This window comes from Delftia sp. RIT313 (assembly GCF_000632165.1).
In the GTDB taxonomy this organism is placed as follows: domain Bacteria; phylum Pseudomonadota; class Gammaproteobacteria; order Burkholderiales; family Burkholderiaceae_C; genus Comamonas; species Comamonas acidovorans.
In genome coordinates, this window is the sequence record NZ_JFYT01000035.1 from 57,139 (window position 1) to 281,205 (window position 224,067).

The window sequence follows — 224,067 nt, forward strand, 5'->3', positions numbered from 1 at the left end:
TGGGGGGACCGTGGTGCGTGTGCGCTGGTGATCGGGCCGATGCGCCGGCGGCAACGGCGGCAACGGCGTTCCGGCAATTGCGGTGCCCGCTGACAGGGCAGGCCTGCGGCGCGCTGTGCAATCCCCCGATATGCGGATGTGAGGCAGTATCCATACCTGCATCCCAGCCCTGACATCCCGTTTCCATGAACCCACATTCCGACCCTGCGCCGTCGCCTTCACGGCAGGCGCTTCCTGCCGCCGCCGAAGGCGCCAATGCGGCCAATGCAGCCGCGAATTCCGCCGCCCATGCCGCCACCCATGCAGATTTCGCGCGCAGCGTGCGTTCGGCCCTGCCGGGCCTGGCACAGCTGGCCGACATGGTCCCCGCGCTGCGCCTGCTCACCGGGCTGCTGGTGGCCAGCATCGTCATTGCCGGCCTGTATTTCGGCCAGGGCCTGCTGATTCCGCTGGCGCTGGCGCTGTTGTTCGGTTTTTTGTTGGATCCTGCGGTCTCCCGGCTCAAGCGCTGGGGCATGCCGCGCATGGCGGCCACGCTGCTGGTGGTGGTCATGGCGCTGGCGACACTGGCGGGAATGGGTACCTATCTGGGCAGCCAGGTGCAGCAGCTCAGCGCCGATCTGCCCACCTACCAGAACACCATCCGCGACAAGCTGCGCAGCCTGCGCAGGAACGCCAACATGCCCAGTGCCTGGGACGGCGCGCTGCGCACCTATGACACCGTGGAGCGCGAGATATCGCGCGGCGCCACCACGCCCCGCGTGCAGAAGGTGGAGATCCAGTCGCCCGAGCAAAAGCCCACGGCGCGCATGCTGCAGTGGCTGGGCCGCGTGGCCGAGCCCGTGACCATGGCCGGCATCGTGCTGCTGTTCGTGATCCTCATCCTGCTGGACCGCGATGACCTGCGCGACCGGTTGCTGCGCCTGATGGGCGGCAACCTGCACGTGGCCACCGACGCGCTGGACGAGGCCTCGCAGCGCATAGGCAAGTACCTGCGCATGCAGTTCGTCGTCAACATCACCTACGGACTGCCCATGGCGGCGGGGCTGTGGTTCATTGGCGTGCCGGGCGCCATTCTCTGGGGCGTGCTGGCGGCCATCATGCGTTTCGTGCCCTATGTGGGGGCCATGATCTCGGCCGCCTTCCCGCTGGCGCTGGCCTTTGCCGTGGACCCGGGCTGGCAGATGCTGCTGATGACGCTGGGCCTGATCATGGCGCTGGAGCTGATCAGCAACAACCTCATCGAGCCCTGGCTGTATGGCAGCAGCACGGGCCTGTCCACGCTGTCCATCATCGTGTCGGCCACCTTCTGGACAGCGCTGTGGGGGCCGATTGGGCTGATCCTGTCCACCCCGCTGACGGTCTGCCTGCTGGTGCTGGGGCGCTACATCCCGGCGCTGCAATTCATGGAAGTGCTGCTGGGCAGCTCGCCCGTGCTGGGGCCGGCCCAGCGCCTGTACCAGCGCCTGCTGGCCGACGACGTGGAAGACGCGGTCACGCTGGCGCATGAACTGGTGGACGCAAGGCTGCCGGCGCGCGCCTCGGCGGACGAACGCTCGGCAGCGGTGGCCGGTTTCTATGACGAGGTGGCCATCCCCGCACTGCGCCTGGCCACGCAGCAGCACCTGGAATCGGCCACGGCCGAACACCGGCTGCGCCTGTCCAGCGGCATGGATGCCCTGATCGAGGAACTGCGCGAAAGCCATCCGCCGCCCGCTGCGGCCCTGGCCACGCGCGCCCTGCGCATCCATTGCGTGGGCGCGCGCTGGGAGGTCGATGCCCTGGCCGCCGCCATGGTGGCGCACAGCGAGGCGCTGCGCGGCCACGTGGTCAGCTGCTCGGACTGGGCCCTGGCCGCCGACCCGCAATGGCGCCAGCTGGGACCGGGGCAGGGCGGCCTGCCGCAAGGCCACGCAGGAGCCCAGGCCCTGGCCGAGGCGCAGTTGCTGGTGCTGTCCGTCTTCAGCACCCAGCCCCAGACCGTGGTGCGCCAACTGATGCGCCGCGTGCGCCGCCATTGGCCGCACCTGCGCGTGGTGCTGGCGCTGTGGAATGCGCCGGCCGTGGTGTCCGACCCCGAGTTCGCGCGCCGCTGCGGCGCCGCCGCCTGCGTGTCCGGCCTGCGCGAGCTGCAGTTGTGGGTGGACGCCTTGCGCCTGCCTGACGCGGCAGGCCAGGGCCTGGCCGCGCCCATTCCCGATGACGATGCGCAGCGCGTGCGCCAGCTGCACGACAGCGGCGTGCTCGCGCCCGGCCTGCCGCAGCTGTACCACGAGGCAGCCCAGCAGGCCGCGAATGCCTTCGATGTGAAATGGGCCCAGGTCTCATGGGTCGATGCCGACCGCGTGCACACGCCGGGCAGCCTGCTGGTGGCGGACCAGGGCGACCCGGCTTCCGCCGGCATGCCGCGTGCGCAGTCCATCTGCTCCTACGTGGTCCATGGCGGTGACGCCCTGGTGGTGCATGACGCTGCGCGCGACCCCCGATTTGCCGGCAACCCCGCGTTGCAGGCGATGCGGCTGCGCTTTTATGCGGGCGTGCCGCTCAAGAACCGCCACGGCACGGTGCTGGGCAGCTTTTGCATCATGGACGACGCGCCGCGCGAGGTCTCGGCGGCCGATCTGGAGCTGCTGGGCGTCATGGCCGAGCAGTTGATGCAGAACGTGGAGGTGCGCCGGATGATGGAAGCTGGCGCAGCGCCGGCTCCGGTGCAGACTTCGGCACAAACTCCGGCGCAAGTGGCATCCCAAACGACACCCCAGCCACCATCGTCGTCACCATCGACAACACCCCAGCCGAGTGCTGGCGGCTGAGTCCCGCTTACAGCGAGGTGGCCAGCATCTGCTCGTAGTCGTCGGCGCTGGCCAGGCGCGGGTTCGTGCCGTGGCAATGGTCCTTGAGCGCGCCGCCGATCACGGCTGCGAACTGGGCGCGCTCCACGCCCATGGCCGCCAGGCCCGTGGGCAGGCCCAGGCGGGCGTTCATGTCGCGTATGGCTTCGGGAATGTCGCTGCCCGAGTCCAGGCCCATGGCGTGGGCCATGCGCTGCAGGCGCTGTTCGGCGCGCACGCTCTCTGCCTCGGCATTGAAGCGCACCACGGCGGGCAGGAACATGGCGTTCAGCGTGCCATGGTGCAGGCGCGGGTTCACGCCGCCCAGGCTGTGGCTGAGGCTGTGCACGCAGCCCAGGCCCTTCTGGAAGGCCATGGCGCCCTGCATGCTGGCGCTCATCAGCTGGCGGCGCGCCTCGGCATCCTGGCCGTTGCGCGTGGCGCGTTCGATGTGGGCCCAGCCGCGCGTGAGGCCATCGAGCGCAATGCCGTCGGCAGGCGGGTTGAAGGCGGCCGCCATGAAGGTCTCCATGCAATGGGCAATGGCGTCCATGCCCGTGGCGGCCGTCAGCATGGCGGGCAGGCCGTAGGTCAGTTCCGGGTCGCAGATGGCGGCACGGGGCACCAGGTGCCAGCTGTGAAAGCCCAGCTTGCGGTGGTCGTCCACGATGATGATGGCGCCGCGCGCCACCTCGCTGCCCGTGCCGCTGGTGGTGGGCACGGCGATCAGCGGGGCCACGCGCTCGCTGATGCGCGGCGAGCCTCCCTCGATGGTGGCGTAGTGCGACAGCGGCCCTTCGTGCGTGGCCGCAATCGCCACGCCCTTGGCGCAGTCGATGGCGCTGCCGCCGCCCACGGCGATCAGGCCGTCGCAGCGCTGCTCCTGGTAGATCGCAGCGGCCGCGCGCACGGCGGCCTCGGTGGGGTTGGAGGGCGTCTGGTCGAACACCGCATGCGGCATGCCGCCCAGCGCATCCAGCGCCTTTTGCAGCACGCCAGCGGCCTTGACGCCCTGGTCGGTGACGATCAGCGGCCGCGTGATGCCCACGCGCTCGCACTCCTGTCGCAACAGGCGCACGGCGCCGAAGTCAAACTGGATCTGGGTGACGTAGTTGATGAAGGCCATGGTCGGTGACTCGTTGCGGGCCGTTGCGGCCCATGGTGGGGATCAGGGGGAGTGCGCCGAATCTAGACCGCGCGTGCTGCACTGCAAACAAAGCAAACCCTGAGAGGGCGCTGCGGCGGTCACGGGGGCGACAGCGCGGGCATGCGCTGCCATCGCATGGCTGCCAGGGCCTTGTGCTCGCGGCACAATGCCTGCTGCGCCGTGCCGGCCTGGCCGCACCTTGCCGGCCGCACCTCGCCGGTCGCACCTCGCCGGTCGCACCGAATTGCCTTGCCAGATAGTCGCTACCGAACCTGTCCCTGAACGTGCTCCTGAACGTGCCCCAGACTGAATCCTCCTCCCATGCCACGCCGCTGCCGGCGTCCCTGACCCACCAGATGCGCGATGTGCTGCGCCGCATGGAGCGCGCCGCGCGTACGCCCCTGCACCAGCTGGGCGCCGAGGGCGCACGTGCCGCCTACGAGGCGGGGGCCGGCGTGCTCGAAATTCCCAAGCCGGTTCTGCCGCGTGTCGAGGATCTGCAGATTCCCGCACGCGATGGCGCCTTGCTGCCCGCTCGGCTCTATGCGCCCGTGGAGCGCAGCCAGGCGCCGGCCACGGGCCTGCCCGTGCTGCTGTACCTGCACGGCGGCGGCTTCACCGTAGGCAGCGTGGCCACGCACGACGTGCTGTGCCGCCAGCTGGCCCATCTGTCGGGCGCCATGGTGGTCTCGCTGGACTATCGGCGCGCGCCAGAGCACAAGTTTCCCACCGCGCACAACGACGCCTGGGACGCGCTGCAGTGGCTGGCCGCGCAGGCGGCCTCGCTGGGCGCCGACCCTGCGCGCCTGGCCGTGGGCGGCGACAGCGCGGGCGGCACGCTGGCCGCGGCCTGCGCCATCCATGCGCGCGACACCGGCCTCAAGCTGGCCCTGCAACTGCTGATCTACCCGGGCACTACGGCGAACCAGGACACCGACTCGCACCGCCGCTTCGCCCACGGGCTGGTGATCGACGAGCCGGCCATCACCTGGTTCTTCGCCCAGTACCTCAACAGCCCCGCCGACCGCGAGGACTGGCGCTTTGCCCCGCTGCTGGCCCCCGATGTGGACGGCGTGGCCCCGGCCTGGATAGGCCTGGCCGAATGCGACCCGCTGGTGGACGAGGGCGTGGAATACGCCGACAAGCTGCGCATGTCCGGCGTGCCCGTGGACCTGGAGATCTACCGGGGCGTGACCCATGAATTCGTCAAGATGGGCCGCGCCATTGCAGAAGCGCGCCGTGCACATGCCGACATGGCGCGCGCCTTGAGCGACGCCTTCGCGGCCTGAAGGCCAAGACGCACCAAAACACCCCAAGACACCCCAAGACACCCCAAGACAACAGGAGAGAAACACCCCCATGCAACGCCAAGATTTCCGCACGCTGCAACGCATCGAAGTGCGCTGGTCCGAAGTGGACGCCCAGAAGATCGTCTTCAACGCCCACTACCTGATGTATGCCGACGTGGCCGTCACCGACTACTGGCGCCAGCTGGGTCTGCCCTATGAATCGTCCTTCGCGGCCCTGGGCGGCGAGCTGTTCGTCAAGAAGGCCACCACCACCTACCACGCATCGGCCACGCTGGGCGACGTGCTGCATGTGGGCATACGCTGTGCCAGGCAGGGCAATACCTCGCTGCTGTTCGAGGCCGGCATCTTCCGCGGCATGGAACTGCTCAACACCGTGGAACTGGTCTATGTGTTCGCCGATGCCACCACGCGCCAGCCGCTGCCCGTGCCGCAGCAGCTGCGTGACGTGCTCACGGCCTATGAGGCCGGCCAGAGCGTGGTGCGCGTGGCATCGGGCAGCTGGAACGACCTGGGCCGCGATGCCGAGCGCCTGCGCCTGGCCGTGTTCGTGCACGAGCAAGGCGTGCCGCGCGAGATCGAGATCGACGAGTTCGACCCCGTGGCCCGCCACGCCGTGGTCTACAACGGCCTGGGCCAGCCGATAGCCACCGGCCGCCTGGTCAGCGACAGCCCCGGCGCGGGCAGGATCGGCCGCATGGCCGTGGACCGCAGCGTGCGCGGCGGCCGCTGGGGCCGCATCGTGCTGGACAGCCTGGTCGAAGCCTCCCGCCAGCGCGGTGACCGTGAAGTCGTGCTGCATGCGCAGCGCCATGCCGAGTCGTTCTACCTGCGCGCGGGCTTCACGCCCGAGGGCGAGCCCTATGAAGAGGCCGGCATTCCCCACATCACCATGAGGAAAGCGCTCACCGCCTGAGCTGCAGGCAGCTCAGGCGGTGCAAGGCTCAAATCTCAAATGTCCTCGCGCAACGCGTAGGGCAGGGGCTTGAGCTGCAGCGCCACGGCCTGTGCGGCATCGGCGCGCTGGCCTTCTCCCAGTGCGGCGTGGGCCAGCAGGGGCTGGTCGGCCGAGCTGGTCTGCATGGAGACGATGGCGTCCCAGCCGCCGCCAGGCGCCGGGGCGGCCTGGACCACGGTGCCGGTGGCCTGCTCCAGGTCCTCGGGCGTGAAGACCTCCATGCCGGTGGCCAGCGGCTGCTGTGCATGGGCAAGGTAGGCGCGGCGCTTGAGCGTGCCCCGGAACTGGCTGCGGGCCACCACCTCCTGGCCTGGGTAGCAGCCCTTCTTGAAATTCACGCCTTCCACCGATTCGTAGTTGAGCATCTGCGGCACAAAGGCATCCACCACAGGCGCAGACAGCGTGGCAATGCCGCTGGCGACTTCGCTCCAGAGCCAGTCGGCCTCGCTGAGTGCAGGGCCTTCGGGCAGGGGCGCGCCCACGGGCGCCACGCGCAGGGCGCGCGGCTGGCCGGCGGCCGGGTACAAGGCGATCAGGCTGGCGTCGCCGTCATCGGTCTTGGTCCAGGGCACGGCTGCCGGGCCCAGGGCCTGCGCGGCGGCATCGCCAGCCAGCCCGTGCAGCGTGAATTCGGCCGTGGCGTCGCTGAGCTTGCACTTGGCGCGCAGCACGAACATGGACAGGCGCTTGAGCGTGGGCGCCAGCAGGCTGCGGTCGCACAGCAGCAGGATCTCGTCCTTGTTGCGCTTGAAGCCGATGAAGCTGGCCAGCATGCGGCCCTTGGCCGTGCAGAACGCCGACAGACGCGCATGCTGCAGATCCAGCAGCGCGAAGTCGTTGGTCAGCTGTCCATGCAGGAACTGGGCGGCGTCTTCGCCGAGGGCGCGTATCACGCCGAGATGGGAAACGGAAGCAATGCCGTTCAGTAAAGGCTGGGTCATGGCTGAATTATGATCAGCCGCTCTATTGCTTGCTTGGACCGAGGTTGTGCGCTTTATCTTTCGCGCTTTGATGATGTTGCTGGTGCTGGCCGCCGTGCTGGCCGGTGCCGGCTGGTGGTGGCTGAACCAGCCGCTGCCGCTGGCCCAGCCCACGCTGGAGCTGGAGGTCGAGCCCGGCACCACGCCGCGTGGCGTGGCCCGCGAAGTGGTCAAGGCTGGCGTGCAGACCGATGCGCGGCTGCTGTACGCCTGGTTCCGCGTCTCGGGGCAGGACCGGCAGATCAAGGCCGGCAACTATGAGCTGACCACGGGCCTGACGCCCTATGTGCTGCTGCAAAAACTCGCGCGCGGCGAGGAATCGCTCAAGGCGTTGACCCTGGTGGAAGGCTGGAACTGGCGCCAGGTGCGCGCCGCCCTGGCCCGCGAGGAATTCCTGCGCCAGGAAAGCGCAGGCATGGACGACGCTGCCCTCATGCAGGCCCTGGGCCGCGCGGGCGTGGCGCCCGAGGGCCGCTTCTTCCCCGATACCTATACCTATGCCAAGGGCAGCTCCGACCTGGCCGTGCTGCGCCGCGCCCTGCACGCCATGGACCGGCGCCTGGCCGATGTCTGGGCGCTGCGCTCGGCCGACACGCCGCTCAAGACGCCCGACGAAGCGCTGATCCTGGCCAGCATCGTCGAGAAGGAAACCGGCCGCGCGGCCGACCGCGCACAGATTGCCGGTGTCTTCAGCAACCGCCTGCGCATCGGCATGCTGCTGCAGACCGATCCCACCGTGATCTACGGCCTGGGCGAGAAATTCGACGGCAACCTGCGCCGCCGCGACCTGCAGACCGATACTCCCTGGAACACCTACACCCGCGCGGGCCTGCCGCCCACGCCCATCGCCATGCCCGGCAAGGCCGCCCTCATGGCCGCCGTGCAGCCCGGACAGACCAAGGCGCTGTACTTTGTGGCGCGTGGCGACGGCACCAGCCATTTCAGTGCCTCGCTGGACGAGCACAACCGCGCCGTGAACCGCTACCAGCGCGGCCAGCAAAGCCCTGGGCAAAAGCCCTGAGATATTCCCCCAGGGCTGCTGCGCTTTGCGCAGCGCTTGCGTATCCTCTCTTTCCATATGACCACTGCAACTCCCGCCGGCCTGTTCATCAGCTTCGAAGGCATCGATGGCGCCGGCAAGTCCTCGCACATCGCGTCGCTGGCCCAGGCTTTCCGTGACCAGGGCCGCACGGTGACGCTCACCCGCGAGCCCGGCGGCACGCCGCTGGCCGAAAAGCTGCGCGCGCTGATGCTGCACGACGCCATGGACCCGCTGACCGAGGCGCTGATCGCCTTTGCCGCGCGACGCGACCACCTGGTGCAGGTGATCGAGCCTGCGCTGGCGCGCGGCGAAGTCGTGCTCTGCGACCGCTTCACCGATGCCACCTTTGCCTACCAGGGTGCGGGCCGGGGCTTCGACCTGCAGCCGCTGGCCACGCTGGAGCGCATGGTGCAGACGGGCACCGCCCCCCAGCCCGATCTGCTGCGCGAGCCCCACCTCACGCTCTGGTTCGACCTGCCCGCCGAGGTGGCCGCTGAGCGCCTGGCCTCGGCCCGTGTCCCGGACCGCTTCGAGTCCGAGCCCGGCAGCTTTTTCGCACGCGTGGCCCAGGGCTATGCGGCGCGCGCTGCCGCCGCGCCCCAGCGCTTTGCGCGCATCGACTCCAACGCCAGCCGGCATGCGGTCTGGCAGCAGATCACCCAGGTCATGGTGCGCCGGGGCTGGCTGGCCATCATGGTCGGCGGACAGGCAGGTGCGGCATGAGCGAGTCCCTGCCACAACCGGCCGAGACCGACACCGCCTGGATCGCCGGGCAACGCACGCGCCTGCTGGCCCAGCGCGGCCACGCCTGGCTGCTGCAGGGGCCTTCCGGCCTGGGCCAGTACGCGCTGTCGCTGTCGCTGGTGCGCGCCTGGCTGTGCGAATCGCCGTCGCCCCAGGGGGCCTGCGGCCACTGCGGCAGCTGCCACGCCATCGACGTGCGCGCCCATGCCGATCTGTGCGTGCTCATGCCCGAGGTGCAGATGATGGCGCTGGGCTGGCCGCTGCCCGAAAAGGCCCAGGCCGATATCGACGACAAGAAACGCAAGCCCAGCAAGGAAATCCGTGTCGAGGCCATGCGCGACGCCGTGGAGTTCTGCCAGCGCACCAGCGCGCGCGGGCGCGGCAAGGCCGTGCTGGTCTACCCGGCCGAGCAGATGAACGCCATCACGGCCAATGCGCTGCTCAAGACGCTGGAGGAGCCGCCGGGCGATGCCCGCTTCGTGCTGGCCAGCGAGGCGGCCCACCAGCTGCTGCCCACCATCCGCAGCCGTTGCCTGACCCACACCATGGCCTGGCCCGATCAGCAAGAGGCCCTGGCCTGGCTGCAGGGGCAGGGCGTGGCTCCGGAAGCGGCCGCCGTGGCGCTGCGCGCCGCAGGCGGGCGGCCCGGCGACGCGCTGGCATTGGCGCACAGCGGTGGCGGCAAGGACATGGCCGCATGGTCCCAGTTGCCGCGCGCGCTGGCCAAGGGCGATGTGGCGGCCCTGGCCGCCTATGCTCCGCCCCATGCCGTGGAGGCCTTGCAGAAGATTTGCCACGATCTGATGGCCCTGGCCGCAGGCGCCGCGCCGCGCTACTTCACGCCGGCCGACCTGCCGTCGCGGCCGCTGGACATGGGCCTGCTGGCCGAATGGTCACGTGCCCTGGCCCAGGCTGCGCGCACGGCGGACCACCCCTTCAACGCCGGACTCATGACCGAGGCCCTGGCCGCCGAGGCCCGGCGCGTGCTCATGTCCGGCCAGCCTGCCCGCCAACGCCGGGGATGAGGCGCGGGGAGCAGGGCGTGGCGGCAGTGCAGCAGCGCAGCAGCGCGGCTGGGTGCTTTTCGCCACATGAAAGCCCGTCCTGTTAACCTACAGCCCTGGGCCCGGTGCCGATCGCGCCGGCCGCTCACCGAACCAATGTCTGCAAACCATCCATGAGCACCGCACCCACCACACCCCGTCCCAGCGTGATGCAACTGGCGATCAAGGAAAAGGCCGCGCTGTACGCCGCCTACATTCCCATGTTCGCCGAAGGGGGCGTTTTCGTGCCCACGCAGCGTGAGTACCGTCTTGGCGATGATGTCTACGTGCTGCTGACCCTGCCCGACGAGCCGCAGCGCTATCCCGTGGCCGGCCGCGTGGCGTGGATCACGCCCGCGCGCGCCTCGGGCAACCGCACGCAGGGCATAGGCATACAGTTCCCCAAGGACGAGAAGTCCGCCGAGCTCAAGGCCAAGATCGAGAACATCCTGGGCTCGGCCCTGGCCTCGGACAAGGCCACGCAGACGGTCTGAGTCCTGCGCCTGCCTCTGCCCGCATGCCGACACGGAGGAAATGCTCTCCGGTCGGCATGCCTGTTTCTGAACCACGAGATTCCATGTTTACCGATTCCCACTGCCATCTGAATTTCCCCGAGCTGCAAAGCCGCCTGCCCGAGATCCGCGAGGCCATGGCGGCCGCGCGCGTCACGCGTGCGCTGTGCATCTGCACCACGATGGAGGAATTCGGCGATGTGCACCAGCTGGCGCTGGACCACGACAATTTCTGGGCCACGGTGGGCGTGCACCCCGATACGGAACACATGACCGAGCCCAGCGTGGCCGACCTGGTCGAGCGCGCCGCCCTGGCGCGAGTGGTGGCCATCGGCGAAACGGGACTGGACTACTACGGCATGGAAGACCGCAAGGGCGGGCGCACCATTGCCGACCTGGAATGGCAGCGCGAGCGCTTTCGCGTGCACATCCGCGCGGCGCGCCAGACGCAAAAGCCCCTGGTCATCCACACGCGCAGCGCCTCTGATGACACGCTGGCCATCCTGCGCGAAGAAGGCGAGGACGGCTCGGCAGGCCAGGCCGGCGGCGTGTTCCACTGCTTCACCGAGACCATGGAGGTCGCGCGTGCGGCGCTGGACCTGGGCTACTACATCTCCATGTCGGGCATCGTCACCTTCAAGAACGCCCAGCACCTGCGCGACGTGGCCGCCTTCGTGCCGGCCGACCGCCTGCTGATCGAGACCGACAGCCCCTACCTGGCGCCCGTTCCCTATCGCGGCAAGACCAACAATCCGTCGTATGTGCCGTACGTGGCGCAGCAGATTGCGCAGGTGCGCGGCATGGCCGTGGAAGACGTGGCGGCCCTGACCAGTGCCAACTTCGACCAGCTGTTCAAGGGGGTTGTCGCATGCGACTGAATGCTGCGGCCAGTGGCCGCGTGGGCGTGGACCGGCGCCGTTGGCTGGCCCAGGCCGGTCAGGCCGTGGTGGCCCTGGCCGCAGCCAGCGGCGGGCTGGCGCATGCCAGCCAGTACGACGACTACGTGCGCGCCATCATCAGCGACAACGAGCGCGCCATGGTCAACCTGATCTTTCGCGGCTTCGACCCCAACACCCGCGACACGCGCGGCCGCCCGGGCCTGGTAGCGGCCCTGCACCAGGGCTCGCTGGGCGTGTTCGACGTGCTGCTCAAATCCCCGGGCATCAAGGTCAACGAAGCCTCCCAGCAGGGCGAAACGCCGCTGATGATGGCCTGCATCAAAGGCCACCTGGACCTGGCAAAGGAACTCATACGCCGGGGCGCCGATGTCAACCGCCCCGGCTGGACACCGCTGCACTACGCCACCTCGGCCGACCTGCCAAAGACGCTGGACATCGTCAAGCTGCTGCTGGACAACAGCGCCTACATCGACGCCGACTCGCCCAACGGCACCACCCCGCTGATGCTGGCCGCCCAATACAGCAGCGAAGCCGTGGTGGACCTGCTGATCAAGGAGGGCGCCGACGTCGTCCTGCGCAACCAGCGTGGCTTCACCGCCGCCGACTTTGCCCGGCAGGTGGACCGCCAGTACATGGTCGACAAACTCACCAAGGCCATCAAGGCCGAACGCAAGACCCAGCCTTCGCGCGGAAGCTGGTAGCCGCAGGCCAGGCGGGTGGCACTGCCGGTGCTGCCGCTGTCCACATCAGGTTGTGTGATTCCTGCTCAATCGGGCGTACAGGCCGTCCCGCGCCAGCAGCTCGGCATGCGTGCCCTGCTCGGCAATGCGGCCGCGCTCCATCACCACCACGCGGTCGGCATGCTCGATGGTCGAGAGCCGGTGGGCGATGACCAGGGTCGTGCGGCCCTGCATCAGCCGCGTCAGCGCCTCCTGCACCAGGCGCTCGGATTCGTTGTCCAGGGCCGAGGTGGCCTCGTCCAGGATCAGGATGGGCGCATCCTTGTACAGCGCCCGCGCAATCGCCAGCCGCTGGCGCTGGCCCCCCGATAGCTGGCTGGCGTTGTGGCCCACCACCGTCTGCAGGCCGTTGGACAGGCCGCGCACATGGGAGCCCAGATTGGCGGCATCCAGCGCGGCCCACAGCTGGGCCTCGTCTTCCACCCCGCCCAGCGCCACGTTGGCGGCAATGGTGTCGTTGAACATCACCACGTCCTGGCTGACCATGGCGAACTGCTGGCGCAGCGCGGCCAGATCCCATTCGGGCAGGGGCGTTCCGTCCAGCAGCAACTGGCCGCCCGTGGGCTGCAAAAAGCGTGGCAGCAGGTTCACCAGCGTGGTCTTGCCCGCGCCGGAGGGGCCGACCAGGGCCACCACCTCGCCCGGGCGCACGCGCAGGTTCACATGGCTCAGGGCGGGTGCCTTGTCCTCGCCAAACTGCACGGACACGTCGCGCAACTCGATCTCGCCGCGCGCCTTGCCGGGCACCTGCGTGCCGCCGGTCTCGTCGCCCGAGCCCTCCAGCAGATGCAGGCCCCGCTCCAGCGCAGCCACGCCACGCGTGATGGGGTTGGCCACATCGGCCAGGCGTCGGATGGGGGCAATCAGCATCAGCATGGCCGTGATGAAGGCCGCAAAGCTGCCCACCGTCACATCCTGCACATTGGCCGCAGCTGCGCCCGTGCCCCGGCTTTGCCACAGCGCAATGCAGATCACGGCCGACAGGGCGGCGGCGGCCAGCAACTGGGTCAGCGGCGTCATGGCCGCCGAGGCGATGGTGGCCTTGATGGCCAGCTTGCGCAGCTGCCCGCTCAGGCCGCCAAAGCGCTTTTGCTGGCCCTGTTGCGCGCCATGCAGGCGCACCATGCGGTGGGCCAGAACGTTCTCTTCCACCACATAGGCCAGGGAATCGGTGGCCTCCTGGCTGATCTTGGTGATGCGGTACAGGCGGCGCGACAGCGTCTTCATGATCCAGGCCACGCCCGGCACCACGGCCGCCACCACCAGCGTCAGCTGCCAGTTCAGATACAGCAGGTAGCCCAGCAACGCCACCAGCGTGAAACCGTCGCGCGAGATGCCCAGCATGGCCTGCACCAGCAGCGTGGAGCCGGTCTGCACCTCATAGACCACGGTATTGGACAGCGATGAGGCCGATTGGCGCGAGAACAGCGCCATATCGGCCGCCAGCAGCCGCTCGAACAGGCGCTTGCGCAGCGCCAGCATGCCCTCGTTGGCAATGCGCGCCAGCGCGTACTGGCCCACGAACTGCGACAGACCCCGCACCAGGAACACGCCGATGATGGCCAGCGGCACCGACCACAGTGGCAGCGTGCCGTCGGTGAAGCCGCTGTCCAGCAGCGGCTGCAGCAGGGCAGGGATCAATGGCTCGGTGACCGCGCCCACCAGCGTGGCAGCCACGGCCAGCGTCCAGGCCAGGCGCTGGCCACCAAAGTAGGGTGACAGACGCTTGAGGCGCTGCGACAGGGTCAGGGTGCTGGCGAGATCAAGGGCCGCCGGTGCGGCGGACGGCGCAGGGGCCGGCGGCGGTGAGGATGGTGCTTGCATGAAGCGCGGATTTTACGGCGGGCTTGCCTGTGGCTGCCTCATGGGGAACTGATGCGGCTGCCGGGGATCGAGAAAGCCTGGGCCGACAGACCCTACAGTGCACGTTCTTACATCGTGACGCATCCAGTGTGTGTAACATTCGCACCTGTGCAAGTACCGGGGTCTTCCCGTAGATATTGATGAATGCCAATGACTATTGACCGACTCCTTTCTCCCTCCTCCCTGGCGGCCGTGCCGCGCACTTCGCGCCGAACCCTGCTGGCCGCTCTCGCCTCAACCCCCGCAATTCCCGCGCTGGCCCAGTTCCGCGTCGAAGTGACGGGCGTGGGCCTGACCCAGTTGCCCATCGCCATTGCAGCATTCAAGGGAGAAGGGCAGGCGCCCCAGAAGATCTCGGCCATCATCCAGGCTGACCTGGAGCGCAGCGGTCAATTCCGCGCCGTGGACACGGCCGGCGTGCAACTGGACGAAACCTCGCGCCCCGACGTTGCCATGTGGCGCCAAAAGAGCGCTGACTCGCTGGCCGTGGGCAGCATCACGCGCCTGGCCGATGGCCGCTACGACGTGCGCTTTCGCCTCTGGGACGTGGTCAAGGGCCAGGACCTGGGCGGCCAGGGCTTTGCCGTCACCACCGGCGACCTGCGCCTGGTGGCCCACCGCATCTCCGACTACATCTACGAAAAACTCACGGGCGAGAAGGGCGTGTTCTCCACGCGCATCGCCTACGTGACCAAGGCGGGCAGCAACTACCGCCTGTGGGTGGCCGATGCCGATGGCGAGAACGCCCAGTCGGCCCTCTCCAGCCCGGAACCCATCATCTCGCCTGCCTGGTCGCCCACAGGCACCCAACTGGCCTACGTGTCCTTCGAGTCGCGCAAGCCCGTGGTCTATGTGCACGATGTGGCCAGTGGCCGCCGCCGCCTGGTTGCCAACTTCCGGGGCTCCAACAGCGCACCGGCCTGGTCGCCTGACGGCAACTCCCTGGCCGTCACGCTCAGCCGCGATGGCGGCTCGCAGCTGTACCTGATCAGCGCCCAGGGCGGCGAGCCGCGCCGACTGATGCAAAGCAGCGGCATCGACACCGAGCCGAACTTCTCCAGCGATGGCCGCTCCATCTACTTCGTCAGCGACCGTGGCGGTGCTCCGCAGATCTACAAGGTGCCAGCCTCGGGCGGCAGTGCGGAACGCGTCACCTTCACCGGCAACTACAACATCTCGCCCAGCGTCAGCCCCGATGGAAAGTGGCTTGCCTACGTCTCGCGCGTGGGCGGCGGCTTCAAGCTCCACGTCATGGACCTGGGCACCGGCACAGTGAATGCCATCACCGACACCACGGCCGACGAAAGCCCCAGCTTCGCTCCCAACAGCCGCCTGATCGTCTACGCCACCCTGCAGCAGGGCCGCGAGTCCCTGATGACCACCACGCTCGACGGCAAGATCAAGGCGCGGCTGGCAGGGCAGGGCGGAGACATCCGCGAGCCCGACTGGGGTCCGTTCCAGCGCCAGTGACAGCCGGCTTCCCCGATTTCTTTTCAGTCAACCAGTCAACTCAGCACGAAGTCCACCCGGACATACGGAGATTTTTCATGATCACCATCAAACGACTTTCCCTGGCACTTGCAGTCACCGCACTCATGGCCGGTTGCAGCTCGGGCGTCAAGCTTGACGAAACCCCGGTCACCGACGCGGGCGCCACCAGCACGGGCCAGGGCAGCGGCGCCGGCACCGGCAGCACCTCGCAAAGCGGCATCTCGGGCGTGGACCTGACCGGCTCGGCCGCCGACAAGGCAGGTCCCCAGGGCGTCAGCCGCGTCGTCTACTTCGACTTCGACAGCTACGTCGTCAAGGCCGACGCCCAGCCTCAGATCGAAGCCCACGCACGCTTCCTGAAGGCATCTTCCGCTCGCAAGGTCCAGATCGAAGGCCACACCGACGAGCGCGGCGGCCGCGAATACAACCTGGCCCTGGGCCAAAAGCGCGCCGAAGCCGTGCGCCGCTCGCTGGGCCTGCTGGGCGTCAGCGATGCGCAAATGGAAGCCGTGAGCTACGGCAAGGAAAAGCCTGCCTCCGAAGGCCATTCCGAAGACGCCTACGCGCAAAACCGCCGCGCTGAACTGTCCTACCGTTGATGAACATGCAGCGCTCCCCGATCCTGCATCGCACCGCGCTGCGTACGCTGCTGGCAGCTGGCCTGATGGCCGGCTACGCCGCCAGCGGCCATGCCGCACTGTTCGGCGATGACGAGGCGCGCCGCGCCATCCTGGAAATGCGCCAGCGCGTCGACAGCATGCAGCAGTCGCAGCAGCGCATGACCGAGGAAAGCTCGCAAACGCGCCGTGGCCTGCTCGAACTGCAGTCGCAGATCGAGCAGCTCAAGTCCGAGCAAGCCAAGCTGCGCGGCCAGAACGAGCAGTTGCTGCGCGATGTGGCCGAGCTGCAGCGCGGCCAGCGCGACATTGCCAAGGGCGTGGACGAGCGCCTGCGCCAGTTCGAGCCCGTCACGGTGACGGTGGACGGCCAGGAATTCGCAGCCGACCCGGCAGAGAAGCGCGACTTCGAAGCCGCCCTGGCGCAGTTCCGCGCAGGCAGCTTTGCCGAAGCCGGCACGGCGTTCTCGTCCTTCCTGAACCAGTGGCCCAAGAGCGGCTATGTGCCCTCGGCACGCTTTTGGCTGGGCAACGCGCAGTACGCCAATCGCAACTACAAGGACGCGATCACCAACTTCCGCGCGCTGCTGGCAGCAGCCCCCATGCACGGCCGGGCGCCGGAGGCGGCACTGTCCATCGCCAACTGCCAGATCGAGATGAAGGACACCAAGGGCGCGCGCAAGACGCTGGAAGACCTGATCAAGGCCTATCCCAACGCCGAAGCCACGGCTGCGGCCAAGAACCGTCTCGCCAGCCTCAAGTGATGAACGACACGGTCTCTTCATCCCTTCCGGAAGAAGACAAGACAGCGCCTGAAGCAGGCGCTGTTTTTTCTGATGCCGACCTGCAGCGCCGCTTCGGCGGCCTGGAGCGCCTGTATGGCGTGCCGGGCGCCGCGCGCATCCGAGCCGCGCACGTCGTCGTGGTGGGCATCGGCGGCGTGGGCTCCTGGACCGCCGAGGCGCTGGCGCGCAGCGGCGTGGGTGAGCTCACTCTGATCGACATGGACCATGTCGCCGAGTCCAACATCAACCGCCAGATTCACGCGCTCTCCACCACCGTGGGCCAGGCCAAGATCGAAGCCATGCGCGAGCGCATCGCCCAGATCAACCCCGCCTGCCGCGTGCACTGCATCGACGACTTCGTTGACCCGGACAACTGGCTGCGCCTGCTGCCCCAGGACGCCGACGCCGTCATCGACGCCTGCGACCAGGTCAAGGCCAAGACCGCCATGGCCGCCCATGCGCGCGCCACGCGGCAATGCTTCATCGCCGTGGGTGCAGCGGGCGGCAAGCGCCTGGCTCACAAGGTCGATATCGACGACCTCAGCGCCACCACGCACGACCCGCTGCTGGCACAACTGCGCTACCGCCTGCGCCGCGAACACGGCGCACCCAAGGAAGGCAAGCGCATCGGCATCGCCTGCGTCTTCAGCCGCGAGGCCGTCGCCCCGCCCGATGCCTCTTGCGCCATCGAAGGCGACGGCACGCTCAACTGCCACGGCTACGGCTCGGTAGTGGCGGTCACCGCCACCTTCGGCCAGTGCGCCGCAGGCTGGGTCATCGATCAACTGAGCCGCATCAAGAATTGAAGCGTAAATTTTGGTGCTAGAATCTATGTCTTCGCTAAGCAGCATCTGATGCATGCAAAGCGTGGTTCGGGTCTTTAGCTCAGTCGGTAGAGCAGCGGACTTTTAATCCGTTGGTCGCGAGTTCGAATCTCGCAGGACCCACCAAAGAACACAAGGCCCCGTAGCAATACGGGGCCTTTTTTCTTTGCTATCGAAGAAGTAGCAAAACGGAGCAGAGATTTGCGGCCCGTGTTCCGCAATTCTGGGCGTGTTCCGCAATGCACCGAACAGGCTTCACCTTCTTGCCCACCTTGTGGCGGATGCACTGGGCTGTCATCCCCTCCGTCGTGTGCCCCAGCAGCGCCTGGGCGTGGCGTATCCCGCCGTCGTCATCCACAGTGGTGGTGGCCGTGGCGCGCAGGTCCCGAAACTGGAATTGCGCCTTGGGAATGCCGGCGGCATCCCGAGCTGCGTCGAAGCGGTCGCGGAGCATGTTCTTTGTCAGCGGCTGGCCCGCCTCGTTCACAAGCAGCTGCGCGGTGTCCGCTTTGACCTGGGCTTTGTACGCCTGGATCTCGGCCAGCAGCTCCTGAAGTGCGCCTGTTACCTCGATGCGCAGCTTGGCGGCTGTCTTGCCCTGGCGGACGTGGAGCATGCCGCCGGCAATGTGGTCGGTGCTCATACGCAGCACGTCGGCCGGGCGCTGGCCAGTGAGGAGCGCCAAGTGGACAGCGAACCGCAGGGATACTGCGGCCTTCTCCAGCAGCCGAGCCATCAGGTCGTCGCCGACTACGACATCCCGCCCATCCTCCCGGAAGCCTCGCATGCCTGCGCAGGGGTTGGAGGCCTTCGTGAGGCCCTGTTCCCGGGCAAAGTTCCACATGTGCGAGAACAGGGACTTCTCCCGATTGGCGCGCACCTGGCCGATGGAATCCGGAATCGTCTGAGCCGGTAGTCCAACTTGCCTGAGGGCGCAATGCGGGGGGAGTGACTTGGCTCATGCTGGTCCAGAACACAGAAAGCCAGCTCTGTGGCTGGCTTTTTGAAGAAGGAGAGATCAGGACAGCGCACTTGACGCGCTGTGCTCATGCACGGAAAAAAAGCCACTGTGGAGTGGCTTTAATTTGATTGACAAAGGTTTGCCTAGCTAAGCATCTCGATTTATTTGCTTTTCTTCTTCATAAATCCTTCGTTCCTCTCTGGATAAAGGGTCATTCTTTCTTTTGCTATCAAGTGCTTCTATCTGAACTCCTGGAGAAAAGATACTCTTGACGGAATCCCAAAAGACTTCCCATGGGGTGCGAGGTTGTGAAAGCATATTAAACTCCAATTATCTTCCGTTGAGGTAGGGAGGAGGTGTGTCCCGCAGTTCAGCAGAATCCAAATTTATAGTAAATTCTGTGTCCCAATCGCTGATTTTTTTCTTGCGTGGTGGGTCAGGTGTGCGGAAATAGTCATCGTTAGATACAGCATGACTATCAACATCTGGAAGAGAATATTTATTTTGGCGGCTAAATGAGCCTTTTGTGTCTTTGACTTTCATGTGGACCTCCGGTCCTGTGTGTTGACCGAAAACGACCAACTTTTTTCACACTACTCTGATTTCCAGCGGAAAACCGTTTGGGTAACAACAATTACCTATATGTAGAAGCGGATCAGGGCAGCGAAGCCCGTCGCGAGAGGGCGCGTCTCGCGCCCTGCATCCATGCCCTCAGGAAATGTCAGGAACTGCTCGCGGTCTTTGCAAACGATCCATCTCGGGGGCTGTTATGAAGGAAAAAAAAACTGGCAGTCTCGCATCCCGGAGCTTGGGGGAGCCGCCTAGACTTGGCGCGCACCCCCTTGCGTGGTGTATGGGCCGGTCGTTGCTTAACTGTTGGCCGTTCTTATAAGACGCTGCTTCCGGACCTTGCGGTATCTCCAGGCCGCAGGCAGGCTTGGCTGCGCGAGAAGGTACCAAGACAGCGTGCTGCACGCGCTGCGCTCATGCTTCTCGATATGTGTACGCGGATGTAATACAGCTTCCAAAGGAACAAAAATAGGCGCCCAATGAAACTGCTCATTGGCAATTTCGTTTCCTCCAGAGGCGTTCCTTAATTTGAAATTCGGGAGAAAATGTTATGGATCAAAGAATAAGTGAGCTCGAGCTAGGGGCATTGCACGTTTGGCATGCAAGCATGGTGCTGCTGGCACGCCGTGGCGAGATGCTTGGAATTTCTGTATATGAAGCACCTGCGATCGCAAGTCTAGCCGCACGCTGTGAGTCCCCATATCACATGCTAGTGATAGAGGTAGACGATCCTTGGGATGTGTCCACCCAAAATCGCATTCGCGCGAGCCTTAGCAGGTTTACGGCATAGGTTCGTCTGCGTTTAAAACACTCAGACTCTCGCCATTTTGTCGTATAAATGACATGTTGGCAAAAAATTCCCTTTTCTGGTGCATGCAATAACCACAATGCTTGTGATAGATGTTAAATGGCTAATGGGCCTAGATGTTGAATTGCATTTGTCTTATAGCGCTCACCAGTACAGAAGCTCATGCTGTGTCAATGACCACACCTGGTAAAAAATCCCCTGGCCAAGTGCCCACATCCTCTTCTCGTAACAGGTTTTCCACGCGCAGGACACTCTACATCGGCATCGCTGTGGTAGTTGTTGCTCTTCTGATTACGCTTGTTCCCTGGTAGATGATCACGGCTGCTTTTGCGAGCTGTACGTAACAGCCTTGCGGGGAAGTGCGATCCCAAAAAGGCCTCTATGAAGAGGTTTAGGGGATAGATTATAAAAACAGAGTGGTTCAGATGGATGAAAAAGAGCCCGCATTCAGCGGGCTTTTCTACGATTATCATTATATCGGTCTGTGATATTTATCCTCGCGTCTCTCTATATGTGCATTGTGCCTATTGATGTGTTCATGCTGAGAAGATGCTTGGCTGTACGACGGGGTGTTGAGATTGTTTTGAAGCTCTTCTTCGTATATTAATATATCTTCTTTAGACAAGGGGTAATCTTGCTCAGTGGTTTCCGTGGGATCTAGGTGCGCTTTGCGAGAAAATACGGTTTTTATAGAATCCCAGAATTTTTCAAAAGGGGTACGAGGGAGTAAGAACATATTGGCCTCCAGTGCGCAAGCCATTTAGAGCGGGCGGGCATATCTGTCGTTCGCGCAATATGGCAGATTTAAGAGCGACCAGAGATCCTGTATTCCACCAGCTGCGCATTATTTTGTGCGGTGGATCAGGAGTGTGGGAGTAATCATCTCTTGATACGGAATGGCTATCAACATCAGGTAGCGAAAAACTTTCGATGTGGATGGTTGAATAAGATTTTTTTCTTAATTTCATGTGAACCTCCGGTTTGGATCGTTGGTCAAAGATGACTGACTTTTCACACTACTCTGATTTTCGCGTTAAAACCGTTTGCGTAACAATAATTACCTATATGTAGTAGCGTTTCATGGCGTCGAAGGACATTAAAAGAGGGCGCAAGGCACTCCCTGTGCTTCCGGTTATCAGGAAATCATCAGGAAACTCTCACGGTGTTTACCTGTTCGCGTTTGTCCGGGACATCCGCGGTCTGTAGCATTCGTCGGAACTTTCGAAGGTCCGAGATCTTCTTGTCCAGAGCCTTCGCTGCGCCATGAGCCCTGGCCAGCGGCACATCCGCCAACACTCCATCAGCATCCTCTCCGCGCTGAACCCGGGCTTTGAACTCGTTCTCGCTGATGTGGATCCGCTTGAGGTTCTCGTATTAGGCGTTGCTCTGGCCGTTGGCGCCGCGCGTGTTCCCGTAGAGGCGACCTGCCAGAACACGACAAGGCTCGCCGTCGAGATGATGCCGTCGTTCGCGCCCAGCACTGCAGCGCGCAGCCAACCTACGTGAGCGGTTCATGGCGCTCAGGATGCGTTCGATAGTGGAATGACTTCATAGGCATGTTTTCGTCAACGCGAGGAGCGCCAGGCAGTATGCAGCAGCGTGTTGTCGTGTGGGATGTAGTGATTATTTTCATGGCTTCTCTAGTGTGGAATAAATGTCCATTAAGCTTTATCAGCCTTCGGATAATGCCATGGATTTTTTTATTCGATCGATAGCCGCAACTACGCCCGCCTCGAAATCTCTCCAGTTTTTTACGCCAGAGTGACGCATTTCATTCATCTTCTCATCTGCGGATTTAATCTCGGTATGCATTCTATTAATGTGCATCTGAATATTTACTTTGGCATCGGAGCTTGCCAAGTCATATTTCTTCTCAAGTTCTGATACCGCTGCCTTCCCTTTGGATATCTCCTTTCCGGCATTTGCTAAGAACTGCTCGCGAACCATTGCCTCGTTGGTATAGGTGAATGCTGGCATGTCCTTTACACTTTGTTTTGTAGCCCCCATGATAATCAGTTTTCCTGATATTTCATTAATTTCACGGATTGGAATGGCCACATCATGTTGTCCTATTCCGACAAACCCTCCGGCACTCACGATGGCATAAGTCACGTTCTTGTCAGGTGAAATAATAAGATCATCTACTCTGCCAACTTTTCCTCCAGTGTCGTTAAATATAAACTTCCCTATCAATGATTTCTTTGCGCTCCATCCCACGGCGGCGCTGGTGGTTTGGGAGGTCTTAACATCCATTGTGGTAGTTGATCCTGCAATTTGTGCCCTTGCTGTTGCAGCAGAAGCTAGGACAGCGGCTAATGCCAGAACGGCAAGAAAATGGTGTGAATGTTGATTTTTCATGATGAGGTTCTCCAAAACGTACCACATCGGGTGTTGGATGTTTGGTGTACGTTTTATCGCTTTTATACTTATCAAGTAGCTCTGTCTGTACGCGAACGTACAGTGGCTTTTTTAACCCTGACACCCTTGATGCAGAAATTTCTCTGGAAATATTTCAAGTGTGTGCTGGCGCACAGACATGATTTTAGGTTAGGCATATTATTCTGATTGTTGAAGCATCTAGGAATTACCATGAAAACTGACACACAATTACAGCAAGATGTAATGGCGGAGTTGAAGTGGGAGCCTTCTGTGCACGCATCCCAGATTGGTGTAGAGGTCAAGGATGGCGTTGTCACTTTGGCTGGAGAGGTCAGTAGCTATTTGGAAAAATGGGGGGCTGAAAGGGCCGTGCAACGTGTGGTAGGTGTTAGAGCCTTGGCGATCGACATGACTGTCAAGTTGTCGCAAATGGGAAAGAGAACTGATACCGATATCGCGGCATCCGCGCGAAACGTGCTTAGCTGGACGAATTCGATTCCTATCGACACCGTTCAGGTCCTTGTAGAAGATGGTTGGATTACCTTGTCTGGGGAAGTGGTTTGGAACTATCAGCGTAGCGATGCTGCCGACAGAGTGCGCCTCTTGCCGGGAGTGCGCGGTGTGAGCAACCAAATTTCCATCAAACCCAGGGCTTCAGCCATCGTCGTAAAGTCAGAAATCGAGGATGCCATCAAGCGTCGTGCGACTTCTGATACGAAAACGATTGTTGTTGATGTCACGGGTGGCGATGTGACGTTAACAGGGACTGTCCGTAGTTGGACGGAGCGTGATCTCGTAGTTCATTCTGCCTGGGGAAGCCCGGGTGTCCGCCAGGTATTTGACAGGATGACCATCATCTGACAATTTTGGCGAAGGCCGGGGGCATGAATCGTTGTCGCCAATTCATAGCCATTGTCGTCGTGCCTAACTGAAGCGGATGTCTGATGAATCAGAAAGGATCTGAGCCATGACCGAAACCTGTCCAAAGTATGTAGAAATAGGGTGAAAGAGGCATGATTTCGAAAACACCAGAGGCGTGGATGATTGAGAATGTGTTTTCTTTTTTGTCTATTTCAGCGGAACGGATTTCTAATCTGTTGGTCGAAAGTTCAAATCTCGAAGGACTCACCAACAAAAACGCGGAAGCCGCGCTATTGTAAAAGTAGCGCGGCTTCGTTTTTTCCCCAATTGAGGAATAGAGGTCTGGGCTGCTGCCGGTTTCATCTTCCACCTTAACAAGAGGTCATCAAAACCGGCAGCAGCTCACAACGTCAACCACATGTTCAGCACTTTTTTGGAGTAGAAAACATGAAAAATTCCATCCAAGCTCCCTGTCCTCTGTGCAGCCTGACCAGTACAGCCTACTTGGAAAACTATGCCAAGTGGACGCATTTTGTGTGTCCCTGTTGTCGTGAGTTCAAAGTGAACAAGCTGGTCATTAATATGTTGCGTGCTGAATCTGTTGATGTTCGTGAGCGGCTGTCACAGGAGGCTCGGGCGTTGACGGGGAGCAACTATCTTCATATCGCTGCAGCTGAGGGCAAGTCATTGCAACCCAAGGGGCTGACTCCTTGGCGCGCAGAGGTGCGGCAGCGGCCGGTTTAATGTTCAGCCGTCCGGTCCATGCCCAGGGCTTGTCCTAAAGCGCGATACGGGTGAACACTGGAGCCATGCTTCATCTACCCACTCGGCCCTGCAGGTCAGACCTCCTAGAAGATCCTTCACGTCGTTTCTAGCTTTCTCCGCGTATCCTTCGCCGATATAGCCCAGCTTTATTAATGTCTCCAGCATAGATAAGGCCCCTGCATTCCATGCTTCCGAAACGGTTAGGGTTGTGCGTATCTCATCTGGTAGAGCTTTTGCCCAGTCATAGAATTTCATATACGTGCCTTGTCTCCGGTGTTCATACGGTGACTTTCAATGCGGCTTGCCTGCTCGCTGAAGAAAAAAGGGCCTGTTGGCCCTTTGGATTTTTATCCAGCAGATTTATTGCTGAGCCTGTTCTTGCTCAGACCGCTTTTTTTGCTGCTCGGGCGCGTGCGATCCCTCTTTCAGAGGTCGGCTTTGCTCCTGCTGCGAGGGTTGCGGTTTGTTGCCTTGTTGCTGGTTGTTGCCAGGGGTATTTTGGAAAACGGCCATGAAGAGCTCCTTGGTTATCAAAAGCCAAGATCGGCTCCTGAGGTCTAACGATGTTCCTTTTCCTAATTTTCTGCTGTAGTCAAATAGGCCAATGATTATTTAATGTGTAAGCAGCGTGCCGAAAGGCTTTTATTTTTTAGGGTAAAACTGGACCAGAATAGATTTCTGGTTTCACATAATATGTAGAAATGACGTTCGATCAGATTGCAATTGCCCTGCTGGGGTCCCTGGCAGCTTGGCTCTCCCAAGCCCGGGGAAAGAGCTGGCGCAAATGGGCGCCGGTGTTCGGAATGCTGGGGCAGCCGTTCTGGTTTTATGCCAGCTGGCAGGCCGAGCAGTGGGGCATCTTCGCCGTGTCGATCATCTATGCTGGCGCGTGGGCCCGGGGGCTGTGGGTCTACTGGATCTCGCCGCGGCGTGAGCATGGCACGGAGCCCATTCAACTGGTCCCCCGCCGCAAGCCATGCAGCCGGGCATGGCTGTAGCCGGCCGCTCGCGCGCCAGCCTTGAACGCTTTGCTCACCGTCCACTTGGTGGGCGGGGGGACGCGCGCTGTGCTCCTGATGCGCTGCACTGCCTTCAAGACCGGCGGGGCAGGGTTCCGCCAGCGGGCCGCTCCTGCGCCCTACGCTGCCCACGAGCTGGCGCGAGCAGCGCCTGGAGGCCCGCGCTGGCCGAGGCAAGGCCGCATCCAACCACTGTGGCGGTCATCGACCAGCACCAGGTCGTGCCCGCGCCGAAGACCGAGGCCCAACGCAGCCCGCGCTCGCGCGCCTTGGCCAGTTCCAGCTTCACATCCATCTGCGCCTCCAGCGCGCGGTCGCGCTCGATGGCCCAGGTGGTCAACATTGATGCCCGCGACCGCGCCGCTGTGCTGTGGGCGCTGGGCTTGCTCAACGCCACGCCAATTCTGGATTTTTGAAAGAGAACCATCTTGGAAAACAAGGCCGCGCAGATGAACCGCGACGACACACAAAAACAAGAAGTGGCCCCGCTTGAGCTGCATGGACTGGATAGCTGGCCAGTTGGAGGGCTGGCACGAGGAGGGCGCGCGGCATAACAACCCGCGTCCTGCGGGCGTCATCCGCCCGGGCAGTGGTACTTACGTGCTGCTGCGGTTTCTGCGCCAGGCCCACGGGCGCTGGTTCTGCCATTCCGAGCTGGTCCTGGTTCTGGGCCGCAGCAAGGGGGAAATTGATTGGGCATTGCAGCACCTAGTGCGTGAGGGCCAGGTGGAAAGCTGGCTCACGGAGCTGCCAGCTCGTAAGCCAGTGCTGCGGTATCGGCCAAGACTGGGCAGCACGCCACCTGACATTCAGCGTGGCTTGTAGGGAACGCCAAGATCCCATCGAGACTGCCAGTGCGCCACGTACTGCAGGGAGACCTGAGGCATGCCGCGAATGACCACTACATTCTCGGAATTGGCAGTCTCGGCTGACGGCGCGTAGTTGAAGGAGCCGGTTTCTACTGCATCGCCATCCACAATCATTGCTTTGTCATGGTGGATGTGGAAATGATCGTTGGTGCGCAGCTGTACGCCGCCGCGCACGACCAGGTCCATCGCGGCCTTGCTCGTCTTGCCTTCATTGCGTTTCTTGTCCACGACGATGCGCACGTCCACGCCGCGCTGATGAGCAGCCACAAGTGCCTGCGCAATGTCAGGAGCCTGGAAGGCATAGGCCAGCACCTGAATGCTTGTCTTGGCGCTGGCGATTGTGTCCAGCACCAACTTGCGGGCGGAACCTTCGGGTGAGAACCCTACCTGCACGCTCGACTGGGCAAAGGAGGCGATCGGCAGAGCGAGCAGAGCCGCCAGTGCAATGCGAGGAAGGTTTTTCATACGCAGATAGTGCTGCGCCCGCGCTGTCTGCGGGCGCGGCGCCACTTCAATTCACGACTGAAATTTTGAGCGTGTACGCGGACGACTTGCCCTGCCGGGCGGCCGCACGATTGAGGAAGACTCGCACACGGTAGTCACCGCTGGCGGGCAATGCGCCGGTCCAAGTGGGCCCGTCTGCCATTTCGCCGCGGAACAGCGCTTCATCGCTGCCAGGTGGGAGCACGTTGAAGTAGGTCGAGGTGGATTTTGTCTCCATCTGCACGGTCATCGTCTGCCCGGCGCCCGCGCGGACCACGTAGTCGCGCGTCTCCACCTTGTTGCCTTGGAGCTTGCCCTGGACGGTGGCGCTCGACGTGCCTTTCTTGAAGTTCACCGCAGTAGAGGGAACATCCGCCTGAGCCATCGCTGGCACTTGCACGACCGTGAGGCAGGCGACAAATGCAGCTGTGCAAATTCTGGAAAGCATGCAGGTCCTTTTTAGGAGGCGCATATCGCCCCGTTCACATACAGGCTACCAGACGATCGGGCGCATTGTGCGACAGCCTCCGACGAGCCGCCTCGCAGAGATGACGGTGCCGCCCCAAGCCTGCCACGTTCGGCAGGATGAGCAAGGAACAGAAGCAAGCCCCCCAGTGGGAGCGCATTGAGCTGGACTACAGGGGCTGGCCCCCACAACGCGCCCGTAGGACTCTCGCCACCGGAATCTTGCTCAGGGACCGACAGCCTGCAGCCCGCTGGCGGGGCACCATGCAAGCTCTGAAGAAACAGGAGCAATGAATGGCGATTTCAGAAAAGATCCAGGACCTGCGCAAGTGGGATGACTCTCGCAAGGGATTCACGGGAGAGCACTGGCTGGTGCTCGGTGCTGGCCTATTGGCTCTGCGCCACGCCCGGCGCACGGAAAGTGGCATGGGCCGTGTCGTGAGTGGTGCGCTGGGCACGGCACTGATAGCGCGGGCGGTAACCGGCCGCGATGGTGTGCTGGGAACGGCAGAGCGCTTGACTGCAAAGCCCACGCTGGCCGAGCGCCTGCAGATCGCCGCGCGCCGCCTGTAGATACGCAGACGAAGAAAAGGCCCGCAGTTGCGGGCCTTGTTTTTTGGGTCAGGGCTGCATCAACGCTGGCGGCGCATGCGACGCAGGCCGAACATTGCCAGCAGGGCAGACATCAGAATGACACCCCACTCGCTGAGCGTCGGAATGGCTGCAGCGCCGCTGGCTGGAGCTGCTGCCAGCACGGGCACGAGTGGGTCTGCGATCACGCCCACGGCAGGGTTGGTATCACCCGGGCCGTTGTCGGTGATGGTGTAGGTCACCGTGGTGCGGGCACCGTTCACGATCACGTTCAGCGCGGTCGCAGGGTCGAACCATCCGCCGGCTCCATCGGGCTTGCGGAACTGCACGCCTTCGGGGAGAGCGCTGGGATAGGTGAGGGTCATCGTCACAGATCCGGTGCAGTTTTCGGCGCTGAAAGCGAATTGACCGCTGGGCGCTTGGAGGTTCGGAGGGGTGGAGGTCACAGGTCCGAAGCCGCCGCCAGATTGCAGCGTGCAGGTGGTGCCGCCGCCGGACATCGTGGCAGACGGTATGCCGGTCATGCCAGGCACACTGCCGGGCGCGCTCACCAGTTGTAGCTTGCGCGGCGTGGCTTGTGTGCTTGCAGAGGCTGCACCGGTTGTCCCGTTGGATGCCACGACCGTGAAGTTGTAGGTGAAGCCATTGCTCAGGCCAGCCACGACGATGGGGGATGTCGTTCCCTGCTGAGTGATCACACCAGGCGCACCGGGCACGGCCGCGGGGGTCGCGGTCACGGTATAGCCTGTGATGGGGGTGCCGCCGTCAGATGCAGGTGCAGTAAAGGTCACCGTAGCCTGCCCGTCGGCTGCAGTGACGTTGCCAATGGTGGGGGCTCCGGGTGCCGCTGCATTCACCATGAAGGTTTGAGACACCTGTGATGCAGGCAGATAGCTTGCGTTACCACTTTGGTTCGCATCGACGGTGCAAGAGCCTGTGTTCACAAAAGTCAGCATGCCGCCCGACGTGACCGTGCACACGGCGGTTGTGGTTGCACTGAAGGCCACGGGCAGGCTGGAACTGGCCGTCGCGGTCAGTGTTGGCGTTGTGCCGAAAGTTTGGTCGCCGGGGTTTGTGAACGTGATGCTCTGGGTTTGCTGTCCATTCACCAGTACGCCGGTCGTGGCGCCTACGTTTGCCAAATTCAGTACAACGTTGGTGCCTCCGCTCGTCATCGTGCTCCCATTGAGATTGATGGCTGTCCCTAACGTCACTCCATTTGCATCAAAGTCACCTGGCTGCACGGTGTATATGAAAGTCAGGGTGGAGGTGTTGCTGCCACCGACGAAGTTCGCTTGCCGGACAGTTGAACCAATCGTCAAAGGAATTGACGGTGGGCCGCCAGCTGTGACGGCGACGGGAGCGCTGTAGGTCACATTGAACTGCAGGTTCTGTCCAGCACTATAGGTTCCGTTGGGAGGAACGCTTACTGATTGCACTGAGGGGGCAGCGGCCGCAAGCATGTAGCTCAGCGCGGTTTGGCAGGCGTTGGCGTCTGTGATGGTCACCCAATACTGACCGGGAGCTAGTCCTGTCGCGGTTGCCGCTGTGCCCCCGGAGGGGATCCAGGCGTAGGTGTAGCCAGGAGTCCCCCCACTCGCGACAACTGCTGCGCTACCGTTGTTGCCTCCAGTGGGATTGATCTGCGACTTTGTGCCTGATAGGGCTGCTACAGGTTGTCCAACTGTGACAGACGCAGTTCCCTGTAAGTTGTTCGAGTCAGTAACTTCGACGGTGTAAGTGCCAGCCATGAGCCCTGAGGCGGTAGCGTTTGTGCCTCCAGTGGGTGCCCATGAGTAGGAGAAGGGCGCAACACCGTTCTGGATGCTGTGGGCCGTGGCTGTGCCATTGTTTCCTCCGTAACACGAGACATTGGTATGTGATGTGGATACGTTGAGCAACTGTGCGCTGGCGGAGCCAGCAAAGGCCACAAGAGCCACGGCGCTGCCCAGTGCCCATGTGCGGAAATTCCCGGATGACATGTTGGTTCCTTTTTAGCGAACGGCTCGCTCCCTGCAGCGCTCTATACCGAACCCATGTTCGATGGCCGAATTCGTTGCAAATTGTAGAAATTTGTGTATTTTGTGTATATCACTGAAACTTGGTAGTTATTTGGATTGGGCGGCCTGGTGCTGTGGCGGTCGCCCCAAGCCTGCCAGCTTCGGGCGGATGAGCAAGCAACAGAAACAGGCGCCGCAGTGGGAGCGCGTCGAGCTGGACGCGCGCTGTCTCTAGCGGCCTGCGCGAGCAATCTGCAGATGCCGCCCGCAGACTTGCCAGCGCTCCCCCCGCATCCGTCCTTGAGTAAGCCACTGCCGTCAATGCCGTATATGAAGACTGCCGCGCAGCGTATGGGGACATGGCAGCAAAGGCTGCAGGACACGCAGCCGATGTCCAATCATTAGGTGCTGCATGGCCTGGAATATCCAAGGATTTAAATCGCGTTTAATTTCTTGGTTAGATGCTTGATTATAGGAAATCAACTAATGAATTTTTAGGTCAGAGTGTGATTTATGGTTTATCCCAAGCTCGTCAATTCCTGAAAGTGTCGCAGGATTAAATGATTCATATTGTCAGCTTGGGATTAGATTAGCTTGCGCTAGGGATGTGTTTTTTTTTGCAGATCCTCTAAGAGTGGCTAACACCAATTGCCCAGAGGGCCTCGCAGACCGGTTATGCTCGCTGCCCTCATGGCACGACGACCCGTAAGCAAAGAACTGTGGCGACAGCTACAACCCCTCATCTTGGCCTTCATGCCTTCTGCCGTTCGTGCTGCAAACAGGCATTCCATGGGAAGACCTTCCCTAATCTCGTGGGTTACGGCAGCGGCATGACGTGCTGGAGGCGCCTGCGCGACTGGAATGCTGCTGGTGTCTGGGAACAGTTGCACCAGGCCATGCTGACTCGCTTGCGTGAACATGACCAGATTGATTGGAACCGGGTCAGCATTGATAGCTCCTCGGTACCAAGCCCCCGGCGCGCCAGGAAACGGGGCTTAACCTGACTATCCATGAAACGCTGCTGAAATTGGCGGCAGCGATCATCTGCGCACGCTTCGTGGATAGGTGGTGTTAGCCACTATTAGCCCATGGCGAGAAGGTCCACGTCAGCGTTGACCTTCTCGCTGGCGGTGCTGTGTCGCAGGTCGTGGAGAAGCGGATCAATGAGGCCAGTGCATCCGCTCGTTCACGCGTGTTTTGTACAGATTTTCCTTAGCAAGCAAATAAATTAGCTAAATTAAATTCATTGAAGCGGTTGATGTGAATTATCTTGATGAACGGGTTGCAGGCTATAGTCAGACGGCTTCGCTTAATTTTCATGTCAATGGAGACGTTATGAATCGATGGATCCGCAGTGTTGTGATTTCTGCCTTTGCCTCTTGCCTGTCTGCTTACACAATGGCGGCCTTGCCTGATTCCGGTATGTGGGCAATGGATGGTGAACTGAATGGCAAGCCTGGGCGTGGGATTCAGATAGACAGGCAAGGCGGGCTGAACGTGATCGTTACCTACTTCGGATACAGAACGGATGGCTCTGCACTTTTCCTGCAGGCTGCGGGTCAGCTGAAGGATGAAAAAATCTTCGAAGGTGAACTGACGGAATACCGTGGCGGCCGCGTTCTGGGAGGGCCCGCACAGGATGGAGAGCCCGTGCGAGTCGTAGGACCTGTCCGCATTGTTTTTGATACAGAGACTTCTGCTACGGTCACTTTGCCCGGGGGGGCGCCACAGCCCATGAAGCGATTCGGCTTTGAGGACAATTTGGCCCGCATGCATGGCAAGAGCTTCAGCTACTCATCGGGTGAGGAACTGGTGATGAGTGGTTCGAGGGGGGGGCAGCTTCATATCTACGCCAAGGGAGATGTGTTCCGCATGGAGGAGGAATTTGCAGCCGGAGGGACTTGCTTTTACGAGGGACCTCTGAGGTATTCGGGAGGTGGCATCTACTCTGAGGGGCTTTTGAGCTGCAAAGGCGCTCCGTCTCGATCCGGCTTGAACATGTACAGGATTGAGAGGCTGCACGTGGACGAATACGGCGTTCTGACGGGACGGATCCATTGGAGCGGGGTGGATGCAGCCGGCCAACTCGTCCAACCGGCCAGAACGGTACTGGGCTTTTGCCATAGCAGTGCAGCCGTGATGCTGACGCCCATGCCGTGCTTGGGCGGCGGGAAAAACTACTACCAGGCTGAAAGGCATTGAAGCAATCACAGCGCGCACGCGCTGTGATCATTCCTTTCGGGGCGGATCCTCAAAAATCCGTCCCACCCCTGTGCTCAGTGCTGGCGCCGCGTTCTGGCTACGCCGACCAAGGCCAGCAGGCCCGACAGCAGCAGCAAGCTCCATTCGCCAAGCGTGGGGATGGCCTGGGCTGACGCGATTGGGGGAGCGAAGGTGATCAGAACGGATCCGTCCGCACCATTCGAATTTCCTGCGCCGCCCATGCCGGCTCCGCTGGTGGCTGCTGCGAATGTGATTCCGGCGCCGTAGCTGCTGCCTCCACCGCCAGCGCCGCCTATGTCGCCAGCGTTGCCTGCGTTCCCGCCGCCGCCGCCGCCACCCCCGTAGCCGCCGCCGCCGCCACCGGCGTTGTAGCCGCCGGCTCCTCCGCCGCCAGCGCCGCCACCGCCCAAACCGGGCCCCATGCTGCCGGCGCTGGCGCCACTGGCTCCTGGTCCTGCAGGACCCACGCCGCTGCCGCTGCCGCCTCCGTCATTGCCTGTGGCCGTGCTGCCGTCCCTGCTGCTGGTGCTGCCGCCAGCGCCTCCCGTGCCATCGGTGCCAATGCCACCGGCCCCGCCCGTGCCAGCCACCGTGCCGCCTGCACCACCGGGGTGTGCCGCGTTGCCCATCGTTCCGTTGCTGCCGTTGCCACCACCTGCGCCCACTCCCGCATTGCCACCAGAAACTCCAGCGGTGTCGTTGCGGCCGGCGCCGCCTCCGCCGCCCGCCACGGCCAGAACGGTGAGGGCGGATGTGTCGATGATGCTGCTGCTTCCACCGCCCCCTGCGCCGACAGGCCCTCCTGTGGCGCCTCCGCCACCGACGCTGATCAGGAGGTTGTTGGCAGGAGTCACCGCCAAGCTGCCTGTGCCAACGGCGCCGATGACGGTGACGGTCATGGTCGTGATGCCTGCAGGTACGGTGCAAACCTGAGGTCCGCCAGCGGCGGTGTACACCGTTCCACTGACGCAGGGCGCCGCCCAGGCCGCAGGGGCCAGGCACGCAGCGCAAGCTGCCAGAAGACGCGCATTCAATATGCCCTTGCGCAGTTCAGGCCAAGGCGTGATCCATCTTTGTTGATTCGGTGTTGTTGCTCGCATTTTTCCTCATCCCTTGGTGAATATATTTTGCGAGCGCGATGCTATGTGATGGTCTGAATGTTGTCTATTGAGGAATTACTTGATTTCGGCTTGTGGAGTTAAGTTGATGTTGTTTATATATTGATATAAGTCAATCAATAGAAAATTAAAATGCATTGAGTTTGAGATTATTGGATTTTATTTGTTTGGATTTATTTTCCAGCTGAATGCCAATAAACCGTCATGGTATGAATCAACGGCAATTAGCTCTGCTATTTTTGGTTTTCCTATGCAAAGCACAACGCAAAATCAATATTGAGGCATCAGTGCGCGAGCCCATGGCCTGTGCCTGGGTTGATTCTCACAATCCAAGAAACTCAAACGGCACCGATTCCTGAAAATTCCGCGTGGCATCGCCCGAGAATGTGTGGTCCTGATCCGGTCCCAGGTCGAGCTTGAGCACCTTGCCTGTTTGCTTGCTGAAGTCCAGCGCCTTGAGATCCACCCAGAAGGTATTCGGTGTCAGGGCCGACTCGAAGAAATAGAGCTTGCGCTGGTGGTCGAACACGGTCCGCCAGCGGGTGGAGGAGATATTGGGCTCCTCCGGCGTATTCAGGCCGTAGGGGACCGAGGCGTTGCGGATCACGCTGAAGACGCTGGCAAGCGCCTTGTTGGGGTCCGGGCTTTTGGGGATCGCGTTGACGTAGAACGATGCACGGGCAAAGCGGTCAGCGGCCCGGTTGGTGCCGGGCAGCATGGTGGTGCCGCCCACTTGCTTCCAATAGGCGTTCAGGGCCAGTTGCTGATCAAAGGTCGGCGAGTTGGTCATGACCTGGTATTCACGGCCGTGGTGTATCACCTGCCGGCCGTTGATGTATTCGACGATCGCGCTGTCGCCGCTGGCGTCGGACATCGAGAGGTGCAGCGTTGTCAGGCGGTTCTCTCCGGGCACGTTGTCCGAGACGATGGTGAAGGGCTCTTTCTCCAAAGCCGCGACGGCTTCCTTCACGGTGGCGAAGTTGTCCAGCACATACTGCGCCCAAGCCGCAATGGTCAGGCCGGGTTTGCTGCCTGCGCCGAAAGCGGGGTATTGGGATTCCACGAGCCATAGCAGGTTGGCATTCAGGCCGGCCTCATTGACTCCATCGGTGGTGGACACGTCATAGCCCGAGGTGACAACGCTGCCGTACCTGGAAGTCCAGCGCAGGGAATTGGGGCCGGCCTTGCCGCTGCGCTCCATGCCGCGCGGCAGTACCCAGAGATTGCTGACGATGTCGCTTTTCCAATCCATGGAGCGTGCCGTCACGACCTGGCCATTCGCCCCCAAATAGACAAGGCGGGTACAGGCCCAGGCGCTGGAAAGGGCTGTAAGCCCGGCAAATACCACCAGCAATGCGCCCACGACGGGACGAATCTGCAATGTGCTTTTCTTCACGGGAAATTCCTTTGTAAGCAAATGGACTGGCGCAGTGTAGGCGGCAGGCATTTGCATCCAGAGTCGGATAAAGCCGCATTGGAGACGGCCAGGGCGATGGCCGATGGTTTTATGGGCGTGGTGCAGGCAACGGCACGCGTGCTGGCAGCACGGTCAGATGGCGTGGCTGAGCATGGGGCTGGCCAGCATTGCCACGGCAAAGGAAATGGCGCAGATGGCGGACCACAGAAAGACGAGGAAGAGGTGTCGCATCAGAAGGTTCTCGGCAGTTCGGTGGCGAATGCGGCCCGCAAGGCGCGCAAGCCCCGCGCGTACAGGCGTCCCAGGGGCGAGCGTGGCTCCATGCGCAGCAGCAAAGGCTGGTTGCCGCGCACGGGAAAGGCTTCCAGCAGGCTGCGGTGGTAGCGGGCATCCGGGTCCGGGTTGAAGCTTTCTGTCGGAACGACTCGACTCATCTTGTATCTCCGTCACATGATTTGGAGAGGTTTCTGGGTACGTGCTCTCCTATGGGCTCTATTTCAATTGGTTGCGCGGTGTTTCTGTGCGGGCCAAGGCTGAGGTCGCATGTAGGCCGCGCCTGTACGCCGTGTATGTGTTTTGCGGACGCGCTGTGCGCTGCGTCCTCAGGCCTCGCAGGGGTGCGAGGAGTGGCCTGCAAGCCTCTTTGCGGCGGCTTGCCGTGCCTAGAATTCCTGGTCCCCATTTCATTTGTTTGCCAGGAGTTCCATGTCGTCCCTTGTTCCTCCGCTTCAGATCCGGCCTGTCACACAGGCGGATCACCACCAATGGCTTCCTCTCTGGCAGGGCTACAACGCCTTTTATGGGCGCGCTGGCGAGACGGCGCTGCCCGAAGGCATCACACAGGCCACCTGGGAGCGCTTCCTCAATCCGCTGGAGCCGGTGTTTGCGCTCGTGGCGGAGAGCGAGGGTGAGCTGGTCGGCCTGGCGCACTACCTGTTTCATCGCAGCACCACGCGGCTGGAGCCGGTGTGCTATCTGCAGGATCTGTTTGCCGATGCGCGGCGGCGCAAGCAGGGCATTGGCAAGTCGCTCATCCGTGCGGTCTATGCGCAGGCTGCGCAGGCGGGAGCGCGCCGCGTGTACTGGCAGACGCAGTCCTCCAACGAGGCGGGCCGCGCGCTGTATGACCAGGTGGCCGAGCACCGGGGCTTCATCGTCTACGGGCACGAAGTGCAGGGCTGAGGCTGACGCTTTGTTGTCGGGTAGGCGGCCTGGATACGAAACCTGTTGAAACAGCGGGCGTGCGCTGCCGCTGCAAGGCCTGCGGGCAGCCCGGCAACCCTAGAATCACGCGTTGTCCTATCGCTGCTAGCGCTGCACCCCATGTCCAATCTCATCGTCCACGGCGGCACGCCTTTGCGCGGCCGCGTCGTTCCCTCCGCCAACAAGAATGCCGTGCTGCCGATTCTGTGCGCCACGCTGCTGACCGATCAGCCGCTGCGGCTGCATGGCGTGCCGGACATCACGGATGTGCGCAAGATCCTCGACATCTTCCGCACGCTGGGCAGCGAGGTGCAGCTGGACGAGACCACGCGCACGCTGCAGCTGCACCACCGCGACACGCGCTTTGACGCGTCCTCGCACCGCCTGCCCGAGGAAATGCGCTCTTCCATCATGCTGGTGCCGCCGCTGCTGGCGCGCTTTGGCGTGGCGCGGCTGGAGGACAACGTCAAGGGCTGCACGCTGGGTGTGCGCGAGATCGATCCGCACGTGGACATCTTTCGCTCCTTTGGCGGAGAGGTGGAGCGCGCCAGCGGCTCCCTGCTGATCCACAGTGCCGCGCCGCTCAAGGCCGTGCGCCACTGGCTGGACTATGCATCGGTCACGGCCACGGAGAACTTCGTGCTGTGCGCCGTGGCTGCGCAGGGCGAGTCCATGCTGACCAATGCGGCCTGTGAGCCGCATGTGCAGGAGTTCTGCCGCTTCATGGTGATGATGGGTGCTGATATTGACGGCATCGGCACCTCGCGGCTGACGGTGCGCGGCGGTGCGCCGCTGGGCGGCGGCGATTTCACCTTCGAGGAAGACTTCCACGAGATCACCACCTTTCTCGCGTTGGGCGCGATCACGGGCGGCGATGTGGAGGTGCGCAACAGCACGCCGGACAACTTTCCGCTGATCGACCGCACCTTCGCCAAGTTTGGCGTGCAGGTGGAGCACAAGAACGGCTGGTCGCGCGCGCTGCGCTCGGGGCCGCTGAAGGTGCAGACGCCTTTCACCAGCAATGTGCTCACCAAGGTGGAAGCCGCTCCCTGGCCGTACTTTCCGGTGGATCTGCTGCCCATCTTCATTGCGCTGGGTGTGCATGCGCAGGGCAATGCGCTGTTCTGGAACAAGATCTACGATGGCGCGCTGGGCTGGACGGGCGAGCTGTCCAAGTTCGGTGCCCATGTGTTTTCTTCGGACCCGCACCGCGTGGTCACCTTTGGCGGCAATCCGCTGACGCCGGCCGTGGTGGAGAGCCCCTACATCATCCGCGTGGCGATTGCGCTGTTCATGGTCGCCAGCAGCATCGAGGGTCGATCGGAGATCCGCAACGCCACGCCGATTCGCCGTGCGCATCCGCACTTTGTCGAGAACCTGCGCAGCCTGGGCGCGCGGGTGGAGTGGACCAACGAGGAGTGAGATCAGGCGGCGATGCGCAGGCCGCTATGCCTGCGGCGCCGCATCCGAGAATCTCTTGGCCGCCCTGAGCAGGTAGCTCACGGCATAGAGGATGGGGTCGTCCATCTCGTCGTCGTTCACGCGGTCAATGATTTCCAGCAGGCCTTGAAGGTCGGCCGACATCTGCGGCAGCACGCTGCTGGCCAGCGCCTCGACCGGCTGCTCTGCAGCGGCACGGTCTGCCTTGAGGTGGTAGCTGCGCAGCAGGTCGTGGACACCGACCACCATGGCGCGGTTGGATCTTTCCACATGCATTTCCAGCACGCTCAGCGCCGCGCTGATGTGGCATAGCGCATCGGTCGCCAAGCTCTCCGGATCGGGCGCTCTGGCGAGGGCCTGCGCAAGGCGCGCGGAGGCGGGCATGTCTGTGTCCGGCATGGTTGTGTTCTTGCGCAATAGGTCTGGGGTTCAGGGCTCGTACGCACGAGCATCGGCACGGGCATAGGCATGGGTGCTGGCTTGCCCGGTCCTTGGTCGGGCCGATTCAAATGTTATGCCAACTTGGAATCATGTCAACTAGGCATGAATCTGAATTTGCATCTGGCAGGTACCATCGCCCAATGCAACGAAAACCCTTTCCCAGCGAAACCCAGGAGCGCTTCATCGTCCGTTTCCCGGATGGAATGCGCGATCGCATCTCGGAAGTGGCAAAGGCAGGCCACCGTTCCATGAATGCCGAAATCGTTGCCCGCATACGGCGCAGCTTCGAATTGGATGAAGCCGGCGACACGGCCCAGGCCGGCCCGGACCTGGATGTGGCGGAGTTGAAAAAGGAAATCGCGCGCCTGTGCCGCTTGCTGCAAGAACACAAGGACGCCGCTGCAGGCCTGTTCGAGGCGCACAAGGAGGCCGTGGTGACCGAAGCCCTCAAGCGCCTGCGCTCCGAAGCGGGTGAGGCTGCGTCTTTGCCCAAGGCCACGGGGGATGGCGCGCAGGCCGCCCGTCGCACCAGCAAGAAGACCTGAGGCTGTAGGCCTCAGACCACGCGTATCGTTGCAGCGCGCTGTCGCGCGCCCCGGTTTGTCACGCGTATCGTTGCGTTGGGTGTTAAACAACCTATCCCTTTTTGAAGGCTCTTGCAGCAAAGGACGCAACTATGAACACGGATCAGATCAAGGGCACGCTCAAGGATGCCGCAGGCAAGGTGCAGCAAAAGGCTGGCGAGTTGATCGACAGCCCCGAGCAACAGGCCAAGGGCATCGCCAAGCAGGTCGAAGGCACGGCCCAGAAGAAGCTGGGTGATGTGAAGGAAGTCTTGAAGGACGCGAAAAAATAAGGCATTCACCCTGCCTTTGCGAACAAGCCCGCCACACCCTGGCGGGCTTTTTCTTTTCCACGGGTTTCGACGAATGGGCGTGCGAAGAAGGCGCTGCGCGCTTCCTGTTTCAGACGGCCTGCGGCACCCTGCGCCCAGGGTCCGTGGCCACATGCACGCGGTCGCGGCCCGCCTGCTTGGCGGCATACAGCAGGCCGTCGGCGCGCGTCAGCGCATCGGTCAAGGCGGTGTTGGCGGCCACGGGTGCGATGCCGAAGCTGATGGTCACCCGCTGGCCGGCCGCCAGCACATAGCCGTCCGCGCTGAGCTGGGCGCGTATGCGCTGGGCCACGAGCTCGGCCTCCTGGGGCGTGGTGCGCATCAGCAGCAGCACGAATTCCTCGCCGCCAAAGCGTGACACCAGATCGTCGTTGCGCACGTGTTGCTGCAGGGTCTGGGCCACGACCTGCAATACACGGTCTCCGCAGTCATGCCCCCAGCTGTCATTGATGCGCTTGAAGTGGTCTATGTCGCCTATCAGCACGGAGATCGGGGCCATGTGCGGATCGGCCAGGCGCAACTCGGCTGCCTCCTGGAAGGCGCGGCGGTTGAGCAGGTTGGTCAGCGAGTCGTGGTTGCGCTCCTCGCGCAGCGCGGTGAAGACATCGCGCACCGTGCACGCCAGCAGCATGAGGGTGAACAGCAGCGCAAACGACAGCGTGCTGACCAGGGTCACCAGCCAGTAGGTGGAGCGTGCAATCTCATTGAGATCGGTGCTGCCCAGGGCCAGCACCAGCAGCGGCCGGGCAGCGGTGTAGCCGGCAAACACCACGTAGGACCAGTAGAGCATTCTCTCCAGCCAATCCTGAGGTGGCCGGCGCCGCAGCATGGCGGGCGCCGGCAGCATCTGCAGCAGGCCCAGGCCGGTGTTGAGCCAGTGCACGCGCACCCACAGATCGACCTGGACCCGGCTGTAGTAGTACAGCGCAGCCAGGACGACGGCGCCTATGAGCAGCCCCAGCAAGGGATGGGCCGAGACGCCATAGCGCCCCGCCATGCAGCGCGCGAAGCACCAGGTGCCGAACAGATACATGGCGCCCGTGAACACGGCCCAGTGGTGCAGTTCTTCCGGGGGTGCAAGGCTTTGCCAGGCCAGCGCCAGAGAAACCAGGGCGTATCCGCCCGCAATCCACAGCAGGTAGCGCTGGCGCCGCTGCACCAGCCAGCACACGGCCAGCGTGCAACTGAGCAGCAGAATGCTCAGCGGCGCAATCAATACATAGAGGCGATCGGTATCGAGTGACACATCCACAGCGTGTTATGCACTTGCAGGTGCGGGTGGCGACAGCTTCGCGATTGCGGCATTGAATGGTGCTGCATACCGAAGCGCCGGTCCATTTTGCATCCGTTGCCACGGCGCTTGCGGCCGCATGCGCGCATGTTCTGCGTTGTGCACGGCTGGCAATATCGGGCCTATCCGTGCGGCGGCCTCAAGTCCCGGGCATTTGTGACGAAAAAGCAGGTCATCTTTTCCGGATTGGTGGCCTATGCCGATATGGCAAGGCGTTGCGCCGGAAAACGGTCGCCGCTGATGCGCGCGGCCTGTTGTTTCACCTTTCCTGTATTCGGTTTTTCCGACGAGAGTGCTACGAATGAAATTTGATCAATGGAGCGTGTCCGCCAAGCTTTGGGGCACGCTGGGCGGCTTGCTGGCGATGATGCTTGCGGTATCGCTTTGGGCACAGTTTGCGGCGGCTCGCGCCATGGACCACGGCATGCAGACGCTGTCCGAGTACGAGAGCCGCATCAGCCTGGCCATTCAATGGAAGGGCGCAACGGAGACCACGGGCGAGCGGGTGCTGGCCAGCAATGCCTCCACCGATGAGGAACTGACCCGCCTGCTCGACGGCCGGGTCAAGGAAGGCTCGGCACTGATCACCAAGCTGCAGGCCGAGATCGTCAAGGGCGCCAGCGATGCCGACAAGGCGGCGCTGGAGCGCATTGCAGCCATCCGCACCGAGGTGCTGGCACTGAACAAGCGGGCGCGCGAGATCAAGTTGACCGGCGATGCAGCGGCATTCCGCGAGTTCGTCCAGCAGCAGTACCTGGGTGCCATTGGCCGCTACGTGGACTCGCTGGAAGTCTTCGTGCAGCTGCAGCGCAGCCAGCGCGATGCAGCCCGCGAGCAGGCCCAGGCCGCCCGGCAGCAGGCCAGCGTGCTGGCCTGGATCGTCCAGGGCGTGGTCCTTCTGGCGGGCCTGGCCCTGGCCTTGGCGCTGACGCGGGCCATCACCCGCCCGCTGGAACGCGCCGTGCAGCTGACGGACGCCATCGCCCAGGGCGACCTCACGGTGTCGGCCGATGACAGCCGCAAGGACGAGTTCGGCCACCTGCTGCGCTCGGTCTCGGGCATGGCGGCGCGGCTGCGCGGGCTGGTGACGGAGGTGCGTGACAGCGTGCATTCCATCTCCACCGCATCCACCGAGATTGCCGCGGGCAACCACAACCTGTCTTCGCGCACCGAGCAGACGGCGTCCAATCTGGAGGAAACGGCCGCCAGCATGGAGCAACTGACCGCCACCGTGGGCCAGGCTGCCGACACCGCGCGCCAGGCCAATCATCTGGCCGGCAGCGCCGCCCAGGCCGCCGAGCGCGGCGGCGCCGTGGTGGGCCATGTGGTGGCCAGCATGGATCGCATCGGCGACAGCGCGCGCCGCATCTCCGACATCATCGGTGTCATCGACTCCATTGCCTTCCAGACCAACATCCTGGCGCTGAACGCTGCCGTGGAAGCGGCCCGCGCAGGCGAGCAGGGCCGCGGCTTTGCCGTGGTGGCCGGTGAAGTGCGGGCCCTGGCCCATCGCAGCGCCGAGGCCGCCAAGGAGATCAAGGTGCTGATCAGCACCTCGGTCGATGCCGCGCAGGAAGGCTCGGCCCAGGTGGCCCAGGCTGGCCAGGTGATGGATGACATCGTGGGCAGCGTGCGCAAGGTCTCGGACATGATCGGCGAGATCACGGCATCTTCCACCGAGCAGCGCGACGGCATTGGCCAGGTCAACCAGGCAGTCAGCCAGCTGGACCAGATGACGCAGCAAAACGCGGCTCTCGTGGAGGAGTCCGCAGCGGCGGCCGCCGCCCTCAGCGACCAGGCGCAGCGCCTGTCGGGCATGGTGGCCGTGTTCAAGGTGGGCCATGCCGTGCCAGCCTTGCATTGATCAGCACCAAGGCGCAATGACACACGCAGAAAAAAGGACCGCCCGAGGGCGGTCCTTGAAGAGAAAAGCCGGTGCCCTTGCGGGCCTGCCAGGGTAAGTCAGTGAGAGGGGAGGGAGGAGATAGTCTCCCTGGCCCGGCTGGAAAATGGTTCGTGGTGGCTGCGGATCGCTCCAGTGGCCGCCTGGACTTTGCCGCTGCGTGGTTGAATCCACATGGCTTGCGCTTGCTGCAAAGGCGTGGCCAACATGATTTTGGAGAGCAGGGCTGTAGGACAGTTCCCTGTGTGATACCTGCTGTTTCCCTTGTTGTGATTGCTTGGGTACCGAAACATGCCGGCACCCATCGGTTCACGCATCTGCACTACATTGAAGAATTTGTAACTTCTGAGCAATAGGGTTAACCCGTTGCTTCTGGCAGCAAAAAGCCCGCACTTGGCGGGCTCTGTCGCAGCTTGGTGGCTGCCAGGGGGCGGGCTGCGCCGGACCTCATATGGCGAAGGGAGTGCGGTCCTTGCCTTCGATCCAGCGGGGCTGCTTGCCACGGCCGGTCCAGGTCGCGCCCGTGGCCGGGTCGCGGTACTTGGGGACGCCGACCACGCGGAAACCGCCGCCAGCCTTGGCTTTGGACGAAGGGAAGACGTCGGCCTCGGTCAATCCGTATTGGTCGATGATGGTGCGCACCTGGGCAATGGCTCCGGACTTCTCGGTCTTGAGCACTTCGGCGATCTGGGCTTCGAGATGGGCTTTCTGCTGCAGCAGTGTCTTGTAGTCGGTAGTCATGTATATCAATGGATGTTGATCTGCCAATATAAAGGAATCTTAGGAGACTTTTGGCAAAGTGAGCCTACACTGCCGCGCAACACCCGGACGACGACAGGCGTATTGCCTGGAACCTGTCTGAGAACGGATTCCCATCTTGCCCGAGTCTAGGCGAGTCGGACGCTGATTTTTGTAGCGTATGGAAACCGGGCCATCGCGTCTGCCACAGCGGCGCAGGTGCTGGGGAACAGGGCTGTGTAGCAGGCGCCGGCCACTTTGATGATGCATCGCTTCATGTTTCTCTTCCCTTGAATGACAGATCTGCCTTCTTATCGGCATTTTTGTATCAAGGTGAAACACTTTCTTGCCCGGCTCCCTGCCGGCCCCCGATGGGAAGCCACTCTCGATCAATGGCAGTCCATACAAGGGAAGAAAAGGCCGCGTGGTGCACCCCAAAAATATGAGGGAGGGAAAAACACAGGGTGCGCGGCGCAAACGGCAGGGTCCTGGAATCAAGGCGCTGGCGTTTGCGACAGAAAAATCCCGCAGCCAGGGCGGTAAGTGTCTGTGTTACAAATTGACACTATAGCACGCATCCTTCAAGCTTGTGACTGGTTCTTGCAAAAGGCTGACGACTGCAGCTTGGGCGGCGCTGCCAGCAATGCAGTGCCTGCACGAAGAGGCTAGCCAGCGGGCTTCTTCGCACGCAGGAAGCAGGCAATTACAAGGGCAAGTACGCACTCTTCGAGCTCTGGCGGCCGATGCGTCTCGGATAGGCTCGGTGGGCATTCACAGCCCTCGTTTTGCCTTCACTACGCATCATGTTTCAAACACTTCGTGCCCGCCTGATCCTCATCTGCGTAGCAATCACCGTGGCCGCACTGTTCGCGCTGTCCATGGCCACCTTCTGGACGGCGCGCAGCAGCACGCTGTCCGATATCGACGAAAACATCGGCCAGCTCACGCGGGCCCATGCATCCACACTGACCGACTGGGTTCAGGACAAGCAGCGCATCACCGGCTCATTGAAGAAGGCGGTGGACCAGCCGGACCCCATCCCCTTCCTGCTGGCCGGCCAGCAGGCTGGCGGCTTCGATGACGCCTATTTCGTCCATGCCGACAGGCGCGCCGTGTTCACCCATCCCATGCCGGAGAACTACGACGGCACCCAGCGCGACTGGTTCAAGCAGGCCGTGCGCGAAGGCCGGCCGGGCGTGACGCCAGCCTATGTCGATGCCAGCACCGGCGAGCTGACCATCAGCTTTGTCGATCCGGTCGGCAGCTCGGGCGCCATCACGGCCGTTGTCGGCACTGATGTGCGGTTGGCCGCCATGTCCAGGAAAGTGGCCGCCATCCGTCCCCAGGAAAAAAGCTTTGCCTTTCTGATTGATGGCGAAGGCCGCCTGCTGGCCTACGCCAAGCCCGAGCTGGCGCTCAAGCCCGCTTCCGCGATTGCCCCTGAACTCGATGCCGCGCTGATCAAGCGCCTGGCCGAGCAGGGCGGCCGCGCCGATCTGGTGCTCGATGGCGAGCCGCAGATGCTCTACGCCGCCAAGGTCGAGGGCACGCCCTGGACGCTGGCCGTGGTGATCGACCGCGCACAGGCCACGGATTCGGTGCGGGCGCTGCTGCAGGTGGCCGCCCTCATCACCGTGCTGTCCGTGCTGGGCGCGGCGGTGCTGCTGACCGTGGCGCTGCGCCGCATGCTCAATCGCCTGGCCGTGGCACGCGATGCGCTGCAGGACATCGCCTCGGGCGAAGGCGATCTGACCCGCCGCCTCACCTCTGCCGGCCGCGATGAGCTGGCGCAGATCGGCCAGTCCTTCAACCAGTTCGTGGACAAGATCGCCACGGTGCTGCTGCGCATTCGCGAGTCGTCGGAATCGGTGCGCATGGCGTCGGCAGAGATTGCGGGTGGCAACCAGGACCTGTCGTCACGCACCGAGCAGCAGGCCAGCTCGCTGGAGCAGACGGCAGCCGCCATGGAGCAGATCACGGCAACCGTGCAGCAGAACGCGGCCAATGCGCGCCAGGCCAGCGAGCTGGCCACCAGCGCCTCGCAGATCGCCACCCAGGGCGGAGAGGCCGTCGGCCAGGTGGTGCAGACCATGGGCGGCATCGAGGCCTCGGCACGCAAGATCGAAAGCATCATCGGCGTGATCGACTCCATTGCCTTCCAGACCAACATCCTCGCGCTGAACGCAGCGGTGGAAGCGGCGCGCGCCGGCGAGCAGGGTCGGGGCTTTGCCGTGGTCGCCAGCGAGGTGCGCACGCTGGCGCAACGCAGCGCCACGGCGGCCAGGGAGATCAAGGCGCTGATCGATGATTCCGTGGGCCAGATCGACACGGGCAGCCGCCTGGTGCGCAATGCGGGCACCACCATCGACCAGGCCGTGGACGGCGTGCGCAAGCTCAGCACGCTGGTGGCCGAGATCAGCAACGCCAGCCAGGAGCAAAGCCGTGGCATTGCCGAGGTGGGCAGCGCCATCGGCCAGATGGACCAGGTCACGCAGCAGAACGCTGCCCTGGTGGAGGAGGTCACGGCCGCAGCGCAGTCGCTGCAGCAGCAGGCGGTGCAGCTGGCGCAGGCCGTGGCGGGCTTCAAGCTCGACGAAGGAAACGGCGCCCGCCGCCTGCGCTGAGCGCTGGCAAAACGCCGAGGCGGTGCCTGGTGTCAGGCCGCTTTGGCGCCCCCGGAATGCTCGCAGGCAAAGGCCGGTGAGTCCGCCTCGCCCGGCCGCTCGCCGGCCACGAAGTAGCGGTCGCGGCCGCTGGCCTTGGCCTGGTACAGCGCGGTATCGGCCATGCGCAGCAAGGCACTCAAACCCAGCGGTGGGTAGGCCATGTTCGTACAGCCTATGCCAATGCTCAGCGTGGGGCAGATGGCTGCGCCATCGTTCATGTCGATGCGAATTTCGCGCGTGGCCTCGCACAGCCGCTGGGCCACGGCCCTGGCCGTGACGCAGTCGGCACCGGGCAGCAGCACCGCAAACTCCTCGCCGCCCAGGCGGCCTATGAGTTCATGCGGGCGCAGCGCCTGCGACAGGCGGGCCGAGACTTCCTGCAGCACCCGGTCGCCGGCGGCATGGCCATGGCGGTCGTTGATGTGCTTGAAGTGGTCCAGGTCGAGCATCAGCATGGCGCCTGACTGGCGCTCGCGCTGCAGGCGCTCCAGCGTGCGCTGTGCGCGCTCCAGAAAGCTGGTGCGTGCCAGCAGTCCCGTCAGCGCATCGTGGTTCACTGCATGGCGCAGCTTGCTGAGCATGTCCTTGAAAGCCATGAGCGTGCAGGCCACGGCCAGCGGGCCGATCGACAGCATGGCCAGACCCAGGCGGAAGGAGAACGTGGTCTCCAGCTCGGTGTTGGGCGAGCTGAACAACACATGGGAAAACGTGGCCAGCTTGATGGCACAGCTGACCAGGTTGAGCAGGGCGACCACGAACAGCCGATAGCGCATGGCGCACAGCAGCATGGCCGGCATGGTGAGCGACAGCGCGCCTGGTCCGCCCAGGTAGATGGCAATGGATTCGGAAATCGCCAGGGCAAGCAGCGGCAGCAAGGCCTGCGCCGTTTGTTTGAATGGCTGGCTGCGCCAGGACAGCGGCTCCAGCTTTGCCGGAAGGCTCAGCAGCACAGGCAGCAACAGGGTCATGTGCATCAACTCGCTGCTGAACCACATGGCCATCATGGGCTGCCAGGGCCAATGCATGAGATGGTGCATGCCCGCCGAGCCCAGCACGGCTCCGACCACGCTCACCAGCAGGCTGCACATCACCAGATGCAGCACCGAGGAAGGAGAGCGCATCTGCTGCACCCGCTGCGGCAGGCGCCGCATCATCACCCAGCCGCAGGCCACGGCGGCCAGGTCGGCAAAGGTCAGCCACAGGGTCTGGTCCAGCGGACTGCCGGAAAGCCATTCGGCCAGCGCCATGGCAATGGCGGCAGCCGTCCAGCCGTGTCTATGGCTGTAGGCAGGGCTGCGAAGCATCCAGCCCAGGAGCAGGGCGTTGGACAGCCACAGGGACGACAGATGCTCCGGAGAGCGCAGGCCCAGCGCCACGGCCGAGCACAGGAACAGCACCCCGCCCAGCACAAAGCTGTCCCGCCAGGGCGTTGCAGCTTGTGGAAGGCTCCACGGATCTCCGGATGCGGCGCGATGTGACATATGTCTCCCCTGTGGAGACCGAATGGAGGCACCGGACTCTGCGCGCGTTCGTCGGGCATGGCGGCCATGCCCTTGTCATGGTGGTGAACGAGCGGCCCGGCGGGCAGCGGGAACAGTAAATCCTCCTCGGGGCAGATCAGACAAGAGGTGCGGGGTAACTTGAGTACACAAAATTTACGCCTGCGGGGCCAATCTAGCGGAAATGCATGTATTTGCAAGTACTGATCCATCTTGCATACAGCACGCTATGAGAGCGTTTCGCAGGCGCCGGTACGCCCGATCAGCACTGCCGCAAGTGGCAGCGGTGCGCTTGGAACAGCTTTTGTGAAGGAAAGATGGGATGCATGCTAAGGATTCATGCGGTTCCGTAGTCAGGTCCCTGCGTGGTCCCTGCTTCCTGCCGCACCAAGAGTTTGTAATTAGTTACTTTTGTTTCTGATGAATATCCCAAGAGCTGGTGGTGCCAGTCGGGGCGGCTGCTGGTCGGCGAAGGCTGGAGAGGCGTTCCTGCCGCCGCGGTACCAGGAAATGTGCAGCTCCTGTCGATAGAACGACGATGCGCAACGCATAAAATCGCCGGATTGGGGGAAATCTCTGCCGAAATGTTGAACCACATCCGGGCAGCCTCCATAAGTGCTTGCCGTTGAAATCCAGGGAACCGCATGGAATACCGTCTTGATGAAACCGACCGCCAGCTGCTGCGTCTGCTGCAGACCAATGCACGGGCTTCCACCGCACATCTGGCTCGGCAGATGAATCTGGCGCGCACCACGGTGGTGGCGCGCATTGCCAGGCTGGAGCAAGAGGGCGTGATCGCTGGCTACGGCGTGCGCCTGGGCGCACGCGTGGAGCAGTCTGCCGTGCGGGCGTATTGCGGCATCCGCGTGCAGCCCAAGACGGCCACGCTGGTCATGCAGGCGCTCAACCGCTTCACCGAGGTCGAGGAGGTCTCTGCCGTCAGCGGCCAGTACGACTACATGGTGTTCGTGCGCTGCGAGAGCAATGAAAAGCTCGATGCGCTGCTGGACCGCATCGGCCTGATCGACGGCATTCAGCAGACCTACACCTCGGTGGTGCTCAGCCGCAAGATCGACCGGCGCACCACGGCGGCCCTGAGCCAGCCGGGCGAATCCGCTGCCTGACGGGCGCGCTGCAGCCCTTGCAACCACTGTCGGGTCTCTGACATCTGCTAGTGAAACTGCCGGGTAGGCAGTCCCTTGCGGCCCTCCTATGCTGTTGTGGGCCCCCGTACAAAAAGGGGGTCTTTCTTTGTGTACGCATAACACCAGGAGACAAAGCATGTACCCAGCGGTTCGCAGTGGATGGAAGCCCCTGTCATTGATTTGCCTGGCCGCCTTGGCGGCCTGCGGCGGTTCGGGCGACGGCTCCAGCAGCAAGTACAGCGCGGAGATCCGCCGCACGGAAATGGGCATTCCGCACATCAAGGCCAAGGACTGGACGGGCCTGGGCTATGGCGCCGGCTATGCCCAGGCGCAGGACAACCTGTGCACCATGGCCGACTCCTTCCTGACGTACCGCGGGGAGCGCTCGCGTTACCTGGGCGGCGATGCCCAGGCCGTCTACGACAGCACCATCGACCGGCCGCGCAATCTCGACTCGGACTTCTTCTTCCGCCATGTCGTCTCCGATGACGCCGTGGCCGCCATGATCCAGGCCCAGCCGGACAAGCTCAAGCAATTGGTCGATGGTTTCGTGGCCGGCTACAACCGCGTGGTGCGCGAGACGCCGGCCGGTGCCAAGACCAATGCGGTCTGCGCGGGCCAGCCGTGGGTGCAGGCCATTACCGCGCAGGACATCTGGCGGCGCATGTACACGGCCAATCTGGCCGGCGGCTACAGCAACTTCGTGGCCCAGATCGCCAATGCCGTGCCACCTGCAGCGGCTGCGGCAGCAACGGCCTCGGCCAGGCCGGCAAAGGCCCGGCCGGCCGCGACGCAGCTGGCCGTGCTCAAGCCGGGACAGGTGGTGGCGCCATCATTGCAGGTGGGCGGCACCACGGGCATTGGCAGCAACATGTACGGCTTTGGCCAGCAGGCCACGGGCGGCGGCAGCAGCGTGCTGTTCGGCAATCCGCACTGGTACTGGAAGGGGCCGGACCGCTTCTATCAATCGCAGCTCACGATCCCCGGCGAGATCGACGTCAGTGGTGCCAGCTTTCTGGGCATTCCGATGGTGCTGATCGGCTTCAACAACGACGTGGCCTGGAGCCACACCGTATCCACCGCGCGGCGCTTCGGCCTGTTCATGTACCAGCTGGCGCCCAATGATCCGACCCGCTATGTGCGTGACGGCAAGACCGAGGCCATGCAGGCCAGCAAGATCACCGTGAGCGTGCGCAATGCCTCCGGCGGGCAGGACCAGGTCACGCGCACGCTGTACAAGACCGTGCACGGCCCGGTGGTCAACCTCGGCGCCATGGACCCGGCGCTGGGCTGGACCACGCAGAGCGTGTTCGCCATCCGCGACATCAACGCCTACAACTACCGCACCTTCCGCAACTGGCTGCGCTGGAACCAGGCCAAGTCGCTGGACGAGTTCATCCGCATCCAGAAGGAGGAGTCGGCCATTCCCTGGGTCAACACCGTGGCCGCAGGGCGCGGCAATGCCCAGGTCTGGTATGCCGACATCGGCGCCGTGCCCAACGTGCCGCCCGCGCAATTGCAGGCCTGTGCCACGCCGGCCTCGGCCGCCATCAACGCGGCGCTGCCCCAGGTGCCGGTGCTGGCCGGTGGCAGCAGCCAGTGCGACTGGAGTTCGGATGCGGATTCGGTGCAGGCCGGCGCCATCGGCCCCGCACGTATGCCCAATTTGCTGCGCAGCGACTACGTGGGCAACATGAACGACAGCTACTGGCTGTCCAATGCCTCGGCGCCGCTGACCGGCTATCCGGCCATCTTCGGCTCCACTTCGTCGGCCCAGAGCCTGCGCACGCGCCTGGGCCACACCATGGCGCTGCAGCGGCTGGCGGGCACGGACGGCTACCCGGGCAAGCTGGCCACCAGCGACATCGTGCGCCAGATGGTGCTGGACAGCCGTGTCTACAGCGCGCGCTTCAAGGACGAGGCATTGGCCCAGGTCTGTCCAGGCCCCGTGTCCTCGGCGGGTGAAACGGTGGACGTATCGGCTGCCTGCACGGCGCTGCAGGCCTGGGATGGCACGGGCACGGCGGCATCCAGGGGCTCCCATGTCTGGGACGAGTTCTGGAAGCGCGTGGCCAGCCAGATCAAATCGGCCGACCTGTATGCCGTGCCCTTCGATGCGGCCGACCCCGTCAACACGCCGCGTGGCATCAAGCCCACTGCCAAGGCGGCGCTGCAAAAGGCGTTCGCCGAGGCAGTGAAGGCCGTGCAGGCCAGCGGCTTTGCCATGGATGCGGCGCGCGGCACCGTGCTGTTCTCGCAGCGCGGCGGCGAGAAGATCGCGCTGTATGGCGGCTGCGGCGAGGTGGGCTACTTCACCATCACCTGCTCGGAAAACAAGATAGAGCAGGGTGGCTACAGCATGGACGGGCAGCCGCACGGCAACAGCTACATGCAGGTGGTGAGCTTCCCGTCGGCCGGTGTGGAGGCCCATACCTTCCTGACCTTCTCGCTGTCGGACGACCCGGCCTCGGCCCACTACGTGGACTACACCAAGGCCTACGGCGCGCGCCAATGGCTCAAGCTGCCGTTCACCGACAGCGCCATTCAGGCCAGCCCGGCCTACAAGACGCAGACCGTGAGCGAGTGAAGCAACCTGTGACCCGGTGACGGGCCGCCGGTTCGCTGGCGGCTCGCCGGGAGTGCAAAAAGCGACGGGGGCCTCGGCCCCCGTTGCTTTTGGAATGCGCTGGCCGTCAGTCCACGATGACGCGCGGCTCGCCCGCCTCCATGCGGCCGACGATGGCGGCACTGCCAAAGCCCTGCTCGGCAAACAGTGCAAGCACCTGATCGGCAACATCCGGCGTGCAGGACACGAGCAGGCCGCCCGAGGTCTGCGGATCGGTCAGCAGCGCGCGCTGCGCATCGGTGATGCCGGCGCCCAGCGCAACCTGCGCGCCATAAGAGGCCCAGTTGCGGCCCGAGGCGCCCGTGATGACGCCCTGCTCGGCAAAGCCCTGCACCGTGGGCAGCACGGGCAGGCTGCGGCTGTCGATGCGTGCCGTCAGGCCCGCGCCGCGTGCCAGCTCCAGGCCATGGCCCAGCAGGCCGAAGCCCGTCACATCGGTCAGCGCGTGCACGCCGTCCATCTTGCCCAGCGCCGTGCCGGGGCGGTTGAGCAGGGTGGTTGCTTCCACCATGGCGCGGTAGCCGGCCTCGTCCAGCAGGTTCTTCTTGAGTGCGGCCGACAGAATGCCCACGCCCAGCGGCTTGCCCAGGATCAGCACGTCGCCGGCCCGGGCGTCGGCATTGCGCTTCATCTGGCGGGGGTTGACGATGCCGATGCCGACCAGGCCGTAGATGGGCTCGACCGAGTCGATGGAGTGGCCCCCGGCCAGCGGAATGCCGGCATCGCGGCAGACCGATTCGCCGCCTTCCAGGATCTTGGCAATGGTGTCGTGCGGCAGCACATTGATGGGCATGCCCACGATGGCCAGGGCCATCAGGGGCTGGCCGCCCATGGCGTAGATGTCGGACAGCGCATTCGTCGCGGCGATGCGGCCGAAGTCATACGGGTCGTCCACGATGGGCATGAAGAAGTCCGTGGTCGCCACGATGGCCTGCTCGTCGTTGATGCGGTAGACGGCGGCGTCGTCGGCGGTCTCCGTGCCCACCAGCAGGTCCGGGAAGAACTGCTTGGGCAGCGCGCTCTTGCCGATCAGCTCCGCCAGCAGGCCCGGCGCGATCTTGCAGCCGCAGCCGCCGCCATGGGACAGCGAGGTGAGTCGGGGGGCTTGGGAGGTGTCTGTGGTCATGGAGCAATCCGGCGATCGGCGGCGATCGCAGTAGTGGGAAAGAGTGCCTGCCGCCAGCGCGGCGGCGCGCCATATTATGGGCGGGCACGGCGGGCGGCCATGGTACAAGCGGGCATGTCCAAGTCTTTCACTCATGACCGCGCATCCGTGGAATGCGATCCCGAGACGGTGGTGGGCGTGGAGCAGCGCGGCTTCAACGCCTGGCCGGCCCAGCGCACCGTGCTCTGCGGCGACTGGCTGCTGCGCGCCGCGCAGGGCCATACCAAGCGCGCCAACTCGGCCAATGCCCAGCAGCCCGGCGCCCGCCTTGGCGCCTTGCTGCCGCAGATCGAGGCCTTCTACGAGCGCCAGGGCCTGCCTGCCATCTTTCGTCTCTCGCCCCTGGCAAGTCCCGAGGCGGATGCGCAGCTGGCGCAGGCCGGCTACCTGCTGGCCGACCCCTCCCTGGTGATGCGTGCTGCATTGACGGACATGGCGCCGCCAGCGAACGACCAGGGCTGGACCCTTGCCATTCAAGCCCAGCCTGGCACGGCCTGGCTGCAGGGCTTTGCCCAGGCCGGCGCCGTGCCGGAGCAGCACAGGCAGGCGCACCACCAAATGCTGCAGTCCATTGCCTGGCCCGCCGCATTTGCTTCGCTGCAAGTGGGCGGTGGAGCGGGCGGCGAGCCGGCCGGGTTTGGCCTGGCCGTCGTGGAGCGCGGCTGCGTGGGCCTGTATGACATCGTCATCACGCCTGCGCTGCGCGGCCAGGGACTGGGCCGGGCGCTGGTGCATGGCCTGATGCACTGGGGGCAGACGCAGGGAGCGCAATGGGCCGAACTGCAGGTGCGTGCGCCCAACATGGTGGCGCGCGGGCTGTATGAAAGCTTGGGCTTTCAGGCGCTCTACGGCTATCACTACCGTCTGCCTGCCTCTGCGCTTTGATGTGTTGCCGCATTGGCCCATCACGGGCGCCCCGGCGTGACAGGCCGGGCGGCGCGATGGGGTCGATATGTGAAAAAATGCTTCAGTGCGCCAGCGTGGCGCAATGCATGGATATTCCGTTCAAGGAGCCTTGGTTGGCAGCTCGCACACATCGCATACATCACACATACCGCAGGTGGGGCATGGATTGCAGGATCAAAGGCCTGTCTGCCGGGGCCTGGCTGGTCGTGGGTCTGCTGGCCCTGCAGGCCGGGCTGGTGGGGCAGGCACATGCGGAGCCGGCGGCCGATGAGCATGAGCTGGGGGTGACCCGCACCGTCGTAGGCATCCTGGGCTACACGCGCTGGCCCACGGAAAGCCCCGTGCTGCGGCTGTGCGTGGTGGGCTCCACCGAATATGCCGACGACCTGCTCAATGGCGCCCCGCAGACCGTGGGCAGCCAGCGGCTGGAAGTGCGGCGCGTGGTGCCCGTCGATGCGCGCGCCCTGGTCGAATGCGAGGGCATTTATGCCGGCCAGCTCGATGAGGCGGCCTGGCGCAAGCTCATGGAGCAGCTGGCCGGGCGGCCGCTGCTGACCATCAGCGAGCGAGGCGAGCTGTGCCGCATCGGCGCCATGTTCTGCCTGCGCCGCCGTGGCGAGGGCGCAGGCTTCGAGGTCAGCCTCGACTCCGTGGCCCGCAGCGGCCTGCGTGTCAATCCCAAGGTGCTGCAACTGGCGCGCCACAGGACCTTGCCATGAAGTTGTCCCTGTCCGGCAATGCCTCCCTGCGCAACGTGATCCGCCGCGCGCACCTGCGCATGGCGGCGGTGGCCATCGCGCTGGCGGGGGCGCTGCTGCTCATCGTCGGCGTGGCCACCCTGCGCCTGTACCTGTCCAACAACCTGCATCTGGTGGCCCGTTCGCTGGCCTATACGGTCGAGGCATCGCTGGTCTTCGGTGACCGTGACGAGGCCGCCCGCGTGCTGGACCAGCTGCTGCGTGGCGAAGGCGTGGCCCACGCCGAGGTCTTCGATGCCGAGGGCCGCCCGTTCGTGCGGTGGTCGGGCCATGGTGGCTCGGCGCTGTCCAGCATCGGGGAGCTGCTGGCCGTGGGCATTGGCCTGCCGCGCGCCGAGGCCGATGTGCGCCAGGACGGCAGGCTGGTCGGCAGTGTGCAGCTGGCCAGCGATGGCGTGGGCCTGGTCCGCTTCCTGGGCGCAGGTTTCATCGTGCTGGTGCTGTGCGTGGGTGTCAGCGGCTATGTGGGCCTGCGCCAGTCGCGCCGCATGCTGCGCGACATTGCCGAGCCGCTGCAGCAGCTGGCGCGCGTGGCCCGGGCCGTGCGCCATGACCGATCCATGGACCAGCGCGTGCCGCTGGCGCGCATTGCCGAGCTGCGCGAGTTGGGCGACAACTTCAACGCCCTGCTGGCCGAGCTGCAGACGCGCCATGAGCGGCTGCAGCAGCAAAATTCGGCGCTGGAGCGACAGGCTTCGCGCGACAGCCTCACGGGGCTGGCCAACCGGCTGCATTTCGAGCAGCGACTGCAGCAGGCGCTGGACAGCGCGGCGGAGAGCGGGCAGAAGCTGGCCGTGCTGTTTCTGGACAACGACCGCTTCAAGCAGGTCAACGATGCCTACGGCCATGCCGTGGGCGATGTGCTGCTCAAGGCGGTGGGTGCCCGGCTGCGCTCGCAGGTGCGCGAGACCGATCTGGTCGCCCGCCTGGGCGGCGACGAATTCGCCATCCTGCTCTATCCCATCGGCGGCGGCGGCGACGCGCAGATGGTGCAGGACAAGATAGAGGCCGCCATGCGCGAGCCCCTAGTCGTTGGCGACGGCGTGGTGCTGCAGCCTTCGGTCAGCGCGGGCGTCGCCCTTTTTCCCAAGCATGGCCAGAGCATGGAGACGCTGATGCGCCATGCAGACCAGGCCATGTACCAGGCCAAGGCCATGCGCCAGGCCGAACGAATCACAGGAGGATGACATGTTGAAACGACGGAGCTGGATCCGGATGTGCGGCGCAGGTGCGGCCGCAGTGCTGGCCCTTGCGCTGGTCGGTTGCCAGACGGTGCCTCAGGCGCCGGCCAAGGCGCCGGGGCTGACCGAAGAACAGCAGCAGTTGCTGCGCAGCCAGGGCTTTGCGCAGGCAGACCAGGGCTGGGAGCTGCAGATGTCGGGCAAGCTGCTGTTCGGCTTTGATTCGGCCGAAGTCGGCGCCCAGGCGCGTACCAAGGTGCTGGAGCTGGGCCGTGCCCTCAAGGGCGTGGGCATCGAGCGGCTGCGCGTGGAAGGCCATACGGACGATCGCGGCAGCGATGCCTACAACATGCGCCTGTCGCTGCGCCGCGCAGAGGCGGTGGCCGATGTGCTGGCCGAAGCTGGCCTGGCGCGCCAGGATATCGAGGTCAAGGGCCTGGGCCGCGCCATGCCCGTGGTGCCCAGCGATGCAGCGGAGAACCGCCGCGTGGCCATCGTCGTGCCCTTGCAATAGCCGGAACCTGGCTGGAATCAGAGTCGGGGGATTGGCGGAAAGCAGCAGGAGTCGAACCTACCCAGGAGCGGCTGACGCCCCTGACCGGGTTTGAAGCCCGGGCGCACCACCGGGTGCGTATGCTTTCCTTCTGGCTTGAAGCTCCCCCTGAGCGGCTTACGCCGCTTCCCCCTCTCTACCCGCTTCGCGGGGGAGGGGGACGACACCCTTGCGGCGGGGCGGCCCTTGCTCGGTGTCTCTCGCCTTGGGCCGCGCCGGTTGCTGGCGCCGTGGCGAAGCAAAGCTCGCCATTGTAGCGGCCCCTTGCCTCAGATTCTTGCTGTGGCACCAGTGGTCCACTGCACATCGGGGCGCAGCAGGTGGGCGTCGCGCATGCGGCGGGTGTAGCCGATGCGGTCGAAGAATTCGAGGATCTGGATGGCGCGTTTGCGGCCCAGGCCGGTGGCGTCGCGGAAGGCGTGGGCCTGGATTTCGGCGTTGGGGGTGGAGGAGGCCAGCTCGCGGACCAGGGTCGCGAGTTCGTCCATGCGGGCTGCCGTGTAGAACAGGTCCTTTGTGACTTGGAACAATTGGCCCTGGCGTGCGAGCTTGCGCAGCAGCTGGCGCACGGTTTCCTCTCCGGTGGCGCTGTCGCGGGCCAGGTCGCGCACCCAGGGCGGGTCGTAGCGGCCGGCCTCGATGGCGGGCAGCAGTTTCTGGGCGATCTGCTTTTCACTGTCCGACAGCTGCACGCTGTGGCCGGGCAGGTGCAGCCAGGCGCCGCTGGCGGCCAGGCTGCCGTCCTGCAGCAGGGCTTGCAGCAGGCCTTTCCACAGCGCGTCATGCCCTGCATGCACCAGGCCCGACAGTGCCATGCGGCGCAGGCGTGCGGCGTTCACGCCGGGCTCGTCGGGGCTTTTGTCGTGGAAGCGCGCCATGCTGTCCAGCACCTGGTTGCGCAGCTGCTGCAAGCGTGCCTCGCCCAGCAGCAGCGTATCGCCCTCGGCCAGGGGGAGGCGGTGCAGGCGGGCATCCGTGGCCACCGATGCGCGGCCCGTCAGGCGCATGAGCTGCGACGTGGCAATGCCGTGCGCCGCGCCTTGCACCAGCGCGCTGGCGTCCCCGGTGGCAATCAGCGATTCCAGCGCCTGCAGATAGGCCGTGCGCTCGGGGCTGCGGCGCTTGCGTGCGGGTGCAAAGGGGTCGATGACGCTGCCGCCGGCAATGGTGCGGCTGGCCTGGGCATTGCGCACGATGAGCCGGTCGCCGGGTTGGGCATGTACGGGCATGTCCAGCACCAGTTGGACGATGACCTGCTCGCCCGGGCCCAGCGGCTGGTCCTGCAGCAGGGCCACGTGGGCCGTGCAGCGCGCCGTACCGATGTGTACATGCACAGGCGTCCATTGGGCCAGTGATGGCGCATCGGCCAGCAGTTGCAGGCGCACGTCGATCCGGTCGCTGGCCTGCAGCAGCCGTGCGTCGGCGATCCAGTCGCCGCGCGTGATGGCTTCCTTGGCAATGCCCGACAGGTTGAGCGCGCAGCGCTGTCCAGCCAGGCCCTGTTCGCTGGCCTGATTCTGGGCATGCAGGCTGCGCACGCGCACCTCGGTGCCCGAGGCCGAGTGCACCAGCGTGTCGCCCACTTTCACCTGGCCGCCGAACACGGTGCCCGTGACCACGGTGCCCTGGCCCGGCAGCGTGAAGCTGCGGTCCACGGCCAGGCGGAACAGCCCGTCGCTGGCCCGCGCGGGAATGGACTGGGCGCGCGCCATGAGATGCTCGCGCAGCTGCGCCACGCCAGCGTCATCAGGCAAGGCTGCCGCGGTAGGGAAGACCGGCGCGCCTGCCAGCGGCGTGGGCGCCAGCAGGGACTCGATCTCGGCGCGCACCTGCTGCAGGCGCTCGGGCGTAGCACGGTCGGCCTTGGTCAGGGCCACGGTGGCTTCGCGCACGCCCAGCAGCTGCAGGATGTCCAAGTGCTCGCGCGTCTGCGGCATGACGCCGTCGTCGGCGGCCACCACCAGCAGGGCGTGGTCTATGCCCACGGCGCCTGCGGCCATGGTGTGCACGAATTTCTCGTGGCCGGGCACGTCGATGATGCCCAGCACCTCGCCATTGGGCAGCGGCGTGTAGGCATAGCCCAGCTCGATGGAGATGCCGCGCGCCTTCTCTTCCTTGAGGCGGTCGGTGTCCACGCCCGTGAGCGCGCGCACCAGGGTGGTCTTGCCGTGGTCGATGTGGCCGGCGGTGCCGATGATCATGCGTTCGTCCTCAGGCGATGTGCAGCAGCGGCAGCTGTTCGGTGAAGGCCGGCTCGTCGGCTGCCTCCAGGCAGCGCAGGTCCAGCCACAGAGCGTCGTCATGCAGTCGGCCGATGACGGGGCGCGGCAGGCCGCGCAGGCCTGCTTCAAGCCGGGTGAGCTGGCGGCCGGCCTGGCGACCGTCGGCCGGATGCAGGCGCAGGCCCCAGCTGGGCAGGTTTTCCACGGGCAGGGCGCCGCTGCCGATCTGGCTGTTCATCTCGGCGGTTTCCACCACGTAGCAGCTGCCCAGCGCCTGCTGCACCAGCGGCTGCAGCGCCTGCGCGCGGGCCTGCATGTCGGCCTGGGGCCGCGTGAACAGGCGCAGCGTGGTCAGGCGCTCGGCCAGCTTTTCGGGGTGCAGGTACAGGCGCAGCGTGGGCTCCAGCGCGGCCAGGGTGAGTTTGCTCACGCGCAGTGCGCGCTTGAGCGGATGTTTCTTGATGCGGGCGATCAGGTCCTTGCGGCCCACGATCAGGCCGGCCTGCGGGCCGCCCAGCAGCTTGTCGCCGCTGAAGGTGACGATGTCGGCGCCCGACTCGATGGTCTCGCGCACCGTGACCTCGTAGGGCAGGCCCCATTCGCGCAAATCGACCAGGGTGCCGCTGCCCAGGTCCACCACCATCTGCAGGCCACGCGCATGGGCAATGGATGCCACCTCCGCGTCGCTCACGGCCTTGGTGAAGCCGGTGATGGCGTAGTTGCTGCAATGCACCTTCATGAGCAGGCCGGTGTGTTCGCCGACAGCGCCTTCGTAGTCGCGCGCATGGGTGCGGTTGGTGGTGCCCACCTCGACCAGGGTGGCGCCTGCGCGCGTCATCACGTCGGGAATGCGGAAGGCCCCGCCGATCTCCACCAGCTCGCCGCGCGAGACGATGACTTCGCGCCCGGCCGCCAGCGTGGCCAGGGTCAGCAGCACGGCGGCGGCGTTGTTGTTGACGACGGTGCAGGCCTCGGCGCCCGTGAGTTCGCAGACCAGGGATTCGATCAGGTCGTCGCGGTCGCCACGGCCGCCGTCTTCCAGGTCGTACTCCAGGTTGGCCGGCGCCGTCATGGCGGCCACCACGGCGTCCACCGCCTCCTGCGGCAGCAGGGCGCGGCCAAGGTTGGTGTGCAGCACCGTGCCCGTGAGGTTGAAGACCGTGCGCAGCCGGGGCGCAAAGCGCCGCGCCAGACGCAGGCCGGCCGCCTGGACCACCTCAGTGATGCCGGGCGCGCCTGCATCGGGCTCGCCGGACCGCAGCCGCTCCTGCGCATCGGCCCGCATCTGCGCCAGGGATTCGCGCACGGCCTGGGTGCAGGCGTCGAGGCCGTGGCGCTCGCGCAGCGCGAGCATGTCGGCGCTCAACAGCACCTTGTCCACGGCAGGCAGGCGCAGCGCGGACGGGGCAGGGGAGGCGGCAGAGGGGGCGGCGGTATCGGTCATGGCGTGCGAAAGGGTCAGGCAGCAGGCGTGGCGGGGGCGATCAGCGCGTCGCCGGCCTCATCCTGCTCCTCGGCAAAGGCCACGTAGAGCAGGGGATTGGCGCTGGCGCGCTGAAAGCGCGTCTCCTCGCCCATCAGCAGGTCCAGCATCAGCGAGGCCAGGTCGTCGGCCAGGGGCTCGGCCATCGGGTCCTTTTCCTGGTTGACCACCTTGCGGTAGCTGCCGCATTCCTCGCAGGTCTCGGCCAGCACGGTATCGCCTGCGCCATCGATGCCCTGGTACTCGACGCCCTTGGTCGACTCGCAGTGCGAGCACTTGACGCGCACCATGTGCCACTCCGTGCAGCAGGTGCCGCAGTGCAGGTAGCGGTGGCCTGCGGTCTTGCCTCCAATGCGCAGCACGCTGGCCACGGGCTCGCTGGCGCAGACGGGGCAGATCGAGGCGGGATCGGTATAGGGCACGTCGCGTGCACTCAGGCCGCTGGCGCGCGTGGCAAACACCACCTGCAGCGCAGCCATCACAAAAGGCGCCATGCCCACGTGGCGGGCCGCCACTTCCTTTTGCAGCAGCCGCTGCGCGATCTCGTCACGCCCGGCCGTGTCCAGCGCGCGCAGCTCCTGCAGCAGCGGCTGCAGCGGAGCAGGCAGGCCATCGGCGCCCGACAGGGCATCGAGCATGCGGTCCAGCACACCGTGCCAAGCGGCATCGATATGGTCGGCGGCAGGCAGCAGCGGCATCGAATGCTCCTGCGCCCGCGCGATCAGCGCCGCATCGGGCGCGGTCAGCGTCAACTGCCCGGCCGCCTTGCCCTGCGCGTCCACGATCTGCGCCACAAACCGCAGGTAGTCGGCAATCGGATTGCCCTCGGCCAGCTGCCGCAGCCGCGCCGCCCGCTCGACGAACAGCCCCGGCAACTGCGGCAGCAGCACGCGCGGAAAACTGGTGTGGTCCAGCGACTCGATATCGCCAGGTTGAAGAATGCGTTGCATTGGAATGAATCCCAAAAAAACAGCCGCCCGGATCGCTGGGCGGCTGGGTGCTCAGGCTGATGCCTAGTATGACGCCATGTCTGTGAAAACTGGCGCGGCCCAAGGCGAGGGGCACCGAGGAAGGGCCGCCCCGCACCGAGGGTGCCGTCCCCCTCCCTCGCGCAGCGAGTAGAGAGGGGGAAGCGGCGTAAGCCGCTCAGGGGGAGTCAGTCATTATCCCCGGTCATCTTGCGATACCACCCCCGGTGATGCTGCTTGGCCCAGGCCCGCGTCACCGTGCCGTACAGCATGGCGCGGATGGTGCCCCGGGTCCAGATGGCCGCGTACACGTGCATGATGATCAAGCCGATCATCCACACGCCCGCAATGGCATGCACCACCGAGGCGGCGCGCACCACGTTGACGGGCAGCGTCCACCAGGCGCGCCACATGAGCGCGCCGGTCACGGTGATCGCCAGCATGCCGATGACCAGGCCCCAGAACAGCAGCTTCTGGCCGCCGTTGTACTTGCCCTGCTCGGGCATGTCGTGGTCGTCGCCGTCGATCATCTTGTTGACGTTCTTGAGCCACTCGATGTCGCGAGGCTCGACCACGTTCAGGCGCCAGAAGCGCAGCGCCATGATGATGAAGAACAGCGCCATCACCACCCCGATGTAGGGGTGCAGGATGCGCGTCCACGGCCCGCCGCCGAACAGCTGCGTGAGCGGGAAGAAGGCCGGGTGGAAGAACGCCAGGCCCGACAGCGCCAGCAGGATGAAGCAGATGCCGACCACCCAGTGGTTGGCACGCTCCGATGCGTTGTAGCGCACCAGGTCACGTGGATTGCGTTTCATCGGCGGGCCTCCTTTTCAGCGGCTTCCTGGTCCTTGCGGTCCATTTCGTCTTCCAGTTCCTTGGACACGTCGTTCGGGCCCTTGGTGATGTAGTGGAACAGGCTGCCGACGGCAGCTGCACCCAGCGCGGCCATGGCCAGCGGCTTGGCAACGCCCTTCCACAGGGACACCATGGGGCTGATCTTCGGGTCGTCGGGCAGGCCCTTGTACAGCGAAGGCTTGTCTGCGTGATGCAGCACGTACATCACATGGGTGCCGCCCACGCCTTGCGGGTCATAGAGGCCCGCCTCGGCGTAGCCGCGCCGCTTGAGGTCGCCGATGCGGTGCTCGGCCTGGTCCTTCATCGCCTCCTTGGTGCCAAACATGATGGCGCCCGTGGGGCAGGTCTTGACACAGGCCGGCTCGCGGCCGACGGCCACGCGGTCCGAGCACAGCGTGCACTTGTAGGCCTTGTGGTCCTTCTTGGAGATGCGCGGGATATTGAACGGGCAGCCTGTGACGCAGTAGCCGCAGCCCACGCACTGGTCCTGCTGGAAGTCCACGATGCCGTTGCTGTACTGCACGATGGCGCCCGGCGAGGGGCAGGCCTTCAGGCAGCCCGGGTCCTCGCAGTGCATGCAGCCGTCCTTGCGGATCAGCCACTCCAGGTTGCCGGTCGCTTCGTTCTCGTACTCGGTAAAGCGCATGACGGTCCACGACTGATCGGTCAGATCGGTCGGGTTGTCATAGACGCCGGCCGCGCAGGTTCCGATTTCGTCGCGCAGGTCGTTCCACTCCATGCAGGCGGTCTGGCAGGCCTTGCACCCGATGCACTTGGAGACATCGATGAGCTTGGCCACCTCGCCGCTGTGCGTTTCGCGCGCACTGGGAGCAGGCGTCGTCGTGGCCGAGCGACGCTTGATATCGAGAGACATGGTTGATGACATCAGCTGCTCCTTAAACCTTTTCCACCTTCACGAGGAAGGTCTTGGATTCCGGGGTAAGGCTGTTGCCATCGCCCACCGATGCCGTCAGGTTGTTGGCCATGTAGCCCTTGCGGCCCGTCGACGAGAAGCCCCAGTGAATGGGCACGCCCACGTGGTGGATGGTCTTGCCATCGATCTTCATGGGCTTGATGCGCTTGGTCACCACGGCGGCTGCCTTGACGAAGCCGCGCTTGGAGCTGACCTTCACATGCTGGCCGGTCTCGATGCCCAGTTCCTTGGCCAGCGCCTCGCCGATTTCCACGAACTGCTCGGGCTGAACGATGTTGTTCAGCTGAACGTGCTTGGTCCAGTAGTGGAAGTGCTCGGTCAGGCGGTACGTCGTGCCCACGTGCGGGAACTCGCTGGGCGAGCCCGCCGAATCCTTGACGGAGTCGAAGATGCGCGTGGCCGGGTTGATGACCGCCAGCTTGTTGTCGGGATACATGGGGTTGTATCCCAGCGGGTTGTCAAAGGCCTCGTAGTGGGTGGGGAACGGTCCCTCGTTCATGCCCTTGCGGGCGAAGAAACGCGCCACGCCCTCGGGGTTCATGATGAACGGATCGGTGGTCTCCGGCGGCATGGTCGGGCCCATGTCGGGCACGTCGGCACCGCCCCAGTTCTTGCCGTTCCAGCGGATCAGCGTGCGCTTGGGATCGAACGGCTGGCCGTTGCGGTCGCAGGAGGCGCGGTTGTAGAGCACGCGGCGGTTGGCCGGCCAGGCCCAGGCCCAGTTCAGCGTGTTGCCTATGCCCGTGGGGTCGCTGTTGTCGCGCCGGGCCATCTGGTTGCCGGACGAGGTCCAGCAGCCTGCCCAGATCCAGCAGCCGCCCATCGTCGTGCCGTCGTCGCGCATCTCGCCGAAGCCGGCCAGCTGCTCGCCGGCCTTGCGGATGAGCTTGGTCGGGTCCTTGGGGTCGAACAGGTCCACCAGCGCGCGGCCGTTGTACTCCTTGGCGATCTCTTCCGAGGTCGGATGATCGGCATGAGCATAGGGCCACCACAGCTTGGTGATCGGCTCGGGGAACTTGCCGCCGTCCTTCTCATAGGCCTGCTTCAGGCGCAGGTGCAGGGCCGACATGATGGCGATGTCGGTCTTGGCCTCGCCCGGGGGCTCGGCCGCCTTCCAGTGCCACTGCAGCACGCGCGAGGAGCTGACGACGGCGCCGTCTTCCTCGGCAAAGCAGGTCGTGGGCAGGCGGAACACCTCGGTCTGGATCGATGCCGGATCCACGTCGTTGAACTCGCCGTGGTTCTGCCAGAACTCCGATGTCTCGGTGACCAGCGGGTCCATGATCACCAGGAACTTCAGCTTCTTGAGGCCTTCGCGCACATTGTTGCTGTTCGCAAGGGCTGCCAGCGGGTTGAAGCCCTGGGCGATGTAGCCGTTGATCTTGCCCTGCGCCATCAGGTCGAACACCTGCAGCATGTCGTACTGCCTGTCCAGCTTGGGCAGGTAGTTGAAGGCCCAGTTGTTCTCGGCCGTGGCCGCCGGTCCCCACCAGGCCTTCATCAGGCTCACGTGGAACTTGGGCGTGTTCGACCAGTAGTTCATCTGGCCCGGGCGCATAGCCTTGGGCGTGCGCGCGTCGATGTACTTCTGGTAGTCCTGCTCGCCCTCGTTGGGCAGCGTCAGGTAGCCGGGCAGCGAGGCCGACAGGATGCCCAGGTCCGTCAGGCCCTGGATGTTGGAGTGCCCGCGCAGCGCGTTCATGCCGCCGCCGGCCACGCCGATATTGCCCAGCAGCAGCTGGACCATGGCGCCCGTGCGCAGGATCTGCGCGCCCGTGGTGTGCTGTGTCCAGCCCAGTGCGTACAGGATGGTCGCGACGCGACCCGGCACGGCGGTCGATGCCAGCTTCTCGCACACGTGCAGGAATTTTTCCTTGGGCGTGCCGCAGGCGCTCTCCACCTTCTCGGGCGTGTAGCTGGCGTAGTGGCGCTTGAGCCATTGGTACACGCAGCGCGGATGCTGCAGGCTGGCGTCCACCTTCACGTAGCCGTCGGCGTCGAGCTCATAGTCCCAGCTGGACTTGTCGTATTTGCGTGTCTGCGGGTCGTAGCCCGAGAAGATGCCTTCGTCGAACGCAAACTCCTCCTTCACGATGTACGAGAAGTCGGTGTAGTTCCTCACGTACTCGTGATGGATCTTGTCGTTCGTCAGCAGATAGTTGATCACGCCACCCAGGAACACGATGTCCGAGCCCGACCGGATGGGGGCGTAGAAATCGGCCACGGAGGCGGAGCGGTTGAAGCGCGGATCGACCACCATGAAGTGCGCACCGTTGTGCTCCTTCGCTTCGGTCACCCACTTGAAACCGCAGGGATGTGCTTCAGCGGCATTGCCGCCCATGATCAGGATAACGTCCGCGTTCTTGATGTCGACCCAATGGTTCGTCATCGCTCCACGGCCAAACGTCGGGGCAAGACCTGCCACCGTCGGGCCGTGTCAGACACGTGCTTGGTTATCGAGTGCGAGCAGGCCCCAGGAACGGGCAACCTTGTGTGTGACGTAACCGGCTTCGTTGCTGGAGGCCGAGGCGGCCAGCATGCCGGTGGTCAGCCAGCGGTTCACCGTCTGGCCCTTGTCGTTTTGCTCGACGAAGTTCGCGTCGCGATCGTCCTTGAGCAGCTTGGTGATGCGCGTCAGCGCCTCGTCCCAGGACATGCGCTTCCACTCGTTGGAGCCGGGGGCGCGGTACTCGGGGTACTTCAGGCGGTGCGGGCTGTGGACGAAGTCCAGCAGCGAGGCGCCCTTGGGGCACAGCGTGCCGCGGTTGACGGGGTGGTCCGGATCGCCCTCGACGTGGATCACCGACAGCTTGGCGTTCTTGGCGCCGTCGCTCAGCGAATACATCAGGATGCCGCAGCCTACCGAGCAGTAGGTACAGGTCTGGCGGGTGACCGTGGTGGCGGCCAGCTTGAACTGGCGCACTTCAGCCAGGGCGGCAGTGGGCGAGAAGCCCATCAACGCCAGGCTGGATCCGGCCAGAGTCGAACCAGTCACTTTCATGAACTGGCGTCTGGAGAATTGGACCATGTGGGGTACCTTCTAATAGAAATTGACGCTTGTAAGCAAATTCTACGAGTGCACCCCGGAATCAATCCGGGAAATAACCCTTAATCCTGAGTCGGCCTGTGCGGCATTCGCGCGCAAGCTCCACGCCAAGCCTTGCTGCGCGGGGCTTGCCAGGGCGCCGCCCGGCGGGATCATCAGTTGAAATGATTATCTGGATTCAGGGCTTCGGACATTTTGTTTTATATCAATCCGCCATTCATTGAGTGGATGAATGAGGTCGATGAATCCAGGCTATTGCGCGAATGCGATCCATTTGCACCCATTGAATGTCTGAAAATGGATTTCCGGCCCCCGTCCAGAGGGAGGGGCCGGAGCAGGCTCAGCGTGCCGGCGGGCGCGGATCGTGCGGTGCTTGCTTGAGGTCCATATCATCCGATGTCTGATATTCAGCATGCGCCAAACCTGCTTGGGCAAGTTGGCGGCGCTTTTCCTCATCCTGCACTTGCATGCGCGAGAACATGTCCCAGATCGCCATGAACAGGGCCGCGATCACGGGGCCTATCACAAAACCCGTCAGTCCGAAGAGAGCCATACCGCCCAGCGTCGAGATCAGCACGATGTAGTCGGGCATCTTCGTGTCCTTGCCCACCAGCAAGGGGCGCAGCACGTTGTCCACCAAGCCGATCACCAGCACGCCGTAGGCGATCAGGATCAGGCCCTTGCCCATGGCACCGGTGGCCAGGAAGTAGATGGCGACAGGGGCCCAGATCAGGCCGGCGCCCACGGCGGGCAGCAGCGACAGGAACGCCATCACCACGCCCCACAGCACGGGCCCCTGGATGCCCAGAATCCAGAAGATCAGCCCGCCCAGCGCGCCCTGGGCGGCCGCCACGGCCAGGTTCCCCTTGACGGTGGCACGGATCACGGTGGTGAACTTGCTCGACAGCTCGGCCTTGTGGTCGGCCTGCAGCGGAATGGCCATGCGGATGCGCTGGGTCAGGTCACGGCCGTCGCGCAGCAGGAAGAACAGCAGGTACAGCATCACGCAAAAGCCCACCAGGAAGCCGAAGGTGTTCTGGCCTATGCCCAGCGCCTTGGTGGCGGCCAGCTTGGATGCCTGCATGGCGATGCTGGACAGCTTGTCCTGCAGCTCGGCCAGCGAGCCCAGGTGCAACCTCTCCAGCCAGGGTGTGACCCAGGAGGGCAGGGCGTCCATGATCTGTTGCAGATAGGTGCCTGCATCCAGGTTGCCGCTGTTGACGCGCTCATAGATCAACGAGGCCTCGCGCACCAGCGAGGCGCCGATCAGCGCCAGCGGCAGGATGGCCACGACCAGGCACAGCAGCAGGGTGGACAGGGCGGCGAGATTGGTGCGCCGAGGCATGCGCGCCAGCAGGCGCCGGTGCAGCGGCGAGAACAGGATGGCCAGGGCGACGCCCCAGAAGATGGCCCCCATGAATTCCCAGAGCACGGCACCGAAGCCTATGGTCGCCGCGATCAGCAGCAGCATGAAAGTGCGTTTGTGTAAGGGCAGCAGGTTCATCTGTCGGTCCGTTCGGAAGATGCGCCAATGTACGCGACTGCGGGAACTCCCGGAGGGTCCAGGTAATCGCTTGGTAACTGCCCTGCTGCGATGTTTGAACGGTGGCACAATGGCGGTCGCAACCAGGCCCTTCCCCAGCCACAGTCGCATCCGCCAATCGGTACAGCCGTGTCGCGGAAGGTTCTACAAACCAGCTAATGCCTCCTTCAGGGAGGCGGAGGTCAGCGCAATATGAGCGATCAGACGTCGGTCTACCAAGCCTATCAAGGCAATACTTACCTCTTCGGCGGCAATGCCCCCTACGTCGAAGAAATGTACGAGAACTACCTGGCCAACCCCGGTAGCGTGCCGGATTCCTGGCGCGAGTACTTTGATGCACTGCAGCATGTGCCCGCAGTCGACGGCACGGACTCCAAGGACGTCCCGCACCAGCCCGTCATCAACGCTTTTGCCGAGCGCGCCAAGCAAGGCGGCACCAAGGTGGTCGTGGCCTCCGGCGCCGACTCCGAGCTGGGCCGCAAGCGCACCGCCGTACAGCAGCTGATCGCCGCCTACCGCAATGTCGGCGCACGCTGGGCCGATCTCGATCCCCTCAAGCGCACCGAGCGCCCCGAAATTCCCGAGCTGGAGCCGTCGTTCTACGGCTTCACCGATGCCGACCAGGAAACGGTGTTCAACACGAGCAACACCTTCTTCGGCAAGGAAAGCATGTCGCTGCGCGAGCTGATGAACGCGCTGCGCGAGACCTACTGCGGCACCCTGGGCACCGAGTACATGTATGCCACCGACCAGACGCAAAAGCGCTGGTGGCAGCAAAAGCTGGAAACCAGCCGTACCAAGCCCAGCTTTGACGCCAACCAGAAAAAGCGCATCCTCGACCGCCTGACGGCTGCCGAAGGCCTGGAACGCTACCTGCACACCAAGTACGTCGGCCAAAAGCGCTTCTCGCTGGAAGGTGGCGAAAGCTTCATCGTCGCCATGGACGAGCTGATCAACGCTGCCGGCCAGAAGGGCGTGCAGGAAGTCGTGATCGGCATGGCCCACCGCGGCCGCCTGAATGTGCTGGTCAACACCCTGGGCAAGATGCCCAAGGACCTGTTTGCCGAGTTCGATCACACTGCCCCCGAAGACCTGCCCTCGGGCGACGTGAAGTACCACCAGGGCTTCAGCTCCGATGTGTCCACTGCTGGCGGCCCTGTCCACCTGTCGCTGGCCTTCAATCCCTCGCACCTGGAAATCGTCAACCCCGTGGTCGAAGGCTCGGTGCGCTCGCGCATGGACCGCCGCGACGACCCGCACGGCAAGCAAGTGCTGCCCGTGCTGGTGCACGGCGATGCCGCCTTTGCCGGCCAGGGCGTGAACCAGGAAACCCTGGCGCTGGCCCAGACCCGTGGCTACACCACGGGCGGCACGGTGCACATCATCATCAACAACCAGATCGGCTTCACCACGTCCGATCCGCGCGATACTCGCTCCACGCTGTACTGCACCGACATCGTCAAGATGATCGAGTCGCCCGTGCTGCACGTGAACGGCGACGATCCGGAAGCCGTGGCACTGGCCGTGCAGCTGGCGCTGGAATTCCGCATGGAATTCTCCAAGGACGTGGTCGTGGACATCGTCTGCTTCCGCAAGCTGGGCCACAACGAGCAGGACACGCCTGCCCTGACCCAGCCGCTGATGTACAAGAAGATCGGCGCCCACCCCGGCACCCGCAAGCTGTACGCCGACAAGCTGGCCACGCAAGGCCTGGGCGAATCGCTGGGCGACGACATGGCCAAGGCCTACCGCGCCGCCATGGACGAAGGCCGCCACACCGTGGACCCGGTGCTGACGAACTTCAAGAGCAAGTACGCCGTGGACTGGAGCCCGTTCCTGGGCAAGACCTGGACCGACGCTGGCGACACCGCCATCCCGCTGACCGAATGGAAGCGCCTGGCCGAACGCATCACCACCATCCCCGAGACCGTGACGCCGCACGCGCTGGTCAAGAAGGTCTATGACGACCGCGCAGCCATGGGCCGCGGCGATGTCAACGTGGACTGGGGCATGGGCGAGCACATGGCCTTCGCATCGCTGGTCGCATCGGGCTACCCCGTGCGCCTGTCGGGCGAGGACTGCGGCCGCGGCACCTTCACCCACCGCCACTCGGTCATCCATGACCAAAAGCGTGAAAAGTGGAGCGAAGGCACCTACATCCCGCTGCAGAACGTTGCCGACAGCCAGGCTCCGTTCACCGTCATCGACTCCATCCTGTCCGAAGAGGCCGTGCTGGGCTTCGAGTACGGCTATGCGTCGAACGATCCCAACACCCTGGTGATCTGGGAAGCCCAGTTCGGCGACTTCGCCAACGGCGCCCAGGTGGTGATCGACCAGTTCATCGCCTCCGGTGAAGTCAAGTGGGGCCGCATCAACGGCCTGACGCTGATGCTGCCGCACGGCTATGAAGGCCAGGGCCCCGAGCACAGCTCGGCACGCCTGGAGCGCTTCATGCAGCTGGCCGCCGACGCCAACATGCAGATCGTGCAGCCCACCACGGCCAGCCAGATCTTCCACGTGCTGCGCCGCCAGATGGTGCGCCCGCTGCGCAAGCCGCTGGTCATCATGACGCCCAAGTCGCTGCTGCGTAACAAGGATGCGACCTCGCCGCTGTCCGAGTTCACCAGCGGTGGTTTCCAGACCGTGATCCCCGAGCAGGACGAAGCCGTCGTGAAGAACGCGGCCAAGGTCAAGCGCGTGATCGCATGCTCGGGCAAGGTCTACTACGACCTGGTCAAGAAGCGCGCCGAGAAGGAAAGCAAGGACGTCGCCATCATCCGCGTCGAACAGCTGTACCCCTTCCCGCACAAGGCCTTCGCCGCTGAACTCAAGAAGTTCGGCAACGCCACCGAGATCGTCTGGTGCCAGGACGAGCCGCAGAACCAGGGCGCCTGGTTCTTCGTGCAGCACTACATCCACGAGAACATGCTCGATGGCCAGAAGCTGGGCTACTCCGGCCGCGCTGCCTCGGCATCGCCCGCCGTGGGTTACGCACACCTGCACCAGGAGCAGCAAAAGGCTCTGGTGGAAGGCGCGTTCTCCAAGCTCAAGGGTTTTGTCCTGAACAAGTAAGGCAGCCCCCATCCGCTACGTATCAGTACAGAACACTTTTGGAAAGAATCACAAATGGCTATCGTTGAAGTCAAAGTTCCCCAGCTGTCCGAGTCCATCGCTGAGGCCACCATGCTGACCTGGAAGAAGAAGGCCGGCGAAGCGGTTGCAATCGATGAGATCCTCATCGAAATCGAAACCGACAAGGTCGTGCTCGAAGTGCCCGCACCCGCCGCTGGCGTGCTGGCCGAGATCGTGCAAGGTGACGGCGCCACCGTGGTGGCCGAGCAGCTGATCGCCAAGATCGACACCGAAGGCGTGGCCGGCGTGGCCGCTGCCGCTCCTGCTGCAGCCGCCGCTCCCGCTGCTGCAGCGCCTGCTGCTGCTCCCGCCGCTGCTGCTGCCACTGGCGGCAGCAAGGGCGATGTCGCCATGCCCGCCGCTGCCAAGCTGCTGGCCGAGAACAACCTGTCGGCCGCCAACGTGGCTGGTTCCGGCAAGGATGGCCGCGTGACCAAGGGCGACGCCCTGGCCGCCGTCAAGGGCGGCGTGCAGTCCACGGCTGCCGTCATCCCCACCGGCGTGCCCACCAAGGCGCTGCCCCAGGTGTCGGCTCCCGCTGCCAAGGAAGACCTCAGCGGCCGTCCTGAGCAGCGCGTGCCCATGAGCCGCCTGCGTGCCCGCGTGGCCGAGCGCCTGCTGCAGTCGCAGTCCACCAACGCCATCCTGACCACGTTCAACGAAGTGAACATGGCCCCGGTGATGGATCTGCGCAAGAAGTTCCAGGACGCCTTCACCAAGGAACACGGCACCAAGCTGGGCTTCATGTCCTTCTTCGTCAAGGCGGCAGTGCACGCCCTGAAGAAGTACCCCGTGCTCAATGCTTCCGTGGACGGCAACGACATCGTCTACCACGGCTACTTCGACATCGGTATCGCCGTGGGTTCGCCCCGTGGCCTGGTGGTGCCCATCCTGCGCAATGCAGACCAGATGAGCTTCGCCGACATCGAAAAGAAGATTGCCGAATTCGGCAAGAAGGCGGCAGACGGCAAGCTGGGCATTGAAGACATGACCGGCGGCACCTTCTCCATCTCCAACGGCGGCACCTTCGGCTCGATGATGTCCACCCCCATCATCAACCCGCCCCAGTCGGCCATCCTGGGCGTGCACGCCACCAAGGACCGCGCCATGGTCGAGAACGGCCAGGTCGTGGTCCGCCCGATGAACTATCTGGCCATGTCCTATGACCACCGCATCATCGACGGCCGCGAAGCCGTGCTGGGCCTGGTGGCCATGAAGGACGCGCTGGAAGATCCTTCGCGCCTGCTGTTCGACCTGTAATTCCACAGGGTTCGACACGACGAAAACCCACCCTTGGCCGCGTGCCCTGCGGTGGGTTTTTTCATGCATCACAGACAAGAGATTCCTGAAATGAGCAAGCAATTCGACGTCATCGTCATCGGCGCGGGCCCTGGCGGCTACATCGCCGCCATCCGTGCCGCACAACTGGGCTTCAACGTGGCCTGTATCGACGAGTGGAAGAACGCCGCGGGCGGCGCCGCTCCGGGCGGTACCTGCACCAACGTGGGCTGCATTCCCTCCAAGGCCCTGCTGCAGTCGTCCGAGCACTTCGAGCACGCCAATCTGCACTTTGCCGACCATGGTATCTCCACCGGCAAGGTCGAGATGGACGTGGCCAAGATGATCGCCCGCAAGGATGCGGTCGTGAAGCAGAACAACGACGGCATCCTGTACCTGTTCAAGAAGAACAAGGTCACCTTCTTCCATGGCCGTGGCTCGTTCGTCAAGGCGGTCGAGGGCGGCTACGAGATCAAGGTTGCCGGCAAGGAAGAGGAAGTGCTGACGGGCAAGCAGATCGTGGTCGCCACGGGCTCCAGCGCCCGCGCGCTGCCCGGCGTGCCCTTCGATGAAGAGAACATCCTGTCCAACGACGGCGCCCTGCGTCTGGGCAAGGCCCCCAAGAAGCTGGCCCTGATCGGCGCCGGCGTGATCGGCCTGGAAATGGGCTCGGTCTGGCGCCGCCTGGGCACTGAAGTGGTCGTGCTCGAAGGCATGGACAAGTTCCTGTCCGCCGTGGACGAGCAGATCGCCAAGGAAGCCAAGAAGGCGTTCGACAAGCAGGGCTTGAAGATCGAGCTGGGCGTGAAGATCGGCGAAATCAAGAGCGGCAAGAAGGGCGTGTCCATCGCCTACACCAACGCCAAGGGTGAAGCCCAGGCGCTGGAGGCCGACAAGCTGATCATCTCCATCGGCCGCACCGCCAACACGGCCGGCCTCAATGCCGAGGCCGTGGGCCTGGCACTGGACGAGCGCGGCTGCGTCGTGGTTGATGACGACTGCAAGACCAGCCTGCCCGGCGTCTGGGCCGTGGGCGACGTGGTGCGCGGCCCGATGCTGGCGCACAAGGCCGAGGAAGAGGCTGTGGCCGTGGCCGAGCGCATTGCCGGCCAGCATGGCCATGTGAACTTCGGCACCATTCCCTGGGTGATCTACACCAGCCCCGAAATCGCATGGGTGGGCCGCACCGAGCAGCAACTGAAGGAGCAGGGCGTCAAGTACAAGGCTGGCACCTTCCCCTTCCTGGCCAACGGCCGTGCGCGCGCCCTGGGTGATACCACGGGCATGGTCAAGTTCCTGGCCGATGCCGAGACAGACGAAATCCTGGGCGTGCACATGGTCGGCCCCATGGTCTCGGAACTGATCTCCGAAGCCGTGGTCGCCATGGAGTTCAAGGCATCGAGCGAAGACATCGCCCGCATCTGCCACGCCCACCCCTCGCTGTCCGAGGCCACCAAGGAAGCGGCACTGGCCGTCGACAAGCGCACTCTGAATTTCTGAGTGCCAGGCTAGCCATCTAGCCCAAGCCAAAGACCTGAAAGCGCTTGCCCTGCAAGCGTTTTCAGCTTCTGAATACATAGCGAATGGTTGATGCTGCATGAGCGTTTCAGTGCGAGAGGCCTACGAGGCCGAACTGGTAGCCAAGGGCTTTCACAGTGATCCTGCGCAGTTGCGCGCCGTCGAGGCGCTGCAGCGCTGTGCCGACGACTGGGCGGTCTACCGCCAGCGCCGCTCCAACGCCTTCAAGAAGCTCATCAACCATCCCGAGATTCCCCGCGGCGTCTACATGTACGGCGGGGTGGGGCGCGGCAAGAGCTTTCTCATGGACTGCTTCTTCAACGCCGTGCCGCTCAGGCGCAAGGTGCGCCTGCATTTCCACGAATTCATGCGCGAGGTCCACCGCGAGCTCGCCGTGCTGCAGGGCACGCAGAACCCGCTGGACGTGCTGGGTGCCCGCATCTCCAAGAAGTACAAGCTGATCTGCTTCGACGAATTCCACGTGGCCGACATCACGGACGCGATGATCCTGCACCGGCTGCTGGTCTCGCTGTTCGCCAACGGCGTGGGCTTTGTCACCACCTCCAACTTCAAGCCCGACGAGCTGTACCCGGGCGGCCTGCACCGCGACCGCATCTTGCCGGCCATCGACCTGCTCAACGAGCGCATGGAAGTCGTCAACGTGGACAACGGCACGGACTACCGCCGCCGCACGCTGGAAAACGCCCGGCTCTATCACACGCCCCTGGGTGCAGAGGCCGATGCGGCCATGACCGAAACCTTCGACAAGCTGGCCGAAGTCAAGGACGAAGACCCGGTGCTGCACATCGAGGCGCGCGAGATCCGTGCGCGCCGCCGCGCCGGTGGCGTGGTCTGGTTCGACTTCCGCGAGCTGTGCGGCGGCCCGCGCTCGCAGAACGACTACCTGGAGATCGCAAGCCAGTTCCACACCGTGCTGCTGTCCGACGTACCCTATATGCCGGTCAACATGGCATCGCCCGCGCGGCGCTTCACCTGGCTGGTGGACGTGCTGTACGACCGCAGGGTCAAGCTGGTCATCTCGGCTGCCGTGCCGCCCGAGCAGCTTTACACTGAGGGCCCGCTGGCCCATGAGTTCCCCCGTACCGTATCGCGCCTGAACGAGATGCAGTCCAAGGAATTCCTGGCGCTGGAGCGCCGTGTGGTGGATACCAGCCTGACCTGAGGCCGGTCCCGGCCGCTGGTGTCGTTTGCCGGACCTGTACATGTTGAAACTGCCTACCTCTGCTTTCGCCCTTGTGAAGAAACTGCCCGCTGCCCTGAGCGCTGCGCTGGCCTGCCTTGTGCTGGCCGGCCCGGCGATGGCTGCGGAGGCTGGCGCGGATAGCGATGCCGATGCGCGGCAGGAACGCGCCCAGGCTGCAAAGCAGGTCCAGGCCGAGCGCAAGGCCGCACGCGCCGAGATCGCGGCCCAGCGTGCCGTCATCGACAGGCGGCGCACGGCGCTGGAGTCCGAGTGCTACCAGCGCTTTGCCGTGGAAGACTGCCTCCGGCAGGCGCGCGAAGAGGCTCGTGAGCAGGACAAGCCGCTGCGCGAACGCGAGCTGCAGATCAACGACGAGGAGCGCAAGGAGCGCGCCGCCCAGCGCCTTGAGGATATCGAGGCCAAGAAGGCGCAGAAGGCCGCCTCGTCCATGCAAGCCAAGGAGCGGCCACCGGCCGCCCAGCGCGACACCCAGGCCATCAGGGCCCAGCGTGCTCAGGACGCACAGCAGCGCGCAGCCCAGCAGGCCAGCCACCAGCGTGATCGCCAGGCGCAGATCGAGCAGCGCCAGTCGGCGCAGGAGCAGGAGCGGCGAGCTGCCGCCCGCGCCCAGTTCGAGGCCAAGCAAAAAGAGGCTGCCGAGCGCAAGGCCCGCGCCGCCGATGCCGCCCGTGATCGCGGCCCGCAGGCAGCGCCACTGCCTGCGCCTCCCGCGCCTGCGGCGCCCTGAGTCCGGGTGGTCAGGCCGTCACCGGCTCCAGTGCCTCGAGCTTGAGCACCACCAGCGACAGGTTGTCACCCCCGCCCTGGGCGCGCACGCGTGCCTTGTCGATCAGGAATTCCGTGGCCTCGCGCGGCGTGAGCGCGTTGAGCACGGTGCCCAGTTCCTCCGCCGTGTAGTAGTGCCAGACGCCGTCGCTGCAGGCCATGAGCGTGGTGCCCGGGTGCACGTGCTCGATCACGTGGTGGCTCATGGGCGGCTCGGCCTCGGTGCCCAGGCAGCCCAGCAGGATGTTGGACTTGGGGTGCACATGGGCCTCGAATTCGGTGAGTTCTCCCCTGTCCACCAGGGACTGGACGTAGGAGTGGTCCTTGGTGCGGTGGACCATGGTCGCGCCCTGGTAGTGGTAGATGCGCGAATCGCCCGAATGCACCCAGTGGCAGCGGCCCTGGGGCAGCAGCACGAAGGCGGCAATGGTGCTGTGCGGCTCCTGCTCGGCCGAGATGGCCGTCAGCCGGATCACCATGTGCGACTCGTGGACGATGCTCTCCAGCAGCGCCGTGCAGTCCTCCTTGCCCGGCTCGAAGCGCTCGAACAGCTGGCGCGCCGTGAGCATGACCTGGTCGGAGGCCTTGCGCCCGCCACTGCGCCCGCCCATGCCGTCGGCCAGCACGCCCAGCAGGCAGCCGTGTACATAGGGGTGGGCCATGAGCATCACCTGGTCTTGCTGGTATTGCCTGTCACCGCGATGGATGCCTGTGGCGGCTTGGAGTCGGTACGCTGGCTGCATGGTCTCTGGTTTGGTGGGCTCTTGGGGCGGTGGATGGGCACACCAATGTCATGGCGCATATTATCGGAGCACCGTCCCCGGCGCTGGCCCGCCGCGCCCCGGCGGCGCTCTCTTTTTCAACAAACGGACCCGCCCTTTGCATTCCCTGACCGCCGCCGTGCAGGCGGCCTTCGCGCCGCAAGGCCTGCTGTCGCGCGCCGAGGCGCTATTCCTGCCGCGTGAGGGGCAGACCCGCATGGCCCTGGCCGTGGCCCAGGCCATCGAGCAGCGCCAGACCCTGGTGGTCGAGGCCGGCACGGGCGTGGGCAAGACCTATGCCTACCTGGTGCCGGCCCTGCTCAGCGGCCAGCGCGTGCTGGTGTCCACGGCCACGCGCGCGCTGCAGGATCAGCTGTATGCCCGCGATCTGCCGCGCCTCGTTGCCGCGCTGGGCATGCCGCTGCGCATGGCGCGCCTCAAGGGCCGCAGCGCCTACCTGTGCATGGAGCGGCTGGAGCGTGTGCGCCAGGGCCGCACGGCGCCGCAGGACCCGCAGGTGCTGCGCAGCGTGGCCCTGGTCGAGCGATGGGCACGCACCACGCGTACGGGCGACCTGGGCGAGTTGCCCGCGCTGGACGAGCGCTCGCCCGCGCTGCCCCTGGTCACTTCCACACGCGACAACTGCCTGGGTTCCGACTGCCCGCATTGGCAGGACTGCCATGTCAACGTGGCCCGCCGCGCTGCGCTGGAGGCCGACGTGGTGGTCATCAACCACCACCTCATGTTTGCCGACCTGGATGTGCGCGAGTCGGGCGTGGCCCAGTTGCTGCCCAGCGTGGGCGTGGTCGTGGTGGACGAGGCCCATCAGCTCAACGACACCGGCGTGCAGTTCGCGGGCCAGAGCCTGTCGGGCCAGCAACTGACGGGCTATGCCCGCGATGTGCTGCGCGCCGGCCAGGAACTGGCGCGCGGCATGGCCGACTGGATGCAGCTTTCGGCACGTGTGGAGCAGGCCTTGCGCGAGCTGCGACTGGCGGCAGGCAAGCCCCCGGTGGGCGGGCGCCTGCCCTGGCAGGGCGTGACGCCGCAGGGGCTGGACGCGCAGCGCTGGCGCACCGCCCTGGTCACACTGGGGCGCAGCCTGCGGGCATTGCTGGAACCGCTGGTGCAACTGCAGGTCAGCGACCCCGAATTGCGCAGGCTGTTCGAGCGCGGCAACGAGCTGCTGCGGCGCCTGGCCACCTTTGCCGCCGCCGCCGTGCAGGACACGGTGCGCTGGCTGGAGCTGGGCAGCCAGCAGATGCGCATGCTGGAGTCTCCGCTGACCATTGCGCACATCATGCGCACGCGGCTGCTGGGGTTGACGCAGGAGCAGGAGGGATTGGAAGACCAGGAGCGAGAGGATGCACAGCCCGAGCCCGAGCCACAAGAACAGGAAGAAGGCGCGCCCGCGTCCGTTCACGAAGCTGCAGGCCTGCCCCGGCAGCCATCTGGCACCGCGTGGATCTTCACCTCGGCCACGCTGGGTGACGACGAGCGCCTGAGCTGGTTCACCGAGCCCTGCGGCCTGCGCGAGGCCCAGGTGCTGCGCGTGGACAGTCCCTTTGACTATGCGAGGCAGGCAGCGCTTTACGTGCCCCGGCCCTTCGCCCAGGCCGGCAGTGCCACGCACAGCACCGAGGTGGCGCGCCTGGCTCTGGATGCCGCCCAGCGCCTGGGCGGGCGCACGCTGGTGCTGACGACCACGCTGCGGGCGCTGCACGCCATAGGCGATGCGCTGCAGCAGTCGCTGGGGCTGTTTGGTGAACTCGATGTGCTGGTCCAGGGGCAGGCGCCCAAGCTGGCCTTGATCGAGCGCTTTATTGCGGCCGGAGAAGGCAGGGAAGGCGCGGGCGCAAGCCCGGGGCGGGGCTGCATTCTCGTGGCCTCGGCCACTTTCTGGGAGGGGGTGGACCTGCCGGGCGATGCGCTGCAGCTGGTGGTCATCGACAAGCTGCCGTTTCCGCCGCCCGACGATCCGCTGGTCGAGGCGCGTTCGCGCAGTCTGGAATCCGTGGGGCGTCAGGCCTTTGCCGACTACATGCTGCCCGAGGCCGCCATGGCGCTCAAGCAGGGCGCCGGCCGCCTGATCCGGCGCGAGACGGATCGCGGCGTGCTCGTGGTCTGTGATTCCCGGTTGGCCACCATGGGTTACGGGCGGCGGCTGCGTGCCGCGCTGCCGCCCATGCGGACCCTGGTGGACGAGGCGGCCTTTGTTCAGGCCCTGCAGGCGCTGGCGCAGCCTGCGCCGCAGATCACCACAGCTTCCACCACGACTTCTGCTTTGCCGTGAGGTCCTGGTCGGACTCCTGGCCGTAGGAGGCGGTCAGCACGCGTTGCGCGTCGTCGCGCAACTGCGTCATGCCCAGGGCGTCGTATGAATTCACCAGGATCTGCATGGCCTCGCGCACGGCGGGCACGCCCTGGTAGTCCTTGACGGCCGTCTGCGCGCGCGCGATGGCGGCCACGTAGGCGCCGCGTCCGTAGTAGTAGCGGGCCACATGCACTTCGTACTGCGCCAGCGAGTTGACGATGTACTGCATGCGCAGCCGCGAATCCTCGGCGTAGCGCGACTCGGGAAAGCGCGTCACCAGCTCGCGGAAGGACTCGAACGAGTCCTTGGCGGCCTTTTGGTCACGCTCGGACAGATCCTGGCGCGACAGCCAGGAGAACATGCCCAGGTTGTCATTGAAGTTGACCAGGCCCTTCAGGTAGAGGGCGTAGTCGGTGGCGGGGCTGGCCGGATGCAGCTTCAGGAAGCGGTCCAGCGTGGCGGTTGCCTGGATCTTGTCGCCGCTCTTGTACTGGGCATAGGCCTTGTCGAGCTGGGCCTGCTGGGCCAGGGGCGTGCCGGCGGCACGGCCTTCGAGCTTCTCGAACAGCGGAACGGCCTTGTCGAACGCGCCGGAGGCGGCTTCGTCGCGGGCCTCGGTATAGATGCGGTCCGGGGTCCACTTGGCAGTAGGGTCTTGCTGCGTACTAGAGCAGGCTGTCAGAACGCCTGCGACCAGCATGGCGGGAACGATGGACAGGGGAATACGCTGCATGGTGGACGTTTCTCGGGCAATCGAAGGGCGGTGAGAGGGTTGGCGGGCAGGGACGCGGGCCGCGCTGAGGGGCCGCACAAAGCCTGATTTTCCCGCAACCGGGCCGAAGCATTGTAACGGCCTGCGATGACCGCCCCGCAGGCGGGGGCGGCGGCAAAGGCATGGCCGTGAACGGGTCCCGGCCTTGCGGAGCTTTCTACAATGGCGCCCATATGTTTGTCCATTTGCGCCTGCACACCGAATTCTCCGTCGTGGACGGAACCAACCGCATCAATGCCATCGTCAAGGCCGCCGCCGAGGATGGGCAGGTCGCACTGGCCGTCACAGACTTCAACAACCTGTTTGGCGGCGTCAAGTTCTACCGCGAAGGGCGGGCCAAGGGCGTCAAGCCCGTGCTGGGCGCGGAAATCCAGATCGAAGGCGAGAACGGCGCCGCCGTCTCGCGCATCATCGTGCTGGTGCAAAGCCCGCTGGGCTACCACAACCTGTCCGAACTGCTGGCCCGTGGCTGGACCCGCAACGTGGTCAAGGGCCAGGCCGTGCACACCTGGGCCTGGCTGCAGGAGCTGGGCGAGGGGCTGATCGTGCTGGCCGGTGCCCAGGCCGGCCCCGTGGGCCAGGCGCTGATGCGCGGCGACGAGGCCGGCGCAGCCGCCGTGGCCCAGCGGCTGGCAGGCATGTTCCCGCACCGCTTCTTCATCGAACTGCAGCGCGCCGGCCGCCAGGACGATGAGGCGCACGTGCTGGCTGCCGTGCAACTGGCCGAGCGGCTGAACCTGCCCGTGGTGGCCACGCACCCCATCCAGTTCTTCGGCCCCGACGACTACGAGTCCCATGAAGCGCGCGTGTGCATCGCCGAGGGTGAGATCCTGGCCAACCCCAAGCGCGTGCGCCGCTTCACGCGCGACCAGCATTTCAAGACCGCCGCGCAGATGCAGGCGCTGTTCGCCGACATTCCCAGCGCGATTGCCAACACCGTGGAAATCGCGCGCCGCTGCAGCCTGACCCTGGTGCTGGGCAAGCCGCAGCTGCCCAATTTCCCCGTGCCTGACGGCATGACCATGGACGAGTTCTTCCGCAGCGAATCCTTCAACGGCCTGGAAGACCGCCTGACCCATCTGTATCCCGATCCCGCCAAGCGCGAGGCGCAGCGCCCGCGCTACGTGGAACGGCTGGAGTTCGAGATCGGCACCATCCTCAAGATGGGCTTTCCGGGCTACTTCCTCATCGTGGGCGACTTCATCAAGTGGGCCAAGCTCAACGGCTGCCCCGTGGGGCCGGGCCGCGGATCGGGTGCGGGCTCGCTGGTGGCCTACGTGCTCAAGATCACGGACCTGGACCCGCTGGAATACAACCTGCTGTTCGAGCGCTTCCTGAACCCCGAGCGCGTGTCCATGCCCGACTTCGACGTGGACTTCTGCCAGGCCAACCGCGACCGCGTCATCGACTATGTGAAGCAGCTCTACGGCCGCGACGCCGTCAGCCAGATCGCCACCTTCGGCACCATGGCCGCGCGCGCGGCCATCCGCGACGTGGGCCGCGTGCTGGACATGAGCTACACCTTCTGCGACGGCATCTCCAAGCTCATTCCCAACAAGCCGGGCCTGCACGTCACGCTCAAATACCCGCCCAATCCGAAGAAGGAGGGCGACAAGTACACCTACGCCATCGAGGCCGAGCCCATGCTGGCCGAGCGCATCGAAAAAGAAGAAGACGTCAAGACCCTGATCGAAATGGCCCAGAAGCTCGAAGGCATGACTCGCAACATCGGCATGCACGCGGGCGGCGTGGTGATCGCTCCGGGCAAGCTCGCCGACTTCTGCCCGCTGTACCAGCAGCCGGGCAGCGACTCGGCCGTGGCCATGTACGACAAGGACGATGTGGAGGCCGTGGGCCTGGTGAAGTTCGACTTTCTGGGCCTGGCCACGCTGACCATCCTGGAGATCGCGCGCGAGTTCATCATCAAGCGCCACAAGGGCCAGGAGAACTTCGCCTTCGAGAACATCCCGCTGGACGATGCGCGCACCTACCACCTGTTCTCCGAGGGCAAGACCGAGGCCGTGTTCCAGTTTGAATCGCGCGGCATGCAGGGCATGCTGCGCGACGCCAAGCCCAGCCGCCTGGAAGACCTGATCGCACTGAACGCGCTGTACCGTCCGGGCCCCATGGACCTGATCCCCAGCTTCGTTGCGCGCAAGCACGGCAAGGAAGTGGTGGAGTACCCGCACCCGCTGGTCGAGCAGGTGCTGGCCGAGACCTACGGCATCATGGTCTACCAGGAGCAGGTGATGCAGACCGCCCAGGTGCTGGGCGGCTACTCGCTGGGCGGCGCCGACCTCTTGCGCCGGGCCATGGGCAAGAAGAAGGTCGAGGAAATGGTCATGCACCGCGGGATATTCCGCGAGGGCGCGGCCAAGCAGGGCATCAGCGAGGAAAAGGCCGATGAGGTCTTCGACCTGATGGAGAAGTTCGCGGGCTACGGCTTCAACAAGTCGCACGCCGCCGCCTACTCGCTGCTGGCCTACCACACGGCCTGGCTCAAGGTGCACTACACGGCCGAGTTCTACTGCGGGAACATGACCGTGGAAATGGACAACACCGACAAGCTCAAGGTGTTGTACGAAGACGCGCTCAAGATGGGCATCAGCTTCGAGCCGCCGGATGTCAACCGCGGCATGTACCGATTCGAGCCCGTCACCGACAAGGTCATTCGCTATGGACTGGGCGCCATCAAGGGCACGGGCCAGCAGGCCATCGAGGCCATCGTTGCGGCGCGTGAAGGCCGCGGCGTGGGGCCGCGCGGCGCCGACAAGGGTCCTTTCAAGAGCCTGGCCGACTTCTGCGTGCGCGTGGACCGCACGCGCCTGAACAAGCGCACGCTGGAAGCCCTGATCAAGGGCGGCGCCTTCGACGCCATCGAGCTCAACCGGGCGTCGCTGGTGGCCTCCATCGACCATGCCTTCGAGTTCGGCAACAAGACGCTGGCCAATGCCAACCAGGGCGGGCTGTTCGACATGATGGGCGATGACGCCGTGGGCTCCAGCACCCAGGAGCCGCCGCTGGTCGAGGCACTGCCCTGGGGCGTGAAGGAACGGCTGACCCAGGAAAAGACGGCGGTGGGCTTCTACCTCTCGGGCCACCTGTTCGACGAGGTCGAGAAAGAGGTGCGCCGCTTCGTGCGCACGCCCCTGGCCGAGCTGCGCGACAGCCGCGAGCCCCAGACGCTGGCCGGCATCATCAGCGACTTCCGCGCCATCAACGGCCAGCGCGGGCGGCTGGGCCTGTTCAAGATCGATGACGGCTCGGGCGTGATCGAGGCCTCGGTGGACGAGAACACGCTCAACACCTACCGCGAACTGCTCAAGGACGATGAATTCGTCGTCATCACCGGGCGCCTGCAGCTCGACCATTTCAGCGGCGGCCTGCGCATGAAGGCCCAGCAGCTGTGGAATCTGGCAGACGCGCGCTGCCGCTTTGCGCGCTACCTGCAGGTCAGCGTGGGGGAGAAGATGCCTGACGTGCTTGGCCTGCTGCGCCAGTTCCCCGCCGTGGTGGAGCAGGGCGAGCACGGCGAGCTGCAGCGCGGCATGAAAGTGCGCCTGGGGCTGGTCTGCGAGGACGAGCGCGGCTCGGCCAGCTGCGAGCTGGCACTGGGCGATGCCAGCCGCTTCTATCCCAGCGATGCGGCCCTGGCGGCCTGGTACGCCCAGGCTGGCAGTGCCCAGGTCAAGGTGGTCTACGAATAACCCGCAAGGTGGCGCAGCGCCCGATGGCGGCGAGCAGGCACTGCTTTGGTGCGTGCTTGCCGGCCCGGGCGGGCACCGCGCTTGAATTCTTCAGGCATGCCTCGCATATCCCTTCCGGAAAACAGTGGCTCCGATGGCTAGAATGATTTTCATGGCAACCCAACCCCCTTCGATCCCTCCTGCCATCCCTACAGTGCGGCCCGTGTCCGACGATGACGGTGCCGTGGTGCTGGAGCGGCGACGCCAGCGCGTCCAGCCGCCGCAGATGTACCAGGTCGTGATGCTCAACGATGACTTCACGCCCATGGAATTCGTCATCATCGTCCTGCAGGAACTCTTCGGTAAGGACCGCGAAACGGCCACCCAGATCATGCTCAAGATCCATCTGGATGGCCGCGGCGTCTGCGGCGTGTACTCGCGCGACGTGGCGGCCACCAAGGTCGAACAGGTGCTGCAGGCGGCCCAGAAGGCAGGCCATCCGTTGCAGGCGATGTTCGAGCCTGTTGAATAAACCCGGGCCGCCCTGATTTATGGTTGCAGTCAATAATCCCCAGCAAGCGAAAAGGAGTCATCAATGATCGCCCAGGAACTGGAAGTCAGCTTGCACATGGCCTTTGTCGAAGCGCGCCAGCAGCGCCACGAGTTCATCACCGTGGAACACCTGCTGCTGGCCCTGCTGGACAACCCCAGTGCAGCGGAAGTGCTGCGCGCCTGCTCAGCCAACATCGATGACCTGCGCTCGGCCCTGTCCAACTTCATCAAGGACAACACGCCCCAGGTGGCAGGCTCCGATGAGGTGGACACACAGCCCACGCTGGGTTTCCAGCGTGTGATTCAGCGCGCCATCATGCATGTGCAATCCACCGGCAACGGCAAGAAGGAAGTCACGGGCGCCAACGTGCTCGTGGCCATCTTCGGCGAGAAGGATTCGCACGCCGTCTACTACCTGCACCAGCAGGGCGTGACGCGTCTGGACGTGGTCAATTTCATTGCCCACGGCATCAAGAAGGGCGAACCGCCCGAGCCCGCCAAGGCCGAAAACCCTGCGGAGTCCGAAGAGGGCGCCGGTGGCGAGCGCAACGAAAAGGCTTCGCCCCTGGAGCAGTTCACGCTGAACCTCAACCAGGCGGCCAAGGACGGCAAGATCGATCCGCTGATCGGGCGCGACTACGAGGTCGAGCGCACCATCCAGATCCTGTGCCGCCGCCGCAAGAACAACCCGCTGCTGGTCGGCGAGGCCGGCGTGGGCAAGACAGCAATCGCCGAAGGCCTGGCCTGGCGCATCACCGAGGGCAAGGTGCCCGAGGTGCTGACCGAAGCCGTGGTCTATTCATTGGACATGGGCGCGCTGCTGGCGGGCACCAAGTACCGTGGTGATTTCGAGCAGCGCCTCAAGGGCGTGCTCAAGTCGCTCAAGGACCGGCCAAACGCCATCCTGTTCATCGACGAAATCCACACGCTGATCGGCGCGGGCGCCGCTTCGGGCGGCACGCTGGACGCGTCCAACCTGCTCAAGCCGGCGCTGTCCAGCGGCCAGCTCAAGTGCATCGGCGCGACCACCTTCACCGAGTACCGCGGCATCTTCGAAAAGGATGCGGCGCTGTCGCGGCGTTTCCAGAAGGTCGACGTGGTCGAGCCCACCGTGGCCGAGACCGTGGACATCCTCAAGGGCCTGAAGTCGCGCTTCGAGGAGCACCACAGCGTGCAGTACGCCGCCGCCGCCCTGCAGGCTGCGGCCGAGCTGTCGGCCAAGTACATCAATGACCGCCACCTGCCCGACAAGGCCATCGACGTGATCGATGAGGCCGGTGCCGCGCAGCGCATCATCCCGGTGGAGCAGCGCAAGCAGACCATCGACAAGGCCGAGATCGAGGCCATCGTGGCCAAGATCGCGCGCATTCCGCCTGCCAATGTGTCCAACGACGACCGCAGCAAGCTGCAGACGCTGGAGCGCGACCTCAAGAGTGTGGTCTTCGGCCAGGACAAGGCGCTGGAAGCGCTGGCCTCCTCGGTCAAGATGGCGCGCTCGGGCCTGGGCAAGCCGGACAAGCCGATCGGCTCCTTCCTGTTCTCGGGCCCCACGGGCGTGGGCAAGACGGAAGCGGCCAAGCAGCTGGCCTACATCCTGGGCGTGGACCTGATCCGCTTCGACATGTCGGAGTACATGGAGCGCCACGCCGTCAGCCGCCTGATCGGCGCGCCTCCGGGCTATGTGGGCTTTGACCAGGGCGGTCTGCTGACCGAGGCCGTGACCAAGAAGCCGCATTCGGTGCTGCTGCTCGACGAAATCGAGAAGGCGCATCCGGACATCTTCAACGTGCTGCTGCAGGTCATGGACCACGGCACGCTGACGGACAACAACGGGCGCAAGGCCGATTTCCGCAACGTGATCCTCATCATGACCACGAACGCGGGCGCCGAGACCATCAACAAGGCCTCGATCGGCTTCACCAACCCGCGCCAGGCCGGCGACGAAATGGGCGACATCAAGCGCCTGTTCACGCCGGAGTTCCGCAACCGTCTGGACGCCATCGTCAGCTTCAAGCCGCTGGACGAGCAGGTCATCCTGCGCGTGGTCGACAAGTTCCTGCTGCAACTGGAGCAGCAACTGGCCGAAAAGCGCGTGGAGGTCACCTTCACCGATGCGCTGCGCAAGCACCTGGCCAAGAAGGGCTTCGATCCGCTCATGGGCGCTCGCCCCATGCAGCGCCTGATCCAGGACACCATCCGGCGTTCGCTGGCCGACGAGCTGCTGTTCGGGCAGCTGGTCGATGGTGGCCGCCTGGAAGTGGACTGGGTGGCCGATGCCGACGATGCCGACAAGGGCGAAGTCAAGCTCGACATCACGCCCCAGCCCAAGCAGGACCCGGCTTCCGAGCCGGCCGAGCCTAAAGAGGCCACCGCCGACTGATGTGCATCGCCTGATGCCCATCGCGCAAGCCGACAGCCCCCCGGGCTGCCGGCTTTTTCTTTGATCCGCCCGAAGGAGTCTTTGTGGAGTGGCTTCGTCAGTACCTGACCCATGAGAATGCGCTGCTGCTGCTGTCGGTGACCTGGTCGGTCTATGTGGTGATCGTCGCGGTGTGGATCCTTCTGCAGCGCAGTGCGCCCGTGGCCACGCTGAGCTGGCTTCTGTCCATGGCGGCGATTCCCGTGGGCGGGTTGGCCATTTACTACTTCTTCGGCCCGCAGCGGCTCAAGCGCCAGCGCATCAAGCGGCTGCGTGCGCGCAAGACATCGCGTGTGCGAACAGGCGTGCAGCGCCTGCGCGAGCGCATGCCGGGCAGCTCGGAGCGCCTGCACCAGGTCGCGCGGCTGGTGGCGGCCACCAGCGACTTTCCCGTCAGCACGGCCGCCGACCTGCGGCTGCTGGTGGGCGGCGCTGCCACCTTCGACGCCATCATCGAGGCGGTGAATGCGGCGCGCCACCACATCCACCTGGAGTACTACATCTTCGAGCCGGACCAGACCGGCACGGCCCTGCGCGACCTGCTGATACAGCGGGCCCGCGCAGGCATACAGGTGCGCCTGCTGGTGGATGCCCTGGGTTCCAAGAAGCTGGGACGGCGCTTTCTGCAGCCGCTGGAGGACGCGGGTGCCGAGGTCGCGCTGTTCCATGGCACCAAGATCGGCCGGCGGCTGCGCCCGGTCATCAACTTCCGTACCCACCGCAAGATCCTGGTGTGCGACGGCAAGGTGGGCTTCACGGGCGGCGTCAACGTGACCGATGAAGAGAACGCGCGTGTCATGTCCGATGCCTACCACGACGTGCACCTGCGCCTGGAGGGCGCCATCGTCAACTGGCTGCAGACCGTGTTCCTCGAAGACTGGGCCTATGCGCTGGAAAAGGACCCCAAGAACGAGCCCGCCGACATCGACCTGCTGCTGCCGGACGCGCCCGAGGGCCCGCTGCCCGTGCAGATCATCACCTCGGGCCCCGACAACGGCCTGCAGGCCATCTACCGCGCCCATCTTGCGGCCATCAACGCGGCCGAGGAACGTGTCTGGCTGACCACGCCGTATTTCGTGCCGACGGAGGCCGCGCTGGCAGCGCTCACCAATGCCTCGCTGCGCGGTGTCGATGTGCAGCTGCTGGTGCCGCGCCGTTCGGACTCGGCCCTGGTCACGGCGGCCGCGCGCTCCTACTACGACGAGCTGATCCGCTGCGGCGTGCGTGTCTACGAGTACAAGGCGCGCATGCTGCACTCCAAGACCCTGGTGGTGGACGACAACATCGCCATCATCGGCACGGCCAACTTCGACTACCGCAGCTTCTTCCTGAACTACGAGGTCTGCGCCATCGCCTACGGGCCTGCGCTCAACGGCGATCTGGCCAAGCAGTTCGAGGCCGATCTGGAGCAGGCCCAGCGCGTGCATTTCAAGCGTGACCTGGGCTTTGCGCTGCGCCTGTTCGACTCGGGCGCGCGGCTGTGTTCGCCCCTGCTGTGAGGGCCGGTGGCCCGTTTTTCGCAGGCATACTCGCCCGATGGCCCATACCTTCTTCTGGCACGACTACGAGACCTTCGGCGCCCAGCCGCGCTATGACCGGCCCGCGCAATTCGCGGGCATCCGCACCGATGCGGAACTCAATGAAATCGGCGAGCCCGTCATGTGGTACTGCCAGCCGGCAGGCGACTACCTGCCCGATCCGCAGTCCTGCCTGATCACCGGCATCACCCCCCAGCAATGCCTGGAGCAGGGCATGCCCGAGGCCCAGTTCGCCGCCCGCATCGAGGCAGAACTGGCCCAGGCAGGCACCGTGGGCGTGGGCTACAACACCATCCGTTTTGACGACGAGATCACGCGCTTCATGTTCTGGCGCAACCTCATCGACCCCTACGCGCGCGAATGGCAAAACGGCTGCGGGCGCTGGGACCTGCTCGACGTGGTGCGCATGGTCTATGCGCTGCGTCCCGAAGGCATTGCCTGGCCGAAAAAGGAGGATGGATCTCCGAGCTTCAAGCTCGAGGATCTGGCCCGCGCCAACGGCCTGCTGCACGAGAAGGCGCACGATGCGCTGTCCGACGTGCGTGCCACCATCGGGCTGGCCCGGCTGATCCGCAAGGTCCAGCCCAGATTGTTCGACTTCGCCTTCTCGCTGCACAAGAAGGACCGCGTGCTGCAGGAAATGGGCCTGCCGGCCGAGCCGGCGCATGCCAGGCCTTTCCTGCACGTCAGCGGCATGATCCGGCCCGAGCGCGGCTGCATCGCCGTCATGTGGCCGCTGGCCACGCACCCCACCAACAAGAACGAGATCATCTGCTGGGATCTGGCGCAGGACCCGTCCGAGCTGGCCTCCATCGACGTGGACACGCTGCGCCTGCGCCTGTTCTCGCGCGCGGCCGACCTGCCCGAAGGCATGCAGCGCCTGCCCATCAAGAGCATCCACGTCAACAAGTCGCCCATGGTGGTCGGCAGCCTCAAGACGCTGAGCCCGGCCATGGCCGCGCAATGGGGCATCGATGTGGAGCAGTGCATGGGCCATGCGGCCATTGCACGTGACCTGCCCGACATGAGCGCGCTGTGGCGTGCCGTTCACCAGCGCCCTGCGCAGGAAGGGCTGGATGCCGACCAGGACCTGTACGGCGGCTTTGTGGGCAATGAAGACCGGCGACGCCTGAACCACCTGCGCAGCCTGTCCGCGCAGGAGCTGGCGCTGGACCGCACGGGATTCGACGATGCCCGCCTGACCGAACTGCTGTTCCGCTACCGCGCCCGCAACTTCCCCGCCAGCCTGAACCCGGCCGAGCGCCAGCGCTGGCTGCAGCACTGCGCGGCCTGCCTGATCGAAGGCAAGGGCGGCGCACGCACGGCCGAGCAGATGTTTGCCATGGTGGACCAGCTATCGGAAACTGCCGACGAGCGCGGCGAGGAAATCCTGGGGGCGCTGTATGACTATGCCGAGGCGATCATGCCGGAACTTTAGTCCCCCTGAGCCGCTGCGCGGCCTCTCCCGAGAGGTGCGACACCCTCGCGGCGGGGCGAGGCGGGGCGGGTGGTGTAGGCCCTTGCTCGGTGTTCCTCGCCTTGGGCCGCATCGGCTTTAGGCGCAGCGCCCATTTGTGCCTTCAGCCAAAGAACTTGTAGCAGACCACGATGGCCGCTACCACGCCGGCCAGTTCGGCGATGAGGGCACAGGGCACGGCGTGACGGGCGCGCTGTATGCCCACGGCGCCGAAGTAGACGGCCAGGACGTAGAAGGTGGTTTCGGTGCTGCCCTGGATGGTGGCGGCCACCAGGGCGGCGAAGCTGTCCACGCCTTGGGTCTGCATGGTTTCGATCAGCATGGCGCGCGCCGCGCTGCCCGAGAAGGGTTTGACCAGGGCCGTGGGCAGGGCGTCCACGAAGCGGGCGTCCATGCCCAGGGCATCGACCACCCAGCGTATGCCCGACAACGCATACTCCAGCGCGCCCGATGCGCGGAACACGCCCACGGCGCAGAGCATGGCCACCAGGTAGGGCAGCAGGCCCTTGGCCACGTCAAAGCCTTCCTTGGCGCCTTCGATGAAGCTGTCGTAGACCGCGACCTTGCGCCAGGCGCCCAGGGTGACGAACAGCACGATCAGGGCAAACAGCGTCAGGTTGCCCAGCAGCGATGACAGCTGCGCCAGCGCGGCCGCCGACAGCGTGGCCAGAAAGGCCATGAAGCCCGCCAGCGCCAGGCCCAGCGGCAGCAGGTAGCCCAGCACCACGGGGCTCCACAGCGGCAGCCGCTGCACGGCGGCCACGGCCAGCAGGCCGACCAGGGTCGAGGCCGAGGTGGCCAGCAAGATCGGCAGAAAGACCAGGGTGGGATCGGGCGCACCCTGCTGCATGCGGTACATGAAGATGGTCACGGGCAGCAAGGTCAGCGACGACGCATTGAGCACCAGGAACAGGATCTGCGCATTGGTGGCGGTGTCGGGCCGGGGATTGAGCTCCTGCAGCGAGCGCATGGCCTTCAGGCCTATGGGCGTGGCCGCGTTGTCCAGTCCCAGCCCGTTGGCCGCGAAGTTCAGCGTGATCAGGCCCAGGGCCGGATGGCCGCGCGGCACCTCGGGCATGAGCCTGGCGAACAATGGGCCCAGCACGCGCGCCAGCCACTCCACCACGCCGGCCTTCTCTGCGATGCGCAGAAAGCCCAGCCACAGCGTCAGCGTGCCGAACAGCAGCACCATGACCTCGACCGACAGCCTGGCCATGGCAAACAGCGCCTGCACCATGGCCGAGAAAATCCCGGCCTGGCCGCCGACCAGCCATTGCGCCAGCGCAGCCACGGCCGCCACCAGAAAAAAGCCCAGCCACAAGGCATTCAGCATGGATTCCCGTCCCTCACGAGGCAATTGCAAGCCGCCATTGTGGGGCCAGCCGCAGGGCTTACGGGCCAGGGCGGCAGGGCATTGACAGGGCTCCGTTATCCTCGCGGCCCCGTGGTCCGAGGACCGCACCATTGCTGCAAAGGATTCCATGCCCCAGGTGATAGGACAGGTGAGCGTCGCCGTGCGCGACTATGACGAGGCGCTGCGCTTTTATGTGGGCGCGCTGGGCTTCGTGCTGATCGAGGACACCGCCCTGTCCGAGGGCAAGCGCTGGGTCACCGTGGCCCCCGGTGGCGGCGGTGTGCGCCTGCTGCTGGCCCGCGCCACGAATGAGGAGCAGGCCGCGCGCGTGGGCAACCAGACCGGCGGGCGTGTGTTCCTGTTCCTGCAGACCGACGACTGCCTGCGCGACTTCGAGGCCTACCGCTCGCGCGGCGTGCGCTTTGTGCAGGACCCCCAGCGCAAGCCCCACGGCACCGTGGCCGTGTTCGAAGACCTCTACGGCAATCTGTGGGATCTCATCGAGCCGCAGCCGGCGCGTTGAGGGCCGAAGGCGCGCTGCTTCAGCGGCTGGCCACGATGAACAGCCTGGGGAAAGGCAGCAGCACCGTGCCATCGTCCAGCGCGGGGTAGGCCTGGGAGATGGCCTGCAGATACGCTGCGTAGAAGCCGGCCTTTTGCTCCTCGTCCAGCGGCGCGACGAAGGGACGCAGCGCCGAACCCTTGAACCACTCAACCACCGCAGCATGGCCACCCGCCAGCGGGTGGAAGTAGGTGGTGCGCCAGACATCGACGTTGCTGCAGTGCGGGCGAAGCAGGGCGTAGTAGAAGTCCGCGCTGTGACGTGCGGGGTGGCGCACATCGCCAATCGTGGCGGCCCAGGGGCCGCTGGCGGCCACTTCGCGCGCCAGCCGGTGGGCCGGTTCTTCCAGGTTGTCCGGCGTCTGCACGGCCATGCTGCCACCGGGTGCCAGGTGGCTGACGAGGCGCGGGTAAAGCTGCTGGTGGTCGGGCAGCCACTGCAGCGAGGCATTGGCCAGGATCACGTCCTGCGGCTGGTCGGGCTGCCAGGTGGCGATGTCGGCCAGGGAGAAGGCCGTGCCCGGCAGCCGCTTGCGTGCGGCATCCAGCATGTCCTCGGAGTTGTCCAGTCCCGTCACGGTGGCCTCGGGGAAGCGCTGGGCCAGGACCTCGGTGGAGTTGCCGGGGCCGCAGCCCAGGTCCACGGCCAGCCGCACGGCGCGGCCAGGCAGATCGGGAATGGCGGCCACCAGGTCGCGCACGGGGCGCGTGCGTTCCTGCTCGAACGTTGTGTACTGCTTTGCGGACCAGGTCATCGTGTTGCCTTTCAGGTAGGTGTGTTTGTGGGGCGCGAGCGTAAATCCGTCCATCCATGATTGCAAATGCCACAATTGAAGTCTTCCCATACCTTGAAAGTATTGATGTGCCCGAGCTTCGCCAACTGCGCGCCTTTGTCGCCATCGCCGAGGAAGGCCACATCACGCGTGCGGCCGAGCGCCTGGGCATGCAGCAGCCGCCGCTGACGCGATTGCTGCAGGGCCTGGAACACGAATTGGGCGTGGAGCTGGTGCAGCGCCTGCCGCGCGGCGTGCGGCCCACGGCGGCGGGGCTGGCGCTGCTGGAAGAGTCCAAGGCGCTGCTGGAGCGCTGTGACGTGCTGGCCGAGGTGGTGCGCCGCGCCGCCCGGGGTGAGACGGGCCGGCTGGCCGTGGGCTTCACCAGTTCGGCCGCGCTGCATCCCTTCGTGCCCGGCGTGCTGCGCATGTTCCGCCAGCAGGTGCCCGGCGTGGCCGTGGCGCTGGAGGAGGCGGGCACGGGTGAACTCATGGATGCATTGCTGCACGAGCGGCTGGACGCGGCCTTTGTGCGCTCGCCCCTGCATGGCAGCCAGGGGCTGCAGGCCGTGCCGATTCTGGAGGAGCCCATGCTGCTGGCCCTGCCGGCAGGGCATGCGCTGGCACGCCCATTGCGCCGGCCCGTGCCTTTGCCGCAGCTCGCCTCGGAGGATTTCGTGCTGTACCGGCGCAGGGTAGGGCAGGGCCTGTACGACGCCATTCTCAAGGCCTGCCTGGAGGCGGGTTTCAGCCCGCGCGTGGTGCAGGAGGCGCCGCGCATGACGGCCACGCTGAGCCTGGTCTCGGCAGGGCTGGGGCTGTCCATCGTGCCGGCCTCCATGCAGCGCCTGCGCAGCGACGGCATTGTCTACCGTGCGCTGTCCCAGTGCCCCGGGTTGGCCGCTCCCCTGCATCTGGCCACGCGCGTGGGCGATGCGTCGGCCGTGCTGCGCAGGTTCCAGGACCTGGTTGCCACGGCGGCCGTGGCAGAGTCCTGAAGGTGCGGGCTACGGCGTCCTGGTTGCTGCGCGTGCAGCAGCGCGCGGGCCGCCGCGCTGCTTGACCACGGTGCGTGCGCAGTCCACCAGCCTGTGGATCAGCGGCAGCCGTGCCGACGAGCGCAGCCACATCACGCCAAAGCGCCGCGACTGCGATTCCTCGGGCAGGGCCAGGCGCACCACGCCCTGGCCATCGGGCAGGTTTAGTGCCGTGTCGGGCACCAGCGAAACGCCCAGGCCGCGCTCCACCATCATGGCAATGGCCACCAGCGAGCTCAGTTCAAAGCGTTCCTGCGGCGCGATCTGCGCGGCGCGCAGGTAGCGCTCCACCATTTGCCCGCCGCCCAGGCTGCGGTCATAGCGGATCAGCGGCTGGGTGCGCAGCAGCGTGTGCGGGTCCAGGTGCGCCAGCTGGTGCGGCACCAGCAGCACCAGCGGCTCCTCGCGCAGCAGTGTCCAGTCGAAGGTCTTGGCCAGGGCGAAGGAGGGGTGCAGGCAGACGGCGGCATCCAGCTCGCCCTGCTGCACGGCCTGGTACAGCTCGCGCGTGGTGGCCGAGCGCAGGAACACCTTGGTCTGCGGGCACTTCTTCACAAAGCCCGCCAGGATGTCGGGCAGCAGGCTGTGCAGGGCCGTGTTGATGGTGCCTATCACCAGCTCGCCGTCGGCGCCCTCATGGTTGACATGGGTCTTGGCGTTGGCCAGTTCGCGCAGCAGCAGCGGGGCCGATTGCGACAGCCGGTGGCCGGCTGGCGTGGGCAGCACGGTGCGGCCTGCGCGGGCCAGCAGGGGGGCGTCGAACTCGCGCTCCAGGATGCGGATCTGCTGGGCCACGGCGGCGGCCGTGATGTTCAGGCGCCGCGCGGCCTCGGCCATGGAGCCCGTCTCGACCACGAGCAGGAAGCTGTGCAGGTAGCTGGTTTCCATAAACAAAAAATTTGTGTGGTTTGAACAAATATTACCTGTGTTTCTCTTGGCTTTCTGCCGCCCACAATGCGGTGCATGAGAAGCAAACTGTTTGTTCCCGCATCGCGTCCCGAGCTGTTCGCCAAGGCCCTGGCCGGCGACGCCGACGCACTGTCCTTCGACCTGGAGGACGCGGTGGCCGAGGCCCGCAAGGACGAGGCGCGCGGCCTGCTGCGCAGCTTCCTGCTCAGCCCTGAAAGCCGTGGCCATGGCAAGACGCTGATCGTGCGCGTCAACGCCATGGATACGCCGCATTTCGGCGCCGACATCGCCGAGATGGTGCGCGACGGCGTGCACCTCATCAACCTGCCCAAGCCCGAGACCGTGCAGCAGGTGCGCGAGGCCGCACAGCGCATTGCCGAGGCGGCAGATGCCAATGGAGTGGCCCAGGCGCCTGGCCTGCTGCTCAACATAGAAACACCCCGCGCCCTGCGCTGCGCTGTCGAGCTGGCCAGCGCCCATGCCAGCGTGGCAGGCCTGCAGATGGGGCTTGGCGATCTGTTCGAGCCCTTTGGCGTGAACCGGCGCGAGCCCGCCGCCATTGCCCAGGCGCTGTTTGCCGTGCGCATGGCCGCCGCCGAGGCCGGCGTCTACGCCTACGACGGCGCCTTTGCCGACATCCGCGACAGCGAGGGCTTCAGCGCCGAGGCCCGCCTGTCGCGCGGCCTGGGCTTTCTGGGCAAGACCTGCATACACCCCAGCCAGATCGCCCTGGCCAATGCGGTCTACCAGCCGACCGAGCAGGAAATCGGGCACGCCCTGAAGGTGGTGGAGGCGGCCCGCCAGGCAGATGCCAACGCCCTGGGCGCCTATGTGGTGGACGGAAAGATGGTGGACAAGCCCTTTGTGCTGCGTGCCCAGGCCATCGTGGCTGCGGCGCACGCACAGGGGCTGCTGGCGGCCTGAACGGGCGGCCGGCAATCCGGTGCCCCGGCATCCCGCATGCCGGGCATCCCCATGACAAGAAACAGTACAGGAGACAAAGACATGAGCATTTCCCATTGCCGCGCGCGGCGCAGGCTGGTGGCGCTGGCCGCCACCACAACGGTGGCCACGCTGGCCGGGCTGGCTTCGCCGGGATTGATGGCGCAGGGCGCCTTCCCGTCCAAGGCGATCACCATGGTGGTTCCCTATCCGCCCGGTGGCTCCAACGATGTGTTCGCACGCCAGGTCGCCAAGGAAATGGGCGATCTGCTCAAGCAGACCGTGATCGTGGACAACCGGCCCGGCGCCAGCGGCAACACCGGCACGGCCTCGGTGGCCAAGGCGACGGCAGACGGCTACACGCTGGTGGCGGTCTCGTCCAGCATGACCACGAATGCTGCGGTACAGGCCAAGATGCCCTTCGACCCCGTCAAGGACCTGGCGCCCGTGGCCATGTTTGCCAAGGGCCCGCTGGTGGTGGCCGTGAACAACGAATTCCCCGCCAGGACGCCGCAGGATCTGGTGCGCGCCATCAAGGCCAGCCCGGGCCAGTTCAACTACGCCACCTCGGGCACCGGCAGCATCAACCACTTCGCGACCGAGATGATGCGCTCCATGGTGCCGGGCATGGACATCATGCATGTGCCCTACAAGGGACAGGGTCCGGCCGTGACCGACGTGATCGGCAACCAGGTGCAGATGCTGGTCTCCAGCGGCCCGTCCATCCTGCCCATGGTGCGCAACGGCAAGCTGCGCGCCATCGGCATCACCAGCCTCAAGCCCAGCCCCATTGCGCCGGACCTGACGCCCATGGCAACGGCCATCCCGGGCTATGAGTTCGATCTGTGGTGGGGGCTGCTGGCGCCTGCGGGCACGCCCACCGACATCGTGGACCGCCTCAACCAGGCCGTGAACCAGGTGCTGGCCAAGCCGACCATCCAGGCCAGCTTCCTGCGCGAAGGCGCCATTGCCAACCCCGTGACGCCGCAGCAGTTCGCACAGGTGATTCGCAGCGACGTGGCGCGCTGGAAGCAGCTCGCCAAGGACCGCAATATCCAGGCCGATTGAACCCGGCCGCTGGCGGGAGGCGCCCCAGGCCTTCCCGCTTCCCTATCAGGAGAAACGAATGAGTTTTGTGCCCGGTGAACGCCAGGGACCGAAAGGCCCGCTCAGCGGTGTGCGCGTGCTGGATCTGAGCGCCTATATCGCGGGGCCTTATGGCTGCTCGCTGCTGGCGGACCAGGGCGCCGAGGTGATCAAGGTCGAGCCGCCCGTGGGCGACAACCTGCGCAAGTACCCCTCCACGCTGGAAGCGGAAAGCCGCGCCTTCCTGGGCGTGAACCGCAGCAAGTGGGGCATGGTACTGGACCTGAAGGATGAGGCCGACCATGCCGTGCTGCTGCGCCTGGTGCGCGAGGCCGATGTGCTGGTCCACAACTTCCGCCCCGGCGTGCCCGAGCGGCTGGGCATCGGTTTTGCGCAACTGGCCGCCATCAACCCACGCCTCATCTATTGCAGCGTCACCGGCTATGGCAGCCGCGGGCCGCTCAAGGCCAAGGCGGGCTACGACCAGGTGCTGCAGACCATGACCGGCATGTGCGCCATGCAGGGCAAGGCAGGCGGGCCGCCCGAGATTCTCTACGGCTCCGTGGTGGACTACTACGCCTCGGCCCTGGTGGCGGGTGGTGTGTCGTCGGCGCTGTACGAGCGCGAGAAAAGCGGGCTGGGCCAGCATGTGGGCGTGTCCCTGCTGCGCGCGGCGCTGACCATGCAGTCCGCACGCATGGTCTGGGCCGAGGGCGAGCCGCGCGAGGTGGGGCGCGACATGCGCTCGGGCGGCATCACGGGCATCCACCCGACGCGCGAAGGATATCTCTACATTTCGGCCAACACCGCGCATTTCTGGGCGGCGCTGTGCCGCAAGCTGGATCTGCCCGAGGTGGCCAGCGACGAGCGCTACGACTCCGTGCGCAAGCGCGCCCAGCACCGCGACGTGCTGGTGCCCCTGCTGCGCCGGGCGCTGGCGGGGCGCAGCGCGCTGGAATGGGAGGCCTTGTTTGGCGAGGAAGTGCCCTGCGCGGCGGCCCGCACGGTGGAAGACATGTTCGACGACCCGCAGGTGCAGGCCGAGGGCATGGTCACCCGCTTCGAGCACCCGACCCTGGGCAGCTACCGGGGCTTTGCCGGCGCCGTCGAATTCGACCGCACGCCCGGCCCACCGGCCTTTGCCGCGCCCACGCTGGGCCAGCATACCGAGGCGCTGAAGGCCGCTGCGCAAGAGAGCCGCTGATGCACGCACTGCCTGCAGGCGCCTGCGACGCCCATCTGCATGTCTTCGATCCGCGCTTTGGTACGCGTTCTGATACGCGCTTTGATACGCGTTTTGGTGCCCATGCCACGGCTGCCGACTATGCGCAGCTGCGCGGCGGCATGGGGCTGGAGCGGGCCGTCATCGTCCAGCCGCGTGCGCATGGCACGGACAACCGGGTCACGCTGAACGCCATCCAGTCGCTGGGCGCTGCAAGCACGCGCGGCATTGCCGTAGTGCACCCCGAGATCACCGACGCACAGTTGCAGGCGCTGCATGACGGCGGCATTCGCGGCATCCGCTTTTCGCTGCACACCGAGCACGATGCAGCCGTGCGGCTGGACATGCTGGAGCCGTTGGCCGAGCGCATTGCCGCGCTGGGCTGGCATGTGCAGCTGCACTGGCTGGCCAGCCAGATCGAGGCCCATGCGGCGTTGCTGCACAGGCTGCCGTGCACCCTGGTGTTCGACCACATGGCGCGGCTCGCTGACAGTGCTGACGGCGCTGGCGTGCACGAGCCCGCCTTCAGCGTGGTCCGCGGGCTGGTGCAGCAGGGCAGGGCCTGGGTCAAGCTCTCGGGCCCGTATCTGAACAGCCGGGCGGGCCTGGCCGCAGGCTATGCCGACTGCGACGCGCTGGCGCAGGCCTGGGTGGCCGAGGCCCCGCAGCGCCTGGTCTGGGGCAGCGACTGGCCCCATGTCACCGAAGCTGCCCATCCGCCGCAGACCCCCATGCTGCTGGCGCTGTTGTCACGCTGGATTCCCGATGCGGCGCTGCGCGCCCGCGTGCTGGTGGACAACGCCGCCGAGCTGTACGGATTCGATTGAGGGCGCGGGGCACGCAAGCCTCGCAGCCAGGTTTTCACCATTGAGCAACAGGAGACAGAAACGTGAAGAAGATCAAGACACTGCGGCCCGCCATGACGGTGCTGGCCTTGGGTATTGGGGCGGGGCTGGGCCTGTTCCAGGGCACGCTGCATGCGGCCGACTATCCGGCCGCGCAGGCCATCACGGTCGTCGTGCCGTTCTCGGCCGGCGGCGGTGCGGACAATGCGGCGCGCATCATCGCCAAGGCGCTGGGCGAGGTCTCGGGCCAGACCGTGGTGGTGGACAACAAGGCCGGCGCCAGCGGCGCCATTGGTGCCGCCCTCGTGGCGCGCGCCAAGGCCGATGGCTATACGGTGCTGTATGACGCATCGTCCTTCGCCATCAACCCCGCGTTGCGCAAGCTGCCCTATGACCCGGCCAAGGATTTCATTGCCGTGTCCCAGGCCATCAGTGTGCCCAACATCCTCGTGGCCGCACCGTCCTCTCCCTACAACAGCCTGGCCGACTTCATGAATGCCGCGCGGCAAAAGCCCGGCAGGCTCACCTATGCCTCCTACGGTCCGGGCAGCCTGGCCCAGATGGCGACGGAACTGCTCAAGGCAGACGCCAAGTTCGATGCCGTCCACGTTCCCTACAAGGGCGGGGCGCCCGCCATCGTCGATGTCATGGGCGGCCAGGTCGATGTGTACTTTGCCAACGCGGCCTCCAGCATCAATTACGTCAAGGGCGGCAAGCTCAAGGCGCTGGCCGTGTCCTCGGCCAAGCGCATGCCCGACCTGCCCGACGTGCCCACGGTGGCGGAAAGCGGCATCAAGGGCTTCGAGGTCACGGAGTGGAACGGCTTTTTCCTGCCCGCAGGCGCTGCGCCCGAGACGGTGCAGAAGCTGCAGGACCTGGTGCAAAAGGCCCTGGCCTTGCCGGCCACGCGTGCCAGCCTTGAAAAGCTGGGCCTGACGCCGGTGGGCAGTTCCTCCACCGCCTTCACGGGCTTCGTGGCGGCCGAGCGCAAGCGCTGGGATGCCGTGGTCAAGGCCAACGGCATCACCGTGCAGTGAGCCGCCGCGCGTGACGGGGCTCAGGGCGTGGCGGTGACGCGCAGCAACTGCCCGTCCTGGGCATCCGTCAGCAGGTAAAGCCAGCCGTCCTGTCCCTGGCGGACATCACGCACGCGCTGGCCCAGGCGCGTCAGCACCTGCTCGCGGGCGGTCACCTTGCCGGTCCACAGGGGGCAGGCCAGCCAGTGCCGGCGCGAGGCGCCCGTCACCGTGCACGATGCGCATGCGGCCCGGCCGACTGCGCTGCAGTGCAGTCGGGCGGCTTTGATCTGGCAAACATCATGCACGACGCGGCCAGAGCCAGCGGCGCCCTGTCAACCACTGTGCAAAAAGCCCGCGCAGCCACTTGCGCGGGTGTATAAACAGCGCTCTTTCGGCGCCGGGCCGGGTCCCTGCGTGGGGCGGTCGGCGGCGCCTCCTACCCACCAGAGAATCCGCAAGGGAAAAGCAGCCATGGGCGCGCAATGGAAAGCAAAGGGCAAGGCGCTGGTCGCCGATGCCAAGGGAAAGCTGTTTGGCAAGCTGGCCAAGGAAATCATCGTCGCGGCGCGCGCCGGCGCCGATCCGGCAGGCAACTCGCGCCTGCGCATGGCCGTGGAAGCCGCCCGCAAGGCCTCCATGCCCAAGGACACGCTCGAGCGTGCGATCAAGAAGGGCTCGGGCGTGGGTGCCGATGCCGTCAATTACGAACGCGTGGTCTATGAAGGCTACGGCCCCAACCGCGTGCCCGTGATGATCGAGTGCCTGACCGACAACGTGAACCGCACGGCGCCCAACATGCGCGTGTGCTTCCGCAAGGGCCAGATGACGGCCGTGGCCTGGGACTTCGACCATGTGGGCATGATCGAGGGCGAGCCCGAAGGCGGTGCCGATGCCGAGCTGGCCGCCATCGAGGCCGGCGCACAGGACTTCGAGCCCGGCGAGGAAGAGGGCACGACGCTGTTCATCACCGACCCGACGGACCTGGATACCGTGAGCAAGGCGCTGCCGGCCCAGGGCTTCAAGGTGCTGTCGGCCAAGCTGGGCTACAAGGCCAAGACGCCGGTCAGCATGGCCAGCCTGTCGGCCGAGCAGCAGGAGGAAGTGCAGGACTTCCTGGCCGGCATCGAGAACGATGACGACGTGCAGCACGTCTATGCGGGGCTGGTGGATTGATCCCGCTGCCCCCCGCTCCCCAGCAAAAAAGCCGCACGATGTGCGGCTTTTTTGCGGGTGCGTGCACCAGGCCTACTTGGTGCCGAAGATGCGGTCGCCCGCGTCGCCCAGGCCCGGCAGGATGTAGCCGTGCGCGTCCAACTGGCGGTCCACGGCGGCCGTGTAGATGTCCACGTCGGGATGGGCCTTTTGCATGGTGGCCACGCCCTCGGGCGCAGCCAGCAGGCACATGAACTTGATGGACTTCGGGTTCAGCTGCTTCAGGCGCGCCACGGCGGCGGCGGCCGAGTTGCCCGTGGCCAGCATGGGATCGACGACCAGCACGTCGCGCTCTTCCATCTCGGAGGGCATCTTGAAGTAGTACTCGACGGGCTGCAGCGTCTCGGGATCGCGGTACAGGCCGATGTGGCCGATGCGCGCGCCGGGCACGACGTTGAGCATGCCGTCGAGGAAACCGTTGCCGGCGCGCAGGATGGACACCAGCACCAGCTTCTTGCCGTCGATGACCTTGCCGGTCATGGTCTCCAGCGGGGTTTCGATCTCGATGTCCTGCAGCGGCATGTCGCGCGTGATCTCGTAGGCCATCAGCGTGGACAGCTCGCCCAGCATGCGGCGAAAGCTGTTGGTGCTGGCTTCCTTGCGGCGCATCAGCGTGAGCTTGTGTTGGACCAGCGGGTGGTCGATCAGGTGCAGAGTACTCATGGTTTTCTTCTGGAAAAAAGGGGCGCCGGCATTTGCGGCCGGCGCCAGGGGGCGGTTCAGTCGTGCAGAAAGCGTGCGTAGCGCGCCAGGTCCACATTGCCGCCGCTGATCAGAATGCCCACGCGCGCGCCCGACAGCGCAACCCCGCCATGCAGGGCGCCCGCCAGCGAGAGCGCTCCCGTGGGTTCGACCACGATTTTCTTGCGTTCCGCGTAAAAGCGCATGGCCTGCACCAGATGCTCGTCCGCCACGGCCAGGATATCTTCCACATGCTCGCGGATGATGGCGAATGTGATATCGCCGATGGACTGGGTCTGGGCACCGTCGGCAATGGTGTGGGGCGTGGGGATCTGCACGATCTGGCCTGCGCGCAGCGACTGGCGGGCATCGTCGCCGGCCTGGGGCTCGACGCCGTAGACCTTGCAGCGCGGCGCCAGTTGCCTGGCCGCCAGCAGGCTGCCGGACAGCAGTCCGCCGCCGCCCAGGCAGACGAACAGGTAGTCCAGGTCGGGCACGTCTTCGAACAGTTCCTTGGCTGCCGTGCCCTGGCCGGCGATCACGTCGCGGTGGTTGAACGGCGGGATCAGCGTCATGCCGCGCTCGTCGGCCAGACGGCGGGAGATGGCCTCGCGGTCCTCGGTGAAGCGGTCATAGGTCACCACCTGGGCGCCGTAGGAGCGCGTGGCTGCCATCTTGGAGGCGGGGGCATCCTCGGGCATGACGATGAGCGCGGGCATGTCCAGCATCTGCGCGGCCAGGGCCACGGCCTGGGCATGGTTGCCCGAGGAGAAGGCCAGTGCGCCGCGCTTGCGCTGCTCGGGCGTGAACTGCGACAGCGCGTTGTAGGCGCCGCGTATCTTGAAGGCGCCCGTGCGCTGCAGGTTCTCGCACTTGAAGAACAGCTGGGCGCCCAGCAGCTCGTCGGCGGTGCGGCTGCGCAGTATGGGTGTGCGGTGGGCCACGCCTTCCAGCCGGCGAGCGGCGGCGGCGACATCGTCATAGGTGGGCAGCGAGGGAGGGCTGTTCGTCGTCATGGCGTGCGGTTCCGCAAAGTGGATGGAGGCGCTTTCGATCATAGCCGCATGCGCGGGCTTTCAGAGCCCTGAAATGCGCCAGCCGTTGCATGGCAACGGCTGGGTGCTATGGTGTTTGATGCGGCGCAGTGCCGGTGCGCCAGTGCTTCAGCGCTTCTTGTTGCCCAGGATGCCGCCGAGCACGCCGCGCAGGATCTCCTTGCCCAGCGAATTGCCCATGGTGCGCATGGTGGACTTGGCCATGGTCTGCACCAGGCCGTCGTGCTTGCCGCCGCGCGGGCCCGTGGTGCCGAACAGCAGGTCCTTGAGTCCGTCCATCATGGCGCCACCTTCGCTTGCTGCGGGCGTGGCACCGGCCGGGCCCGTGCCGGTTGGCGCTGTGCCGTCGCCGGTCGCTGCCGTGCGGCCGCGCAGCACCTCGTAGGCCGATTCGCGGTCCACCGCCTTTTCATAGACGCCGGCCACCAGCGACTGTGCCAGCAGGGTCTTGCGCTGCTCCTCGTTGATGGGGCCGATCTGGCTGCCGGGCGGGATCACGTAGGCACGCTCGGTGATGCCGGGGCGTCCCTTGTCGTCGAGGAAGCTCACCAGGGCCTCGCCCACGGCCAGCTCGGTGATGGCGGCCTCGATATCCAGGCCGGGCTTGGGCCGCATGGTGGTGGCCGTGGCCTTGACGGCCTTCTGGTCGCGCGGCGTGAAGGCGCGCAGCGCATGCTGCACGCGGTTGCCCAGCTGGGCCAGCACGGTGTCGGGCACGTCCATTGGGTTTTGCGTGACGAAATACACGCCCACGCCCTTGGAGCGCACCAGGCGCACCACCAGTTCGATGCGTTCGAGCAGCACCTTGGGCGCGTCGTTGAACAGCAGGTGGGCCTCGTCGAAGAAGAAGACCAGCTTGGGCTTGTCGGGGTCGCCGATCTCGGGCAGGCGCTCGAACAGCTCGGACAGCATCCACAGCAGGAAGGTGGAGTACAGGCGCGGCGAATTCATCAGCTTCTCGGCGGCCAGGATGTTGACCACGCCCTTGCCGCCGGCATCGGTCTGCATCAGGTCGTTGATGTCGAGCATGGGCTCGCCAAAGAACTTGTCACCGCCCTGGGACTCGATGGCGACCAGCCCGCGCTGTATGGCACCCACGCTGGCCGCGCTGATGTTGCCGTACTCGGTGGTGAACTGCTTGGCGTTGTCGCCCACATGCTGGAGCATGGCACGCAGGTCCTTGAGGTCCAGCAGCAGCAGGCCGTTGTCGTCGGCAATCTTGAAGACCAGGTTGAGCACGCCCATCTGCGTGTCGTTGAGGGCCAGCATGCGGCCGATCAGCAGCGGACCCATGTCCGAGACCGTGGCCCGCACCGGGTGGCCCAGCTCGCCGAACACGTCCCACAGCGTGGTGGGGCAGGCCAGGGCCTGGGGAATCTCGATGCCGCGCTCCTGCAGGGAGGCCGCCATCTTGGCTCCCGTGCTGCCAGCCTGGCTGATGCCGGACAGGTCTCCCTTGATGTCGGCCATGAACACCGGCACGCCGATCTCGGAGAATCCCTCGGCCATTTTCTGCAGCGTCACGGTCTTGCCGGTGCCGGTGGCGCCTGTGATCAGGCCATGTCGATTGGCCAGTGCGGGCAGCAGCAGGCATTCTGTGGCAGAGTGGCGGGCGATCAGAAGTGGAGCGGCCATTTCGGGTTTCCTCGGGGGAGCATGCGGTCAAAAGTAAAATCCCAGCCGCAAGGTTAAATCAATATCAAAGGACAGCCTGTGGCAGGACACAGTAAATGGGCCAATATCCAGCACCGCAAAGGCCGCCAGGACGAAAAGCGCGGCAAGGTCTGGACCCGCATCATCCGTGAAATCATGGTGGCGGCACGCACGGGAGGGGGCGATCTCAGCGCCAACCCGCGCCTGCGCCTCGCGGTGGAAAAGGCCAAGGCGGCCAACATGCCGGCCGACAACATCAAGCGCAACATCGACAAGGCCACGGGCAACCTCGAAGGCGTGACCTACGAGGAAATCCGCTACGAAGGCTATGGCATTGGCGGCGCGGCCATCATCGTGGACACCATGACCGACAATCGCGTGCGCACTGTGGCGGATGTGCGTCACGCCTTCAGCAAGTACGGTGGCAACATGGGCACGGAAGGTTCCGTGTCCTTCCAGTTCAAGCATGTCGGACAACTGATCTTCGCTCCCGGAAGCGACGAGGACCAGATCATGGAAGTGGCTCTGGAGGCCGGCGCCGAGGACGTGATCACCGATGACGAGGGAGCCATCGAGGTGCTGACCGCACCCGCAGAGTTCGAAACCGTGCGCGACGCGCTGCAGGCCAAGGGCCTGACGCCGGAGGTGGCTGAAGTCACCATGCGCCCGGAAAACACCATCGCCCTGCAAGGCGATGACGCAGCCCGCATGCAAAAGCTGCTGGACATGATCGAAGACCTGGATGACGTACAGGACGTCTACCACAACGCTGAACTATGAAAATTCTTGTGATTGGTGGCGGAGGCCGCGAGCACGCCCTGGCGTGGAAACTGGCTGAATCGCCGAAATCGACCAAGGTCTATGTGGCCCCCGGCAACGGTGGCACGGGCCTGGCCGGCGGCAAGGTGGAGAACCTCAACATCACCGACCCGCAGGCGCTGCGCGAGTGGGCGCAGGCCGAGAAGGTCGCGCTGACCGTGGTCGGCCCCGAGGCTCCGCTGGCTGCCGGCGTGGTCGATGAGTTCCGCGCCCACGGCCTGCGCATCTTCGGCCCCTCCAAGGCGGCCGCCCAGCTGGAAAGCTCCAAGGCCTTCTCCAAGGACTTCATGGCGCGCCACGGCATCCCCACGGCGCTCTATGAAACCTTCACCGACCCGGTGGCGGCCCATGCCTACGTGGACCGCCTGGGTGCGCCCATCGTGGTCAAGGCCGACGGCCTGGCCGCAGGCAAGGGCGTGGTCGTTGCGACAACGCTGCAGGAAGCCCACGACGCCGTGGACTTCATGCTCGTGGACAACAAGTACGGCGTGGCCCACAACGACGGCGGCGCCCGCGTGGTGATCGAGGAATTCCTCGCCGGCGAGGAAGCCAGCTTCATCGTGCTGTGCGACGGCAAGAACGTCCTGGCCCTGGCAACCAGCCAGGACCACAAGCGCCTGAAGGACGGCGACCAGGGCCCGAACACGGGCGGCATGGGCGCCTACTCGCCCGCGCCCGTGGTCACGGCCGACGTGCATGCCCGCGCCATGCGCGAGATCATCCTGCCGACCATCCGCGGCATGGAAAAGGACGGCATTCCCTACACCGGCTTCCTTTATGCGGGCCTGATGATCGACGCGTCCGGCCATCCCAAGACGCTGGAGTTCAACTGCCGCATGGGCGACCCCGAGACCCAGCCCATCATGATGCGCCTCAAGAGCGATCTGGTGGACGTCATGCTGGCGGCCACCGATGCCAAGCTCGACCAGGTCGAGCTGCAATGGGACCGCCGCACGGCGCTGGGCGTGGTTATGGCTGCGGCCGGCTACCCCGAGGACCCGCGCAAGGGCGATGCCATCAGCGGGCTGCCGCAGGACGCCGCCGATGCCATGGTCTTCCATGCCGGCACCCAGCTCAAGGACGGCGTGCCCGTCACCAGCGGTGGCCGCGTGCTGTGCGTCACCGTGCTGGCCGACAGCGTCAAGCAGGCCCAGCAAAAAGTCTATGACGTGGCGCGTGGCATCCATTTCGATGGTGCCCAGTACCGCCGCGACATCGGCTTCCGTGCTGTGAAGAACTGAGTCCATGGCAGAGCAATCGACCGGGCAGGCGCTGCCCGTGGCGCAGGTGCGCGAGTACCTGACGGGCCTGCAGGCCCGCATCACGCAGGCGCTGGAGCAGGTGGAAGGCGAGGGCGGTGCACGCTTTCTATCCGACGCCTGGAGCAAGGGCCCCGGCGAGCGCCTGCAGGGCGATGGCATCACCCGCATCATGGAGGGCGGCCGCGTGTTCGAGCGCGCGGGCTGCGGCTTCTCGCATGTGCGCGGGCCGCAGCTGCCGCCCTCGGCCACGCAGCACCGGCCTGAACTGGCGGGTGCGCCGTTCGAGGCCATGGGCGTGTCCCTGGTCTTCCATCCGCGCAATCCTTTTGTGCCTACGGTACACATGAATGTGCGAATGATTGCGGCTGGCTCAGGTGCGGCCGACTCAGGTGCGGCAGGGCATCCGGGCAACGAGCCCACCTGCTGGTTCGGCGGCGGCATGGACCTGACACCGGTCTACGGCTTCGAGGAAGATGCACAGCACTTTCACCGCGTCTGCCGCGATGCGCTGGCGCCTTTTGGCGACACGCTCTACCCGCGCTTCAAGACCTGGTGCGACGAGTACTTCTGCCTGAAGCACCGCAACGAGCAGCGCGGCATCGGCGGCATCTTCTTCGACGACTTCTCTGAGCTGGGCCAGGCGCGCAGCTTCGACATGCTGCGTTCGGTGGGAGATTCCTTTCTGGAGTCCTACCTGCCCATCGTCGAGCGCCGCCAGGCCATGGACTACGGGCAGCAGCAGGTCGATTTCCAGCGCTACCGCCGCGGCCGCTACGTGGAGTTCAACCTGGTCTGGGACCGGGGCACGCACTTCGGCCTGCAGTCCGGCGGGCGCACGGAATCCATCTTGCTGTCCATGCCCCCGCATGCGAGCTGGAGCTACCAGCGCGAGGACGCGCCCGGCACGCCCGAGCGCGCGCTGCTGGAGCAATTCCTGGTGCGCCGCGACTGGCTTTGAGTTCCATTGCCGCCATCTCCGGCCGCGTGGCGAAATCCGCGCGTGCAAGGGAATAGGCGGCAAAACTATAATTTCAATAGCTTGAGGCGCAGCGTTGGCTGCGTTCTCCACTTTCTTCGGCGCGAAATCTTCCGGCGATCTGTGGGCGAACTCCATGCATTTTGGAGCGCCGCTACAGCCAAGCCCTCTACGGGCCGCACGGCGCTCGCGCTATATTGATCCCATTTCTATTCCACTGATCACCGCCTGATGACCACTTCCACCAAATCGGATTCCGCAGCCAAGCGCGACGTGACCAAGCTGCAACGCGCCATTGTTGACGGCCTCGAAAACGTCAAGGCCCAAGACATCCAGGTCTTCAATACCGAAAAGCTCTCGCCGCTGTTCGAGCGCGTGATCGTGGCTGCGGGCACCTCCAACCGCCAGACCAAGGCGCTGGCATCCAGCGTGCGCGACGCCGTCAAGCAGGCCGGTTTTCCCGTGCCACGCCAGGAAGGCGAAGAAAACGGCGAGTGGATCATCGTGGACTGCGGCCAGGCCGTGGTCCATGTGATGCAGCCAGCCATCCGCCAGTACTACCGGCTGGAAGAGATCTGGGGCGAGACGCCTGTGCGCCTGAAGCTGGGTGCTCCCAAGCCCACGCGCTCGGCCGCCACCGACAAGGCCGAGGAAAAGGCCAAGAAGGCCGCTTCCAAGAAGGCTGCTGCAACGGCCGCCAAGCCTGCTGCCAAGAAGGCCGCTTCTGCCGCCGCACCCGCCGCAGGCAAGAAGCCCGCTGCCAAGAAGGCAGCTCCAGCCAAGGCCGCTGCACCCCGTTCCGCAGCTGCCAAGCCGGCCGCATCCCGTACGGCTGCTGCAAAGTCGGCCGCTCCCAAGTCCGCCGCCGTGAAGTCTGCCGCCGCCAAGGCGCCGGCCCGCAAGACGGCAGCGCCCAAGGCCATCAAGACCGTGGTGGTCAACCGTGCTCCCGCCAAGCCCAAGGCAGGTGCCGCTGCCAAGCCGGCCGCCAAGCGCGCTCCCCGCGCGAAGGCCTGAACGGTTCGGGACTGACGCTGCATGAAGCTGTTGATCGTGGCCGTGGGCCAGCATGTGCCCGACTGGGCACAGACGGCCTACGACGACTATGCCAAGCGCTTTCCCCCGGAGCTCAAAGTGGAGCTCAAGGCCGTCAAGACCGAGCCGCGCGGCTCCAAGACGGTAGAGACCCTGTACGCGGCCGAGCGCAAGCGCATCGAGGCCGCCATTCCGCGTGGCACGCGCATCGTCGTGCTCGATGAGCGCGGCACCAATCTGACGACCAAGGCCCTGGCCCAGCGCCTGCAGGGCTGGCAGCTGGAGGGCGACGACGTGGCCCTGATCATCGGCGGCCCGGACGGACTGGACCCCGCCTTCAGGCAGGCTGCGCACGAGCGCATCCGCCTGTCGGACCTGACCCTGCCGCATGCCATGGTGCGGGTGCTGCTCATTGAGCAGCTGTACCGTGCCTGGTCGGTCAACGCCGGCCATCCCTACCACCGGGAATAGGGCCTGTCCCGGCTCCCAGGCTCTGCCAGCGGCCCTGTCACGCGGATCCGAGGATCTCGTGATACTATGATTTTGATAGCCTTCAGCGCTTTGCAACAAAGGGCTGAAGGCATTTCTCATTCTTATCATGCCGCCATTCATCTACCTTGCCTCCCAGAGCCCCCGCCGCCGCCAGCTGCTGGAGCAGCTGGGTGTGGCCCATGAGCTTTTGCTGCCCAACGCCGAGGGCGACATTGCCGAAGATGCCGAGGCCATAGAGGCCGAACTGGCCGATGAGGCAGCGCGCGACTATGTGCAGCGCGTCACCGCGCTCAAGCTCGATGCCGCCATGGCCCGCCATGCGCGCCGCGCCCTGGCTGTGGCGCCCGTGCTGTGCTCGGACACCACGGTGGCGCTGGATGGCCGCATTCTTGGCAAGCCTGCCGATGCCGACGATGCCCGTCGCATGCTGACCGCGCTTGCGGGCCGCGAGCACGAGGTGCTGACCGCCGTCGCCATACAGCACGGCACGCGGCGCCTGGCTGCGCTGTCGGTGTCCCAGGTCTGCTTCTCGGCCATGAGCGCGCAGCAGATCGACGCGTATGTGGCCTCGGGCGAGCCCATGGGCAAGGCCGGCGCCTATGGCATACAGGGCCGCGCGGCGGCCCATGTGCAGTGGCTGCACGGCAGCTACTCGGGCATCATGGGCCTGCCGCTGTTCGAGACGGCGGCGCTGCTGCGCGAGCTGGGCTGGGCACTGTAGGCCGGCTCCCCGACCTAGGCCCGCAGGGGCGTGCAGGCATGCGCAGACCGCCGATGGCAGCGGATGGCGCGGCAAGATAGTGGCAAGCGGCCACCGGTGCAATGATTGCCGGGCCGCCATGGCCGAGAAATACAAACGACAAAGCACACCACAGGCACAGCATGCAGCAAGACATTCTGATCAATTGGTCGCCACAGGAAACGCGCGTGGCCATCATCGAGAACGGCGCCGTCCAGGAGCTGCACATGGAGCGCCCGCTGGAGCGCGGCCTGGTCGGCAACGTCTATCTGGGCAAGGTCTCGCGCGTGCTGCCGGGCATGCAGTCGGCCTTCATCGACATCGGCCTGGAGCGCGCAGCCTTCCTGCATGTGGCCGATGTCTGGCAGCGGCAGGAAGGGGGCGAGGCCCCCATGTTCGCGCGCAAGGACATGCCTGTCGTGCCCATCGAAAAGCAGGTTTTCGAAGGCCAGACCATCATGGTGCAGGTCATCAAGGACCCGATCGGCACCAAGGGTGCGCGCCTGTCCACGCAGATCAGCATTGCGGGGCGATTGCTGGTGCTGCTGCCCCAGGATGACCATATCGGCATCTCGCAGAAAATCCCGCAGGGCGAGCGCGACGCGCTGCGCGCCCGCCTGCAGGGCCTGGTGGGCACCAAGGAAACCGGCGGGGGCGGCGGCTTCATCCTGCGCACCAATGGCGAGGACTCCAGCGACGCCGAGCTGGCCGACGACATCCGCTACCTGCGCAAGACCTGGAGCCGCATCAAGGACGCCTCGGTGCGCCTGCCGCCCATGTCGCTGCTGCACCAGGACCTGAACCTGCTGCAGCGCGTGCTGCGCGATCTGGTGGGCGAGGGCACGCAGAGCATCCGCATCGACTCCAAGGAGCAGTTCGCCCTGCTCATGACCTTCGGCCAGGAGTACATGCCGGCGGCCGTTCCCAAGCTGCAGCACTACCGCGGCGAGCGGCCCATCTTCGACCTCTTCGCCATCGACGAGGAAATCGCCCGCGCGCTGGGCCGCCGCGTGGACCTCAAGTCCGGCGGCTACCTGATCGTGGACCAGACCGAGGCGCTGACCACGGTGGACGTCAACACCGGCGGCTACGTGGGGGCGCGCAACTTCGACGACACCATCTTCAAGACCAACCTGGAAGCGGCCCAGCAGATCGCGCGCCAGCTGCGCCTGCGCAACCTGGGCGGCATCATCATCGTGGACTTCATCGACATGGTGCGCGACGACCACCAGGCCGAGGTGCTGTCCGAATTCAAGCGCCAGCTCGGGCGCGACCGCGTCAAGACCATGGCGGGCGGTTTCTCGCAGTTGGGCCTGGTGGAGATGACGCGCAAGCGCACGCGCGAATCGCTGGCCCACATGCTGTGCGAATCCTGCCCGGTCTGCCAGGGCAAGGGCCATGTGAAGACCGTGCGCAGCGTCTGCTACGAGGTGCTGCGCGAAATCTTGCGCGAGGCGCGCCAGTTCAACCCGCGCGAGTTCCGCATCGTGGCTTCGCCCAAGGTGGTGGAGATGTTCCTGGACGAGGAAAGCCAGCACCTGGCAGGCCTGTCCGACTTCATCAAGAAGCCCATCTCGCTGCAGGCCGAGACAGCCATGGCACAGGAGCAATACGACATCGTGCTGCTGTGAATTGATATTTATCCTGCTAATTCATTATCAATAGCAGTGCATCTATTGGCGAATGAGTGGTTTCAATTGAACTCATTCTTGCGTTGCTATGGATTGTTGATTCCCGATAATTAACTTTGTCTCGGCTTTTTTGATACTGTTTGTTGCAATCAGTGCCTCAGCAACTGAAAGGGCGACGAATGGGAATCGACTCCACCATTGTGCGTGCAGGCATACACCCGGGAATTGGTGTGGCGCGTATTGGCAATAGTCCGGATGAGTACTATGTCGGCCCCGAGCTGATGCATGTGCCGCCCATGGCGCCGGGCAGCCTGCGCGATGCGCAGGGCGCGCTCAAGCGGCAGGCGGCGCGCTTTCGCATCTACGGCTACAACGCCGCGGGCGAGGTGGTGCGTGAACTCACGTCCGACCAGGACCAGATCGAATGGGAAGTCGAACTCGCCAATACCAAGGCTGCCTGGTATCAATTCCAATTGGCGCTGGACGTGCCTGAAGCCGCAACGGCCGATCCCACGATTTTGCGCAATGCCACGGTGAAGGACCGGAAAAGCCTGGCCATTCGACCGGGAGCCCGCCGCATTGCCAAAGGCTCGGCCCCGGTGGCATTCGACAGCGGCAGTTTCTGCGGCAAGCCGGTTTATCTGGGCGAATTGCGCATTGAAAAGACGGGCCAGCTTCTCGTGCTGGGAGGCCGTGGCGTCTCTGCCTCCGTGGATGGCTCCAAGGCCACCACGTTTGCGAACAACGAGGGCTGGCATGACGATGTGGCCGACGGCCCCGTGCGCGCCAAGGTCGTCGTGGCCGGCGTTTCCGTGCCGGTGGATGCGGCATGGGTCACGGTTGCGCCGCCCAACTACGGCCCGCAGATGAAGTCTGTGCGCACCATGAAGGACCTGATGGAGGATGTGTACATCCACTCGGGCATGGCCGCCTTCCCGCTGCACGTCTCCTTCAGCCGGCACATCCTGCCCATACTCCAGCGCCAGAGCAGCCTGCAGTGGGCGAACAAGGGCTTTGCATCCCAGTTCGGCTGGGGCGGGGCGGCCAGTGCGGATGACGAGGCGTGGATCGCCAGGCTCAACAGCCCGGGCACGACCTGGGCCGAGCTGCGCCAGCAGGTGGCCAATGCCTTCCGGCGCTTTGACCGTGATGGCGCATCTCCCCAGCCCTGGCCCTGGCTGTATGGCGACGCCATGGCCGTGCCGCCCGCCGACACACCGCGCCAGCATGCGGCGCTGACGGCCACGCAGCTGAGGATGCTGGACCTGTGGGCCGGTGGCCATTTCCTGTCCGACTTGAAACCCGGCCAGCAGTACCCTGCCCAGCTCGCCGACGTGCCGCTGCAGGAGCAGCCGACCATGCTCGACCATGCCGCCATGGACGACTGCCTGGCCGACGCCTTCCACCCGGGCTGCGAGATCACCTGGCCCATGCGGCACGCCAGCATGTACCGGGCGCCGTTCCGCATCCGCGAGGCGGCAGTGAACCCGCCCGAGCTGCAGCTCTACGGCTCCCGGCTCACGCCTGCGGTGGCCCTGTCCGAGAGCGGGCCGCTGTATGCGCAGGTGGCCGGCGACCTCACGCGCTGGATGGCGGTCCCCTGGCAGACCGACACCGCCAGCTGCCGCAGCGGCTATTACGCCGGCTATGGCCCACGCTACGACCCCTACCTGCCCACGTTCTGGCCGGCCCGCGTGCCCAACCAGGTGCTGACGCAGGAGGCCTATGAAAGGGTCATCGACACCGAACTGCCGCGCGAGCAGCGCGTTGCCGCCTTCAACCGCCGCGAGTCGTGGTTCCGCACACTGGGTGAGGAAGGCTATGAGAGCGAGATCAACCGCATGATCAGCCACTTCGGTGACATGGGCGTCATCGAGAGTCGGCCCGGAGTGCGGGGCGACAAGGACTTCCCGCCGGTGATGCAGGTGGAAAACCGCATCGCCCCGGCGCCGTTGCACATGCTCAAGACTGCGGTGCAACCGGACGGGCAGGAGGCGCCTCCCCGCATCGAGCCCTTCGATGCAGACAACGAGCAGCAGTTGCGCGCCATGACGCAGCGCGGCCCGGTGCTGCCGCGCTGAGTGCCGGCCATGCCGTCGCACGCCATGGCCGCCGCGCCGCTGCCGGATGAACTGGATGTGCTCGTCGTGGGCGCGGGACCGGCGGGCGCGGCCGTTGCCGCGCAGCTGGCAGGGCACTGCCGCGTGGCGCTGGTAGGGCGTGCCGTGCAGGCTGGGCGGGCCATTGGCGAAACCCTGCCCGCTGCGGCCCGGGTGATTCTGTCCGACCTGGGCGTGTGGGATGCGTTCGCGGCACAGGGCCACCGTCCTGCCTGGTCGCGGCGGTCATTGTGGGGAAGCTCCGAGGTCATCTTTCAGGACGCGCTGTTCGACCCGCATGGCGCGGGTTGGCACCTGGACCGAAAGCGCTTCGACGCCATGCTGCTGGAGGCTGCGCGCAGCCGTGGCGTGCCCTGCCTGGTGCCCGCCACGCTGCGCAGCTTGCAGCGCCAGCCATCGGGCGCACCCATGCGCTGGCGCTGCCTGATCGATAGGGCGCAGGGCGACCCGGCGCACGGCCCGCTGGAGCTGTCCTGCCGCATCGTGGTCGATGCCACGGGCCGCGCGGCCCGCGTGGCCCGGCAGGCGGGCGCCCAGGTCCACCGTGGTGGCCGCCTGGTCTGCTTTCACGCCTGGGTGGAGCCGCCATCGCATGAGCATGCAGGCACCACCATGATCGAATCGGACGCCGAAGGCTGGTGGTACAGCGCCGACCTGCCCGATGGCAGTTGCGTGATTGCCTGGCAGACCGATATCGACCTGCCTGAAGCCCGGCGCCTGCGCAGCACGGCCGATCTGTTGGAAATGGCGCATCACACGGCCCTGGTGGGCGCGCGCAGCAGGGGCAGCCGGCTGCTGGAGCCGCTGCGCGTGGCCGCCGCCCACGAACAATGGCTTGATGCAGCCAGCGGGCCGGACTGGCTGGCCGTGGGCGATGCAGGCCTGTCCTTCGATCCCCTGGCATCGCAGGGCCTGCTCAACAGCCTGGTCACGGGCAGCGAGGCCGCCACGGCCGTGCGCCGCAGCCTGGCGGGCGATGCCGATGCGCTGCAGTCCTGGAGTTCGTGGATCGGCACGATACGCGCTGCGTACCGCACCCATCACCAGCACTACTACGCGCTGGAGCCGCGCTGGGCTGCCGAGCCGTTCTGGGCCCGCCGCCAGCGGGCGCCGGAGGCGGGGACCGGTGCCGACGTTATTGCCGCTCCAGCTTCGCCGTCTGCACGATCGCATTCCAGCGCTGGTACTCGGCCCGCGTGAATTCGCGGAAGGCCTTGGAGTCCAGCAGGCGCACTTCGCCGCCCAGTGCCGTCACCTTGGACTTGAAGTCGGCATGGCCCGCCACCTTGAGCGTGGCCTCTTCCAGGCGCTTGACGATGGCGGTCGGCGTGCCCTTGGGTGCCAGCACGCCGTTCCAGGTGCCGGTCACGAAGGTGGGGTAGCCGCTTTCCTTCATGGTCGGCACATCGGGCAGGGCGGGCAGGCGCTGCTCCGAGGTCACGGCCAGGGCCTTGAGCTTGCCCGACTGCACGAAGGGCAGGGCGGGCGTCACGTTCTCGAAGATGAAATCGATCTGGCCGCCCAGCAGGTCGGTCAGGGCCGGCGCGCTGCCCTTGTAGGGCACATGCACCATGTCCAGCTGGGTGGCGCTCTTGAACAGCTCGCCCGACAGGTGGACCGTGGAGCCGCTGCCCGGCGAGCCATAGCTCATGCCGGTCTTTTGCGCGGCGGCGCGTGCCACCAGGTCCTTCACCGTCCTTGCGGGCGTGCGCGTCTCGTTGACGACCAGCACATTGGGAATGGTGGTCACCAGGGCCACGTACTCGAAATCGCCCAGGCTCTTCTCGCTCAGGTTCTTGTACAGGCTCTGGTTGATGGCCTGGGTGCCGGCCGTGCCGAACAGCAGCGTGTAGCCATCATTGGCCGCCGAAGCCACGCGGCTGGCGCCGATGGAGCCGTTGGCGCCGGAGATGTTTTCCACGATCACGGGCTGGCCCAGCGATTCGGACAGGCCCTGCGCCACCATGCGCGCCAGCACATCGGTATTGCCGCCAGGTGCGAAGGGCACGACCAGCTTGACGGGTCGGGTGGGATAGGCATCCGCCCAGGCCTGGGGCAGGGGCAGCAGCGTGGCGCCGAGCAGCGCGGCAGCGCGCAGGAGTTGCTTGCGTGAAAGGGTACGGGGCATGGGGGATGTCTCCTTGTCGGTGTTCTGATGGCGCAGCGGCTGGGGCTGGCGGCGGATTTTTCAGGCGGGCCAATGCTGGGCGGTGGCTGTCTTGACGTCAATCAATGTTTTGGCAGGATGTCATGCGGCGGGCGAATGACCTGTTCGGCCTTGCTCGGCAAATGAGAATGGATTGCATTAACATGCGCCCCTCATGATCCCTGCCACCTCGGCGCAAGCTGCCCGGACCCGCCCATGAAAAAGGACCGCACCCTTCCTGCTTCTTCTCCCGGCGGCGCCGTTCAAATGCCCACGCCCATGCTCAGCCTGTCGGCAGGCCGGCTGCGCTTTGACCGCACGCAGTGGTTCAGCGAGAGCGAGCAGGCCGGGGTCAAGCTCGTGCTGGTGCTGTCCGGCAGCATCAGCTACCAACTGGAACGCTCGGCGCCCGTGCGGCTGTGCGGTCCCTCCGTACACCTGCGCCTGCGCGATGCACCCCATGACGTGCTGCATGGGATGGAGCAGGGCTCGGATCTGGAGTACGTGTCGGCCAGCCTGCCCATGTCCGGCCTGGCGTCCAGCCTGGGCCTGACGCCGCAGGGGCTGGCCGATGCGATGGAGGCAGGCGCTCCTGGAGATTCCGGTGCATCCGGCGCCTGCGGCTCGCTCATCCGCGATGCCCAGGCCAGTGCCGCCCAGCGCGCGGTGGCGCAGCAGATCCTGCACTGTCCGCTGCAGGGCGCGGCGCGCCAGCTCTATCTGGCGGGCAAGGGGCTGGAGCTGCTGGCCCTGTGCATGCCCCGGCCCGGGGAAGAAGACCTGTCCGGGCGCGGACGCCAGCAACTGGAGCGTGCGGCGCAGCTGCTGCGCGAGCGCCTGGATGATCCACCGGGCCTGCGCGCTCTGGCGCGTGAGGTGGGGCTTAACGTGAACAAGCTCACCCAGGGCTTTCGCCAGTGCTTTGGCTGCACGGTGGCCGAATGGCTGCAGGCCCAGCGCATGGCGCGCGCCTACGAGCTGCTGGCCTCTGCGCGGATGGATGTGGCCCAGGCGGCCGCGCTCAGCGGCTACAGCCCCTCGCATTTCAGCAAGGTCTTCCAGCGCCACCATGGCGTGCTGCCCAGCGCCTTGCGGCGCGGATAGTCTCCATCCCAGGTCAGGCTCCGCAGCCGCTTTGCAGCGCTGCAGTCGTGCCGTGATTTTGCCGTGATCGTGCCGGGATCGCGGCAGGCCGTGACGCAATCGCGCATGGACGCTGCCCACGTCTTTCAGAATTTGGATGAGATTGGTTCTCATTTGAAATTCGGGAGGAGTGATGGATTCATCGTCAATGAAAGCGGCGCGGCCCCTGGTGTTGCGCCCCTTGGCACTGGCCCTGTGCCTGGCCTTTGCCACGGGCGGATCGGCCCGGCTGCATGCCGAGACGCAGGCGGTTGATGCAGGCAGCGCGCCTGAAACAGCCGCACTGCCAGGGATCACGGTCCGCGCCAGCGCAGTCACCGGCACGGGCGTGGACAAGCTGGGCCAGAGCCTGCAGGAAATCGCCCAGTCGGTCACGGTGATCGGGCAGGAGCGCATGCGCGAACAAAACCTCTACAGCCTGGACGACGTGATGCAGAACGCCCCCGGTGTCACCGTGCAGCCCTTCCAGCTGCTGACCACGGGCTACTACCAGCGCGGCTTCAAGATCGATTCGTTCCAGCAGGACGGCGTGCCCATTCTCATGGGCAACACGGCCAGCCCGCGCATGGACATGGCCATGTACGAGCGCGTGGAGATCGTGCGCGGCGCCGCAGGCCTGCTGCATGGCACGGGCAACCCTGCCGCCACGGTCAACCTCGTGCCCAAGCGGCCCACGCGGGAGTTTGCCGGCAGCGCGGGGCTGACCCTGGGCAGCTGGGGCCGGCGTCGCGCCGAGGCCGATGTCGGCGGCCCGCTCAATGCCTCGGGCAGCCTGCGTGCCCGCGTGGTGGCCACGCAGGAGGAGCGTGACTTCTTCTACGACGTGGCTGGCGAGCGCACCGGCAATCTCTACGCCATTGCCGAGCTGGACCTGGCGCCCGGCGCCACGGTGCACGCCGGGGTGCACCATCAGCGCATACGCTCCACCACCAACATGGCGGGCGTGCCTTTCTATGCAGACGGCCGCGATGTGGGCCTGCCGCGCAGCACCTATCTGGACGCGGCCTGGGACCGCTTCGACTGGAACACCACGCGCAGCTTTGCCGGCGTCGAGCATGTCTGGAGCAACGGGTGGCAGGCCAGGCTCAACCTCAATCACCTCTCCGGCGATTCCGAGCTGCTCTATGCCGGGGCCAACGGCGCTGTCAATCCCGCCACGGGCCTGGGCGGGCGCCTCACGGGTGCGGCCTACCGCTTCGACGACAGCCAGACCAGTGTGGATGCCTTTGCCAGCGGCCCGGTGCAGCTGTGGGGCCGCACGCACGAGCTGCTGGCCGGCTTCAACCACCAGCGCACGCGCAGCACGCAATGGGCCGCCTCCATCCTCAATCTGCCGCAAAGCCCGGTCGATGTCTGGAACTGGAATCCGCACGGCGTGCCGCTGCCCCTGGTCGGCAGCTACGCCACGCGCGGCCCCACCGAGACGCGGCAAAGCGGCCTGTACGGCATGGCGCGGCTGCAGCTGGCCGACCCCTTGAAGCTGGTGCTGGGCGGGCGCTTCACGCGCTGGGAGCAAGAGACGGGCGGCGCAGGCGGAGCCGCCAGCCGCGTGCGCACGCGCATGGGCACGCAGTTCACCCCCTATGCAGGCCTGGTGTACGCACTCGGCCCGCAGTGGAACGCCTATGCCAGCCATGCGCGCATCCTCCAGCCTCAGAGCAGCTACACCTATGCCGGTGAACTGCTGGACCCGGTACAGGGCAACAACCTGGAGGCCGGCATCAAGGGCGCACTGCTGGGCGGCCGTCTGAACCTGGGCCTGGCGCTGTTCGAGATCCGGCAGAAGAACCGTGCCCAGGCCGATCCGGCCCATCCCTGCGTGGGCAATGCCTGCTGGTACATCGCCACCGGCGAGGTGCGCAGCCGAGGGCTGGAGGCCGAGATCGAAGGCCAGCCCCACCGCGACTTGCGCCTGAGCGCCTCCTACACCTGGAACCGCACGCAGTACCTGCAGGACGCGCAGAACCAGGGCCTGCCCTTCGCCAGCTTCACGCCGCGCCACATCCTGCGCCTGTGGGCCAGCTACCAGGTGCCGGTGGCAGAGCGCCGCTTCAGCATCGGCCTGGGCCTGCGCGCGCAAAGCGACTTCTACAACCAGGCGCAGGGCGTGACGCTGCGGCAGGGCGGCTACGCGCTGGCCAGCCTGCGCCTGGGCTGGCGCATCAACCGCCAGCTCACGGCGGCCCTGCAGGTGGACAACCTGGCGGACCGCCGCTACTACCAGAGCCTGTCCGGCACGGGCTGGAACAACCGCTATGGCGAGCCGCGCAGCGCCACGCTCAGCCTGCGCGCCGAGTTCTGAGAACCCGCTTCACCATCGATGGAACACACCATGGACAAGAACGCCCATTCCCTCATCGCCCGGCCGCTGGCGCAGGCCAGCCACCTCATCGGCCTGTGCGCCCCTTCGCAGGTGCGCGTGCTGGGCCCGCACGAAAAGCTGGACCCGGCCAGCGACTGGATCATTGGCATCAAGCCTTTCAGCGACGGTGCCTCGCTGCATGACGGGCACTGGGAGCGCCATCCCGTCGGCGACGAAGTGCTGTGCCTGCTGGACGGCGAAGTGCGTGTGCTGCTGCGCCCGCAGCGGCGCGGGGAGGAGGCTCCGGTTCTGGAACTCTCGGCAGGCCAGATGCTGGTGGTGCCGCGCGGCTGCTGGCACCGGCTGGAAGCGGTGCAGCCGGGCCGCCTGATGTTCATCACGCCCGCGCGTGGCAGCGAGCACGAGAAGGTGCAGCCATGAACCCGCCCCTGCACGATGCGGACAGCGCCCCTGCGATGTCGCAGCCGGACCTGCACACCTGGCTGATGGTGGCCGGCCTGTACCTGACCCAGGGCATGCCCCTGGGCCTGGCCATGGACGCCGTGCCCACACTGCTGCGCAGCGAGGGCGCCCAGCTGGGGGCGTTGGCCTTCCTGCCCCTGGTGGGCCTGCCCTGGGTGCTGAAATTCCTGTGGGCCACACGCGTGGACAACCGGTGGTCGGCCCGCCTGGGGCGCCGTCGCAGCTGGATCCTGCCCATGCAGGCCCTGGTGCTGCTGTGCCTGGCGGCATCGGCTGCGCTGGGCATCACGCTGCAGACGGCGCCGGCCATCGTGGCGCTGGCGGCCCTGGGTTCCCTGGCCAGTGCCACGCAGGACATTGCCACGGACGGGCTGGTGGCCGAGCATTTCAGGGGCCGTGGTCTGGCTGGCGCCAATGCGCTGCAGGTGGGCGGCACCATGGTGGGCTTCTTTGTGGGCGGGGCCGGCAGCATGGTGCTGGCGGGCTTGCTGGGACAGCGTCTGGCGCTGGCGGTCCTGTGCCTGACCGTGGCCTTCAGCCTGCTGCTGGTGGCGCTGTGGCGTGAGCCGGCTGCGCTGCAGGGCCTGCGCAGCCGGCCGGGCGTTCGCCGGCCACCAGCCCGTCTCAAGGCCTTTGTGCAGCGCTCCGGCGCCTGGCCGCTGGTGGCGGCAGCCGTGCTGTCGTCCATCACGGCCGTCAGCGGCTTTGGCCTGGCCAAGCTGTTTCTCGTGGATGCAGGCTGGCCGGTCGAGGCCGTGGGGCGCGTGGGCATGGCGGGCGGTGCGGTGACCGTGCTGCTGGGCTGTGGCGGGGGCGCCTGGCTGGTGGCACGGCTGGGCGCCAGGCCGGCGCTGGCCTGCGGGCTGGCGGCCTGCGCCGCCTCGGCGCTGGGCTGGATGGCCCTGGCCGCAGGCCTGCTGCCGCTGGACATGGGCACTGCCTTTGCGGCCCAGGCGCTGGGGGCGTTTGGAACGGGTGCATCTTCGGTGGCCGTGATGACGCTGGCCATGCGCTTTGCCGGTGCCGGCCCGCAGGCCGGCACCGACATGACGGCCGTGCAAAGCGCCCGCGACACGGGGGAGATTCTGGCCTCCACCCTGGTGACATCGCTGGCGGCGGCCGTGGGCTACGGCGGTGGCTTTGCTGCTGGATTGCTGGCTGCGGCGGTGACGCTGGCCGTCTGCTGGCGCATGCTGGGGCGCTAGGGTGGAGCGCAAAGCATCGTTGCCGATGCCAGCGCCGATCCGGTGGCGAAGTCCTCCTAGAAATCCGCCTTCAGGCTCACCGTCAGATTGCGCGGCTCGCCCCACCAGCCCTGGTTGTAGAAGCCGATCTGGCTGTAGTACTGGCGGTCCAGCAGGTTGTTGAGCTGCACGCTGGCCGACCAGGTGGGGTCGATGCGGTAGTGGGCCGAGAGGTTGACCACCAGGTAGCTGCCCTGGCCGACCTGCACGCTCTGGCGCAGCGGGTTGGTCACGTTCTGCCAGATGCGGCTTTGCCAGCGCAGGTTGCCGCCCAGGCTCAGGCCCTGAAGCGCACCCTCGAAGCTGCGCATGGCCGTGAGCTTGACCAGGCTGCGCGGGTGCGTGGTGTTGAAGGCGGCGCCGCTGGCGCTGCGTGCCGTGTAGTGCGTGTAGCTGGCGCCCAGGCGCCAGCCCCGGGCCGGCTCGCCGCTGAGTTCCAGATCGATGCCGCGCACCTGCGCGCCCTTGACGCCGCGATAGGCCTTCTGGTCCGTGGTGCCGTCGATGAATTCGCCCGTGTCCTGCGCCAGGTTGTCCTGGCGGGTCTGGAACAGCGCGGCAGAACCCTGCAGCCGGTCCTGCAGCCAGGAGCCCTTGAGGCCCAGCTCGAAGGCCTGGCCGGTGACGGGGTCCAGGATGCTGCCTTGCTTGTCGCGGTAGTTCTGGGGCGTGAAGATTTCCGTGTAGCTCAGGTAGGCCGTGTGCCGGGCATCGATGTCCCACAGCAGGCCGGCGTAGGGCGTGATTTCGTTGCTGTAGCGGTAGTCGCGCAGGCTGCCGAAGTAGTTCTGGCGCGTGGACCAGCGGCTCAGGCGGGCGCCGGCCACGGCCGTCCAGCCATCGGCCAGCGAGAAACGCCCCACGGCATAGCCGCCGCTTTGGCGCATGCGGCTGTCGTCGCCGCCGTTGGAGACATCGGACCAGCCCGGCTCGGCCAGGCTGCCGTTGCGCCAGTCGAGGAAGTTGTCCGTGGCAGGCGGCGTGCCCAACGGTGCGTAGCGGCGGATGTCGATGTCGTCGCGCACATGGTTCCAGCCCACGGCAATCTCGTGCTGGCGCCCGAACAGCGCGACCGGGCCGCTGGCCGTGAGGTGCAGGCTGTCGCGCGAGCGGTCGCCCCGGTATTTGATGAAGGAGTTGGCCATGCCCAGGCCGGTCGTGGCGTCCGGCGCGCCGCCCCGGTAGACGTAGCGCATGTCGTAGTTGCCGTCGTTGCGGCTGTAGGCGGCGCGCAGCAGCCAGCGGTTGTCCAGCCGGTGCGTCAGGTCCAGCGTGGCCGTGGTGTTCTCGGTGCCGAAATGCGACCAGCGCGTGTTGTTGGACACCGAGCGGTCGAAGTCCGTGCGGCTGCCGTCCGCATAGAACAGCGGAAAGCCGGCGCCCATGCCGGGGCTGGTGTTCTTCTGGTATTCGAGGCTGGTCACGAGCCGGGTGGCGGGCGTCAGGGCCGCGCTGACCACGGCGTACAGGCCCTGCCTGCGCTGGCCGAAGTGGCTGACGTAGCTGTCGCTGTCCGATTGCACGGCCACGACGCGGCCATGCACTCGGCCTTCGCGGTCCAGCGGCAGGGACAGATCGGCCTCGGCGCGGCGCAGGTTCCAGCGGCCCAGCGTCAGCGAGGCATGGCCGCCCGCCGTCTCGCGCGGCTGCTTGCGCACGAAGTTCACCGTGGCCGACGGATCGCCCGAGCCATTGAGCAGGCCCGTGGCGCCGCGCACGATTTCCACACGGTCGTAGAAGGCGGTGTCCATGTCGGTGGCGCCGAAGTTCCACAGGCTGTTGATGGGCGAGGCCAGCCCGTCGAACTGGAAGTTGCTGACGCCAAAGCCGCGCGAGGAAAACTGGTAGCGGTTGCTGTCGCTGCGGCTGACCGACAGGCCGGGCGCGGAGGCCTCCAGCGTCTGCGAGACCGTGAGCTGGCCTGCATCGTCCATGAGCTGGCGCGTGATCACGCTGACCGACTGCGGTGTCTCGCGCGCCGACAATTGCAGGCCCGTGGCCGTGCCTGTGGCGCCGCTGGTGTAGCGCGCCGTGCCTTCGGTGATGCCCGCATCGGCGGTGGCGCGCACGGTGACGGTGCCCAGTTCGGTGTCGCCTTTCCTGGCAGGGGGCCTGTCCTCGTCGGCGGCCCAGACTGCTGGCGCAGGGGCTGCACAAAGGGCGCAGATCAGCAGGGACAGCGGGGTCCGCGCGCCTTGGGGGTGTCGCGGGGCGGGGTTTTGAATGCGAATGCTCATCATTTCCATGGTCCTGGGCGTGAGCCCGGATTGTGGGAAATGTGCGCCGCCGCCGCCTGTTCCCGGCGACGCCAGTCCTATGGTTTGCGACGCAGGCTGCCTTGGCTGGGCGCGTGGCCGAAGCGCTGGCGAAAGGCCGTGGCGAAATTGCTGGCGTGCTGAAAGCCCACGCAGTCGGCCGCTTCCTGCACGCTCCAGCCCTGTGCCAGCCGCTCGCGCGCCAATTGCATGCGGCGCTCGCGCAGCCAGCCGAACACGGTCTGGCCGTAGGCGGCCTGGAATTTCTCGCGCAGCGTGGTCGGGCTCATGCAGGCCAGGCGCGCCAGGTCGTCCAGGCTGTGCGCCTGGCCCGGCGCTGCATCCATGCACTCGCGCACGCGCTCCAGGCCGCGCCTGTCCCGGGGATGGATGCGCGGCGATGGCGCAGGCCGTGGCTGCGCATGTGCCTGCAGCGCGCAGGCCAGCACCTGCAGCGCAATGCCTTCGCGGTGCAGCCGGGCCAGGCTGCCGCTCCAGACGCCATCGAGCAGCTGGCGCAGCGACACCGCCAGATGCTCGGGCAGCGACCAGGCATGCAGCGGCGGGCCGGACTGCCGCAGGGCATGGTGCAGCAGCTCGGCCAGTTCGGCATCGGCGCAGGCCTCGGGTGCCTCGATGGACAGGTTGAAGCCGCGCACCGTCTGGCCTGCCGCATGGGTGGCCTTGAGCACCTCGGTGTCGCCGCAGGAGAATGCCGCTGCGGCATGGCGCGTCACGCTCAGGGCCTTGCGGGCGGCGGGCAGCTGCAGCTCGGCCTGGCCGTCCAGCAGGACCACGGCGGTGAAGCGACGTGGATGCTCGGACGTGGATTCATAGCCATGGTTGATGCGGATGTCGGAGCTGACCAGCTGCAGGCCCGAAGGCAGTTGGTGCTCCTGCACCTGACCTTCGAAGATGCAATCGTTTTCGGAGACGGTGGAGAGAAAGCGCACGCTGAAACCGTGGCGCTGGCGCATGGCGTCGAGCTGCGCCGTGGTGTAGCGCTGGGAAGGGGCGGGCATGGGCGGAGGCGGAAAGGCGGTGGCGGGAAGCGCTCGCTGCAGTGAACGCTTCTCATTATCGCTGCAGGCTTGCTCCGGCCCTGCGGCGGCCACGGCCCGTGGCGTCCAGCCCGCAGATGAACAGGCTCAGGGCAGGGCGCAGACAAAGCTGGCCGCATCCTCCACATTGCCCGTGCCGGCGGTTGCGCCCTCGAACCTGTACCTGGCAATCTTCGGATACGGGCACAACGGGCGCGTGCGCTGCGGAAAGTCCGCGCTGGACGGCAGGGCCCTGGCGGCGATGGTGTCCGGGGTGATGCCTTTCTCCACCCAGTCGACCATGGCCTGTATGGAGTCGAAGCTGTCCGTGGCCGGGCCGCCCGAGCAATGGTTCATGCCCGGTACGAGGAAGGTGCGCGCAAAGTCCTGCGTGGCCTGCATGCCTCCGTTGTTGGCGGCCAGGCGCTCGTAGTAGTCCAGCGTGTCCAGCGCCGAGAAGATGGGGTCGGACATGCCGTGGATGAAGAGCATCTTGCCGCCGTGCTGCCGGAAGGCCGTGAGCCTGTCATCCCGGTAGGTGTCATAGATGGCCGAGTAGGCCTGCATGCGCGCCGGGTCGGTGTCGAAGTTGAAGGCCAGCGGGTTGAAGCCCAGGTCTGGCGGGGTGAGGAATTCGTTGACCAGCGCATCCACGATCAGCGTGACGTAGCGCGAATCCGGCGTGGCGGTGGTGGAGCTGCCCAGTGTCCAGGTGCGCCAGCCCGGCGCTGCCAGGCCCGGATCCCACGGCTGGCCCGCATACAGGGCTTGGCCTGCCGAGTTGCGCGGCCCGGCAAACACGTTTCTGAGCGCGTTCACCTGTCCGCTGCTCAGGCAGCTGCCGGTCTTGGCGCCGCCGCACTGCAGCACGCCGGGGTCGAAATGGCAGGCCTTGACGTGGTTCACCATGCCATCGGCCACGCCGTCGGCCGCATCGCAGGAGGCGGTCACGGCCTTGGCCACCAGGTTCAGGTCCTCGTTGCTGAAGGCTCGGGAGAGGATGCGCCGGCCGCTGCTGTCGGCCGGCGCGATGGCGTCGAACTCGATGGTGTTCCACATCGCGGCCACCGTGGCGCCGCTCGATACCCGCATGGCAGGGGCACCGGCCGTGATGGCGTCGAAGTAGTCGGGAAAGCGCTGCGAGAACACCATGCCCTGCCGCCCGCCACCCGAGCAGCCTGAAAAATAGGAGTGCTCAGGCTTGCGCCCGTAGCGCGTGGAGATCAGCGATTTGGCTGCCACGGCGGTCTTGTCGTAGGCGTTGTAGGCGTGGTCCAGCCGGGCCTGAGGGTCGGCACCGAAGCTGGCCGTGGTGCCGGTGTGGCCCGCGTCGGTGGAGACCACCGCAAAGCCCTGGCCCAGCGGCGAAGGCGTTGCGCCTGAGATGCTGGAACTCAGCGAGGTGTCGCGCAGGATGCCGTCGTTGCCACCGCCGCCGATGAAGAGAAACCGGCCGTTCCATTGGTCCGGCAGGCTGAGCTGGAACCCGATGGCGTAGTTCTTGCCGTCCACGCCCACGCGCGGGTTGATGGCGCCGGTGACTACGCAGTGCCCGGGCAGCAGCGCGCCGGTGCTGGCGCCGCCCGGCCTGCGGGTGTCGGGCGGCACATAGCTGGTGGACAGCCGGGTGGCCGCAAGGCCTGCCCTGTCAGGCAGGTCGGCGCAGGCGGCCGCCGGCGTTGCGGCATCGGCCAAAGTGGGGCTGCTGCCACCGCCGCAGCCCGCCATGAGAAGGGATGCGGCAAAGGCGGCCGTGGATGGAAAAACGCGCCGCAAGGCGCGTGGGGCGTGGTCGATTCGCATGGCTTGTGTCTCCTGTCGCCCGAGCGTAAGACCAGGGACGGAGGGGCCATGTCATCTCAGAGGATGACGGGACAACCCGGCGTGGGCGCTGCCCCGCGCCCGGCTTCAGAGTTTGCGCAGCCGCTCCAACGCCGCGCGCAGCGTGCTGTCTTGCTTGGCAAAGCAAAAGCGCACCACGCGCTGGTCGAAGCCGTCGCCATAGAAGGCCGACAGCGGGATGGCCGCCACGCCATGCTCCCGGACCAGCCACTGGCAGAACGCGGCTTCGTCCAGGTCCGACACGGCCGAGATGTCGGCGCAGACGAAGTAGGTCCCCGCCGTGGGCAGCAGGCGCAGGCGCGAGCCTTCCAGGCCCTGACAGAACAGGTCGCGCTTGGCCTGGTAGAAGGCGGGCAGCTGCAGGTAGGGCGCAGGGTCGGCCATGTAGCTGGCCAGGCCCGCCTGCATGGGCGTATTGACGGTGAATACGTTGAACTGGTGGACCTTGCGGAACTCGGCCGTGAGCGCGGCCGGCGCGGCGACGGTGCCCACCTTCCAGCCCGTGACATGGTAGGTCTTGCCGAAGCTGGAGACGATGAAGGCGCGCGCCGCCAGGCCGGCAAAGCGCGCGGCGCTCTGGTGCTGGCGGCCGTCGTAGACCATGTGTTCGTAGACCTCGTCGCTGATCAGCAGCACGTCGGTGGGCGCCAGCAGCTCCTGCAGCTGCAGCATCTCGGCATCGCTCCAGATGGTGGCGCTGGGGTTGTGCGGGCTGTTGATGATCAAAAGCCGTGTGCGCGGCGTGATGGCGGCGGCAATTTTGGCGAAGTCGGGCTTGAAGCTGCCCGGCGTCAGCGGCACGCGCACGGGCACGCCGCCGGCCAGCTCGATATTGGGCACGTAGCTGTCGTAGCAGGGGTCGAGCACGATGACCTCATCGCCCGCATGCACGGTGGCCAGGATGGCGGTGAGGATGGCCTGCGTGGCGCCGGCCGTGACCGTGATCTCGGTGCCCGCGTCGTAGCGGCGGCCGTAAAGCGCCTCCATCTTGTCGGCCATGGCCTGGCGCAGCTGCGGCAGGCCGGGCATGGGCGGGTACTGGTTGTGGCCGGCCTGCATGGCGGCCGTGACGGCATCGACCAGCCTGGGGTCGCAGCCGAAGTCGGGGAAGCCCTGGCCCAAGTTCACCGCCTGGTGTTCGGCGGCCAGCGCCGACATGGTGGTGAAGATGGTCGTGCCCACATGGGGCAGGCGGCTGGGGAAGGCGGGCGTGCGGGGCGTGGCAGAGGTCATGGCGGAGGCAGCGGAAAACGGGAACGGGCCCGCACTGCGGGCCCGGTGGGGCGGAGGATCAGAGTTCGTAGTCGTGCACGTGGCCGCTCATGGCGCGCATGATCAGGTCGCGCGTCAGGCGGTCGCTGAGCAGTTCTGCGAAGCGGTAGACGAAGTTGCGCAGATAGGCGCCGCGCTTGATGGCCACGCGCGCCACGCTCTGGCCGAACAGATGGCCCATGGGGCGCACCACGAGGTCGTTGACCGGATCGTCGCGCATGGCCATCTCGGCCACGATGCCGATGCCCAGGCCCAGGCGCACATAGGTCTTGATCACGTCGGAGTCAATGGCCTCCAGCACGATGCGCGGACGCAGCCGGCGCGTGGCGAAGGCCTGGTCGATCTTGCCGCGCCCGGTGAAAGAGGGGTGGTAGGTGATCAGCGACTCATGGGCGATGTCGTCCAGCGTGATGCGCTCTTTCTGCGCCAGCGGATGGCCCGTGGGCATGACCAGCACATGCTGCCATTCGTAGCAGGGCAGGGTGACGAGATCGGGGTAGTCGGCCAGGGATTCGGTGGCCATGCCGATGTCGGCGATTTCGTCGATGACCATGCGCGCCACCTCGGCTGGCGTGGCCTGGTGCAGGCTGATGGTGACCTTGGGATACAGGTCGCGCAGCCGTGCCACGGCGGGCGGCAGCACGTAGCGGGCCTGGGTGTGGGTGGTGGCAATCGACAGCGTGCCGCTGTCCTGGGCGCTGTACTGCTCGCCGATGCGCTTGAGGTTGCCGATCTCGCGCATGATGAGTTCGATGCTCTTGAGCACCTCCAGGCCGGGCTCGGTAATGCGCTTGAGGCGCTTGCCGTGGCGCGCGAAGATGTCGATGCCCAGCTCCTCCTCCAGCTCGATGATGGCCTTGGAGACGCCGGGCTGCGAGGTGTGCAGGGCCTTGGCCGCCTCGGTGAGGTTGAGGTTGCGGCGCGCCGCTTCTTGGACGAATCGGAATTGGTGCAGGTTCATGGCGGTGACAGCTGGGTGCAGCGCGCCATTATGCTGCATTTATATAAAGAAGCGATTCGTTATTTCAGCTTCCTGACCTGCCGGGAGGCTCCATGGCCGCCAACGCCAGCTCTGCCAGCAGGGCCGTGACACGCGGATGCTCGCCCACGGCCGGCTCCAGTTCCACGGCCACCTGTGGGTGGGTGTCGCGGATCTCCTGCACCAGCTTCGGGATGTCCTCACGCGCATGCTTGCCCGTGCCCAGGAACAGGGGCAGCACGGTGATGCGCGTGGCGCCCGCCTCGATCAACCCGCGCGCGGCGGTGGGCAGGTCGGGCGCACAGGCTTCCAGGTAGGCGCATGCAGCCAGGCCGTGGGGCCGCGTTTGCCGGACGGCGCCGAGCACGGCCTCGATGGGCTGGCGCCACAGGGCGTCGCGGGAGCCGTGGGCCAGCAGGATCAGGCCGGCAATGCCGGCCGCTTTTGTGTCGTTTTGCATGGCAACGGATCTAGCGGCGCAGCACCAGCCAGGTGAAGGCGGTCAATGAAAGAAGGCTGTAGAGCAGGCCCGGCGCCGCAGCGGTCAGCCAGGGCGACCAGGTCTGCAGCGTGCCGATGTAGCCAAACACGTTGTTCAGCAGGAAGAAGCTGATGCCGGCCATCACACCGCCGAACACATAGGCCGCGATGCCGCCCGAGCGGAAATGCAGATAGGCAAAGGGCAGGGCCAGCACCACCATCACCAGGCAACTCATGGGGTAGAAGACCTTGCGCCAGAACTCGATCTCGTACTTCTGCGCGGCCTGGCCGTTGGCCTCCAGGTGGCGCACGTACTGGAACAGCGAAATGGTGGACATGCGGTCGGGCTTGAGCAGCGCGGCCGAGACCATTTCGGCGCTGATGCCGGTCTTCCAGACCAGGCTGTCCTCTTTCTCGCGCAGCAGCACCATGCCTGCGTCGGCCTTGGCTTTCAGGCGGCTGGCCTCAACGCCCTGGAGCGTCCAGGATTCGCCATCCTCGCTGACCCGCGCCGCCTGCGCATGGATCTGGGCCGAGATGCGGCCCTGGCCGTCAAAGTCGAAGATGCGCACATTGGAGAAATCGCCGGGCCCGCGGATGGCGCGCACGTTGATGGCGATGGAATGATCGCCCTGGCGTTCCTTGAGCCAGGCACCCGTGGCGCCGCGCGACAGCTGGGCCAGGTGGATGGCGCGGATGTTCTGGCCCGCGTTCTCGGCCGCCGGCGCCAGGTAGTCGCCCGTGCCGAAGGTGGCCAGCACAAAACCCAGGCCCAGCACCATCAGCGTGCGCAGCGCCAGCCAGGGGCCCATGCCGCTGGTGCGCATGATGGTGAATTCCGAGCTCTGGGCAAAGCGCGCCATCACGTAGATGGTGCCGATCAGCACGGTGATGGGCATCAGCTCGTACAGGTGGCTGGGGATGCGCAGCACCACGAAGAGCAGGGCGTGCGTGATCTGGTAGCCGTTGTCGCCGCCGCGCCCGACCCAGCGCAGCTCATCGACCAGATCGAAGAAGAAGAACAGCGCCAGGAAGGCCAGCGTCACATAGCTGACGGCCGCGATGATGTCGCGGTACAGCAGGTTTCTCAGAACTCTCATCAGGGCACCGCCTTTGCGTCGTCCAGGGCAGCCGGCTTGCAGGGCCTGCGCCACAGGTCGCGCGGCGACCAGCGCTTGTGCCGTGCCAGCAGCACCAGCAGTGCCAGCAGCAATGTTCCTCCGTGCAGCAGGGCCGTCATGGCGGGCATGCTCAGCTTGCCCGAGGCCACCCAGTTCTCGCCCAGCGTCATCAGGTTGTAGTACACGATGAAGGCGAACAGCGCGAGCATGAGGCTGCCGCTGCCACCAGCGCGCGGGTTCACGCTGGCCACGGCCAGGCCCAGGATCACGAAGTTCAGCGCCGCCAGCGGCAGGCCGATGCGCCAGCCCAGCTCGGCGCGGTAGATGGGTTCGGTGCGCGGCAGCAGCTCATGCGTGTACGTGCTGCGCGCGGCCATTTCCTCGGCGGCGGCCAGATTGCTGCCGCTGCCGAGCTGCGTGCCGTATTCCTTGAACTCGCTGATCTTCACCGAGCCGTCGCTGGTCTGCGTTTCCATGCGCTGGCCGTCGGTCAGCACGGCCATGCGTTCGCCCTTGACCACTTCCAGCCGTGCCCCGCGCGCCGAGGTCACGGACTCGCGCCCGCGCTCATTGGCCACGATGAACACATTGTTGGCAGCGGTGGCGCTGGGCACGTCCTTGTCGATGAAGAACACGCGCGAGCCGCCGGCAGACTCCTGGAACTCGCCGGGGGCGATGCGGTCGATATCGCTGCGCTGCTCGAACTGGGTCTTGATCTGCTCGATCTGCTGGTTGGCCCAGGGCAGGATGCCCAGGCCCAGCACGGCGATCACGGCCAGCACCGGCCAGGCAAAGCGCAGCAGCGGGCGCAGCAGGCTGGCCAGCCCCTGGCCTGCGGCGAACCAGATCACCATCTCGCTGTCGCGGTACATGCGCGACAGCGAGCCGACCACGGCCACGAAAAGCCCCAGGCCCAAAATCGTGGGCAACTGGCCAAGCACCGTATAGCCCATGACCAGCAGAACGTCGGAAGGGCTGACATTGCCCTTGTAAGCCTGGCCCAGCGTGCGGATCAGCATCATGGTCATGACGACCGTGATCAGCACCACGACCGTGGCACCGAAGCTGCGGGCCAGCTCTTTGCGTATGGATGAATCGAATAACATTGGCTGAAAGGAAAACGCCGATTATGAACTTTGAACTGAAGCCGTTGACGACTGCCGCAGCAGTACGTGAAAAGTGTGACCTGTTGTTGGTGCTGGTGACCGAATCCACGGTCACGGGCAGCGACGCGCTGTCCACCCTGGTCGCACACGCGGTCAAGGCCGGAGATTTCGAAACGGCAGCCGGCAAACAGCTGGCACTGTACGGCCTGCCAGCCGTCGCTGCACGCCGCGTCGTGCTGCTGGGCGCGGGCAACGGCTCGGCACGGGAAGTGCGCCAGGCCGTGGCCGGCGCAGGTGCCGCGCTCAAGGCGACCGGTGTTGGCAAGGCCTTGCTGTGCTTTGGCTTCGATGCGGCAGGCCCTGCCGTTGCTGCCGCCGTTCTGGCGGCGGCCGATGCCTGCTACAGCTATACCCACACCAAGCCCCAGGCCAAGCCCGTGGCGCTCAAGAAGCTGGTGATTGCCGCAGCCGTCAAGGCGGGCGACAAGAATGGCGTTGCCGACGCTTTCAAGACCGCCGTGGCCCAGGCCGAAGGCATGACCCTGGCACGCGAATGGGCCAATCGCCCCGCCAACCACGCCACGCCCACCTTGCTGGCTGACGCGGCCCGCGCCCTGGCCAAGCTGCCCGGCATCAGCTGCAAGATCCACGGCCCCGCCGAAGTCGCCAAGCTCGGCATGGGCGCTTTCATGGCCGTGGCCCAGGGTTCGGAGCAGCCGCTGCGCTTCATCGAACTGCACTACAACGGCGGCACCAAGGGTGCCGCGCCCGTGGTGCTGGTCGGCAAGGGCATCACTTTCGATACCGGCGGCATCTCGCTCAAGCCTGCCGCTGAAATGGACGAGATGAAGTTCGACATGGGCGGCGCCGCCAGCGTGCTGGGCGTGTTCCATGCGCTGGCCCGGCTGCAGCCGGCCGTCAATGTCGTCGGCCTCATTCCAGCGTCCGAGAACATGCCCGGCGGCGCTGCCGTCAAGCCGGGCGACGTGGTCACCAGCATGAGCGGTCAGACCATAGAAATCCTCAACACCGATGCCGAAGGCCGTCTCGTGCTCTGCGATGCGCTGACCTACGCCGCCCGCTTCAAGCCCCGCGCCATGGTGGACATCGCCACGCTGACCGGCGCCTGCGTCATCGCCCTGGGCGGGCTGCGCAGCGGCATGTTCTCGCCCAGCGACGAACTGGCCCGCGCGCTGGAGCAGGCCGGTGATGCGGCACTGGACCCCTGCTGGCGCATGCCGCTGGACGAGGAGTACGGCGAAGGCCTCAAGAGCAATTTCGCCGACATGGGCAATGTGGCTGGCCGCGCGGGTGGCGCGGTCACGGCAGCCAAGTTCCTGCAGCGCTTTGTGGGCGACATTCCCTGGGCGCACCTGGACATCGCCGGCACGGCCTGGAAGAGCGGCGCCGCCAAGGGCGGTACAGGCCGCCCCGTGGGCCTGCTGCTGCACTATCTGCTGGCCGGCATCGATGCTGGCAAGGCGCAGGCCAAGGCTGCGGCACCCCATAAAGCTGCTGCACCCAAGAAGCCGGTGCCACCCAAGGCAGGATCTGCCAGCCGCCGCAAGGCTGCAGTTGCCGCTCAGCCGGAGCAGGCATGAGCGCATCGTCCCCGTCAGCCCGGGCCTGTTTGAAGGGAGCATCGCTTGACTGAAGTGGCCTTCCATTTCAACGCGCCCGACAAGCTGGCCTATGTCTGCCGTCTGGCGCGCAAGGCGCTCAGGCACCGCACGCAACTGGTGGTGCTGGGGTCGCCGCCGCTGCTCAAGGCCTTGTCGCCCAGGCTGTGGAGTGTCTCGCCCACCGACTTCCTGGCCCATGCCGGAGAAGGCGATGGGGCAGACATCATGGCCTTCTCGCCCATCGTTTTGCTGGAGCGGCTGGACGGCGCGCCGCACCACGACATGCTGGTCAACCTGGGCGGCGAAGTGCCCGAAGGGTTCGAGCGCTTTGCGCGTGTCGTCGAAGTGGTTTCCGCCACCGACGAGGAAGACCGCCACCTGGCCCGGCAGCGCTGGAAGCACTATGCGGCCCAGGGTATTTCAATCAAGCGCCATGACCTGGTCCTCAAGGAGTAAGCCATGAGCGCTCCTCCCTCCAAAACCCCACCGCGCTTTGTTCCCACGCTCACCGATGTCGTTGCGGTGGATGCGGTGCAGGCACCGGTTCAGGCGGTCGAACCCCCGGCACCCCTGGCACACCCCGTGTCCGAACTGCCGCTGACGGACGAAGCGACGCCCTGGGCCAGCGAAGGCATGCTGGCGCCTCGGCGTGGCGTGGTCACCCTGCCTGCGTCCCTGCCGCCGCTGCCGCAGGACCTGGAACCGCAGCGGCCCATGGTCGCCGAGCAGGATGCACCTGAGGAAATCCCGACACCTGCAATGCAGCCTGTGCTCTCGGACTATCAGCCGCCCAGCGCCCCGTCCGTGGAAATGCAATTGGCCCAGGAAAGCCGTCTGGCCGAAATGGCTGATGTGACTGATGCGCCAGATGTGGCAGGTGCGGCAGATGTGGCTTCAGCGGGCGACGTGGCACCGGCCGGGGAAGTGGTCCCTGCCGACCTGGTGGTCCCGGTGGTGCAGGCTGTCGTGGCAGAGGCGGCTGCCGGGCCGACGCCGGCTTCCCCCGCCATGCCGGCAGCCCCCACCATGGAGTCCATATGGGACAGTCATGCGCAGCAGGTCACCGAGGAATATCTGGTCCATCGCCTCATGCAGCGTGTGGACCTGGTGCTGGACCAGCGCTTGCGCGACGCCATTGCCACCGTGGTTCAGCAGCAGACACGGTCCATCGTCGTGCGTCTGCGCGAGGAGGTGGAATCCGTCGTGCGCCAGGCCGTCTATGAGGCGGTGGCCGATGAACTGGCCTTTCGCGCCACGGCCGCACGTGGCGACTCCGGCCAGGGCAGCCGTTGAGTGCCGGGCAAGGGCGGGCGGCGCAAGCCCCCGCCTGACCCGGTCGTCAGCCTGCGCGGGCCGGGCCTGAGAACACCTCGGGATTGAGGATGTTGCTGGGCTGCCCCGCAACGAAGTTCACCACATTGTCGAAGGCGGCGCGAAAGTACAGCTCGTAGCTGTCCTGCTCCACGTAGCCGATGTGCGGCGTGCAGATGCAGTTCTCCAGCCGCAGCAGCGCATGGCCCTGGAGGATGGGCTCGCTCTCGAACACGTCCACGGCCGCCAGGCCCGGCCGGCCCCGGTTGAGCGCACCCAGCAGGGCATCGGCCTCCACCAGCTCCGCGCGCGAGGTGTTCACGAACAGGGCGGTCGGCTTCATGCGTGCCAGATCCTGCGCCGTGACGATGCCGCGTGTGGCCTCATGCAGGCGCAGATGCATGGACAGCACGTCGGATTCGGTAAAGAAAGCCTCGCGCGATTCCGCCGCCGCAAAGCCATCGGCCTGCGCCTTCTGGCGCGAGCTTTCGCTGCCCCAGACCAGAACCTGCATGCCGAAGGCATGGCCGTAGTGCGCTACCAGCCGTCCAATGCGGCCGTAGCCCCAGATGCCCAGCGTGCGCCCGTGCAACACGCTGCCCAGTCCGAAATTCGCAGGCATGGACGCAGCCTTGAAGCCCGATTGCTGCCATGCGCCGTGCTTGAGGTTGGCGATGTACTGCGGCAGCCGCCGCGTGGCCGCCATGATCAGCGACCAGGTCAGCTCTGCCGGCGCAATGGGCGAGCCCACGCCCTCGGCAATCGCAACGCCCTGGTCGGTACAGGCCTGCACATCGATATGGGCGCCGGCCTTGCCGGTCTGCGCGATCAGCTTCAGGCGCGGAAGCTTTTCCAGCAGCTGCCGGCTGATCTGCGTGCGCTCGCGGGTCAGCACGATGATGTCCGCATCGCGCAACCGCACCGACAGCTGGCCAACGCCCTTGACAGTATTGGTGAAGACCTTGGCGTTGAAGGGCTCCAGCAGACGAGCACAGTCCAGCTTGCGCACGGCGTCCTGGTAGTCGTCAAGAATGATGATGTTCATTGCCTGTGAATCTGTCATAAGCCTTTGATTTATCTCCGGTTTGCCGCGCAAGATGTTGTCGGCAAACGATTTATTCAATTCCTGCGCTTACCTTTGTGCTTCATCTGCACTTGCCTGGACTCGTCTACACTTCACCGCTCAGTATAGGTTTTGTGTAGGTTTTTCCGGCATTCAAGGTGTAGCTTCAGATGTTCTTTGACGCACGTTCAGCCAAGGCCCTAAAGCAGGGCGAACACATTGTCGTACAAGGTTGCCCAGGCTTGAGGCTCGAAGCGACGGCCAGCACGAAATCTTGGACCTATCGTTACAGAAGCTTGGCGGATTCGGCAAAGCTCAAGCAGGTCAAGCTCGGCCAATGGCCAGCCATGTCGCCAGCCCAGGCTGCAGCCGAATGGCAGGCAGCACGGGACCTGCGTGAGCAGGGAAGAGATCCAGCGGATGAGCGAAAGCTGGCGCGCAAGGCTTTGGCGCAACCGGTTGCACAGGTTTACACATTGGCCAGGCTGGTGGACGACTATGCCGCCCGGTATCTCATGGTCAACCGGGAGGCCAAGGGCGCCCGCAACATCGAGCAGCGTCTGCGCAATGCGATCTCGGGACGGGAGTCGACATCCGTGACCGAGGTGGGCCGCTCTTTTGTCTACGACGTCATTGAAGGTCTGGCCGACCGCCCCGTCTTGGCCAAGTCCGTGAAGACGGAGATGGCAGCTGCATGGCGCGTGGGGCTGGAGTCAGGGCGAATTCCTGACGGCATGCCCAACTGGTGGGCGGAACGCACGTCCCACAAGCTTCGCAGCAAAGGGGCAGTGCGCGATGGAAAACACAAGGGCACCAGCAAGCGCGTGCTGAGCGGCGCGGAGATCAAGACGCTGATCGGCAGCGAGCTGACGATGTTCAGCCAGCAGGTTCAGGATTTCCTGACGCTGCAGCTGTGGACATGCACGCGTGGCGGGGAGATCTGCCAGATGCAGAAGAAGCAGTTGTCGGAGGAGGGGGGTGTGCTTTGGTGGACCGTGCCCAAGGAGGCAATGAAGATTCGGCACGTTGAGGTCGCACATGACCTGCGTGTGCCTTTGTTCGGTCGTGCCGAGCAGATCGTGCGACGTCTGCTGGCGAATGAGGGGCAATGGCTGTTCCCGAGCATCGGGCGCGATGGTGTGCTTAAAGGGCAGACCCAGGCCTACATGCAGACCAAGGTGCACTATCTGCAGCCCTACAGCAAGACGAAGCCCGAGCACAAGCGGGCGCGGCTGACCGTGACGCATTGGTCGCCGCATGATCTTCGGCGGACGGGGCGCACCATCCTTGCGTCGATGGGCTGTCCGCATGAGGTGGGGGAGGCGATCCTTGGCCACGTCCTCCCAGGCGTGGCGGGCGACTACAACCTCTACCGGTACGACGCCGAGCGCGGCCAATGGCTGGCGGCGCTCGATGCGAAGTTGGAGGAGTTCATCGGGGCTTAGGGGCACCGGTGTTCTCAGGTGGCAGCAGCTCGGACGCTGGCCGACGGGCGGACCAGTCATCGAGCTCCGCGCGCAGCCAGCCAACGCGCCTGGCAGACAGCTGGCGGGGCTGGGGTATCTGGCGCTCACGCACCAGTTGTTCGAAGGAACTGACGCTCAGCGCCACGTAGGCTGCGGCATGCTCGCGGCCGAGCACGGCAGGTGCAAAGTTCAGAGTGATGCTTTTGGACATGGGCGTCCTCAATGAAAAAGGCCAGCGGGTGCTGGCCAGGTGATTGGTTCGTCGTCGGGTTGTGGCGCGCGCTTGTCGCGCCAGTCCTTGTGCTTCTTGCTGGCCATGGTCAGGTCCCCTTGGCTGCTGCCTGGGCTGCGCGATAGAGCGGGTAGCAGCCGGCTGGCAGGGTGCACGGTGGCACGATCTCGTAGTCGAGGCCTCCCTCGCTGTCCACTTCGAGCGTGGCCACCCATTCGCCCAGGGCAGACGTGGCATTGGCTTCGTCCAGCAGGTTAAGCAGGTCCACCACGATTTCGCTGGGGCAGTCCATCGGACCGAGCCAGCCGACCGCCTTGAGCGCGTCAGCATTGCGCTCGATGGTCTCCATCAGCGCTTCGCCCACATCACGCAGGCCCTGCGGGTCGGAATCCACTGCAGGCGCAGCAGGTGCTGCCGCCGCGTATTGAGGATTCGCCAGCATGGCGGACAGAGCGCGCTGCAGGCCTTCCTCGGTGATCGTCTGGCCCTCGCAGTGGTCGATCAGATAGGCTGGGAAGTTGTCCCAGGGAATGGGCGCTGCAGGCGCTACTGCATCGGCGCGCGGCCAGATGTCGTCGCGGTATGCCCAGTGCGTGCACACGCGGGCAACTTCAGCGCCGTCCCCGTCGCCATCAGTGTGGAAGTCGCTCGCGCGGATGTCGTGGACCTGGACGTCGCCGAAGTCGTCGTGTGCCGTGACGGCAATCACGCGCACGGACCTGTCATCGGTCCATGGTGGGATGCCAGTGCGCCAGGGCAAGCCCACAGGCGCAACGGGTGCCGCCTTGGCGGCGGCAGCTTGATGCCGAAGCGCATCCGCTGCTTCTTTGCGCTCGGTGTGGATCAATGACCGCCCGCTTTCAAGCAATTCTGCGAGCTGCAGCAAGGCCGCAGGATCGCCCTGAGCGGGCACAACCACGGGCGCAGCAGATGCCTGGGGCGCTGCTGCCGCGAAGGCCTCGATCTCGTTGTAGCGAGGGTTGCTCGGGTCTACGACGAACGACTGGTCGTTCACCAACTTCACGCCCAGGCAATGCCAGCCAGCCCCTTCGGTCAACCATCCGCCTTCGTCGTGGTCGTAGCGCTCGCACTCGAAAGAGCCGTCGCTATCCTTCGCCGGGATGGTGTAACTGTCGTATGGCCCGCCGTAGGTCGGCACAGGCTTGCCGGTCTGCCAGTGATCGATCCACATGAAGAAGGGACGGCCTGTGATCGGGCACACATCCGGGCACCAGGGCGCGGACTCTGGGCCTGCAGGCGCTTCCAGGGCGGGCGCGGCGAGGTGCATCTTGGCGACTTCGTTGGCATAGACCGCGCACTGGGCGCCGAACGACCCGTTGCCATTCGTCTGGGCCCAGATGCGCAGCGAGGTGGCAATGGGTACGCGGGGGTCCCCTCCGTACAGCAGGCCCAAGTTGCGGTCGAACATGGCGCGCTCGCTGGGGTCTTCGGTCAGCACGTCCCAGTCAATGTCGCCGCCGGCCGGCGCCACAGCAGCAGGAGCTGCCCCGGCGCGGGAGATGCGTGCTATGCGAGCCGCCAGCTTCTTGACCTCGGCCTGCAGGTTGCGGATGGTCGTGGTGCCGTCTTCGGCTTCGGGCAACTCGCGCAGCCACCAAGCAGCCGGGCCGTCCTCGGTGTCGAAGATGGAAACCAGCTTCCATCCGTCACCTGGAGGCGGCGTGGGCGTCCAGCCGGTCCAATTCACCGCCTCGCTCATGGCCTCGAGCGCATCGCCGTCGAGTTGGTCCTCGGCCCTCGTGTGGGCCAGCTCCAAGCCCAGCGCGGCGAAGAAGCTGCGGGGCATCATGCCTTCGTCCAGGCTGGGCAATTCGGGGTGATTGCCAAAGCCCATCTCATCGCGCTCTGGCGCGCGGCCGTCGAGCATGCGGGCCTTCCAGCGGTCGTCCAGCACGGGCGCCACGGGCTGGGGCGGCTCCTCGATCTGGGCCAGGCACTGGCTGTCAGCGCGGTCGTGCTGGACCTCTGCGATGCGCACCATCGCGGCCCAGGCCTCGTGGAGTTCCTGGTTGTTGCAGCCGATGAAGGGGCGCAGCAGGGCGGTGCTGGGTTCGCGCGGGATCAGGATGTGGGTCATGGGTTGCTCCGTTCGATTTGCCATGCGGTGGCGGTTTTGGAAATGACGTGGATGGCGAGCAGCAGTAGCTGGCAATCGGCCTGGGGACGGATCGGGGTCATGCGAAAACAGTGCGGCCCGCGCGTGGCGGGCCGGGTTGGAGGGATCAGGCGGCCCGGCGCAGTTGCCAGGCCGTGGACTCGGGCGAGTTGAGCGAGACGATTTGCCGCATGGGCACGGGGCTCACGGAGTTGCCGACCATGCGCACCTGGGCGGTCTTCGTCAGGGGCTTGCCGGAGGCGGTCCGGTCGATGACGTAGCCAGGTGGGAAGTCCTGGGCGTTGTAGAGCTCGCGCGGTACCAGCATGCGCAGAGTGATGTCCACGATCACCCAGGGCTCGCCCTTGAGCCACACGGTCACGAGCGCCAGGCGGTCGCGCGTGGTGATGGTGGTCATCGGGTCGCGCAGGTCCGCCCATTGGCCGCCGTCGCCGTGATACCGCATCAGGAACGCTGCGCAGCGCAGGGCACCGGCCTCGTCCTCTTGGCTCAGCTCGTACTGGACCAGCGCATGGTGCTCAGCGCCCGCCGTGATCGTGGGCACCGGCTCACGCATGTCTCGGCCGATGCTGTTTTTGCGCAGAGTGCAAAGGTGGGCCACGGCCAGCTGCTGCTGGCTGCCGCTGGTGGTCACTGTGGACATAGGGCGGCCGAGGGGCAGCGCTGGCGTGGCGTTGTGCCCGCCGTTGGCTTGCACCATGAACGCTGTCGCCAGGCTTTGGCCGCCACCGCTTGCGGTCACAGTGCCCAGGGGGTCGTTGATGTCGTTGGCGCCATGACTCCATCGCTTGCCGCCGTCTTTGCCCTCGCCGTGCCCGGCATGCACCAGGCATGCGCTAGCCGCCGCGAATTTCCCGCCGCCTGCAGTGATGGTGCCCAGCGCACCCCGTGGGTCCAGCGAGCGCGGCGCCTGGCCCGGTCGCTCGCCGTAGCCCATCTGGACGAGATGGGCGGCCATCAGCGCTGTCTCGCCGCCCTTCGCCGTCGTGATCGTGCGCAATGGCTTCTGCAGGTCGTAGGAGATGTCCCGGGAGTGGGTAACGGGCACAAGCGCCCCGGAAGCCATGAATGAGCTTGGCACGATGTACGGGTCATCGCTCCCCGTCACGAACTTCACGATGCCGTGAGCAATGCGCCGCATGGTGGCCGGCACGAGGTCTTTCTTTCGGCCAAAGATGCTTTGGCCTTTGATGCGCCAGTCGATGCACTCGGCGGCCGGGCGGTGGGCCTGCAGCCCTGGCCTCGCCTTCTTCGCGTGGGTTTGCTTCGGCCACACGATGGGGAGTCCATCACGGCGGGCGATGAGGTACAGCCGAGTGCGAGTGCTGTGCGCACCCAGGTCGGCATTGCAGATCACGCGCCACTCCACCTTGTAGCCCAGGTCGCGCAGGGCCTGCACGAAATGTCGCCAGTTGCGGCCCTTGTGCTTGGGGTCCGGCACCAGGAACTGATTGCCGCGCGGCACCACTTCGCCGGGCTCGGCCACGCGAAAGGTGGCTTTCCCCGTGGCGGGGTCCGTGATGCGGTCCAGCGTGATGGCGCGGCCGGTGGCTGGATCGCGTTTCGCAATCAGCGGGGACCACTGCATCATCTGCTCGACGTTCTCTAGCGTGATGACATCGGGCTTGGTCTTGCCGGCCCAGCGGATGACGATCCACGCGAGCGACCGGATTTCCCCGTTGCGGGGCTGGCCGCCAAGGGCCTGGCTGTGATGCGTGCAGTCGGGCGATGCGTGGAGGAGGCCCACCACCTCGCCGCGTGTCACGGCCAGGGGATCCACTTCGCGGATGTCGGAACGGTAGTGCCTGGTCTGCGGGTGGTTGACCTCGTGCATGCCGATGGCATCGGCGTCGTGGTTGATGGCGACATCGACGGGCCGGCCGATGGCCTGCTCAATGCCGGTCGATGCGCCGCCGCCACCGGCAAACAGGTCGATCACCAGCTTGGCCGCGAGGGGCAGGAGAAATTGAGGGGTAAGCATGCGGCTCCTCAGAATGAGAAAAGCCCGCGTTGTGCGGGCTCTGGTTCGGGTGGTCGTGTGGCGCGGCGCCGGGTCCTGGTCGCGGGCGGCGGTGCAGCAGAGGCCTCGATGCGCTCGCGCTGCAGGGGCTCGTAGCCGGGGTTGAGCTCGCAGCCCAGGTACTGGCGGCCGAGCTGGAGCGCGACGGCGGCCGTGGTGCCGCTGCCCATGAACGGGTCCAGCACGATGTCATTTGCTCGAGATCCCGCCAGGATGCACGGCTCGATGAGCGCGGGTGGGAACGTTGCGAAGTGGGCGCCTTTGTAGGGCTTGGTGGCCACTGTCCAGACGCTGCGCCGGTTGCGCGTGGGGCTGGTCGCGCGGAAGGCCTCGCGGCCCGGCATGGCGTTGGTCTTGCCTGCGAACCCGCCGCGCTTCACGCTGGGCCTGAGCCTTCCCTGTGGTGGCGCACCCGGCACGGGGCCGCCCATCGGTGGGTAGTTGTTCAGGCCGGCCGCAGGCTCTTGCATGGCATCGCTGTCGAAGAAGTAGCGCGGGCCCTTGGACAACAGGAACAGGTATTCATGCGCCTTGGTGCAGCGGTCCCCAACGCTCTCCGGCATCGGGTTAGGCTTGTGCCAGATGATGTCCTGGCGCAGATACCAGCCATCGGCCCGGAGCGCGAACGCCAGCATCCAGGGAATGCCGATGACGTCCTTCGGTTTCAGGCCTGTCGCCGGCACGCGCCGCCGGTTCTGGACGACCGCTGCCATCGTGCCCTTGCCGATGGTGGGGTGGGAGGTTGCGCCGCGGCTGCCCGTGGCATCGTAGCCGCCCGCGTTGCTGGCGTAGCTGTCCCCGATGTTGAGCCACAGCGTGCCATCGTCGGCCAGCACGTCCCACACGCAGCGGAACACCTCGACCATCGCAGCGATGTACTGCTCCGGCGACTGCTCCAGGCCCAGCTGGCCGGCATGCCCGTAGTCGCGCAGACCGAAGTAGGGCGGGCTGGTGACGCACATCTGGGCGCGGACGCCCTGGGCCGCCCAGGCGCGCATGGTGTCTCGGCAGTCGCCGAATTCAATGGTATTCATGTGCCGACCGCCTCCGCCATCCGGGCGGCCGCGCGCTGCAGCCTGGCGTTGAACCAGCGGCGCAGCACGTACTGGCGAGCGATGGAGATGGCCGTGTAGATCAGGCTGATGGCCACGTTCTCGCCCAGGCTGGGCGCGAAGCCGAAACTGGGGAACACCAGGGCGTTTGCCACGATGCTGACCAGCAGCCCGATGGCCACGTTCATCAGGGTCTCGATCAATGAGCCCAGGCGGGTTTGGTTCATGGGAGGCTCCAGGAATGAGGAATAGCCCGAGCGGCTTGCGCCGATCAGGCTTCGAGGGTTGAGCTATCCTCTCTATTGAAAGAGAGGTCTATATGGCGAAGTCTAAGAAAATTATCCCGATCTCTGACACTCAGGCCGCTATAGGGGCGGGAGCGATCATGTCCTTCTTTGTTGTTTGGGCGCTTATTGCGGGTGTGGGTGATGATTTTGTTTGCTGGATAGGCGGGAAGAGTAATTTATCTGGATGGATACAAGCCATTGGCTCCATTGGGGCTATTCTTGCAGTCTGGTGGCAGGTAAATCACCAGAAAATGGCGGCAATTAAAGCAAGAGACGGTGAGCGGTTGGAGAGGCAAATATCTACTTTGGAGAGGGCGCTTAGCTTGGTTGATGGCATCCGTAGGATCAATGGAAAACATAGTATCGTGATGGCGGCAATTTCTACTGGCTCAACCTTCGATGAGGGCAATAGGCTTATATCGGATGTGTTTCAGATATATGCTGAGCGTTTGTCTGCCTTGCCCTTTTGGGATTTGCCTGATACGCCAACCGCTATCGCCATGCAGGATGTATTCGAGGCTATTGGCTTACTGCGTCTAACTATCGGCCAGCAGGCGAGTGAGTCGTATAAGATGCTAGAGAATCTTGATAAATCATGTTATGAGGCGCAAGTAATTTGCTCGAATCGTATGAAATCGTTGCGTGAAATGGACATGAAGGACCAATTATCTTAGTTGGCCGAATTCCTCATGCCTTGTCAGTTTGTGGGCATCTTGTCCCAAGTCCGGCCGTCCATTACGCGGCCTGCGCGTTTCAGCGGCTGGACATGGCTCTGAAGGCCTGGCTGTTTCAGCGGTGCATTGCGTTCGATCACCGGTTCGCGGCTTGGCAGTCGCCAAGGCGTGGGCTGAATATTGTGGGTTCTATGCAAAAAGCCCGAGAGGGGACCGCCAAACGGGCTATGGGAGGTTAGGATTCGCCACTCATGAAAGGAGAGGGCGATGGATACTGCTCAATTAATTTCTGGTATCGGTTCTGCTGTTGCTTCCGCTCAATCTCAGAATCATTGCTTTGTCTGGTGCATGACGAAGTCAGAGTGGTCAAGCTGGGTGCAAGCAATTGGCTCTGTTATTGCATTAATTGTTGCCATATGGATTTCTCGTGCGCCAATCAGAATTGAAAGGAAAGGCGCAGTAGTAAATGCAAGGCATTTTGTAATCAGTCTGATTGAGGCGACTCAAGGACTCACTTGTGGCGTTCAAAGTAATAAGAAAGGGGTGATTGTTCTAACGAGCGTTGCCCTAAATGAGAACATTGCGGCTGTCCGCTTGATAAGGCCAGAGGTATTCCCTCCCGATGTGATGCACGCGTTTGTTAACCTTAAGCTCATGGCAGTCCAGATATCCGTTACTGCTAAGGCTTATGAAGAAAGGCCGACCGAAAGTAATGCGCGTGATTTTCTCCGATTTCTTGGATTGATAGCGGTCGGCATAAATCATCATGCGCAACTAATTTTTGAAAAAGTTAACGGCGTTGAGTCAGTAAAGCTCGACTCAAATGGTGTTGCTGCTAGGGTAATTGAATCTTTCAAGAAAATGGATGAATTTGAAATTGCGAACCATTTGAATGGTGGTGATCCACAAAATGGTCTATATCAGACAGCGCAAGCAGAATCACCCCCTACTACGCCTAATCAATGAGCATCGAGTGGCGGTCCTTGCCGTTGATCCAGTTCGGCGGCTTGCCCCGGCCCGTCCAGGTGGCGCCGGTGGCGGGGTCGCGGTACTTAGGGGCGCCCACGCTGCCCTTGGGCTTCTTGCCCTGGGCGGGGAAGACATCGGCATCCTTCAGGCCGTATTCGCCGATCAGCGCGCGGGCCTGGGCGATGCCCTCGGCTTTGCGCTCGGCCTGAGCAGCTGCGATCTGGGCTTCGAGTTCGGCCTTGCGGGCCAGTAGGTCCTGATATGTAGAGGTCATGGTCATGGATTGCGCTGTGGCGCTGTTGAGGTAAATTTGCTCCCACCAATCAACACTGGAGCAACGAAGGAGCGGGGGCTATGGATGTTCGGATCACCGAAGCGGAACTCGATTTCGCCGATGTTCAGTTCGTTCGGCGAGTTCTTCTTGTAAAACGCGAGGGCGAAGACCCAGGGGTCTCAGTCTACGAAGTCGGCGCTTTGGCTCCGCCAGGGCCACCGCCGTCGGATGACGATGCAGCCCGGTTTCACATGCTGCTGGTGGAAGTGGAGGAGCCGGAGCACGCAGGCACTCAGGTGCGTGTGCGCTCCAAGTTCTTGGAGCGCTTGCACGTATAGCTTCAGTGCCCGCAGGGCAGGGCATCGCCGCGGCGATGGTCGTCGGGCAGGGCATCGCCGCGGCGGTGGTCGTCGGGCAGCTCAGCGCCGCAGCCGAAGCAGTGCGTGGGCTTCTGCTCTTCCCACCACAATGCTCTGGCACGTTCGGCGGCGCGGCGCGCGGCTGGCAGATCGCGCTCGGCGCGCGTGGGCTGGTGTTCGGTGTCTTGGTTCATGCTGTCGAGGCCATGGCCGCCGGGCGCTGCATCCAGACGCTGGCGAGCGTGTCGGTGACGCGTGGGCGGGAGAGGTTTCGCTTGCGATAGCGGCGGTACTTGTCACAAACGCAGGCGTTGCACTGGTCGGCCAGCCCGTCGGGGCTTTTGACCAGGGCGCGGAAGAAGCCCACGTCGGCGGGCCAGGGCTCGCCGCAGGTGGTGCAGACCTTTTCGGCTGATACGGCCATGTCAGAACGGCACATCGCCTGGCTTCAGATCTGGCGGGGCACAAGCCGGTCCTGTCGTGGTCAGCGAGGCGGGCAGGGCCTGGCCCAGGGCAGTGCGACCCTCGCCGCCGAGTGCTTCAATCAGGTCGGGGATGAGTTTGGACAGCTCGCCCGTCGTGATCGCCACATCAGCATCGAAGCCGCCATCGCCATCCTTGGACTCGTTCACGACATCGAGCATCGCAACCTTGCGCAGCTGCAGGCCTTGGGTCAGCACGAAGCTCACGCGGTCGTCCCAGGTCATTGCAACGCGAGTGGGCAGCTTGCCGTGCTGGATGTGCTGCTGCACTTCCGCGATGTCCAGCGGGTGCCGGCCGTACCGGACAACCGATTTGGATTCGTCGCAGGACTTCAGCTCGCACTCGCGATCCACGCTGAAGCCAGCCGGGGCCTCCTGCGAGTTCAGCCAGTGCGCCATGGCGGCCTGGGCGCTGGTCTGCGTATCGACCAGGGCCAGCGCAAAGCCTGTGAGGCCCTCCACCAGCGAGCTGACCACCTCGTCGGCGCGCGCCTGGCTGCCGGTGTCCAGCACCAGGGTGCGGGCCTGCGGGTCCAGCCAGACCCACATGGCGCCCTGCTTGGTGAAGGCCATGGGCAGCAGGTCCAGCTTGGCCTCGTCCTTGAGATCCTTCTTTTCCTTCTTGCCGGGCTTGCGGCCTTCGGTGGCCTCTATGTGGGCAGCCTTTTCGTTGACGCGGCGGTTGAGCACGCTGGCCGGCAGCATCTTGGCCTCGGCCATGAAGCGCATCACCCACTGATTGGCCACAGACTCGGCCAGCGGGCCATGGGGCTCGCCGCGCGGCGGCACCCAGCCGGCGCTGCGCTCCTGCGTAGGACCGCATTCGGCAAACGGTGACTTGGCCAGCACGGCTTCGACAGCCTGCAGGTCAGGGGACCAGGGCTCGGCGATTCGGTAAATGATCAGGTTTGTGAACATGGTGATCAGAGGGATTGGGGGTTCTTGGGGAGCGATCCGAAGCGGTATGCGTCGTCATCGGTCCAGGTCTCGTGCCCCAGCAGCGCGGTGTGGGCGGCAGTGGCGATTGCGAGCTTGGGGTTGGCGCGCTTGGCGTTGCTGACGACGATCTCCAGCAGCTTCACGTAGCCCCGCGTTTTCATAATTCCCCAGGAGGGGTAGTCGGGGGGCATGCGATGGGTCATTTCGGCGGCGCACCGCTCCAGGCAGTTGGCTGCCTCGATGTGGTGGCTTTTGGCCAGTGCGCGCGCCGCGCCTGCTGCCAGGTTCAGTTCCTTGGCCTGCAGGCGCATGCCGTGGGCATCTACAGCAAGCTCGCATGTCTTCGTCTGCTTGCGCAGAGCGGCAGCCTCAGTGCTGAGCTGATTCGCCTGTGACCGCGCCTGCAACTCGGCTGCGTAGAGATCTGCCGGTGTTTGCGACATGGGGTTCTCCAAACGGTGGGTTACAGGGCGCCGCCTTCGGTGTCGTCGGCAGGCAGGTGCTGGATGGCGGGCGCAGGAATGGCTGGCGCGCGCTGCGCGGGCCCGGCCAGGAATGCTTCGCGCTTCAGGTAGAGCTGGTCGATCAGGGCGTCGGCCAGCCGGGGCAGGTCGCTGGCGTTCATCAGCACTGCGTTGCGGTCCTTCTCGAAGGGCACGCCCAGGGCGACGAGGTTGGCGGCGCTGAGCTGGAGCACGGGCGCGAAGGCGGCGCAGATCTGCGAGAGGTTGAGCTTCTCGGGATTCGGCATGGCGATCAGTGGGCCTGTGCCTTGAGCTGGGACTCGCGCATCGCCTGGTAGCCGGCGAGCATCGGTTCGAGCTGCTGACGCAGATCCACACCGGGCTCAAGGCTCGTGCCAATGCTGGCCAGGGCGCAGCCCATGGCATACAGGCCGCCATAGACTGCGAACGCGTTGCCATTGCGCTGGCCATAGCCGCTCAGGATTTCGATGATGGGTTCGGCCACATGCGTCATTGCATGGGCGTGGTGGTTGGACGTGATTTCGCGGGTGACGCGCGCGCCTTCGATGGGGTTCGTGGTATGGCTCATGAGCTGGTGCTCCAGGTTCAGAAAAGGGGTGCTCCGGAGATGGCGGCCGCAGCAGCGATACCGGCGGCCGAGATGGCCGACCAGAGAAAAAATCCGAGAAGCTTGGTCATGGGAGCTCGCGCAGGCATTCCATCGACTTCGGACCGATCCAGACCACGGCATGACCGGGCGGGCAGGCCTGGGCGGCGCTGTGCGCGCGCTGCACGTCCGCTGCGCTGGCCACGGTTTCCTGGGCCGCGCCGGCATCCGCACAGGCGCTGAGCACCAGGGCCGACAGCAGGACAAGGCACAGCAGCAGCCAGCTGCCGGGCGTGGGCGCTGGGCCCGGCTCGGCCACAGGGCCAGGGCGTGAGGCCTCGCGGAGGAAGCGCGCATCGGGGTCGGGGTTGAAAGGTTCGGAGGGGATCACTCGCTGCATTTCGGCTCTCCTGAAACGACAAATCCGCCAGGAGGCGGATTCGCGGGGTTGGTGGCTTGCTGCTGTCGGCGCTGGGCCTCCTGCTCGGCGATGAGGCGCTCTTCTTCGCGCCAGTCCGCATAGGTCTGCGGTTCGTATGCGACGCGGCCACGTTCGCCACGCAGGCGGTTGAATCTGGATCTCATGGTGGATTCCAAAAAAGAGCCCGCCCCACATTGCTGCAGGGCGGGCCAAATGCCGCACAAGGCGACCCACGAAACAAAAAAGGCCCTGCAACTGGTGAAGCTGCAGGGCTTTGGTGGAAAGTGCCGATGCCTTGAAGGCGTGCCTGGGAATTAGAGAGGGAGGGAGGAGGAAGCCCAGGCTCGGCGAGAAACTGTTCAGGTCAGTATGCCCGGCACACGCTTTCGCAATCGTGTACAAGAGGTAAAATTTGCAGGGCTTAACCTTCCGTGATTGGTAAGCCCTCTGCGATCCATGATCAGAGTATTGTTGACCTCCCCGCTGCTTTCGAGGGGGCTAGATGGATTCCTGGGGCCGCCGACTGCGTACTTCCCGTGCAGCAGGCACGGCAGCTAGCTACTGAATCCTGCAAGTGTCCACTGGTGTGAAGAAATCATGCCGTGAATACACCCTCACATACCAAAAGTGATCACGCATACTGCCTTTACTCGATTCGTGGGCAGATTTTGCGAGCATCTGGCATAGCTTGCGTAACTCGTCAGCTGTGCCGTCGGTGGTGACACGAATGTAAGGGGTGTTTTCGACCCTGTTTGCTTGACTGATGCTGCAAATGCCTGCCTTGTGATCTTTGACAACCTTGCAGATGTTGCGTGCAACATCGAATGGCTCAACGTACTCCTCCCGCCTGGGTCTCACGATATGGTTTTCGATAGGCTTGGGCGTCGGCGGTGGAGCGGCTGTGGTGGTCGGCTTTGGTGTCGGGGTACGACGTTCGCTTTGCGGTGGCGTGATGTCCTTGCCATCCAGCGTCTCTGCTTTCAAGGCATCCGCCGGACATTTGCTGGCCGTCTGAAGCGTGATGACTTTCTGATTTGGCATTGTGCATTTCACCTGCGCCGATGCAGGGCCTATTGCAGCGAATGCCAAGGCAATGGCGGCCAGTGTCTGCTGGCTTTTGAACATGGTCTCTCCCTTCTTGGATGGGCAGTTTGTAACACATGCACTAAACGCGTCCCCCAACGAGAGCCTCTTTTGTTTCGCCCCGATGCGCTCGGGGAGGGCGTGCTGCATCTGGTAGCAGCTGCGCGGCATCAACATGCCGCACCGTTTATTTGCTCCGTGGTGTCATCTCACTGCGTTCGTCACCGGAATGCCCGGGCGGTGTTCCATCGTCGGCTCCAGATGCGCTGGCGCACACCCTTCACTGCCTCCCGCCTACTCTCTACAGGGCATCCCGCCCGCAGTTCCTTCCCTATGCCGTGAACCGTGCTTTGACGGACTGGCAACCGCGCGGAGACGCGGCGCGCTCACCTGGCCCATGCCCAGGAGCGCCATTGCGCCGGACGAATGCCCCTCAGGTGGGGCAAGCAACATCGGCGTGCAGTGCGAGCTGAGTGCAGATTGGATGAGGCGGCCATCTGAGATACTTGCTGCGGGCGCCGACACCGCCCACTGCGGCCCGTCAAGCCGCTTAAGGTGATCCGGTCCATAGCGGTCAGGTGGATGCCTGGCTAGCCCTCGTCTGGGCGTGCGAAAGCCGAGAAGCCGTGCCAGAAGCCCATTCGCGGTAAGCAACTGGCCGCGCCAGCAAGGGCGCGTAATAAGTGCAAAGCGGGTTCTTGACCCGTGGCCACGGGTCTTCACCGGAGCAATCCAAATGAAGACTTCTGTGCGTGTGAGCATCAAGATCGACGTGGCCAAGTGCCTCAAAGCCATCGGCTACATCGTTCTGCTACTGATGCTGTGACCGAGTGGGGCGGGCTGGAGCGATCCAGCCCGCTTCCCGCTGAACTTCTCACGCGCCGTCAGCGGCCGCCTCAACCAATCTGTACTCAAGCTCTCTTGTTAAAGACCGGGGGCTTGCCCGGTCGATGCCGTGGTGCCCAACTTCCCTGCCTGTCCGCATGCGGTGCCGGGTTGCTGGAATTTATTGTAAACATGTTTACATGCTTGCGTTCAATTATTTGTAGATGAGTTTACAAAAAATTCATTTTTACTTGTCCGGAAGATTCCGCTTGTGGTGCATCTTTGGTCGCAGCTATGATTGCTACATGTATGGAAACACAGTACTTTCGGACGCGACTGAAGGGCGCACGCTCGTCAGAGCGCGAAGTGCGTGTGAAGCTGACGCAGAGATTGAGGGGTGTATCCGCGAGTTGACGACTCAGGGCGTAAAAGCCTTGATCTTCCCGAGCGAGGAGCTGCTTAAGACTTGGCGGACACGTCTTGCAGCACTTGCATGATGGCAGTGCTCGCCGCGTTGAATGCCTTTGCTCGACTGAGCTTGTCCGACTGCGGGATCATGTCAAAAAGCACCCCCAGCTCAACTGCTGCAGGCGTTAGCTCTGATGGCGCGCTGATCGTAGGTGCCTGCTCCATCTGACCTTCCCCGGTCAGCAGCCATCTCGAATTCACCTTCAGATAAGCGGCAACTTTGTCGTGCGCTTCGGTGCGCAGCTTTTGATCCCGCCCCTTGGCATTGGTCAGGATCATGCCAATGTTCTGGACGGATGTTCCAGCCGCGTTGGCAACGTCCTTGCGCTCGATCTCACGCCCAAGCGTTTCCGATCGCTTCTGCATGGCTTGAAGTAGACGTTCCCCGTAAAGCATGACGCACCTTAATCCTTGGTGTGTAAATTCGGTTGCGTGCTTGTCTGTAAACATGTTTACAATCAAGCATGAAGAAAGATCGTGCTATCGAGCTGTTGGGTGGAACCCCAAAGAAGGCCGCTGAAGCGATGGGGTACCGCGCGGTTCAGACCATCTACCTCTGGCCCGATGTGCTTCCGCAAGCCACAGCGGACCGCGTGATGGGCGTTGTTGGCCGAATGTCAAAGCCGGGCAAACGGCGTCGTCGTGCACAACCCACCACCCAGGAGCAGGGCCATGCATAGCCCCCGCAAGTCCAAGCGGCCCGGCCCACTGCCGTTCCAGAAGCGCTTGCACCGCGTCCGCCAGGAGCGTCGCATGGAGGCCTGGCAAAAGGCCAGCCTGAACCTACACGCCGACATGAAAAGGCTGATGTCGCAGCAGGCCACGGTGGCTGCCCAGCAGTCGATCACTGCCTTGGCGCTGACCGTCAGCCCTTCGCCGGATCCCGATTGGAGGCTGCCGTGAGTTCGCGTATCTGCATCGCGACGGCTTGTAGAGCAGCAAGCGCCCCAGGCACGAACTCCGACACCGGGTGCTCTTCCCTCCAGGCTTTCCGTTCCTGGGGTGAGGCCTGTGCGGGCAAGTCGTTCTCCCTTGCGTACCTCGCCCAAGCCATCTGGCGATGCGACGCGGCCAACTCGAGCACCTGCGCAGCGACCAGCAATTCCGTGTTCTCCAGTTTCATGTCCGCCCCTCTCGGGAATGGTTGTGTAGGAACTCCCATTCTGCTCCGGGAGGTGGCGGGCACCCCTTTCAAAAAACAAGCCGAGGAGTGAGTCCGCATGCGTGACGCCCCCCAAGTACTGAGCCGCGCGGAAATTGACGCGGCAGATCGAATCCTCAAGGCGCTGAAGGGGCTGGCCCCCGAGGAAGCGGAGCGTGTGCTGGCCCATGCCCAGGCCCGGTTGGACGAGGCTGAAGGTGGCGACGTGATGTTTGCCCGCGGCATCGCTGGCCCCAATGGGGCTCTGGACACCTGCATGAAGACGTGGGTTGACAGTGGGACTGCGGAGCTTTTCAGGCGTCGTGCGGCCATGCGCAAACAGAACTCGTCGGCCTGCCAGCGGGACTGCATTTACCTGCTGGTCCACGAGAAGACTTACACGTTGATGGTTGCGGAAAAGGCGTTGCATGACGCTGATGCTATGGACCTGCGGGAGCATTTGACAGGCCCATTTCCGGCCCGGAAATTCTGGGGGCCCGGGCAATGAACGCGATCACTGCAATTTCCGCCGCCGTGCTGACCATGAGCAGCGAAGAAATCGCTTCTTTGGTGGAGTCCCGCCACGACAACGTGAAGACCTCCATCGAGCGCCTGGGCGCGCGCGGCGTGATCCAACTCCCTGCGTTGCAGGAAGTTCGGAACCATCTCGGCCAGACCGTGAGCGTCTACCAACTGTGCAAACGCGACAGCTATGTCGTGGTGGCGCAGCTGTCTCCTGAGTTCACCGCGCGCCTGGTGGATCGCTGGCAGGAGCTGGAGGCCCAGGCCGCTCCAGCCGTTCCGCGCACGATGTCTCAGGCGCTGCGCCTGGCCGCTGAACAAGCCGAGCAGATAGAGCAGCAGCAGGCCGCGCTGGCCCTGGCTGCGCCCAAGGTGGAGTTCGTGGACCGCTTCGCATCTGCGGAGACCGGTGCCATGGGCTTCCGTCAGGTCTGCAAGCTACTGCGCGCGAACGAGGAGCGCTTCCGCGCGTTCCTGCTGGACAACAAGGTGATGTACCACCTGGGCGGCCGGCTGACGCCGCTGGCCCAGCATCTGGACGCAGGCCGCTTCGTGGTGAAGGCTGGCCATGCCCAGCACAGCGACCACGCTTTCACCCAGGCCAAGTTCACCAGCAAGGGCGTGACGTGGATTGCCGGCCTGTGGGGCCAGCACCAGGCCCGCCTGGCGCAGGAGGGTGCGCAGCAATGAGCACGATGATCATGGCGGCCTGCTGGCCGCTGGCAATGTCCCCCGCGCAGAAGGCGGTGCTGATTTCCCTGGCTGACCAGGCCAACGATGACGGCGTGTGCTGGCCTGGCGTTGCGACGATTGCGAAGCGCACCTGCCTGTCCGAGCGCGCCGTACAGGATGCCATCGCCTGGCTGCAGACGGTGGGCGTGGTGTTCCGTGAGTACCGCATCAACTCGAGCACCAGCTACACCATCACGCCGGCCAACTTCAACCCCGCTGCAGCGCCCGCGAAGCGCAAGCGTGGCACGGGTGCAGATGCCGCACCGGGTGCAAATGGCGCACCCCCCGCAAATGGCGCACTGGGTGCAGACGGCGCACCACCCCCCGCAGATGGCGCACCAGGGGGTGCAAATGGCGCACCTCAACCCCCGCAGATGGCGCACCCCAGGGGTGCAGATGGCGCACCCAAATCATCATTGAACCGTAATAGGAACCGTAAAGGAACCGCCAACGAATCATTCCCGCCGGCTGCGCCGTCGGCCCGCGATGGGGCTGGCGGTGATCCAGACGACGGCGAGACAGCCCTGCAGGCAGCCTGCAAGCTCACCTGGGCAGCCTACAGCCTAGCCTATGAGCAGCGGTACGGCGTCAAGCCGGTGCGCAACCAGGTCGTGAACGCCAACGTGAAGACGCTGGTCAAGCGCCTGGGCTTCGAGGAAGCGCCGCTGGTGGCTGCGTGGTACGTGGCCAGCGTGAACGAGGCATTCGTGGTGAAGAACTCCCACGGCGTCGGCTTGCTGGTGAACCAGGCCGAGAGCTTCCGCACCCAGTGGGCCCGTGGACAGGCGGTGACCGGCACGGCTGCGCAGGCAGCGGACAAGACGAGCGCCAATTTCGACGCCATTGAGGAGGCCAAGCGGCTGCTGCGGCAGCGCGGCGGCCCGGGCAACGGGGAGGGCGGCAATGCGTGACCATCTGGATGCCGACTGGCTGCTGGAGGAGCTGGGCGCCACGATGGAGCTGAGCGGCCAGCAGGTCCGGCCTGCTGCGCTTTTGCTGCTGGCGGAAGACCTGGCCCACATCGACAAGCCTGTGCTGCGCCTGGCCCTGGCCCGCATCCGTGCCGAGCATCGCGGCCCGATCCTGACTGGCACTGTGCTGCAGTACGTGGACCACGCCATGGGCCGCATGCTGCCGGCCGAAGCCTATGGCCTTGCCCTGACCAGCGCCGACCAGCAGGCCACCGTGGTGTGGACCGACGAGATCGCCCAGGCCTGGGCCGTGGCCGCGCCGCTGCTCAGTGCCGGCGACAAGTTCGGCGCGCGGCAGGCCTTCATCGAGGCCTATGGCCGGATCACAGGCGAGGCCCGCGCACTGCGCCGCCGCCCTGTGGTGCAGGTCAGCCTGGGCCACGACCCCGAAGCCCGGACGCGCGCGGTGCAGGAGGCCATCACAGCAGGCAGGCTGCCGGGCGGGCTGGAGGGTCTGACCGACGACCTGCGCGAGCAGCTGCAAATGCCGGCCCCGCGCGCTGCCCTGGCGCTGCCGACGCCCGAGTCCATGCCCAGTGGACCCAAGCGCGAAGTGCTGGCCCAGCTGGCCACACTGCGCGAAGCCTTTGCACTCAAGGCCACGCGTTTCACACCCGTGCAAGTCCAGGCCCGTGCAGACCGCATGCGCCTGGGCCAGGCCAAGCGCCGCACTGCTGCCGCCGTGGCGCAGCACCAGCAGGGGAGCCAGCCATGAGCGCCATCCATTCCGCCGTGAGCCGCGACTACCTGCGGCTGCCCTACACCTACACGCTGGCACAGGAGCTGTCTGCCAGCGAGCGGCAGCCGCTGCACCAGCGCAAGCGCGAGCCTCTGGCCGCTGCAGTGCTGGCAGCCGTGCATGCCGTGGGCTACGCCGCTCCCACAGTGCAGCACTGGCGCGACCTGGCCGACGCCGCGAACCTGTCCGAAACGCTGCTGGGCATGGGCGTCTTCACCGAGCCCGAGGCCCAGAGCCTGTTTGCTGATGCCGTGGCGGCCGTCGTGGACCTGGGCCGCAAGCACGGCCACGGCCAGGAGATGCGGCTCAACGCTCTGCAACTGGGCCACCTGGTCGAGTTCGGCGAGGCCTATGGCCAGGTACTGGAGGTGATCCCGGCCCGCACCTTCATCCGTGCGCACCGCGCCACCGAACGCCGTCTGCGCGAGCTGCTGGTCAACAGCCACGGCAGCGATACCCATGAATTCATTGTCGTCTGAACACCAATGGCAGCAACAACCAAACAATCTCAGCGCGGCAGCCGTGGCGCACCTCGTCAAGCTGGCCCAGCAACCCGGGTGGTGGGAGTATGTCAAGGCCAGGGCCAGGGAGCTGGACAGGGACGAGTCCCGGCTGTTCGTGGACATCGAGCAGCAGGTAGTGCAGCAGCTGCAGGCGCTCGCCTGGCGCCCGCCGCCCCGCGCGTGACGGTGCCTGCTGGCCACCAAGGCCCGATCACGGTGCTGGGCATGGACCCGGGCAAGCACACGGGCCTGGCCTGGATCGTGGATGGCCAGCTGCAGGCGCTGGAGGAGATTGCGCCAGCGCAGATCCTGCAGACGCTGCAGGGCAGGGCGCCCACGCTGGTGATCTTCGAGGACAGCCGCAAGGCGCGGAAGACCTGGACCGGCCAGGGCAGCGCCGCGGCGCGGGCCAAGATGGCGCGCAACGTGGGCGAGATCGATGCATGGTGCGTGCTCATCGAGACCCTGTGCGCGAGCCTCGGCATTGCCTGCTTCGGCATGCCGCCCAGCGCGAAGGCCGGCAGTGCCCACGGCGCCAAGATCGATGCCGCCACCTTCAGCCGCCTGACCGGCTGGGACGGCCGCAGCAATCAGCACCAGCGTGACGCCGCAATGATTGCGTGGTCCTTCCGGAGGGCCCGGCCATGAAGCGCATCTACATCGCCGGCCCGATGACAGGACTGCCCGAGTTCAACTACCCGGCCTTCAACCGCGCCGCCGCCACGCTGCGAGCCCAGGGCCACCAAGTCGAGAACCCGGCCGAGAACCCCGCGCCTGCGTGCGGAAGCTGGGCAGGCTACATGCGCCTGGCACTGCCGCAGCTTTGCAAGTGCGATGCGGTCTACATGCTGCCCGGCTGGCGCGGGTCCAAGGGCGCGCGCGTGGAGCACGGCCTGGCCCTGGATCTGGGCATGGAGGTGCAGGACTTCGATGCCAGCACAGGGGAGGGCGGTGCCCATGCTTGATTTCCGCCCCGACCTTCCGCGCCGTGGCCAGCGCGGCCCAGTGCGTGCCGCAGCCCAGCACCCGCCCCTGTGGCGTGGCGCCGCAATGCGCGAGCGCATCGAAGGTCCCGATGCCCTGGGGCGCTACCGCTTCTCCGTCTGGTCGGAAAACCGCTGCTGCCGCATTGAGCAGTACGGCCCCACTCGCGTGTGCGTGATGAACGACCACGGCTTCCTGGTGCAGGTGGATGTGGAGGGCGACATCCGATGATCCAGAACCGGAGCATCTGGCCCAGCCGCGGCTTCGGCCTCCGGCCCGCCGCCGCACCAGCGCAAGACCGAGAGGAGCGCCTGGCGCAGCGCGCGGCCCGCGCCATGGACAGTGCACGCGCCACGGCCGGCATGGCGTGCACCAGCATCGTGGTGATGGGTGCGGCCAGCACAGGCTTGGTCGTGCACAAGGCCGAGGTTCTCGAATGCGAGGCCTACCGCCGCGCCGTGGCTGCGCTCCCTTGCATTTGGTGTGGCATCGCCGGCTACAGCCAGCACGCTCATCTGAACCTCGGCAAAGGCATGGGCATGAAGACCGACGACCGCACAGGCTTCCCCTTGTGCTGCACACGCCCTGACATGGAGGGCTGCCACGTCGCATATGACCAATATCGCCTTGTTGACGGCGGCCGCGAAGCCCATCGGGACTACGGCCTCGAATGGGGCCGCATCACCCGCCACACCATCCTCGAATCCGGCCAATGGCCACAACGCCTGCCACTCTGGAGTGAACCCGCATGAACCAAGCCACCACCAGCACCATCCACAAGACAGCCGGCGGCAATCCGGACACGGGCGCGGTCGAGGCCGTGCCCACGCTGACGCAAGTCTACGAGGCGATCCGCCAGTTGCACGAAGCAGGCGAGGAGCCGACGCGGGACCGGATCCACAAGATGACGGGCCTGAACCTCACCACCGTGGACGACCGCATCAAGGTGCTGCGAGGGGAGGGGATGATCGCGGCAGTGAAGCAGTGCTACCGCCCGGTGCATCAGCATGGGGCGGCGCGGGATGTGGTCATCGTTCACCTCAACGATGGGCGAACCATCGTGGAGATCGGGGAGCATGTCTTGCATCTCATCCGGCCTGAGGCCGCACGCCTCGGCCAGGGTCTGGCAGGCGTGGCCCTGGAGCACACCGCACTTACGCGTGTCACGGAATTGCAGGATCAACTTCTAGAGGAAGTTGCCAAGCGACGAGTATTGGAAAGAGAAGTGAAGGCGCTTAAGCTTTTAAAAAGACAGGACTCTAGACAGGGGGACCTGCTTATCTAGTTTTCCCCCCAAATTCTGCACGTTTGACCAAAGTCCCGTGGCTGCTATCCCGCCTTCAACCAGCACCTACTTAGTGGCAACGCCTGTGTCAGCATACAAGAAGCATGACCATGTCAAAGTTCGCCATCTTTCTTAAGCTTGGCAAGATCGTTTGAGATAGTCTTTTGTGAGCGCATCGTGCGCGCAGCAATCTCTTGCTGTGTACGTCCTTCTTGTGCTAGTTCTTTGACCACAATCCGCCGCTTTGCGGGAGCTTGCTTCTGAATGCGCTCTGTAGTGGTCCTTACAAGGCCCGGACGAGCATCCCGATGCTTGATTAATCGTTCGTTACCATCAGCAGAATCAACAGTGAGGGTAATCGAGTTGGCGGTTTGTGAGAATTGATAGCCGCCAATTTCGCCAGATTGGACCTTTTCTGCTAAATCGCGCAATTGTTCAGCTACGCGGCCATTGTTAAGAGTTACGACTGCGGTGGTTGTTTTCTTTGTGGCCATCGGCTTCTCCTGTGATTGCCATGTTGATGAGTCAGAACTGAAGTGTAACGGAAACTACTAGTAACGCTAGTAATATTTTGCTTTAATCGGCTGGCTCCAAAGGTTTCGCGGTGCTAGGGCGATCGCGTGTCAAGTGAATACGCTGGACTGGTACATCAAAAAAGCTGTTTGCGGCACCTGTCGGCGTTTCACGGAGACCCCTTCCCTGTCTAGAGTTAGGTTGATACAGCCCTGGGGTTGACATTTCCTTTCATGGCCCAAAGTCCTGCCGGCAAGTCCGCGCCTCAAAAGAAACCTGTACCCAAAAAGCCTGCTGCCGCGAAGAAGGCCGCAGGCTCTGTCGTTCCTGCGAAGCGCCCGGCGATCAAAAAGCCCGCTCGCAGGGCGCAGCCGGCCAAGACGCAGGATGCCCAGACCCTGACTCCGAAGCAGCAGCGTTTCGTGGAGGAGTACCTGGTGGATCTCAACGGCGCCCAAGCTGCCATCCGCGCCGGCTACAGCGTCCACACAGCCAAACAGATTGCTACGGAAAACCTAGCAAAACCTTACCTGCAGGCGGCAATCGCAGAGGCACGCAAGGTGCAGCAGGAGCGCACCCAGGTCAGTGCGGACCGCGTGCTCACCGAGGCACTGAACATCCTGGTTGCCGATCCTCGTGAGCTGGTCGAGGTCAAGACCGGCTGCTGCCGCCATTGCTTTGGCGAGGGCAACCGATACCAGCGCACCGTGGGCGAGATGAATGCTGACCGTGAGCTCTGGGCCGTGAAGGGCAATGCACCGGCAGACTTCGATGAGCAGGGTGGCATTGGCTTCAACCCTCTGCTGGAGCCAAACCCGGACTGCCCGCAGTGCGGTGGCGATGGTCATTCGCGCGTGGTGACGAAGGACACTCGCAGGCTCAGCACGCCCGCGCGTGCGCTGTATGCCGGCGCCAAGGAAGGGAAGTACGGCATCGAGGTCATGTTCCACGACAAGGTAGCCATCCTCGAGAAGCTGTTCAAGCACACCGGCCTCTACGAGAAGGACAACGAGCAGAAGAGCGACCCCTTCATGCTCAAGCAGATGACCGATGCCGAGCGTGCAGTGCGGCTCGCGGCCCTGCTCAATGGCGGCCCAGGCGCGGCCATGCTGCTGGCCACGCTCGCGGCGAAGCGGGGTGAGGAATGAACACGCCCGCGCTGACCACGGCCGACATCCTGGATCTGCTCAAGGGCCTGGACGCGGACACGCGCGCGGAGCTGGACTCCCTGCTGCTGTCGGGCGATGCGCCCATCTGGGTCCCGCAACCTGGCCCGCAGACCGTGGCCTTCGAGTCCGATGCCGACATCGTCTTCTACGGCGGCGCGGCCGGCGGCGGCAAGACCGATCTGCTGCTGGGCCTGCCGCTTACCAAGCAAAAGCACAGCATCATCTTCCGGCGCCAGTCCGTGCAGCTGACCGGCATTGAAGAGCGCATGACCTCGATTCTGGGCACGCGCGATGGCTACAACAGCCAGGACGGGATCTGGCGGCTGCCGCAAGGCAAGGTCCTGGAACTGGGCAGCGTGAAGGAGCCGGGCGACTGGATCAAGTACCAGGGACGCGCGCACGATTTCAAAGGCTTCGATGAGATCACCCACTTCACCGAACTGCAGTTCCGTTCCCTGATCGGCTGGCTGCGTACCGATGACCCGACCATCCGCCAGCGCGTGGTGTGCGCGGGCAATCCGCCTACCGAGCCCGAAGGGGAATGGGTGAAGCGCTTCTGGGCACCGTGGCTGGAACCTTCCCACCCGAACCCGGCCAAGCCAGGCGAGCTGCGCTGGTTCGTGACCAATGAGAAGGGCGAGGACCAGGAGGTGCCAGGCCCCGAGCCTGTCATGGTCGGCCCGGACCTGATGACGCCCAAGAGCCGGACGTTCATCCCCTCCAGCGTCAACGACAACCTGTTCCTGCTGTCCACGGGCTACAAGGCCACGCTGCAGTCTTTGCCTGAGCCGCTCCGCAGCAAGATGCTGAACGGCGACTTCAATGCAGGCAGCGCGGACCCTGCCTGGCAGGTGATCCCCACCGAGTGGGTGCAGGCGGCGCAGGCCCGGTGGAAGCCGCGCGAGGCCAAGGGCGGCATGACGGCCCTGGGCCTGGACCCGGCGCGCGGCGGCATCGACAAGACTTCGGCGGCGCGGCGCCATGGCAGTTGGTTCGATGAGCTGGTCAGCGCTCCTGGCGCGGTGACCAAGGACGGGCCGACGGCTGCGGGCTTTGTGGTGCCGCTGGTGCGCGACGGCGCGTGCATCTGCGTGGACAGCATCGGCATCGGCTCCAGCGCCCTGGATTTCATCGTGGGCCTGAATCTGCTGGTGCTCGCGGTCAACGGATCGGAGACGTCCAACGCCATGACCAAGGCCGGCAATCTGCGCTTCCGGAACCGGCGCGCGGAAATGTACTGGCTTCTGCGCGAGGCCCTGGACCCGACGAATCCCAATCCCATCGCGCTGCCGCCAGACCCTGAGCTGCTGGCCGACCTCACAGCCGTTCGCTACAAGGTGGTGACCCTGGGCCGGGTCGCGGCGATCCAGATGCTGTCCAAGGACGACATCCGCAAGGCGCTGGGCCGCTCACCTGACAAGGGCGACGCGGTGGCAATGACCTTTGTCCAGGGCATTCCTGAGCCCGGCAGCAAGCGGCACGAATACGAAGAACCCGAAGAGACCGATTGGAGGCTCAATTGATCAACACCAGCACGATGGACGTGGACTCGCCTGAAGTCGAGGGTTCTCTGGATGCCGGGGATGATGATCTGCGCATGGGTGAGGGCGAGGTGTCGCTCCACGAATACACCGAATGGCTGCGCGAGATGGACGAGGAGCCGCCCTGGCGCATCGCGGCCGACAAGGAGATGGACTATGCCGACGGCAAGCAGCTGGACACCGAGCTGCTGAACGCCATGAAGGAGCAGGGCATTCCGCCGGCCATTGAAGACCGCATCGGCCCCACGCTGCGTGCGCTCACGGGCTACGAGCAGACCACGCGCACGGACTGGAGGGTCACGGCCAACGGCCAGACGGGCAGCAAGGACGTGGCCGATGCGCTCAATGTCGAACTGAACGAGGCCGAGCGCGAGTCCCATGCCGACGATGCCTGCAGCGATGCCTTCCGGCCCCAGGCCGCCGTGGGATTTGGCTGCGTGGGCGTGCAGCGCGTGAGCGATCCGACGCAGTACCGCTACAAATGCGCGGTCGTGCGCCGTAGCGAGGTGCGTTGGGACTGGACGGCGGAAGAGTGGGACCTCAGCGACGCGCGGTATTTCAAGCGGGACAAATGGCTGCATCCCGAGCGCATCGCGCGCGCCTTTCCGCAGGCGCGGGAGCTGATCCTGTCCTGTGGCCGCAATGGTGCCACGTGGTGGCAACAGGGCTATCCGGGCCGGCTGGCCAACCAGGGCGGCAGTTCCACGGGCCTGACCAATGCGGGCCAGGATGCGCGCGGCTGGACAGTTGAGGAAGCGCGCTGGTACGACCGCACCAATAAGCAGCTGTGCCTGACCGAGCTTTGGTACCGGCGATGGGTGGAGGTGGTGCTCATCGAGTCCCCTGATGGCCGCGTGGTCGAGTACGACGCGGGCAACCAGGCCCACAACTACGGCTTGGCCACGGGCATGACCAAGGCATTCAAGGCCATCGTGGCGAAGGTGCGCCGAAGCTACTGGCTTGGGCCGCACAAGTTGCACGACAGCCCCTCGCCATACCCGCACAGCCATTTCCCCTACGTGGTCTTCTGGGGCTTCCGCGAGGATTCCACGCGCGTGCCCTATGGCTACGTGCGCGGGCTGATCTACCAACAGGACAGCCTGAACAGCGGGACGGCGCTCATGCGCTGGGGCCTGTCCGCCTACCGGGTCGAGAACACGAAGGGCGCCACGAATATGCCCGACGCGGTCCTGCGGCGCACCATCGGGCGCCGCAACGCCCATGTGGTACTGGACCAGGAGCACATGGCAAAGCCCGGCGCGCGCTTTGAGGTCAAGCGGGACGTGCAGCTCACCGAGCAGCAGCACCAGCTCATGAACGACTGCCGCGCGGTCTTCGAGCAGCTGTCCGCAGCGCCGGCGGCATTCACGGGCCAGCGCGGCAACGCGACCAGCGGTCTTCAGGAGCGCACCCAACTGGAACAGGCCAACCAGGCGCTGGGCGAGATCATGGGAAACTTCCGCCGCGCGCGCACGCTGATGGGCGAGATGCTGCTGGCCATGATCGTTCAGGACTTGGGCGCCAAGGAGAAGACGGTGATCATCGAGGGCGATGCCGTCACCGAGGACCGTTCGGTGGTGCTCAACAAGATCGAGACCGATCCGGCCGGCTACACCTACCTGAGCAACGACGTGCAGCGCACCCTGCTGAAGGTCCAGCTCGAGGAGGTGCCCAGCACGCCCGGCTATCGCTCCCAGCAGCTGTATGCAATGCAGGAGGTCATCAAGACCATGCCGCCGCAGTTCCAGCAGGCCGCCATGCCCTACATGGTTGCGCTCATGGACACGCCCTACAAGCGCGAGATCATCGAAGCCCTGCGCGCGGCCGGCTCCCAGGAGAGCCCGGAGCAGGTCGAGCAGCGTATTCAGCAGGAGGTGCAGGCCGCGTTGTCCAAGGCCGGGCACGACCTCAAGGCGCGCGAGCTGGAGATGAAGGAGCGCCTGACCGATGCCCAGATCAAGAAGGTGATGGCCGACGCCGTGCAGGTGGGCGTGCAGGCCGCTTTCTCGGCGATGCAGGGCGGGGCCCAGGTCGCCATGAATCCTGCCATCGCGCCCATCGCGGACGCCATCATGCAGGGCGCGGGCTACCAGAAGCCCAACCCAGGCGGTGACGATCCGGACTTCCCGGTGCCGGGAGTTGTTGCCGATGGCCCCGCGCCTCAGTCTGGCGGGCCGGGCGCGGCCGGCGACATTGGCCAGGTGCGCGAGAACACCAGCCCCGCTTTCCCGCCCATCCCGCAGGAGCCGGCGCGTGGCATGCAGGGCATCGAAACCCCGTCGGCGGCAGACAATTTGCCGTAGCCAATAGCGCGACCCCAAAGAGAAACGCCCCTATCGGGGCGTTTGCTTTTACTTCTTGCCTCCGCCGCTGGGCGGATTGTTGCCGCGTCCGCCACCCGAGGGGTTGCCAGTCTTGCTGGGCCAGTTGGGGTTGTCGCTCATCACATCTCCTTCGGAATCAAAAAGAGGGTTTGTCAGTGTAGGGGCCCAGTCCGCACGCGTCCATGCCGCAGTGCAACCGTGTGTTTCGCAAGTTGCCCCGTCTAGGGTTGGTCTTTTGTTCCCCGCTTTTTGACACTGCTTCCAAGCCGTAGCGCATGCCGCTGTGGCGATGACTGCGGCGCTTCAGCGCTGCGGATTCAAGAGCAGATGGCGCGGCGCCCAGGCGCTGCTCCGGATTGCTGGCCCATGCGGCCACGGCGATATGTGGCGGGACAGGCATGACGACATCACAACAGGATTCTTTTGAAAGCGCGGGCGGCGAACTGTCGGCCGATCAGTTGACCCAGATGCTCAACGCTGGGTTGCGTGGCGATACCTCGGCAGCGTCCGAGGAACCCGGCGGCGCGCCAGCGACCGCCACTGATCCGGCAAACACTCCTGCTGCACCCGCTGCGGAAGCGGTAGCGAAGCCCGGGGGCGATGCTGCGTCGGCCGAGCCAGACCCGGCAAATGCCGTGGTGCTGGCCAAGGATGGCAAGCACACCATCCCCTACGAGAAGTTGGAACAGGCACGCCAGGGCGAACAGCGCTGGAAGTCTGAGGCCGAGCGCGAGACCGCCCGTGCCGCCGCAGCCGAGGCCGCCCTGGCCGAGCTGCAGGCGCAGGCGGGGCAACGCGCTGCCGATGGCAAGGCCCCGACCGAGACGGACAAGCTGGCGGCGCAGGCAGGCGCGGCCATCGAGGCTGGCGCGGATCCGGAGCTGTTCGGCGACTACTCGGAAGAAGGGCTTCGCGCCGGGATGCTGAAGCTGCACGCGGCCACCCGCGAGCAGCTCAAGGCAGAGCTGAAGGCGGAACTGCAGGCGGAGGTCGAGCGCGAGTTGGCGCCCCTGCGTCAGCACCGCCAGGCCTCGGCCGAAGAAGTGCACTCGAACGCCATCTACGCGGCGCACCCCGACGTGGATTCCATCGCCCAGAGCGCGGAGTTTGATGCATGGCTCAAGGCCATGCCCAGCTACGCGCAAAGCGCCGCTCGCGGCGTGCTGGACGGCGGCAGCACCGAGCAGGTGATCGAGCTCTTCAAGGACTACAAGGCCGCGACTGGCGCTTCCGCCGCGCCCGCTTCAAAGGATCCCCCGAACGACCCGGCCAAGGCCGCCAAGGAAAAGCTGGCGGCCCTCGCAGTGCCCGTGCCCAACAGCCTCTCGGACATCCCGGGTGGCCGTCCGGGTGGCGGGTCCCTGTTCGAGCGGCTGGATTCGCTCGAAGGCATGGAGCTCTTCAACGCGATGGCCGACCTCACGGAAGAGCAGCGCGAAGGGTTCCTCAACCGAAAAACCTGAACTGAGCGAGGACTGACATGACCAAGACCGCGATGTCGGCCAGCGACAAGCAAAAGCTGGTGCAACAAGCCGTTGGCGTTTTCACTGCGACGCAGAAGCGCCATTCCAACATCAACCGCCTGACGGGCAAATTCCCGAAGATCGATACAGCCGCCAGCTCGATTGCCAACCAAACGAGCAACACCATGCCCATCGTCCAGACCATGGACATGGGCAAGGGCAAGGGCGACGAATTGAAGTTCAACTTCGTCAACCCCGTGGGCGGCATCCCCATAATGGGCGGCGAATACGCTGCCGGTCGCGGCGAGGGCGTGAGCCTGTCCGAGGACCGCCTGCGTGTGAACCAGGCCCGCTTCCCGCTGGACTTGGGCGGCGTGATGGACGAGGTGCGCAGCCCGGTGGACATCTACCGCCTGGCCAAACCGCTGCTGCAAAGCGCCATGGACAACTACGAGGACCAGCTTTCGCTGGTGCACATGGCGGGCGCGCGCGGATTCGAAGACAACATCACCTGGCGCATCCCCCTCGCGGCGGATCCGCGCTTCAACAAGGTGGTGGTCAACCGCGTGAAGGCGCCGACCAAGAACCGCCACTTCATCGTGGACGGGGATTCGGTGCAGCGCTTCAAGACGAATGCCGGCGAGGTGGACCTGACCACGGCCGACATCATGAAGATGTCCAACGTGGACGCCATCCGCAGCTTCCTCGGCCAGATGGTGCTGCCGCCGCCGCCCGTGGAGTTCGATGGTGACGAGATGGCCAAGGACAGCCCGTTCCGGGTGCTGCTGGTGTCGGATGCCCAGTACGAGAAGTTCGCCACCGACCCGAACTTCCGCAACTACCAGGCCCAGGCTCTGGCCCGTGCGCGCAACGCCAAGGATCACCCGCTGTTCCGCAACCCCGAGGTTGCGCTGTGGAGCGGTGTGCTCATCGTCAAGATGCCCAAGCCCATCCGCTTCTTCGCGGGCGATGAGATCAAGTACTGCACGCAGTTTGACAGCGAGACCGAGGCCGGCGTGATGGTGCCCCAGTCCTTCGGCGAAACCTTCGCAGTGGATCGCGCCATCTTGCTGGGCGGCCAGGCCCTGGCCAAGGGTTACGCCAAGAGCCGTCACAACGGCCTGCCGTACTTCTGGAAGGAGCAGGACGATGACTTCGAAGACAAGCTCGAAGCGATGATCGGCGGCATCCTGGGCGCCTCCAAGATCCGCTTCGCCGTGAACATGGGTGATCGGGTCGAGTTCACCGACCACGGCGCCACCGTGATCGACACCGTGGTGCCGATCTTCGGTCGCAGCCTGTAAGTCCTGGGGCAGGGGGCGCGGACCCCTGTCTCGCTTCCTGAACTTCCAAAGGAGCCAATCATGGCAAAGATCAAAATCCTCGGCGCCGACCGCAATCAGTTCGGCGGCGCTCGTCCCTATGGGAATGTGACCACCATCCGCAGCGTTCTGGAAACGGGCGCCACGGGTATCCCGGTGCGTTCCAACGCCACCGCGGCGCTGGCCGTCAATGATGTCGTGCAGATCAACACGCTGCAGCCGGGCTTCCTGGTCGAGGCGGTGTCGCTGATCGTGTCCAACGGCTTCGGCATAGGCGTCACAGCCTCGCTGGGCTTTGAATACACCGACGGCGTGGACCGGCCCGAGCTGCCCCAGGCCGCCAACTACTTCGGCGCGGGCATCGACCTGGCCACCGTGGCGAACCTGCGCCTGAACCTGACCAAGAAGCTGGCCAAGTTCCCCGCTGGCGTGACGCTGCTGCTGACCATCACCGGCGCGGCCGTGGCTGAGGCCGGCTATCTGGATCTCATCGTCCACGGCGAAGGCCTGGGCGCGGACTGACCCCGCCGCGCGGCCAAAAGGGGCGGCGACGCCTCTATCCGCGCTGGCATGAACCGCTGAGGCTCATGATGAACCAAGAAACCAAAGTCGCGGTCCAGTACATCGGGCGCCGCCCCTCGTACATCGACCGCCTGTATGGCACCGGCCTGTCGTTCGACGCAGAGCAGGTGCGCGACCTGCCCGCGTCCATCGCCAAGAACTTCCTGCGCCATGGCGACCTGTTCCAGCGCGCGGCCGTGGTCGAGGAGGCCGGCGCGGGCCAGGGTGGCCAGCAGGCCCCCATCACGCCGTTGGACGATACGGCTGCCCAGCTTGCCGAGGCACAGCGCCTGCAGGAGGAGCAGCGCGCCAAGGACATGCGCCGGCAGGAGCTGCTGGACCAAGTCTCCAACATGGACAAGGAAGGGCTGCAGGTGTTCGCCAAGGACACCTACAACCAGGTGGTGCCCAAGACCATGACGCTGGAGAACATGCGCGCCAAGGTCTTCGCCTTCATTGACGAGTACGGCCCGCTATGAACCTGAAGCAGCTGGTCACCCAGTTCCGCAGCGATGCGGACGACCGTTTGGAGCCCTTCCGCTGGAGCCAGGACGACATCCGTTCTTGGCTCAACGAGGCCCAGGCCGAGGCAGCGGTGCGCGGCCGGCTGCTGCTGGACGACTTCACGCCGGGCCTGTGCGAGATCCCCGTGGTGACTGGACAGGTCAGCTATCAGCTGCACCCCAAGGTCTACGAGATCGCCGACATTCGCTTCGTGCCGGCGACGGGTGAGGAGGCGCGGTGTCTCGAACTGGTGACGCGCGAGTACCTGGACGAGAAGGCGCCGCGCTGGCGCGATGCCTCCGCCGGGCTGCCCCGATACGCCATCCAGACCGAGAAGCGGCTGCGGCTGGCGCCTTCTCCGCGCATGGCCGGCACGTTGAAGCTGGAGGCCTACCGCCTGCCACTGGTTGCGTTGATCAGTTCCGTGGAAGAGCCGGAGATCCACGAAGCCCATCACCCCTATCTCGTGCACTGGGCGCTGTATCGCGGCTTCGGGCAGCCGGATTCCGAAGGCTTCGACCCCGAGCGCGCGGCCCAGGCCTATGCCGTGTTCGAGCGGTACTTCGGCATGCGGCCCGATTCCGATCTGCGGCGCAACACGCGCCACGACGAACCCCAGGTCACGGTCGTCCATTCCCTGTGAGAACAGGAGGAGATAAGCATGCGTGGATTCGATCCCGAGAAAATGAAGCAGGTCAGGGCAAATGCGCTGGCCAATCAGCCACGCCTGGGGTTCCGGCCGCGCGGCAGCGGTGGGCAGCAGGAGGAGAGTCAGCCGGGGCCCGGCCTCGGCTTCGGCCCCACATCGGTATTGGAAGCCCGAAAGGCACAGGCCCAGAACCAGGCCCCCGACTCCATCCCCGGCATGTTCAAGCCGGGCGAGTTCGTCCTTCCTCCCGATACCGTGCACGCCATGGGCGGGGCAGATGCTTTGAAGGCCGTGGTCGATGCCACGCACACCCCCGTGTCCACCGAGCCCGTGATCCCACGCGGGTTCAAACCGAAGGTGTTCTTCGACAATGGCAAGCGCCCCGAGGACCAGATCCCGACGGACGGCCAGCGCGCGGCGCCTGCTGCCGACGGCTCCCAGGACAACCCGATGAATTCGGAGCTGGGCCGGAATGTGACCAACACCCTGGGTGCCTTGCCCGGAGCTGCCGGCTTTCCTGGCGCTGTCTCGCGCGTGGCTGGTGCCGGCGCGAATGCGCTGTCTGGTGCTGGCCAGGCCGCAGGGTTTGCCGGGCGCGCGGCCACCGCTGCAGCACCGTTGGGCGTGCCTGCGGCCGGCGCCGTCGGCCTGGGGGCGGCCTACGAGGCGGATCGGCCCGTGGGTGGACTGCCTTCCAACCGCGCGAACACCGCCGCTGCACCTGCAGCAGTTCCTGCTGGAACCCCGACCACTGCCACCACCAGCACCGCCGGCTCCACCATGGGCCCTCCTGATACGGCTGGGCCGTCCGAGGTGATGCCCGGCGTGTTCCGCCGAGGCAATAGCTACGCCGACAGCGCACAGGCCGCGGCTCTGGGCGACCAGCCGCGCGGCCTTCCGTCCTGGCGCAACCAGAATGCAGCCAACAACCTGGCAGGCCAGCAGCAGGCCGAATCCATGGGCCGCGTGCAGGCCGCCATGGCGCCCCCGCCCACATCCCCAATCCAGCGCGTGGCCATCATGGGCTCCGGGGATGCGCGCGGATTCCGCCGTGCCAGCAACCTACGCGCATCAGATCGCGGCGACCTGGCACGCCTGCAGGAGGCCCAGCGCTACGACACCCGCCTTGGTTTCGCCACCGGCCAGCAGCAGCTGGAGCGCGACCGCATCGCGGCCGACATGTTCAACACCGCGCGCGGCTTCAACGTCGCCCAGCAGCGCCTGGACACCGAGCGCCGCACTGCTGATTCGGAGATCGCGGCGCGCGGGTTCAAGTCGCGGGCACTTCAGCAGGAGGAGCGGCTGCGCAATACCTTCCTCGATCCCAACGCCACACCCCAGCAGCGTCAGCAGGCCCAGCAGTCCCTGCGCGCGATCAACGGGGAGGCGGATCCGTCCCAGTGGGCTCTGCAGGTCACCCCGGCCACCAAGAACGCCGACGGCTCCACCACGGAATCCAGCGTCTACCGGATCAACAAGGCTTCGGGGGATGTGCAGAGGGTGGATGCTGCTGCTGGCCTTCCACCAGGCATGACCAAGCAGGTCGGGACATCAGGCGGGAAGCCGGTATACGAGGACGCGAACGGCCGGCGGTTTGTGGGAGCGTAGGCCCTACTGGCCATCCAGCTTTCCGTTGAACGGTACAAGGCCGCCATGTTCGGCCTTGAACTCGCCCATCGTGCGGATCACCGTGTCGGTGGAGCCCTTGATGATCGCGTTCTCCCTGGCCTTGTCCTGCGTAACCCAGGCCCAGAAGTCGTTCCGGGCAAACAGCGCATCGGCGTCCGGGTGCGCGGCGTAGATCTTCCTGTAGTGCGTCTCAAGCTTCAGCAGGTCTGCATCCGTCTTCACCAGCGGGTGCTGCGCGCGAATCTCCGCTGACAGCGGATACCGCTCGCACATGTCTGTGGGGCCTGCGCTCGGGCTATACAGGCACCCGCACGCGCGCATGATCATTCCGGCCGCCGGCTGCCAGGACGTGTCGCGCGCCTTGTCCAGCGTGCACTGCTCAGGGGACTTCGGGCCCAGCAGGCCACGGCCCGAGCCGCGGCGCACATCAAAGAAGCGATCAGGGTATTTCGAGCCGCACAGGTTCAGCGCCGCAGCCTGTGCGGGTCCGTTCTTCACCCCGGGCAGGTTGTCCAGCAAGCAGGTGGCGTAGTCGGCAGCGAAACTGGATGTCGCCAACGTCGCAAGCAGCATCGCTATGCAGTGTCTGATTGATGGCCTCATGAATTTCTTTCCCATGGTGAGAGTGACCCGAGCGTGCAGTGCCAATGGAGGTGGACCGGACTTCGCGTTTGTGTCGGAATAGTAGATGAACGAGATGAAAAAATTGTTCTACGGCTTGTTACATTTATTTGATAGGATACGTAGCAAATGACAACGCTTAGCTTCGCACCTCAGGTCCTGGAATGGGCGGCAGGGAACATAGGTTCCACTGTCGAGCAGCTGGCCGTCAAAGTTGCAAGCCCAGCCAAGACGGAAAGCGTGGTGCAGGGCAAGCTCACGGCCAAGCAGGCGGAAAAATTTGCATCGCTAGCTCAAGTGCCATTCGGGTTTTTGTTCTTGGATAAGCCGCCAGAATTGCCGTCTCCAGAGATCCCGGATTTGCGCCAAGTGCCCGGGGCTGCCCGTCTCTCTAAAGCCTTTTTTGACACTCTTGCTGACGTTAAAAAGAAACAAGAGTGGTACTCTGATTTCCTAAAGGACTGTGAAGCAGCCACGCCGGATTTTGTTGGAAAATTTCATCCTCATAATTCCACCGTGGAAGATGTCGCTGATAGCATTGCCAGAAAAATTGGCTGTGATCAGGGGTTAAGGCAAAGCTGCGCGGATAAAGAGCAATACTACGGAGAACTGGTGGCGAGAGTTGAATCCGCTGGCGTTCTTGTTTTTAAGAATGGCGTCGTTCAGAATAATCCGCATCGGCCGTTAAATGTCGAAGAGTTTCGCGGTTTTGCTTTGGTTGATAAATTGGCGCCTGTGGTGTTTGTTAACGGGAAAGATAGTCCTGCGGCATGGATCTTTACCCTCTTGCATGAAGTTGCGCATATTTGGTTTGGTGCAAGTGGCGTGTCCGACATATCGGCGAGCGTTGCTGGAAGATTCGATGGCATTGAACAAAAATGCAACCAAGTTGCGGCAGAGGTGTTGACTCCAAAAACTGAATTTTTGGAGCAGTGGGAATTTTTTGGAGATGACTTGGCCTTGCATAGACTGCCTAACATATTCAAGGTTAGTCGACTGGTCGTGGCCAAAAGGGCCCTTGATCTTCATCTAATAGATAAAGAATCCTATCTAAGTGTGCTTCGGCAAACGAAGGCGCTTGATGCCAAGGCAAATGCCGAGGGAGGCGGGGATTATTATAAAACTGTATTGGTGAGAAATAGCAAGAAATTGACGAGCGCCCTTGTATCGGAGGCGTTTGCCGGTCGCGTGATGCTGAGAGATGCGGGCGCATTATTGAATATTTCTTCCAATGCGGTCGCTGAACTACATAAGAAAAGAAAGGCGAAGGTTTGGCAAAGTATCTGATTGATGCCAATGTATTTATTCAGGCCAAGAATATGTACTACCGCTTTGATTTTTGCGGAGGATTCTGGGACTGGCTAAAAATTGCGCACGAGAACGATTTGGTGTTCTCTATTAAAAAAGTCAAGGATGAGCTCACCGCATGGGAGGACAACTGCTGTGCATGGGTGAAGACACTGCCTGACAGCTTCTTTATAGATGACATGGCTGATGCAAAGGTTATGGCGGAATATCGCGGCATTATGCGATGGATAGCGGGAACAGACTTTAAAGACACCGCGAAAAAAGAATTTGCAAGAAATGAAGTGGCCGATGCGTTTCTTATCGCTGCCGCAAAGGCTCATGGATATACTGTAGTGACACAGGAGCAAAGCAATCCCGCCTCAAGAAGGAAGATTTATTTGCCTGATGCAGCTGCAGCGAATGATGTGGAGACTATGTATGTTTATGACATGCTATCCAAGCACTCTGACTCAACATTCATACATCGAGAGTTACTTGATGTATGAACTAGTTAAGAAACAACCTGCAGCCGTTGATTAAAGAGAGATAGCCTCTTCGGGGCGGGCTCTCCGATAATTTTTTCGCAAGCCATACAGTTTTGGCAGCCCCGCATCAGTAAGCAATGGGTCACCCAACCCGTCACGCGGGCGCGGTAACGCTGCTCATCTTCCGGCGGACCCGCCCAGGGTTCGCGCGATCCCGCCACAGTGCTGACACTGGGGCATGGCACATCTCCCCATCTTCATCCTCTCCGGCGCGCCGGTCCTGCCGCTTGTGTTGGCCTGCGTAGCCCTGTGCGCTGCGTATCGTGCGAGGGCTGCGGCGCGGCGGGCTGAAGCGGGCGCGCGGACTGCTGATGCCGATTTGGCCTATGTGCGCGACGTGCTGCTGCTCGCGCGCCGTGAGTTCGACTTCCACGGCGGATGCGTGGCCACCGACCGGCCAGACTTGCCCCTGTCGCCAGACACCAGCTGGACCGTCGATTTCGCAAGGGCTCGGGCAGCTATCGACGTCGCCATGGATTTGCTGGAGCGCGCGGCTCCCCGTACTGGTCCCGAATGTGAAGGTTGTAGTACTCGCCTGCCGAGCGCGCTGCTTTCAACCCGGTCCAAATATGTTCCGGCACCCTCGGATAGTCATAAGGCCGATCCGGGCTGCTCGTGAACCACAGGCGCAGAAGATGGGTGTCTGGGCTGTAGGTGCCCTTCACAAGCGTGCGTGAGCCTGCGAACGAATGCGTCTCCATTGGCTTGGCCCTCTCGGGATGGTTGTGTAGGAGAACCCATCGTAGCCCGAGGGAGCTTTTCTCCTGGGTGCATGCCCACCCCGTGCGGCTTGCGTCGTTTCTGGGCGCTGGTGCCGAGAACGCGCACCTGTGACAATGCCCCGCATGCACGAATGCGTCTTCACCCACAACGGCGTCGAGTTCAGCGCAGACTACGAGGCCTGTGGCGACGTGCTTGTGGTCTTCCTGCCGGACGACTCTTCCAGGGAATCACCGTTGAGAGGCCGTGACCCGCACGCCGTAGCTCTGGAGCACCTCATGTTCTACGCACACACGCTGGAGGATGAGGCCAAGCGCTGAGTCTCCAGGTTGTCCGCGCACCAGCAGAGTCAGCAGGCCGAGCAGGCCCTGGAGCGCGGAGGTGCGGACGCGGCCCGTGTGAGGCTATCGTCCCGGCGCGGGATTTTCCGTGCCACTATCGCGCCATGATTCCCGCACCCCTTCTTCAGTTCACCGACGTTCGCACACGCGCCTTCAACGGACAGACCCTCATCGGAATCAAGCACACAGCCAAGACCAAGTCTGGCCTTGCGGTCACAACCACCTGGGTCGATATGCCTCCTGAGGATGTGGAGCGGCTGATCAAGACGCTGCAGGACACGCTGGCCGGACTGCCGGTCGAGTAGCAGACTCGCGCATCCCTCACCCATGAGCCCCGCATGTCGGGGCTTTTGCTTCCCCGGCTACGGTTCACTCACAAGTGACCCAGTGCGGCGCGACGCTCCCAGTGAGGATGATGTGGCTGAGGCTAATCTGTCAAAAAGAAAAGGCCCGCGTGGCGGGCCTGGTGTGCGCGTTGAGCTGACCAGTCAATCGTCGTTTCCGCCGTAGTTGTATGTGGTCCCAGAGTACGAGCGGCCTCGGCTGTTGACGCCATTGTGATAAGTCGTATTCCCATAGGTGCTCGAGGTGCCCGACCAACCATTCCCGTTGGCCCCGGTGCCATTGTGGTACGTCGTGTTCCCATATGCGTTGGAGGTGCCCGACCAGGCATTTCCGTTGGCCGCCATGCCGTTGTGATAAGTGGTGTTGCCGTAGGTGTTGCTGGTCTGGTTCCAGTTACTCCCGGTTCGAGCATTGCTGCCTTGCGTGTATGTGGTGTTCCCGTACTGCTGGACGGTGTAGCTGTTTCCGTTGTTGTCGGTGCAGTAGCGCGATGACCCGGAACCTGTGCAAATGGCGTGCGCGCTGAGTGCTGCTGTGCCAAATGCAATGGCCGCGATGATTGACTTCATATGCCCTCCTGATGGTTGCAACAAGATATTACAGCACCTGAAAATTAAGCTTGGCTGCTCCCCCGCCTAGGGTTCGACCGCCCCCGCACCTCTCCTTGAGAGTGGGGGGATGGCAAACGACAGCACTCTAAAGCCCTTCTCAGGCGAACTCGACAAGCCTTCGGTTGGCGGATTGAAGCCGTTCGAGGGCACGCTCGATGGAGAGAAGCCCAGTCGCAGCGCTTCCGATTACGCCCGAGACGCGGCGGCATGGACGGTAAAGGGTGCCATCGCGGTTCCGGAAGCCGTTGTGGGCTTGGCCGACATCGCTACCGGCGGCCGTGCGGGGCAATTTCTTGAAAACAAGGGCGGCACAGTTGGATTCCGGCCGAAGGCCGCCCGCGAGGTCGTGAACGACTGGCATTCCGACGCCACCAAGGAAGCCCAGCGCAAGTTCCAGGAGGCCGAGGGCCTGGGCGGCAAGTTCCAGGCCGCCATCGAGAATCCTTCCAACATCGTCGGCGCGGTTGTTGAATCGCTGCCGGCCATGGGTGCTGGCGGCGTGGTGGCGCGCGGACTGGGCGCGGCCACGCGGCTGGGTGCCAAGGGCGCCGCTGCAGCTGGTGCGCTGGGTGAGGGCATCGTGGGTGCGGGCTCGGCTGCCGAGCAGATCCGCCAGGAATCCGAAGATGGACTGCTCTCGCCGGGCCAGACAGCTGCAGCGGCAGCCACGGGCGCGGCCACGGCCGGGCTGGGGTATGCCGGCGGGCGGGTGGCGCAGCGGCTGGGCATTGGTGATGCCGAGACCATGCTTGCCCAGGGCAACAAGGGCATTGCCAAGCAGTTTGCCGACGACGCGGCCACGGCGGCCACGAATCCACTGGTGCAGCAGCGCGCGGTCAAGAGCATTCCGACGCAGGTGATCCAGGGGGCGATTTCCGAGGGCTTCCTCGAGGAACTGCCCCAGTCGGTTGCCGAACAGATCTTCCAGAACCTGGCCCTGGGCAAGGACTGGTCCGAAGACGTGGATACGGCGGTGGTGCTGGGCACGCTGTCGGGCGCGGCAATGGGCGGCGGCGCGGCGGGGTATCGGGCGGCGCGCGAGCCGCGCGTGCCTGCAGGCCAGCCCGGCGAGGCTCCTGTAGCGGATCAGCCCGGGGCCGAGCAGGTTGCGGCCGGCGCACCTGGTGCTGCTGGCCCTGGCGCTAGCCCGGGTGCTGAAGGCGCCGCCACGCCAACCAATGCCGGTCTGGAGACCATGCGCAGGGAATTCGAAGCCCACATGTCGCAGCTGCAGCAGGAAGAGGGCGGCGAGCCGCAGGTGCCGCAGAGCACGCCGCCCGATGGCGCGGCAGCGCTGGCCCAGCAGCGTGCACAGCAACAGGCCCGGCGCGATGCCGAGATGGCCACGAACCGCGCCGTGCAATCGCCCGATGACGAGATCCTTCAGTCCACAGGTGCCGCTGCCATGCCGCCCTCGCGCGCCATGGGCCTGGACCCTGCTGCCGGCTCTCTGTCCGCAGCTGCTGCCCTGGCTGTGGATTCCGGTGCGGCTGCCCAGACCCAGCAGGCCGATGCTTTGGCGCAAGCCGCCGAAGTTGCCGCCCGTGCGCCAGTCAAGAAGAAGGCCTCCGAACGCCAGGTCACCGCAGACCCCGCAACAGGCGAGATCGAGGGTGGCGCCCTGGCCACTTGGACGGATGAGGACCTGTCCAACGGATTCCGATCTGCCCAGGCGAAGAACGTGCGCCTGCAGCTGGCGCGCGAGCTGGCACGGCGCCGCGGCGAGCGCGAGCAGCAGGCCGGAGCCGCCGCGCCTGCTCCCACATCCACCCTCCAGCAAGGAAGCATCGATGGCACACAAGCCGATCAAGCCCAGCCGCCGCGCGCGGAATCTTCGCCGGCAGCAGGAGCGCAAGGAGCGCCGGTTGCAGGTTCTGCAGCTGCGCAGGAGCTGACCGATGGCACCACCTCGTCTCAGCACGATGGCGCGCAAGCAGGTGCAGCGCCAAGCCCGCAGGCTCAAGCGCCGACCCAAACCCCTGCCCAGCGCATCGACGCCGGGCGCGCGGCCTGGGCCAGCATGCCCGCCGCAGAGCGCAAGGCCTTGGCCGGACGGCTTGAGGGCCTGAAGCCGGTCATCCGCAAGGCGCTCCCCGGCGCCACGTGGGAGCGGCTGAATGTGGACCTGCAACGCAAGATCGCGGACGCCATTGCGCCGCAAGGAGCAACCAATGATTCACCCGCACCTGCAGTACGGATGGCAGATGAACGCGCAGCAGGCACTGAGGCTGCTGCGGCGGCTGGGGGCGGTGAGCCGGCAGGACGCGCGCCAGATGCTCAGCCTGCTGGGCCGCGAGGTGGCGTTGCCGGACAGCCTGCTGCCGGCGTGCAATCTGCTGTACCTGGCCGAAGTGGCGCCAGCGAACAGGCTGCCGGCGTAGCCCCTGCTGCTGCGCCAGCGCCCACGGCGGGCCAGCAGCAGGCCGTGGTCATGGCAAAGGAAGGGAGCGACGCGCGGCGCGCGCAACTGCTGGCCGCGAGCGAGCGCTGGACCAGCATGCCGGCGGCCGAGCGCCAGGCTGTGGCCAAGGCAGCGAAGGGGTTGAGCGCTCCGGCGCGGGCGGGCGCCCACACGCGGGCATGGGCTGATCTTGCGCCCACGGTGCGCGAGAAACTGGCCGCTGCCTTGCCCGATGCTGCTGCAGCACCTGCTCTGCAGGACCAGGCCGCCTCTGTGTCAGCCGCTTCCGGCGACGAATTCCCCCTGCAGGAGGCAGCCGCCAGCTACTCTGGCATTTCGCATCAGGGCAACACCCGGTCAAAAAGCGACCGAGCGGCCTTCGAAACCTTCCTGAACAGCCAGCGCGACGATGGCATGTCCGTGGCCAAGACCGAAGCCCAGCGGGCGGCTGTGGAATCCGAAATGCAGCAGCTGCGACAGGAGTATTTGCAGCAGTACCGCATGCTGATGGGCGTGCGCGCCGGCACGTACAGCGGCTTCGTGGCAGGCCGCAGCGGCCTGAACTCCAAGCAGGCCGGAAGCCGGAACAACAGCCTGGATCGGGCCATGGAACGCTTTGCGTCCTGGGTGTCTGCAGCAGCTGGCCGATCCCGCGAGGCGGCGCTGGCCGCCCGCACGCCCGCTGAAGTACAGGCTGCGAGGGAGGCCGCCGCCACTGCACGCCAGGAAAAGGACGCTGCACGGTTGGCCAAGGATCTTGCGCTGGTGGGTCGGGTTCTGGATTGGAAAAAAGGCGACCGTTCGGAATTTTCCAAAGGCACGACCTTGGTCGGCGTGAACAAAGACCGTGCGGGATACCCCAGCAGTGTGATGCTGGAGCCCACCGATGGCGCGCCCCTGGTGGACAACAAGTTCGACTTGGCTGGGTTGCTTCGCCGCAAAGGTGAAAGCGTGCCCGAATCGCGCCAGCGCGTGCGTGATCTGGTGGACAAGGTGCGTGCCGAGCGTGGACAGAACGGCAGCGAGCCTGCTGACGTCACGCCCAAGCGGCCTCGCGGGGTCCTGGCTAAAAAGGCCGCGGCCGAAGAGGCCGACCGCTCCGACTACTTCACCCCGGGCAACATCGTGAAGGGCTACGGGGATAGCCATGTCCGCGTGGTCTCGTACACGCCGGCCAACGCCGATGGCGCGTGGAGCGTGACGGTGCGCCAGGTGGAGAAGCAGGGCTCTGGCTGGGAGGATGTGCCGGGCGTGCGCGAGCGCACCCATGCCACGCCGCCCAGCGCGCGCGAATTGAAGGCCGGCCCGGTGGAGCGCGCCGAGGAACTCCCATTCCGACGCGGCGAGGCAGATGCCCAGGGCCTGACCGATGAACAGATGGCCAACCTGCTGCGCATCATGCGGCCCGAGCCGGCGGCGTTTTCCGATGCGGCGCGGGCCCGGGCCGTGGGCCAGGTGCGTGAGACGGTGGATGCCATCCGCAAGGGTTGGAGCAATGGGCCGGAAGTCGTGGTGGCCTTCGACATGAACGATCCGGCAGTGCCCGAGGCGGCGCGGCGCGCGGATTTGCGCCAGCGCAGCGGCGGCGCCAGTGGCGCGCCCGAGGGCTTCTACTGGAAAGGTCGCGCCTACCTGCTGGCCAGCAAGCTGAACACGCCCGCCGACGCGGCCCGCGTGCTGCACCACGAGGTGCTGGGCCACCATGGCCTGCGCGGCATGTTTGGGCCGGAGCTGAACAAGATCCTCAACCAGGTGGCCACCATGCGCCAGGCAGAGGTTGCGGCCAAGATCAAGGAATACGGCCTGCGTGGCGTCACGGACCTGAGCCGGGGCCACGCGACAGAGGAAGTGCTGGCCGAGATGGCCGAGATGACGCCGCAGCTGCATTTCGTGCGCCGCGCCGTGGCCGCCATCCGCAACTGGATGCGGGCCAACGTGCCTGGGTTCAAGGGCCTCAAGCTCTCGGATGCCGACATCATCCAGGGCTACATCCTGCCGGCGCGCGATTTCGTGGAGCGCGGGCAGCGCGCCGTGTCCGACCGCGTCGAGCCTGTGTTCAGCCGCTCCGACTCGCCGTCCATCACGCCTGACGCAATCATTGGCAGCACGCTGGGCAGCGCATCGAAGCACCCGGACTACGCGGCGGCGAAGGGTGGGGATGTCGCAGCGGCCACACGGCTGGCTGTGGACCTCGTCACACCCGAGATGGTGGCGAAGGTCGCTGCTGCACTGGGTGGCGACCGCCCGCGCGTTTTGCCGGTGGCGGCTGAAGAGGTCTCGGGGCGCAACAAGATCCCGCGCGCCGTGGCCGAAGTTCTGGCAGCGCGCCTGGGCCTGGAAACGGCGACAGGCATTGTGCAGGCGAACCGCGCGCGTCGCACCGGCTTGGATGGGCTTGACCGCATCTTCGCGCCTGTCGATTTCGCGGGCGCCGTGGAGCCTGGCGACTACCTGCTGGTGGATGACACTCTCACCCAGGGTGGCACGTTCGCGGCCCTGGCCAGCCACATCCGCGAGGGCGGTGGCAACGTGGTGGGCGTGGTTGCGTTGACCGGCAAGCAGTACAGTGCAAAAATCCAGCCCTCTCCTGAAATTCTCGCAACTCTCCGGCAAAAACATGGTGACCTCGAAGTCCAATTCCGTGCAGCCACAGGCTACGGCTTCGACGCGCTCACCGAGTCTGAGGCGCGATACCTTGCACGATTCGAACCGGCTGAGCGACTCCGAGATCGAATCGCTGAAGAAGGACGACGCGGAAGCGAGCGCGCAGATCAAGGCAATCCTCGCCAAGGCGATGCCGACGACGAGGTGAGCTTCAGCCGCTCGCGGCTTTCGGAGATCAAAAACAGCGCTCTGGACCAGCTCCAGAAGACGATGTCCCACCCGGGCAAGATCTCTGTCTGGGACAAGACCATCGGCACCATGCGGCACCTTGCCGAGCGCGTGCCAGCCTTCAAGCCCGTCTACGAGACTGCGCAGCAGAACATCGATGACGTGTCTATGCTGGCCAACGATGCGGCCGACCGCGCGCCGCGCCTGCTGCCGCGCGTGGACACCATCGGCGACCTGGTGGGCAAGAACCGCAAGACCCCCGTATCGGCGGCCGACAACAAGGCCGTGGCGAAGCCGCTGTTTGAAGGCACGCTCCTGTGGGGCCGGGACGTGGACGGCAAGGCGGTGCTTGTGGACGAACTGGCCAAGAAGTACGGCAACCTGCCCGCAGACGACAAGGCCCAGCTGCTGCTGCGCGCCGGGCGGCTGGATGACCGCATGCTGGGCGCCTGGCGCGGCCTGCAGCTGGCCCAGTACGAGGCCAACGTGAATTCCCGCTTCGACAGCAAGATGCTGAAGGCCGGCACGGTCTGGACCGATGCTGAGCTGCAGACGATGTTCGGCGCGACGTCCAACCAGGTCGCGCTGTACCGCGAGGCCCGGGCGGCCATCGACCGCTCCATCGACATGACCGCTCGGGCGGACATGATGCGCGCCCTGGGCGACGAGTACGCCCCGATGCGCGACATGGTGCTGGATGCCCCCAAGCTGTCGGACGCCCTGGAGCTGCTGACCACCACGCTGCAGCACGATGCCAAGGCCAAGCCGGAGCTGGCCGACCGGCTGCTGCAGTTGAACAACCTGGTGGTGGACCGTGCGGCCACGGCCAAGGACCTGCAGGACGCTGGGTATGCGCCTCTGTCGCGCTTCGGCCGCTTCACGCTGGACGTGGTGGATCAGGATGGCAACCGGCAGTATTTCGGCCTGTACGAGACCATGAAGGATGCCAACCTGGCCAAGATCCAGATGGCCCAGGCCTTCCCCGGCGCCGTGATCACCCAGGGCACGATGAGCCAGCAGTCTTTCAAGCTGTTCGCCGGCATAACGCCCGAGACCCTGGAGATCTTCAAGGACATGGTGGTGGGCAAGGAGGCCGACGCGGCCACGCGCAAGGTCTACGACGAATACCTGAAGCTGACCAAGAACAACCACAGCGCCTTGAAGCGCCTGATCCAGCGCAAGGGCATCGAGGGATACAGCCAGGACGTGGGCCGCGTGGTGGCCAACTTCGTCTACAGCAATGCACGTCAGGGCGCGGCGGGCCTGAACGCGGGCACGATGGACCGGGCGATCAACGACATTCCCAAAGACCAGGGCGAGCTGAAGGACCTGGCCATGGGTCTGCGCAGCTACATCCGCGATCCGCAGGAGGAGGGCCAGGCTGTGCGCGGCATGCTGTTCGCGCAGTACCTGGGCGGCTCCCTTGCCTCGGCCTTCGTGAACATGACCCAGCCCTTTGCGGTCACGCTGCCATGGCTCAGCCAGTTCGGCGGCATTCGCGCGGCCAGCGGCCAGATGACCCGGGCACTCAAGGACATGGGCACGCGCGGCATGAAGTACGAGACGGACCTGGCCCACGCTCTGAAATCGGCCGAAGACGACGGCGTGGTCTCGCCCCAGGAGGTGCACCAGCTGATGGCCCAGGCGCGCGGCGCGGGAGGCCTGCGCTCGGGCGACGGCACGCGGGCCGGCGATGCGCGCGCAGCGGCGGGCAATGCCTGGGAGCGCGCCAAGGTGGCATGGAGCCAGCCCTTCGCTCTAGCCGAACAGTTCAACCGCCGCTCCACCTTCATCGCCGCATTCCGGATCGCCAAGGCCCAGGGCATGCCCGATCCCGGCGCCTTCGCGCGCAAGGCGGTGCTGGAGACCCAGTTCGTCTACTCGAAGGCCAACAAACCCCAGTGGGCGCGCGGCGCCGTGGGCGGCACGCTGTTCACCTTCAAGACTTATTCCGTCAGCTACCTGGAGCTGATGCAGCGCATGTGGAAGCAGGGCGGCCCCGACGGAAAGCGTGCCGTGGGCTGGGCCCTGGCCATGCTGCTGCTGATGGGCGGTGCCGGCGGCGTGCCCTTCGCCGAGGATGTGGAGGACCTGATCGACGGCGCGGGCCAGCTGATGGGCTACAACATCAGCAGCAAGCAATGGCGCAAGCAGGCGCTGGCGGGGATCGTGGGCAAGGAACTGGGCGAGTTCATGGAGCAGGGCCTGTCGGGCCTGCCGGGCGCGCCCATCGATGTGTCCGGGCGCCTGGGCATGGGCAACCTGATCCCCGGCACTGGACTGTTCCTGACCAAGCAGTCGCGCGAGCGCGATCTGCTGGAGGTGGTTGGCCCTGCAGGCGACCTTGTCGCGCGCGGTTTCACTGCCGGCCGCAAGGTGCTGACGGGTGACGTGGCGGGCGCGGCCCTGGAGGTGTCGCCCACGGCGGTGCGCAACGCGGCGAAGGGCCTAGATATGGTCGCCACAGGCATGTACCGCGACCAGAAGGGCTACAAGGTGATCGACACCACGCTGGCAGAGGCGGTGGCCAAAGCCATCGGCTTCCAGCCCAAGAGTGTGGCCGAGGTCCAAGAAGCCAACAGCTTCATGCAGCGGTCCAAGAGCTTCTATATCCAGACCTCTTCGGACATCAAGGCGCAATGGTCCCAGGCTGTCTTCGAGAAGGATGAAGCCGGCCTGCATCGCGTGCGCGACCGGCTGGCCGATTGGAACAAGAACAACCCCGAGCAGCCCATCGTGGTCAAAATCCCCGACGTGATGAAGCGCGTGCGCGAGATGAACAAGGATCGCACAGATCGGATCGCGGACACATCGCCCAAGGCTCTGCGTCAGCAAATGCGAGCGTGGGCTGATCACGCTCGTGCCTGAAGTCCACACTGTCGATCCACTCGATGGTCAGCCAGTAGATCTCGATGATCGGGTGGCGCTCGGCGGGCGTGGTCAGCTTGAAGAAGAGGAGGCTGCGATCAAGAGCAGCCAGAAGATGATGCCGTGCGTCAGTCCATTAACTTAGGTAGACGATCAGTGCGGAGAGTCAAATTTTCTTCTGTGGATGAGCTAGTCGCGCTGCAACAAATACAGCCTATCGAATTGGAATCCGGAGCAACGACCATTCGCGTTAGCAGTGCTACCTGGGACAATACTCCATCCCTCGGTATATGCTAGGGCGCATGCGTTTACACGAGTGCCAGTCCTCTGCTGGCTCACGTTTCGGAATTTATACAAAAATTGTCCTTGGGTGTGCCCACACTTATTTCCAGGGCGGGTTGCTGAGTAAAGAACCCATCCTTGGTTGTAGTCGTTTGAGTAGCAACTTTCTCGAAGCTCGCCACCATCAAGAACCTGGAATTCTCTCCAAGCCACCCACGATGGAGAGCTTGTAGTTTCAAGAATAATTGTCCTTACAGGTATTTCCTGCAGATTGTTAAACTCAATCCAATTATTGTCTTGGGTATATCCGGAGAATCCGCCGAAATTAAACCATTGTCCAGCATCATTTCTTCCCCAAATATGGTGGGTTGTGCTACCTGCTGGATTTTGGGAAGGAAGCATCCGTAGAGTAGAGAACATTCTCTCGGAGCCCAGGTCAATATCTATCCACTGAGTGGGTCCCGCGCCGGCGTTCCAAATCGTATTGGGATTTCCATCCGCCGCTTTCGTCATGTCGGCAACGTTGCCGGAAGCGTTTGTGATGGAGATAGGCAGCAGCACGCCTGGGCTTTGTGCGAATGCTCCTGCTGAGAACATTGCGGCAGCCGCACCAATTGATGCAGCCACCATCTTGAATGATTTCATTTGCAACTACTCCTCCAGTGTGTGAAGCCATGCATGCTAATAGAGTTTCGCCTTGAAATTTAAGAATTGTGCTATTGCATGTGGGAATGTGTAATGGCTTTTTTTGTTATTGAGCAAACTATTACTTTGCTAACTATTGGGGAATGGCAATGTAATTGGTTGCACACTTTCGCGGAGCGTGTGCCCCGGCTAGGGTTCGACGCATTCAGAGCGGCTCGGCAAAGTCGGGGCATGCCAGCAATTCGCTCCTTCCAAGGCCTGAACAACGTCACCGACCCGCTGCGGCTCGGCCTGTCGTGGTTCACCCGTGCTGACAACGTCGATGTGACGGAGTCGGGCGGGGTGCAGGTTCGTGTCGGCCGCACGCTGGCGATGGCATGCACGCCAACGGGCCTGTATTCCACCCGCGATTTCAGCCGGCTGTATGTGGTCGACGGCGGCGAGCTGCGGCAGGTGCTGGACGACATGACCGTGCGCCCCCTGGCGCTGGGCCTGGGCCGCGATGCGTACTGGACCGAGATCAACGACCAGGTGCTGTATGTGGCCGGTGACGCGGCCGGGATCATCCCTGGGGAAGGTGATGTGCTGCCCTGGCGCCTGCCTGTGCCGGCCGAGCCGCGCGTGCTGGTGGGCGAGGGCGGGCAGTTGCCGGCGGGCCAGTACCGCGTCTGCGCCACATTCATCCTGGCGGATGGTCGGGAGACGCCGGCCAGCACGGCGGCCGAGGTCGTGGTGGAGCAGGGCGCTGCGCTGCGGATCAGCGGCATTGAGCAGCTGCCCGGCTGCGTGACGCGCGTCTACGTGGCACCGGCCGACAGCACCGCATTTCAGTTGGCCTTTGGTGCTGCTGGTCCTGCTGCTGTCTGGGCGCAGCCGCCCGAGGCGCTGGGCCAGGAGCTGCTGACCGATGGGCTGGACCCGCTGCCCGAGGGCGTGGACGTGATCGCCGAGTGGCGCGGCCGCATCTATGCCGCCCAGTACTTGCCCGAGGACGACAAGACCGCAGTCTGGCGCAGCGTACCCCTGGCGCCGCACCTCTGGGATCTCTCCGAGGGCTTCTTCATGGTGCCCGGCCGCGTGCACGCCCTGGCACCGAACGACGCCGGCCTGGTGGTGGCCACCGACCGCGCAATGCATGCCTACACGTCCGAAGGCCTGGTCCTGCTGGCCAGCTACGGCACGGTGCCGGGCCTGCCGTGGGCGCTGGACGGCAAACGGACGCTCATCTGGTCGCAGCGCGGGTTGTGCCAGTTCCCCGAATTCACCAACCTGACCGCCTCGCGCGTGAGCGTGGCGCCCGGCCTGCAGGCTGGCGCGGCCGTGCTCGAGCTGGAAGGCCAGGTCCGTTTCATCAGCTGCCTGCACGCGGGCGGCACTCCTTTCAACCAACGACGCGAGGTATCGCCATGACTCTCAAACTCTCCACGGCCCTGCGCAATGCGCAGGCTGGCACCACGGGCTTTGCCGGCGCGCTCAATGGCGGCTGCATCCTGGTCTACAGCGGACCGCAGCCCGTCACCGCTGATGCAGCTCCCACGGGGACGCTGCTTGGCCGTGCCACGTTGAACGGTGACCCCTGGGTTGCGGGTTCGCCCACGAATGGCCTGGTCCTGGACACGCCGGCCAATGGCGGCGTGCTCAAGCCGGCATCGGCGGTCTGGAAGTTCACCGGCCTGGCCGCCGGCACCATCGGCTGGTTCCGGTTCGTCGGCAACGGAGCAGACGATGGCTCCGCATCGGTGCTGCTTCCCCGCGTTGACGGCGCTGCGGCAGTGGGTTCAGGCGAAGGCAAGTTCTCGACGCTCACTGTGGTGGTTGGCCAGCCCATCACCATCGATTCGTTCTCGTACATGATTCCGGCGCAGTAGGGCGAGGGCGGGCAGGCCATGGGGACGGAGCGCGAACACCTGCTACTGGGCGGCGCCGAAGAGGCCAAGCTGCTGCCCTTCGCGCGGGGGCGCGTGAGCACCCTGCGGGCAGCAGGGTTTCGCCACATCACGCAGCGCTACGAGCTGCTGGATATGCTGGTGAGCGTGACCATCGCTGGCGATGACGCATGGATCGAGATCCAGGGCGGGCGCTGGGACTATCTGGTTTGGCCGACGAGCCTGGACCATGGCCTGGGCGTGCACCAGAGGGATGGTCAGGAGATCTCTCCCTTGTGTGCCATGACTCTGAATGCCTCGGACAAAGGGCTACGCCGCAAGGAGAACGTGGACCTGCAGGCGGGGCCTCACGACTGGATCAGCGACGACCACAAGGATGTGCTGACCTATGACCACGGCAACGGCTTCCGGTATGCAATCACGGGAGCCCAGCATGCAGGCAGCGGCGCCAAGGCGGAGATCTTCCGCAACGGTGCACGCATCAAGGTGGCCCGTGAGCTGAGCGGTTGCGCCATCTTCAAGGCCTCTCTGCCCCAGGGCAGCACGGCGAAGTATTTGGTCCACGCTGCCTACGAGGCCGGGGCCAGCGGCACCATCGGGGATCAGCAGGTGTTGCTCTATCGTGTGGACCCCAAGATCAAGGACGACGACGGCCTAGCGCACACCGAAGAGTTCGCACGCTGGGAAGTGCCCGCCGACATGGAGCTGGCGATCACGCAGCCGTTCTTCTTTGACGGGATCGGCACTCACTGCATCACGATGCTGGAGACGCTGACACGCGAAGTCGTGGGCGGCGTGGAGGTGGTCAGTTTCGGGAAGCCTCGGTATGCGCTGCGTGGCACGCTGGCCCGTGACAGCAATGGTGATTTGGGTGCCCAGTTTGAATTGGGGCTGCTGGTCTCCACGCCCGATGAGCCCTTCACCAGCGTCAACGAGCAACGACACAACCCTGCCGATTCATCCTATTTTCCAGGGAGCTTGGCCAACGACTTCCACGATGCTGAGAACTACCCGATCGACGAATACAACACCTTCGCGCGGTCCAACAGCAGTTCTTCGGGGTACTCGCGCACCAGGACCACTGAGCGTGTCGTTCACATCCTGGGGCTGGATATGGCCCCTGATGGGACGGAACTGCTGGTTGAACGCGTCCGCTTTTCCGAATCGCTGAGCTATGCCGAGGAAGTGGAAAAGAGCCAATTCCAGTACACGCACTATTACAACGGCAGCGTGTTTCCGGTGGTGGAGCATTACACCGGTAGTGGATCTTTCAGCAACGTTTACAGCGCAGGCTCCACAAGCAAGACCACCGAGACCATCACGGTCAACGGGCAAGCGCTGATGTCGCTTGAACTCGCCAGCGACTTCAACGATGTGACTCGGACTCGGCAATGGGCGTATTCATATTCCCAGGCATACCCTGCACCGAATCCTCCACCTGCAACGGTGAGCACCACTGAGTCTTCGAACTCCAGCCGGCAGACGCTGAGCCTGCGAGACATCGATGGGCGCTGGGGTGCACTGGCGGCGGTGACGGCGCAGTACACGCAGCCCTTCAACGGGACCGACCTCGTGCCCTATTCGGTGAGGCTGCAGGCGCGGTGCCAGGGTTATTTGTTTGGACGCGACATTTTCACAGGGCACGTGAGGCTACCGCCACCGAACATGAGCACGGACACGATGCACTACCGCAGCGTCGCGGTGCGCCGGCCGGGTGAGTTCGTAATTTGCGCGTCGCCCGCGGGCGCAGTGCACCGTGAGCCGCCTCTTTCGACGTTCTATGACGACTTGGCCCTGACCGGGGCGCCTGACCGCGAACCTCTGATTGCCATGCAGCGCAAGGGCAAGGTCATCACTCCCGGTCCCGACAAATTCACGCTGGGCGAGGAGGCCGGTTTCCGGCTCGATCCCGTCCACCTTCTCTGAGCACAGCCATGGCCGAACTTGCCGGATACGCGTACCTCAGCCGCGAGGAGAACTATTACTCGCCACCAGGCGACCCAGAGACCTGGCAGGCGCAGGTGCACGTCTATGAGGTGTATGACGATGGCACCGCTGTCTATTCGGGGGTTGCTCTCTACAAGGCCTCCCTGCAGGATTATCTGGGTCTGCGCTTTGGATATCGCCCCGAGCCTGACATCAATAATCCCGCATACGAGGGCTACTACGACCTGGACCCACTGGCGCTCCGGCATATCAAGCAGCCGCCCGAGCGCGTGCGGCGCTTCTATTACAAGATCAACGAAACGGGCGCTTCGTTGCAGGCGGACCCAGACCGGTACGATCTTGGCGGGCTGATCCCGGACCCTGCTACCCAATACATGGTCTGGTGCCACTGGGAGGCACCGGATGAAGTGGGTGACTTTCCGCGGCCAGCGCGGGTGGCAGTCCTGTTGCCGCTGGTCCCTGGGCTCTGGCAGGGCATGGACATCACTGAGGACTGGCACCGTGCCGCTTTTGCGTCGGATTACGCAGAAGAGATCCTGAACGAGATCGAGCTCGTTTGCCCCACCCCGGTGCTGGAGATGGTGGCCACAGTCGAAGGGCTCGCGCGGTTCGACCTGATCGCACCGGTGGCCCGAGCCGAATTGCATGCTGGGGCTCGTGTCGAGCTGGTGGCGCCTGCCGCGCGCGTGGCGCTGACAGGATCTGACGCGGCGAACCGCTTAGAGCTGGTCGCCCCTGCGGCAACAGCGCTGTTGGTTGGCGGCACTCAGATCGCTCTCGTTGCGCCTTCCCCCGTCGTGAGCCTGCAGGCCACGGTCAGCGAACTCGCGCGTATTGAGCTGGTTTGCCCCGTGCCGCAGGTCCTGCTCGAAGCGACGGTGGAGGGCCTGGCGCAGATCGCGCTCATGGCGCCGGCGGCGCGCGTCGATTTCGTGGGAGGCGCCCGCATCGAGTTGCTGGCCCCGGCCGCCGTTGTGAGCCTGGAGGCCACCACCGAAGGGCTGGCGCAGATCCATCTCGTGTGCCCCATGCCCGTGGCAAAGCTGGAGGCTCATGGCGAGGCCACGGCCAGCTTTGACCTGATTGCGCCTGCGGCGATTGCCGGCGGCTGGGCTGACATCGTGCTCGTGGCGCCTGCCGCGCGCGCCTTCTTGGTGGCCACGGCCGAGGTGCCAGTGGTGCACGAGGCATATGCGATCAACCTGCGCACCAGCCTGGAGACCGGCGGCAACGAGGTAACGCGCTACACGGCTTTCCCGTTCATCCGGGTCGTGCGCTGGCGCGGGCGCTACGTGGCCATGGCCGCCAATGGCCTGTACTTCCTCGGTGGCGATACGGACGCCGGCCAGCCCATCGCGTGGCACCTGCACACCGGCACAACGGACTTCGGCAGCGCGCAGCGCAAGGCGTGGATCAGCTGCTACGTCGGCGGCCGCATGCCGCCCTGCAGTCGCTTCACCGTGGCCGTGGGCGAGAAGTGCCAGGAGCGCTACCCCTACGACACCCCGCGCGGCTCCAGCGCCCAGAACTACCGCCAGAAGTTCGGCAGGGGGCTGGACGCCCGGTACTACGCCCTGGAGCTATCGGGCCGGGGCGCGCTGACCATTGACGACCTCGAGGCCGAGGTCGTGAACAAGACACGGAGGATCTGACCATGGCATCTGTAGAAGAAATCATCGACGACCAGCGCGGCTTTGCGGCCGAAGTGCTGGCGGACTCGCGCCAGGCGCTGCAGGACGTGAGCAACATGATCACGGGCATCGGCTACCTGCAGCCTGACCCGCAGTTGGATCCCATCGATCAGCCGCTGGAGCCACCCGTGCTGCAGCAGGTACCGGAGTTTGCGGGGGTGGATTTCCAACTGCCCCAGGCGCCGGGCGCGGCGCCGCAGTTCCAAGATATCGGCCCCATCGACATCAGCGGACTGCCGGCGGCTACGGCGATGGTGCCCACCATCACGATGCCCTCCGCACCAGCGGCGCTGGCGGACTTCTCCATCTCTGCGCCCTCGATCAACACGAGCTATGAGTTCCCGGACCCGCCTGACCAGCTCATCAACCCACTGATCCCCGAGCCGCAGATCCAGGACCGGGCCGCACCTGACAAGCCCACCATCGTGCTGCCGGTGTTTGATTCTGCTGCGCCCGTGTTCGACGCCGAGGAGCCCACGGATCTGGCGGTGCAGCTGGAGACCACGCAGCGCGGGGCCAGCGCCGCGATGATGTCTGTGCTGGACGGCCAGCTGGACGCCATGCTGGCCAGGTACTGCCCGCGCTACCACTCCAGCATGGAGACCATGGAGCTGCGCCTGTCCCAGCTGATGGCCGGTGGTTCCGGTTTCAGCGGGGATGTCGAGCGCGCGGTGATGGAGCGGGCCAAGGATCGGAACCTCGGCGAGTACCGGCGCGCGCGCGATGCCGCTTGGGCCGACGCTGCAGACAGGGGTTACACGCTGCCACCGGGCGCGCTGCTGTCAGCGACTGCCAAGGCCCGCCAGGCCGCTGCCGACAACGTGGCCCGCGCCAACATCGAATTGGTAGTGAAGCAGGCCGAGATGGAGCAGGCCAACCTGCAGTTCGCCATCAGCACCTCGCTGAACCTGCGCCAGTCCGTGCTCGCAGCCATGCTCAGCTACCACGGTAACTTGGTGCAGATCAACGGGCAGGCGCTGGAGCACGCCAAGGCCGTGGTGGGCATGGCCGTGGAGGCCTACAACATCGCGGTCAAGGCCTTTGGCGCCAAGTTGGAGGCCTGGCGTGCGCAGGTCGCGCTGTACGAGGTGCGGCTTAGGGGCGCGATGGCGGCCATCGATCTGTACAAGGCCGAAGTCGATGCCCTGCAGGCGCTGACCCAGGTGGACATGGCCAAGGTCAACGTCTACCGTGCCCGCATGGAGTCGCTGCAGTCCCTGGCGAACGTCTACCGTGCGCGCATTGATGCCATCGTCAGCAGGGCCGGGCTGGAGAAGCTCAAGCTGGAACTGTTCCAGGCCCAGGTGCAGACCCGGGCCACCGAGGTCCAGTCCAAGGCTACCGAGTGGACCGGCTACCGCGCCGCGCTGGAGGGCCAGGAGCTGCAGGTGCGCGTGTACGATGCCCAGGTTCGGGCAGACGGCCAGGCCATCCAGACCTATCGTGCCGGCATCGACGCCAAGGTCGAGGTGGTGCGGGCCGCCGCGATCACCAACGATTCCCGGGCGCGTGTGCACGAGATGGCGCTGCGCGAGTACGGGCAGATCGTGGCCGCACGTGGCGAACTGGCGCGCACGCAGCTCGAAGGCGACCGCCAGAAGCTCATGGCCTACCAGGCCCAGACGTCCGCGGCCGTCAGCTACGCGCAGATGGCAGCCACCTTCTACCGCTCCAAGGCGGATGTGAACGTGAGCTACGCCGATGCGCGCATGCGTGCCCAGACCGTGCAGCAGTCCAGCATGCAGAGCATGCAGGCGGCCATCACGCAACTGGCCGCCGCCAACGCCAACACGCACAGCCAAGTCGCGGGCCAGGCCATGGCCGGCTTGAACTCCGTGGCCATCAAGAGCAGCGACGGCTGACCGCCCCCGGCTAGGGTTCGCCTCCAGCAGCCCTGCCGGGAACACTGCGGGGCATGACAACCCCGGCCTGCCTCGACTTCACCATCTACCAGGGCGCGACCTTCCGCACCGCCCTGGAGCGCTACAGCGTGGCCTACCCGGTGCGCGAGGAGTGCGACGTGCTGGTGAAGGCGTGCAGCGGCGATCCGGTGCCGGACGCCGACAAGGTGCCCGAGGACTACACCGGCTGCACGGCCCGCATGCAGCTGCGGCGCGAGATCGGTGACCCGGAGGTGCTGCTGGAGTTGAGCACTGCGAACGGCGGGATCGAACTGGACGGGGTCTGGCTGCGCCTGCTGATGACTGCAGAACAGACCGCCGCCTTTCTGTACGGCCCCGTTGCGCCCGGCTGGACTTCCTGCATCGGCCAGATCGAGGTCACGCGCCCCAGCGGTGACGTGGAGCGGCAGTACGAGCTGCGCTTCGCACTGTACCCGGAGAGCACCCGGTGACCACCGTCGTCTCTTCCGAATCCTCGGCCGCCGTCATCGAGCGGCAGACCTCGGTCGTGGTGACGCGCGAGGGCGGCAAGACCCATGTGGTGCAGCAGCCGGCGCCGCCCGCTGTCGTCGTGACGCGGGGCATTCCTGGCCCCCAGGGCCCCCAAGGCCCGCCCGGCGGCGGCGCTGGCGCGACCTACACCCACATCCAGAGCGCTGCAGCAGCCGTCTGGACCGTTGCCCACAACCTGGGCCGCTACCCCTCCATCACCGTCGTGGACAACCTCGGCGGCCAGCTCTACCCCGATGTCCGCTACGTGGACGCCGACATCGTCCAGATCACCCACAGCGTGCCGCTGACCGGCCGCGCCTATTGCAACTGAGGGCCCAGCCATGAAGATCACGAACAACCTCGACGCCTCGGGCAACCGGGTCATCAACCTGGCCGACGCGGTCAACCCGCAGGATGCTGTCACCAAGGCCCAGCTCGACGCGGCAGTGCAGGGCTACAAATGGAAGGAGCCGGCGCGTGCCGCCACCACGGCCAACATCACGCTGTCCGGCGCCCAGACCATTGACGGCGTGTCCATCGTGGCCGGCGACCGGGTGCTGGTGAAGAACCAGACCACGGGCTCTGCCAACGGCGTGTACTTGGCCGCCTCCGGCGCGTGGGCACGGGCCACAGACTTCGATGCCGCCAGCGAGGTGTTGGGCGCCGCGGTCTTTGTCTCCGAGGGCACGACGCAGGGCAACCAGGTCTGGCTGATGACCACGGACGCGCCGATCACCATCGGCACCACGGCGCTGACGTTCGCCCAGGTCGGTGGCGGTGCAAGCTACACGGCGGGACTGGGCATCAGCATCAGTGCCGGTGTCATCGCTGTTGATACCGGCGTGGTGGCGCGCAAGGCCTCGGCCACCGTGGGCGATGGCACGGCCACGACCATCACCGTGACCCACAGCCTCAACACCCAGGACGTGGTGGTCAGCGTGCGGGAGACCGCGACGAATGCCGGCGTGCTGTGTGACTGGGTCGCCAACGGGGTGAACACAGTGCAGCTGACTTTTGCTGTGGCGCCGACCACGGGCCAGTACCGGGCAACCATCACGGGCTGACCTCATGAAGCACGTCGGCACACGGGCGAATGCAAAGGATGTTGCGTCGCAGGACCAAATCCTCGGTGCAAGCCAGTCCTGGCAAGACGTGACAGCCAGCAGGACTACTGGCGTCACCTACACGAATACAACTTCAAAACCGATCCTGGTGAGCATTATCGGAACGTCGCGTGGGGAGGGCGCAACCGCGTGCTTAGCGATAAATCTTCGTGGAAATTGGGTGGCTGTGAGTTATGTCAATTACACCGGCTCCGGAAACGGGGTACAGGCAATTGTTCCGGCGGGAGATACGTATTTCTACTTTGCGGATGGGCACAACGTGACGAAGTACATGGAGTACCGCTGATGCTGCTTTTCAAGGACTCATCGGATCGGCTCTATGCCTTCGAGATTGATGCTGATCCGGAGCTGTATTCCGGATTGGTTGCTGTGGGCAGCGCTGAATTTGAACAGTTGCGGATTAAAGCGTTGGTGGGAATGAGGCCTGCAGCGCCAGGAACTGCCCTACCGCTTGAAGTGCCGCGCTGGGCTGGGCGGCTGGCGCTCAAGCGCCATGTGTTGGAGCAGGGCGCTCTGGTGCTGCTGGGCCCTGACCATGCTCGGCCGTTCGACAACCTGCTGGCGCGCGTGCTGATGTGGCGGGACGCTTTGCCCCCCGGCGAATTGCTGGACCGGGTAGACGCAGTACTCAACGATGCCAAAGACTGGCTGCGCTACAGCGAGACCGTGGCGGAGGTTGCTGCAGTGCTGGGCCTGACTGCAGAGCAGATAGACGTGCTGTTCGTCTGGGCAGCAGCGCAGCGCGCGTAGGCCCCCGTGTAGGGTTCGCCAGCGCGGCCCGGCCTCGGAATCATCGGGGCCATGAAGAAATACCTCGTATCCCTGCTCGCGCTGATGGGCATCCACCAGCATCTGAGCGCAGAGCAGCGGCAGGACCTGGCCAATGCTGCCGTACACGCCACGCCAGGTGCTGCTGCCACTGGGGTGTTCAAGGTTTGGGGGCTTCCGCTCAGCGAATGGCTGGTGGTGGCTTCGCTGGCGTTCATCGTGCTGCAGGCCGGCTATCTGATCTGGAAGTGGCGCCAGGACTACCAGCGCGCCCAGCAGCGACAGCGCCTCGCGCGCTTGGCAGGGCTGAAGCCGGAGCCCGAAACAGACTGGGGCGCGCCATGAGCACGGCCCGCATACCAGCGGCAGGCTTGGGCATTGGTGCCGCCATCCTCGCGGCCTGGATTGCCGCAGAAGGCTTCAGCGCAGATCCGATCATCCCGGTTCGCGGCGACGTGCCCACCATCGGCCACGGCGCCACGCGCTACGAGGACGGCACACGCGTGACCATGGCAGACCCGCCCATCACCCGCGAACGGGCGCGCGAACTGGCCATCAACCTGCTGGAGCAGCAGTACGGCGCCTGCGTGCGCGATTCGCTGGGCGACACGCGGGTGCATGCAGTCGAATTCGCCCAGGCCGTGGACTTCGCGGGCCAGTACGGCTGCGGGGCCTGGCGCGGCTCCTCGATGCTCGCCAGGACACGGGCCGGCGACTATGCCGGCGCCTGCAACGCTTACTTGGCCTACCGCTTCATGACCAGCGCTCAGCCCCTGCAGGCCTACAGCGCCTACCAGTGGGGCGCGGACGGCCGGCCGACGCGGTGGCGCTACGACTGCAGCACGCCCGGCAACAAGGTTTGCCGCGGCGTCTGGACCCGTCAACAGGCGCGGCACGCCGCATGCATGGAGGCCCAGTCATGAGCCCGATTTGGATCGCAATGTGGTGGTACTGGTGGAGGGGTGGGCGGTGACCGGGATCACACCGAAACTGCTCGCGGCCGCTGTCCTCGCGCTGCTGGTGAGCCTGCTTGGCAACGTGCTGCTGGCCAGGGCCTACCTGGGCCAGCGCGACGCCGCTTCAGCCGCGCGGGCCAGCGTGGGCGAGATGACCCAGCAGCGGGACGGCGCTCGCGACCTGGCCGCCGCCTGCAGCGATGCAGTCGATGACCTCCGCGAGCTGGCCGACCGGCGCAAGAAAGAGGGCGAGGTCGCGCGAGCCAGCGCCGCTGCCCAGGCGCGGACGCACGAGCAGCGCGCCGATGAGATCCTGGCCAAACCCCCAGCCGTGCCCGGCTATGCCTGCGCGAGCGCCCAGCACCGGGTGGACAACTGGCTGCAGGGGAGGGCGAAGCCGTGAAATTGACAAATTGCTCAATTCGTCAATTCGCGGTGCTAGCTTCCCTGCTGGCCCTGGCCGGCTGCCAAACCCCGCCGACGCGCGTCGAGTTGCAGCGCGTGAATGTGCCCGTGCCGGTGGCATGCGACGAGCCGGTGCCAGAGCGCCCGGTTATGCCCACCGAGCAGCTGCGCCCTGGCGCCACAGTAGACCAGTTCACCCAGGCCGCCCTGGCCGAGATCGAGCGGCGCGAGGCCTACGAGATCCAGCTGATGGCTGCGCTCATGGTGTGCACGCGGCCGATCGAGCAATAGACGCCTCTTTTAGTCAACGAACCACTGCATTGAAATATTGCTTACGGCTCTATTGACCACTGCCCCGTTGCTGTGATTGATGTTGGTTTCAACAAACTGCCCAGTCGTATTAACTGCATAGCTAGTGGAGCTTGGAGGCAAACCGACCACTCCGAAGTTGGAGCCTACTCGCACATCCATACCTAGATTGGTATTGCTTAGGCAAACAACTGCTTGAGACGCATCGGCCTTGACGCCGTGCTGAGTGCAGTACAGAGTCCACGTCTGCACATTCGGCGATATGAGTTGAACCTTCAAGCTGGAGCCATTATTAAGGGCGGTTCGCAGCGTCTGCAGCGACCCTGCCGTAGGGGTGCCGCTAGCGTCATGTGAGTAAACCAAATTCCATGCGTGAGAAGTCCCTGTAATAAGAGTTATTGCGGCGGCAGAAACGATATGTTTGAATTGCACTTTTTTTACTCCTTGTGAAAGAAGTCTCATCTTATTTTAGGAGCCAGTTGTTGATTGCTTAAATAGGATGGATTAATGCATGCAATTTGACTTCTTTTACTGAAATTCCTTGTATTGTTGTGTTATTAGAAGTAACAGATAACGGGATGTCGATTCAGATTCCCATCACTGGCCTTGTTCCTTCGACGTCGGTGCTACTCGGCTTGCCTCATCGCCGCGGCGCGCGCTGCTTCTGCCGCCTCTCGGGCCTCTTTCTCGGCCTGGATGACGCGTTGCTGCGGCGTCATTGATGCGCCGTCGTAGCCGCCTGTAGCGCGCTCACCGATCTGTATGTGGGAAATCCGAGACGCTCCGTAGAATAGGGCTGCAGCGATGATCAGTAGCACGATGAATCTCATGCAGCCATTGTGCCTCCGCCCGTCATTCTTTGACGGTCTTGGACGTACACGTAACTTTCGAGAAGCACTACATACCCTTCAGTGGCTGCTTACGCGCCAAGCGCCAAGGTTGGCCGACCATCGCCGGACCGCAACTGTAAATCGGAGTATGCAAATGGCTAAACCACGATATGACGATTCTCAGCTCAAAGATCTGTTGCTGCAGATGATGGAAACGGAACTGGGAGGTGAGCAGGTGTATAGAACTGCTCTGACCTGTGCCCTGAACGATGACCTTAAAAAGGAATGGGAAGAGTATCTCGAAGAGACGCTCAGCCACCAGAACGTGGTGCGCACTACATGTGAACTGTTGGGGGTCAATCCGGACGAAGCTTCGCCTTCCCGTGATGTCGTGAAGCACATAGGATCATCGCTGGTGAAGGCGATGGAATTGGCTCTCAGAGGTGGTAGTGCAGCCGCTGCGCAACTCGTGGCGTGCGAGTGCGTGGTCCACGCCGAGACCAAGGACCACGCCAACTGGGAGCTCCTGGGCAAGGTCGCCGAGGTGGCTACAGGCGAAACGGGCAAGGCCCTCAAGGAGGCTCACGCTCGAGTGGAAAAGGATGAAGATCATCACCTGTATCACACCAAGGGTTGGTGCCGCGAGTTGTGGATCCAGAGCTTGGGTATGCCAGCAGTCCTGCCTCCCCCTGAAGAGGTCAAGCAGGTTGAAACTGCCATCGGCGCATCTCGAGCGGAGCAGCAACGCGAATCCATGCTGTGATGCCTAGGCCGAGGTGGTTAGAACCCACGCAAGTGCCTCACAGCGCGGAGGTGCTGTTGTTGGTGGATGTCATCAACCCGCTTCAATTTCCCAATGCCGGGCCTTTGCTGCAGGAAGCGGTACAGGCAGCCCGGCGCATTGTCCGGCTCAAGGCCAGGCTTCGTGAAAAGGGCGTGGCTACGATCTACGCCAACGACAACTACGGTACTTGGCACAGCGAGTTCAGCGACATTCTTGCCGCCTGCCAGGGGTTGGCTGGCGAGCGTGGCGAGATCGCTCGGCTGCTTGCGCCCGATGCGGATGATCTGGTGATTCTCAAGCCCCAACATTCGGCCTTTCATTCCACGCCGCTGCTGCATCTGCTGGGCAGAATGCATGCGCGCAGGCTGGTCATCGTGGGGTTTGCTGCGGACATGTGCGTCATGCTCACGGCTACGGATGCACGCATGTCAGGCTATGAGGTCTGGGTGCCCAGCGATTGCACGGCGGCCGAGACGCCTGCGCGGCGGCAGCAGGCATTGCGGCAGTTGAGGCAGGCCTTCAAGTGTTCAGTGCGCGCTTCGGCGCGTAGCCCCTGGGCGGGGCGGAATTGAAGGGGCGTTGGTATGTGGAACCTGGACATCCATCCGTTTGAGTTGTCCGTACGTGCGCTGGCGGTCTATGTCCTGCTGCTGCTGATGATGCGCATGACGGGGCGGCGTACGGTGGGCCAGTTCACACCTTTCGATCTGCTGGTTGTGATGCTGGTTAGCGAGGCAGCGGGGCCTTCCATGACAGGGTCTGATCAGTCCCTTCCTGGCGGGCTGCTGGTGTGCGTGATCCTCATTGCGTTGAATACGGCCGTGGGTTTCGTGACGGCACGCTGGCGCGGGGCGGAAAAGCTACTGGAGGGCGAGGCGGTGCTGCTGGGGCGGGATGGAACGATCTTCGAGGGTGCGCGCAAAAGCCACCGGGTATCGCGCAACGATATCGAGAAGGCGCTGCGCGAGGCAGACTGCGAGGAATCAGAAATCCGCTGTATGTTCCTGGAGGCCGACGGATCCATTAGCGTGCAGAAAAAGCAGTAGTCGAACCTGTCAATCCTCTGGGCAGCGCTCCATGGCCCAGTCCAGTGCCGCCTCTGCATCGGCGTGCGGCCCGTCGAAGGCAAGAATGCCGCGCGCATCGTCCCAGAACGACCCAGACCAGCGTCGCGCCGCTGGGAAGGGGCGCCGGCCGTAGTCCACCACGACCGCATACCAGCCAGGCGCCGTGGGCGCGCCGCCCCAGATGAGCGAGTCCATTTGGCTCAGCCAGCGGGCTGCTCCAGTTGCACCGCTCCCTTGCCGACCCAATGCCAGAAGCGGTGGCGCCCGTGGCCATACATCTGCAGCTCGAATGTGATACACACGCGCCCAGCAAGTAGGGTGTCGACTTCACTGGTGACGTACTGCAGCTGCCCACGTCCTGGAACAGGCAGCAGGCGCTGTGCCGCCGACATTTCTTCTCCACGCACCTTGGCGATTACGCCGCGCTCAATGGGGTTTTGCATGGTGGCTCTCAGAAGGGGGCGTTTGACTGGTGCACGGACACGGGGCCAACACCGCTGTAGACCATGTCGCCGTCCGAGTCGTAGACAAGAAACCAGTCGGGATGCAGCTGTTCGATGAAATAGTCCTCCGGCTTGCCCGGCATGACTTTGACTTCGGGTGTGCCGAACCAGCGCGGCATCGTGAGCAACGTGGGGAATTCCTCGTATGTGAGCAACATGGTGGCCCTCCTGGGTGGGGTCAGTAGTCGAACTCGCAGGACCATTCCTGCGCGTGCCATGCTCTGTCGCAGCGTTCCAGTCCGCTGAACTTCATCTTTCCCGCACATGCATAGATCAGCTTGGGCTCGAACAACTGGTTGTTGGCGCTGTCTCCAAGGATGCGCAGCACAGGGATCGTCCGGCGCTGATCAGGCACTGCGTAGTGCTTCAGGTCCAGCTCACCCTTGATGTACTGCAGCGGGCCACGGTGATAGCTGCGTGCGCCCGCCTCGCGGAGGATGGTTACTTTGACTTTCATGGCTGTATAAATATACAGTTATCTGGCAGAGCGAGAAAAGTTAGCATCCACTTATGTGCAATCGATATAACACCCCGCGTGAGATCGAAGTTGAGCGCATGTGGCGGGTCGGCCGACAGGCGCCACTGCCATGGTGGAAGCCGCACGTCACACCACTGGCCCAGGGGCCGTACATCAAGCCCGGTGGCGAGATTGAGATAGGGCAGTGGGGCATGATCCCGCGCAGCTCGAAGACGCGGCGGCCAATGACTGCAGACGGCAAGCCCATGTCCACCAACAACGCCCGGCGCGAGACCGTAGCAAAGTCCTGGACCTATGCACCTGCCTGGCGCGCGGGCCAGCGCTGCCTGATTCCGGTGGAGAGCTGGGTGGAGCCCTATTGGGGGCTGGGCTCGCGCAACGTGTGGTGGTCGTTCCGGCGCGCGGACGGGCAGCCGGCGGCCCTGGCCGGGCTGTACAGCGAATGGACCGATCCAGAAACAGGCGAGCTCGTCCCGAACTACACGATGATCACGCAGCCTGCAGACGGCCACCCAGTGCTCGCGCTGATGCACCGGCCGGGAAAAGAGAAGAGGGGAGTGGTGCTGCTGGAGCCCGGCGACTGGGATGCCTGGCTGCACGGCACGGCCGCGCAGGCCGACGCGCTGATCAAGCTGCCGCCGCTGGGAGCGTTGCTGAGCGGGGCAGAGAAGCCTGAGGAAGAGGGCCTGCTTCCTGCCGAGCAGCTGCTCGCTCTAAAAGCTGGGGAATAAGCAGAAGCAGAACCCGCCCCCCGCTGAATGCGGTGTAGGTTCTTGTGTAGCTTTTGGAGAATATTCTGAGAATCAGAGGGAGAAGGCTTCTTCAAGAATGATGATGTTCATTGCCTGTGAATCTGTCATAAGCCTTTGATTTATCTCCGGTTTGCCGCGCAAGATGTAGTCGGCAAACACTTTAATCTGTTGTTGCGCTCTGTCTTCGGCATCGTCGGCACTTGCCTGAGCTGGGCTGCTTGAAGGTTCTATGAGGCTCGCGCAGCCAAGGCCCTGAAGCCCGGCGAACACATTGTCGTTCAAGCTTGTGCCTACCTGAGGCTGGAGGCTTCGGTCAGTACCAAATCTTGGACCTGTCGTTACAGAAGCCTCGCAGATGCAAAGGCTCAAGCCGGCGAAGTGCGGCCGTTGGCCCACCATGCCAGCCGCACAGGCTGCTTCCGTATGGCAAGCTGCATCTTGCTCCGCTCGCCCCGTGGCTTATCCAACGAACGCAGGCTGGCAGGACAAGGTCGGCTCCGCGCAACCGTATCAGTGGCTTACACACTGGAACGTATTGGCGACGACGATGTTGAGAAGGCTTGGTGGATGGCCGCCTGTTGGCAAGGTCGGTGAAGACCGGGTTGGCGGCGGTCTGAAGAGGCTGTGTGGCATTGGGAGAATGCCTGAATATGTTCCCCCGCTGGTGAGTGGCGCGAGAGGAGTCATGATTGCGCTTGATATCTGGCAGTTCCTTGCTTGGTTCTCATGGAGAAACTGGTTGCTGAATGGAGTGGGGTACTCGCGGTGTCCCAATCACCTTCGGCGGCTCCTGCATCAGGGGCGTATTTGAGCCGCATGCAGCATTGACACCCGTGATCGCCGCATTGGTCCGCATCCGTTTTTCGTCTTGGGAAATGGTGCGAATGCTGGAGACGAATTCCAGCTCCTTGCGCGCCTGCTTGCACTGAAGGGACGCGCCGAGCTGCTCGGGCGCAGGAGCAGTTGTCTGGCGGGCTTGCTGCTCGATGACACGCTGCTGGCTCTCGATCTGGCGCTGCTGCATTTCGTTCATCTGGCGCTGATACTTTTGTTCATTCGCCTGTGCTGCATCAGCCCGTTCACGGGAGATCTCATCGTCCGATTTTTTGCGCTGTATCAGAGCTCCAGCGTCAGTGCTGCTGCAAGGACTGTCTGAGAAAGTCGACTTTCCAGAAGCATCCTTGCATTGAAAGACCTGGGCTGCGGCAGGCAATGCGAAAAGTGCGGTAAAGATTGCTGTGGTCAAGAGTCGCATATGCATATCGATGAATTGATGGGCCTGATCGGAATCGAATTACAGACGAAGAATAGTCCTTTGACCCGCATGCCCGGCAACTTTCGTCTTGGTTCGAATGGCTAGTTTCACTCGGCGTCCCGCAGGGCAGCGCGGCGGGCTGCTTCAGCGGTCTCCTGAGCCTCCTTCTCGGCTTGCCTGAAACGTTCTTGTACCGGAGTCGATGTGCCGTCATGGCCGCCCGCGGCGCGCTCACCGATGTGAATGTTGGAAAGCCTTGCTGTGCCGTACAGCAAGGCCGCTGCAATGATCAGGAGCACGATGAATTTCATCGTTGCATTGTGCCGTTGGTCATTTGGAGGGTACAGCCAGCGTCTGCAACGCCATCTCACACCTCTGCCGCTTGCCAGGTCCAGAGTAAACTCGCCCCCGCAGCCAGCACTCGCTGCACGATGGGAATGGAGCTTCCCGAAACCGCCCTGCGAAGGGCTGATGGCTCCTGCCTTGGTGGGATGGGTCCTGCCGGTGGCGGGGCCATGTCTTGATCCTGCCCGGCACGCCCGTCCCGGTTATTCGATGAAAGGACGGTCATGGGGTTCTACGGTTTCATTCTGGTGTTCGTTGGAGGCGGCCTGGGGTCTGCGCTCCGGCATGGCACAAACTTGCTCGCGCTGCGGCTGGTGGGCAGTGCGTATCCACTGGGTACATTGGCGATCAATGTGCTGGGTGCCTTCGTGATGGGGGTGGTGGTGGAGTGGTTTGCGCTCAAGACGTCGCTGCCGCAGAGTGCGCGGCTGTTCATCACCACGGGCATTCTGGGTGGCTTCACCACGTTTTCGACGTACGCGCTGGAGGTCGGCATGCTGTATGAGCGTGGCGACTGGCTGGCCTCCGTGCTGTATGCGCTGGGCTCGCTGGTGTTGGGCGTGGCTGCGCTGTTTGCGGGGTTGGGGCTGGTGCGCATGGTGGCCCATTGAGACACCGTGATTGCGCTATGCTGTGTGCCATGGCCCGCCTGAACGCAACGCAGATTATTCGCACCATCCATTGGATGGTGGGTTAGCCAGCGGCCTTCAGCGCCATGCAACCCGCCCAGAGGAGGCGGGTTTTTTCATTCCGTCTCCGGGGTTTTCTCAAGCCTTTCAGGAGATGGATATGCAGGTTTCCGAACAGTCCCGGCCCCGTTGCGCAGAATATGCCGATGCCCCTGCCGCCAACGCGCGGCTTGCCACGCTGCACATGGTCTGCGGCAAGATCGGCTCGGGCAAGTCAACGCTGGCGCGGCAATTGGCGGCCGGGCCCGGAACGGTGTTGGTCAGCGAGGATTCCTGGCTGGCCGGCCTGTACCCCGGCGAGATGCAGTCGGTGGCCGATTACGTGCGTTGCAGCACGCGGCTCAAGGGGTTGATGGGGGCGCATGTACAGGCGCTGCTGGACGCTGGCGTGTCGGTGGTGCTGGATTTTCCGGCCAATACCCTGGAGGGGAGGGGGTGGGCGCGCAGCGTGTTCGAGAAAGTGGGCGCCTCGCACCGCCTGCATTTTCTGGATGTGCCTGACGAGGTCTGCAAGCGGCGCTTGCGTGTGCGCAATGCGGCAGGCGAGCATCCATTTCAGGCCAGCGATGAGCAATTCGATCTGATCACGAGCTACTTTGTCGCGCCCTCCGACGAGGAGGGCTTCGACGTGGTGCGTCACCCGTACGCGCCTGTCTGAAGTGCCGGCCTGGAAAAGAGACTTCGCCACGGCCCCATCCCATCATCTCAGCTTGATCGCGCTTGCACCTCCACCCAATAGCGGGTGCGGGTTCGCAGTTGCAGAGGAAAGCGGCTGACGAGCGCGGCCAGGGCGCGATCCGTGTCATCCACGGGAAAGGCGCCCGAGACAGGCATCCCGGCGACCTCGGCCGAGCAGCCCAGGTAGCCGGGCCGGTAGCGGGCAAGGGCGTCAATCAGCTGGCCCAACGGCATGTCCAGCGCGACCAGGCCGCCTTCATGCCAGCTGGCTGCAAAGGGGTCTGCGGACGTGGGCGGCTGGGTGGCGCTGGACGAGAAGGCGGCCTGCTGTCCGGCCTGCAATTGCGCGGAGGGCGCATCGCTGTCCAGAGGCTGCAGGCGCACGGCCTTTTCCTGCACGGTGACGTGGCACAGGCCATCGTCCGCAAGATGGACCGTGAAGCGCGTGCCCAGGGCCAGTACGTGGCCTTGCGGGGTCTGCACGCTGAAGGGGCGGCCCAGTGCGTCGGGCTCGGTGGCGACGAGGATGCGACCACGGTGCAGGCGCAGCAGGCGCTGGCGGTCGTCGAAAACGGTGTCCAAGGCGGTTGCCGTATCCAGGGCCACCAGGGAGCCGTCGGGTAGCTTTAGATCCCGGCGCTCGCCCGTGGCTGTGCGCTGCCCGGCCTGCCAGCTTTCCAGTGGTGCGCCTTTCCAGGCCATCCAGGCCGTGGCGCCGCTGCCCAGGCCCAGAGCCACGCCGCGCACTACGGAGCGGCGGGTGGGCGAGGCGCGACGGCCCAGCGCCTGGCGCGCCAGGGGGGCGGGCAGATGCGACAGTTGCGCGGTGACGGATTGCACGCGCAGCCAGGCGCGCTGGTGGGCGGGATCGGCCTCATGCCATTTTTGCCAGTCCTGTTGCAGGCCTGCTGTGGCAGAGGCGCCGCGCAGTTTCACGTGCCAGGCGGCGGCCTCATGCAGGGCGCGGCGGTCGTTGCCTTCCAGATGTCTCTCGCCCATGTGGCTATGCCAGGACCAGGCAGCAATGCTCCATCGCCCGGGTCAGGTAGTTGCTGACGGTGCGCAGCGATACACCCAGGCGCTGGGCGATCTCTGGGTAGCTCAGTTCCTCGAACTGGGCCAGCACGAAGGCTTCGCGAACCTTGGGGGGAAGACCCTGGAGCATGCGGTCCACATCCAGCAGGGTCTGCTGGACGATGGCCTGCTCTTCGGGCGAAGGCGCCAGCGATTGCGGCAACTGGGCCAGATAGTCCAGATAGGACTGCTCCAGCGTGCGGCGGCGAAACAGGTCGGCGACCAGGCCCCGGGCGATGGTGGCCAGGTAGCGCCTGGGTTCGCGGATGTCCTGCTGCGGCAGGGGCGAGCGCAGCAGACGCACAAAGGTGTCCTGGGCCAGGTCGGCGGCATCGTCACGGTTTCCCAGGCGTTTGCGCAGCAGGCTTTCCAGCCAGGGATGGTGGTTCTGGTAGAGGCTGTGCACGGAGAAGGCTGGGGCGGAGGAGGCGGGCGCAGTGGCAATCGCTGCTGCAAAAGATAATAAGAATGATTATCAATTATCTTTCAGGCCGGCGCCCCTCCCGCAAAGAGGGCGTCCACTTGTTGCATGTGCGCTACAGGGCAGTGGTGGCCGCCAGCCTGCACCAGCTTTGCGCAGGCCGATTCCTCGTGCGGCACGCGGTCCGCGCCGCCCAGGTTTGTGTCGTGCAAGGTGTGTCGCACACCTTGCATCGGGCCTCAGTTGGCTGCCGGTCCGCCATGCGCCTCCATGCGCTCCAGCGCAGCGCAGACATCCGCCATGCGCCCGGAAATGAACAGGCATTCCGGCTGTTCCTGCGGCGACCGCTGGATGATGCGCAGGCCTGAAGGCTGCTCAGGTGCGGATTGCAGGGCGGGCTGCGTCGGCAGCAAGGGCAGGATCAGCTGGGCATCTCCATGGTCTGCAGCGCGTGCGGCCTTGCCGCGGCGCTGCTGGCTGCGCCGGCGTGCCTTGCTGAAAGAGATCACGTTGGCGGGCTCGGGTGCTGCAGCAGGTAATGGCTGGCACGCAGGGGCTTGTGCAAGTGGCATGGCCGACTCCATGGCGGTCGCAGTCAGGCGGATGCCATGTGCCAGGCGCAGGAAGGAAAAAGAAGACAGTGTTGGCAGAGCGAATCCCATGTGACGACTCCTGTTGGCGTGTTTCAAAGAGGCATGGACACAGGCAGGATTGCGGTTTGCGGGCAAAGCTCCGCCCAGGGCGAAGCTCCAAGGCTTCGCGCCTACCACCTGGGCGGTGCGTGAAATGGGGTGAGGCGGCCGAAGAAGGGCCGCCAGTCCGGCTTACATGGACATGCTGTTGCGGATCAGCCCCACGGCCAGGCCTTCAATGGCAAAGGCCTCTTCGGGGGCGACGCGGATCACCGGGTAATCGGGGTTTTCCGGCAGAAGTTCCACGCCCTGCGTGGTGCGGCGCAGGCGCTTGACGGTGACTTCATCACCCAGGCGCGCCACGACGATCTGGCCGTTGCGGGCTTCGTGTGCGGACTGCACGGCCAGCAGGTCACCGTCCATGATGCCCGCGTCGCGCATGGACATGCCGCGCACGCGCAGCAGATAGTCGGGGCGCGTCTGGAACAGGCTGGGCTCGACGGAATAGGTTTGGTCGATGTGTTCCTGCGCGAGAATGGGCGAGCCCGCCGCAACGCGGCCCACCAGGGGCAGCATCAGCGGCGCCAGGGCCGACAGCGGCAGTCCGAAGCTGGTGCCGCGCGCGGCATTGATGTTGCGCACGGTGTCGGTACGCAGGCGAATGCCGCGCGAGGTGCCGCTGACCAGTTCGATCACACCTTTGCGGGCCAGGGCCTGCAGGTGTTCCTCGGCAGCGTTGGCGGACTTGAAGCCCAGCGTGTTGGCGATTTCCGCGCGGGTGGGAGGCGCGCCCGTGCGGGAGATGGCGGCCTGGATCAGGTCCAGGATCTGTTGCTGGCGGGCGGTGAGCTTGGGATGGTCGAGCATGGCGTGCGTCCGGTCCTTGAGGGCAGATGGCAGGCTGGGAGGCCATCTGATGATTTATACAGTATCTGTATTTTTAACCAGTTTTCCAAGAGGTGCAAGTGGGGCAGTCAAAGTTGGTGATTCTGGGCACGGGCGGGACCATCGCCGGCCGGGCGGATTCGCAGTCGCAGGGCGTGGGGTACAAGGCCGGGCAGATCACGGTGCAATCGCTGCTGGAGGCTGTGCCGGACCTGGAGCAGCAGGCGCTGGGACCCGTGCAGACGCAGCAGATCGCGCAGGTGGACAGCAAGGATATGGACTGGCCCGTGTGGCGCGCGTTGCTGCGCGCCTGCACGCAGGCACTGGAGGATTCGGACACACGCGCCGTGGTGATCACGCATGGAACGGACACGCTGGAAGAGACGGCCTGGCTGCTGCACAGCCTGCTGCCGGCCACCAAGCCCATTGTGTTGACCTGCGCCATGCGCCCGGCCACGGCTCTGTTGGCTGACGGACCGCAGAATCTGCGCGATGCCGTGACCGTGGCTGCCAGCGGCGGGCGCAGCGGCGTATGGGTGGTGGCAGGCGGCGAGGTGCATGCGGCAGCCCAGGTGCAGAAGGTCCATCCCTACCGGCTGCAGGCAATGCGCTCCGTGGAAGGCGGGCCGCAGGCGTTGGTGGAGGAAGGGCGTGTGCGCTGGCTGGTGCCCGATGCGCCGTCCTCCCCCGCCGCGCCGTCCACGGGGGCCATGGTGCCTGCGGCCATGTCATCTGATCTGCTGGCGCTGGATGAGCTGCCCTGGGTCGAGGTGGTGTTCAGCGGCGCCTTGGCGCGTGCCAGCGGCGTGGATGCGCTGGTGGCGGCAGGCGTGCGTGGCATCGTCGTGGCTGGCACGGGCAATGCGACGGTTCACGAAAGCATGGAAGCGGCCTTGCAGTGTGCCCGCGACAGGGGTGTCTGGATCTGGCGAGGCACGCGCTGTGCCGAAGGCCTGCCCGTGGCCTCCGGCCTTGGGACCAACCCGGCAGAGGCCGATCTGGCGCATCTGCCCGTGGCAAAGGCTCGGATTGCGATGATGCTGGCGCTGGCAGCGCAGCCGCGCGATTGAGCCGGGCGATGACGCCGGCATTTCTTCAGTTGCTGGCGGTCAACAAAAAAGCACCCGGCGGGTGCTTTTTTCGTTGCGGCACATGGCCTGCATCACTCAGCCAGTGCAGCCAGTGCGCGTTGGGTGATGTCCTCGACCGAGCCCAGGCCGCTGATGGCGCGGTACTTGGGTGCCGCTGCGGCTTCCTTTTCGGCCCATGCGCGGTAGTAGTCCACCAGGGGGCGGGTCTGGCTGCTGTAGACGTCCAGGCGCTTCTTGACGGTTTCTTCCTTGTCGTCTTCGCGCTGCACCAGCGGCTCGCCGGTCACGTCGTCCTGGCCTTCGACCTTGGGCGGGTTGAACTTGACGTGGTAGGTGCGGCCCGAGGCGGGGTGGGAACGGCGGCCGCTCATGCGCTCGATGATGGCGTCGAAGGGCACGTCGATCTCCAGCACGTAGTCCAGCTTCACGCCGGCGGCCTTCATGGCGTCTGCCTGGGGAATGGTGCGGGGAAATCCATCAAACAGGAAGCCGTTGGCGCAATCGGCCTGGGCGATGCGTTCCTTGACCAGATTGATGATCAGGTCGTCGCTGACCAGTTGGCCGGCGTCCATCACGGCCTTGGCCTGCTGGCCCAGGGGCGTTCCGGCCTTGACGGCGGCACGCAGCATGTCACCGGTGGAAATCTGGGGGATGCCGTACTTCTGGCAGATGAAAGCGGCTTGCGTGCCTTTGCCGGCGCCGGGTGCGCCCAACAAAATCAGTTTCATGGAAGTCCTTGAGGAGAGTAGAAATTCTTGTCTGCCGGATCGGCCCACCGGGGCGGACAGTCCATGCGTCATATTTTTGTCGCGGGCAAGGATAGCACGCACAGGGCTAACACTGGCTTACACGCAGAGGGCAAAACTGTCGCCTGTGCAATCTCCAAAAACTGCGTTTTGCTGTCCGACAAAACCGCATGTGCAGTTGTGTTGTGAATGGCGATGCCGGGCATCGCCATTGGCGCATCTGTATTGGCGTATGCGGGATCGGATTCAGGCGGACAACCGGGCGCGCACCCGTTCCAGGTCTTCGGGGGTGTCCACGCCGGGGCCTGGTGCATGGGGCGTCAGGTGGACGGCGATGCGGTGGCCGTGCCACAGCGCGCGCAACTGTTCCAGCGCCTCCAGCACCTCGGTAGGGGCGGGAGAAAGCTGCGGGAAGCTGCGCAGGAAGCCGGCACGGTAGCTGTAGATGCCGATGTGGCGCAGTGGTGCGAAGCCGGGGTGGCCCGGAGCTGCAGATGCCGTCTCCCACCATGCCTGGCCTGCATGTTCACGCGCAAAGGGGATGGGGGCGCGGCTGAAATAGTGGGCCATGCCCTGGGCATCGCAGACGACCTTGACCACGTTCGGATTGGTGAAGTCGGCCAGGCTGTCGATGGCATGTGCCGCCGTGCCCATGCTGGCCGAGGGCTGCTGCGGCAGCAGGGCGGCCACGGCATCGATGAGGTCGGGAGCGATCAACGGTTCGTCGCCCTGGACGTTGACGACGATGTCGTCGCCATCCAGGCCCAGCAGTTCGCAGGCCTCGGCCAGGCGGTCGCTGCCGCTGGCGTGGTCGCTGCGGGTGAGCACGGCCGCAACGCCGTGCGCGGCGCAGGCGGCGACGATGCTTTCGTCATCGGCCGCGACCACGCAGCGCGTGGCGCTGCTGAGGCCGGCACGCTGTGCCACGCGCACGACCATGGGAAGGCCTGCAATGTCTGCGAGGGGCTTGCCTGGCAGGCGGCTGGAGGCAAGGCGGGCAGGAATCATAACCGTGAAGGGCGCGGTGGGCATGGTGCGTTGCGGAGAAGGTCGAAAGTGCGGGCGCGGGCGTTGTCGGAAATCGGGCCTTGCGGCGCGATCAGTCCTCGAGCTCGTCGTCGTCCAGCGTGCGGGCTTCGGCCTCCAGCAGCACCGGAATGCCGTCGCGCACGGGGTAGGCCAGGCGCGCGCTGCGCGAGACCAGTTCCTGGTGCTCGCGGTCAAAGCGCAGCGGGCCCTTGGTGACGGGGCAGACCAGCAGTTCGAGAAGTTTGGCGTCCATGGCGGATCCTGTGTTTTGGAGGGGGAGGGCGGGCCGTGGCGGCCAGCCAAGACGGTGATGATAGTCAGGCGCGTGGCCTGCGCAGCGCCTGCAGCCGCTGATCCAGCAGCGCCCAGAAATCTGGCGGCAGCTGCAATTGCAGCGCAACGGACCAGGCCTGGGGGTGGGTGCGCCACAGCTTGACCGCATCCTTTTCGGTGCAGACCAGCGGGTCTTCATTGCGTCCCAGGCGCTGGAAGCTCTCAAAATTATAGTGATCCGGCAGCGCCTGGGCATGCTCCAGCGCCAGGCCCTGTTCAGTGGCCAGCATGGAGAAAAAGGCCTCGGGCCGGGCCACGGCGGCCACGGCCTCCACGGGCCGTCCGCGCAGGGCCGCCAGGGCAATGCGCTCACCGTGCGCATTGACGCCTTCAGCGGCCAGTTGGCGCTGCATGGCAAAGGCGGGCGCATCCGTTGGCGGGCAGGCGCCCGCGTGCAGCACGGCGGTGACGGGGCGCGGCCAGGGTTCGCGCAGCGGGCCTGCCGGCAGCAGCCAGCCATTGCCGATGCCGTCGTCATTGAAGACGCACAGCTCGATGTCGCGGGACAGGGCCAGGTGCTGCAGGCCGTCGTCGCTGATGACCACATCCACCTGGGGATGGCGGGCGCGCAGGGCCTGGACGGCCTCGATGCGCTTGCGGGCCACGAAGACCGGCACGCCGCTGGCACGCGCCAGCAGCGCGGGCTCGTCACCCACGTCGGCGGGGGCGCTGTCGGGATGGGCTTCTCGGCAATCATCCGTGCTGCGGCCATAGCCGCGCGAGACGATGCCGGGGCTCCAGCCGCCGTCCCGCAGATGGCGGGCCAGGGCGAGCGTGACGGGGGTCTTTCCGGCGCCGCCCGCAATCACGTTGCCGACGACGATGACCGGAATGCCGGCCTGGCCTGCACGCCTGAAACCCAGTGCATAGGGCAGCCGATGCAGGCCCAGCAAGCCGCGGTACAGCAGGGACAGGGGAAGGAGCGCGCAGGCCAGCGGGCCGCGGTGGCGCCAGGCCGCGCGAAGCCCCCGTGCTGCGGGGGCGGGGCCATTCCCGGGCATGGAGGCCTTGCCCTCAGCGCCCGGCGCTGGCCGAGGTCTGCGTGGCAAAGGTGATCTGGGACAGTCCGGCGCGGCGCGAGGCCTCCATCACCGACACCACGGACTGGTGCGGCGCGGTGGCGTCGGCGCTGATGATGACCACGCTGTCCTTGCCGGCAACTGCCGCTGCGGCCAGTGCCTGGGTCAGGCCGGTGACACTGCGGTCTTCCACGGCGGTCTTGTTGATGGCGTAGCGGCCGTCGGCAGCGATGGCGACGATGATTTCGCGGGGCCGGTCGCGCTGCTGCTCGACATCGGCCACGGGAAGGGTCAGCTGCAGCTCGGTGAACTTGCTGTAGGTGGTGGACAGCATCAGAAAGATCAGCACCACCAGCAGCACATCGATGAACGGGATCAGGTTGATCTCGGGCTCGTCACGGCGGCGGGGACGGAAGTTCATGGCAGGTCTCTCGCGTGCGGGTTCTGCGGGTTCACTTGCCGCCGACGCGCACCAGGTGGCGCACGAACTGCTCGGAAGCCAGCTCCATGCCCAGCAGGTAGCCATCGACGCGGGCGCGGAAGTAGCGCCAGAAGATCAGCGCCGGAATGGCGACGATCAGGCCGAAGGCCGTGTTGTACAGGGCGATGGAGATGCCGGCCGCCAGCTGCGCCGGGTTGCCGCCACCGGTGGCCGATGCGCCGCCTTGCGAGCCGAAGATCTCGATCATGCCGATCACCGTGCCCAGCAGGCCCAGCAAAGGCGCGGCAGAAGCGATGGTGGCCAGCGCGCTCAGGTGCTTTTCCAGCGTGTGGGCAGCGGCGCGGCCGGCGCCTTCCATGGAGGCGCGAAGCTCTTCTTCGCTGCTGTCCGGATGGGCTTGCAGGGCGCGCAGTCCGCTTGCCAGGACTTCGCCCAGCGTGGAGTTCTGGGATAGCTGCTGCACGACTTCCTGGCTGGGCAGGCCGCGCGAGGACACGGAAATCGCCTCGCCCAGCAGGGCGGGCGGCGCCACGCGGGCCGTTTTCAGCGCCACGAAACGTTCAAAGACCAGGGCCAGAGCCAGGATGGAGCAGGCAATCAGTGGCCAGATCGGCCAGCCTGCGGCTTGTATGATCGACAGCAAGTTGTTTTCCCCCCGCGTTTAACTGCAGCCGACGATTATGGCCCAGCCATATGGCCGGTCCAGGCGTCTCGTGTCCACGATCGCCTGAAAACTGTGACCCGGCGCAGCATCCAGGCAACGGGCGGCTCCCCATATCCGGGATTTTGGATGGTCGCTATAGCACAAATTTCTGTGGATAACTTTGTTATCAAGCGGGTTGCGCAAACGCCGCTGCGGCGGCGAATGGACACTGTGACAAATGTGAATTCTTTGTTGCAGCAAAAAAATCTTTATGAATCAATTGCTTGCGAGGTGTTTTTGAGAGTGCTTCTGCAAATTGCCGCCAAAGTGCCTGCTCGGGTCTGCATCCGCCTGCCTGTGGAGAATGTTGCACTGCATGCAGACCGGGAGGCCGCATGAGTGGTGCATTCGGCGCAATGAACCCAGCAGCGGCGCCGCTGGTCTGGGAAGTCGGCGCGCTGTGCCGCGCCGTGAGCGACGCCTTGCAGGCACGCTTCAATCCGGTGGCGGTGCGCGGGGAGATCAGCGGCTTTTCCCGCGCGGCCAGCGGCCATTGCTACTTCAGCATCAAGGACGCGGGCGGGCAGATCCGCTGCGCCATGTTCCGGCGTGCGGCCCAGCTCATGGATTTTTCGCCGCGCGACGGCGAACTGGTCGAGTTGCGGGGCCGGCTGGGCGTCTACGAGCAGCGCGGCGATCTGCAACTGGTCGTCGAGAGCATGCAGCGTGCGGGCCAGGGCGCCCTGTTCGAGCAGTTCCTTCGGCTGAAGGCGCAGCTGGAGGCCGAAGGCCTTTTCGACGCGGCCCGAAAGCGCAGCCTGCCGCCGCTGCCGCGCGGCATTGGCGTGGTGACTTCGCCGGGGGCTGCTGCGCTGCACGACGTGATCACGGCGCTGCGCCGCCGCGTGCCCCATATCCCCGTGGTGCTGGTGCCTGCCCTGGTGCAGGGCGCGCAGGCGCCGGCCTCCCTGATCGATGCGCTGCAAAGGCTTTATGACCTGGCGCGGGAAGGCGCGGGCTCGGTTGATGGCTCGGTGGCCGGCGCGCCGCCCATCGACACCATCTTGCTGGTGCGCGGGGGCGGCTCCATTGAAGACCTTTGGGCCTTCAATGACGAGCGCCTGGCCCGCACCATCGTGCAAAGCCCGGTGCCCCTGATCTGCGGCGTGGGGCACGAGACCGATTTCACCATTGCCGACTTCTGCGCCGACCTGCGCGCGCCCACGCCCACGGCGGCGGCCGAACTGGTGAGCCAGCCGCGCGAGGTCTGGATGGGTGCGCTGCAGCTCATGCAGGGCCGCCTGGAGGACTCCGTGCAGCGGCTGCTGGACCGCCAGCAGCAGCGCCTTGACCTGGCAGCGCAGCGCCTGGGCCGGCCCAGCGAGCAACTGGCCCGCAGCCGGCTGCAGCTCAGCCGCCAGGCCCAGCGATTGCGCCATGCCATGCAGTTGCGGTTGCAGCGCATGGACCATGCGGGGCAGGGCCTGCAGGCGCAATTGCCTGCCGGCATGCGTCGCGGCCTGGACCGGCGCGCGGATCACCTGGCGCGCATGGAGCTTCGCCTGCAACTGCTGGACCCGCGCCTGGTGCTGCAGCGCGGCTATGCCCTGCTGACCGATGCCGAGGGCCATCCCGTGACCGAGGCGCGCAGCGCGCCACCGGGCACGGCCTTGCAGGCACAGCTGGCCGACGGCAGCCTGGACCTGGTGGTGACGCAGCCGCGCCTGCTCTGAACTGCGGCCCGCTGTGTGCAGCGTTCGGCGTGCAGGGAGTGGCGGGCGGCAGGCGGTATCCGTGTAGGCCGATTGGCCGGATCAAGGTCAATTCACATCCACCCTCGCAGCAGCGGGCCAAGATGGGCCATTTGGCGCGCGCTTTCGCCGCAGGGTCACGAAGTTGTTCCTACAATGCCCGTTCGGGTGCGTGAGGGCCAGGGCTCGCAGCAATGCGCGCAGTGCAGGCCCCGCGCGACGGTCACGGCAGGCGCTGCAGGCGCTCTGCGCAACAGGTGCTGGCCCGTCCTAAAAGATTTCAACCACGAAGGAAACACCATGGAACATACCTTGCCCCCTCTGCCCTATGCGATTGACGCGCTGGCACCCCACTACAGCCAGGAAACGCTGGAGTACCACCATGGCAAGCACCACAACGCCTATGTGGTGAACCTGAACAACCTGCAAAAGGGCACCGAATTCGAAAACATGACCCTGGAAGAGATCGTCAAGAAGTCTTCCGGCGGCATCTACAACAACGCAGCCCAGATCTGGAACCACACCTTCTTCTGGAACTGCATGGCCCCCAACGGTGGCGGCGAGCCTACCGGCGCACTGGCTGACGCCATCAACAAGAAGTGGGGCAGCTACGCCGCCTTCAAGGAAGCCTTCGTGAAGTCGGCCGTGGGCAACTTCGGCTCTGGCTGGACCTGGCTGGTCAAGAAGGCCGACGGTTCGGTGGACATCGTCAACACCGGCGCTGCCGGCACGCCCCTGACCACGGAAGACAAGGCCCTGCTGACCGTGGACGTCTGGGAACACGCCTACTACATCGACTACCGCAACCTGCGTCCCAAGTTCGTCGAGACCTTCCTCGGCCAACTGGTGAACTGGAAGTTTGCCGAGCAGAACTTCGCCTGATCGAAGCGCAGGTACGACGTGTGCACGCCATGTGCACACCATGTGCACGCAACGCAAAAAGCCCCGAACGGGGCTTTTTGCTTTTCGAGAGGAAGGCGACGGCTCAGCGGCGCTGAGCGCGCAGCCTCCAGCCCGTCCACAGTGCCGTGCAGACCAGCAGCAGCGTGGCGCTGGCGATCACGGCGCTGAAACCCTGGCCGAAGGCCGTGCGTGCCAGTTCGGTCAACTGGTGCGCGGCCTGGGGCATCAGCTGATCGGCAGCCAGCAGGGCTTCGTCCAGGCTGTCGCGCACGGAATCGGGCAGGGCTAGGTCCAGGCCCTCCGGCAGGTGCAGTGAGCCTGCATAGATGGCCGACAGCAGGCTGCCCATCAGCGTCACGCCCAGTGCGCCGCCCAGCTCGTATGACACCTCCTCGACCGAGGCCGCCATGCCGGCACGGTCCGCGGGAGCGCTTTGCATGATGGTGCTCGACGCCGTGGTCATGGCCGCGCCTATGCCCAGGCCCAGCACGGCCAGCGCCGCCGCCTGCGGCCACCAGCCCATGTCGTGGACCAGCAGATAGCCGCCCATGCCCAGGCCCGACAGCAGCAGCGCTGCCGGCAGCATGCGCGCGCCGCCCAGGCGTGGCAGCCAGTGGCCTGCCACGGGGCCGGCCACAAAGGCGGCCAGCGGCAGCGGCAGCACGGCCAGGCCGGCCTGCAGTGGCGACAGTCCCTGCACCAGTTGCAGGCGCTGGCTGAACACGAGCTCCATGCCGATCAGCGCGGCCGCTGCCACCAGGGCCGAGGCCACGGCCGTGGCAAACGCCGGGTTGCGGAACAGCGCGAAGTCCAGCAGCGGGTCGCTGCTGCGACGCTGGCGCCGCACGAACAGCGCGAGAAAGCCCAGGCCCAGCACCAGGGTCGCGGCGGCCAGGGCCCAGTCGGGCGATTGTTTGCCGGCTTCCTTGATGGCGTAGGTGCTGCCCACCAGGCCTGCCATGACCTGCAATGAGCCGATGAAGTCCCAGGGCCGCTGCGAGGTAGCCGTGCCTGCGGGAATCAGCCAGCCGGCCAGGGGCAGGGCGAGCAGCACGATGGGCACATTGATCAGGAACACCGAGCCCCACCAGAAGTATTCGAGCAGCAGCCCGCCCACCACCGGCCCGAAGGCCGCACCGCCCGAGGCCACCGAGGCCCAGATGCCGATGGCCAGCGCGCGCTCGCGCTCATCGGCAAAGCTCAGGCGGATCAGGGACAGCGTGGCCGGCATCATCATGGCCGCGCCCACTCCCAGCAGCGCACGTGCTGCAATCAGCAAGGCGGGCGAGGGCGCAAAGGCCGCGCACAGCGATGCCACACCGAACACGCACAGCCCGGCCATGAACAGCCGCTTGTGGCCGAGCCTGTCGCCCAGCGTGCCCATGCCCAGCAGCAGGCCGGAGACCACCAGGGCGTAGATGTTGACGATCCACAGCTTGGCCGAGGCCGTGGCCGCCAGGTCATGTGTCAGGCGCGGAAGCGCCGTGTAGAGCACCGTCATGTCGATGACGATGAGCAGCAGCGCCACCGAGACGATGGCCAGCACCAGCCAGCGGCGCGGATCGGCCGCCTGGGATTTTGGAAGATGCCCCGAAACGGGGTTCTGGGTTTGCGTTGTGAACGCCATAAAGCACCTGTTTGCCCCGGGCCTTGTGGGCCAGGGCTTCCTTCTTGATGAAAACCACAGTTTCCATCAATGAAATGATTTATCAAAGTTTGATTCCATCCATAAAATTGATGGATGGAATGGACACTCGACAGGCTGAAGCATTTCGTGGCGGTGGCCGAAGCCGGCACCATGACCGAGGCCGCCCGTCGCCTGGGGCGTGCGCAGTCGGCCGTGAGCACGGCCATCGGCCTGCTGGAAGCCGACCTGGGGCTGGAGCTCTTCGACCGCGTGGGGCGCCGCGTGCAGCTGACGGCGGCAGGGGAGGTGATGCTGCTGGAGGCCCGGTCCCTGCTGCACCAGGCCCAGGCCATGGACCACCGTGCCCGCGCCCTGGCCTCAGGCGGGCAGGCACGCCTGGCCGTTGCGCTGGACGAGGCATTGCCCTATGTGCCGCTGGCCCAGCTGTTCAAGGAGCTGGCGGCGCGCTTTCCGGCCATGGAGCTGACCGTCCTGAACGGCACGGCCTCCGAAGTGGCCGAGCATGTGGCGGCGCAGCGTGCCCAGGTCGCCTTCCAGTTCGACCGAGCGCCTGCGCCGGCCACCTGTGCCCAGCGCCATATCGGCAGCGTGCCGCAGACCATTTGCGTGGCCAAGGGCCATGTGCTCGATGGCACGGCGGCCCTCACGCGCAGGCAGCTGGCCGCGCACCGCCAGTTGCTGATGCACATCGAGGGCGTGGAGGATACCGTGCTCAGTCCCGCCGTCTGGCGCTCCAACAGCTTCTATGTGATTGCCGACATGGTGGCCGACGGCCTGGGCTGGGCCATTCTGCCGGTCAATATTGCCGAGTTCGGCGATCTGCGCCCGCATCTGCGGCAACGCGCCTGCGAGGGGCTGGCGCTGCCGCCGCTGACCGTGCGCATGCTCTGGCTGGAAGGGCTGGCGCCCGGGGCCGAAGCGCTGTGGATGCGCCAGCGCCTGGCCGAGCTGCTGGCCCTGATGGCCACGGCCTGAGCAGTCTGGGCTGGCGCGGGCGTTGCGGCCGTGTTCAGGTGCAGGCGGCGGCTGCGTCTTCGGCGGGCTGGCTCTCTTTCGCTCGTGCCTGGCGTGCGGCCAGCACGCCCAGGGCCCACATGGCGACACCGGCCAGCAGCGCCACCACGAAGGAAATGCGCGCGCCCCACAGGTCGGTGGCCCAGCCTGCGGCGGCCGCGCCCAGGGCCACGCCCATGGCAATGCCGGTCAGCAGCCAGGTCATGCCTTCGGTCAGGCGCTGGTGCGGCACCTGCTGCTCCACCAGGCCCATGGCCACGGTGATGGTCGGCCCGAAGGTAATGCCGGCCAGCAACACGGCCAGGGTCAGCGTGAACACATTGGTGGCCAGCAGCAGGGGCACGGCGGTGATGCACACCGAGGCGCCCACCCAGGCAATCTGGCGGTGCAGCGGCGCCTGCAGGCGCAGCGTGCCGAACACCAGTCCCATCACGCAGGACCCCAGCGCATAGAACGACAGCACGATGCTGGCCGCCGCCGGCTGGCCCTGATGCGTGGCAAAGGCCACGCTGGCCACGTCGATGGTGCCCACGATGATGCCCTGGGCCAGCATGAACAGCGCCAGCGTGCGCACCACGGGATGGCGGGCCAGCGATTGCTGGCGCGTGCGCTGCTGCGATGTGTCCACGGGCGGCTCTGTGCGGCGCTGGGCCACGAACAGCGCCACGCCCACCAGCAGCAGCAAGGAGGCGGCCAGCGGCCCGGCCTCGGGGAACAGCACCATGCTCAGGCCCACCGACAGCGGCGGGCCGACGATGAAGCAGACATCGTCCAGCACGGCCTCCAGCGCATAGGCCGTCTGCAGCTGGGGCGTGCCACGCAGCAGCACGGTCCAGCGCGCGCGCACCATGGCCGGCATGCTGGGCAGGGCGCCCACCAGCGCTGCCAGCACCAGCAGCAGCCAATCCGGCCCCTGCCAATGCGCGCAGGCCAGCAGCGCGAACATGGCGGCAGCACTCACGGCCGCTGCCCAGGGCAGTACCTTGCGCTGGCCATGGCGGTCCACCAGGGCCGAGATGCGCGGCGCCAGCACCGCAATGGACAGCGCAAAGCAGGCCGCGACCGCGCCGGCCAGTGTGTAGGCGCCGCGCTGCTGGGACAGCATGGTGATCAGGCCGATGCCCGTCATCGACAGGGGCAGGCGGGCCAGGAGACCGGCCAGCACAAAGGCGGCCGTGCCGGGCCGGGTGAACAGCTGGCGGTAGGCGTGGAACATGGAAACCTCGGAAAACGGACAGGCCGCTGCAATCACATACGCGGCGTATGTCAGCGATTCTACGGGTTGGCCATGACGCGCCGTATCATTGGCATACGTTTTGTATGTGAATGGAGTGCGCCATGCGCAAAAGCCGGGCCAGCATGATCGAGGAGACACGCGCCAAGCTCATCGAGGCTGCGCGCGAGGCCTTTGGCAGCCAGGGCTATTCCCAGGCCTCCATGGACGAATTGACGGCCAAGGCCGGCCTGACGCGCGGCGCGCTGTACCACCATTTCGGTGGCAAGCCGGGCCTGCTGGCCGCCGTGGTGGCGCAGATGGATGCCGAGATGGACGCACGCCTGGAGCAGGTGCTGGCCGACCATGCCGACCCCTGGGAGGGGTTCCTGGCCTACTGCCGCGCCTACCTGGCCATGGCACAGGAGGGCGAGATACGCCGCATCGTGCTGCAGGATGCGCGCGCCGTGCTCACCGGCACGGACCAGGGCGAGCAGCACCGCGCCTGCATCGCCTTCGTGGCCGGCTACCTGGAGCAGCTCATGGACCGCGGCGTGATCGTGCGCGCCAGCCCGCTGGCCATGTCGCGGCTGCTCAATGGCTGCCTGGTGGAATCCGCGTTCTGGATTGCCGAGGAAGGGGCGCCCCCCGAACGCCTGCAGCAGGCGCTGCAGGCGCTGGAGTTGACGCTCAAGGGGTGGAAGGCGCCTGCGAGGGGCTGAGCGGCGCTGCGCCAGCCCGCCCTCGCTCGAACTTCACTCGCGCTTCACTCGTACTTCTTTTCCAGCGCGTCCCAGAACGGCTTGTTGACCAGGCGCTGGCGCTCGGCAAAGGGGGCGACCACAGCGGGGTTCTCGTCCACCCTGCGCTCGTTGCGCAGTTGGCCCAGCGCCCTTTGCATGCCCGCCACGGCGCCTTGCAGCGCGGCATTGGCATACAGCACCAGGCCATAGCCCAGGTCTGCCAGCTCGCCCGCGTCGGTGATGGGCGTCTTGCCTCCGATCACCATGTTCATCAGCTGCGGCGTGGACAGGCGCTGGGGCAGGGCGCGGATTTCTTCGGCCTGGGTCACGGCTTCCACGAAGAGGATGTCGGCTCCCGCCTCGGCAAAGCGCTGGGCGCGCTCCACGGCGGCCTCGAAGCCCTGCGTGGCGCAGGCATCGGTGCGCGCCATGATCAGCGTGCCCTGGTCGCGGCGCGCGTCCACGGCGGCCTTGATCTTGCCCAGCATCTCGTCGGTGGAAATCACTTCCTTGCCATTGAAATGGCCGCAGCGCTTGGGGCTGATCTGGTCCTCGATCTGGATGCAGTCGGCGCCTGCGCGCTCCAACGTGCGCACGGCGTGGTAGGTGTTGAGCGCGTTGCCAAAGCCGGTGTCGGCATCGACGATCAGCGGCAGATCCACCGCATCACGGATGCGGGCCGTGTGGTCGGCGATGTCGGTCAGGCCCATGAAGGCCTGGTCGGGCAGGCCGAACCACATGTTGGTCACGCCGGCTCCGGTCACATAGATGGCCTCGAAGCCGAGATCGGCCACGACGCGCGCGGACAGCGCGTTGAATGCGCCGGGCACGAGCACGCCGCGGCGCGCTTCGGCCAGGGCCTTGAGTTGTTGCTTGGTGTTCATGGATGGTGGTGTCGAATGGGAAAAAGCGATGTGCGGGCTGGCGCTCAGTCCAGCGTGATGTTGGCGTTCTTGATCACCGGGCCCCACTTGGCGCGCTCGGCCTCGATGAACTTGCCGTAGGCCTGGGGCGTGCCGCCCATGACCATGCCTCCCGTGTTCTCGATCATGGCGCGCACCTCGGCGTCCTTGAGTGCCTCGTTCACGGCCTTGTTCAGGCGCTCGATCACGGCCGGCGGCGTGCTGGCCGGAGCGATCATGCCCAGCCAGTTGTACGACTCGAAGCCCTTGATGCCCGCCTCATCCAGCGTGGGCACGCTGGGCAGCACCTTCAGTCGCTGCTTGCTGGACACGGCCAGCGCCTTGACCTTGTCGCCCTGGATGGCGGGCAGGGCCGCATAGCCCATCTCGAACATGAAGGCCAGGTGCCCGCCCATCAGGTCGGTGGCTGCCAGCGCGCCGCCCTTGTAGGGCACATGGACCATGTCCGTGCGCGTCTGGAAGGCCAGCAGCTCGCCCGACAGGTGGTGGGCGCCGCCCACGCCCGACGATCCATAGGTCAGCGTGCCCGGCTTGGCCTTGGCTGCAGCCACCAGCTCGGCCACGGTCTTGAACGGCTGGTTGGGCGCCGTGGTCAGGATCAGCGGCGCCTCTTCGATCAGGATGATGGGCTGCAGGTCGCGTGCGGCGTTGTAGGGCAGCTTTTTCATCAGCATGGGATTGGTCACCAGCGGGCCTGGCGAGCCGAAGCCGAAGGTATGGCCGTCCGTGGCCTTGGCAATGGCATCCGTGCCCGTCACGCCGCCCGCGCCGCCGCGGTTGTCGATCACGATGGGCTGGCCCAGGCTCTGGCCTATCTTGTCGGCGATCTTGCGGGCCCGCGTATCGGCAAAGCCGCCGGCCGCATAGGGCACGATGAGCTTGATGGGGCGCGAGGGCCAGGCATCTGCGCCCTGGGCCACGGCGGTGGCGGGAGCGGCGAGCAGGGCCGCAGCAGCGGCGGTGGCGCTCAGGGCCAGCCCCAAGCTCAGGCGGAGGGTATTGCGGCGGGTATTCATGGTGTCTTGTCTCGGTTGGGATCCGTGGTTGTGGCGGGAGCGGCTCACTTTTCCTGCATCTTCGCGGCCTTGACGATCTCGCCCAGGCGCTTGCGCTCGGCATCGGTGAATTTCACGAACTCGGCGCGCGTGCCGCCGATGGGCTCGATGCCCAGGCCCTTGAGCTTCTCCACGGTGGCCGGCTCCTTCATGGCCTGGTCCACGGCGGCGGCCAGCTTGTCCAGGATGGCAGGCGGCGTTCCCTTGGGCGCATGGATGCCGGCCCAGTGCGCGATCTGCAGCTCGGCAAAGCCCTGCTCCACGGCGGTGGACAGCTGCGGATAGGCGGAGATGCGCTGCGTCCAGGTCGTGGCCAGGGCCTTGAACTTGCCCTCATTGAGGATGTGGGGCAGGGCGATGATGCTGGCTTCCGACGTGCCCTCCACCTGGCCGCCCAGCACGGCCGTCGTGCTTTCCGATCCGCTCTTGTAGGGCACGGGCTGCAGCTGTGCGCCGTACTTCACGTTCAGCATCTCGGCCACGAAATGCGGCGTGCTGCCCGTGCCGGCCGTGGCGAAATTGAAGCCCTGGCCCTTCTTCGATGCCTCGACGAAATCGCGCAGGTTCTGGTAGGGCGCGTTCTTGGGAACCACGATCACCGAAGGCGCCAGTCCGATCATGGCCACAGGCACCAGCGCATCGTCCTTGAACGGCATGGTCTTCTTGATCATGCTGTTGGAGATCACGCCGGCCGCGCTCACCAGCAGGGTGTAGCCATCTGGCTGGGCCTTGGCCACGATGTCGGCGCCCACGGTGCCGCCTGCGCCGGGCCGGTTGTCGATGACCACGGGCTGGCCCAGGATTTTCGACGCACCTTCGGCGGCCGAGCGGGCCATCAGGTCGTTGGCGCCGCCTGCAGAGAACGGCACCACCAGGCGGATGGGGCGAGTGGGCCAGGCATCGGCGGCAGGCGCGGCAAACGACACGCCGGCCAGCGGCAGCACGGTGGCAAGCAGGGCGGCCAGGGCAGTGCGGCGGGGCAAGCGGGATGGCTGGTGCATGGGGAGTCTCCTGGAAATACTTGAAATGATTGAAACGCCGGCCTTGTTTGCAAGCTGCATGCCATGGCAATAAAGGGTAAACCCTTGTTGTTGCAAGCCATTGATCTAAATGCATTTTTCAGTTCACAAGAGGATGGGGCGGAACCTGCTGCTGGATTCATGCAGCGCGATGTTGCATGAATGAAATAATCGGTTGCATGAATGAATCAGTCGTGGCCCCTGTCCCTGGAACCCCGTCCGCCCCCCGCACGGCATGGCCTCGTGTCGTCACCATAGGCCGCCACCGCATCGGCCGCGTGCTGGAGCGCATGTCCCTGGCGGTGGGCGACCAGGTGCGTGTGGAGCATGTCAGCGCGGCCTTTGACGACGCTGTGCAGGCCGTGCGCGCGCTGCAGGCGGTCGAGCCCATAGACGCCCTGGTGGCCGCCGGCGCCAGTGGTGCCTGGGTGCGCGAGCATGTCGACATTCCCGTGGTCATGATCGAGGTGCGCGGCTTCGATCTGCTGCAGGCGCTGGCCAGCGCGCGGGAATTGGCGCAGGCGGGCGGCACGCCGCGCATCGGGCTGGTGTCGTTCGACCATCCCTCGCCGCACCTGGCCCAGTTCGACGCGCTGTTCGGCGCCGGCATTGCCCAGTTCAGCTACCACGGGCCCGAGGATGCCCAGGCCTGCGTGCGTGCGCTGCAGGCCGCAGGCGTGGGTGCCGTGGTCGCGCCAGGTCTGGTTGCCGACCTGGCCGAGCAGGCCGGCATTCCCAGCGTGCTGCTGTACTCCGACGGCGCCGTGCTGCAGGCCCTGCGCGACGCGGTGCTGCTGGCCCGCCACCGCCATGCCGAGCGGGCCCGCCACCAGCGGCTGGAAACCGTGCTTGGCCAGTTGCAGGACGGCGTGGTCGCCGTGGACACCCAAGGCTGCATCCAGGCACTGAACCCCACCATGGCAGCCCTGCTGGGAGCGCCCGCCAGGGCGCTGCATGGCCGGCTGCTGGACGAGGTGGCGCCCGCGCTGGCACTGGCGCAGGCGCTGCAGTCGCAGTCCCTGGAGCCCGAAGGCAGTGAAGACGTGGTCCAGCTGGCCATGCGCACCCTGGTGGTACGGCGCGCGCCCATCGTGGAAAACGGCCAGCTCACGGGCGCCTTGCTGGTCTGCCGCGACCCCGCCACCATCCAGCGCGCCGACCGCCACCTGCGCGCCAACCGCAGCCTGCGCGGAGCGGGCGTGCGCTGGCGCATCGAAGACTACGCGGGCGACAGCGAACCCGCCCAGCGCGTGCGCCGCCTGGCGCGCCAGTTCGCGGCCAGCGATGCCACCGTGCTCATCCAGGGCGACAGCGGCACGGGCAAGGAGTTGCTGGCCCAGGGCATGCACCGCGCCAGCCGGCGCGCCGCCCAGCCCTTTCTGGCGGTGAACTGCGCGGCCCTGGGGGAAAGCCTGCTGGAGAGCGAACTCTTCGGCTACGACGAAGGCGCTTTCACCGGCGCGCGGCGCGGCGGCAAGACCGGGCTGATCGAGGCGGCCCATACGGGCACCTTGTTCCTGGACGAGATCGGAGACATGCCGCTGGCCCTGCAGTCCCGCCTGCTGCGCGTGCTGCAGGAGCGCGAAGTGCTGCGCGTAGGCTCCACCACGTCCGTGCCCGTGGACCTGCGCGTCATCGCCGCCACGCATGCCGATCTGGCGGCCCTGGTCGAGCGCGGTGAATTCAGGCGCGACCTGTTCTACCGCCTGGCCGTGCTGCGCCTGGCCATGCCCGGACTGCACGAACGCGGACAGGGCGATGTCCAGGCCCTGGCCCGCACCATGCTTGCGCGACGTTTGCGCACGCAGTCGCTGCAGGCCGAGGCCTCTTCACTGGAGCCCTTGCTGGAAGCCTTGCTGGATTTGGCCGCCGCTCACCGCTGGCCCGGCAATGCGCGAGAGCTGGACAACTGGGTGGAGCGCATGCTGGCCTGCCGCCACGACCTGCGTGACAGCGCGGGCCGCGTGGACATGGGCCGGTTGCGGGAGCTGTTTCCTGAATGCGACGGGGCTGGGCAGGGTACCGTTCAGGCCCTGCCAGCGCAGCAGCGGCAACTGCAACTGCGAGAGGCCCGGCGCGATGCCGAGCGCCAGCGCATGCGCGAAGTACTGGAGCAGGTGCAGGGCGACCAGCGCCGCGCCTGCGAGATCCTGGGCATCAGCCGGGCCACGCTGTGGCGCAGGTTGCGTAGCCAAAACGACTGACGCGAGCTGTCACCACTCTTTCCAGAGGCCAGGGTCAAGTTTCAAATCGGATGGATCGCAACGGTAGACGTCAATATTGGCTGCACTGCCTTTGCATATGCCAGCGACCGACCGAAGGGAAGGTCGCAGTTCGGGATAGCTGGGATGCCTGAAATAAAAACGTGCAGTGAGCGCGCCGAACTCATCCACCTTCAGTTCTCTCATGTTGTACAGGTAGGCTTGCGACGTGGCCCCAAAAAAACATTGGGCAGTTCCTTCGGAGCTGAAGGAATCACCCGTCGGTTGCAAATTCCCACTGTACTCGCAGGCAATGCTTCCAGCATTTGATCTCTCGACGGCGATCAATGAGTTCGCATCAACCTTGAAAGTTATTTCGCCAGATGACGACATTCGTGCATAGTCCTGTGCGCTCGAATGGGAGAACGTGAAGTTGAGCCGGTTCCTGAGATCCTCGAACTGGAAGCGCTGAAGGCGCTGCGGAGCCTCGCCGGGCAGGGTGATCGTCGCCGTGGTGGAGGAATCGAAGACGATCCTGACCGGGCCAGCCTCCTGTGCAAGCTCTCCATCGCGGGCCTGGCCACCCAGTGCGCGGCCATTGCGGTATTCCGTGAGCACGCCGTCAAACTGCTTGCCGTCCTTCAGCGTGCCTGCGGCTTGCAGGAACAGGGACGATCCGTCCGCGCGATAACCGAAATAGGTCAGGATCAGCGTGGAGCCACCCTGCCTGTCGATCTGAATGCCGCGCCCGGGCTTGCCATTGAGTTCCGCGCCAATGCTCCACATGCCCGAATCCGGCAGAATGGCCAGCGCGGGTGTGGAAATGAAGGCGGCAAGGGCCGCGGCCATGAGGCCATTCAGTCGCTTTGACATGCTTGCTCCGTTGTGAGGGGTGAATCGAATGGAAGCCGACTTTAACCGCGATTCACTTGGACATATTGAGCGACCCGTCACACCGGAGGAATTTGACCTTTTTCAGGTTGAATGCGATTTTCGTATGAGGGTCGGCAGATGTGCCATGCCCAGTGCCAGCACGCAGGCAGGAGCGCACGACCTGCGTGATGCAGCCGTTCCTGCTTCGCGGTGCCACTCGCCTTCCAGGGCTCCTCTTCACTGGTCAAAATGTCCAGTACCGATCGCTGTGGGCTGTCTATCATCGCCCCCAACAAGCATGAAGCTTTGGGAGTGAAATAGAGTGAGTTCCTTGAATCCCCTGGAGAATTTCGACACCAGTCACTGGAAAACCGACGACAAGTCTTGGATGAAGGAGCGCGAGAAGCAGTGGCCGGAGATCGAGCAAATGCTCTATGCGCTGGAAATGACCAAGAAGGGCCGGGGGATCGTCAAGAGGTACTTCCTCAAAGGCTCCCTTCCCCATTGGAAAAAGCTCCACGACTGGGACCGTGATTCCACGGTGCGCCATTTGAATCTGCTGCTGTTCCTGTACCTGCACCCTTGCCAGGACGAGACGGTGCTGCGCTCATTGCGGGACCAGTTCATGGAGCACCCTCAGGCGCTGCCGGGAGATCGCCTCGGAGGTTTCACTTTGCTCTTCAGCATCGGGCAGGGCCATGCATCTTCCGGAGGCACGCGCCTGGTCAGCACGTCAGAGTTGGAAAAAGAGTTGCCCCTCGCTGTGTCTCAGCTTCCTGACGCCCCTGCGCCCTATGCACATTGCAAAATTGTGGACATACATACGAACGGGCACAACGAACGGCTGTTCAACCTGATGCTTCCAGACCTGTCTCAAGACACTGTGCAGTTGCCAGTGCCCCGAGACACTTACGTCAGCAGAGCACCCAGATACTTTCCATGGGACCACGAAGAGCTCCCGTTGAGAGCCTTCCGTTTTGCACTGTATGACCTATGGACCATGGGTCAATGGCTGGCATTTCCTGCCCCATCCAGCAAGGGCTACAACGACATGATCTTTCAGTACGAGAGGCCCCTGGATCTCTGGTACCAGGATGTTGCCAAGTCAGCGGCCCCCGAGGGGAAGTGGCTGGAGCCTGTGCTGATTGGTCTGTACCGGATCTTCCAGTTCGACCTTGACAACGAGCCCGACGAAAGTCCGCGCACGCGCTTTGTGCGGCGGATGCGGGCATTGTTGACAGAGAGACAATTCTCGGAGTCCTTCCAAGCCTTGGTCAAACTGGCCAAAAACGATGGCATTGCCGTGCGAAACCCCTGGAGCGACGAGCCAAAACTGAGATCTCGCAGCTTGCCCCACTGACATTCAACAGGCGACCAAGATCGCGCGGCACAACCTAAGCGGCCAGCAGCGCCCAGCGCTCATGGTCTCGCCAGCGGGTTCCAACCTTCATGAACGCCGGCGAGAAGCCCTCCAGCTTGAAGCCGCATGACTTGGCCAGTGCAATGGCTGCCTTGTTCTCAGGCTGGATGTTGGCTTCCAGCCGATGCAGCTTCAGTGTCCTGAAAGCCTGCTTCACGACATGCGCGAGGCCTTCCTTCATCAGGCCCTTTCCCTCAAAGCCCGAGAACGCATAGAAATCGATCAGGCCACAGCGGAACGGGTCCATCACGATGTTCGTGATCTGCACGATTCCGGCAAAACCGTCGCTGCGCCACTCCCAGATCACAAAGGCGGCCCCAGCCGGCTCCTGCACGCGTGCCAGGTAGCTCTGAAATTCCTGCGGCGTGCTGGGGGGCGACACCCATGGCGCGTGCAGTTTGCGGCTTTGGCTGGCACCTTTGATGAACTCTGTTTCCAGATCCGCTGTCAGCTCCGAAACATAGATGTTCGTGTCCATGACCGTCCCTCAGATGTGAAGCCGAAAGTGTATCGACGCAGGTGCGTGCGCCGCCGGTCAACGCCTCGCGGCTACCCCACAGGTTTGTCAAGCGCTTGCCGCTGTGGTGCTAGCCACGCTGGACCGGCGGCCCACCAACCCCGCCCAGCCGCCCAGCCGCTCGGCCAGGAAATCCATCAGCACGCGCAGCTTGAGCGGCAGGTGGCGCGTGGGCGGGTGAAGAATCCACAGCTGGCCGCTGTAGTTGGGCAGAAAGCTCCAGTCCGGCAGCACTTGCACGATGCGCCCGTCCGCCAGGGCCTCGCGTGCCGTGAAGCGGGGCAGGCTGGCGATGCCGATGTGCTGCAGCACGGCGTCCAGCCGCACGCCGGTGTGGTTGGCGGCATAGCGCCCGCGCACGGCCACGGTGACGGTCTTGCCATGGCCGCGCAGCTTCCAGTGCGCGTCGCCGGGCTCCTCCCCCAGGTAGATGCAGCTGTGGGCCTTGAGCTCCAGCGGATGCACGGGCGTGCCGTGCTGGGCCAGGTACTGGGGCGAGGCGCACAGCAGATGGTCGATGTCCATCAGGTGGCGGCCCATGAGGCCCGGCGGCGGGTGGTTGGTGATGCGTATGGCCAGGTCCACCGGGTCGTCGATCAGGTCCATGTAGCGGTCTTCCAGCCGCATCTGCACGTCGACCTCGGGATACAGGGCCAGGAAGTCGGGCATGTGGGGATGGACCACGGTACGGCCCACGGCCTTGGGCACGCTGATGCGCACCAGGCCGCGCGGCTGCGCGTCCTGCAGCAGGGACGCGGCCATGACGGCCTGGGCGGCGCCCACCATGTCCAGGCAGCGCGCATGCACCTCGCGGCCGGCTTCGCTCAGGCGCAGCTTTCGCGTGGTGCGTTCCAGCAGGCGCAGGCCCAGAGCCCTTTCCAGCCGCGCCACGCCCCGGCTGGTGGCCGATGGCGTGCTGCCCAGCTGACGCGCGGCCTCGGAGAAGCTGCCCGTGTCCACCACCTTGACGAAGATGGCCATTTCTCCGAACAGGGGCAGGGCTTGATTTGTGCTCATGGCGCAAAGAATATTTGAAAAGCCAAGGGATTATCGCGGCTGAACGCCAGTTCTACACTGCCACCCCATGCCTTTGCACACCTTCACTCCCCTTATCCCGTCCCATGCCCTGAGCCACGCCGGTGGTCCTGAAATCTGGCTCAAGCTGGATGCGCTGCAACCCTGCGGATCATTCAAGCTGCGCGGCATAGGCCATGCCTGCGAGACCCTGGCGCGCCAGGGCAAGAAGCGCTTTGTGGCTTCGTCGGGCGGCAATGCCGGCATTGCCGTGGCCTATGCCGGGCGGCAGCTGTCCATACCCGTCACCGTGGTCGTACCGCAAACCACGACCGAGCATGCGCGGGCACTGATCCGTGCCCAGGGCGCCGAGCTGATCGTGCATGGCGCCGTCTGGGACGAGGCCAATGCCCTGGCCCAGTCCCTGTTGGGCGCCGAGGATGCCTTTGTCCATCCGTTTGACGACCCGCTGCTGTGGGCGGGGCATTCCACCCTGGTCGATGAGCTGGCTGCTGCCGACTTCAAGCCCGACGCCGTGGTGCTGGCCGTGGGCGGCGGCGGCCTGCTGGCCGGCGTGGTTCAGGGCCTGGAGCGCCACGGCTGGACCGATGTGCCCGTGATTGCCGCGGAGACGGCCGGCGCCGACTCCCTGGCGCAGTCGCTGGCCCAGGGCCGCCGCGTGCTGCTGGACCGCATCACCAGCGTTGCCACCTCGCTGGGCGCGCGCCAGGTCTGCCAGCGGGCCTTCGATCTGGCGCAGGTGCACCCCGTGCGCAGCGCCGTGGTGACGGATGCGCAGGCGCTGGACGCCTGCCTGCGCTTCATTGATGACCATCGCCTGCATTTGGAGCCCGCCTGCGGTGCCGCGCTGGCCCTGGCCTACGCAGGCGCACCTGCGCTGCAGGGCTTCAAGCGCGTGCTGGTGGTGGCCTGCGGCGGCACGACGAACACGCTGGAGCAACTGCGGACGTGGCACGCAGCGGCGCTGGCCGCCCAGGCGTGAGCACGGCCCAGGCCTGAAGCCGGACCCTGCGCATTCACGCGGCGTTCAACACCTCGCCAGGCACCCTGATCCAGCCTTCCATCAGGATGCGCGCGCTGCGGCTCATCAAAGCCTTGGTCACCTGCCACTGGCCATTCACCAACCGGGCCTCGGCGCCCACGCGCAGCGTGCCGGAGGGATGGCCGAAGCGAACGGCGCCGCGTTCGCCGCCGCCCGCCGCCAGATTCACCAGCGTGCCCGGCACCGCTGCCGCCGTGCCGATGGCCACCGCCGCCGTGCCCATCATGGCGTGGTGCAGCTTGCCCATGGACAGGGCGCGCACCAGCAGGTCCACATCGCCTGCCTCGATGCGTTTGCCGCTGGAGGCCGTGTAGGGCGCCGGCGGTGCCACAAAGGCGATTTTGGGCGTGTGCTGGCGCTTGGCGGCTTCGGACAGTTCCTGGATCAGGCCCATCTGCAGGGCGCCGTGGGCGCGTATGGCCTCGAAGCGCGCCAGCGCCTCGGCATCGCCGTTGATGGCGTCCTGCAGCTCGCAGCCCGTGTAGCCCAGGTCCTTTGCGTTCAGGAAGATGGTCGGAATGCCCGCATTGATCAGCGTGGCTGCAAAGCTGCCGACTCCGGGAACATCCAGCCGGTCCACGAGATGGCCCGTGGGGAACATGGCTCCTCCGTCCTCTCCCTCATCGGCAGGGTCCAGGAACTCCAACGCCACCTCGGCCGCAGGAAAGGTCACGCCATCGAGCT

Annotated in this window: 220 protein-coding genes, 2 tRNA genes, 3 pseudogenes and 1 riboswitch (2 of these 226 cut by a window edge); of the genes and pseudogenes, 128 read left to right on the plus strand and 97 right to left on the minus strand. The window is 65.2% G+C overall.

All coding sequences use genetic code 11. The features are described from left to right. Positions 1-31, plus strand: the 3' end of a protein-coding gene (locus BW39_RS07730) for a sensor histidine kinase (RefSeq protein ID WP_235264163.1). 884 nt of this gene lie to the left of the window's left edge; only the last 31 of its 915 coding nucleotides appear in the window; its start codon lies beyond the left edge, outside the window; its stop codon occupies positions 29-31. A gap of 154 nt (positions 32-185) precedes the next feature. After that, positions 186-2,813, plus strand: coding sequence for an AI-2E family transporter (locus BW39_RS07735; RefSeq protein WP_043820890.1), 2,628 nt, complete (start codon positions 186-188; stop codon positions 2,811-2,813). Positions 2,814-2,820: 7 nt separating this feature from the next. On the opposite strand, the gene BW39_RS07740 is transcribed toward BW39_RS07735, so the two are convergent. Continuing rightward, the gene (locus BW39_RS07740) at positions 2,821-3,957 is read right to left on the minus strand and encodes an iron-containing alcohol dehydrogenase (RefSeq protein WP_012205221.1); all 1,137 of its coding nucleotides are present in this window, start codon (positions 3,955-3,957) and stop codon (positions 2,821-2,823) included. 305 nt (positions 3,958-4,262) lie between these two features. On the opposite strand from BW39_RS07740, the gene BW39_RS07745 reads away from it, so the two are divergent. Further along, complete coding sequence (locus BW39_RS07745) at positions 4,263-5,267, plus strand: alpha/beta hydrolase (RefSeq protein WP_043820892.1); 1,005 nt, start codon at positions 4,263-4,265, stop codon at positions 5,265-5,267. 70 nt (positions 5,268-5,337) lie between these two features. Then, a complete protein-coding gene (locus BW39_RS07750; protein ID WP_043820894.1) occupies positions 5,338-6,201 on the plus strand; it encodes a YbgC/FadM family acyl-CoA thioesterase in 864 nt (287 codons plus the stop codon). Positions 6,202-6,236: 35 nt separating this feature from the next. Here the strand turns inward: BW39_RS07750 and ygfZ are convergent, their stop codons facing one another. Beyond that, positions 6,237-7,184 (minus strand): CAF17-like 4Fe-4S cluster assembly/insertion protein YgfZ, encoded by a 948-nt coding sequence (gene ygfZ, locus BW39_RS07755; protein ID WP_043820895.1) that lies wholly within the window; start codon positions 7,182-7,184, stop codon positions 6,237-6,239. 46 nt (positions 7,185-7,230) lie between these two features. On the opposite strand from ygfZ, the gene mltG reads away from it, so the two are divergent. From mltG to BW39_RS07785, 6 genes are all read left to right on the plus strand, one after another. Further along, complete coding sequence (gene mltG / locus BW39_RS07760; protein WP_080736847.1) at positions 7,231-8,244, plus strand: endolytic transglycosylase MltG; 1,014 nt, start codon at positions 7,231-7,233, stop codon at positions 8,242-8,244. A 57-nt stretch (positions 8,245-8,301) separates the two neighbouring features. After that, positions 8,302-8,988 (plus strand): dTMP kinase, encoded by a 687-nt coding sequence (tmk, locus tag BW39_RS07765; protein ID WP_012205226.1) that lies wholly within the window; start codon positions 8,302-8,304, stop codon positions 8,986-8,988. Beyond that, a complete protein-coding gene (locus tag BW39_RS07770; RefSeq protein ID WP_043820898.1) occupies positions 8,985-10,034 on the plus strand; it encodes a DNA polymerase in 1,050 nt (349 codons plus the stop codon). Before tmk ends, BW39_RS07770 begins: the two co-directional genes overlap by 4 nt. 152 nt (positions 10,035-10,186) lie before the next feature. Continuing rightward, positions 10,187-10,546 carry a PilZ domain-containing protein gene (locus tag BW39_RS07775; protein ID WP_012205228.1) on the plus strand — a complete coding sequence of 120 codons (360 nt, stop codon included), beginning with the start codon at positions 10,187-10,189 and terminating at the stop codon, positions 10,544-10,546. Between the two features lie 83 nt (positions 10,547-10,629). Then, a complete protein-coding gene (locus BW39_RS07780; RefSeq protein WP_034392844.1) occupies positions 10,630-11,442 on the plus strand; it encodes a TatD family hydrolase in 813 nt (270 codons plus the stop codon). Continuing rightward, a complete protein-coding gene (locus tag BW39_RS07785) occupies positions 11,433-12,164 on the plus strand; it encodes an ankyrin repeat domain-containing protein (protein WP_043820900.1) in 732 nt (243 codons plus the stop codon). The genes BW39_RS07780 and BW39_RS07785 overlap by 10 nt, the downstream gene beginning before the upstream one ends. A 45-nt stretch (positions 12,165-12,209) precedes the next feature. Here BW39_RS07785 and msbA read toward each other — a convergent pair whose 3' ends face one another. Then, positions 12,210-14,027, minus strand: coding sequence for a lipid A export permease/ATP-binding protein MsbA (gene msbA, locus BW39_RS07790; RefSeq protein ID WP_043820903.1), 1,818 nt, complete (start codon positions 14,025-14,027; stop codon positions 12,210-12,212). A gap of 189 nt (positions 14,028-14,216) precedes the next feature. Between msbA and tolB the strand changes: the two genes are divergently transcribed. The 5 genes from tolB (at position 14,217) to BW39_RS07815 (ending at position 17,909) form a co-directional block, all read left to right on the plus strand. Then, entirely contained in the window at positions 14,217-15,536 is a 1,320-nt protein-coding gene (gene tolB / locus BW39_RS07795) for a Tol-Pal system beta propeller repeat protein TolB (RefSeq protein WP_013802697.1), read from the plus strand. 77 nt (positions 15,537-15,613) lie between these two features. Then, positions 15,614-16,156 (plus strand): peptidoglycan-associated lipoprotein Pal, encoded by a 543-nt coding sequence (gene pal / locus BW39_RS07800; protein ID WP_013802696.1) that lies wholly within the window; start codon positions 15,614-15,616, stop codon positions 16,154-16,156. Beyond that, a complete protein-coding gene (ybgF, locus tag BW39_RS07805; protein ID WP_012205234.1) occupies positions 16,156-16,938 on the plus strand; it encodes a tol-pal system protein YbgF in 783 nt (260 codons plus the stop codon). The genes pal and ybgF overlap by 1 nt, the downstream gene beginning before the upstream one ends. Next, entirely contained in the window at positions 16,938-17,765 is an 828-nt protein-coding gene (locus BW39_RS07810) for a tRNA threonylcarbamoyladenosine dehydratase (protein ID WP_043820905.1), read from the plus strand. Before ybgF ends, BW39_RS07810 begins: the two co-directional genes overlap by 1 nt. 68 nt (positions 17,766-17,833) lie before the next feature. After that, positions 17,834-17,909: transfer RNA gene (locus BW39_RS07815), tRNA-Lys, on the plus strand. Positions 17,910-17,952: 43 nt separating this feature from the next. Here the strand turns inward: BW39_RS07815 and BW39_RS07820 are convergent. The 4 genes and pseudogenes from BW39_RS07820 to BW39_RS30145 form a co-directional block, all read right to left on the minus strand. Next, on the minus strand, positions 17,953-18,627 hold the full coding sequence (locus BW39_RS07820) for a tyrosine-type recombinase/integrase (protein ID WP_152547189.1): 675 nt from the start codon (positions 18,625-18,627) through the stop codon (positions 17,953-17,955). A gap of 447 nt (positions 18,628-19,074) precedes the next feature. After that, the gene (locus BW39_RS30860; protein ID WP_141441616.1) at positions 19,075-19,287 is read right to left on the minus strand and encodes a hypothetical protein; all 213 of its coding nucleotides are present in this window, start codon (positions 19,285-19,287) and stop codon (positions 19,075-19,077) included. A gap of 2,268 nt (positions 19,288-21,555) precedes the next feature. Further along, a pseudogene (locus BW39_RS31895) lies at positions 21,556-21,674 on the minus strand (VIT1/CCC1 transporter family protein); the annotation flags it as partial. Between the two features lie 119 nt (positions 21,675-21,793). After that, positions 21,794-22,480 (minus strand): PRC-barrel domain-containing protein, encoded by a 687-nt coding sequence (locus BW39_RS30145; RefSeq protein WP_081816160.1) that lies wholly within the window; start codon positions 22,478-22,480, stop codon positions 21,794-21,796. Between the two features lie 231 nt (positions 22,481-22,711). On the opposite strand from BW39_RS30145, the gene BW39_RS30150 reads away from it, so the two are divergent. Beyond that, on the plus strand, positions 22,712-23,362 hold the full coding sequence (locus tag BW39_RS30150; RefSeq protein ID WP_081816148.1) for a BON domain-containing protein: 651 nt from the start codon (positions 22,712-22,714) through the stop codon (positions 23,360-23,362). Positions 23,363-23,450: 88 nt separating this feature from the next. Here BW39_RS30150 and BW39_RS30865 read toward each other — a convergent pair whose 3' ends face one another. After that, positions 23,451-23,732, minus strand: a complete 282-nt coding sequence (locus BW39_RS30865) for a hypothetical protein (protein ID WP_152547190.1) — start codon at positions 23,730-23,732, stop codon at positions 23,451-23,453. Between the two features lie 77 nt (positions 23,733-23,809). On the opposite strand from BW39_RS30865, the gene BW39_RS30155 reads away from it, so the two are divergent. Continuing rightward, positions 23,810-24,106, plus strand: a complete 297-nt coding sequence (locus tag BW39_RS30155; RefSeq protein ID WP_225614168.1) for a hypothetical protein — start codon at positions 23,810-23,812, stop codon at positions 24,104-24,106. Between the two features lie 381 nt (positions 24,107-24,487). On the opposite strand, the gene BW39_RS31495 is transcribed toward BW39_RS30155, so the two are convergent. Continuing rightward, on the minus strand, positions 24,488-24,640 hold the full coding sequence (locus BW39_RS31495; protein ID WP_155737659.1) for a hypothetical protein: 153 nt from the start codon (positions 24,638-24,640) through the stop codon (positions 24,488-24,490). Positions 24,641-24,828: 188 nt separating this feature from the next. Between BW39_RS31495 and BW39_RS07840 the strand changes: the two genes are divergently transcribed. Together BW39_RS07840 and BW39_RS31500 are read left to right on the plus strand one after the other, a co-directional pair. Further along, a complete protein-coding gene (locus BW39_RS07840; RefSeq protein WP_043820910.1) occupies positions 24,829-25,125 on the plus strand; it encodes a hypothetical protein in 297 nt (98 codons plus the stop codon). A 215-nt stretch (positions 25,126-25,340) separates the two neighbouring features. Continuing rightward, positions 25,341-25,562, plus strand: a complete 222-nt coding sequence (locus BW39_RS31500; RefSeq protein ID WP_043820912.1) for a hypothetical protein — start codon at positions 25,341-25,343, stop codon at positions 25,560-25,562. Positions 25,563-25,955: 393 nt separating this feature from the next. On the opposite strand, the gene BW39_RS07850 is transcribed toward BW39_RS31500, so the two are convergent. Together BW39_RS07850 and BW39_RS07855 are read right to left on the minus strand one after the other, a co-directional pair. Further along, entirely contained in the window at positions 25,956-26,480 is a 525-nt protein-coding gene (locus BW39_RS07850) for a phospholipase D family nuclease (RefSeq protein WP_043821141.1), read from the minus strand. Positions 26,481-26,526: 46 nt separating this feature from the next. Next, positions 26,527-26,946, minus strand: coding sequence for a hypothetical protein (locus BW39_RS07855; protein WP_034398464.1), 420 nt, complete (start codon positions 26,944-26,946; stop codon positions 26,527-26,529). 311 nt (positions 26,947-27,257) lie between these two features. Here BW39_RS07855 and BW39_RS07860 point away from each other — a divergent pair, with 311 nt between their 5' ends. After that, complete coding sequence (locus BW39_RS07860) at positions 27,258-27,536, plus strand: hypothetical protein (protein ID WP_043781835.1); 279 nt, start codon at positions 27,258-27,260, stop codon at positions 27,534-27,536. Positions 27,537-27,595: 59 nt separating this feature from the next. Here BW39_RS07860 and BW39_RS30165 read toward each other — a convergent pair whose 3' ends face one another. Both BW39_RS30165 and BW39_RS32270 read right to left on the minus strand, forming a co-directional pair. Then, positions 27,596-29,062 (minus strand): IPTL-CTERM sorting domain-containing protein, encoded by a 1,467-nt coding sequence (locus BW39_RS30165; RefSeq protein ID WP_235264164.1) that lies wholly within the window; start codon positions 29,060-29,062, stop codon positions 27,596-27,598. Between the two features lie 60 nt (positions 29,063-29,122). Then, positions 29,123-29,536, minus strand: a pseudogene (locus BW39_RS32270) (hypothetical protein); the annotation flags it as partial. Positions 29,537-30,244: 708 nt separating this feature from the next. Between BW39_RS32270 and BW39_RS31635 the strand changes: the two are divergent. Together BW39_RS31635 and BW39_RS07870 are read left to right on the plus strand one after the other, a co-directional pair. Next, positions 30,245-30,549 (plus strand): annotated as a pseudogene (locus tag BW39_RS31635) (transposase); the annotation flags it as partial. 265 nt (positions 30,550-30,814) lie between these two features. Continuing rightward, positions 30,815-31,756 (plus strand): hypothetical protein, encoded by a 942-nt coding sequence (locus BW39_RS07870; protein ID WP_235264165.1) that lies wholly within the window; start codon positions 30,815-30,817, stop codon positions 31,754-31,756. A 74-nt stretch (positions 31,757-31,830) separates the two neighbouring features. Here BW39_RS07870 and BW39_RS32155 read toward each other — a convergent pair whose 3' ends face one another. The 3 genes from BW39_RS32155 to BW39_RS07885 form a co-directional block, all read right to left on the minus strand. Next, positions 31,831-32,676, minus strand: a complete 846-nt coding sequence (locus BW39_RS32155; RefSeq protein ID WP_268749022.1) for an IPTL-CTERM sorting domain-containing protein — start codon at positions 32,674-32,676, stop codon at positions 31,831-31,833. Between the two features lie 541 nt (positions 32,677-33,217). Further along, positions 33,218-34,291 carry a linear amide C-N hydrolase gene (locus tag BW39_RS07880; protein ID WP_043820916.1) on the minus strand — a complete coding sequence of 358 codons (1,074 nt, stop codon included), beginning with the start codon at positions 34,289-34,291 and terminating at the stop codon, positions 33,218-33,220. Between the two features lie 251 nt (positions 34,292-34,542). Further along, a complete protein-coding gene (locus BW39_RS07885; protein ID WP_012205304.1) occupies positions 34,543-34,746 on the minus strand; it encodes a hypothetical protein in 204 nt (67 codons plus the stop codon). Between the two features lie 271 nt (positions 34,747-35,017). On the opposite strand from BW39_RS07885, the gene BW39_RS07890 reads away from it, so the two are divergent. Both BW39_RS07890 and BW39_RS07895 read left to right on the plus strand, forming a co-directional pair. Next, a complete protein-coding gene (locus tag BW39_RS07890) occupies positions 35,018-35,494 on the plus strand; it encodes a GNAT family N-acetyltransferase (protein ID WP_012205305.1) in 477 nt (158 codons plus the stop codon). A gap of 141 nt (positions 35,495-35,635) precedes the next feature. Continuing rightward, the gene (locus BW39_RS07895) at positions 35,636-36,937 is read left to right on the plus strand and encodes a UDP-N-acetylglucosamine 1-carboxyvinyltransferase (RefSeq protein ID WP_043820918.1); all 1,302 of its coding nucleotides are present in this window, start codon (positions 35,636-35,638) and stop codon (positions 36,935-36,937) included. A 24-nt stretch (positions 36,938-36,961) separates the two neighbouring features. On the opposite strand, the gene BW39_RS07900 is transcribed toward BW39_RS07895, so the two are convergent. Further along, positions 36,962-37,354, minus strand: a complete 393-nt coding sequence (locus BW39_RS07900) for a hypothetical protein (RefSeq protein ID WP_034392958.1) — start codon at positions 37,352-37,354, stop codon at positions 36,962-36,964. Positions 37,355-37,536: 182 nt separating this feature from the next. On the opposite strand from BW39_RS07900, the gene BW39_RS07905 reads away from it, so the two are divergent. Further along, a complete protein-coding gene (locus tag BW39_RS07905; protein WP_043820919.1) occupies positions 37,537-37,941 on the plus strand; it encodes an Arc family DNA-binding protein in 405 nt (134 codons plus the stop codon). A 131-nt stretch (positions 37,942-38,072) separates the two neighbouring features. Beyond that, positions 38,073-38,252: a CsbD family protein gene (locus tag BW39_RS07910; protein ID WP_012205309.1), complete on the plus strand. Its 180-nt coding sequence runs from the start codon at positions 38,073-38,075 to the stop codon at positions 38,250-38,252. 109 nt (positions 38,253-38,361) lie between these two features. Here BW39_RS07910 and BW39_RS07915 read toward each other — a convergent pair whose 3' ends face one another. Beyond that, the gene (locus BW39_RS07915; protein ID WP_235264166.1) at positions 38,362-39,537 is read right to left on the minus strand and encodes a GGDEF domain-containing protein; all 1,176 of its coding nucleotides are present in this window, start codon (positions 39,535-39,537) and stop codon (positions 38,362-38,364) included. 132 nt (positions 39,538-39,669) lie between these two features. Between BW39_RS07915 and BW39_RS30875 the strand changes: the two genes are divergently transcribed. Further along, positions 39,670-39,894, plus strand: a complete 225-nt coding sequence (locus BW39_RS30875; protein WP_152547192.1) for a hypothetical protein — start codon at positions 39,670-39,672, stop codon at positions 39,892-39,894. After that, positions 39,884-41,446, plus strand: coding sequence for a methyl-accepting chemotaxis protein (locus tag BW39_RS07920; protein WP_043820923.1), 1,563 nt, complete (start codon positions 39,884-39,886; stop codon positions 41,444-41,446). The genes BW39_RS30875 and BW39_RS07920 overlap by 11 nt, the downstream gene beginning before the upstream one ends. A 486-nt stretch (positions 41,447-41,932) precedes the next feature. On the opposite strand, the gene BW39_RS07925 is transcribed toward BW39_RS07920, so the two are convergent. Then, a complete protein-coding gene (locus tag BW39_RS07925; protein WP_012205312.1) occupies positions 41,933-42,226 on the minus strand; it encodes an H-NS histone family protein in 294 nt (97 codons plus the stop codon). Between the two features lie 800 nt (positions 42,227-43,026). Here BW39_RS07925 and BW39_RS07930 point away from each other — a divergent pair. After that, complete coding sequence (locus tag BW39_RS07930) at positions 43,027-44,847, plus strand: methyl-accepting chemotaxis protein (protein WP_043820925.1); 1,821 nt, start codon at positions 43,027-43,029, stop codon at positions 44,845-44,847. A 32-nt stretch (positions 44,848-44,879) separates the two neighbouring features. Here BW39_RS07930 and BW39_RS07935 read toward each other — a convergent pair whose 3' ends face one another. Next, positions 44,880-46,370: a GGDEF domain-containing protein gene (locus BW39_RS07935; protein WP_043820926.1), complete on the minus strand. Its 1,491-nt coding sequence runs from the start codon at positions 46,368-46,370 to the stop codon at positions 44,880-44,882. Between the two features lie 662 nt (positions 46,371-47,032). On the opposite strand from BW39_RS07935, the gene BW39_RS07940 reads away from it, so the two are divergent. Both BW39_RS07940 and BW39_RS07945 read left to right on the plus strand, forming a co-directional pair. Continuing rightward, positions 47,033-47,512, plus strand: coding sequence for an Lrp/AsnC family transcriptional regulator (locus tag BW39_RS07940; protein ID WP_012205315.1), 480 nt, complete (start codon positions 47,033-47,035; stop codon positions 47,510-47,512). A gap of 157 nt (positions 47,513-47,669) precedes the next feature. Next, on the plus strand, positions 47,670-50,120 hold the full coding sequence (locus tag BW39_RS07945) for a penicillin acylase family protein (protein ID WP_043820928.1): 2,451 nt from the start codon (positions 47,670-47,672) through the stop codon (positions 50,118-50,120). A 106-nt stretch (positions 50,121-50,226) separates the two neighbouring features. Here BW39_RS07945 and selD read toward each other — a convergent pair whose 3' ends face one another. After that, entirely contained in the window at positions 50,227-51,285 is a 1,059-nt protein-coding gene (selD, locus tag BW39_RS07950; protein ID WP_043820931.1) for a selenide, water dikinase SelD, read from the minus strand. Positions 51,286-51,384: 99 nt separating this feature from the next. Here selD and BW39_RS07955 point away from each other — a divergent pair, with 99 nt between their 5' ends. From BW39_RS07955 to BW39_RS07970, 4 genes are all read left to right on the plus strand, one after another. Then, positions 51,385-52,209, plus strand: a complete 825-nt coding sequence (locus tag BW39_RS07955) for a GNAT family N-acetyltransferase (protein ID WP_043820933.1) — start codon at positions 51,385-51,387, stop codon at positions 52,207-52,209. A gap of 182 nt (positions 52,210-52,391) precedes the next feature. After that, the gene (locus BW39_RS07960; RefSeq protein ID WP_043820934.1) at positions 52,392-52,949 is read left to right on the plus strand and encodes a YfiR family protein; all 558 of its coding nucleotides are present in this window, start codon (positions 52,392-52,394) and stop codon (positions 52,947-52,949) included. Further along, positions 52,946-54,175, plus strand: a complete 1,230-nt coding sequence (locus BW39_RS07965) for a sensor domain-containing diguanylate cyclase (RefSeq protein ID WP_013802667.1) — start codon at positions 52,946-52,948, stop codon at positions 54,173-54,175. Before BW39_RS07960 ends, BW39_RS07965 begins: the two co-directional genes overlap by 4 nt. Position 54,176: 1 nt before the next feature. Next, the gene (locus BW39_RS07970) at positions 54,177-54,683 is read left to right on the plus strand and encodes an OmpA family protein (RefSeq protein WP_013802666.1); all 507 of its coding nucleotides are present in this window, start codon (positions 54,177-54,179) and stop codon (positions 54,681-54,683) included. 32 nt (positions 54,684-54,715) lie between these two features. On the opposite strand, the gene BW39_RS07975 is transcribed toward BW39_RS07970, so the two are convergent. The 8 genes from BW39_RS07975 to BW39_RS08015 form a co-directional block, all read right to left on the minus strand. Beyond that, a tRNA-Sec gene (locus BW39_RS07975) sits at positions 54,716-54,811 on the minus strand. Positions 54,812-54,991: 180 nt separating this feature from the next. Next, the gene (gene selB / locus BW39_RS07980; protein ID WP_043820938.1) at positions 54,992-56,923 is read right to left on the minus strand and encodes a selenocysteine-specific translation elongation factor; all 1,932 of its coding nucleotides are present in this window, start codon (positions 56,921-56,923) and stop codon (positions 54,992-54,994) included. Between the two features lie 10 nt (positions 56,924-56,933). Continuing rightward, positions 56,934-58,388 (minus strand): L-seryl-tRNA(Sec) selenium transferase, encoded by a 1,455-nt coding sequence (gene selA, locus BW39_RS07985; protein WP_043820939.1) that lies wholly within the window; start codon positions 58,386-58,388, stop codon positions 56,934-56,936. Between the two features lie 14 nt (positions 58,389-58,402). Continuing rightward, positions 58,403-59,377, minus strand: coding sequence for a formate dehydrogenase accessory protein FdhE (gene fdhE / locus BW39_RS07990; protein ID WP_043820941.1), 975 nt, complete (start codon positions 59,375-59,377; stop codon positions 58,403-58,405). A 206-nt stretch (positions 59,378-59,583) separates the two neighbouring features. Next, a complete protein-coding gene (locus BW39_RS07995) occupies positions 59,584-60,210 on the minus strand; it encodes a formate dehydrogenase subunit gamma (RefSeq protein WP_012205324.1) in 627 nt (208 codons plus the stop codon). Continuing rightward, positions 60,207-61,136: a formate dehydrogenase subunit beta gene (gene fdxH / locus BW39_RS08000; RefSeq protein WP_012205325.1), complete on the minus strand. Its 930-nt coding sequence runs from the start codon at positions 61,134-61,136 to the stop codon at positions 60,207-60,209. Before fdxH ends, BW39_RS07995 begins: the two co-directional genes overlap by 4 nt. 10 nt (positions 61,137-61,146) lie before the next feature. Beyond that, positions 61,147-64,212 carry a formate dehydrogenase-N subunit alpha gene (gene fdnG / locus BW39_RS08005; protein ID WP_081816151.1) on the minus strand — a complete coding sequence of 1,022 codons (3,066 nt, stop codon included), beginning with the start codon at positions 64,210-64,212 and terminating at the stop codon, positions 61,147-61,149. A gap of 358 nt (positions 64,213-64,570) precedes the next feature. Next, positions 64,571-65,734, minus strand: a complete 1,164-nt coding sequence (locus BW39_RS08015) for an AI-2E family transporter (protein WP_012205328.1) — start codon at positions 65,732-65,734, stop codon at positions 64,571-64,573. Between the two features lie 231 nt (positions 65,735-65,965). On the opposite strand from BW39_RS08015, the gene BW39_RS08020 reads away from it, so the two are divergent. The 5 genes from BW39_RS08020 (at position 65,966) to BW39_RS08040 (ending at position 73,653) form a co-directional block, all read left to right on the plus strand. Further along, complete coding sequence (locus BW39_RS08020) at positions 65,966-68,845, plus strand: 2-oxoglutarate dehydrogenase E1 component (protein ID WP_034393004.1); 2,880 nt, start codon at positions 65,966-65,968, stop codon at positions 68,843-68,845. Positions 68,846-68,899: 54 nt separating this feature from the next. Continuing rightward, positions 68,900-70,165, plus strand: a complete 1,266-nt coding sequence (gene odhB / locus BW39_RS08025) for a 2-oxoglutarate dehydrogenase complex dihydrolipoyllysine-residue succinyltransferase (RefSeq protein WP_013802659.1) — start codon at positions 68,900-68,902, stop codon at positions 70,163-70,165. A gap of 90 nt (positions 70,166-70,255) precedes the next feature. After that, positions 70,256-71,683, plus strand: a complete 1,428-nt coding sequence (lpdA, locus tag BW39_RS08030; protein ID WP_013802658.1) for a dihydrolipoyl dehydrogenase — start codon at positions 70,256-70,258, stop codon at positions 71,681-71,683. 97 nt (positions 71,684-71,780) lie between these two features. Then, positions 71,781-72,884 carry a cell division protein ZapE gene (zapE, locus tag BW39_RS08035; protein ID WP_012205332.1) on the plus strand — a complete coding sequence of 368 codons (1,104 nt, stop codon included), beginning with the start codon at positions 71,781-71,783 and terminating at the stop codon, positions 72,882-72,884. Positions 72,885-72,924: 40 nt separating this feature from the next. Beyond that, on the plus strand, positions 72,925-73,653 hold the full coding sequence (locus BW39_RS08040; RefSeq protein ID WP_043821143.1) for a hypothetical protein: 729 nt from the start codon (positions 72,925-72,927) through the stop codon (positions 73,651-73,653). Positions 73,654-73,663: 10 nt separating this feature from the next. Here BW39_RS08040 and BW39_RS08045 read toward each other — a convergent pair whose 3' ends face one another. Then, positions 73,664-74,434: a PP2C family protein-serine/threonine phosphatase gene (locus BW39_RS08045; RefSeq protein ID WP_012205334.1), complete on the minus strand. Its 771-nt coding sequence runs from the start codon at positions 74,432-74,434 to the stop codon at positions 73,664-73,666. Between the two features lie 136 nt (positions 74,435-74,570). Between BW39_RS08045 and BW39_RS08050 the strand changes: the two genes are divergently transcribed. Next, positions 74,571-76,745, plus strand: a complete 2,175-nt coding sequence (locus BW39_RS08050; RefSeq protein ID WP_043820945.1) for an ATP-dependent DNA helicase — start codon at positions 74,571-74,573, stop codon at positions 76,743-76,745. On the opposite strand, the gene BW39_RS08055 is transcribed toward BW39_RS08050, so the two are convergent. Beyond that, positions 76,708-77,499, minus strand: coding sequence for an outer membrane protein assembly factor BamD (locus BW39_RS08055; RefSeq protein WP_012205336.1), 792 nt, complete (start codon positions 77,497-77,499; stop codon positions 76,708-76,710). The two genes, BW39_RS08050 and BW39_RS08055, sit on opposite strands and share 38 nt — an antisense overlap. 212 nt (positions 77,500-77,711) lie before the next feature. On the opposite strand from BW39_RS08055, the gene dnaE reads away from it, so the two are divergent. The 5 genes from dnaE to sbcB all read left to right on the plus strand — a co-directional run bounded on the left by dnaE (position 77,712) and on the right by sbcB (position 87,171). After that, positions 77,712-81,245 (plus strand): DNA polymerase III subunit alpha, encoded by a 3,534-nt coding sequence (gene dnaE, locus BW39_RS08060; protein WP_043820947.1) that lies wholly within the window; start codon positions 77,712-77,714, stop codon positions 81,243-81,245. A gap of 133 nt (positions 81,246-81,378) precedes the next feature. Next, positions 81,379-81,756, plus strand: coding sequence for an ATP-dependent Clp protease adapter ClpS (clpS, locus tag BW39_RS08065; RefSeq protein WP_012205338.1), 378 nt, complete (start codon positions 81,379-81,381; stop codon positions 81,754-81,756). A gap of 63 nt (positions 81,757-81,819) precedes the next feature. Beyond that, positions 81,820-84,156, plus strand: coding sequence for an ATP-dependent Clp protease ATP-binding subunit ClpA (gene clpA / locus BW39_RS08070; protein WP_012205339.1), 2,337 nt, complete (start codon positions 81,820-81,822; stop codon positions 84,154-84,156). 83 nt (positions 84,157-84,239) lie between these two features. Beyond that, a complete protein-coding gene (cls, locus tag BW39_RS08075) occupies positions 84,240-85,694 on the plus strand; it encodes a cardiolipin synthase (RefSeq protein WP_043820949.1) in 1,455 nt (484 codons plus the stop codon). A 37-nt stretch (positions 85,695-85,731) separates the two neighbouring features. Next, positions 85,732-87,171: an exodeoxyribonuclease I gene (gene sbcB / locus BW39_RS08080; RefSeq protein WP_043820950.1), complete on the plus strand. Its 1,440-nt coding sequence runs from the start codon at positions 85,732-85,734 to the stop codon at positions 87,169-87,171. Positions 87,172-87,313: 142 nt separating this feature from the next. On the opposite strand, the gene BW39_RS08085 is transcribed toward sbcB, so the two are convergent. Continuing rightward, complete coding sequence (locus tag BW39_RS08085; protein ID WP_043820952.1) at positions 87,314-88,543, minus strand: nucleoside recognition domain-containing protein; 1,230 nt, start codon at positions 88,541-88,543, stop codon at positions 87,314-87,316. Positions 88,544-88,691: 148 nt separating this feature from the next. On the opposite strand from BW39_RS08085, the gene BW39_RS08090 reads away from it, so the two are divergent. Continuing rightward, positions 88,692-89,087, plus strand: a complete 396-nt coding sequence (locus BW39_RS08090) for a VOC family protein (protein WP_043820953.1) — start codon at positions 88,692-88,694, stop codon at positions 89,085-89,087. A gap of 19 nt (positions 89,088-89,106) precedes the next feature. On the opposite strand, the gene tam is transcribed toward BW39_RS08090, so the two are convergent. After that, on the minus strand, positions 89,107-89,880 hold the full coding sequence (tam, locus tag BW39_RS08095) for a trans-aconitate 2-methyltransferase (protein WP_200871504.1): 774 nt from the start codon (positions 89,878-89,880) through the stop codon (positions 89,107-89,109). A gap of 107 nt (positions 89,881-89,987) precedes the next feature. Between tam and BW39_RS08100 the strand changes: the two genes are divergently transcribed. Further along, entirely contained in the window at positions 89,988-90,896 is a 909-nt protein-coding gene (locus BW39_RS08100) for a LysR family transcriptional regulator (protein WP_193760945.1), read from the plus strand. 9 nt (positions 90,897-90,905) lie between these two features. Here BW39_RS08100 and BW39_RS08105 read toward each other — a convergent pair whose 3' ends face one another. After that, on the minus strand, positions 90,906-91,823 hold the full coding sequence (locus BW39_RS08105; protein WP_013802646.1) for a LysR family transcriptional regulator: 918 nt from the start codon (positions 91,821-91,823) through the stop codon (positions 90,906-90,908). Between the two features lie 75 nt (positions 91,824-91,898). Between BW39_RS08105 and BW39_RS08110 the strand changes: the two genes are divergently transcribed. From BW39_RS08110 to BW39_RS08130, 5 genes are all read left to right on the plus strand, one after another. Continuing rightward, a complete protein-coding gene (locus BW39_RS08110; protein WP_043820957.1) occupies positions 91,899-92,768 on the plus strand; it encodes an HpcH/HpaI aldolase/citrate lyase family protein in 870 nt (289 codons plus the stop codon). A gap of 81 nt (positions 92,769-92,849) precedes the next feature. Then, entirely contained in the window at positions 92,850-93,854 is a 1,005-nt protein-coding gene (locus BW39_RS08115; RefSeq protein ID WP_043820959.1) for a tripartite tricarboxylate transporter substrate binding protein, read from the plus strand. 58 nt (positions 93,855-93,912) lie between these two features. Beyond that, the gene (locus tag BW39_RS08120; RefSeq protein WP_043820960.1) at positions 93,913-95,076 is read left to right on the plus strand and encodes a CoA transferase; all 1,164 of its coding nucleotides are present in this window, start codon (positions 93,913-93,915) and stop codon (positions 95,074-95,076) included. Continuing rightward, a complete protein-coding gene (locus BW39_RS08125) occupies positions 95,076-95,921 on the plus strand; it encodes an amidohydrolase family protein (RefSeq protein WP_043820961.1) in 846 nt (281 codons plus the stop codon). The genes BW39_RS08120 and BW39_RS08125 overlap by 1 nt, the downstream gene beginning before the upstream one ends. A 62-nt stretch (positions 95,922-95,983) precedes the next feature. Then, positions 95,984-96,976, plus strand: coding sequence for a tripartite tricarboxylate transporter substrate binding protein (locus BW39_RS08130; RefSeq protein ID WP_043820963.1), 993 nt, complete (start codon positions 95,984-95,986; stop codon positions 96,974-96,976). 20 nt (positions 96,977-96,996) lie between these two features. On the opposite strand, the gene BW39_RS32275 is transcribed toward BW39_RS08130, so the two are convergent. Beyond that, the gene (locus BW39_RS32275) at positions 96,997-97,263 is read right to left on the minus strand and encodes a PQQ-dependent sugar dehydrogenase (protein WP_268749023.1); all 267 of its coding nucleotides are present in this window, start codon (positions 97,261-97,263) and stop codon (positions 96,997-96,999) included. A gap of 166 nt (positions 97,264-97,429) precedes the next feature. Here BW39_RS32275 and BW39_RS08140 point away from each other — a divergent pair, with 166 nt between their 5' ends. After that, positions 97,430-98,131, plus strand: a complete 702-nt coding sequence (locus BW39_RS08140) for a YebC/PmpR family DNA-binding transcriptional regulator (protein WP_012205353.1) — start codon at positions 97,430-97,432, stop codon at positions 98,129-98,131. A gap of 72 nt (positions 98,132-98,203) precedes the next feature. On the opposite strand, the gene upp is transcribed toward BW39_RS08140, so the two are convergent. From upp to BW39_RS08155, 3 genes are all read right to left on the minus strand, one after another. After that, positions 98,204-98,833, minus strand: a complete 630-nt coding sequence (gene upp / locus BW39_RS08145) for a uracil phosphoribosyltransferase (RefSeq protein ID WP_012205354.1) — start codon at positions 98,831-98,833, stop codon at positions 98,204-98,206. A gap of 56 nt (positions 98,834-98,889) precedes the next feature. Beyond that, positions 98,890-99,867 (minus strand): threo-3-hydroxy-L-aspartate ammonia-lyase, encoded by a 978-nt coding sequence (locus tag BW39_RS08150; protein WP_043821144.1) that lies wholly within the window; start codon positions 99,865-99,867, stop codon positions 98,890-98,892. Between the two features lie 147 nt (positions 99,868-100,014). Further along, a complete protein-coding gene (locus BW39_RS08155; RefSeq protein ID WP_043820966.1) occupies positions 100,015-101,541 on the minus strand; it encodes a helicase HerA-like domain-containing protein in 1,527 nt (508 codons plus the stop codon). Positions 101,542-101,619: 78 nt separating this feature from the next. On the opposite strand from BW39_RS08155, the gene BW39_RS08160 reads away from it, so the two are divergent. The 9 genes from BW39_RS08160 to BW39_RS08200 all read left to right on the plus strand — a co-directional run bounded on the left by BW39_RS08160 (position 101,620) and on the right by BW39_RS08200 (position 111,833). Then, a complete protein-coding gene (locus BW39_RS08160) occupies positions 101,620-102,339 on the plus strand; it encodes a YebC/PmpR family DNA-binding transcriptional regulator (RefSeq protein ID WP_012205357.1) in 720 nt (239 codons plus the stop codon). Next, positions 102,336-103,619, plus strand: a complete 1,284-nt coding sequence (gene purD, locus BW39_RS08165; protein ID WP_012205358.1) for a phosphoribosylamine--glycine ligase — start codon at positions 102,336-102,338, stop codon at positions 103,617-103,619. The genes BW39_RS08160 and purD overlap by 4 nt, the downstream gene beginning before the upstream one ends. 4 nt (positions 103,620-103,623) lie before the next feature. Continuing rightward, complete coding sequence (hemF, locus tag BW39_RS08170) at positions 103,624-104,598, plus strand: oxygen-dependent coproporphyrinogen oxidase (protein WP_052155290.1); 975 nt, start codon at positions 103,624-103,626, stop codon at positions 104,596-104,598. A 249-nt stretch (positions 104,599-104,847) separates the two neighbouring features. After that, on the plus strand, positions 104,848-105,633 hold the full coding sequence (rsfS, locus tag BW39_RS08175) for a ribosome silencing factor (RefSeq protein WP_013802637.1): 786 nt from the start codon (positions 104,848-104,850) through the stop codon (positions 105,631-105,633). 21 nt (positions 105,634-105,654) lie between these two features. Continuing rightward, complete coding sequence (rlmH, locus tag BW39_RS08180; RefSeq protein ID WP_012205361.1) at positions 105,655-106,122, plus strand: 23S rRNA (pseudouridine(1915)-N(3))-methyltransferase RlmH; 468 nt, start codon at positions 105,655-105,657, stop codon at positions 106,120-106,122. A 127-nt stretch (positions 106,123-106,249) separates the two neighbouring features. Then, positions 106,250-106,864 carry a Maf family protein gene (locus BW39_RS08185; RefSeq protein ID WP_043820971.1) on the plus strand — a complete coding sequence of 205 codons (615 nt, stop codon included), beginning with the start codon at positions 106,250-106,252 and terminating at the stop codon, positions 106,862-106,864. Positions 106,865-107,025: 161 nt separating this feature from the next. Then, positions 107,026-108,513 (plus strand): ribonuclease G, encoded by a 1,488-nt coding sequence (gene rng, locus BW39_RS08190; protein ID WP_013802635.1) that lies wholly within the window; start codon positions 107,026-107,028, stop codon positions 108,511-108,513. A 179-nt stretch (positions 108,514-108,692) separates the two neighbouring features. Then, positions 108,693-110,594 (plus strand): LodA/GoxA family CTQ-dependent oxidase, encoded by a 1,902-nt coding sequence (locus BW39_RS08195; protein WP_043820973.1) that lies wholly within the window; start codon positions 108,693-108,695, stop codon positions 110,592-110,594. Positions 110,595-110,603: 9 nt separating this feature from the next. After that, positions 110,604-111,833, plus strand: coding sequence for an NAD(P)/FAD-dependent oxidoreductase (locus BW39_RS08200; protein WP_043821147.1), 1,230 nt, complete (start codon positions 110,604-110,606; stop codon positions 111,831-111,833). Here BW39_RS08200 and BW39_RS08205 read toward each other — a convergent pair. Then, the gene (locus tag BW39_RS08205) at positions 111,769-112,761 is read right to left on the minus strand and encodes a Bug family tripartite tricarboxylate transporter substrate binding protein (RefSeq protein ID WP_043820975.1); all 993 of its coding nucleotides are present in this window, start codon (positions 112,759-112,761) and stop codon (positions 111,769-111,771) included. The genes BW39_RS08200 and BW39_RS08205 overlap by 65 nt on opposite strands. Before the next feature lie 234 nt (positions 112,762-112,995). On the opposite strand from BW39_RS08205, the gene BW39_RS08210 reads away from it, so the two are divergent. The 4 genes from BW39_RS08210 to BW39_RS08225 all read left to right on the plus strand — a co-directional run bounded on the left by BW39_RS08210 (position 112,996) and on the right by BW39_RS08225 (position 117,912). Further along, positions 112,996-113,883, plus strand: coding sequence for a helix-turn-helix domain-containing protein (locus tag BW39_RS08210; RefSeq protein ID WP_013802631.1), 888 nt, complete (start codon positions 112,996-112,998; stop codon positions 113,881-113,883). 172 nt (positions 113,884-114,055) lie between these two features. After that, on the plus strand, positions 114,056-116,224 hold the full coding sequence (locus BW39_RS08215) for a TonB-dependent siderophore receptor (protein ID WP_043820978.1): 2,169 nt from the start codon (positions 114,056-114,058) through the stop codon (positions 116,222-116,224). Between the two features lie 30 nt (positions 116,225-116,254). Next, positions 116,255-116,665 carry a cupin domain-containing protein gene (locus tag BW39_RS08220; RefSeq protein ID WP_013802629.1) on the plus strand — a complete coding sequence of 137 codons (411 nt, stop codon included), beginning with the start codon at positions 116,255-116,257 and terminating at the stop codon, positions 116,663-116,665. Between the two features lie 35 nt (positions 116,666-116,700). Beyond that, on the plus strand, positions 116,701-117,912 hold the full coding sequence (locus tag BW39_RS08225) for a RhtX/FptX family siderophore transporter (protein ID WP_043821149.1): 1,212 nt from the start codon (positions 116,701-116,703) through the stop codon (positions 117,910-117,912). A 56-nt stretch (positions 117,913-117,968) separates the two neighbouring features. On the opposite strand, the gene fauA is transcribed toward BW39_RS08225, so the two are convergent. From fauA to lptF, 8 genes are all read right to left on the minus strand, one after another. Next, positions 117,969-120,188 (minus strand): TonB-dependent alcaligin siderophore receptor FauA, encoded by a 2,220-nt coding sequence (fauA, locus tag BW39_RS08230; protein ID WP_235264168.1) that lies wholly within the window; start codon positions 120,186-120,188, stop codon positions 117,969-117,971. Between the two features lie 77 nt (positions 120,189-120,265). After that, positions 120,266-121,228: a helix-turn-helix transcriptional regulator gene (locus tag BW39_RS08235; RefSeq protein WP_012205368.1), complete on the minus strand. Its 963-nt coding sequence runs from the start codon at positions 121,226-121,228 to the stop codon at positions 120,266-120,268. Between the two features lie 126 nt (positions 121,229-121,354). Then, positions 121,355-123,049 carry a tannase/feruloyl esterase family alpha/beta hydrolase gene (locus BW39_RS08240; protein ID WP_043820979.1) on the minus strand — a complete coding sequence of 565 codons (1,695 nt, stop codon included), beginning with the start codon at positions 123,047-123,049 and terminating at the stop codon, positions 121,355-121,357. 105 nt (positions 123,050-123,154) lie between these two features. After that, on the minus strand, positions 123,155-124,321 hold the full coding sequence (locus BW39_RS08245) for a pyridoxal phosphate-dependent aminotransferase (RefSeq protein ID WP_034393073.1): 1,167 nt from the start codon (positions 124,319-124,321) through the stop codon (positions 123,155-123,157). A gap of 58 nt (positions 124,322-124,379) precedes the next feature. Then, complete coding sequence (locus BW39_RS08250) at positions 124,380-125,321, minus strand: CysB family HTH-type transcriptional regulator (protein ID WP_034398475.1); 942 nt, start codon at positions 125,319-125,321, stop codon at positions 124,380-124,382. Between the two features lie 64 nt (positions 125,322-125,385). Beyond that, the gene (locus BW39_RS08255) at positions 125,386-125,799 is read right to left on the minus strand and encodes a sirohydrochlorin chelatase (RefSeq protein ID WP_043820983.1); all 414 of its coding nucleotides are present in this window, start codon (positions 125,797-125,799) and stop codon (positions 125,386-125,388) included. Between the two features lie 10 nt (positions 125,800-125,809). Further along, the gene (lptG, locus tag BW39_RS08260; protein WP_043820984.1) at positions 125,810-126,919 is read right to left on the minus strand and encodes an LPS export ABC transporter permease LptG; all 1,110 of its coding nucleotides are present in this window, start codon (positions 126,917-126,919) and stop codon (positions 125,810-125,812) included. Then, positions 126,919-128,046 (minus strand): LPS export ABC transporter permease LptF, encoded by a 1,128-nt coding sequence (gene lptF, locus BW39_RS08265; RefSeq protein ID WP_013802622.1) that lies wholly within the window; start codon positions 128,044-128,046, stop codon positions 126,919-126,921. Before lptF ends, lptG begins: the two co-directional genes overlap by 1 nt. Before the next feature lie 23 nt (positions 128,047-128,069). Between lptF and BW39_RS08270 the strand changes: the two genes are divergently transcribed. Genes BW39_RS08270 through BW39_RS08280 form a run of 3 tightly spaced genes read left to right on the plus strand, consistent with a single transcriptional unit; the run spans position 128,070 to position 130,961 of the window. Further along, the gene (locus tag BW39_RS08270; RefSeq protein ID WP_043820987.1) at positions 128,070-129,647 is read left to right on the plus strand and encodes a leucyl aminopeptidase; all 1,578 of its coding nucleotides are present in this window, start codon (positions 128,070-128,072) and stop codon (positions 129,645-129,647) included. A 45-nt stretch (positions 129,648-129,692) separates the two neighbouring features. Then, positions 129,693-130,124 (plus strand): DNA polymerase III subunit chi, encoded by a 432-nt coding sequence (locus BW39_RS08275; protein ID WP_012205376.1) that lies wholly within the window; start codon positions 129,693-129,695, stop codon positions 130,122-130,124. 3 nt (positions 130,125-130,127) lie between these two features. Further along, positions 130,128-130,961: a hypothetical protein gene (locus BW39_RS08280; protein ID WP_043820988.1), complete on the plus strand. Its 834-nt coding sequence runs from the start codon at positions 130,128-130,130 to the stop codon at positions 130,959-130,961. Positions 130,962-131,007: 46 nt separating this feature from the next. On the opposite strand, the gene BW39_RS08285 is transcribed toward BW39_RS08280, so the two are convergent. After that, positions 131,008-132,024 carry a D-2-hydroxyacid dehydrogenase family protein gene (locus tag BW39_RS08285; RefSeq protein WP_013802619.1) on the minus strand — a complete coding sequence of 339 codons (1,017 nt, stop codon included), beginning with the start codon at positions 132,022-132,024 and terminating at the stop codon, positions 131,008-131,010. A 188-nt stretch (positions 132,025-132,212) separates the two neighbouring features. On the opposite strand from BW39_RS08285, the gene BW39_RS08290 reads away from it, so the two are divergent. After that, entirely contained in the window at positions 132,213-133,487 is a 1,275-nt protein-coding gene (locus tag BW39_RS08290) for a tyrosine-type recombinase/integrase (protein ID WP_043820991.1), read from the plus strand. Here BW39_RS08290 and BW39_RS08295 read toward each other — a convergent pair. The 5 genes from BW39_RS08295 to BW39_RS08315 form a co-directional block, all read right to left on the minus strand. Then, entirely contained in the window at positions 133,474-133,719 is a 246-nt protein-coding gene (locus BW39_RS08295) for a helix-turn-helix transcriptional regulator (RefSeq protein ID WP_012205378.1), read from the minus strand. The two genes, BW39_RS08290 and BW39_RS08295, sit on opposite strands and share 14 nt — an antisense overlap. Before the next feature lie 109 nt (positions 133,720-133,828). Next, a complete protein-coding gene (locus BW39_RS29750; protein ID WP_052155293.1) occupies positions 133,829-135,838 on the minus strand; it encodes a hypothetical protein in 2,010 nt (669 codons plus the stop codon). A 145-nt stretch (positions 135,839-135,983) separates the two neighbouring features. Further along, positions 135,984-137,858, minus strand: coding sequence for a DNA cytosine methyltransferase (locus tag BW39_RS08305; RefSeq protein ID WP_043820993.1), 1,875 nt, complete (start codon positions 137,856-137,858; stop codon positions 135,984-135,986). An 8-nt stretch (positions 137,859-137,866) separates the two neighbouring features. Beyond that, entirely contained in the window at positions 137,867-138,931 is a 1,065-nt protein-coding gene (locus tag BW39_RS08310; protein ID WP_043820995.1) for a DNA-methyltransferase, read from the minus strand. Beyond that, positions 138,928-139,176 (minus strand): DUF7220 family protein, encoded by a 249-nt coding sequence (locus tag BW39_RS08315; RefSeq protein ID WP_043820997.1) that lies wholly within the window; start codon positions 139,174-139,176, stop codon positions 138,928-138,930. The genes BW39_RS08310 and BW39_RS08315 overlap by 4 nt, the downstream gene beginning before the upstream one ends. 92 nt (positions 139,177-139,268) lie before the next feature. Here BW39_RS08315 and BW39_RS30880 point away from each other — a divergent pair, with 92 nt between their 5' ends. Next, entirely contained in the window at positions 139,269-139,910 is a 642-nt protein-coding gene (locus tag BW39_RS30880) for a hypothetical protein (RefSeq protein WP_152547193.1), read from the plus strand. A gap of 267 nt (positions 139,911-140,177) precedes the next feature. Beyond that, the gene (locus tag BW39_RS30885; RefSeq protein WP_152547194.1) at positions 140,178-140,876 is read left to right on the plus strand and encodes a hypothetical protein; all 699 of its coding nucleotides are present in this window, start codon (positions 140,178-140,180) and stop codon (positions 140,874-140,876) included. On the opposite strand, the gene BW39_RS08320 is transcribed toward BW39_RS30885, so the two are convergent. Next, a complete protein-coding gene (locus BW39_RS08320) occupies positions 140,866-141,153 on the minus strand; it encodes an H-NS histone family protein (RefSeq protein ID WP_043821155.1) in 288 nt (95 codons plus the stop codon). The genes BW39_RS30885 and BW39_RS08320 overlap by 11 nt on opposite strands. A gap of 80 nt (positions 141,154-141,233) precedes the next feature. Between BW39_RS08320 and BW39_RS08325 the strand changes: the two genes are divergently transcribed. After that, positions 141,234-141,491, plus strand: a complete 258-nt coding sequence (locus tag BW39_RS08325; RefSeq protein ID WP_043821000.1) for a hypothetical protein — start codon at positions 141,234-141,236, stop codon at positions 141,489-141,491. Between the two features lie 2 nt (positions 141,492-141,493). On the opposite strand, the gene BW39_RS08330 is transcribed toward BW39_RS08325, so the two are convergent. From BW39_RS08330 to BW39_RS31505, 11 genes are all read right to left on the minus strand, one after another. Beyond that, positions 141,494-141,706 carry a hypothetical protein gene (locus tag BW39_RS08330; RefSeq protein WP_043821001.1) on the minus strand — a complete coding sequence of 71 codons (213 nt, stop codon included), beginning with the start codon at positions 141,704-141,706 and terminating at the stop codon, positions 141,494-141,496. After that, positions 141,703-141,936: a hypothetical protein gene (locus BW39_RS08335; protein ID WP_043821004.1), complete on the minus strand. Its 234-nt coding sequence runs from the start codon at positions 141,934-141,936 to the stop codon at positions 141,703-141,705. Before BW39_RS08335 ends, BW39_RS08330 begins: the two co-directional genes overlap by 4 nt. Before the next feature lies 1 nt (position 141,937). After that, on the minus strand, positions 141,938-142,912 hold the full coding sequence (locus BW39_RS08340; RefSeq protein WP_043821006.1) for a recombination-associated protein RdgC: 975 nt from the start codon (positions 142,910-142,912) through the stop codon (positions 141,938-141,940). 5 nt (positions 142,913-142,917) lie between these two features. Beyond that, positions 142,918-143,376, minus strand: a complete 459-nt coding sequence (locus BW39_RS08345) for a hypothetical protein (protein WP_152547195.1) — start codon at positions 143,374-143,376, stop codon at positions 142,918-142,920. A 20-nt stretch (positions 143,377-143,396) separates the two neighbouring features. Next, positions 143,397-143,684, minus strand: coding sequence for a hypothetical protein (locus BW39_RS08350; RefSeq protein WP_043821009.1), 288 nt, complete (start codon positions 143,682-143,684; stop codon positions 143,397-143,399). A gap of 5 nt (positions 143,685-143,689) precedes the next feature. After that, a complete protein-coding gene (locus BW39_RS08355) occupies positions 143,690-143,986 on the minus strand; it encodes a hypothetical protein (protein WP_043821011.1) in 297 nt (98 codons plus the stop codon). 106 nt (positions 143,987-144,092) lie between these two features. After that, complete coding sequence (locus tag BW39_RS08360) at positions 144,093-144,404, minus strand: hypothetical protein (protein ID WP_043821013.1); 312 nt, start codon at positions 144,402-144,404, stop codon at positions 144,093-144,095. Next, complete coding sequence (locus tag BW39_RS30890; protein ID WP_152547196.1) at positions 144,392-144,589, minus strand: hypothetical protein; 198 nt, start codon at positions 144,587-144,589, stop codon at positions 144,392-144,394. The genes BW39_RS08360 and BW39_RS30890 overlap by 13 nt, the downstream gene beginning before the upstream one ends. Positions 144,590-144,983: 394 nt before the next feature. Continuing rightward, entirely contained in the window at positions 144,984-145,550 is a 567-nt protein-coding gene (locus tag BW39_RS30895) for a hypothetical protein (protein ID WP_152547197.1), read from the minus strand. A 1,242-nt stretch (positions 145,551-146,792) separates the two neighbouring features. Then, positions 146,793-147,167: a hypothetical protein gene (locus tag BW39_RS08365; RefSeq protein ID WP_235264169.1), complete on the minus strand. Its 375-nt coding sequence runs from the start codon at positions 147,165-147,167 to the stop codon at positions 146,793-146,795. 499 nt (positions 147,168-147,666) lie between these two features. Next, entirely contained in the window at positions 147,667-147,924 is a 258-nt protein-coding gene (locus BW39_RS31505) for a hypothetical protein (RefSeq protein WP_043821017.1), read from the minus strand. A gap of 97 nt (positions 147,925-148,021) precedes the next feature. Here BW39_RS31505 and BW39_RS08375 point away from each other — a divergent pair, with 97 nt between their 5' ends. From BW39_RS08375 to BW39_RS08420, 11 genes are read left to right on the plus strand one after another with little or no spacing between them, the layout of a single operon-like run. Next, positions 148,022-148,450, plus strand: coding sequence for a hypothetical protein (locus BW39_RS08375; RefSeq protein WP_043821020.1), 429 nt, complete (start codon positions 148,022-148,024; stop codon positions 148,448-148,450). Between the two features lie 35 nt (positions 148,451-148,485). Next, the gene (locus tag BW39_RS08380; RefSeq protein WP_235264170.1) at positions 148,486-149,154 is read left to right on the plus strand and encodes a phage antirepressor KilAC domain-containing protein; all 669 of its coding nucleotides are present in this window, start codon (positions 148,486-148,488) and stop codon (positions 149,152-149,154) included. Beyond that, positions 149,151-150,107 (plus strand): helix-turn-helix domain-containing protein, encoded by a 957-nt coding sequence (locus tag BW39_RS08385; protein ID WP_043821024.1) that lies wholly within the window; start codon positions 149,151-149,153, stop codon positions 150,105-150,107. The genes BW39_RS08380 and BW39_RS08385 overlap by 4 nt, the downstream gene beginning before the upstream one ends. Further along, positions 150,100-150,882 carry a hypothetical protein gene (locus BW39_RS08390; RefSeq protein WP_043821026.1) on the plus strand — a complete coding sequence of 261 codons (783 nt, stop codon included), beginning with the start codon at positions 150,100-150,102 and terminating at the stop codon, positions 150,880-150,882. The genes BW39_RS08385 and BW39_RS08390 overlap by 8 nt, the downstream gene beginning before the upstream one ends. Beyond that, positions 150,879-151,385: a hypothetical protein gene (locus tag BW39_RS08395; RefSeq protein ID WP_043821027.1), complete on the plus strand. Its 507-nt coding sequence runs from the start codon at positions 150,879-150,881 to the stop codon at positions 151,383-151,385. The genes BW39_RS08390 and BW39_RS08395 overlap by 4 nt, the downstream gene beginning before the upstream one ends. Further along, on the plus strand, positions 151,366-151,593 hold the full coding sequence (locus BW39_RS31640) for a hypothetical protein (protein WP_152547198.1): 228 nt from the start codon (positions 151,366-151,368) through the stop codon (positions 151,591-151,593). The genes BW39_RS08395 and BW39_RS31640 overlap by 20 nt, the downstream gene beginning before the upstream one ends. Next, on the plus strand, positions 151,590-152,057 hold the full coding sequence (locus BW39_RS08400; protein WP_235264171.1) for a hypothetical protein: 468 nt from the start codon (positions 151,590-151,592) through the stop codon (positions 152,055-152,057). Before BW39_RS31640 ends, BW39_RS08400 begins: the two co-directional genes overlap by 4 nt. Beyond that, positions 152,054-152,374 carry a DUF4406 domain-containing protein gene (locus tag BW39_RS08405; RefSeq protein ID WP_043821029.1) on the plus strand — a complete coding sequence of 107 codons (321 nt, stop codon included), beginning with the start codon at positions 152,054-152,056 and terminating at the stop codon, positions 152,372-152,374. The genes BW39_RS08400 and BW39_RS08405 overlap by 4 nt, the downstream gene beginning before the upstream one ends. Further along, complete coding sequence (locus tag BW39_RS08410; protein ID WP_043821031.1) at positions 152,367-152,624, plus strand: hypothetical protein; 258 nt, start codon at positions 152,367-152,369, stop codon at positions 152,622-152,624. Before BW39_RS08405 ends, BW39_RS08410 begins: the two co-directional genes overlap by 8 nt. Next, a complete protein-coding gene (locus BW39_RS08415) occupies positions 152,621-153,145 on the plus strand; it encodes a hypothetical protein (RefSeq protein WP_043821033.1) in 525 nt (174 codons plus the stop codon). The genes BW39_RS08410 and BW39_RS08415 overlap by 4 nt, the downstream gene beginning before the upstream one ends. Then, entirely contained in the window at positions 153,142-153,678 is a 537-nt protein-coding gene (locus BW39_RS08420) for a hypothetical protein (RefSeq protein WP_043821034.1), read from the plus strand. The genes BW39_RS08415 and BW39_RS08420 overlap by 4 nt, the downstream gene beginning before the upstream one ends. A 113-nt stretch (positions 153,679-153,791) precedes the next feature. On the opposite strand, the gene BW39_RS30905 is transcribed toward BW39_RS08420, so the two are convergent. Then, a complete protein-coding gene (locus BW39_RS30905) occupies positions 153,792-154,172 on the minus strand; it encodes an HTH domain-containing protein (protein WP_152547199.1) in 381 nt (126 codons plus the stop codon). Positions 154,173-154,424: 252 nt separating this feature from the next. Here BW39_RS30905 and BW39_RS08425 point away from each other — a divergent pair, with 252 nt between their 5' ends. The 9 genes from BW39_RS08425 to BW39_RS08465 all read left to right on the plus strand — a co-directional run bounded on the left by BW39_RS08425 (position 154,425) and on the right by BW39_RS08465 (position 165,332). After that, positions 154,425-155,339, plus strand: a complete 915-nt coding sequence (locus BW39_RS08425; protein WP_052155294.1) for a terminase small subunit — start codon at positions 154,425-154,427, stop codon at positions 155,337-155,339. Beyond that, on the plus strand, positions 155,336-156,883 hold the full coding sequence (locus BW39_RS08430; RefSeq protein ID WP_043821036.1) for a terminase family protein: 1,548 nt from the start codon (positions 155,336-155,338) through the stop codon (positions 156,881-156,883). The genes BW39_RS08425 and BW39_RS08430 overlap by 4 nt, the downstream gene beginning before the upstream one ends. Then, positions 156,880-159,204: a portal protein gene (locus BW39_RS08435; protein ID WP_326923859.1), complete on the plus strand. Its 2,325-nt coding sequence runs from the start codon at positions 156,880-156,882 to the stop codon at positions 159,202-159,204. Before BW39_RS08430 ends, BW39_RS08435 begins: the two co-directional genes overlap by 4 nt. A gap of 419 nt (positions 159,205-159,623) precedes the next feature. After that, the gene (locus BW39_RS08440) at positions 159,624-160,688 is read left to right on the plus strand and encodes a hypothetical protein (RefSeq protein WP_043821038.1); all 1,065 of its coding nucleotides are present in this window, start codon (positions 159,624-159,626) and stop codon (positions 160,686-160,688) included. A gap of 17 nt (positions 160,689-160,705) precedes the next feature. Next, positions 160,706-161,992 (plus strand): phage capsid family protein, encoded by a 1,287-nt coding sequence (locus tag BW39_RS08445; protein WP_043821040.1) that lies wholly within the window; start codon positions 160,706-160,708, stop codon positions 161,990-161,992. A gap of 60 nt (positions 161,993-162,052) precedes the next feature. Then, a complete protein-coding gene (locus BW39_RS08450; protein ID WP_043821041.1) occupies positions 162,053-162,532 on the plus strand; it encodes a hypothetical protein in 480 nt (159 codons plus the stop codon). A gap of 68 nt (positions 162,533-162,600) precedes the next feature. Then, the gene (locus BW39_RS08455; RefSeq protein ID WP_152547200.1) at positions 162,601-163,050 is read left to right on the plus strand and encodes a hypothetical protein; all 450 of its coding nucleotides are present in this window, start codon (positions 162,601-162,603) and stop codon (positions 163,048-163,050) included. Further along, entirely contained in the window at positions 163,047-163,718 is a 672-nt protein-coding gene (locus BW39_RS08460) for a phage adaptor protein (RefSeq protein ID WP_043821046.1), read from the plus strand. The genes BW39_RS08455 and BW39_RS08460 overlap by 4 nt, the downstream gene beginning before the upstream one ends. Before the next feature lie 18 nt (positions 163,719-163,736). After that, positions 163,737-165,332, plus strand: coding sequence for a hypothetical protein (locus BW39_RS08465; RefSeq protein ID WP_152547201.1), 1,596 nt, complete (start codon positions 163,737-163,739; stop codon positions 165,330-165,332). A 3-nt stretch (positions 165,333-165,335) separates the two neighbouring features. Here BW39_RS08465 and BW39_RS08470 read toward each other — a convergent pair whose 3' ends face one another. After that, positions 165,336-165,926: a hypothetical protein gene (locus BW39_RS08470; RefSeq protein ID WP_152547202.1), complete on the minus strand. Its 591-nt coding sequence runs from the start codon at positions 165,924-165,926 to the stop codon at positions 165,336-165,338. A gap of 177 nt (positions 165,927-166,103) precedes the next feature. Here BW39_RS08470 and BW39_RS30185 point away from each other — a divergent pair, with 177 nt between their 5' ends. Beyond that, entirely contained in the window at positions 166,104-167,261 is a 1,158-nt protein-coding gene (locus tag BW39_RS30185; RefSeq protein ID WP_081816155.1) for an ImmA/IrrE family metallo-endopeptidase, read from the plus strand. Continuing rightward, positions 167,246-167,767 (plus strand): DUF4411 family protein, encoded by a 522-nt coding sequence (locus tag BW39_RS30190; RefSeq protein WP_081816156.1) that lies wholly within the window; start codon positions 167,246-167,248, stop codon positions 167,765-167,767. Before BW39_RS30185 ends, BW39_RS30190 begins: the two co-directional genes overlap by 16 nt. Before the next feature lie 497 nt (positions 167,768-168,264). Here the strand turns inward: BW39_RS30190 and BW39_RS32280 are convergent, their stop codons facing one another. Next, entirely contained in the window at positions 168,265-168,507 is a 243-nt protein-coding gene (locus BW39_RS32280; protein WP_081816157.1) for a KTSC domain-containing protein, read from the minus strand. A 144-nt stretch (positions 168,508-168,651) separates the two neighbouring features. Between BW39_RS32280 and BW39_RS08475 the strand changes: the two genes are divergently transcribed. Together BW39_RS08475 and BW39_RS08480 are read left to right on the plus strand one after the other, a co-directional pair. Next, positions 168,652-168,846, plus strand: coding sequence for a hypothetical protein (locus BW39_RS08475; RefSeq protein WP_235264173.1), 195 nt, complete (start codon positions 168,652-168,654; stop codon positions 168,844-168,846). Positions 168,847-168,971: 125 nt separating this feature from the next. Further along, entirely contained in the window at positions 168,972-169,172 is a 201-nt protein-coding gene (locus BW39_RS08480; RefSeq protein ID WP_043821052.1) for a hypothetical protein, read from the plus strand. 183 nt (positions 169,173-169,355) lie between these two features. On the opposite strand, the gene BW39_RS30200 is transcribed toward BW39_RS08480, so the two are convergent. Further along, positions 169,356-169,781: a hypothetical protein gene (locus BW39_RS30200; protein WP_200871505.1), complete on the minus strand. Its 426-nt coding sequence runs from the start codon at positions 169,779-169,781 to the stop codon at positions 169,356-169,358. 388 nt (positions 169,782-170,169) lie between these two features. Here BW39_RS30200 and BW39_RS08485 point away from each other — a divergent pair, with 388 nt between their 5' ends. Continuing rightward, positions 170,170-177,924: a PLxRFG domain-containing protein gene (locus BW39_RS08485; RefSeq protein WP_043821055.1), complete on the plus strand. Its 7,755-nt coding sequence runs from the start codon at positions 170,170-170,172 to the stop codon at positions 177,922-177,924. A 189-nt stretch (positions 177,925-178,113) separates the two neighbouring features. Here the strand turns inward: BW39_RS08485 and BW39_RS30205 are convergent, their stop codons facing one another. Further along, positions 178,114-178,851, minus strand: coding sequence for a discoidin domain-containing protein (locus BW39_RS30205; RefSeq protein ID WP_081816159.1), 738 nt, complete (start codon positions 178,849-178,851; stop codon positions 178,114-178,116). Positions 178,852-179,082: 231 nt separating this feature from the next. On the opposite strand from BW39_RS30205, the gene BW39_RS08490 reads away from it, so the two are divergent. The 17 genes from BW39_RS08490 to BW39_RS08570 all read left to right on the plus strand — a co-directional run bounded on the left by BW39_RS08490 (position 179,083) and on the right by BW39_RS08570 (position 192,990). Further along, the gene (locus BW39_RS08490) at positions 179,083-180,261 is read left to right on the plus strand and encodes a hypothetical protein (protein ID WP_043821057.1); all 1,179 of its coding nucleotides are present in this window, start codon (positions 179,083-179,085) and stop codon (positions 180,259-180,261) included. Continuing rightward, positions 180,258-180,719, plus strand: coding sequence for a hypothetical protein (locus BW39_RS29755; protein WP_052155296.1), 462 nt, complete (start codon positions 180,258-180,260; stop codon positions 180,717-180,719). The genes BW39_RS08490 and BW39_RS29755 overlap by 4 nt, the downstream gene beginning before the upstream one ends. Positions 180,720-180,737: 18 nt before the next feature. Further along, entirely contained in the window at positions 180,738-182,663 is a 1,926-nt protein-coding gene (locus BW39_RS08500) for a hypothetical protein (RefSeq protein WP_043821058.1), read from the plus strand. An 8-nt stretch (positions 182,664-182,671) separates the two neighbouring features. Next, positions 182,672-184,336 carry a hypothetical protein gene (locus tag BW39_RS31510; RefSeq protein ID WP_043821061.1) on the plus strand — a complete coding sequence of 555 codons (1,665 nt, stop codon included), beginning with the start codon at positions 182,672-182,674 and terminating at the stop codon, positions 184,334-184,336. Positions 184,337-184,338: 2 nt separating this feature from the next. Next, the gene (locus BW39_RS08510; RefSeq protein WP_043821062.1) at positions 184,339-186,237 is read left to right on the plus strand and encodes a hypothetical protein; all 1,899 of its coding nucleotides are present in this window, start codon (positions 184,339-184,341) and stop codon (positions 186,235-186,237) included. A 53-nt stretch (positions 186,238-186,290) separates the two neighbouring features. Next, positions 186,291-186,728: a hypothetical protein gene (locus tag BW39_RS08515; RefSeq protein WP_043821065.1), complete on the plus strand. Its 438-nt coding sequence runs from the start codon at positions 186,291-186,293 to the stop codon at positions 186,726-186,728. Next, positions 186,725-187,099: a hypothetical protein gene (locus BW39_RS31915; RefSeq protein WP_152547205.1), complete on the plus strand. Its 375-nt coding sequence runs from the start codon at positions 186,725-186,727 to the stop codon at positions 187,097-187,099. The genes BW39_RS08515 and BW39_RS31915 overlap by 4 nt, the downstream gene beginning before the upstream one ends. Before the next feature lie 10 nt (positions 187,100-187,109). Then, positions 187,110-187,832, plus strand: a complete 723-nt coding sequence (locus BW39_RS08525) for a head decoration protein (RefSeq protein ID WP_043821066.1) — start codon at positions 187,110-187,112, stop codon at positions 187,830-187,832. A 4-nt stretch (positions 187,833-187,836) separates the two neighbouring features. Beyond that, positions 187,837-188,178: a hypothetical protein gene (locus BW39_RS30920; protein ID WP_152547206.1), complete on the plus strand. Its 342-nt coding sequence runs from the start codon at positions 187,837-187,839 to the stop codon at positions 188,176-188,178. Next, positions 188,178-188,642, plus strand: coding sequence for a hypothetical protein (locus tag BW39_RS08530; RefSeq protein ID WP_235264174.1), 465 nt, complete (start codon positions 188,178-188,180; stop codon positions 188,640-188,642). The genes BW39_RS30920 and BW39_RS08530 overlap by 1 nt, the downstream gene beginning before the upstream one ends. Before the next feature lie 51 nt (positions 188,643-188,693). Further along, a complete protein-coding gene (locus BW39_RS08535) occupies positions 188,694-189,005 on the plus strand; it encodes a hypothetical protein (protein WP_043821068.1) in 312 nt (103 codons plus the stop codon). After that, entirely contained in the window at positions 189,002-189,583 is a 582-nt protein-coding gene (locus tag BW39_RS08540) for a glycoside hydrolase family protein (RefSeq protein ID WP_043821070.1), read from the plus strand. The genes BW39_RS08535 and BW39_RS08540 overlap by 4 nt, the downstream gene beginning before the upstream one ends. A 7-nt stretch (positions 189,584-189,590) precedes the next feature. Continuing rightward, on the plus strand, positions 189,591-190,019 hold the full coding sequence (locus BW39_RS08545; RefSeq protein WP_235264175.1) for a hypothetical protein: 429 nt from the start codon (positions 189,591-189,593) through the stop codon (positions 190,017-190,019). A gap of 32 nt (positions 190,020-190,051) precedes the next feature. Then, the gene (locus BW39_RS08550; RefSeq protein WP_235264176.1) at positions 190,052-190,312 is read left to right on the plus strand and encodes a hypothetical protein; all 261 of its coding nucleotides are present in this window, start codon (positions 190,052-190,054) and stop codon (positions 190,310-190,312) included. A 1,002-nt stretch (positions 190,313-191,314) separates the two neighbouring features. Further along, a complete protein-coding gene (locus BW39_RS08560) occupies positions 191,315-191,923 on the plus strand; it encodes a hypothetical protein (RefSeq protein WP_013802137.1) in 609 nt (202 codons plus the stop codon). Further along, the gene (locus BW39_RS08565; protein ID WP_043821072.1) at positions 191,923-192,516 is read left to right on the plus strand and encodes an isochorismatase family cysteine hydrolase; all 594 of its coding nucleotides are present in this window, start codon (positions 191,923-191,925) and stop codon (positions 192,514-192,516) included. The genes BW39_RS08560 and BW39_RS08565 overlap by 1 nt, the downstream gene beginning before the upstream one ends. Before the next feature lie 12 nt (positions 192,517-192,528). Beyond that, positions 192,529-192,990 carry a DUF421 domain-containing protein gene (locus BW39_RS08570; RefSeq protein ID WP_013802139.1) on the plus strand — a complete coding sequence of 154 codons (462 nt, stop codon included), beginning with the start codon at positions 192,529-192,531 and terminating at the stop codon, positions 192,988-192,990. A gap of 9 nt (positions 192,991-192,999) precedes the next feature. Here the strand turns inward: BW39_RS08570 and BW39_RS08575 are convergent, their stop codons facing one another. From BW39_RS08575 to BW39_RS08590, 4 genes are read right to left on the minus strand one after another with little or no spacing between them, the layout of a single operon-like run. Beyond that, on the minus strand, positions 193,000-193,206 hold the full coding sequence (locus tag BW39_RS08575) for a hypothetical protein (protein ID WP_043821074.1): 207 nt from the start codon (positions 193,204-193,206) through the stop codon (positions 193,000-193,002). A gap of 5 nt (positions 193,207-193,211) precedes the next feature. Then, positions 193,212-193,454: a hypothetical protein gene (locus BW39_RS08580; RefSeq protein ID WP_043821076.1), complete on the minus strand. Its 243-nt coding sequence runs from the start codon at positions 193,452-193,454 to the stop codon at positions 193,212-193,214. 8 nt (positions 193,455-193,462) lie between these two features. Continuing rightward, on the minus strand, positions 193,463-193,672 hold the full coding sequence (locus BW39_RS08585) for a hypothetical protein (protein WP_017406858.1): 210 nt from the start codon (positions 193,670-193,672) through the stop codon (positions 193,463-193,465). 20 nt (positions 193,673-193,692) lie between these two features. Then, positions 193,693-193,971 (minus strand): hypothetical protein, encoded by a 279-nt coding sequence (locus tag BW39_RS08590; RefSeq protein ID WP_043821078.1) that lies wholly within the window; start codon positions 193,969-193,971, stop codon positions 193,693-193,695. A gap of 53 nt (positions 193,972-194,024) precedes the next feature. Here BW39_RS08590 and BW39_RS08595 point away from each other — a divergent pair, with 53 nt between their 5' ends. Continuing rightward, positions 194,025-194,723, plus strand: coding sequence for an SOS response-associated peptidase (locus BW39_RS08595; protein ID WP_043821080.1), 699 nt, complete (start codon positions 194,025-194,027; stop codon positions 194,721-194,723). Between the two features lie 72 nt (positions 194,724-194,795). Here the strand turns inward: BW39_RS08595 and BW39_RS30925 are convergent, their stop codons facing one another. The 3 genes from BW39_RS30925 to BW39_RS08605 form a co-directional block, all read right to left on the minus strand. Further along, positions 194,796-195,026 carry a hypothetical protein gene (locus tag BW39_RS30925; protein ID WP_152547207.1) on the minus strand — a complete coding sequence of 77 codons (231 nt, stop codon included), beginning with the start codon at positions 195,024-195,026 and terminating at the stop codon, positions 194,796-194,798. Between the two features lie 442 nt (positions 195,027-195,468). Then, positions 195,469-195,999, minus strand: coding sequence for a DUF4124 domain-containing protein (locus tag BW39_RS30210; RefSeq protein WP_081816163.1), 531 nt, complete (start codon positions 195,997-195,999; stop codon positions 195,469-195,471). Between the two features lie 107 nt (positions 196,000-196,106). Next, positions 196,107-196,310 (minus strand): hypothetical protein, encoded by a 204-nt coding sequence (locus BW39_RS08605; protein WP_043821082.1) that lies wholly within the window; start codon positions 196,308-196,310, stop codon positions 196,107-196,109. Between the two features lie 113 nt (positions 196,311-196,423). Beyond that, positions 196,424-196,487, plus strand: a riboswitch (Fluoride riboswitch). An 81-nt stretch (positions 196,488-196,568) separates the two neighbouring features. Here BW39_RS08605 and crcB point away from each other — a divergent pair. Beyond that, positions 196,569-196,955 carry a fluoride efflux transporter CrcB gene (crcB, locus tag BW39_RS08610; RefSeq protein ID WP_034393102.1) on the plus strand — a complete coding sequence of 129 codons (387 nt, stop codon included), beginning with the start codon at positions 196,569-196,571 and terminating at the stop codon, positions 196,953-196,955. A gap of 178 nt (positions 196,956-197,133) precedes the next feature. Further along, positions 197,134-197,691, plus strand: coding sequence for an AAA family ATPase (locus tag BW39_RS08615; protein WP_043821171.1), 558 nt, complete (start codon positions 197,134-197,136; stop codon positions 197,689-197,691). Positions 197,692-197,738: 47 nt separating this feature from the next. Here BW39_RS08615 and BW39_RS08620 read toward each other — a convergent pair whose 3' ends face one another. The 5 genes from BW39_RS08620 to lexA all read right to left on the minus strand — a co-directional run bounded on the left by BW39_RS08620 (position 197,739) and on the right by lexA (position 200,705). Further along, positions 197,739-198,710: a FecR domain-containing protein gene (locus BW39_RS08620; RefSeq protein WP_043821084.1), complete on the minus strand. Its 972-nt coding sequence runs from the start codon at positions 198,708-198,710 to the stop codon at positions 197,739-197,741. 4 nt (positions 198,711-198,714) lie between these two features. Continuing rightward, on the minus strand, positions 198,715-199,191 hold the full coding sequence (locus BW39_RS08625; protein WP_043781909.1) for a sigma-70 family RNA polymerase sigma factor: 477 nt from the start codon (positions 199,189-199,191) through the stop codon (positions 198,715-198,717). Positions 199,192-199,271: 80 nt separating this feature from the next. Then, complete coding sequence (locus BW39_RS31515) at positions 199,272-199,418, minus strand: hypothetical protein (RefSeq protein ID WP_161786979.1); 147 nt, start codon at positions 199,416-199,418, stop codon at positions 199,272-199,274. A gap of 27 nt (positions 199,419-199,445) precedes the next feature. Then, positions 199,446-199,868: a hypothetical protein gene (locus BW39_RS08630; protein ID WP_043821086.1), complete on the minus strand. Its 423-nt coding sequence runs from the start codon at positions 199,866-199,868 to the stop codon at positions 199,446-199,448. A 162-nt stretch (positions 199,869-200,030) separates the two neighbouring features. After that, the gene (gene lexA, locus BW39_RS08635) at positions 200,031-200,705 is read right to left on the minus strand and encodes a transcriptional repressor LexA (RefSeq protein ID WP_012205399.1); all 675 of its coding nucleotides are present in this window, start codon (positions 200,703-200,705) and stop codon (positions 200,031-200,033) included. Between the two features lie 98 nt (positions 200,706-200,803). Between lexA and BW39_RS08640 the strand changes: the two genes are divergently transcribed. Next, complete coding sequence (locus BW39_RS08640; RefSeq protein ID WP_043821172.1) at positions 200,804-201,793, plus strand: asparaginase; 990 nt, start codon at positions 200,804-200,806, stop codon at positions 201,791-201,793. Positions 201,794-201,885: 92 nt separating this feature from the next. Here the strand turns inward: BW39_RS08640 and adk are convergent, their stop codons facing one another. The 6 genes from adk to BW39_RS08670 all read right to left on the minus strand — a co-directional run bounded on the left by adk (position 201,886) and on the right by BW39_RS08670 (position 206,026). Further along, a complete protein-coding gene (gene adk / locus BW39_RS08645) occupies positions 201,886-202,542 on the minus strand; it encodes an adenylate kinase (RefSeq protein ID WP_012205401.1) in 657 nt (218 codons plus the stop codon). A gap of 264 nt (positions 202,543-202,806) precedes the next feature. After that, positions 202,807-203,592, minus strand: coding sequence for a 3-deoxy-manno-octulosonate cytidylyltransferase (gene kdsB, locus BW39_RS08650; RefSeq protein WP_043821088.1), 786 nt, complete (start codon positions 203,590-203,592; stop codon positions 202,807-202,809). A gap of 67 nt (positions 203,593-203,659) precedes the next feature. Then, positions 203,660-203,842 carry a Trm112 family protein gene (locus BW39_RS08655; protein ID WP_012205403.1) on the minus strand — a complete coding sequence of 61 codons (183 nt, stop codon included), beginning with the start codon at positions 203,840-203,842 and terminating at the stop codon, positions 203,660-203,662. A gap of 64 nt (positions 203,843-203,906) precedes the next feature. After that, complete coding sequence (gene lpxK / locus BW39_RS08660; protein WP_043821091.1) at positions 203,907-204,923, minus strand: tetraacyldisaccharide 4'-kinase; 1,017 nt, start codon at positions 204,921-204,923, stop codon at positions 203,907-203,909. Between the two features lie 13 nt (positions 204,924-204,936). Then, the gene (locus BW39_RS08665; protein ID WP_012205405.1) at positions 204,937-205,362 is read right to left on the minus strand and encodes an ExbD/TolR family protein; all 426 of its coding nucleotides are present in this window, start codon (positions 205,360-205,362) and stop codon (positions 204,937-204,939) included. A gap of 31 nt (positions 205,363-205,393) precedes the next feature. Next, positions 205,394-206,026 carry a MotA/TolQ/ExbB proton channel family protein gene (locus BW39_RS08670; RefSeq protein ID WP_012205406.1) on the minus strand — a complete coding sequence of 211 codons (633 nt, stop codon included), beginning with the start codon at positions 206,024-206,026 and terminating at the stop codon, positions 205,394-205,396. Between the two features lie 147 nt (positions 206,027-206,173). Between BW39_RS08670 and BW39_RS30930 the strand changes: the two genes are divergently transcribed. The 3 genes from BW39_RS30930 (at position 206,174) to BW39_RS08680 (ending at position 208,659) form a co-directional block, all read left to right on the plus strand. Beyond that, the gene (locus BW39_RS30930; protein WP_139093503.1) at positions 206,174-206,425 is read left to right on the plus strand and encodes a hypothetical protein; all 252 of its coding nucleotides are present in this window, start codon (positions 206,174-206,176) and stop codon (positions 206,423-206,425) included. Then, the gene (xseA, locus tag BW39_RS08675; RefSeq protein WP_043821093.1) at positions 206,422-207,759 is read left to right on the plus strand and encodes an exodeoxyribonuclease VII large subunit; all 1,338 of its coding nucleotides are present in this window, start codon (positions 206,422-206,424) and stop codon (positions 207,757-207,759) included. Before BW39_RS30930 ends, xseA begins: the two co-directional genes overlap by 4 nt. A 318-nt stretch (positions 207,760-208,077) precedes the next feature. Further along, positions 208,078-208,659 carry a Fe-Mn family superoxide dismutase gene (locus tag BW39_RS08680; protein ID WP_012205408.1) on the plus strand — a complete coding sequence of 194 codons (582 nt, stop codon included), beginning with the start codon at positions 208,078-208,080 and terminating at the stop codon, positions 208,657-208,659. Between the two features lie 103 nt (positions 208,660-208,762). Here the strand turns inward: BW39_RS08680 and BW39_RS08685 are convergent, their stop codons facing one another. Further along, complete coding sequence (locus BW39_RS08685) at positions 208,763-210,307, minus strand: MFS transporter (protein WP_043821095.1); 1,545 nt, start codon at positions 210,305-210,307, stop codon at positions 208,763-208,765. A 114-nt stretch (positions 210,308-210,421) separates the two neighbouring features. Between BW39_RS08685 and BW39_RS08690 the strand changes: the two genes are divergently transcribed. Then, the gene (locus tag BW39_RS08690) at positions 210,422-211,303 is read left to right on the plus strand and encodes a LysR family transcriptional regulator (protein WP_043821097.1); all 882 of its coding nucleotides are present in this window, start codon (positions 210,422-210,424) and stop codon (positions 211,301-211,303) included. Positions 211,304-211,337: 34 nt separating this feature from the next. Here the strand turns inward: BW39_RS08690 and BW39_RS08695 are convergent, their stop codons facing one another. Beyond that, positions 211,338-212,558 (minus strand): MFS transporter, encoded by a 1,221-nt coding sequence (locus tag BW39_RS08695; protein ID WP_043821099.1) that lies wholly within the window; start codon positions 212,556-212,558, stop codon positions 211,338-211,340. A gap of 122 nt (positions 212,559-212,680) precedes the next feature. Between BW39_RS08695 and BW39_RS08700 the strand changes: the two genes are divergently transcribed. Beyond that, positions 212,681-213,277, plus strand: a complete 597-nt coding sequence (locus tag BW39_RS08700; protein WP_043821174.1) for a TetR/AcrR family transcriptional regulator — start codon at positions 212,681-212,683, stop codon at positions 213,275-213,277. Positions 213,278-213,321: 44 nt separating this feature from the next. On the opposite strand, the gene BW39_RS08705 is transcribed toward BW39_RS08700, so the two are convergent. From BW39_RS08705 to BW39_RS08715, 3 genes are read right to left on the minus strand one after another with little or no spacing between them, the layout of a single operon-like run. After that, positions 213,322-214,182: an isocitrate lyase/PEP mutase family protein gene (locus tag BW39_RS08705; protein WP_043821101.1), complete on the minus strand. Its 861-nt coding sequence runs from the start codon at positions 214,180-214,182 to the stop codon at positions 213,322-213,324. A 44-nt stretch (positions 214,183-214,226) separates the two neighbouring features. Further along, complete coding sequence (locus BW39_RS08710) at positions 214,227-215,237, minus strand: Bug family tripartite tricarboxylate transporter substrate binding protein (RefSeq protein WP_012205414.1); 1,011 nt, start codon at positions 215,235-215,237, stop codon at positions 214,227-214,229. 44 nt (positions 215,238-215,281) lie between these two features. Then, complete coding sequence (locus BW39_RS08715) at positions 215,282-216,277, minus strand: Bug family tripartite tricarboxylate transporter substrate binding protein (RefSeq protein WP_012205415.1); 996 nt, start codon at positions 216,275-216,277, stop codon at positions 215,282-215,284. A gap of 176 nt (positions 216,278-216,453) precedes the next feature. Here BW39_RS08715 and prpR point away from each other — a divergent pair, with 176 nt between their 5' ends. After that, on the plus strand, positions 216,454-218,499 hold the full coding sequence (gene prpR, locus BW39_RS08720) for a propionate catabolism operon regulatory protein PrpR (RefSeq protein WP_052155297.1): 2,046 nt from the start codon (positions 216,454-216,456) through the stop codon (positions 218,497-218,499). A 9-nt stretch (positions 218,500-218,508) separates the two neighbouring features. Here prpR and BW39_RS08725 read toward each other — a convergent pair whose 3' ends face one another. Beyond that, entirely contained in the window at positions 218,509-219,369 is an 861-nt protein-coding gene (locus BW39_RS08725; RefSeq protein ID WP_043821104.1) for a hypothetical protein, read from the minus strand. A gap of 331 nt (positions 219,370-219,700) precedes the next feature. On the opposite strand from BW39_RS08725, the gene BW39_RS08730 reads away from it, so the two are divergent. Further along, positions 219,701-220,729 (plus strand): hypothetical protein, encoded by a 1,029-nt coding sequence (locus tag BW39_RS08730; RefSeq protein WP_043821107.1) that lies wholly within the window; start codon positions 219,701-219,703, stop codon positions 220,727-220,729. Positions 220,730-220,763: 34 nt separating this feature from the next. On the opposite strand, the gene BW39_RS08735 is transcribed toward BW39_RS08730, so the two are convergent. Then, positions 220,764-221,267, minus strand: a complete 504-nt coding sequence (locus tag BW39_RS08735; protein ID WP_043821108.1) for a GNAT family N-acetyltransferase — start codon at positions 221,265-221,267, stop codon at positions 220,764-220,766. An 87-nt stretch (positions 221,268-221,354) separates the two neighbouring features. Continuing rightward, the gene (locus tag BW39_RS08740) at positions 221,355-222,323 is read right to left on the minus strand and encodes a LysR family transcriptional regulator (protein ID WP_043821109.1); all 969 of its coding nucleotides are present in this window, start codon (positions 222,321-222,323) and stop codon (positions 221,355-221,357) included. 67 nt (positions 222,324-222,390) lie between these two features. On the opposite strand from BW39_RS08740, the gene BW39_RS08745 reads away from it, so the two are divergent. After that, positions 222,391-223,323 (plus strand): pyridoxal-phosphate dependent enzyme, encoded by a 933-nt coding sequence (locus tag BW39_RS08745; protein ID WP_043821111.1) that lies wholly within the window; start codon positions 222,391-222,393, stop codon positions 223,321-223,323. 34 nt (positions 223,324-223,357) lie between these two features. Here the strand turns inward: BW39_RS08745 and prpF are convergent, their stop codons facing one another. Then, on the minus strand, positions 223,358-224,067 hold the 3' portion of the coding sequence (gene prpF / locus BW39_RS08750; protein WP_043821113.1) for a 2-methylaconitate cis-trans isomerase PrpF. The gene runs 487 nt beyond the window's last position; 710 of the gene's 1,197 nt are visible here — the last part of the coding sequence; its start codon lies off the right edge, out of view; the stop codon is at positions 223,358-223,360.

Coding starts and splice junctions, on each gene's coding strand:
- BW39_RS07735 (WP_043820890.1), top strand. CDS start 186: ATGAACCCACATTCCGACCCTGCGCCGTCGCCTTCACGGCAGGCGCTT.
- BW39_RS07740 (WP_012205221.1), bottom strand. CDS start 3,957: ATGGCCTTCATCAACTACGTCACCCAGATCCAGTTTGACTTCGGCGCC.
- BW39_RS07750 (WP_043820894.1), top strand. CDS start 5,338: ATGCAACGCCAAGATTTCCGCACGCTGCAACGCATCGAAGTGCGCTGG.
- ygfZ (WP_043820895.1), bottom strand. CDS start 7,184: ATGACCCAGCCTTTACTGAACGGCATTGCTTCCGTTTCCCATCTCGGC.
- tmk (WP_012205226.1), top strand. CDS start 8,302: ATGACCACTGCAACTCCCGCCGGCCTGTTCATCAGCTTCGAAGGCATC.
- BW39_RS07770 (WP_043820898.1), top strand. CDS start 8,985: ATGAGCGAGTCCCTGCCACAACCGGCCGAGACCGACACCGCCTGGATC.
- BW39_RS07775 (WP_012205228.1), top strand. CDS start 10,187: ATGAGCACCGCACCCACCACACCCCGTCCCAGCGTGATGCAACTGGCG.
- BW39_RS07780 (WP_034392844.1), top strand. CDS start 10,630: ATGTTTACCGATTCCCACTGCCATCTGAATTTCCCCGAGCTGCAAAGC.
- BW39_RS07785 (WP_043820900.1), top strand. CDS start 11,433: ATGCGACTGAATGCTGCGGCCAGTGGCCGCGTGGGCGTGGACCGGCGC.
- msbA (WP_043820903.1), bottom strand. CDS start 14,027: ATGCAAGCACCATCCTCACCGCCGCCGGCCCCTGCGCCGTCCGCCGCA.
- tolB (WP_013802697.1), top strand. CDS start 14,217: ATGACTATTGACCGACTCCTTTCTCCCTCCTCCCTGGCGGCCGTGCCG.
- pal (WP_013802696.1), top strand. CDS start 15,614: ATGATCACCATCAAACGACTTTCCCTGGCACTTGCAGTCACCGCACTC.
- ybgF (WP_012205234.1), top strand. CDS start 16,156: ATGAACATGCAGCGCTCCCCGATCCTGCATCGCACCGCGCTGCGTACG.
- BW39_RS07810 (WP_043820905.1), top strand. CDS start 16,938: ATGAACGACACGGTCTCTTCATCCCTTCCGGAAGAAGACAAGACAGCG.
- BW39_RS07820 (WP_152547189.1), bottom strand. CDS start 18,627: ATGTGGAACTTTGCCCGGGAACAGGGCCTCACGAAGGCCTCCAACCCC.
- BW39_RS30860 (WP_141441616.1), bottom strand. CDS start 19,287: ATGAAAGTCAAAGACACAAAAGGCTCATTTAGCCGCCAAAATAAATAT.
- BW39_RS30145 (WP_081816160.1), bottom strand. CDS start 22,480: ATGAAAAATCAACATTCACACCATTTTCTTGCCGTTCTGGCATTAGCC.
- BW39_RS30150 (WP_081816148.1), top strand. CDS start 22,712: ATGAAAACTGACACACAATTACAGCAAGATGTAATGGCGGAGTTGAAG.
- BW39_RS30155 (WP_225614168.1), top strand. CDS start 23,810: ATGAAAAATTCCATCCAAGCTCCCTGTCCTCTGTGCAGCCTGACCAGT.
- BW39_RS31495 (WP_155737659.1), bottom strand. CDS start 24,640: ATGGCCGTTTTCCAAAATACCCCTGGCAACAACCAGCAACAAGGCAAC.
- BW39_RS07840 (WP_043820910.1), top strand. CDS start 24,829: ATGACGTTCGATCAGATTGCAATTGCCCTGCTGGGGTCCCTGGCAGCT.
- BW39_RS07850 (WP_043821141.1), bottom strand. CDS start 26,480: ATGAAAAACCTTCCTCGCATTGCACTGGCGGCTCTGCTCGCTCTGCCG.
- BW39_RS07855 (WP_034398464.1), bottom strand. CDS start 26,946: ATGCTTTCCAGAATTTGCACAGCTGCATTTGTCGCCTGCCTCACGGTC.
- BW39_RS07860 (WP_043781835.1), top strand. CDS start 27,258: ATGGCGATTTCAGAAAAGATCCAGGACCTGCGCAAGTGGGATGACTCT.
- BW39_RS32155 (WP_268749022.1), bottom strand. CDS start 32,676: ATGACCGTCACCGTCATCGGCGCCGTTGGCACAGGCAGCTTGGCGGTG.
- BW39_RS07885 (WP_012205304.1), bottom strand. CDS start 34,746: ATGAGTCGAGTCGTTCCGACAGAAAGCTTCAACCCGGACCCGGATGCC.
- BW39_RS07890 (WP_012205305.1), top strand. CDS start 35,018: ATGTCGTCCCTTGTTCCTCCGCTTCAGATCCGGCCTGTCACACAGGCG.
- BW39_RS07895 (WP_043820918.1), top strand. CDS start 35,636: ATGTCCAATCTCATCGTCCACGGCGGCACGCCTTTGCGCGGCCGCGTC.
- BW39_RS07900 (WP_034392958.1), bottom strand. CDS start 37,354: ATGCCGGACACAGACATGCCCGCCTCCGCGCGCCTTGCGCAGGCCCTC.
- BW39_RS07905 (WP_043820919.1), top strand. CDS start 37,537: ATGCAACGAAAACCCTTTCCCAGCGAAACCCAGGAGCGCTTCATCGTC.
- BW39_RS07910 (WP_012205309.1), top strand. CDS start 38,073: ATGAACACGGATCAGATCAAGGGCACGCTCAAGGATGCCGCAGGCAAG.
- BW39_RS30875 (WP_152547192.1), top strand. CDS start 39,670: ATGTTCTGCGTTGTGCACGGCTGGCAATATCGGGCCTATCCGTGCGGC.
- BW39_RS07920 (WP_043820923.1), top strand. CDS start 39,884: ATGAAATTTGATCAATGGAGCGTGTCCGCCAAGCTTTGGGGCACGCTG.
- BW39_RS07925 (WP_012205312.1), bottom strand. CDS start 42,226: ATGACTACCGACTACAAGACACTGCTGCAGCAGAAAGCCCATCTCGAA.
- BW39_RS07930 (WP_043820925.1), top strand. CDS start 43,027: ATGTTTCAAACACTTCGTGCCCGCCTGATCCTCATCTGCGTAGCAATC.
- BW39_RS07935 (WP_043820926.1), bottom strand. CDS start 46,370: ATGTCACATCGCGCCGCATCCGGAGATCCGTGGAGCCTTCCACAAGCT.
- BW39_RS07940 (WP_012205315.1), top strand. CDS start 47,033: ATGGAATACCGTCTTGATGAAACCGACCGCCAGCTGCTGCGTCTGCTG.
- BW39_RS07945 (WP_043820928.1), top strand. CDS start 47,670: ATGTACCCAGCGGTTCGCAGTGGATGGAAGCCCCTGTCATTGATTTGC.
- selD (WP_043820931.1), bottom strand. CDS start 51,285: ATGACCACAGACACCTCCCAAGCCCCCCGACTCACCTCGCTGTCCCAT.
- BW39_RS07955 (WP_043820933.1), top strand. CDS start 51,385: ATGGTACAAGCGGGCATGTCCAAGTCTTTCACTCATGACCGCGCATCC.
- BW39_RS07960 (WP_043820934.1), top strand. CDS start 52,392: ATGGATTGCAGGATCAAAGGCCTGTCTGCCGGGGCCTGGCTGGTCGTG.
- BW39_RS07965 (WP_013802667.1), top strand. CDS start 52,946: ATGAAGTTGTCCCTGTCCGGCAATGCCTCCCTGCGCAACGTGATCCGC.
- BW39_RS07970 (WP_013802666.1), top strand. CDS start 54,177: ATGTTGAAACGACGGAGCTGGATCCGGATGTGCGGCGCAGGTGCGGCC.
- selB (WP_043820938.1), bottom strand. CDS start 56,923: ATGATCATCGGCACCGCCGGCCACATCGACCACGGCAAGACCACCCTG.
- selA (WP_043820939.1), bottom strand. CDS start 58,388: ATGACCGATACCGCCGCCCCCTCTGCCGCCTCCCCTGCCCCGTCCGCG.
- fdhE (WP_043820941.1), bottom strand. CDS start 59,377: ATGCAACGCATTCTTCAACCTGGCGATATCGAGTCGCTGGACCACACC.
- BW39_RS07995 (WP_012205324.1), bottom strand. CDS start 60,210: ATGAAACGCAATCCACGTGACCTGGTGCGCTACAACGCATCGGAGCGT.
- fdxH (WP_012205325.1), bottom strand. CDS start 61,136: ATGTCATCAACCATGTCTCTCGATATCAAGCGTCGCTCGGCCACGACG.
- BW39_RS08015 (WP_012205328.1), bottom strand. CDS start 65,734: ATGAACCTGCTGCCCTTACACAAACGCACTTTCATGCTGCTGCTGATC.
- BW39_RS08020 (WP_034393004.1), top strand. CDS start 65,966: ATGAGCGATCAGACGTCGGTCTACCAAGCCTATCAAGGCAATACTTAC.
- odhB (WP_013802659.1), top strand. CDS start 68,900: ATGGCTATCGTTGAAGTCAAAGTTCCCCAGCTGTCCGAGTCCATCGCT.
- lpdA (WP_013802658.1), top strand. CDS start 70,256: ATGAGCAAGCAATTCGACGTCATCGTCATCGGCGCGGGCCCTGGCGGC.
- zapE (WP_012205332.1), top strand. CDS start 71,781: ATGAGCGTTTCAGTGCGAGAGGCCTACGAGGCCGAACTGGTAGCCAAG.
- BW39_RS08040 (WP_043821143.1), top strand. CDS start 72,925: ATGTTGAAACTGCCTACCTCTGCTTTCGCCCTTGTGAAGAAACTGCCC.
- BW39_RS08045 (WP_012205334.1), bottom strand. CDS start 74,434: ATGCAGCCAGCGTACCGACTCCAAGCCGCCACAGGCATCCATCGCGGT.
- BW39_RS08055 (WP_012205336.1), bottom strand. CDS start 77,499: ATGCAGCGTATTCCCCTGTCCATCGTTCCCGCCATGCTGGTCGCAGGC.
- dnaE (WP_043820947.1), top strand. CDS start 77,712: ATGTTTGTCCATTTGCGCCTGCACACCGAATTCTCCGTCGTGGACGGA.
- clpS (WP_012205338.1), top strand. CDS start 81,379: ATGGCTAGAATGATTTTCATGGCAACCCAACCCCCTTCGATCCCTCCT.
- clpA (WP_012205339.1), top strand. CDS start 81,820: ATGATCGCCCAGGAACTGGAAGTCAGCTTGCACATGGCCTTTGTCGAA.
- sbcB (WP_043820950.1), top strand. CDS start 85,732: ATGGCCCATACCTTCTTCTGGCACGACTACGAGACCTTCGGCGCCCAG.
- BW39_RS08085 (WP_043820952.1), bottom strand. CDS start 88,543: ATGCTGAATGCCTTGTGGCTGGGCTTTTTTCTGGTGGCGGCCGTGGCT.
- BW39_RS08090 (WP_043820953.1), top strand. CDS start 88,692: ATGCCCCAGGTGATAGGACAGGTGAGCGTCGCCGTGCGCGACTATGAC.
- tam (WP_200871504.1), bottom strand. CDS start 89,880: ATGACCTGGTCCGCAAAGCAGTACACAACGTTCGAGCAGGAACGCACG.
- BW39_RS08105 (WP_013802646.1), bottom strand. CDS start 91,823: ATGGAAACCAGCTACCTGCACAGCTTCCTGCTCGTGGTCGAGACGGGC.
- BW39_RS08110 (WP_043820957.1), top strand. CDS start 91,899: ATGAGAAGCAAACTGTTTGTTCCCGCATCGCGTCCCGAGCTGTTCGCC.
- BW39_RS08115 (WP_043820959.1), top strand. CDS start 92,850: ATGAGCATTTCCCATTGCCGCGCGCGGCGCAGGCTGGTGGCGCTGGCC.
- BW39_RS08120 (WP_043820960.1), top strand. CDS start 93,913: ATGAGTTTTGTGCCCGGTGAACGCCAGGGACCGAAAGGCCCGCTCAGC.
- BW39_RS08125 (WP_043820961.1), top strand. CDS start 95,076: ATGCACGCACTGCCTGCAGGCGCCTGCGACGCCCATCTGCATGTCTTC.
- BW39_RS08140 (WP_012205353.1), top strand. CDS start 97,430: ATGGGCGCGCAATGGAAAGCAAAGGGCAAGGCGCTGGTCGCCGATGCC.
- upp (WP_012205354.1), bottom strand. CDS start 98,833: ATGAGTACTCTGCACCTGATCGACCACCCGCTGGTCCAACACAAGCTC.
- BW39_RS08150 (WP_043821144.1), bottom strand. CDS start 99,867: ATGACGACGAACAGCCCTCCCTCGCTGCCCACCTATGACGATGTCGCC.
- BW39_RS08155 (WP_043820966.1), bottom strand. CDS start 101,541: ATGGCCGCTCCACTTCTGATCGCCCGCCACTCTGCCACAGAATGCCTG.
- purD (WP_012205358.1), top strand. CDS start 102,336: ATGAAAATTCTTGTGATTGGTGGCGGAGGCCGCGAGCACGCCCTGGCG.
- hemF (WP_052155290.1), top strand. CDS start 103,624: ATGGCAGAGCAATCGACCGGGCAGGCGCTGCCCGTGGCGCAGGTGCGC.
- rsfS (WP_013802637.1), top strand. CDS start 104,848: ATGACCACTTCCACCAAATCGGATTCCGCAGCCAAGCGCGACGTGACC.
- rlmH (WP_012205361.1), top strand. CDS start 105,655: ATGAAGCTGTTGATCGTGGCCGTGGGCCAGCATGTGCCCGACTGGGCA.
- BW39_RS08185 (WP_043820971.1), top strand. CDS start 106,250: ATGCCGCCATTCATCTACCTTGCCTCCCAGAGCCCCCGCCGCCGCCAG.
- rng (WP_013802635.1), top strand. CDS start 107,026: ATGCAGCAAGACATTCTGATCAATTGGTCGCCACAGGAAACGCGCGTG.
- BW39_RS08195 (WP_043820973.1), top strand. CDS start 108,693: ATGGGAATCGACTCCACCATTGTGCGTGCAGGCATACACCCGGGAATT.
- BW39_RS08200 (WP_043821147.1), top strand. CDS start 110,604: ATGCCGTCGCACGCCATGGCCGCCGCGCCGCTGCCGGATGAACTGGAT.
- BW39_RS08205 (WP_043820975.1), bottom strand. CDS start 112,761: ATGCCCCGTACCCTTTCACGCAAGCAACTCCTGCGCGCTGCCGCGCTG.
- BW39_RS08210 (WP_013802631.1), top strand. CDS start 112,996: ATGAAAAAGGACCGCACCCTTCCTGCTTCTTCTCCCGGCGGCGCCGTT.
- BW39_RS08215 (WP_043820978.1), top strand. CDS start 114,056: ATGGATTCATCGTCAATGAAAGCGGCGCGGCCCCTGGTGTTGCGCCCC.
- BW39_RS08220 (WP_013802629.1), top strand. CDS start 116,255: ATGGACAAGAACGCCCATTCCCTCATCGCCCGGCCGCTGGCGCAGGCC.
- BW39_RS08225 (WP_043821149.1), top strand. CDS start 116,701: ATGTCGCAGCCGGACCTGCACACCTGGCTGATGGTGGCCGGCCTGTAC.
- fauA (WP_235264168.1), bottom strand. CDS start 120,188: ATGAGCATTCGCATTCAAAACCCCGCCCCGCGACACCCCCAAGGCGCG.
- BW39_RS08235 (WP_012205368.1), bottom strand. CDS start 121,228: ATGCCCGCCCCTTCCCAGCGCTACACCACGGCGCAGCTCGACGCCATG.
- BW39_RS08240 (WP_043820979.1), bottom strand. CDS start 123,049: ATGCGAATCGACCACGCCCCACGCGCCTTGCGGCGCGTTTTTCCATCC.
- BW39_RS08245 (WP_034393073.1), bottom strand. CDS start 124,321: ATGACCTCTGCCACGCCCCGCACGCCCGCCTTCCCCAGCCGCCTGCCC.
- BW39_RS08250 (WP_034398475.1), bottom strand. CDS start 125,321: ATGAACCTGCACCAATTCCGATTCGTCCAAGAAGCGGCGCGCCGCAAC.
- BW39_RS08255 (WP_043820983.1), bottom strand. CDS start 125,799: ATGCAAAACGACACAAAAGCGGCCGGCATTGCCGGCCTGATCCTGCTG.
- lptG (WP_043820984.1), bottom strand. CDS start 126,919: ATGAGAGTTCTGAGAAACCTGCTGTACCGCGACATCATCGCGGCCGTC.
- lptF (WP_013802622.1), bottom strand. CDS start 128,046: ATGTTATTCGATTCATCCATACGCAAAGAGCTGGCCCGCAGCTTCGGT.
- BW39_RS08270 (WP_043820987.1), top strand. CDS start 128,070: ATGAACTTTGAACTGAAGCCGTTGACGACTGCCGCAGCAGTACGTGAA.
- BW39_RS08280 (WP_043820988.1), top strand. CDS start 130,128: ATGAGCGCTCCTCCCTCCAAAACCCCACCGCGCTTTGTTCCCACGCTC.
- BW39_RS08285 (WP_013802619.1), bottom strand. CDS start 132,024: ATGAACATCATCATTCTTGACGACTACCAGGACGCCGTGCGCAAGCTG.
- BW39_RS08290 (WP_043820991.1), top strand. CDS start 132,213: ATGTTCTTTGACGCACGTTCAGCCAAGGCCCTAAAGCAGGGCGAACAC.
- BW39_RS08295 (WP_012205378.1), bottom strand. CDS start 133,719: ATGTCCAAAAGCATCACTCTGAACTTTGCACCTGCCGTGCTCGGCCGC.
- BW39_RS29750 (WP_052155293.1), bottom strand. CDS start 135,838: ATGACCCACATCCTGATCCCGCGCGAACCCAGCACCGCCCTGCTGCGC.
- BW39_RS08305 (WP_043820993.1), bottom strand. CDS start 137,858: ATGCTTACCCCTCAATTTCTCCTGCCCCTCGCGGCCAAGCTGGTGATC.
- BW39_RS08310 (WP_043820995.1), bottom strand. CDS start 138,931: ATGAATACCATTGAATTCGGCGACTGCCGAGACACCATGCGCGCCTGG.
- BW39_RS08315 (WP_043820997.1), bottom strand. CDS start 139,176: ATGAACCAAACCCGCCTGGGCTCATTGATCGAGACCCTGATGAACGTG.
- BW39_RS30880 (WP_152547193.1), top strand. CDS start 139,269: ATGGCGAAGTCTAAGAAAATTATCCCGATCTCTGACACTCAGGCCGCT.
- BW39_RS30885 (WP_152547194.1), top strand. CDS start 140,178: ATGGATACTGCTCAATTAATTTCTGGTATCGGTTCTGCTGTTGCTTCC.
- BW39_RS08320 (WP_043821155.1), bottom strand. CDS start 141,153: ATGACCTCTACATATCAGGACCTACTGGCCCGCAAGGCCGAACTCGAA.
- BW39_RS08325 (WP_043821000.1), top strand. CDS start 141,234: ATGGATGTTCGGATCACCGAAGCGGAACTCGATTTCGCCGATGTTCAG.
- BW39_RS08330 (WP_043821001.1), bottom strand. CDS start 141,706: ATGAACCAAGACACCGAACACCAGCCCACGCGCGCCGAGCGCGATCTG.
- BW39_RS08335 (WP_043821004.1), bottom strand. CDS start 141,936: ATGGCCGTATCAGCCGAAAAGGTCTGCACCACCTGCGGCGAGCCCTGG.
- BW39_RS08340 (WP_043821006.1), bottom strand. CDS start 142,912: ATGTTCACAAACCTGATCATTTACCGAATCGCCGAGCCCTGGTCCCCT.
- BW39_RS08345 (WP_152547195.1), bottom strand. CDS start 143,376: ATGTCGCAAACACCGGCAGATCTCTACGCAGCCGAGTTGCAGGCGCGG.
- BW39_RS08350 (WP_043821009.1), bottom strand. CDS start 143,684: ATGCCGAATCCCGAGAAGCTCAACCTCTCGCAGATCTGCGCCGCCTTC.
- BW39_RS08355 (WP_043821011.1), bottom strand. CDS start 143,986: ATGAGCCATACCACGAACCCCATCGAAGGCGCGCGCGTCACCCGCGAA.
- BW39_RS08360 (WP_043821013.1), bottom strand. CDS start 144,404: ATGCAGCGAGTGATCCCCTCCGAACCTTTCAACCCCGACCCCGATGCG.
- BW39_RS30890 (WP_152547196.1), bottom strand. CDS start 144,589: ATGAGATCCAGATTCAACCGCCTGCGTGGCGAACGTGGCCGCGTCGCA.
- BW39_RS30895 (WP_152547197.1), bottom strand. CDS start 145,550: ATGTTCAAAAGCCAGCAGACACTGGCCGCCATTGCCTTGGCATTCGCT.
- BW39_RS08365 (WP_235264169.1), bottom strand. CDS start 147,167: ATGCAGAAGCGATCGGAAACGCTTGGGCGTGAGATCGAGCGCAAGGAC.
- BW39_RS31505 (WP_043821017.1), bottom strand. CDS start 147,924: ATGAAACTGGAGAACACGGAATTGCTGGTCGCTGCGCAGGTGCTCGAG.
- BW39_RS08375 (WP_043821020.1), top strand. CDS start 148,022: ATGCGTGACGCCCCCCAAGTACTGAGCCGCGCGGAAATTGACGCGGCA.
- BW39_RS08380 (WP_235264170.1), top strand. CDS start 148,486: ATGAGCAGCGAAGAAATCGCTTCTTTGGTGGAGTCCCGCCACGACAAC.
- BW39_RS08385 (WP_043821024.1), top strand. CDS start 149,151: ATGAGCACGATGATCATGGCGGCCTGCTGGCCGCTGGCAATGTCCCCC.
- BW39_RS08390 (WP_043821026.1), top strand. CDS start 150,100: ATGCGTGACCATCTGGATGCCGACTGGCTGCTGGAGGAGCTGGGCGCC.
- BW39_RS08395 (WP_043821027.1), top strand. CDS start 150,879: ATGAGCGCCATCCATTCCGCCGTGAGCCGCGACTACCTGCGGCTGCCC.
- BW39_RS31640 (WP_152547198.1), top strand. CDS start 151,366: ATGAATTCATTGTCGTCTGAACACCAATGGCAGCAACAACCAAACAAT.
- BW39_RS08405 (WP_043821029.1), top strand. CDS start 152,054: ATGAAGCGCATCTACATCGCCGGCCCGATGACAGGACTGCCCGAGTTC.
- BW39_RS08410 (WP_043821031.1), top strand. CDS start 152,367: ATGCTTGATTTCCGCCCCGACCTTCCGCGCCGTGGCCAGCGCGGCCCA.
- BW39_RS08415 (WP_043821033.1), top strand. CDS start 152,621: ATGATCCAGAACCGGAGCATCTGGCCCAGCCGCGGCTTCGGCCTCCGG.
- BW39_RS08420 (WP_043821034.1), top strand. CDS start 153,142: ATGAACCAAGCCACCACCAGCACCATCCACAAGACAGCCGGCGGCAAT.
- BW39_RS30905 (WP_152547199.1), bottom strand. CDS start 154,172: ATGGCCACAAAGAAAACAACCACCGCAGTCGTAACTCTTAACAATGGC.
- BW39_RS08425 (WP_052155294.1), top strand. CDS start 154,425: ATGGCCCAAAGTCCTGCCGGCAAGTCCGCGCCTCAAAAGAAACCTGTA.
- BW39_RS08430 (WP_043821036.1), top strand. CDS start 155,336: ATGAACACGCCCGCGCTGACCACGGCCGACATCCTGGATCTGCTCAAG.
- BW39_RS08440 (WP_043821038.1), top strand. CDS start 159,624: ATGACGACATCACAACAGGATTCTTTTGAAAGCGCGGGCGGCGAACTG.
- BW39_RS08445 (WP_043821040.1), top strand. CDS start 160,706: ATGACCAAGACCGCGATGTCGGCCAGCGACAAGCAAAAGCTGGTGCAA.
- BW39_RS08450 (WP_043821041.1), top strand. CDS start 162,053: ATGGCAAAGATCAAAATCCTCGGCGCCGACCGCAATCAGTTCGGCGGC.
- BW39_RS08455 (WP_152547200.1), top strand. CDS start 162,601: ATGAACCAAGAAACCAAAGTCGCGGTCCAGTACATCGGGCGCCGCCCC.
- BW39_RS08460 (WP_043821046.1), top strand. CDS start 163,047: ATGAACCTGAAGCAGCTGGTCACCCAGTTCCGCAGCGATGCGGACGAC.
- BW39_RS08465 (WP_152547201.1), top strand. CDS start 163,737: ATGCGTGGATTCGATCCCGAGAAAATGAAGCAGGTCAGGGCAAATGCG.
- BW39_RS08470 (WP_152547202.1), bottom strand. CDS start 165,926: ATGCTGCTTGCGACGTTGGCGACATCCAGTTTCGCTGCCGACTACGCC.
- BW39_RS30185 (WP_081816155.1), top strand. CDS start 166,104: ATGACAACGCTTAGCTTCGCACCTCAGGTCCTGGAATGGGCGGCAGGG.
- BW39_RS32280 (WP_081816157.1), bottom strand. CDS start 168,507: ATGGAGACGCATTCGTTCGCAGGCTCACGCACGCTTGTGAAGGGCACC.
- BW39_RS08475 (WP_235264173.1), top strand. CDS start 168,652: ATGCACGAATGCGTCTTCACCCACAACGGCGTCGAGTTCAGCGCAGAC.
- BW39_RS08480 (WP_043821052.1), top strand. CDS start 168,972: ATGATTCCCGCACCCCTTCTTCAGTTCACCGACGTTCGCACACGCGCC.
- BW39_RS30200 (WP_200871505.1), bottom strand. CDS start 169,781: ATGAAGTCAATCATCGCGGCCATTGCATTTGGCACAGCAGCACTCAGC.
- BW39_RS30205 (WP_081816159.1), bottom strand. CDS start 178,851: ATGAAATCATTCAAGATGGTGGCTGCATCAATTGGTGCGGCTGCCGCA.
- BW39_RS08490 (WP_043821057.1), top strand. CDS start 179,083: ATGCCAGCAATTCGCTCCTTCCAAGGCCTGAACAACGTCACCGACCCG.
- BW39_RS29755 (WP_052155296.1), top strand. CDS start 180,258: ATGACTCTCAAACTCTCCACGGCCCTGCGCAATGCGCAGGCTGGCACC.
- BW39_RS08500 (WP_043821058.1), top strand. CDS start 180,738: ATGGGGACGGAGCGCGAACACCTGCTACTGGGCGGCGCCGAAGAGGCC.
- BW39_RS31510 (WP_043821061.1), top strand. CDS start 182,672: ATGGCCGAACTTGCCGGATACGCGTACCTCAGCCGCGAGGAGAACTAT.
- BW39_RS08510 (WP_043821062.1), top strand. CDS start 184,339: ATGGCATCTGTAGAAGAAATCATCGACGACCAGCGCGGCTTTGCGGCC.
- BW39_RS08515 (WP_043821065.1), top strand. CDS start 186,291: ATGACAACCCCGGCCTGCCTCGACTTCACCATCTACCAGGGCGCGACC.
- BW39_RS08525 (WP_043821066.1), top strand. CDS start 187,110: ATGAAGATCACGAACAACCTCGACGCCTCGGGCAACCGGGTCATCAAC.
- BW39_RS30920 (WP_152547206.1), top strand. CDS start 187,837: ATGAAGCACGTCGGCACACGGGCGAATGCAAAGGATGTTGCGTCGCAG.
- BW39_RS08530 (WP_235264174.1), top strand. CDS start 188,178: ATGCTGCTTTTCAAGGACTCATCGGATCGGCTCTATGCCTTCGAGATT.
- BW39_RS08535 (WP_043821068.1), top strand. CDS start 188,694: ATGAAGAAATACCTCGTATCCCTGCTCGCGCTGATGGGCATCCACCAG.
- BW39_RS08540 (WP_043821070.1), top strand. CDS start 189,002: ATGAGCACGGCCCGCATACCAGCGGCAGGCTTGGGCATTGGTGCCGCC.
- BW39_RS08560 (WP_013802137.1), top strand. CDS start 191,315: ATGGCTAAACCACGATATGACGATTCTCAGCTCAAAGATCTGTTGCTG.
- BW39_RS08565 (WP_043821072.1), top strand. CDS start 191,923: ATGCCTAGGCCGAGGTGGTTAGAACCCACGCAAGTGCCTCACAGCGCG.
- BW39_RS08570 (WP_013802139.1), top strand. CDS start 192,529: ATGTGGAACCTGGACATCCATCCGTTTGAGTTGTCCGTACGTGCGCTG.
- BW39_RS08575 (WP_043821074.1), bottom strand. CDS start 193,206: ATGGACTCGCTCATCTGGGGCGGCGCGCCCACGGCGCCTGGCTGGTAT.
- BW39_RS08580 (WP_043821076.1), bottom strand. CDS start 193,454: ATGCAAAACCCCATTGAGCGCGGCGTAATCGCCAAGGTGCGTGGAGAA.
- BW39_RS08585 (WP_017406858.1), bottom strand. CDS start 193,672: ATGTTGCTCACATACGAGGAATTCCCCACGTTGCTCACGATGCCGCGC.
- BW39_RS08590 (WP_043821078.1), bottom strand. CDS start 193,971: ATGAAAGTCAAAGTAACCATCCTCCGCGAGGCGGGCGCACGCAGCTAT.
- BW39_RS08595 (WP_043821080.1), top strand. CDS start 194,025: ATGTGCAATCGATATAACACCCCGCGTGAGATCGAAGTTGAGCGCATG.
- BW39_RS30210 (WP_081816163.1), bottom strand. CDS start 195,999: ATGCGACTCTTGACCACAGCAATCTTTACCGCACTTTTCGCATTGCCT.
- BW39_RS08605 (WP_043821082.1), bottom strand. CDS start 196,310: ATGAAATTCATCGTGCTCCTGATCATTGCAGCGGCCTTGCTGTACGGC.
- crcB (WP_034393102.1), top strand. CDS start 196,569: ATGGGGTTCTACGGTTTCATTCTGGTGTTCGTTGGAGGCGGCCTGGGG.
- BW39_RS08615 (WP_043821171.1), top strand. CDS start 197,134: ATGCAGGTTTCCGAACAGTCCCGGCCCCGTTGCGCAGAATATGCCGAT.
- BW39_RS08620 (WP_043821084.1), bottom strand. CDS start 198,710: ATGGGCGAGAGACATCTGGAAGGCAACGACCGCCGCGCCCTGCATGAG.
- BW39_RS08630 (WP_043821086.1), bottom strand. CDS start 199,868: ATGGGATTCGCTCTGCCAACACTGTCTTCTTTTTCCTTCCTGCGCCTG.
- lexA (WP_012205399.1), bottom strand. CDS start 200,705: ATGCTCGACCATCCCAAGCTCACCGCCCGCCAGCAACAGATCCTGGAC.
- adk (WP_012205401.1), bottom strand. CDS start 202,542: ATGAAACTGATTTTGTTGGGCGCACCCGGCGCCGGCAAAGGCACGCAA.
- kdsB (WP_043821088.1), bottom strand. CDS start 203,592: ATGCCCACCGCGCCCTTCACGGTTATGATTCCTGCCCGCCTTGCCTCC.
- BW39_RS08655 (WP_012205403.1), bottom strand. CDS start 203,842: ATGGACGCCAAACTTCTCGAACTGCTGGTCTGCCCCGTCACCAAGGGC.
- lpxK (WP_043821091.1), bottom strand. CDS start 204,923: ATGCCCGGGAATGGCCCCGCCCCCGCAGCACGGGGGCTTCGCGCGGCC.
- BW39_RS08665 (WP_012205405.1), bottom strand. CDS start 205,362: ATGAACTTCCGTCCCCGCCGCCGTGACGAGCCCGAGATCAACCTGATC.
- BW39_RS30930 (WP_139093503.1), top strand. CDS start 206,174: ATGGTCGCTATAGCACAAATTTCTGTGGATAACTTTGTTATCAAGCGG.
- xseA (WP_043821093.1), top strand. CDS start 206,422: ATGAGTGGTGCATTCGGCGCAATGAACCCAGCAGCGGCGCCGCTGGTC.
- BW39_RS08680 (WP_012205408.1), top strand. CDS start 208,078: ATGGAACATACCTTGCCCCCTCTGCCCTATGCGATTGACGCGCTGGCA.
- BW39_RS08685 (WP_043821095.1), bottom strand. CDS start 210,307: ATGGCGTTCACAACGCAAACCCAGAACCCCGTTTCGGGGCATCTTCCA.
- BW39_RS08690 (WP_043821097.1), top strand. CDS start 210,422: ATGGAATGGACACTCGACAGGCTGAAGCATTTCGTGGCGGTGGCCGAA.
- BW39_RS08695 (WP_043821099.1), bottom strand. CDS start 212,558: ATGTTCCACGCCTACCGCCAGCTGTTCACCCGGCCCGGCACGGCCGCC.
- BW39_RS08700 (WP_043821174.1), top strand. CDS start 212,681: ATGCGCAAAAGCCGGGCCAGCATGATCGAGGAGACACGCGCCAAGCTC.
- BW39_RS08705 (WP_043821101.1), bottom strand. CDS start 214,182: ATGAACACCAAGCAACAACTCAAGGCCCTGGCCGAAGCGCGCCGCGGC.
- BW39_RS08710 (WP_012205414.1), bottom strand. CDS start 215,237: ATGAATACCCGCCGCAATACCCTCCGCCTGAGCTTGGGGCTGGCCCTG.
- BW39_RS08715 (WP_012205415.1), bottom strand. CDS start 216,277: ATGCACCAGCCATCCCGCTTGCCCCGCCGCACTGCCCTGGCCGCCCTG.
- prpR (WP_052155297.1), top strand. CDS start 216,454: ATGAATGAAATAATCGGTTGCATGAATGAATCAGTCGTGGCCCCTGTC.
- BW39_RS08725 (WP_043821104.1), bottom strand. CDS start 219,369: ATGTCAAAGCGACTGAATGGCCTCATGGCCGCGGCCCTTGCCGCCTTC.
- BW39_RS08735 (WP_043821108.1), bottom strand. CDS start 221,267: ATGGACACGAACATCTATGTTTCGGAGCTGACAGCGGATCTGGAAACA.
- BW39_RS08740 (WP_043821109.1), bottom strand. CDS start 222,323: ATGAGCACAAATCAAGCCCTGCCCCTGTTCGGAGAAATGGCCATCTTC.
- BW39_RS08745 (WP_043821111.1), top strand. CDS start 222,391: ATGCCTTTGCACACCTTCACTCCCCTTATCCCGTCCCATGCCCTGAGC.